205 protein-coding genes, 2 tRNA genes and 3 pseudogenes (2 of these 210 cut by a window edge) are annotated in these 227,193 nt (G+C 64.6%); 112 read left to right on the top strand and 98 right to left on the bottom strand.

Going from position 1 to position 227,193, the window contains the following annotated elements:
- The 5 genes from WHZ77_RS31555 to WHZ77_RS31535 all read left to right on the top strand — a co-directional run.
- Positions 1-388, top strand: partial view of a DUF3108 domain-containing protein gene (locus WHZ77_RS31555; RefSeq protein ID WP_375311495.1) — the end only. It extends 476 nt beyond the left edge of the window; 388 of the gene's 864 nt are visible here — the last part of the coding sequence; its start codon lies off the left edge, out of view; it ends in the stop codon at positions 386-388.
- A 732-nt stretch (positions 389-1,120) separates the two neighbouring features.
- Positions 1,121-4,489, top strand: a complete 3,369-nt coding sequence (locus WHZ77_RS31550; protein WP_375311494.1) for a helicase-related protein — start codon at positions 1,121-1,123, stop codon at positions 4,487-4,489.
- Between the two features lie 49 nt (positions 4,490-4,538).
- Positions 4,539-4,781: a S4 domain-containing protein gene (locus WHZ77_RS31545; protein WP_375311493.1), complete on the top strand. Its 243-nt coding sequence runs from the start codon at positions 4,539-4,541 to the stop codon at positions 4,779-4,781.
- A gap of 132 nt (positions 4,782-4,913) precedes the next feature.
- Entirely contained in the window at positions 4,914-5,252 is a 339-nt protein-coding gene (fdxA, locus tag WHZ77_RS31540; RefSeq protein ID WP_011082989.1) for a ferredoxin FdxA, read from the top strand.
- 348 nt (positions 5,253-5,600) lie between these two features.
- Complete coding sequence (locus WHZ77_RS31535; protein WP_375311492.1) at positions 5,601-6,410, top strand: CarD family transcriptional regulator; 810 nt, start codon at positions 5,601-5,603, stop codon at positions 6,408-6,410.
- A gap of 135 nt (positions 6,411-6,545) precedes the next feature.
- On the opposite strand, the gene WHZ77_RS31530 is transcribed toward WHZ77_RS31535, so the two are convergent.
- From WHZ77_RS31530 to cyoA, 9 genes are all read right to left on the bottom strand, one after another.
- Positions 6,546-6,905 (bottom strand): hypothetical protein, encoded by a 360-nt coding sequence (locus tag WHZ77_RS31530; RefSeq protein WP_375311491.1) that lies wholly within the window; start codon positions 6,903-6,905, stop codon positions 6,546-6,548.
- A gap of 57 nt (positions 6,906-6,962) precedes the next feature.
- Positions 6,963-7,511 (bottom strand): hypothetical protein, encoded by a 549-nt coding sequence (locus WHZ77_RS31525; RefSeq protein WP_375311490.1) that lies wholly within the window; start codon positions 7,509-7,511, stop codon positions 6,963-6,965.
- Between the two features lie 248 nt (positions 7,512-7,759).
- On the bottom strand, positions 7,760-8,293 hold the full coding sequence (locus tag WHZ77_RS31520; protein WP_014439278.1) for a response regulator transcription factor: 534 nt from the start codon (positions 8,291-8,293) through the stop codon (positions 7,760-7,762).
- Positions 8,283-9,680: an ATP-binding protein gene (locus WHZ77_RS31515; protein WP_375311489.1), complete on the bottom strand. Its 1,398-nt coding sequence runs from the start codon at positions 9,678-9,680 to the stop codon at positions 8,283-8,285. The genes WHZ77_RS31520 and WHZ77_RS31515 overlap by 11 nt, the downstream gene beginning before the upstream one ends.
- On the bottom strand, positions 9,652-10,503 hold the full coding sequence (locus tag WHZ77_RS31510; RefSeq protein WP_375311488.1) for an SURF1 family protein: 852 nt from the start codon (positions 10,501-10,503) through the stop codon (positions 9,652-9,654). The genes WHZ77_RS31515 and WHZ77_RS31510 overlap by 29 nt, the downstream gene beginning before the upstream one ends.
- Positions 10,500-10,880 (bottom strand): cytochrome o ubiquinol oxidase subunit IV, encoded by a 381-nt coding sequence (cyoD, locus tag WHZ77_RS31505; RefSeq protein ID WP_375311487.1) that lies wholly within the window; start codon positions 10,878-10,880, stop codon positions 10,500-10,502. The genes WHZ77_RS31510 and cyoD overlap by 4 nt, the downstream gene beginning before the upstream one ends.
- Positions 10,877-11,506: a cytochrome o ubiquinol oxidase subunit III gene (gene cyoC, locus WHZ77_RS31500; RefSeq protein ID WP_375311486.1), complete on the bottom strand. Its 630-nt coding sequence runs from the start codon at positions 11,504-11,506 to the stop codon at positions 10,877-10,879. Before cyoC ends, cyoD begins: the two co-directional genes overlap by 4 nt.
- Positions 11,507-13,504, bottom strand: a complete 1,998-nt coding sequence (gene cyoB / locus WHZ77_RS31495) for a cytochrome o ubiquinol oxidase subunit I (RefSeq protein ID WP_375311485.1) — start codon at positions 13,502-13,504, stop codon at positions 11,507-11,509.
- Between the two features lie 25 nt (positions 13,505-13,529).
- Positions 13,530-14,690, bottom strand: coding sequence for a ubiquinol oxidase subunit II (gene cyoA / locus WHZ77_RS31490; RefSeq protein ID WP_375311484.1), 1,161 nt, complete (start codon positions 14,688-14,690; stop codon positions 13,530-13,532).
- 181 nt (positions 14,691-14,871) lie between these two features.
- Between cyoA and WHZ77_RS31485 the strand changes: the two genes are divergently transcribed.
- The gene (locus tag WHZ77_RS31485) at positions 14,872-16,200 is read left to right on the top strand and encodes an MFS transporter (protein ID WP_375311483.1); all 1,329 of its coding nucleotides are present in this window, start codon (positions 14,872-14,874) and stop codon (positions 16,198-16,200) included.
- A gap of 308 nt (positions 16,201-16,508) precedes the next feature.
- Here the strand turns inward: WHZ77_RS31485 and WHZ77_RS31480 are convergent, their stop codons facing one another.
- From WHZ77_RS31480 to WHZ77_RS31470, 3 genes are all read right to left on the bottom strand, one after another.
- On the bottom strand, positions 16,509-17,564 hold the full coding sequence (locus tag WHZ77_RS31480) for an IS110 family transposase (RefSeq protein ID WP_375309069.1): 1,056 nt from the start codon (positions 17,562-17,564) through the stop codon (positions 16,509-16,511).
- Between the two features lie 170 nt (positions 17,565-17,734).
- Positions 17,735-19,126: a M48 family metalloprotease gene (locus WHZ77_RS31475; protein WP_375314856.1), complete on the bottom strand. Its 1,392-nt coding sequence runs from the start codon at positions 19,124-19,126 to the stop codon at positions 17,735-17,737.
- Between the two features lie 132 nt (positions 19,127-19,258).
- The gene (locus WHZ77_RS31470) at positions 19,259-20,110 is read right to left on the bottom strand and encodes a thermonuclease family protein (RefSeq protein ID WP_375314855.1); all 852 of its coding nucleotides are present in this window, start codon (positions 20,108-20,110) and stop codon (positions 19,259-19,261) included.
- 242 nt (positions 20,111-20,352) lie between these two features.
- Between WHZ77_RS31470 and WHZ77_RS31465 the strand changes: the two genes are divergently transcribed.
- From WHZ77_RS31465 to WHZ77_RS31455, 3 genes are all read left to right on the top strand, one after another.
- Positions 20,353-21,561 (top strand): ABC transporter substrate-binding protein, encoded by a 1,209-nt coding sequence (locus WHZ77_RS31465; protein WP_375311482.1) that lies wholly within the window; start codon positions 20,353-20,355, stop codon positions 21,559-21,561.
- A gap of 192 nt (positions 21,562-21,753) precedes the next feature.
- Positions 21,754-22,545, top strand: a complete 792-nt coding sequence (locus WHZ77_RS31460; protein ID WP_375311481.1) for an enoyl-CoA hydratase — start codon at positions 21,754-21,756, stop codon at positions 22,543-22,545.
- 2 nt (positions 22,546-22,547) lie between these two features.
- A complete protein-coding gene (locus WHZ77_RS31455) occupies positions 22,548-23,297 on the top strand; it encodes a hypothetical protein (RefSeq protein ID WP_375314854.1) in 750 nt (249 codons plus the stop codon).
- A 165-nt stretch (positions 23,298-23,462) separates the two neighbouring features.
- Here WHZ77_RS31455 and WHZ77_RS31450 read toward each other — a convergent pair whose 3' ends face one another.
- The 3 genes from WHZ77_RS31450 to WHZ77_RS31440 are packed head-to-tail and all read right to left on the bottom strand — an operon-like array spanning position 23,463 to position 26,558.
- A complete protein-coding gene (locus WHZ77_RS31450; protein ID WP_375311480.1) occupies positions 23,463-24,275 on the bottom strand; it encodes an enoyl-CoA hydratase/isomerase family protein in 813 nt (270 codons plus the stop codon).
- 39 nt (positions 24,276-24,314) lie between these two features.
- The gene (locus WHZ77_RS31445) at positions 24,315-25,475 is read right to left on the bottom strand and encodes an acyl-CoA dehydrogenase family protein (protein WP_094890895.1); all 1,161 of its coding nucleotides are present in this window, start codon (positions 25,473-25,475) and stop codon (positions 24,315-24,317) included.
- An 18-nt stretch (positions 25,476-25,493) separates the two neighbouring features.
- Positions 25,494-26,558, bottom strand: a complete 1,065-nt coding sequence (locus WHZ77_RS31440; RefSeq protein ID WP_375311479.1) for an acyl-CoA dehydrogenase family protein — start codon at positions 26,556-26,558, stop codon at positions 25,494-25,496.
- Positions 26,559-26,805: 247 nt separating this feature from the next.
- Here WHZ77_RS31440 and WHZ77_RS31435 point away from each other — a divergent pair, with 247 nt between their 5' ends.
- Positions 26,806-27,591 (top strand): SDR family NAD(P)-dependent oxidoreductase, encoded by a 786-nt coding sequence (locus WHZ77_RS31435; protein ID WP_143842294.1) that lies wholly within the window; start codon positions 26,806-26,808, stop codon positions 27,589-27,591.
- Between the two features lie 148 nt (positions 27,592-27,739).
- Here WHZ77_RS31435 and WHZ77_RS31430 read toward each other — a convergent pair whose 3' ends face one another.
- Both WHZ77_RS31430 and WHZ77_RS31425 read right to left on the bottom strand, forming a co-directional pair.
- The gene (locus tag WHZ77_RS31430; protein WP_375311478.1) at positions 27,740-28,012 is read right to left on the bottom strand and encodes a GlsB/YeaQ/YmgE family stress response membrane protein; all 273 of its coding nucleotides are present in this window, start codon (positions 28,010-28,012) and stop codon (positions 27,740-27,742) included.
- A gap of 40 nt (positions 28,013-28,052) precedes the next feature.
- Positions 28,053-28,655, bottom strand: a complete 603-nt coding sequence (locus WHZ77_RS31425) for a YidB family protein (protein WP_375311477.1) — start codon at positions 28,653-28,655, stop codon at positions 28,053-28,055.
- A 159-nt stretch (positions 28,656-28,814) separates the two neighbouring features.
- On the opposite strand from WHZ77_RS31425, the gene WHZ77_RS31420 reads away from it, so the two are divergent.
- Complete coding sequence (locus WHZ77_RS31420; protein WP_375311476.1) at positions 28,815-29,822, top strand: 2-dehydropantoate 2-reductase; 1,008 nt, start codon at positions 28,815-28,817, stop codon at positions 29,820-29,822.
- A gap of 18 nt (positions 29,823-29,840) precedes the next feature.
- A complete protein-coding gene (locus WHZ77_RS31415; protein WP_375311475.1) occupies positions 29,841-30,056 on the top strand; it encodes a hypothetical protein in 216 nt (71 codons plus the stop codon).
- 87 nt (positions 30,057-30,143) lie between these two features.
- On the opposite strand, the gene WHZ77_RS31410 is transcribed toward WHZ77_RS31415, so the two are convergent.
- Positions 30,144-30,764, bottom strand: coding sequence for a hypothetical protein (locus WHZ77_RS31410; protein WP_375311474.1), 621 nt, complete (start codon positions 30,762-30,764; stop codon positions 30,144-30,146).
- A gap of 209 nt (positions 30,765-30,973) precedes the next feature.
- On the opposite strand from WHZ77_RS31410, the gene WHZ77_RS31405 reads away from it, so the two are divergent.
- The 7 genes from WHZ77_RS31405 to WHZ77_RS31375 all read left to right on the top strand — a co-directional run bounded on the left by WHZ77_RS31405 (position 30,974) and on the right by WHZ77_RS31375 (position 37,246).
- Complete coding sequence (locus tag WHZ77_RS31405; RefSeq protein WP_375314853.1) at positions 30,974-32,002, top strand: alpha/beta hydrolase; 1,029 nt, start codon at positions 30,974-30,976, stop codon at positions 32,000-32,002.
- Positions 32,003-32,107: 105 nt separating this feature from the next.
- Positions 32,108-33,625, top strand: a complete 1,518-nt coding sequence (locus WHZ77_RS31400) for an AMP-binding protein (protein WP_375311473.1) — start codon at positions 32,108-32,110, stop codon at positions 33,623-33,625.
- A gap of 27 nt (positions 33,626-33,652) precedes the next feature.
- Positions 33,653-34,291: an RraA family protein gene (locus WHZ77_RS31395; protein WP_375311472.1), complete on the top strand. Its 639-nt coding sequence runs from the start codon at positions 33,653-33,655 to the stop codon at positions 34,289-34,291.
- 27 nt (positions 34,292-34,318) lie between these two features.
- Entirely contained in the window at positions 34,319-34,690 is a 372-nt protein-coding gene (locus WHZ77_RS31390) for a cupin domain-containing protein (RefSeq protein WP_375311471.1), read from the top strand.
- A 51-nt stretch (positions 34,691-34,741) separates the two neighbouring features.
- Complete coding sequence (locus WHZ77_RS31385; protein ID WP_375311470.1) at positions 34,742-35,698, top strand: tripartite tricarboxylate transporter substrate-binding protein; 957 nt, start codon at positions 34,742-34,744, stop codon at positions 35,696-35,698.
- A 102-nt stretch (positions 35,699-35,800) separates the two neighbouring features.
- Positions 35,801-35,877, top strand: a tRNA-Arg gene (locus tag WHZ77_RS31380).
- A 229-nt stretch (positions 35,878-36,106) separates the two neighbouring features.
- Positions 36,107-37,246, top strand: a complete 1,140-nt coding sequence (locus tag WHZ77_RS31375) for an amidohydrolase/deacetylase family metallohydrolase (RefSeq protein ID WP_375311469.1) — start codon at positions 36,107-36,109, stop codon at positions 37,244-37,246.
- A gap of 60 nt (positions 37,247-37,306) precedes the next feature.
- Here the strand turns inward: WHZ77_RS31375 and WHZ77_RS31370 are convergent, their stop codons facing one another.
- The 6 genes from WHZ77_RS31370 to WHZ77_RS31345 form a co-directional block, all read right to left on the bottom strand.
- Complete coding sequence (locus tag WHZ77_RS31370) at positions 37,307-38,212, bottom strand: hypothetical protein (protein ID WP_375311468.1); 906 nt, start codon at positions 38,210-38,212, stop codon at positions 37,307-37,309.
- A 389-nt stretch (positions 38,213-38,601) separates the two neighbouring features.
- A complete protein-coding gene (locus WHZ77_RS31365) occupies positions 38,602-39,747 on the bottom strand; it encodes an acyl-CoA dehydrogenase family protein (protein WP_375311467.1) in 1,146 nt (381 codons plus the stop codon).
- 13 nt (positions 39,748-39,760) lie between these two features.
- Positions 39,761-40,588, bottom strand: a complete 828-nt coding sequence (locus WHZ77_RS31360) for an SDR family NAD(P)-dependent oxidoreductase (RefSeq protein ID WP_375311466.1) — start codon at positions 40,586-40,588, stop codon at positions 39,761-39,763.
- 20 nt (positions 40,589-40,608) lie between these two features.
- Positions 40,609-41,019 (bottom strand): MaoC family dehydratase, encoded by a 411-nt coding sequence (locus tag WHZ77_RS31355; RefSeq protein WP_375311465.1) that lies wholly within the window; start codon positions 41,017-41,019, stop codon positions 40,609-40,611.
- Positions 41,016-41,471, bottom strand: a complete 456-nt coding sequence (locus tag WHZ77_RS31350) for a MaoC family dehydratase N-terminal domain-containing protein (protein ID WP_375311464.1) — start codon at positions 41,469-41,471, stop codon at positions 41,016-41,018. The genes WHZ77_RS31355 and WHZ77_RS31350 overlap by 4 nt, the downstream gene beginning before the upstream one ends.
- Before the next feature lie 5 nt (positions 41,472-41,476).
- Complete coding sequence (locus tag WHZ77_RS31345) at positions 41,477-42,658, bottom strand: lipid-transfer protein (RefSeq protein ID WP_375311463.1); 1,182 nt, start codon at positions 42,656-42,658, stop codon at positions 41,477-41,479.
- 88 nt (positions 42,659-42,746) lie between these two features.
- Between WHZ77_RS31345 and WHZ77_RS31340 the strand changes: the two genes are divergently transcribed.
- The 3 genes from WHZ77_RS31340 (at position 42,747) to WHZ77_RS31330 (ending at position 45,828) form a co-directional block, all read left to right on the top strand.
- Positions 42,747-43,490, top strand: a complete 744-nt coding sequence (locus WHZ77_RS31340; protein WP_375311462.1) for a TetR/AcrR family transcriptional regulator — start codon at positions 42,747-42,749, stop codon at positions 43,488-43,490.
- Positions 43,487-45,043, top strand: coding sequence for a long-chain fatty acid--CoA ligase (locus WHZ77_RS31335; protein ID WP_375311461.1), 1,557 nt, complete (start codon positions 43,487-43,489; stop codon positions 45,041-45,043). Before WHZ77_RS31340 ends, WHZ77_RS31335 begins: the two co-directional genes overlap by 4 nt.
- A 155-nt stretch (positions 45,044-45,198) precedes the next feature.
- On the top strand, positions 45,199-45,828 hold the full coding sequence (locus tag WHZ77_RS31330; RefSeq protein ID WP_375314852.1) for an alpha/beta family hydrolase: 630 nt from the start codon (positions 45,199-45,201) through the stop codon (positions 45,826-45,828).
- A gap of 3 nt (positions 45,829-45,831) precedes the next feature.
- On the opposite strand, the gene WHZ77_RS31325 is transcribed toward WHZ77_RS31330, so the two are convergent.
- Positions 45,832-46,806 carry a ketopantoate reductase family protein gene (locus WHZ77_RS31325; protein WP_375311460.1) on the bottom strand — a complete coding sequence of 325 codons (975 nt, stop codon included), beginning with the start codon at positions 46,804-46,806 and terminating at the stop codon, positions 45,832-45,834.
- A gap of 156 nt (positions 46,807-46,962) precedes the next feature.
- Between WHZ77_RS31325 and WHZ77_RS31320 the strand changes: the two genes are divergently transcribed.
- The 5 genes from WHZ77_RS31320 (at position 46,963) to WHZ77_RS31300 (ending at position 52,044) form a co-directional block, all read left to right on the top strand.
- Positions 46,963-47,766, top strand: a complete 804-nt coding sequence (locus WHZ77_RS31320; protein WP_375311459.1) for an enoyl-CoA hydratase-related protein — start codon at positions 46,963-46,965, stop codon at positions 47,764-47,766.
- Positions 47,767-47,890: 124 nt separating this feature from the next.
- On the top strand, positions 47,891-49,255 hold the full coding sequence (locus tag WHZ77_RS31315; protein ID WP_375311458.1) for an FAD-dependent oxidoreductase: 1,365 nt from the start codon (positions 47,891-47,893) through the stop codon (positions 49,253-49,255).
- Positions 49,256-49,288: 33 nt separating this feature from the next.
- Positions 49,289-50,293 carry an ABC transporter substrate-binding protein gene (locus tag WHZ77_RS31310; RefSeq protein ID WP_375311457.1) on the top strand — a complete coding sequence of 335 codons (1,005 nt, stop codon included), beginning with the start codon at positions 49,289-49,291 and terminating at the stop codon, positions 50,291-50,293.
- 166 nt (positions 50,294-50,459) lie between these two features.
- Positions 50,460-51,233 carry an ABC transporter ATP-binding protein gene (locus WHZ77_RS31305; protein WP_375311456.1) on the top strand — a complete coding sequence of 258 codons (774 nt, stop codon included), beginning with the start codon at positions 50,460-50,462 and terminating at the stop codon, positions 51,231-51,233.
- Positions 51,226-52,044, top strand: a complete 819-nt coding sequence (locus WHZ77_RS31300) for an ABC transporter permease (RefSeq protein WP_375311455.1) — start codon at positions 51,226-51,228, stop codon at positions 52,042-52,044. Before WHZ77_RS31305 ends, WHZ77_RS31300 begins: the two co-directional genes overlap by 8 nt.
- 112 nt (positions 52,045-52,156) lie before the next feature.
- Here WHZ77_RS31300 and gtdA read toward each other — a convergent pair whose 3' ends face one another.
- A complete protein-coding gene (gene gtdA / locus WHZ77_RS31295) occupies positions 52,157-53,197 on the bottom strand; it encodes a gentisate 1,2-dioxygenase (RefSeq protein ID WP_375311454.1) in 1,041 nt (346 codons plus the stop codon).
- A gap of 87 nt (positions 53,198-53,284) precedes the next feature.
- Between gtdA and maiA the strand changes: the two genes are divergently transcribed.
- Positions 53,285-53,917 carry a maleylacetoacetate isomerase gene (gene maiA, locus WHZ77_RS31290; RefSeq protein ID WP_143842245.1) on the top strand — a complete coding sequence of 211 codons (633 nt, stop codon included), beginning with the start codon at positions 53,285-53,287 and terminating at the stop codon, positions 53,915-53,917.
- On the top strand, positions 53,907-54,419 hold the full coding sequence (locus WHZ77_RS31285) for a MarR family winged helix-turn-helix transcriptional regulator (RefSeq protein WP_014439334.1): 513 nt from the start codon (positions 53,907-53,909) through the stop codon (positions 54,417-54,419). The genes maiA and WHZ77_RS31285 overlap by 11 nt, the downstream gene beginning before the upstream one ends.
- 211 nt (positions 54,420-54,630) lie before the next feature.
- Here WHZ77_RS31285 and WHZ77_RS31280 read toward each other — a convergent pair whose 3' ends face one another.
- The 5 genes from WHZ77_RS31280 to WHZ77_RS31260 all read right to left on the bottom strand — a co-directional run bounded on the left by WHZ77_RS31280 (position 54,631) and on the right by WHZ77_RS31260 (position 59,911).
- Positions 54,631-56,244: a benzoate-CoA ligase family protein gene (locus WHZ77_RS31280; protein WP_375311453.1), complete on the bottom strand. Its 1,614-nt coding sequence runs from the start codon at positions 56,242-56,244 to the stop codon at positions 54,631-54,633.
- A complete protein-coding gene (locus tag WHZ77_RS31275; RefSeq protein ID WP_375311452.1) occupies positions 56,241-57,398 on the bottom strand; it encodes an FAD-dependent monooxygenase in 1,158 nt (385 codons plus the stop codon). The genes WHZ77_RS31280 and WHZ77_RS31275 overlap by 4 nt, the downstream gene beginning before the upstream one ends.
- A gap of 191 nt (positions 57,399-57,589) precedes the next feature.
- Positions 57,590-57,805: a hypothetical protein gene (locus tag WHZ77_RS31270; RefSeq protein WP_014439337.1), complete on the bottom strand. Its 216-nt coding sequence runs from the start codon at positions 57,803-57,805 to the stop codon at positions 57,590-57,592.
- Between the two features lie 112 nt (positions 57,806-57,917).
- Entirely contained in the window at positions 57,918-58,757 is an 840-nt protein-coding gene (locus WHZ77_RS31265) for a cysteine rich repeat-containing protein (RefSeq protein WP_375311451.1), read from the bottom strand.
- A 152-nt stretch (positions 58,758-58,909) separates the two neighbouring features.
- Entirely contained in the window at positions 58,910-59,911 is a 1,002-nt protein-coding gene (locus WHZ77_RS31260; RefSeq protein ID WP_375311450.1) for an NADP-dependent oxidoreductase, read from the bottom strand.
- Between the two features lie 210 nt (positions 59,912-60,121).
- Between WHZ77_RS31260 and WHZ77_RS31255 the strand changes: the two genes are divergently transcribed.
- Positions 60,122-61,420, top strand: coding sequence for a dicarboxylate/amino acid:cation symporter (locus tag WHZ77_RS31255; protein WP_375311449.1), 1,299 nt, complete (start codon positions 60,122-60,124; stop codon positions 61,418-61,420).
- A 9-nt stretch (positions 61,421-61,429) separates the two neighbouring features.
- The gene (locus WHZ77_RS31250; RefSeq protein WP_375311448.1) at positions 61,430-62,356 is read left to right on the top strand and encodes an amino acid ABC transporter substrate-binding protein; all 927 of its coding nucleotides are present in this window, start codon (positions 61,430-61,432) and stop codon (positions 62,354-62,356) included.
- A 159-nt stretch (positions 62,357-62,515) separates the two neighbouring features.
- Here the strand turns inward: WHZ77_RS31250 and WHZ77_RS31245 are convergent, their stop codons facing one another.
- Positions 62,516-63,328, bottom strand: coding sequence for a RimK family alpha-L-glutamate ligase (locus WHZ77_RS31245; protein WP_375311447.1), 813 nt, complete (start codon positions 63,326-63,328; stop codon positions 62,516-62,518).
- Between the two features lie 356 nt (positions 63,329-63,684).
- Between WHZ77_RS31245 and WHZ77_RS31240 the strand changes: the two genes are divergently transcribed.
- The 3 genes from WHZ77_RS31240 to WHZ77_RS31230 all read left to right on the top strand — a co-directional run bounded on the left by WHZ77_RS31240 (position 63,685) and on the right by WHZ77_RS31230 (position 66,737).
- Positions 63,685-64,458 carry a ferredoxin--NADP reductase gene (locus tag WHZ77_RS31240; protein WP_375311446.1) on the top strand — a complete coding sequence of 258 codons (774 nt, stop codon included), beginning with the start codon at positions 63,685-63,687 and terminating at the stop codon, positions 64,456-64,458.
- 218 nt (positions 64,459-64,676) lie between these two features.
- On the top strand, positions 64,677-66,389 hold the full coding sequence (locus tag WHZ77_RS31235; RefSeq protein WP_375311445.1) for an FMN-binding glutamate synthase family protein: 1,713 nt from the start codon (positions 64,677-64,679) through the stop codon (positions 66,387-66,389).
- Positions 66,390-66,497: 108 nt separating this feature from the next.
- Entirely contained in the window at positions 66,498-66,737 is a 240-nt protein-coding gene (locus WHZ77_RS31230) for a PilZ domain-containing protein (protein ID WP_375311444.1), read from the top strand.
- Between the two features lie 28 nt (positions 66,738-66,765).
- Here the strand turns inward: WHZ77_RS31230 and WHZ77_RS31225 are convergent, their stop codons facing one another.
- The gene (locus tag WHZ77_RS31225) at positions 66,766-68,061 is read right to left on the bottom strand and encodes a hemolysin family protein (RefSeq protein WP_375311443.1); all 1,296 of its coding nucleotides are present in this window, start codon (positions 68,059-68,061) and stop codon (positions 66,766-66,768) included.
- A gap of 379 nt (positions 68,062-68,440) precedes the next feature.
- Here WHZ77_RS31225 and WHZ77_RS31220 point away from each other — a divergent pair, with 379 nt between their 5' ends.
- Genes WHZ77_RS31220 through WHZ77_RS31210 form a run of 3 tightly spaced genes read left to right on the top strand, consistent with a single transcriptional unit; the run spans position 68,441 to position 71,122 of the window.
- Complete coding sequence (locus tag WHZ77_RS31220) at positions 68,441-69,877, top strand: TadE/TadG family type IV pilus assembly protein (protein WP_375311442.1); 1,437 nt, start codon at positions 68,441-68,443, stop codon at positions 69,875-69,877.
- A 9-nt stretch (positions 69,878-69,886) separates the two neighbouring features.
- Positions 69,887-70,438, top strand: a complete 552-nt coding sequence (locus WHZ77_RS31215; RefSeq protein WP_375311441.1) for a TadE/TadG family type IV pilus assembly protein — start codon at positions 69,887-69,889, stop codon at positions 70,436-70,438.
- Between the two features lie 18 nt (positions 70,439-70,456).
- On the top strand, positions 70,457-71,122 hold the full coding sequence (locus tag WHZ77_RS31210) for a TadE/TadG family type IV pilus assembly protein (protein WP_375311440.1): 666 nt from the start codon (positions 70,457-70,459) through the stop codon (positions 71,120-71,122).
- 82 nt (positions 71,123-71,204) lie between these two features.
- Here WHZ77_RS31210 and WHZ77_RS31205 read toward each other — a convergent pair whose 3' ends face one another.
- From WHZ77_RS31205 to WHZ77_RS31195, 3 genes are all read right to left on the bottom strand, one after another.
- Positions 71,205-73,169 (bottom strand): carbohydrate porin, encoded by a 1,965-nt coding sequence (locus tag WHZ77_RS31205; RefSeq protein ID WP_375311439.1) that lies wholly within the window; start codon positions 73,167-73,169, stop codon positions 71,205-71,207.
- Between the two features lie 396 nt (positions 73,170-73,565).
- Positions 73,566-73,829 carry a hypothetical protein gene (locus WHZ77_RS31200; RefSeq protein WP_375311438.1) on the bottom strand — a complete coding sequence of 88 codons (264 nt, stop codon included), beginning with the start codon at positions 73,827-73,829 and terminating at the stop codon, positions 73,566-73,568.
- A 139-nt stretch (positions 73,830-73,968) separates the two neighbouring features.
- Positions 73,969-74,775, bottom strand: a complete 807-nt coding sequence (locus tag WHZ77_RS31195; protein ID WP_375311437.1) for a creatininase family protein — start codon at positions 74,773-74,775, stop codon at positions 73,969-73,971.
- A gap of 139 nt (positions 74,776-74,914) precedes the next feature.
- On the opposite strand from WHZ77_RS31195, the gene WHZ77_RS31190 reads away from it, so the two are divergent.
- The 5 genes from WHZ77_RS31190 (at position 74,915) to WHZ77_RS31170 (ending at position 79,473) form a co-directional block, all read left to right on the top strand.
- Positions 74,915-75,937, top strand: coding sequence for an ABC transporter substrate-binding protein (locus tag WHZ77_RS31190; protein WP_375311436.1), 1,023 nt, complete (start codon positions 74,915-74,917; stop codon positions 75,935-75,937).
- Between the two features lie 209 nt (positions 75,938-76,146).
- The gene (locus WHZ77_RS31185; protein WP_375311435.1) at positions 76,147-76,977 is read left to right on the top strand and encodes an ABC transporter ATP-binding protein; all 831 of its coding nucleotides are present in this window, start codon (positions 76,147-76,149) and stop codon (positions 76,975-76,977) included.
- Positions 76,974-77,792 (top strand): ABC transporter permease, encoded by an 819-nt coding sequence (locus tag WHZ77_RS31180; protein ID WP_375311434.1) that lies wholly within the window; start codon positions 76,974-76,976, stop codon positions 77,790-77,792. The genes WHZ77_RS31185 and WHZ77_RS31180 overlap by 4 nt, the downstream gene beginning before the upstream one ends.
- Positions 77,792-78,781, top strand: coding sequence for a 2-hydroxyacid dehydrogenase (locus WHZ77_RS31175; RefSeq protein ID WP_375311433.1), 990 nt, complete (start codon positions 77,792-77,794; stop codon positions 78,779-78,781). Before WHZ77_RS31180 ends, WHZ77_RS31175 begins: the two co-directional genes overlap by 1 nt.
- Entirely contained in the window at positions 78,781-79,473 is a 693-nt protein-coding gene (locus tag WHZ77_RS31170; RefSeq protein WP_375311432.1) for an AprI/Inh family metalloprotease inhibitor, read from the top strand. The genes WHZ77_RS31175 and WHZ77_RS31170 overlap by 1 nt, the downstream gene beginning before the upstream one ends.
- Before the next feature lie 180 nt (positions 79,474-79,653).
- Here the strand turns inward: WHZ77_RS31170 and WHZ77_RS31165 are convergent, their stop codons facing one another.
- The 3 genes from WHZ77_RS31165 to WHZ77_RS31155 all read right to left on the bottom strand — a co-directional run bounded on the left by WHZ77_RS31165 (position 79,654) and on the right by WHZ77_RS31155 (position 82,982).
- Positions 79,654-81,033 carry a peptidoglycan-binding protein gene (locus WHZ77_RS31165; protein WP_375311431.1) on the bottom strand — a complete coding sequence of 460 codons (1,380 nt, stop codon included), beginning with the start codon at positions 81,031-81,033 and terminating at the stop codon, positions 79,654-79,656.
- 210 nt (positions 81,034-81,243) lie between these two features.
- Positions 81,244-81,957, bottom strand: a complete 714-nt coding sequence (radC, locus tag WHZ77_RS31160; protein ID WP_375311430.1) for a DNA repair protein RadC — start codon at positions 81,955-81,957, stop codon at positions 81,244-81,246.
- Positions 81,958-81,998: 41 nt separating this feature from the next.
- Positions 81,999-82,982: a DMT family transporter gene (locus WHZ77_RS31155; protein WP_375311429.1), complete on the bottom strand. Its 984-nt coding sequence runs from the start codon at positions 82,980-82,982 to the stop codon at positions 81,999-82,001.
- A gap of 131 nt (positions 82,983-83,113) precedes the next feature.
- On the opposite strand from WHZ77_RS31155, the gene WHZ77_RS31150 reads away from it, so the two are divergent.
- Positions 83,114-83,710, top strand: a complete 597-nt coding sequence (locus tag WHZ77_RS31150; RefSeq protein ID WP_375311428.1) for a bifunctional transcriptional activator/DNA repair enzyme AdaA — start codon at positions 83,114-83,116, stop codon at positions 83,708-83,710.
- A gap of 27 nt (positions 83,711-83,737) precedes the next feature.
- On the opposite strand, the gene map is transcribed toward WHZ77_RS31150, so the two are convergent.
- Positions 83,738-84,556: a type I methionyl aminopeptidase gene (gene map, locus WHZ77_RS31145; RefSeq protein WP_375311427.1), complete on the bottom strand. Its 819-nt coding sequence runs from the start codon at positions 84,554-84,556 to the stop codon at positions 83,738-83,740.
- A 106-nt stretch (positions 84,557-84,662) separates the two neighbouring features.
- Complete coding sequence (locus tag WHZ77_RS31140; RefSeq protein WP_375311426.1) at positions 84,663-85,979, bottom strand: mechanosensitive ion channel family protein; 1,317 nt, start codon at positions 85,977-85,979, stop codon at positions 84,663-84,665.
- A gap of 211 nt (positions 85,980-86,190) precedes the next feature.
- Between WHZ77_RS31140 and WHZ77_RS31135 the strand changes: the two genes are divergently transcribed.
- On the top strand, positions 86,191-87,984 hold the full coding sequence (locus tag WHZ77_RS31135) for a potassium/proton antiporter (protein WP_375311425.1): 1,794 nt from the start codon (positions 86,191-86,193) through the stop codon (positions 87,982-87,984).
- Between the two features lie 52 nt (positions 87,985-88,036).
- Here the strand turns inward: WHZ77_RS31135 and modC are convergent, their stop codons facing one another.
- The 5 genes from modC to mepA form a co-directional block, all read right to left on the bottom strand.
- Positions 88,037-88,699, bottom strand: coding sequence for a molybdenum ABC transporter ATP-binding protein (modC, locus tag WHZ77_RS31130; protein ID WP_375311424.1), 663 nt, complete (start codon positions 88,697-88,699; stop codon positions 88,037-88,039).
- Positions 88,700-88,701: 2 nt separating this feature from the next.
- The gene (gene modB / locus WHZ77_RS31125) at positions 88,702-89,397 is read right to left on the bottom strand and encodes a molybdate ABC transporter permease subunit (protein WP_014439365.1); all 696 of its coding nucleotides are present in this window, start codon (positions 89,395-89,397) and stop codon (positions 88,702-88,704) included.
- Positions 89,398-89,416: 19 nt separating this feature from the next.
- A complete protein-coding gene (modA, locus tag WHZ77_RS31120) occupies positions 89,417-90,199 on the bottom strand; it encodes a molybdate ABC transporter substrate-binding protein (RefSeq protein ID WP_375311423.1) in 783 nt (260 codons plus the stop codon).
- A 229-nt stretch (positions 90,200-90,428) separates the two neighbouring features.
- A complete protein-coding gene (locus WHZ77_RS31115; protein WP_375311422.1) occupies positions 90,429-90,932 on the bottom strand; it encodes a hypothetical protein in 504 nt (167 codons plus the stop codon).
- 313 nt (positions 90,933-91,245) lie between these two features.
- On the bottom strand, positions 91,246-92,190 hold the full coding sequence (gene mepA, locus WHZ77_RS31110) for a penicillin-insensitive murein endopeptidase (protein ID WP_375311421.1): 945 nt from the start codon (positions 92,188-92,190) through the stop codon (positions 91,246-91,248).
- A gap of 522 nt (positions 92,191-92,712) precedes the next feature.
- On the opposite strand from mepA, the gene WHZ77_RS31105 reads away from it, so the two are divergent.
- Entirely contained in the window at positions 92,713-94,881 is a 2,169-nt protein-coding gene (locus WHZ77_RS31105; RefSeq protein WP_375311420.1) for a putative bifunctional diguanylate cyclase/phosphodiesterase, read from the top strand.
- 119 nt (positions 94,882-95,000) lie between these two features.
- Here the strand turns inward: WHZ77_RS31105 and WHZ77_RS31100 are convergent, their stop codons facing one another.
- Complete coding sequence (locus tag WHZ77_RS31100; protein ID WP_375311419.1) at positions 95,001-96,965, bottom strand: methyl-accepting chemotaxis protein; 1,965 nt, start codon at positions 96,963-96,965, stop codon at positions 95,001-95,003.
- 364 nt (positions 96,966-97,329) lie between these two features.
- Between WHZ77_RS31100 and WHZ77_RS31095 the strand changes: the two are divergent.
- The 3 genes and pseudogenes from WHZ77_RS31095 to WHZ77_RS31085 all read left to right on the top strand — a co-directional run bounded on the left by WHZ77_RS31095 (position 97,330) and on the right by WHZ77_RS31085 (position 101,810).
- Positions 97,330-98,428, top strand: a pseudogene (locus WHZ77_RS31095) (efflux RND transporter periplasmic adaptor subunit).
- Positions 98,428-101,502, top strand: coding sequence for an efflux RND transporter permease subunit (locus WHZ77_RS31090; RefSeq protein ID WP_375311418.1), 3,075 nt, complete (start codon positions 98,428-98,430; stop codon positions 101,500-101,502). The pseudogene WHZ77_RS31095 and the gene WHZ77_RS31090 overlap by 1 nt, the downstream one beginning before the upstream one ends.
- Positions 101,499-101,810: a DUF3240 family protein gene (locus WHZ77_RS31085; RefSeq protein WP_014439373.1), complete on the top strand. Its 312-nt coding sequence runs from the start codon at positions 101,499-101,501 to the stop codon at positions 101,808-101,810. Before WHZ77_RS31090 ends, WHZ77_RS31085 begins: the two co-directional genes overlap by 4 nt.
- An 88-nt stretch (positions 101,811-101,898) precedes the next feature.
- Here the strand turns inward: WHZ77_RS31085 and WHZ77_RS31080 are convergent, their stop codons facing one another.
- Complete coding sequence (locus tag WHZ77_RS31080) at positions 101,899-103,476, bottom strand: winged helix-turn-helix domain-containing tetratricopeptide repeat protein (protein ID WP_375311417.1); 1,578 nt, start codon at positions 103,474-103,476, stop codon at positions 101,899-101,901.
- Between the two features lie 140 nt (positions 103,477-103,616).
- Here WHZ77_RS31080 and WHZ77_RS31075 point away from each other — a divergent pair, with 140 nt between their 5' ends.
- From WHZ77_RS31075 to WHZ77_RS31045, 7 genes are all read left to right on the top strand, one after another.
- Positions 103,617-104,366: an SDR family oxidoreductase gene (locus WHZ77_RS31075; RefSeq protein ID WP_375311416.1), complete on the top strand. Its 750-nt coding sequence runs from the start codon at positions 103,617-103,619 to the stop codon at positions 104,364-104,366.
- A 67-nt stretch (positions 104,367-104,433) separates the two neighbouring features.
- On the top strand, positions 104,434-105,387 hold the full coding sequence (locus WHZ77_RS31070; RefSeq protein WP_375311415.1) for a helix-turn-helix domain-containing protein: 954 nt from the start codon (positions 104,434-104,436) through the stop codon (positions 105,385-105,387).
- Positions 105,388-105,645: 258 nt separating this feature from the next.
- Entirely contained in the window at positions 105,646-106,476 is an 831-nt protein-coding gene (locus WHZ77_RS31065) for an alpha/beta fold hydrolase (protein WP_375314851.1), read from the top strand.
- Between the two features lie 39 nt (positions 106,477-106,515).
- On the top strand, positions 106,516-107,721 hold the full coding sequence (locus WHZ77_RS31060) for an NAD(P)/FAD-dependent oxidoreductase (RefSeq protein ID WP_375311414.1): 1,206 nt from the start codon (positions 106,516-106,518) through the stop codon (positions 107,719-107,721).
- Between the two features lie 37 nt (positions 107,722-107,758).
- Positions 107,759-108,715: an MBL fold metallo-hydrolase gene (locus tag WHZ77_RS31055; RefSeq protein ID WP_375311413.1), complete on the top strand. Its 957-nt coding sequence runs from the start codon at positions 107,759-107,761 to the stop codon at positions 108,713-108,715.
- A gap of 298 nt (positions 108,716-109,013) precedes the next feature.
- Positions 109,014-110,231, top strand: coding sequence for a serine hydrolase domain-containing protein (locus tag WHZ77_RS31050; protein ID WP_375311412.1), 1,218 nt, complete (start codon positions 109,014-109,016; stop codon positions 110,229-110,231).
- 208 nt (positions 110,232-110,439) lie between these two features.
- The gene (locus WHZ77_RS31045) at positions 110,440-110,853 is read left to right on the top strand and encodes an SRPBCC family protein (RefSeq protein ID WP_375311411.1); all 414 of its coding nucleotides are present in this window, start codon (positions 110,440-110,442) and stop codon (positions 110,851-110,853) included.
- Between the two features lie 217 nt (positions 110,854-111,070).
- Here the strand turns inward: WHZ77_RS31045 and lepA are convergent, their stop codons facing one another.
- Positions 111,071-112,882, bottom strand: coding sequence for a translation elongation factor 4 (gene lepA, locus WHZ77_RS31040; RefSeq protein ID WP_014439385.1), 1,812 nt, complete (start codon positions 112,880-112,882; stop codon positions 111,071-111,073).
- 113 nt (positions 112,883-112,995) lie between these two features.
- Between lepA and WHZ77_RS31035 the strand changes: the two genes are divergently transcribed.
- The gene (locus WHZ77_RS31035) at positions 112,996-114,621 is read left to right on the top strand and encodes a glycosyltransferase family 39 protein (RefSeq protein WP_375311410.1); all 1,626 of its coding nucleotides are present in this window, start codon (positions 112,996-112,998) and stop codon (positions 114,619-114,621) included.
- A 7-nt stretch (positions 114,622-114,628) separates the two neighbouring features.
- On the opposite strand, the gene WHZ77_RS31030 is transcribed toward WHZ77_RS31035, so the two are convergent.
- The 5 genes and pseudogenes from WHZ77_RS31030 to WHZ77_RS31010 all read right to left on the bottom strand — a co-directional run bounded on the left by WHZ77_RS31030 (position 114,629) and on the right by WHZ77_RS31010 (position 118,614).
- Complete coding sequence (locus WHZ77_RS31030; protein ID WP_375311409.1) at positions 114,629-114,946, bottom strand: HPr family phosphocarrier protein; 318 nt, start codon at positions 114,944-114,946, stop codon at positions 114,629-114,631.
- Positions 114,943-115,344 carry a PTS sugar transporter subunit IIA gene (locus WHZ77_RS31025; RefSeq protein WP_011090868.1) on the bottom strand — a complete coding sequence of 134 codons (402 nt, stop codon included), beginning with the start codon at positions 115,342-115,344 and terminating at the stop codon, positions 114,943-114,945. Before WHZ77_RS31025 ends, WHZ77_RS31030 begins: the two co-directional genes overlap by 4 nt.
- A gap of 190 nt (positions 115,345-115,534) precedes the next feature.
- Positions 115,535-116,002: pseudogene (locus WHZ77_RS31020) on the bottom strand (HPr kinase/phosphorylase).
- Positions 115,999-117,801 (bottom strand): stimulus-sensing domain-containing protein, encoded by a 1,803-nt coding sequence (locus WHZ77_RS31015; protein WP_375311408.1) that lies wholly within the window; start codon positions 117,799-117,801, stop codon positions 115,999-116,001. Before WHZ77_RS31015 ends, WHZ77_RS31020 begins: the two are co-directional and overlap by 4 nt.
- A gap of 111 nt (positions 117,802-117,912) precedes the next feature.
- Positions 117,913-118,614, bottom strand: a complete 702-nt coding sequence (locus WHZ77_RS31010; RefSeq protein ID WP_007597749.1) for a response regulator transcription factor — start codon at positions 118,612-118,614, stop codon at positions 117,913-117,915.
- Positions 118,615-118,854: 240 nt separating this feature from the next.
- Between WHZ77_RS31010 and WHZ77_RS31005 the strand changes: the two genes are divergently transcribed.
- The 3 genes from WHZ77_RS31005 to WHZ77_RS30995 all read left to right on the top strand — a co-directional run bounded on the left by WHZ77_RS31005 (position 118,855) and on the right by WHZ77_RS30995 (position 124,162).
- Positions 118,855-119,604 carry a HugZ family protein gene (locus tag WHZ77_RS31005; RefSeq protein WP_375311407.1) on the top strand — a complete coding sequence of 250 codons (750 nt, stop codon included), beginning with the start codon at positions 118,855-118,857 and terminating at the stop codon, positions 119,602-119,604.
- 64 nt (positions 119,605-119,668) lie between these two features.
- A complete protein-coding gene (locus tag WHZ77_RS31000; protein WP_375311406.1) occupies positions 119,669-122,263 on the top strand; it encodes a tetratricopeptide repeat protein in 2,595 nt (864 codons plus the stop codon).
- 282 nt (positions 122,264-122,545) lie between these two features.
- On the top strand, positions 122,546-124,162 hold the full coding sequence (locus WHZ77_RS30995) for a phosphoenolpyruvate carboxykinase (protein ID WP_375311405.1): 1,617 nt from the start codon (positions 122,546-122,548) through the stop codon (positions 124,160-124,162).
- 235 nt (positions 124,163-124,397) lie between these two features.
- On the opposite strand, the gene WHZ77_RS30990 is transcribed toward WHZ77_RS30995, so the two are convergent.
- The 3 genes from WHZ77_RS30990 to WHZ77_RS30980 form a co-directional block, all read right to left on the bottom strand.
- On the bottom strand, positions 124,398-125,213 hold the full coding sequence (locus WHZ77_RS30990) for an acyl-CoA thioesterase (protein WP_375311404.1): 816 nt from the start codon (positions 125,211-125,213) through the stop codon (positions 124,398-124,400).
- A gap of 4 nt (positions 125,214-125,217) precedes the next feature.
- A complete protein-coding gene (locus WHZ77_RS30985; RefSeq protein WP_375311403.1) occupies positions 125,218-125,559 on the bottom strand; it encodes a hypothetical protein in 342 nt (113 codons plus the stop codon).
- Positions 125,560-125,655: 96 nt separating this feature from the next.
- Positions 125,656-128,172 (bottom strand): glycogen/starch/alpha-glucan phosphorylase, encoded by a 2,517-nt coding sequence (locus tag WHZ77_RS30980; protein ID WP_375311402.1) that lies wholly within the window; start codon positions 128,170-128,172, stop codon positions 125,656-125,658.
- Between the two features lie 223 nt (positions 128,173-128,395).
- On the opposite strand from WHZ77_RS30980, the gene WHZ77_RS30975 reads away from it, so the two are divergent.
- Positions 128,396-128,641 (top strand): hypothetical protein, encoded by a 246-nt coding sequence (locus WHZ77_RS30975; protein ID WP_375311401.1) that lies wholly within the window; start codon positions 128,396-128,398, stop codon positions 128,639-128,641.
- 40 nt (positions 128,642-128,681) lie between these two features.
- Here the strand turns inward: WHZ77_RS30975 and WHZ77_RS30970 are convergent, their stop codons facing one another.
- From WHZ77_RS30970 to WHZ77_RS30960, 3 genes are all read right to left on the bottom strand, one after another.
- Entirely contained in the window at positions 128,682-129,260 is a 579-nt protein-coding gene (locus WHZ77_RS30970; protein ID WP_375311400.1) for a PAN domain-containing protein, read from the bottom strand.
- A 106-nt stretch (positions 129,261-129,366) separates the two neighbouring features.
- Positions 129,367-130,737 (bottom strand): glutamate--cysteine ligase, encoded by a 1,371-nt coding sequence (locus tag WHZ77_RS30965; RefSeq protein ID WP_375311399.1) that lies wholly within the window; start codon positions 130,735-130,737, stop codon positions 129,367-129,369.
- A gap of 101 nt (positions 130,738-130,838) precedes the next feature.
- Complete coding sequence (locus WHZ77_RS30960) at positions 130,839-131,336, bottom strand: MarR family winged helix-turn-helix transcriptional regulator (protein WP_014439399.1); 498 nt, start codon at positions 131,334-131,336, stop codon at positions 130,839-130,841.
- A 125-nt stretch (positions 131,337-131,461) separates the two neighbouring features.
- On the opposite strand from WHZ77_RS30960, the gene gstA reads away from it, so the two are divergent.
- A complete protein-coding gene (gene gstA / locus WHZ77_RS30955) occupies positions 131,462-132,076 on the top strand; it encodes a glutathione transferase GstA (RefSeq protein WP_375311398.1) in 615 nt (204 codons plus the stop codon).
- A 229-nt stretch (positions 132,077-132,305) separates the two neighbouring features.
- Complete coding sequence (locus WHZ77_RS30950) at positions 132,306-132,614, top strand: hypothetical protein (RefSeq protein ID WP_375311397.1); 309 nt, start codon at positions 132,306-132,308, stop codon at positions 132,612-132,614.
- 363 nt (positions 132,615-132,977) lie between these two features.
- Here WHZ77_RS30950 and WHZ77_RS30945 read toward each other — a convergent pair whose 3' ends face one another.
- From WHZ77_RS30945 to WHZ77_RS30930, 4 genes are all read right to left on the bottom strand, one after another.
- On the bottom strand, positions 132,978-135,191 hold the full coding sequence (locus WHZ77_RS30945; protein WP_375311396.1) for an FAD-dependent oxidoreductase: 2,214 nt from the start codon (positions 135,189-135,191) through the stop codon (positions 132,978-132,980).
- Positions 135,192-135,209: 18 nt separating this feature from the next.
- Entirely contained in the window at positions 135,210-136,418 is a 1,209-nt protein-coding gene (locus tag WHZ77_RS30940) for an acetyl-CoA C-acetyltransferase (RefSeq protein WP_375311395.1), read from the bottom strand.
- A 70-nt stretch (positions 136,419-136,488) separates the two neighbouring features.
- On the bottom strand, positions 136,489-138,279 hold the full coding sequence (locus WHZ77_RS30935) for an acyl-CoA dehydrogenase C-terminal domain-containing protein (RefSeq protein ID WP_375311394.1): 1,791 nt from the start codon (positions 138,277-138,279) through the stop codon (positions 136,489-136,491).
- A gap of 37 nt (positions 138,280-138,316) precedes the next feature.
- A complete protein-coding gene (locus WHZ77_RS30930; RefSeq protein ID WP_375311393.1) occupies positions 138,317-138,703 on the bottom strand; it encodes a nuclear transport factor 2 family protein in 387 nt (128 codons plus the stop codon).
- 203 nt (positions 138,704-138,906) lie between these two features.
- Here WHZ77_RS30930 and WHZ77_RS30925 point away from each other — a divergent pair, with 203 nt between their 5' ends.
- The 4 genes from WHZ77_RS30925 to WHZ77_RS30910 all read left to right on the top strand — a co-directional run bounded on the left by WHZ77_RS30925 (position 138,907) and on the right by WHZ77_RS30910 (position 145,310).
- On the top strand, positions 138,907-139,497 hold the full coding sequence (locus WHZ77_RS30925) for a PadR family transcriptional regulator (RefSeq protein WP_375311392.1): 591 nt from the start codon (positions 138,907-138,909) through the stop codon (positions 139,495-139,497).
- Between the two features lie 401 nt (positions 139,498-139,898).
- Complete coding sequence (locus WHZ77_RS30920; protein WP_375311391.1) at positions 139,899-143,393, top strand: hypothetical protein; 3,495 nt, start codon at positions 139,899-139,901, stop codon at positions 143,391-143,393.
- 232 nt (positions 143,394-143,625) lie between these two features.
- The gene (locus WHZ77_RS30915; RefSeq protein ID WP_375311390.1) at positions 143,626-144,543 is read left to right on the top strand and encodes a sulfite exporter TauE/SafE family protein; all 918 of its coding nucleotides are present in this window, start codon (positions 143,626-143,628) and stop codon (positions 144,541-144,543) included.
- Positions 144,540-145,310: a TIGR02186 family protein gene (locus WHZ77_RS30910; protein WP_375311389.1), complete on the top strand. Its 771-nt coding sequence runs from the start codon at positions 144,540-144,542 to the stop codon at positions 145,308-145,310. The genes WHZ77_RS30915 and WHZ77_RS30910 overlap by 4 nt, the downstream gene beginning before the upstream one ends.
- Positions 145,311-145,436: 126 nt before the next feature.
- Here WHZ77_RS30910 and WHZ77_RS30905 read toward each other — a convergent pair whose 3' ends face one another.
- Positions 145,437-146,606 carry an IS481 family transposase gene (locus tag WHZ77_RS30905; RefSeq protein WP_375311388.1) on the bottom strand — a complete coding sequence of 390 codons (1,170 nt, stop codon included), beginning with the start codon at positions 146,604-146,606 and terminating at the stop codon, positions 145,437-145,439.
- 42 nt (positions 146,607-146,648) lie between these two features.
- Between WHZ77_RS30905 and WHZ77_RS30900 the strand changes: the two genes are divergently transcribed.
- Positions 146,649-148,088 carry an IS1182 family transposase gene (locus WHZ77_RS30900; protein WP_375311387.1) on the top strand — a complete coding sequence of 480 codons (1,440 nt, stop codon included), beginning with the start codon at positions 146,649-146,651 and terminating at the stop codon, positions 148,086-148,088.
- Between the two features lie 205 nt (positions 148,089-148,293).
- Here WHZ77_RS30900 and WHZ77_RS30895 read toward each other — a convergent pair whose 3' ends face one another.
- Positions 148,294-149,067 carry an MBL fold metallo-hydrolase gene (locus WHZ77_RS30895; RefSeq protein WP_375311386.1) on the bottom strand — a complete coding sequence of 258 codons (774 nt, stop codon included), beginning with the start codon at positions 149,065-149,067 and terminating at the stop codon, positions 148,294-148,296.
- Between the two features lie 12 nt (positions 149,068-149,079).
- Complete coding sequence (locus WHZ77_RS30890) at positions 149,080-149,988, bottom strand: DMT family transporter (RefSeq protein ID WP_375311385.1); 909 nt, start codon at positions 149,986-149,988, stop codon at positions 149,080-149,082.
- A gap of 98 nt (positions 149,989-150,086) precedes the next feature.
- On the opposite strand from WHZ77_RS30890, the gene WHZ77_RS30885 reads away from it, so the two are divergent.
- Positions 150,087-150,950, top strand: a complete 864-nt coding sequence (locus WHZ77_RS30885; RefSeq protein WP_375311384.1) for a LysR family transcriptional regulator — start codon at positions 150,087-150,089, stop codon at positions 150,948-150,950.
- A 139-nt stretch (positions 150,951-151,089) separates the two neighbouring features.
- On the opposite strand, the gene lepB is transcribed toward WHZ77_RS30885, so the two are convergent.
- The 3 genes from lepB to WHZ77_RS30870 all read right to left on the bottom strand — a co-directional run bounded on the left by lepB (position 151,090) and on the right by WHZ77_RS30870 (position 153,949).
- Positions 151,090-151,866, bottom strand: a complete 777-nt coding sequence (gene lepB, locus WHZ77_RS30880) for a signal peptidase I (RefSeq protein ID WP_375311383.1) — start codon at positions 151,864-151,866, stop codon at positions 151,090-151,092.
- The gene (gene tldD, locus WHZ77_RS30875; protein WP_375311382.1) at positions 151,863-153,290 is read right to left on the bottom strand and encodes a metalloprotease TldD; all 1,428 of its coding nucleotides are present in this window, start codon (positions 153,288-153,290) and stop codon (positions 151,863-151,865) included. The genes lepB and tldD overlap by 4 nt, the downstream gene beginning before the upstream one ends.
- 113 nt (positions 153,291-153,403) lie before the next feature.
- Positions 153,404-153,949 (bottom strand): invasion associated locus B family protein, encoded by a 546-nt coding sequence (locus tag WHZ77_RS30870; RefSeq protein WP_014439417.1) that lies wholly within the window; start codon positions 153,947-153,949, stop codon positions 153,404-153,406.
- A 447-nt stretch (positions 153,950-154,396) separates the two neighbouring features.
- Here WHZ77_RS30870 and coxB point away from each other — a divergent pair, with 447 nt between their 5' ends.
- The 9 genes from coxB to WHZ77_RS30825 all read left to right on the top strand — a co-directional run bounded on the left by coxB (position 154,397) and on the right by WHZ77_RS30825 (position 161,486).
- Entirely contained in the window at positions 154,397-155,236 is an 840-nt protein-coding gene (gene coxB, locus WHZ77_RS30865; RefSeq protein WP_375311381.1) for a cytochrome c oxidase subunit II, read from the top strand.
- An 88-nt stretch (positions 155,237-155,324) separates the two neighbouring features.
- Positions 155,325-156,950 carry a cytochrome c oxidase subunit I gene (ctaD, locus tag WHZ77_RS30860; protein WP_339028829.1) on the top strand — a complete coding sequence of 542 codons (1,626 nt, stop codon included), beginning with the start codon at positions 155,325-155,327 and terminating at the stop codon, positions 156,948-156,950.
- Positions 156,951-157,010: 60 nt separating this feature from the next.
- Complete coding sequence (locus tag WHZ77_RS30855; RefSeq protein ID WP_375311380.1) at positions 157,011-157,955, top strand: heme o synthase; 945 nt, start codon at positions 157,011-157,013, stop codon at positions 157,953-157,955.
- Entirely contained in the window at positions 157,952-158,128 is a 177-nt protein-coding gene (locus WHZ77_RS30850) for a CoxF protein (RefSeq protein ID WP_375311379.1), read from the top strand. Before WHZ77_RS30855 ends, WHZ77_RS30850 begins: the two co-directional genes overlap by 4 nt.
- A gap of 5 nt (positions 158,129-158,133) precedes the next feature.
- Complete coding sequence (locus tag WHZ77_RS30845) at positions 158,134-158,790, top strand: cytochrome c oxidase assembly protein (RefSeq protein WP_375311378.1); 657 nt, start codon at positions 158,134-158,136, stop codon at positions 158,788-158,790.
- A gap of 76 nt (positions 158,791-158,866) precedes the next feature.
- The gene (locus WHZ77_RS30840) at positions 158,867-159,763 is read left to right on the top strand and encodes a cytochrome c oxidase subunit 3 (protein ID WP_375311377.1); all 897 of its coding nucleotides are present in this window, start codon (positions 158,867-158,869) and stop codon (positions 159,761-159,763) included.
- A gap of 90 nt (positions 159,764-159,853) precedes the next feature.
- The gene (locus WHZ77_RS30835; RefSeq protein WP_375311376.1) at positions 159,854-160,255 is read left to right on the top strand and encodes a DUF983 domain-containing protein; all 402 of its coding nucleotides are present in this window, start codon (positions 159,854-159,856) and stop codon (positions 160,253-160,255) included.
- A complete protein-coding gene (locus tag WHZ77_RS30830) occupies positions 160,252-161,004 on the top strand; it encodes an SURF1 family protein (RefSeq protein ID WP_375311375.1) in 753 nt (250 codons plus the stop codon). Before WHZ77_RS30835 ends, WHZ77_RS30830 begins: the two co-directional genes overlap by 4 nt.
- 116 nt (positions 161,005-161,120) lie before the next feature.
- A complete protein-coding gene (locus tag WHZ77_RS30825) occupies positions 161,121-161,486 on the top strand; it encodes a nuclear transport factor 2 family protein (protein WP_375311374.1) in 366 nt (121 codons plus the stop codon).
- 1 nt (position 161,487) lies between these two features.
- Here WHZ77_RS30825 and WHZ77_RS30820 read toward each other — a convergent pair whose 3' ends face one another.
- Positions 161,488-162,822: a histidine kinase gene (locus WHZ77_RS30820; RefSeq protein ID WP_375311373.1), complete on the bottom strand. Its 1,335-nt coding sequence runs from the start codon at positions 162,820-162,822 to the stop codon at positions 161,488-161,490.
- An 86-nt stretch (positions 162,823-162,908) separates the two neighbouring features.
- Between WHZ77_RS30820 and WHZ77_RS30815 the strand changes: the two genes are divergently transcribed.
- From WHZ77_RS30815 to WHZ77_RS30795, 5 genes are all read left to right on the top strand, one after another.
- Positions 162,909-163,553, top strand: a complete 645-nt coding sequence (locus WHZ77_RS30815) for a response regulator transcription factor (protein ID WP_014439428.1) — start codon at positions 162,909-162,911, stop codon at positions 163,551-163,553.
- A gap of 557 nt (positions 163,554-164,110) precedes the next feature.
- Positions 164,111-165,529: a threonine synthase gene (gene thrC, locus WHZ77_RS30810; protein ID WP_375311372.1), complete on the top strand. Its 1,419-nt coding sequence runs from the start codon at positions 164,111-164,113 to the stop codon at positions 165,527-165,529.
- Positions 165,526-166,815: a M16 family metallopeptidase gene (locus WHZ77_RS30805; protein WP_375311371.1), complete on the top strand. Its 1,290-nt coding sequence runs from the start codon at positions 165,526-165,528 to the stop codon at positions 166,813-166,815. Before thrC ends, WHZ77_RS30805 begins: the two co-directional genes overlap by 4 nt.
- A 41-nt stretch (positions 166,816-166,856) precedes the next feature.
- Positions 166,857-167,444: a GNAT family N-acetyltransferase gene (locus tag WHZ77_RS30800; RefSeq protein WP_151646869.1), complete on the top strand. Its 588-nt coding sequence runs from the start codon at positions 166,857-166,859 to the stop codon at positions 167,442-167,444.
- 132 nt (positions 167,445-167,576) lie between these two features.
- Entirely contained in the window at positions 167,577-168,230 is a 654-nt protein-coding gene (locus WHZ77_RS30795) for a hypothetical protein (RefSeq protein ID WP_375311370.1), read from the top strand.
- 184 nt (positions 168,231-168,414) lie between these two features.
- On the opposite strand, the gene WHZ77_RS30790 is transcribed toward WHZ77_RS30795, so the two are convergent.
- The 6 genes from WHZ77_RS30790 to WHZ77_RS30765 form a co-directional block, all read right to left on the bottom strand.
- Positions 168,415-168,900, bottom strand: a complete 486-nt coding sequence (locus WHZ77_RS30790; RefSeq protein WP_375311369.1) for a peroxiredoxin — start codon at positions 168,898-168,900, stop codon at positions 168,415-168,417.
- Between the two features lie 108 nt (positions 168,901-169,008).
- Entirely contained in the window at positions 169,009-169,563 is a 555-nt protein-coding gene (locus WHZ77_RS30785) for a DUF924 family protein (protein ID WP_375311368.1), read from the bottom strand.
- A 5-nt stretch (positions 169,564-169,568) separates the two neighbouring features.
- Positions 169,569-171,254, bottom strand: a complete 1,686-nt coding sequence (locus WHZ77_RS30780; RefSeq protein WP_375311367.1) for a long-chain fatty acid--CoA ligase — start codon at positions 171,252-171,254, stop codon at positions 169,569-169,571.
- Positions 171,255-171,446: 192 nt separating this feature from the next.
- Positions 171,447-172,898, bottom strand: a complete 1,452-nt coding sequence (locus WHZ77_RS30775; protein WP_375311366.1) for a D-alanyl-D-alanine carboxypeptidase family protein — start codon at positions 172,896-172,898, stop codon at positions 171,447-171,449.
- Positions 172,899-173,089: 191 nt separating this feature from the next.
- On the bottom strand, positions 173,090-174,898 hold the full coding sequence (locus WHZ77_RS30770) for a glucan ABC transporter ATP-binding protein/ permease (protein WP_375311365.1): 1,809 nt from the start codon (positions 174,896-174,898) through the stop codon (positions 173,090-173,092).
- Between the two features lie 90 nt (positions 174,899-174,988).
- Positions 174,989-176,038: an ABC transporter substrate-binding protein gene (locus tag WHZ77_RS30765; RefSeq protein WP_375311364.1), complete on the bottom strand. Its 1,050-nt coding sequence runs from the start codon at positions 176,036-176,038 to the stop codon at positions 174,989-174,991.
- 228 nt (positions 176,039-176,266) lie between these two features.
- Here WHZ77_RS30765 and WHZ77_RS30760 point away from each other — a divergent pair, with 228 nt between their 5' ends.
- The 9 genes from WHZ77_RS30760 to WHZ77_RS30720 all read left to right on the top strand — a co-directional run bounded on the left by WHZ77_RS30760 (position 176,267) and on the right by WHZ77_RS30720 (position 185,631).
- On the top strand, positions 176,267-176,635 hold the full coding sequence (locus tag WHZ77_RS30760) for a hypothetical protein (protein ID WP_375311363.1): 369 nt from the start codon (positions 176,267-176,269) through the stop codon (positions 176,633-176,635).
- A 117-nt stretch (positions 176,636-176,752) separates the two neighbouring features.
- Positions 176,753-177,157: a phosphoribosyl-ATP diphosphatase gene (hisE, locus tag WHZ77_RS30755; RefSeq protein ID WP_375311362.1), complete on the top strand. Its 405-nt coding sequence runs from the start codon at positions 176,753-176,755 to the stop codon at positions 177,155-177,157.
- Between the two features lie 45 nt (positions 177,158-177,202).
- Positions 177,203-177,805 (top strand): YqaA family protein, encoded by a 603-nt coding sequence (locus WHZ77_RS30750; protein ID WP_015688913.1) that lies wholly within the window; start codon positions 177,203-177,205, stop codon positions 177,803-177,805.
- A 48-nt stretch (positions 177,806-177,853) separates the two neighbouring features.
- On the top strand, positions 177,854-178,381 hold the full coding sequence (locus WHZ77_RS30745; RefSeq protein ID WP_375311361.1) for a hypothetical protein: 528 nt from the start codon (positions 177,854-177,856) through the stop codon (positions 178,379-178,381).
- A 36-nt stretch (positions 178,382-178,417) separates the two neighbouring features.
- Positions 178,418-179,818 carry an aspartate ammonia-lyase gene (locus tag WHZ77_RS30740; RefSeq protein ID WP_375311360.1) on the top strand — a complete coding sequence of 467 codons (1,401 nt, stop codon included), beginning with the start codon at positions 178,418-178,420 and terminating at the stop codon, positions 179,816-179,818.
- A 279-nt stretch (positions 179,819-180,097) separates the two neighbouring features.
- Positions 180,098-181,066: an NAD(P)H-dependent flavin oxidoreductase gene (locus tag WHZ77_RS30735; protein ID WP_375311359.1), complete on the top strand. Its 969-nt coding sequence runs from the start codon at positions 180,098-180,100 to the stop codon at positions 181,064-181,066.
- 75 nt (positions 181,067-181,141) lie between these two features.
- Positions 181,142-181,915 (top strand): thioesterase family protein, encoded by a 774-nt coding sequence (locus tag WHZ77_RS30730; protein WP_375311358.1) that lies wholly within the window; start codon positions 181,142-181,144, stop codon positions 181,913-181,915.
- Positions 181,916-182,080: 165 nt separating this feature from the next.
- Complete coding sequence (locus WHZ77_RS30725) at positions 182,081-183,580, top strand: ATPase domain-containing protein (RefSeq protein WP_375311357.1); 1,500 nt, start codon at positions 182,081-182,083, stop codon at positions 183,578-183,580.
- Entirely contained in the window at positions 183,577-185,631 is a 2,055-nt protein-coding gene (locus WHZ77_RS30720; protein ID WP_375311356.1) for an ATP-binding protein, read from the top strand. The genes WHZ77_RS30725 and WHZ77_RS30720 overlap by 4 nt, the downstream gene beginning before the upstream one ends.
- Positions 185,632-185,996: 365 nt before the next feature.
- On the opposite strand, the gene WHZ77_RS30715 is transcribed toward WHZ77_RS30720, so the two are convergent.
- A complete protein-coding gene (locus WHZ77_RS30715) occupies positions 185,997-187,559 on the bottom strand; it encodes an AMP-binding protein (RefSeq protein WP_375311355.1) in 1,563 nt (520 codons plus the stop codon).
- A gap of 125 nt (positions 187,560-187,684) precedes the next feature.
- Here WHZ77_RS30715 and WHZ77_RS30710 point away from each other — a divergent pair, with 125 nt between their 5' ends.
- The 4 genes from WHZ77_RS30710 (at position 187,685) to WHZ77_RS30695 (ending at position 190,675) form a co-directional block, all read left to right on the top strand.
- The gene (locus WHZ77_RS30710) at positions 187,685-188,650 is read left to right on the top strand and encodes an NAD(P)H-dependent flavin oxidoreductase (RefSeq protein WP_375311354.1); all 966 of its coding nucleotides are present in this window, start codon (positions 187,685-187,687) and stop codon (positions 188,648-188,650) included.
- Between the two features lie 162 nt (positions 188,651-188,812).
- Entirely contained in the window at positions 188,813-189,061 is a 249-nt protein-coding gene (locus tag WHZ77_RS30705) for a hypothetical protein (protein ID WP_151644773.1), read from the top strand.
- 131 nt (positions 189,062-189,192) lie between these two features.
- Positions 189,193-189,906: a hypothetical protein gene (locus WHZ77_RS30700; RefSeq protein WP_375311353.1), complete on the top strand. Its 714-nt coding sequence runs from the start codon at positions 189,193-189,195 to the stop codon at positions 189,904-189,906.
- An 85-nt stretch (positions 189,907-189,991) separates the two neighbouring features.
- Positions 189,992-190,675, top strand: a complete 684-nt coding sequence (locus WHZ77_RS30695) for a hypothetical protein (protein ID WP_375311352.1) — start codon at positions 189,992-189,994, stop codon at positions 190,673-190,675.
- 3 nt (positions 190,676-190,678) lie between these two features.
- Here WHZ77_RS30695 and WHZ77_RS30690 read toward each other — a convergent pair whose 3' ends face one another.
- Together WHZ77_RS30690 and WHZ77_RS30685 are read right to left on the bottom strand one after the other, a co-directional pair.
- Complete coding sequence (locus WHZ77_RS30690) at positions 190,679-192,259, bottom strand: GMC family oxidoreductase (RefSeq protein WP_375311351.1); 1,581 nt, start codon at positions 192,257-192,259, stop codon at positions 190,679-190,681.
- A 59-nt stretch (positions 192,260-192,318) separates the two neighbouring features.
- Complete coding sequence (locus WHZ77_RS30685; protein ID WP_375311350.1) at positions 192,319-192,543, bottom strand: cysteine rich repeat-containing protein; 225 nt, start codon at positions 192,541-192,543, stop codon at positions 192,319-192,321.
- A gap of 234 nt (positions 192,544-192,777) precedes the next feature.
- Between WHZ77_RS30685 and WHZ77_RS30680 the strand changes: the two genes are divergently transcribed.
- Positions 192,778-193,071: a hypothetical protein gene (locus tag WHZ77_RS30680; RefSeq protein ID WP_015688898.1), complete on the top strand. Its 294-nt coding sequence runs from the start codon at positions 192,778-192,780 to the stop codon at positions 193,069-193,071.
- A 137-nt stretch (positions 193,072-193,208) separates the two neighbouring features.
- On the opposite strand, the gene WHZ77_RS30675 is transcribed toward WHZ77_RS30680, so the two are convergent.
- The 6 genes and pseudogenes from WHZ77_RS30675 to WHZ77_RS30650 form a co-directional block, all read right to left on the bottom strand.
- Positions 193,209-195,125, bottom strand: a complete 1,917-nt coding sequence (locus WHZ77_RS30675; RefSeq protein ID WP_375311349.1) for a sensor histidine kinase — start codon at positions 195,123-195,125, stop codon at positions 193,209-193,211.
- Positions 195,122-195,805 carry a response regulator gene (locus tag WHZ77_RS30670; protein WP_375311348.1) on the bottom strand — a complete coding sequence of 228 codons (684 nt, stop codon included), beginning with the start codon at positions 195,803-195,805 and terminating at the stop codon, positions 195,122-195,124. The genes WHZ77_RS30675 and WHZ77_RS30670 overlap by 4 nt, the downstream gene beginning before the upstream one ends.
- Positions 195,806-195,927: 122 nt before the next feature.
- Complete coding sequence (locus WHZ77_RS30665; RefSeq protein WP_375311347.1) at positions 195,928-198,684, bottom strand: DUF2235 domain-containing protein; 2,757 nt, start codon at positions 198,682-198,684, stop codon at positions 195,928-195,930.
- A 230-nt stretch (positions 198,685-198,914) separates the two neighbouring features.
- Positions 198,915-199,168: pseudogene (locus tag WHZ77_RS30660) on the bottom strand (GCG_CRPN prefix-to-repeats domain-containing protein).
- A gap of 25 nt (positions 199,169-199,193) precedes the next feature.
- The gene (locus WHZ77_RS30655; RefSeq protein WP_375311346.1) at positions 199,194-199,436 is read right to left on the bottom strand and encodes a hypothetical protein; all 243 of its coding nucleotides are present in this window, start codon (positions 199,434-199,436) and stop codon (positions 199,194-199,196) included.
- Between the two features lie 172 nt (positions 199,437-199,608).
- Positions 199,609-200,034 carry a hypothetical protein gene (locus WHZ77_RS30650; RefSeq protein WP_375311345.1) on the bottom strand — a complete coding sequence of 142 codons (426 nt, stop codon included), beginning with the start codon at positions 200,032-200,034 and terminating at the stop codon, positions 199,609-199,611.
- 17 nt (positions 200,035-200,051) lie between these two features.
- Between WHZ77_RS30650 and WHZ77_RS30645 the strand changes: the two genes are divergently transcribed.
- The gene (locus WHZ77_RS30645; protein WP_375311344.1) at positions 200,052-200,690 is read left to right on the top strand and encodes a helix-turn-helix transcriptional regulator; all 639 of its coding nucleotides are present in this window, start codon (positions 200,052-200,054) and stop codon (positions 200,688-200,690) included.
- A gap of 7 nt (positions 200,691-200,697) precedes the next feature.
- Here WHZ77_RS30645 and WHZ77_RS30640 read toward each other — a convergent pair whose 3' ends face one another.
- Positions 200,698-200,928, bottom strand: a complete 231-nt coding sequence (locus WHZ77_RS30640; RefSeq protein WP_375311343.1) for a hypothetical protein — start codon at positions 200,926-200,928, stop codon at positions 200,698-200,700.
- Positions 200,929-201,049: 121 nt separating this feature from the next.
- On the opposite strand from WHZ77_RS30640, the gene WHZ77_RS30635 reads away from it, so the two are divergent.
- The gene (locus WHZ77_RS30635) at positions 201,050-201,511 is read left to right on the top strand and encodes a DUF6314 family protein (RefSeq protein ID WP_375311342.1); all 462 of its coding nucleotides are present in this window, start codon (positions 201,050-201,052) and stop codon (positions 201,509-201,511) included.
- Between the two features lie 634 nt (positions 201,512-202,145).
- Here WHZ77_RS30635 and WHZ77_RS30630 read toward each other — a convergent pair.
- Complete coding sequence (locus WHZ77_RS30630; RefSeq protein ID WP_375311341.1) at positions 202,146-202,448, bottom strand: hypothetical protein; 303 nt, start codon at positions 202,446-202,448, stop codon at positions 202,146-202,148.
- Positions 202,449-203,211: 763 nt separating this feature from the next.
- On the opposite strand from WHZ77_RS30630, the gene WHZ77_RS30625 reads away from it, so the two are divergent.
- A complete protein-coding gene (locus tag WHZ77_RS30625) occupies positions 203,212-204,291 on the top strand; it encodes an acyltransferase family protein (RefSeq protein ID WP_375311340.1) in 1,080 nt (359 codons plus the stop codon).
- A 243-nt stretch (positions 204,292-204,534) separates the two neighbouring features.
- Positions 204,535-205,995 (top strand): hypothetical protein, encoded by a 1,461-nt coding sequence (locus WHZ77_RS30620; protein ID WP_375311339.1) that lies wholly within the window; start codon positions 204,535-204,537, stop codon positions 205,993-205,995.
- Between the two features lie 12 nt (positions 205,996-206,007).
- On the opposite strand, the gene WHZ77_RS30615 is transcribed toward WHZ77_RS30620, so the two are convergent.
- The 3 genes from WHZ77_RS30615 to WHZ77_RS30605 form a co-directional block, all read right to left on the bottom strand.
- Positions 206,008-206,400 carry a GtrA family protein gene (locus WHZ77_RS30615; RefSeq protein ID WP_375311338.1) on the bottom strand — a complete coding sequence of 131 codons (393 nt, stop codon included), beginning with the start codon at positions 206,398-206,400 and terminating at the stop codon, positions 206,008-206,010.
- Positions 206,400-207,863: a UbiA family prenyltransferase gene (locus WHZ77_RS30610; protein ID WP_375311337.1), complete on the bottom strand. Its 1,464-nt coding sequence runs from the start codon at positions 207,861-207,863 to the stop codon at positions 206,400-206,402. The genes WHZ77_RS30615 and WHZ77_RS30610 overlap by 1 nt, the downstream gene beginning before the upstream one ends.
- Before the next feature lie 379 nt (positions 207,864-208,242).
- A tRNA-Leu gene (locus WHZ77_RS30605) sits at positions 208,243-208,327 on the bottom strand.
- 155 nt (positions 208,328-208,482) lie between these two features.
- Here WHZ77_RS30605 and WHZ77_RS30600 point away from each other — a divergent pair.
- Positions 208,483-209,022 carry a disulfide bond formation protein B gene (locus WHZ77_RS30600; protein ID WP_375311336.1) on the top strand — a complete coding sequence of 180 codons (540 nt, stop codon included), beginning with the start codon at positions 208,483-208,485 and terminating at the stop codon, positions 209,020-209,022.
- Here the strand turns inward: WHZ77_RS30600 and WHZ77_RS30595 are convergent, their stop codons facing one another.
- On the bottom strand, positions 209,023-210,108 hold the full coding sequence (locus WHZ77_RS30595; protein ID WP_375311335.1) for an AbrB family transcriptional regulator: 1,086 nt from the start codon (positions 210,106-210,108) through the stop codon (positions 209,023-209,025). It abuts the gene before it with no gap.
- Positions 210,109-210,208: 100 nt separating this feature from the next.
- On the bottom strand, positions 210,209-210,490 hold the full coding sequence (locus WHZ77_RS30590; RefSeq protein WP_375311334.1) for a PsiF family protein: 282 nt from the start codon (positions 210,488-210,490) through the stop codon (positions 210,209-210,211).
- A 200-nt stretch (positions 210,491-210,690) separates the two neighbouring features.
- Between WHZ77_RS30590 and WHZ77_RS30585 the strand changes: the two genes are divergently transcribed.
- Positions 210,691-211,179, top strand: a complete 489-nt coding sequence (locus WHZ77_RS30585) for a hypothetical protein (protein WP_375311333.1) — start codon at positions 210,691-210,693, stop codon at positions 211,177-211,179.
- Positions 211,180-211,239: 60 nt separating this feature from the next.
- Here WHZ77_RS30585 and WHZ77_RS30580 read toward each other — a convergent pair whose 3' ends face one another.
- Positions 211,240-211,788, bottom strand: coding sequence for a TetR/AcrR family transcriptional regulator (locus WHZ77_RS30580; RefSeq protein ID WP_375311332.1), 549 nt, complete (start codon positions 211,786-211,788; stop codon positions 211,240-211,242).
- A 211-nt stretch (positions 211,789-211,999) separates the two neighbouring features.
- On the opposite strand from WHZ77_RS30580, the gene WHZ77_RS30575 reads away from it, so the two are divergent.
- The 3 genes from WHZ77_RS30575 (at position 212,000) to WHZ77_RS30565 (ending at position 213,849) form a co-directional block, all read left to right on the top strand.
- A complete protein-coding gene (locus WHZ77_RS30575; protein WP_375314850.1) occupies positions 212,000-212,383 on the top strand; it encodes a CidA/LrgA family protein in 384 nt (127 codons plus the stop codon).
- Positions 212,380-213,102 carry an LrgB family protein gene (locus tag WHZ77_RS30570; protein WP_375311331.1) on the top strand — a complete coding sequence of 241 codons (723 nt, stop codon included), beginning with the start codon at positions 212,380-212,382 and terminating at the stop codon, positions 213,100-213,102. Before WHZ77_RS30575 ends, WHZ77_RS30570 begins: the two co-directional genes overlap by 4 nt.
- Positions 213,103-213,189: 87 nt before the next feature.
- Positions 213,190-213,849, top strand: a complete 660-nt coding sequence (locus WHZ77_RS30565; protein WP_375311330.1) for a DsbA family protein — start codon at positions 213,190-213,192, stop codon at positions 213,847-213,849.
- 82 nt (positions 213,850-213,931) lie between these two features.
- On the opposite strand, the gene WHZ77_RS30560 is transcribed toward WHZ77_RS30565, so the two are convergent.
- The 3 genes from WHZ77_RS30560 to WHZ77_RS30550 all read right to left on the bottom strand — a co-directional run bounded on the left by WHZ77_RS30560 (position 213,932) and on the right by WHZ77_RS30550 (position 216,285).
- Complete coding sequence (locus tag WHZ77_RS30560) at positions 213,932-214,138, bottom strand: hypothetical protein (protein ID WP_151644728.1); 207 nt, start codon at positions 214,136-214,138, stop codon at positions 213,932-213,934.
- An 81-nt stretch (positions 214,139-214,219) separates the two neighbouring features.
- Positions 214,220-215,290, bottom strand: a complete 1,071-nt coding sequence (locus WHZ77_RS30555; protein ID WP_375311329.1) for a phospholipase — start codon at positions 215,288-215,290, stop codon at positions 214,220-214,222.
- Positions 215,291-215,313: 23 nt separating this feature from the next.
- Positions 215,314-216,285, bottom strand: coding sequence for a S1C family serine protease (locus WHZ77_RS30550; protein WP_375311328.1), 972 nt, complete (start codon positions 216,283-216,285; stop codon positions 215,314-215,316).
- 289 nt (positions 216,286-216,574) lie between these two features.
- Here WHZ77_RS30550 and WHZ77_RS30545 point away from each other — a divergent pair, with 289 nt between their 5' ends.
- The 6 genes from WHZ77_RS30545 (at position 216,575) to WHZ77_RS30520 (ending at position 223,881) form a co-directional block, all read left to right on the top strand.
- Positions 216,575-217,993 (top strand): M20 family metallopeptidase, encoded by a 1,419-nt coding sequence (locus WHZ77_RS30545; protein ID WP_375311327.1) that lies wholly within the window; start codon positions 216,575-216,577, stop codon positions 217,991-217,993.
- A gap of 262 nt (positions 217,994-218,255) precedes the next feature.
- Complete coding sequence (locus WHZ77_RS30540) at positions 218,256-220,049, top strand: peptide ABC transporter substrate-binding protein (protein ID WP_041748586.1); 1,794 nt, start codon at positions 218,256-218,258, stop codon at positions 220,047-220,049.
- A 29-nt stretch (positions 220,050-220,078) separates the two neighbouring features.
- On the top strand, positions 220,079-221,038 hold the full coding sequence (locus tag WHZ77_RS30535) for an ABC transporter permease (protein WP_375311326.1): 960 nt from the start codon (positions 220,079-220,081) through the stop codon (positions 221,036-221,038).
- On the top strand, positions 221,004-221,921 hold the full coding sequence (locus tag WHZ77_RS30530; protein WP_375311325.1) for an ABC transporter permease: 918 nt from the start codon (positions 221,004-221,006) through the stop codon (positions 221,919-221,921). Before WHZ77_RS30535 ends, WHZ77_RS30530 begins: the two co-directional genes overlap by 35 nt.
- The gene (locus tag WHZ77_RS30525; protein WP_375311324.1) at positions 221,921-222,916 is read left to right on the top strand and encodes an ABC transporter ATP-binding protein; all 996 of its coding nucleotides are present in this window, start codon (positions 221,921-221,923) and stop codon (positions 222,914-222,916) included. The genes WHZ77_RS30530 and WHZ77_RS30525 overlap by 1 nt, the downstream gene beginning before the upstream one ends.
- On the top strand, positions 222,913-223,881 hold the full coding sequence (locus WHZ77_RS30520) for an ABC transporter ATP-binding protein (protein WP_375311323.1): 969 nt from the start codon (positions 222,913-222,915) through the stop codon (positions 223,879-223,881). Before WHZ77_RS30525 ends, WHZ77_RS30520 begins: the two co-directional genes overlap by 4 nt.
- Before the next feature lie 6 nt (positions 223,882-223,887).
- On the opposite strand, the gene WHZ77_RS30515 is transcribed toward WHZ77_RS30520, so the two are convergent.
- Positions 223,888-224,856 (bottom strand): helix-turn-helix domain-containing protein, encoded by a 969-nt coding sequence (locus WHZ77_RS30515; RefSeq protein WP_375311322.1) that lies wholly within the window; start codon positions 224,854-224,856, stop codon positions 223,888-223,890.
- A 378-nt stretch (positions 224,857-225,234) separates the two neighbouring features.
- On the opposite strand from WHZ77_RS30515, the gene WHZ77_RS30510 reads away from it, so the two are divergent.
- Positions 225,235-227,193: the 5' portion of an autotransporter domain-containing protein gene (locus tag WHZ77_RS30510; RefSeq protein WP_375311321.1), read on the top strand. It continues 1,290 nt past the right edge of the window; only the first 1,959 of its 3,249 coding nucleotides appear in the window; it begins with the start codon at positions 225,235-225,237; the stop codon falls past the right edge of the window.

Here is a 227,193-nt window from a genome sequence, read left to right as displayed (position 1 = left end):
TTCGCTGGTGCGCGTATCAGGCACTGGCGATGTGCTGTCGCCGGACGCCTGCCACGGCAGCGCCGCGGTGTTCGACGGCCGCATGCGCTACGAGCTGAAGCTCGATTTCAAGCGCATGGAGGCGGTGAAGGCCGAGAAGGGCTATCACGGCCCGGTCGTGGTCTGCTCGCTGTATTTCGTGCCTGTGGCCGGCTACATCCCCGACCGCCCCGTGATCAAATATCTCGCCGCCCAGCGCAACATCGAGGTCGCCTTCGCGCCGATCGCGGGCACCCGCGTCCTGGTCCCGTTCTGGCTGAAAGTCCCGACGCCGCTGGGACCTGCGATGCTGGAAGCGACCAGCTTCATCACGTCAGCCCAGCCGCCGAAGGTCGCCAAGACGCAGTGACGTCCTTACCCTCCCCTGGAGGGGGAGGGTCGATCGCGCGTAGCGCGAGCGGGGTGGGGTGATCTCTCCTTACGAGCGGTGCCCGAGTGGAGAGATCACCCCACCCCGTCGCCCATTTCGCTGCGCTCAACGGGCGCCGACCCTCCCCCTCCAGGGGATGGTAAGAAAGCGACGCCTTTTCAACACCTTCCCTACTGTGCATGGGGTTGTTTTCGCGGAACCGAGTTTGAAGGGTGCGAATCCGGGAATCCATTTGACTCCTCCCTGATTCTGATTCGACTCCGCGCCGTCCCCAACTTAACAGTTTCCGTCATCAAATCGTCGCTTGTGCGGCAGGCCGAAACTCCATCTAGTGCTCACTAAATAGAGCCCCGCGACATGTTGCGTGAACGGAACAGGACTCTCGGGGGAGTCAGCGATTCGGCCGCGATTCGTTCTGGAGTCGTTCCGAAACTTAAGGCCAGCGGGAAAAGCGTCGCAAAGTGAGACAGTTGCGCGGGATTTTTGGAGGCGCCTCCCATTCCCGTCACCCTGAGGTGGCCGCTTCTTCAGCGGCCCTCGAAGGGCGACGGGCCCGGCTGCTGCCGCGAGGATACGATCGGCGAGATCCGGGCCGCGCATCCTTCGAGGCTCGCTTCGCGAGCACCTCAGGATGACGGATCAGGCACCAGCCCACGACGCGCCCCAAACAGCACTGACATTCGCCCCAATCGGCACTACCTAATCAGACAGATGCCCTTTTCCTCCTCCCCCTTCGGCTCCGAGCGCTCCCATTCCGATCGCGTGCCTGGCGCTGGCGTCACCGCGGTGCTCGGGCCGACCAATACCGGCAAGACCCATCTCGCCATCGAGCGGATGCTCGCGCATTCGTCCGGCCTGATCGGGCTGCCGCTGCGGCTGCTCGCGCGCGAGGTCTACAACAAGATCGTCGCGCGGGTCGGGCCCGAGGCCGTCGCGCTCGTGACCGGCGAGGAGAAGATCAAGCCGAGATCGCCGCGCTACTGGGTCTCGACCGTCGAGGCGATGCCGCGCGACCTCGATGTCTCCTTCCTCGCCGTCGACGAGATCCAGATCGCCTCCGACCTCGAACGCGGCCACGTCTTCACCGACCGCATCCTCAACCGCCGCGGCCGCGACGAGACGCTGCTGCTGGGCGCCGCCACCATGCGCCCCATCATCGAGCGGCTGCTGCCCGGCGTCTCCATGATCACCCGCCCGAGGCTGTCGCAGCTGGAATTTGCCGGCGACCGCAAGATCACCCGCCAGCCGCGCCGCACCGCCATCGTCGCCTTCTCCGCCGACGAGGTCTACGCCATCGCCGAGCTGATCAAGCGCCAGCATGGCGGCGCCGCCGTGGTGCTGGGCTCGCTGTCGCCCCGCACGCGCAATGCGCAGGTCGAGATGTTCCAGAATGGCGACGTCGACTATCTCGTCGCCACCGACGCCGTCGGCATGGGCCTCAATCTCGACGTCGACCACGTCGCTTTCGCCTCCGACCGCAAATACGACGGCTACCAGTTCCGCCGCCTGACGCCGTCCGAATTCGCGCAGATCGCCGGCCGCGCCGGCCGAGCCACGCGCAACGGCACCTTCGGCACCACCGGCCGCTGCGGGCCGTTCGAGCCCGAGCTCGTCAACGCGCTGCAGAACCACACCTTCGACAGCGTGAAGATGCTGCAATGGCGCAACTCGAAGCTGGATTTCTCCTCGCTCGGCGCACTCCAGGTGTCGCTGAACCAGTCGCCCGGCCATGAGGCGCTGACGCGCGCCCCGATCGCCGAGGACATGCGCGTGCTCGACCACGCCGCCCGCGACGCCGATGTGCGCGATATCGCACATGGCAAGGACGCGGTGGAACGGCTGTGGGAGGCCTGCCAGGTCCCGGATTACAGGAAACTGTCGCCCGCGGCCCACGCCGAGCTCGTCACCACGCTCTACGGCTTCCTGATGCAGAAGGGCTGCATCCCCGATTCCTGGTTCGCGGCCCAGGTCGACCAGGCCGACCGCGTCGACGGCGACATCGACACGCTGTCGGCCCGGATCGCGCAGATTCGCACCTGGACCTTCGTCGCCAACCGCCCGGACTGGCTGAGAGACCCCGAACGCTGGCAGGGAATCGCCCGCGAGGTCGAAAATAAATTATCGGATGCGCTCCATGAACGCTTGACTGAGCGTTTCGTTGATCGCCGGACCAGTGTATTGATGCGCCGCCTGCGGGAGAACACGAGCTTGAATACGGAAATCGGCAAGACCGGCGAAGTCATCGTCGAAGGCCATGTCATCGGCCGCCTCGATGGCTTCACCTTTGCACCGGATGCGGCGGAAGCCGGCTCCGATGCGAAAGCCTTGCAGGCTGCCGCGCAAGCGGTGCTCGCCGGCGAGATCAACGCGCGGGCCGAAAAACTGGGCGGCGCGCCCGACGAGCAGTTCGTGCTGACGTCGGAAGGCACCATCCGCTGGACCGGCGACGCCGTGGCGCGACTGTCTGCCGCAGAGGACGCGCTGGCGCCGCGCATCCGCATCATCTCCGACGAGCGTCTCAGCGGCCCGCCGCGCGAGAAGGTGCAGGCGCGGCTCGAGCTCTGGCTCAAGACCCATATCGAGAAGCTGCTCGGGCCGATGTTCGAGCTCTCCAGGGCCGAGGACGTCACCGGCATTGCCCGCGGCATCGCCTATCAGCTGGTCGAGGCGCTCGGCGTGCTCGAGCGTCCCAAGATCGCGAGCGAGCTGAAGGATCTCGACCAGTCCTCGCGCGCGACCTTGCGCAAATACGGCGTCCGCTTCGGCGCCTATCACATCTATTTCCCCGGGCTTTTGAAGCCGGCCGCCCGTGCGCTCGCCGCGCTGCTGTGGGCGCTGAAGCAGGACAATGTCGATCTGTCCTCGCTGTCGGGCGCGCAGCATCTGGCCTCTTCGGGCCGCACCTCGTTCCCGGTCGACAAGCAGCTGCCGCGCGATGCCTATCGCGTGCTCGGCTACAAGCAGGCCGGCGAGCGCGCCGTCCGCGTCGATATCCTGGAGCGCCTGGCCGATTTGATCCGCCCGGCTCTGGCCTGGCGCGAGAATTCGCCCGGCGAAAAGCCCGCCGGCACGTTCGACGGCCGCAGCTTCATCGTGACGCAGGCGATGACCTCGCTCACCGGCTCGGCCGGCGAGGATTTCGCCTCGGTGCTGCGCGCGCTCGGCTATCGCATGGAGAAGCGAGCTCCGCTGCCGCCGAAGCCTGTCGCTGCCGTTGCGGAGACGACGGCCGCCGAGGCTGAAGTCGTCGCGACCGAAACTCCGGTCGAAGAGGCGGCAGCGCCCGCGGACACCCCAGTCGAAGCCGCCGCCGAGCCTGTGACCGTCGAAGACGCGCCCGGCATGGAGCAGCACGACGAGCCCGCCCCCGAAGAGCCGGCGCTCGAAGCGTCCCCCGAGGCACCCGTCACGCCCGAAGACGCCCCCGGCATCGCGCCGCCTGCGGAAGAGGCTGCTGAGGCTGCTCCCGCCGAGGCTGCTCCGGCCGAGCCGGAAGCCGCCGCATCGGCCGATGCCGCCGCGCCTGCGGAAGCCGCAGCCACACCTGCCGAGCCTGAACTCATCGAAGTCTGGCGTCCTGCCGGCCGTCACGAGGACCGCAAGCCGCGCCACGAGCGTCATCGTCACCAGCGCCATCACAATCAGCGTCCGCAGGCGGGCGCCGAAGCAGGCGCCGCGCCCGCCGAGGGTGCTGCCGGCGAAGCTGCCGAAGGCGCCAAGCCGGGCGAGCGTCATCGTCATGGCGGCGGTCGCCGGGATTTCCGCAAGCCACGCGAGGGCGGTGCTGAAGGCGCGCCGCGTCAGGAAGGGCGCGAAGACAAGAACCGCCGCTTCGAAGGCAAGGATCGCGACAAGAACAAGGGCAAGTTCGGCGGCGATCGCAACAAGGGCAAGCCCGGTGGCGACCGCGACAACCGCGGCCGCGACCGCGACAAGGGTCGCGATCGTCAGGGTGGTCCCTCGCTGCGCCCCTACGCCTCGAGCGCGAACCCGCGCGAGCGCGATCGTCCGGTCGATCCGAACTCGCCCTTCGCAAAACTCGCTGCGCTGAAGGAGCAGCTCGCGGGGCGCAAGGAGTAGCCCCACGAGCGAGCGGCAGCGCCTCGACAAATGGCTATGGCATGCGCGGGTGGTGAAGGCGCGCACCTCCGCGGCTGAGCTCGTCGAAAAAGGCCGCGTCCGCATCAACGGCGCGCGCGAGACATCGCCGGGGCACCCGATCAAGACCGGCGACGTGCTCACCATCGCGCTGGACCGCACCGTGCGGGTGTTGAAAGTCACTGCCTTCAACGAGCGCCGCGGCGATGCCGCCTCGGCCCGCGCGCTCTACGAGGAGCTCACTGACGGCAATCCGGATTCTCGACGCAATTAATTGCGCCTTGAATTCATTTCTTGGTCCGTCAAACACACAAAGCCGTCATGATCGGCCGTTCCCGACCTTGCAGCGCCGGGCCATCCGCGCTACGCAAGCCGCGACTTCTAAAAGAGCTTTTCGGAGCGTTGGATGACTTACGTCGTCACTGAAAACTGCATCAAGTGCAAGTACACCGACTGCGTCGAGGTCTGCCCGGTCGATTGTTTCTACGAGGGCGACAACATGCTCGTCATCCATCCTGACGAGTGCATCGACTGCGGCGTGTGCGAGCCGGAATGCCCCGCCGACGCCATCAAGCCGGATACGGAACCGGGCCTGGAAAAGTGGCTGTCGGTCAACGCCGACTACGCCAAGAGCTGGCCGAACATCACCCAGAAGAAAGAATCACCCGCCGACGCGAAGGAATTCGACGGGATGGAAGGCAAGTTCGAGAAATATTTCTCCCCGAACCCCGGCTCCGGAGACTAATTCGGGCTCAAACTTAACCCTAATACCTTCGTGAACGCTGAAAACCAGCCCTGAAGACCCCTAAATCATTGATTTTTGCGGGAAATGTGCTATATTGGGCACATTAAGCTGAACCCCCGTCAGCCCAGTTGGCCCCGTTGGGTTCCCGTGAAACCAAATGTCGAACAGGGGCGTGGCAGTTTCCGCGCGCAGGCTGTGTCACAGAAAACGCGTAAAAAGAGTACTTCAGCGAGGGCTTCCCATAAGGAGGCCAAAAAAGTCGCCGCGGCCAGCCGTAGCGCATCCAAGGGTCGGGCCGCTGCCAAGGCGCCGCCGGCTGCAAAGTCCTCGAAGAACAAAAGAAGCGCAATGCCTAACAAGACTGCCAAACCGGCCGCGAAAGCGACCGTTGCAAAGCCTGCTGCCAAGCCCGCTGCCGTCAAGGCTCCCGCTGCCAAGCCCGTTGCTCCGAAGGCCCCTGTTGCTGCCGCCCCTGCCAAGGCCCCCGTTGCTGCTGCCAAGCCGGCCGTGAAGGCCGCTGCACCCGCGCCGAAGGTCGAGGAAAAGAAGGTCGTGACCCAGCGTCAGGGCTTCAAGGCCAACGAATTCGTCGTCTATCCCGCTCACGGCGTTGGCCAGATCCTGGCCATCGAGGAGCAGGAGATCGCCGGCGCGAAGCTTGAGCTGTTCGTCATCAACTTCATCAAGGACAAGATGACGCTGCGCGTGCCGACCGCCAAGGTCGCCAATGTCGGCATGCGCAAACTGTCCGAGCCGGCGCTGGTGAAGAAGGCGCTCGAGACCCTCAAGGGCCGCGCTCGCGTCAAGCGCACCATGTGGTCGCGTCGCGCCCAGGAATACGAAGCGAAGATCAACTCGGGCGACATCGTCGCGATCGCGGAAGTCGTGCGCGACCTCTATCGCTCCGAATCGCAGCCTGAGCAGTCCTACAGCGAACGCCAGCTCTATGAAGCGGCGCTCGATCGTCTGTCCCGCGAGATCGCGGTCGTGCAGCACTCGACCGAGACCGAAGCGGTCAAGGAGATCGAGGCCCAGCTCGCCAAGAGCCCGCGCCGCAACGCCAAGGCGGAAGCCGCCGAGGGCGAAGGCGAGGCGGATGCCGAGGGCGAGACCGACGAGACCGATGGCGACACCACCGTCGCCGACGAGGCCGCGTAAGCTTCTCATCGCGTCGATCGCAACACATCAAGCCCGGCCGCTCGGCCGGGCTTTTTGTTATCGCCTTTTTGTTATCGATGGCTCAGCGCCGGGCTTTGCGCCGTCCGGCCCAGACCAGTCACTCCGGATGCGGGTTCACTCGCAATACCGCTTGCCGTTGAAGTCGAAGCACTTGGCGGCGCTGATCGAGGGGGCGCGGTGGTGTAGGCGATAGGCCGCCGTCCGAACCCGCAGATGACGCGGGCGGACATGAGGTACGGGAGCGGTGCATCGATCCGCCAGATCCTTGTCGACGACGGCTGTCCAGGAGAAGCGTCCGCCGTCCGAGCGACAGATCAGGGCAATCGATTTCTGTATGCACAGGAACGCGCCGTCGCTGTAGCTCCTGCTGGCGTAGACGCAGGTCGGCGTGGCCTGCTCGGCCTGGCCCGGCGTGGCGGCTGAAAGCACCGCGAACGCGGCCAGCGCGATGGTGAGACTGTGCGACGTCTTCATGAATGGGGCTCGCTATGGTCGGAATGGCGGGGCGCGCTCTCGGCACCCGGTTTTAGTCTAGTGCTCGAAGACATTGCCGGCCTGGATCGAGCAGCTCGTATTGCTCACATGTGCCTCCTTGATCTCGAGCCTCGCTCCATTGATCAAGGAGCGGCCGCGTGCGATTGCGGTGCCGTTCTCCCGGCCGAGTACCACATTGGCGGTACAGCCCGAGAAATCCGCGTTGAACTCGATCCGCACGAGACGGACACCGCCGGCGAACTGCGTCGTCACGATCAGAGACCGGCCGCTTAGCCGGGCCTGCTGACTTCCCGCACCGTCCGATCCGACACTGCTGGCCTGGCCTGTTTTCGGCCTGCCCCTACCGCCGCCGTAAACTGTCCGCCGCGCGAACACGCGGCCCTCCGACGACACGTAGGCACTGAGCGTGTGCGAAGAGCTCTTCGGCGCAAACTCGCCCATGCCGCCCAGGCGCTGAAGCCTCTCCTCGGTCCATCCCGCCGTCACTGACTTGCCACGCAGTTGCGGCGCGGCGCCTTGCGCCAGCGCCGGGGACAAGCTTGCAGCGAGCAGAAGCGAACACCATCGCGCGCGCGCCAGTAACATCTCCGCCTCCAAAATTATCTGAAAAACAATATTCGTCTGTGCGCGTTCTTACAGACATGGAGTCACGGCCGCAGAGTGCAATTCACGTCCAGGATGTATCGATCCATCGCTGCTTGCCAGTGGGATCATCGATGATCGCAATTGCGCGGTCAAGATCGGCCGGCCTGGGGCACTGGAGCGAGGCGGCGAAGTCGGGCCGCAATGTCAGTATCGTCCCGGACCTGCGCGAGGCCTAGCCGGACGGCAGTTCACTTCACCGGCCGCTTCTCGAGCTTCCGTGCCAGCGTGCGCCGGTGCATGCCGAGCCGCCGCGCCGCCTCCGAGATGTTGAAATCGGTCTCGATCAGCGTCTGGTGGATGCGCTCCCATTCCAGCGTCTTGATCGAGGTCGGCCGCGCATCGAGCGCGACTTCGACATTGCCTTCGGCCTTGTTGAAGGCGGCCTCGATGTCGTCGGTGTTCGACGGCTTTGCCAGGTAGTGGCAGGCTCCCAGCTTGATCGCCTCGACGGCGGTCGAGATGCTGGCAAAGCCGGTCAGCACCACGATCAGCATCTCCGGATCATGCGTATGCAGCAGCTCGACGCAGGCAAGGCCTGAGGCGCCGCCGAGTTTGAGGTCGACGACGGCGTGGCCGAAGGACCGTTCCTCCAGCACCTTGCGGACCTCCTCGATCGAGGCGGCGAGCACGACATCGTAGCCGCGGCGCTCGAACGAGCGCTTCAGCGTGCGCGCGAAGCCGGCATCGTCCTCGACGACGATGAGCGATCGGTCAGGCGTCAAAGCTGCCTCCGATCGCGAGCGTTGCGAGCGGTAGCGTCAGGCGGACGGTGGCGCCACGCTTGCGATGATTCTCGGCGGTCACGCTACCTCCGAGCTTGCGCACGACGTTCACCACCAGGAACAGGCCCAGCCCGCCGCCGGCGCGGCCCTTGCTCGACTGGTAGGGCTTTCCGAGCTGCGCCAGCATTTCCGGAGCGAAGCCGGGACCGCGATCGCTGATCGACAGCACGAGATTGTCACCCTCGCGCTCGGCCAGAAATTCGACCCAGCCACGCGAGACCTCGTAGGCGTTGTCGAGCACGTTGAAGATCACCTGTTTCAGCGCAACGTCCGAGACGATCGCGACATCCTCGCCGAACGTATTGACGAAGTAGAGCGTGCGCGCCGAGCGCGCGTCGCGCCACTCCTCCACCAGCGCCGTGACGAAAGCCGTCACCGTGGTTGGCGAAGAGCCTTCGCCGCGTGCTTCGCCCGCCGACACCAGGATTCCCGTCACGATCGATTTGCAGCGCTGCAGCGAGGTCTCCATCTCCGAAAGATCCTCGGCGAGCTCCTGATCGGCGGCGAGATCCGGCATGCGGCGCCAGTCGCTGAGGATGACCGAGAGCGAGGCGAGCGGCGTGCCGAGCTCGTGCGCCGCGCCGGAAGCGAGCAGGCCCATGCGCACGATGTGGTCCTGCTCGGCCGCATGCTGGCGCAGCGCCGCCAGATGGGCGTCGCGCTCGCGCAAGTTCCTGTTGATGCGCGTGACAAAGACGACCAGCAGAACCGCATTGAGGGCGAAGCCCAGCAGCATACCGGCCACGGTCAGCGTGTAGGTCTCGCTGAGCGGATTCGGCGGCAGGTCGAGCGGCCGGTGGGCCAGCGTCAGCCACACCAAGCATGCGCAGGTCAGCGCGACCAGCGACCAGGTTGAGCGGGCATCGAGCAGCACCGCGCCCAGCGTGACCTGGAGCAAGAACAGCGAGGTGAAGGGATTGGTGGCGCCTCCGCTGAGGTAGAGCTGCGCGGTCAGCGCGGCGACGTCGAGCATCAGCGCGACCAGCAGCTCGTTGTTGGTGATCGCGGCGCGATGACGTACCCAAACGAGGCTCGAAACGTTGAGCAGAAGCAGCGCGCCGATCACCGCGCCCATCCGCTCGAGAGGCAGGGGGATGCCGAGCCCGAAATGCACGCCGCCGATGGTCACGATCTGGCCGACCACCGCGGTCCAGCGCAGCTGGATCAGCAGCGCCATGTTCTTGCGGTTGGTCTCGTCGTCGGTCGGCGCAGCGCCGATCAACTCGCTGCGCGCGTCCGCCTGCGATTGCAGCGTGACGGCCAGCCCGCCAATTGATTGAGGGGGCGTCTTGCCGTCGTCAGGTCTGCTCGACGATCGTTCCAGCATCTGATCCCGTCCTGCGGGTGGAGGCATCTGCTCCGCCAGCCGGTTCGTGGACGAAGCGCTGGCGACGGAACAGCCCGCCGCCGAATGTGACGAAAAGCCAGCCGGCCAGCATGAAAGCCAGGGCAAACCACGTCAGCGCGTAGATCAGGTGGTTATTGGGAAAGCGGACCACGGTCAATCCGCCGATGGGGCCACCGCCTGATTGTGATCCGGCGTCGGCGTCGACGAAAAAGGGCGCGGCCTCGTGGAGGCCACGGGCGGCCGCAATCGCGGCAACATCCCGCGAGTACCAGCGGTTGTGCTGGGGGACATTGTTCCGGAGGAAGCCGCCTTTCGGCTCGGACATGCGCAACAGGCCGGTGATCTCGACCGGGCCGCCCGGACTGCCGTTCCGGCGTGCCGATGCGTCGCGCCGCTCGGACGGCACGAAGCCGCGGTTGACCAGAACCTGCGTGCCGTCGCCGCGCTGAAGCGGCGTCAGCACCCAATAGCCGGGGCCTTCCTCGGTGACAGCCTGAACCAGCGTCTCGCGGTCGTGCAGGAAGCGGCCGGTGAGGCTGACGTGCCGGTATTCGTCGTTCGCGGCGGTGACCGCGGACCATGCCGCCCGCGAGGGGATCGGCTGGGCGGGGGCGTGAACGCGCTGCTCGACGCGGTCGATCAGCGCCAGCTTCCAGGCGCGGCGCTCGACCTGCCAGACGCCGAGCGCGATCAGAACGGCAAAGGCCGTAAGCGAGAAGACCGCGAGCCACATGGACGGGGAGCGCGCAGTGTCGTCGCGCGCCCCCTCTGTATCGGTCGTCGCGGTCCGGATCTCGCTCACTTCATTCCGGTCATTTGGTGGATCGGCATCATGTTGCTGTTGAGGTGGTTCATCACCCACAGCGAACCGGACAGCGCGATCACCACCATGACGATGGTGAAGATCAGCGCCATCATGGTCCATCCGTTCTCGGATTTGGGGCTCATGTGCAGGAAGTAGATCATGTGCACGACGATCTGCACGACCGCGAAGGCCATGATGACCAGCGCCGTGATCTGCTTGCTCGGAAGCGCGCCGCTCATCACCAGCCAGAACGGGATCGCGGTCAGCACCACCGAGAGCACGAAGCCGAGCATGTAGCCCGAGAACGTGCTGTGGGCGTGGCCGTCGCCGTGGTGATGGTCGTGCGCGCCAGCTGCGTGAGTATCGGTGTTCATCGCAGAACTCCCAGGAGATAGACGAAGGTGAAGACGCCGATCCAGACCACGTCGAGGAAGTGCCAGAACATCGACAGGCACATCAGCCGGCGCCGGTTGGCCTCGATCAGGCCGAACTTCCAGACCTGTACCATCAGCGTCACCAGCCAGATCAGGCCGCAGGACACGTGCAGGCCGTGGGTTCCGACCAGCGTGAAGAAGGCGGACAGGAAGGCGCTGCGCTGGGGCGTCGCGCCTTCATGGATCATGTGGGCGAACTCGGAGAGCTCGATGCCGATGAAGGCGAGGCCGAACAGGCCGGTGATGGCCAGCCACAGCTGCGTCTGGGCGATCTTGTTCTGCTGCATCGTCAGCATGGCAAAACCATACGTGATCGACGACAGCAGCAGCATCGTGGTGTTCACCGCGACCAGTGGCAGCTCGAACAGGTCCTTTGGCGCGGGGCCGGCGGCGTAGTTGCCGCCGAGCACGCCGAAGGTGGCGAACAGGATCGCGAAGATGAGACAGTCGCTCATCAGGTAGATCCAGAAGCCCAGCGAGGTGCTCCAGCCTTCCGGATGCGGGTGCTCGTCAGCGATGTAGAACACCGGCTCGCCGGCTTGCGAGGAAGGGAAAGCGACAGTCATTTACTTGGCTCCGGCGAGCAGTTTGGTGCGCGCGTCCTCGGCCCGGACGACGTCGTCGGCCGGAATGTCGAAGTCGCGGTGATAGTTGAAGGTGTGACCGATCCCGACGGCGAGCATCGCGATGAAGCTCGCAGCCGCCAGCCACCAAATGTACCAGATCAGGCCGAATCCCATCGCGGTGGCGAAGCCGGCGAGGATGATGCCGGTGCCGGTGTTGCTGGGCATGTGGATCGGCTTGAACCCGGTGAGCGGACGCTGGTAGCCGCGCTTCTTCATGTCCCACCACGCGTCATTGTCGTGAACGACGGGGGTGAAGGCGAAGTTGTAGTCCGGCGGAGGCGAGGAGGTCGCCCATTCCAGCGTGCGCGCGTCCCAGGGATCGCCGGTGACGTCCTTGAGCTGCTCGCGCTTGAGGAAACTGACCGCGAACTGCATCAGCATGCACATGATGCCGATGAGGACGAAGACAGCGCCGATTGCGGCGATGACGAACCAGATCTGCAGGCTCGGATCGTCGAACACGCGCAGCCGGCGGGTCACGCCCATCAGGCCGAGCACGTAGAGCGGCATGAAGGCGAGGTAGAAGCCGGTGACCCAGAACCAGAACGACATCTTGCCCCAGAACGGATCGAGCCTGAAGCCGAAGGCCTTCGGGAACCAGTAGGTGATCCCGGCGAATGCGCCGAACACCACGCCGCCGATGATCACGTTGTGGAAGTGCGCGATCAGGAACAGGCTGTTGTGCAGCACGAAGTCGGCCGGCGGCACCGCGAGCAGCACGCCGGTCATGCCGCCGATCACGAAGGTCAGCATGAAGGCGATCGTCCACATCATCGGCAGCTCGTAGCGGATACGGCCGCGATACATCGTGAACAGCCAGTTGAACATCTTCGCGCCCGTCGGGATCGAGATGATCATCGTGGTGATGCCGAAGAACGAGTTGACGCTGGCGCCAGAACCCATCGTGAAGAAATGGTGCAGCCAGACCAGGTACGACAGGATGGTGATGACCACGGTCGCGTAGACCATCGAGGTGTAGCCGAAAAGGCGCTTGCCGGAGAAGGTCGAGGTGACTTCCGAGAAGATGCCGAAGGCGGGGAGAACCAGGATGTACACCTCGGGATGACCCCAGATCCAGATCAGGTTCACGTACATCATCGGGCTGCCGCCGAAATCGTTCGTGAAGAAGTTGGTGCCGACGTAGCGATCGAGCGAGAGCAGCGCGAGCACGACGGTCAGAACGGGGAAGGAGGCGACGATCAGGACGTTGGTGCAGAGCGAGGTCCAGGTGAAGACCGGCATCCGCATCATGGTCATGCCGGGCGCTCGCAGCTTGACGATGGTGCAGATCAGGTTGATGCCGGACAGCGTCGTTCCGACGCCGGCGACCTGCAGCGCCCAGATGTAATAGTCGACGCCGACGTCAGGACTGTAGCCGATGTTCGACAGCGGCGGATAAGCCAGCCAGCCGGTGCGGGCGAACTCGCCGATGAACAGCGAAGCCATCACCAGCACCGCGCCGCCGACCGTCATCCAGAAGCTGAAATTGTTCAGGAACGGGAATGACACGTCGCGCGCGCCGATCTGCAGCGGCACGACGTAGTTCATCAGGCCGGTCACCAGCGGCATCGCCACGAAGAAGATCATGATCACGCCGTGGGCGGTGAAGACCTGGTCGTAGTGATGGGAGGGGAGGAAGCCGTCGGAACCGCCGAACGCGAGCACCTGTTGCGCGCGCATCATGAGCGCGTCGGCGAAGCCGCGCAGCAGCATCACGATGCCGAGGATCATGTACATGATGCCGATGCGCTTGTGGTCGACGCTGGTGAACCATTCGCGCCAGAGATAGCCCCACAGGCGGAAATAGGTGAGGCCACCGAGCAGCGTGATGCCACCGAGCGCAACCACCGCGAAGGTGCCGACGAGGATCGGCTCGTGCAGCGGCAACGAATCGAGGCCGAGACGGCCGAAGATGAGCTTGAGAAGATCAGGAGACATGCGAGCTCTCTTTAGGAGTCTGACTTCAGGAGTCTGACTTGGGACGTTGTCCGAGGAAGAATGACGAGGACTTGAGCGGCGTGAAGATCGGCCGCTTCAGGCCGGCGCCCAGCAGCGGCGCGGTGTCGGTCGGAGCCTTGATCGACGCGGTGGTCTGGCCCTGCGGCGCATCCGGCGTGCAGCTGCCGGCGACGAAGGTCGGCTCGGGTCCGAACGCGGTGCCGCGGCGGGCGTATTTGTCGTAGGCCAGCGGCAGCGTGTTGTTCAGGCCCTCATGGCCGCGTCCGCCCTTGGCGTCGATCGCCATCATCTCGCTCTGGCACATCTTGCCGGTCTCGACGCACATGTTGAGGATCAGGCGGTAGAGATCGGAATCGATGGTGCCGTAGCGGCGCACCGGCTCGTTCTGGCTGGGCTTCTCGAGCTGGAGATATTCGGCGCGGCCGAGCGAGCCGCCGGCGGATTTGGCACTGGCGACCCAGGCGTCAAAACCCTTGTCGTCGAGGCCCTGGAAATTGAAGTGCATGCCGGAGAAGCCGGCACCGCTGTAGTTCGCCGAAAAGCCCTTGTAGGTGCCGGCGTGGTTCACCACGGCGTGGAGCTTGGTCTCCATGCCCGGCATCGCGTAGATCTGGCCGGCAAGCGCGGGGATGTAGAACGAGTTCATCACCGAGGACGCGGTGATGCGGAAGTTGATCGGGCGATCGACGGGCGCGGCGAGGTCGTTGACGGTGGCAATGCCGTAGTCAGGATAGATAAAGAGCCACTTCCAGTCGAGCGCGACGACGTCGACCTCGAGCGGGGCCTTGGACAGGTCCACGGCGCGATCGGCATGGATGCGGCCGAGCGTGCGATAGGGGTCGAGCAGATGCGTGCCCATCCAGGTCAGCGCGCCCAGGCAGATGATGATCAGCAACGGCGCCGACCAGATCACCAGCTCGAGCTTGGTCGAATGATCCCATTCCGGCTCGTAGCGGGCCGAGGTGTTGGACTGGCGGTAGCGCCAGGCGAACATCACCGTCAGCGCCATCACGGGGACGACGATCAAAAGCATCAGGAGAGTGGAGATGATGACGAGGTCGCGCTGCTGGGCAGCGATGTCGCCGGCTGGCGCCAGCACGACGTAGTTGCAGCCACTAAGCGCAACTGCCAGGGGTAGCAGCGCCAGGATCTTGAGACGGGACACGGGCCGAGCCTTTGAGAATGAGTTTTGTTTGCGGGGGCAACGGGTAGCTGCGGCGCAGCAATCCGGACATTGGACAATTTGTCCAATGTTGCAGTGCGGAATGTTGGGTCAGACAAGCCCAGATCGCCTGGCGCCCCGCCGGGCGGTTGGCTTTGGTTTTCAGGACGTTAAGGGCGCACGAATGGCGACGGCACAGACCCCCGCAATGGCAGACCTCCACTCGGGCGAACACGGCCACGACCTGGCCAGTCCCGGCGAGATCGCCATCGGCGTCATCATCGGCCGCACCTCGGAATTCTTCGATTTCTTCGTCTACGCGATCGCCTCGGTGATCGTGTTCCCGCGCCTGGTGTTTCCGTTCACGAGCGAACTGACCGGGACCCTCTATTCCTTCATGATCTTCGCGCTGGCCTTCGTGGCCCGGCCGATCGGGACCGTCATTTTCATGACGGTCGACCGAGAGTACGGCAAGACGGCCAAGCTGGTCTCGGCGCTGTTCCTGCTCGGCACCGCCACCGTGGCGCTCGCGTTCCTGCCCGGTTATCACGAGATCGGCGTTGCGGCGATCTGGCTGCTGGCGCTGGCGCGTATCGCGCAGGGTCTGGCCTGGGGCGGCGCCTGGGACGGCATGGCCTCGCTGCTGGCGCTGAACGCGCCGCCCTCCCAGCGCGGCTGGTACGCGATGGTGCCGCAGCTCGGCGCGCCGCTCGGGCTGATCGTGGCGAGCGCCTTGTTCGCCTATTTCGCCGGCAACCTCTCCGCCGATGATTTCTTCGACTGGGGCTGGCGCTATCCGTTCTTCGTCGCCTTCGCCATCAACGTCGTGGCGCTGTTCGCGCGCCTGCGCATGGTGACGACCGAGGAGTATGCGTCGCTGTTCGAGACCCGCGAATTGCAACCCTCGCGGATCTCCGAGACCGTTGCGCGCGAAGGCCATAACATCATGCTCGGCGCGTTCGCGCCGCTCGCAAGCTTCGCGCTGTTCCACATGGTGACGGTGTTTCCGCTGTCCTGGGTGTTCCTGTTCACCCGCGAAAGCCCGGTGCGCTTCCTGATCATCGAGATCGTCGCCGCCGTGTTCGGTGTCGTGGCGATCGTGCTCTCCGGCGTCATTGCCGACCGTGTCGGCCGCAAGTCGCTGCTGATGGGATCGGCGATCGCGATCGCGATCTACAGCGGCTTCGCTCCGCAGCTGCTCGACGCCGGCGCGTTCGGTGAGACCATCTACATGGTGATCGGCTTCATCCTGCTCGGGCTGTCCTTCGGTCAGTCCTCCGGCGCGATCGCCTCGAATTTCAGGCAGGCCTATCGTTACACGGCCTCGGCGCTGACCTCGGACATGGCCTGGCTGTTCGGAGCAGGCTTCGCCCCGCTCGTTGCGCTGCTGCTCGCCACCAATCTCGGCGTCATTGCTTCGGGTGCCTATCTGCTCTCCGGCGCGTTCTGGACCCTGCTCGCGCTGTGGCTCAGCGGCCAGCGCGAGGCCGGCGATATGGACGCTGGCGCTTAAGCCGCCCGCGGAGGCCTGCACGAACCCCGGATTGCTCTGCGCTCCATCCGGGCTTCTGTAACGGGCCCTGGTTAGTCAATCCCTTTTTGCGCGATCCTGTTGCCGGGCACTTGCTTCTGTACGGGATCGGCGCGAAGGCCGTCGCCTGATGGGGTGCATTTGAGGAGCCGGCCGGCCAATCTACGGAAGCGTGGTTATGACCCACTTCCCGGATGGCGGCCTGACCGGATCCATCGTCCCGGCTAGGGACCTCGCTCAGGGAGAGCCTGATGTCGTGACTCCCCCAGAACCGATTGATGCTTCCTTGTTTAAGTTGCGGCCATGGCGATGACCTTGGCCTTGTTTTTGACCTCGGGGTTGAAGGGTTTGGCATCGGCGAGCATGCGATGCAGGATGACGGCAAGCTTGCGTGCCAGGGCGACCTTGGCCTTGCGCATGCCGGCCCGATTGGCGATCCGCATGGCCCAGCTCTTGAGCGCCGAACAATTCTTCAGCGGCTTGGTCAGCATGACGTGAGCCGCCTGGTAGAGCGCCTCGCGTACGGAGGCGTCGCCGATCTTGCTGATGCGGCCGGTATAGTCGGTTTCTCCTGATTGGTATTTCCTTGGGGTCAGACCAAAGTGTGCGCCAGTGGCCTTCGAGGAACGGAAGCGCTTCGGATCGTCGATCGCCGCAGCATAGGTGAGCGCCACGATCGGACCGACGGAAGGCGTCGTCATCAGGAGCTTGGCGGAGGGCTGCGCTCTGGCGAGCTTCTGGGTGTGCCTGTCCAGGCTCTTGAACTCCTGGAGTAGCACGGCATGGGCCTGGAGGAGCGCCTTGGCGACCAGCTCAAGTCCGGGGTGACCGGCGACGAGTTCCCGGATACGTTCGGCGAAGGTGCGCTCGGTGGTCTTACCGACCTTCAGGCCGAAGCCCCGCAGCACGCCGCGCAGACTGTTCTCGACATCCTGCAGCTTCGACTGCAGCAGCTTGCGGGCCGTCAGAATGGCCCGCGTCTCCTGCGATGCAACGGATTTGCAGTGCACCGGCCGGAACCAGCCCAGCCGCATCAGCTGGGCGATCCCGCGCGCATCGTTGCGGTCTGACTTCACCGGCATTGCCTTGAAGGCATCGCGCACGTGCCGCGTCTCCAAGAGCTCGACCGCAAGTCCTGCATCCCGCATCGCCGCGTACAGCCATTGCGACAACGGACCTGCCTCCAGACCGATCCGCTCGCACGTCAGCCCCAGCGACCCGAACCACCCGATCAGAGCCTCCGGCTCGCTCAAAACCTTCGTCTCGCGCAAAATCTTGCCCGCTCCATCCACCAGGCAAACGCTCGAGCATTCCAAAGACACGTCAATTCCTGCATAGTGGTACACGGTCGTCCCTCATGATGCTTGGAGCGGGCTTGCCCGACTCCGTTAAACACCATCAATTTGAGGGACGACCGCCTTCCATCCAACAGGCCGCTCGCGAGCGCGCTTCCAAATCGCGCCGTAGCGAGCGGGCGGCCGGCCCGTTACCCCATCTACGCTGACAGTCCGCAGCGTCAATCCGCTACGATCTTCACGCGATCGCGCACCTTCACCTGCGCGCTGCGATCGAGCCCGTTGAGGACGCGGAAGCGTTCGGCGGGGTGATCGACACCGGCCATGCGGTGGGAGAGCGATTCGACGGTGTCGCCGGGCTGCACGGTGATGACCTTGATGCGCAGCGGGCGCGCGGCCTGGATTTCGTCGAGGGTCAGGCGGCGGAACGAATTGACGGTCTCGCGCGCGTTGCGCTCGCTCTCGGTCGACTTCTGCCGTGCCGCGAAGATGAAGCGATAGACGTCGCTGCCGAAACGCAGCGCGTAGACCTTGAACTGCCACTGATCGCCCTTGGCAGTGGCAGACGCCGCCGGAAAACCGTTGATGGTGATGTCCTCGATGGATGCCTTCTCGACGCCTTCCATCCAGCCCGAGTTCAGGTAATCGCCGAGCGACTGCTCGGCCGGTACGCGCACGACGTCGAAACGCATCGCCTGCGAGCCGCCGTCGCGCACGCCGATCACCGCCTGCGCGGTGTTGTCGAGCGTGAAATTGTCCGGCGCCTGGAAGGTAAAGCCGAGCTTCGGATGCAGGAACCGCCGGCCGCGGACGAAACCCTCGCTGGGATCTTCGCCATAGACGAGATTGTCGATCGCGGCGAGATAGGTCTCGCGGTCGCGCTCGCCCCCTTCAGGAGCGACATATTGCCGTGCGATGGTCTGTGCGTTCTGCACGCGCTCCGGGGTCGCCGGATGCGACGAGGTGAAATCCTGCGCGCGCGGATCGAGCGAGGTCTTGCCGACCTTCAGCTCGGCATTGCGCTCCATCGCCGACAGGAAGCGGGCGGCGCCATAGGGGTCGAAATGGGCCTTGGCGGAAATGCCGACGCCGATGCCGTCGGCCTCGAACTCCTGATTGCGCGAAAAGCTCGCCATGGTGAGCTTGGTCTTGGCGAGTGCCAGCGCGGTGAGATCGGGGTCGTTGCTCATGTCGGTGACGACGCGGGTGACGATCGCGGCCTGGCGGGCCTGGTCCTCGCGCATCGCGGCGTGCTTTGACAGCACATGCGCCATCTCGTGGCTGAGCACGGAGGACAATTCCGACGTGTCGCTCGCAAGCGCAAGAAGTCCGCGCGTGACATAGAGCTGGCCGTTCGGCAGCGCGAAGGCGTTGACCGCGCCGGAGTTGAGAATGGTGACCTTGTAACCCTGGTCGGGACGGTCGGAAGCCGCAACGAGCCGGTCCACCGTCTTGCTGACGAGCGATTCGAGCCTGGGATCGTCATAGGTGCCGCCATAGCTGGCCAGGATGCGCTCGTGCTCCTTCTCGGTGGCGGGGGTCTGCGCGACGGCCGGCTTCGGCTTCGGCATCGCGACCGTCTGGGTCGGCACCGCGGCCTGGAACCGGCCCATATCGCCGCAACCGGCAAGGGCTGTGCCCAGCACGAGGCAAAGCGCGGCCGGCGCAGCCCGCAGGCGGCGGCAATCACCTCGTCCGTGCCGTTCTAGCACCCCATTCACGTCGCTTAACCCGTGCCTGGCCCGCTAAGGCCTTACCCCTGTCGGATCGTTTGCGCCCAGCAACTCGATCTGTCCCACCCGGAGCACGTCGATACGCGGCCCCGTATTCCCCTCGACCCAGCCCCGAACGCGAATACGTCGATTTTCCAGGGACTTAAGGGAGATCCCGACGCTTTCGAACGCCGGTAGCATGCGCCTTGAAATAGTCACGGCAAAGCCGCGTGTCCAGTTTCCTCCGAAGTTGAGGTAGGTCACTGCCCCAGCTTGCCGGACCGACAGGACTTTGCCTTCGACCACCATAAAGCGCCCGATCCCGGCCAAAATATCGTCCGGACTTTCCGCGTTTTTTATGGCCGACGGGTCAGCCCAGTTGCCCTTTTTTTCGCGCCGCGCCTCGGCCTCCGACGCCATCAGGGCCGCTGCGCAGTCCCTGTCGGTGATTTCGGCGGAGACGATAGCGGCGCCCCGGGCCAGGAGGGCGGCCTGCACCGAGGTATCGTCCTCGCCGACAAAGATCAGCGCGGCTTGGCGGCCATAGCGGTCGGGCGTGTCGTCAGTGCTCCGCAGCGTGACGTCGCGGCCGACGAGCAGCGCTGTTAGCGCCAGCTTCGTCGTTGCGGTTGGTTCGATGCCGGTAAGGCGGACCTCGCGGCCATCATCGAGACGCACGCTACGCGCATCGACGATTGCGGCGACGCGGCCTTCGCCTAGCGTTTCGAATTGGCACGGCGTGGCGAACGCCGTGCGACTCGCGACGAAAAGAAATGCGACGATGAGATGAAGCAGTCGCGTCACGGCGCCCGGAGAGGTTGCGTTGCGCGTCAATCTTAACTCAAGCGTGGCGAGGCGCGAAGAGGTTTCCCCACACTCCGTGATTGCGAGCGCAGCGAGCAATCCAGAATCCGACCGCGGTGACAGTCTGGATTGCCTCGCTGCGCTCGCAATGACGTGGAAACATTTATCCGCACCTTGCCATTCCGCTTTGCGGAAATCGCGCGCCGAACATGCGGCCTCTTCGCACCTGCGCTTGCTGCGCTCTTGCGCATGCGGCATGATTGCGGCAACAGCCATAATCAAGCGCCCAAAGAGTGCGGCGCGATAAGGGAGGTCTCTTTACGATGAAGAATATTTTGTCGGGCATTTTTGCCGCAGCGTTTGCTCTGAGCGCGAGCGCCGCCGCGCAGGCCCAGGACAAGCCGCCGCTCAAGATCGGCGGCATCCTCGACATGTCGAGCCTTTACGCAGATATCACCGGCCCCGGCAGCGAGACTGCAGCCAAGATGGCGGTCGAGGATTTCGGCGGCGAGGTACTCGGACGCAAGATCCAGGTGCTGGCCGCGGACCATCAGAACAAGGCCGATCTCTCCGCCAACATCGCTCGCGACATGCTCGACAATCAGGGCGTCGAGATGATCTACGACGTCGCGGCCTCGGCGACTGCGCTTGCCGCCGGCGAGATCGCGAAAGCGCGCAACAAGATCATCATGTTCAACGGTCCGGGCTCGATCCGTCTCACCAACGAGGCCTGCGGTCCCTACACCATCCACTACGTGTTCGACACCTACGGACAGGCCAACGTGACCGGCCTTGCAGCCGTGAAAGCCGGCCTCGATACCTGGTTCTTCCTCACTGCCGACTATGCCTTCGGCCAGGACCTGGAGAAGGACACCAGCGCCGTCGTCACCAAGACCGGCGGCAAGGTGCTCGGCGCCGTCCGTCATCCGCTCAACACCTCGGATTTCTCGTCGTTCCTGCTTCAGGCGCAGGCCTCCAAGGCCAAGGTGATTGGCCTTGCCAACGCCGGCGGCGACACCGTCAACGCCATCAAGCAGGCGGCCGAGTTCGGCATCACCAAGGGAGGCCAGAAGGTCTCGCCGCTGCTCGCCTTCGTCTCCGATATCGACTCGATCGGGCTGGAGACCGCTCAGGGCCTGCTGCTCGCCGAAGCGTTCTACTGGGACCTCAACGACGACACCCGCGCTTTCTCCAAGCGCTTCATGGGGCGCACCAAGCGGGTGCCGACCTCGGCGCAGGCCGGCGTCTATTCCTCCGTCACGCACTATCTGAACGCCGTGAAGGCGGCCGGCACGACTGACGCGGCCGCGGTCATCAAGGTGATGAAGGAGACGCCGATCAACGACTTCTTCGCCAAGAACGGCAAGATCCGCGAGGACGGCCGCATGATCCACGACATGTACCTGTTCGAGGTCAAGAAGCCGTCGGAATCCAAGGGCCGCTGGGACGATTACAAGCTGCTCGCCACCGTGCCCGGCAGCGAGGCGTTCCAGTCGCTGGAGCAGTCGCGCTGTCCGCTGGTGAAGAAGTGACGCGAAGCGTCGTAGCGACACGCGCGTCCAACAACAGGTTGTCATCCCGGGGCGCGCGTAGCGCGAGCCCGGGATACATCGGGCCGCAATGACTGGCGAGAAATGGATTCTCAGGTGCGCAATTGCGCACCGTAGTTCGCGCTTCGCGCGTCCCGGAATGACCGAGCAAAACAACAACAAGGGAGACCACCCATGAGCAACGACATGGTCCTGCAAAAGCTCGAAGGCGGGCTGCTCACCATCACCATGAACCGTCCCGAGCGGAAGAACGCGCTCAACCCCGAGATGGTCGCAGGATTGGTCGAAGCGGCGCGGCGCGCGGCCGATGATCCCGAGGTGCGCGCGGTGCTGTTCAAGGGCGCGGGCGGCTCGTTCTGCGTCGGCGGCGACGTCAAGTCGATGGCGGCGGGCCGTGCGCCGCTGCCGTTCGAGGTGAAGATGGCGAACCTGCGCCGCGGCATGGAGGTCTCGCGCATCCTGCATCAGATGCCGAAACCCGTGGTGGCGCAGCTTGATGGCGCCGCGGCCGGCGCCGGCCTGTCGATGGCGCTGTCGTGCGACCTGCGCATCGCGTCCGAATCCTGCAAGATCACGACCGCTTTCGCCAAGGTCGGATTCTCCGGCGATTACGGCGGCACCTATTTCCTCACCCAGCTGCTCGGCAGCGCGCGGGCGCGCGAGCTCTATCTGATGTCGCCGGTGCTGACCGCGAAGGAGGCGCATGCGATCGGCATGGTGACCAAGGTTGTGCCCGACGCCGAGATCGACACGGCGGCGCACGAACTCGCGCTGTCGCTGGCGCAAGGGCCATCGATTGCGCTCGGCTTCATCAAGCGCAACATCAACAATGCCGAGCATCTGCCGCTGGAGGATTGCTTCGACGGCGAAGCGATCCACCATACCCGCTGCAGCGACACCGAGGACCACAAGGAGGCCGCCAAGGCCTTCGTCGAAAAGCGCAAGCCGGCCTTCAAGGGGGCATGACGATGGCGCCCTATGTGTGGCTGCGGCAGATCTGTCTGGTCGCGCCGCAGCTCGCGCCCGTGATCTCGGACATCGCCGAAATCATGGGCCTCGCGGTCTGCTACCGCGACGGCAACGTCGCCAAATACGGCCTGGAGAACGCGCTGCTCCCGGTCGACACGATCCTGCTGGAGGTGGTCGCGCCGTTCAAGGACGGTACTACAGCCGGCCGCTTCATCGAGAAGACCGGCGGCCGCGGCGGCTATATGGCGATTTTCTGCTGCAACGATCCGGACGAGCGCGGCCGCAATGCCAACGCGTTTGGCGTGCGGACCGCCAACGTGATCGACCACGCGCCCTATCACGGCGTGCAGCTCCACCCCCGCGACTGCCGCGCCGCCTTCATCGAGTTCAACCACACCGACGGCAGCGACGACATTCTTGGTGCGTATCCGCCGGCGGGTCCCGACTGGCAGAAGTTCATCCGCAAGGATGTGACGCAGGCGCTGACCGCGGTGGAGATGCAGAGCCCGGATCCGCAAGGGCTGGCGGAGCATTGGGGCAAGATCATCGGTGTTGCGCCGGGTGGCGGTGCCGAACTGAAGCTGCCCAATGCGACCTTCCGCTTCGTGAAGGGCGCCAGCGAGATCATGAGTGCGCTGGAGTTTCGGGTGACCGATGCTTCGAGCGTGCTGCATGCCGCGAAGGCCAGGGGGCTCGCGGTGGCGGGGAACGAGTTCCTGCTGGGTGGAGTGACGTTCCGCATAAGCTAGCGGCTTGCCGGCGCTCCCCTCTCCCCTTGCGGGAGAGGGTGGATCGCCGCAAAGCGGCGAGACGGGTGAGGGGTTCTTCCGCGCAGGAAGTTTCGTTCGCGGAGAGAGACCCCTCATCCGGCGCTTCGCGCCACCTTCTCTCACAAGGGGAGAAGGAAGAAGAAGCTACCTGCCCTTGAAGTTCGCCACGCGGCGCTCTTCCGTGGCCTTGACGCCTTCCTTGAAATCTTCCGTCGCGCGCAACCTCGTCTGCTCGGCGAGCTCGTGATTGGTCGCGGCCATCACGCGGTCGGCGAGGTTGGCGCGCATCGTGGCGCGGGTGGAGAGGAGGCCGAGCGGAGAGCATTCGGCGATCTCGGCGGCGAGCTTCATGGCGCCCGCCTTCACCTGGTCCTGCGGCACCAGCTCGTTGGCGAGGCCCCATTTGTAGGCTTCTTCGCCGGTGACGCGGCGGCTGGTGTAGAACATCAGCTCCGCGTTGTTCTTGCCGATCAGCTCCGGCAGCGTCGTGGTCAGGCCGAAGCCGGGATGGAAGCCGAGTTTTGTGAAGTTGGCCGAGAAGCGGGCTTCGGGGCAGGCGACGCGGAAATCGGCCGAGACCGCGAGGCCCAGCCCGCCGCCGATGGCCGCGCCTTGCACGGCCGCGACGATCGGCTTCTTGGCGCGGAAGATGCGCACGGCCTGGATGTAGAGATGGTTGATCGGGCCGAGGTTGTCGGCCGGGTCGCCCTTTTTCTCGGCTTCGCGCGCTTCCTGCGCCTGCCGCGCCGGGTCGCCGAAATTGGCACCGGCGCAGAACGCCTTGCCCTGTGCGGACAGCACCGAGGCGCGGATCTCGATGTCACGGTCGAACTCCTCGAGCGCGTCCGCGATCTGGTTGATCAGCGAGATGTCGAAGAAGTTCAGCGGCGGACGGCGGATCTCGATAGTGCCGACGTGGCCGACTTTTTCGACGCCGATATCTGTATAGGTGCTCATGATGTCCTCGAAGCGTTAGCGCAAACCCAGTCGGCGCGACTAGCGCAGACCGAGTCCGCGCGCGATGATGCCGCGCAGCACCTCGGTGGTGCCGCCCTGGATGGTGAGTTTGGGTGCGGTCTTGATGGCGAAGTCGAGCTGCCGCTCCAGCGTCTCGCGATTGGTCGCAGTCTCCTCGACGAAAGCGGCGAGATCGCGGACGCGATGCGGAAGCTGCTGCTCCCAGACCGTTCCGATGTCCTTGACGATGGAGGCCTCCACCACCGGCTCCTTGCCGGCCTGAAGCATGCCGGCAACCGAGACCGACATGCGCCGCATGGTGTGGAGCTGGGCGACGAGACGGCCGATGCCTTCGGCGCTGCGCGTATCCGGATTGGGGCCGACCGCGCGGACCAGCTCGGTCAGCACGTAATAGGTCTCGAGGAAACGTTCGGGCCCCGAGCGCTCATAGGCGAGCTCCGACGTGGCCTGCTTCCAGGCGCCATCGACCTCACCGAGTACGTGATCCTCGGGCACGAAGAAGTCGGTGAAGACGACCTCGTTGAACTCGTACTGGCCGGTGATCTGGCCGATCGGGTTCACTTGGATACCCGGCTGCTTCATCTTGACCAGGAACTGCGTCAGGCCGTGACGACGGTTTTCCTTGGTCGGCGGCGAGGTCCGGAAGATCGCGATCATGTAGTCGGCGATGTGCGCCGACGAGGTCCAGATCTTGGTGCCATTGATGAGATAGCCGCCGTCGGTCTTGGTCGCGCGCGTCTTGGCGGCGAACAGATCCGAGCCGGAGTTCGGCTCGCTCATGCCGATGGCGAAGCAGATCTCGCCGCGGCAGATGCGCGGCAGGATATCCATCTTGATATGCTCGGGTGCATATTTGATCAGCACCGGCCCGCTCTGACGATCGGCGACGAAGAAGCGTCGCGTCGGCGCGTTGGCCACGCGCATCTCCTCGGTCACCACGTAACGTTCGAGGAAGGAGCGCTCCTGGCCGCCATATTTCTTCGGCCAAGTCATGCCGAGCCAGCCCTTGGCGCCGACCCGGCGGGAGAATTCCGGCGCGTCGGTGTCTTCGCGGTTGGGCTTGTGCGGGTCGAAGGTGCCGGCGGCGATCTCTTCGGCGAGGAACGCGCGGACTTCCTTGCGCAATTGCTCGCACTTCTCGGGCAGGCGGATCGGATCAAAACGGAGGGCAGCGGTCATTGTTGTCTCGTCTCCTGATCAGCGCGACGCCACGAGCGGCCACAATTCGTCGGCACCACGGCTCGCGACCAGCTTGCCGAGCTCGACGGCCCAATGGCTCTCCGAGCCGAAATCGTCGCGCCAGGCCAGCGCCCGCAGCGAGTAACGGTGCAGGATGTGCTCGATGGTGAAGCCGATCGCGCCGTGGACTTGATGCGCGATGGCGCCACCCTTTTCCGCGGCTTCGGCGCAGCGGATTTTTGCGGAGGCGGCTTCGAGATAGACCGCGTCGTCGAATGATTTTGCATTCGCGATCGCGTCGGCCGCGGAGGTCGCAGCCGCGAGCGCTGCGGCGGACTCGCCGGCGAGACGGGCGAGATTGTGCTGCACCGCCTGGAATTTCGAGATCTTCTTCTCGAAGGCGACCCGCTCGTTGGAGTAGCGCACGGAGATGTCGAGCATCGCTTCCAGCGCGCCGGCGATCTGAAGGCTGCGCGCGACGCCGCCCATCAGCATCAGGCTGGTCTGGTCTACGCCATCAGGCGCGGCCTTGATGGTGACGGGCTGGACCTTGTCGAGCGTGACGGTGTCGCTGTGGTCGTAGCCGACATTGAGGCCGGATTCGATCCGGCCCTTGCCGGCGTCGACCAGCGCGATGGAGACGCCGTCCTTGCCGTGTGCCAGCACCGCAAAGTGCCTGGCTGCCTTTGCGAAGGGTATGCCGCGAGCACGGCCGGAGAGCGCGCCATCGGCATCGAGCGTGATGCGGTCTCTCGGAGAGGCCGGCAGCACCGTCATCTCACCTTCCGGCGAGCTGATCTTCGCCTGCGCCAGCAGCCAGCCGGCGAGCATCGTTTCGGCCAGGGGAACTGCGACCGCGAAACGGCCGGCGGCGTTCAGCAGCGCAAAGCCGTCGGCGAGGCTCGCACCGGAGCCGCCGAGATCGTCCGGCACCCATGACAAGGGCAAGCCGGCTTCGCTCAGCGCCTGCCACAGCGGCGCCTGCCACGAATCCTTCTTGTCGTTATTGATCTCTTGCGGATCGGCGAGATCGGCGAAGATTTTCTCCGCGGTCTCGACGACGATATTGTCACTCTCCGCCACAGCGTTCCCCGTGTTTTGCCATTGGCGCGGTCCGCCCAATGGGGTGGCGCGCGGTCTCTTCTTGCGCCCGATGATCGGAAAAAGCCATGGCCCTGACAAGCGTTGATCGCAAGCCCGTCTGCGGCACCGGCATGGGCGCAAGACCCCATCTGGATTAATTCCGTTTAGCGGAGTTTGCTCGATTTGCAGGGCGCGGCAAACTCGCTAAACAGGTCGCCGATATTCAATCAAGGGGAAGGACATCCGGATGGCAAAAGACAGTCTGTGCGCAATCGTGACGGGGTCTGCATCCGGGCTGGGTGCGGCGACCGCGGAAATTCTCGCGCGGAGCGGGGCGCGGCTCGTCATCAACTATTCGTCGAGCCAGAAGGAAGCCGAGGCCACGGCAGAGCTCTGCCGCAAGGCCGGGGCCGCGGAGGTTGTGGTCGCGCAGGGCGATGTCTCGAAGGATGAGGATTGCCGCAAGATCGTCGCGGCCGCCAGCGGCTGGGGCCGGCTCGACATCCTCGTCAACAATGCCGGCACCACCAAGCATGTGGCTCACGCCGATCTCGACGGATTGTCGGCGGAGGATTTTCAGCGCCTTTACGGCGTCAACACCATCGGCCCGTTCCAGATGGTGCGCGCGGCGCGCAGCCTGCTCGAGGCCGGGTCGAAAGCCTCTAGCCGGCCGTCGGCGGTGGTCAACGTGTCCTCGGTCGCCGGCATCAGCGGCGTCGGCTCGTCGATCGCCTATGCCGCGAGCAAGGGCGCGCTCAACACCATGACGTTGTCGCTGTCGCGCGCGCTGGCGCCGCTGATCCGCGTCAACACGGTGTGCCCCGGCTATATCGATACGCCCTGGTTCACCAAGGGCCGCGGCGAGGCCGGCGCCAAGCAGGTGCGCGACAGTGTGGTGGCCAAGGTGCCGCTCAAGGTCGCCTCAACCGCCGACGACATCGCGCAGCTCGTCTGCTTCCTGGCGATGCCGGCGTCCAGCAACATGACCGGTGAGGTCGTGCGGATGGATGCGGGGATGCATTTGATTACGTGAGAGTGCTCGGCAAGCTCTCTCCGCGTCATGGCCGGGCTTGACCCGGCCATCCACGTATCGCCGCGCAGATCGAAAGACGTGGATGCCCGGGTCAAGCCCGGGCATGACGATGTTGAGTAGGCGTGCCGTTTCTCGGCGCTTCGAGTCGCTACCCCTTGATCACGCCGCTTGCCACCAGCCTGTTCCAGATGAACAGCACCACCACGGCGCCGATGGTGGCCATGATGAATCCCGCGCCCTGGTCCGGGCCGTAATGCCCGATCGACTGGCCGATCAAGGTCGCCAGAAATGCCCCGGCGATGCCGAGGATGGTGGTGAGGATGAAGCCGCTCGGGTTGTTCGGTCCCGGCGCGAGCCAGCGCGCGATGAGGCCGGCGATGAAGCCGACGACGATGATCCACAACAGGCCGCCGAAACTCATGACAATGCTTCCCTTCCTGAATTCGTAGATCAGGCCTCTGTTAAAGTCTGCCCGAGATTTCATTCTCGGTCGGCAGCCGGCCGTCCGGCGTCAGGTGATCAACCACCTGCGGCAGATACTGGCTGAGGCCGGAGAGCAGCTCATCGCGCGACAGGCCGCTCTGGGCGGACAGGCTCTCGATCTGGTCGGCGCCGAGCGCCTTGGCGAGATCGCCGGGCGCGATCGCCTTGTTCTCGCCCTTGCCGACCCAGCTATTCGCGGTCTCGCCTTGGCCACCCTGCTGGAGCTGTTTGAGGAGATCGCCGAGCCCGCCGCTGAGTACGCTGCCGGCCGCGCCGCCCGCGAGCAGGCCGCCGAGGCCGCCCTTCAGGAGGTCACCCAGGCCACCGCTTCCGCCAAGTGCGCCGCCGAGGCCACCGCCCGCGCCCGCATTCACCGGCGGGGGGAGGTGTGTCGGCGTCGGGGACGTTTGCGGCGCTGCGCCGGGCTGGCCTGCCGTCAGATGCTTGAAGGCCTTCCAGGCGAGCAGGCCGAGCAGCGCCATGGTCATCGGCGACATGCCGCCGGAGGATTTCTCAGAGCTTGGCGTGCTCGGGCCGCGCGGGCCGTTCTGCATGCCGTTGAGGACGTCGAGCAAACCCATGGCGTTCTCCCTTGGCGATCTGTTGCCGGAAACAAGCCCCGTTTGAAAACATATGAGGCTCTCATGACGGATACAAGGCGATTGCACCGCAACCGTTCCATGGGCAGCAGGCCTCTCCTCTGCTATCGAAGGCGTGTCGTTCAGGGGGGTTAAGGTCTGGTGGTTACGGATCGACCGATCGTGGTGGCCGGCGCGGGCGCCATCGGATGCTTCGTCGGCGGCATGCTGGCGGCCGCCGGTCGCCGCGTCGCGCTGCTGGTGCGGCCGCGGGTGAAGACCGAGATCGAGCGGTTCGGCCTGCGGCTGACGGATTTCGACGGCTCCGAGAAAAAGTTGGGCGCGGGCCAGCTCGCGCTGTCGGAGGATGCTTCGATCCTCCACAGTGCCGGCATCGTGCTGGTCACGGTGAAGAGCGCCGACACCGCCGATGTCGCGGACCAGATCGCGCAGCATGCGCCGCAGGATGCCGTCATCATCTCCCTGCAAAACGGCGTCGGCCATGTCGCGGTTCTGCGCGGGCGCCTGGGCGGGCGGCGCGTGCTCGCCGGCATGGTGCCGTTCAACGTGATCGCGATGGGCGAGGGGCGCTTCCACCGCTCGACCTCAGGCGATATTCATGTTGGCGAGGACGAAGCGAACACGGCCGCGGCGCTCTCGGTGCCCGGCCTCACGATGCGCGCCAGCCGCGATATCGCCGGCGTGCAATGGGGCAAGCTGATCATCAATCTCAACAACGCACTCAGCGCGCTGTCCGACATGCCGCTCGCCGCGCAACTGGCGAACCGGGACTGGCGAAGATTGTTCGCCGACCAGATGGCGGAGGGCCTGGCTGCGCTGAAGGCGGCCGGCATTGCGCCGGTCTCGGCGACTCCGATCCCGGCGAACTGGACGCCGACCTTGCTGAAGCTGCCGGATGTGATCTTCAATGCGATCCTCGGCCGCACGATGAAGATCGATCCGGAGGCGCGCTCGTCGATGTGGCAGGATCTGAAGCTGGGCCGCAAGACCGAGATCGACTACCTCCAGGGCGCGGTCATTGCTCTTGCCGAGCAGAACAAGATCGGCGTGCCGCTGATGCGCCGCATTGTTGCGCTGATCAAGGAGGCCGAGGCGGCGGGTAACGGCCCGCCGCGGCTGACGCCGCAGCAGATTCGGGGCGTGGCTTGAAAGTGATGGAGGGACGCGATGAGGCGTTGTCTAACGATCGGGCTCGCGCTGGCCGCGCTCTGCGGCGCATCGACACTCGCCTTGGCGAGGCCGCCGACCGTCATGAACTCTCCCGGCTATGACAGGCGATTGCAGGAGAGCCGGTCGCAGTTGGGCAGCTCGCCGACGGTCACGGAGCCGGCGAGTACACCGGAGGTCAAACCGAAGCGCGGCAAGAAGAAGCATCCGAACTGAGGCCACACTCTCCGCTGTCGTCCCGGATCAGCGCTCCGCTTCGCTACGCCTGTCCGGGACGACAGCGGAGTTTGCCGCGTTAGCGGCTCACCCCTTCTTCGCCGGCTTGCTCGGCGTCGGGTTGAACAGCTTCTTCAGATCGTTCAAGCCTTCCGATAGCCGCGGCCATTCGCAGGAGAATGAACCCTTGACGCAGGGGGCGCCCTTCGGCCGCGGGTTGACGACCTGTTGCACCTTCGGTCGCTCCACCGGCACGGGCACGCGCTGGACCTCGGTGCGCAGCGCGACCTGCTGAAGTTGCTGCGCCTGTCGTTCCTGCTGCTCGCGCTGCTGACGCATGGCGGCCTGAGCCGCTTCATTGCTGCGGCGCTGATTGGCGAGATAGGCGGTGTAGGATTCGTCGATCTTCTTCTGCTCGTCCGGCGTCGGATTGGGACCTGCGATGTCGAAGGTGCGGTCCTGGAGGAAGTCGTAATAGGAATAGCCGCCGCCGGCCTTGCGCCGGCCGGCGAACCTCGCATTGCAATCGGCTAGGGCGGAGGTCTTCTCGGTCTTGGTCGCGGCCTTTTCGGCGGCGTCGGCGCATTCCTCGAAATCGACCGGTGCGCGTTTCCACCATTGCGCCTGGGCATGCGACGGCGTCAGCAGAAAAAATCCTGCTGTGGCAGCGAGAAGCGCCGCACGACGCGATGCAGACACGACCGACATTCTACGAGAGCATTCCTTGCAAAACTCAACCCGAACTGAGTCGAGCCGGATTTTTGCCCCTTTATCGCCGGCTTGTCACCCTCGGAACCCGGGAATTTCATGGCTGCAATGCTGACATTTTTTGCTTGACGTGGCCCGCGAGTCACAGCCGCGTGGCACGTGTTGCGTTTAAAGTTTTATCGGTTTGAATGCGAAGGGGAATGTCCGTCATGAGAGCGCTGGCCTGGTTCGCCGCAATTGCGTTCGCGATCGTTTCCAGCCATGCTTTCGCAGCCGACGAAGATGCGCCCAACCGCAAGCCGGTGAAGGCCATCGGCGATGCGCGGCTTGCGGTCGGCGGCCGGGGAATGCTGCCGCTCTACCTCTCCCGCGACTGGTCCATGCCGCTGCCGGTGATCTCGCGCGCGATCATCTTGCTGCACGGACGCCTGCGCAATGCCGACGAATATTACATATCGGCCAACAACGCCCAGGCCGCAGCGGGCGACGACGGCAAGAGCGCGCTGATGATCGTGCCGCAATTTCTGACGGAGATCGATATCGAAGCGCACAAGCTGCCGGAGGACATGCTGCGCTGGTCGCTGGAGGGATGGGAGGGCGGTGATGCCGCGCTCGCACCCACCCCGGTGTCGTCCTTCGAGGCGCTCGATGCGATTCTGGCAAAACTCTCCGACCGGCGCCTGTTTCCAAACCTGAAGCAGGTCGTGGTGGCCGGTCATTCCGGCGGCGGTCAGGTCGTGCAGCGCTACGCTATCGCCGGCAAGGGCGAGGCAAAGCTGTCGCGCCAGCACATCGACATCCGCTATGTCGTTGCCAATTCCTCGTCCTATGCGTATTTCGGTACGGACCGGCCCGCGCCCGCGATTGCCGCATCCTGTCCCGGCTACAACAACTGGAAATACGGCATGGGCGACCGGCCGCCCTATCTCGCGGATGCGACACCGGCGGCGCTCGAGCAGCGCTATGTCGAGCGCGAGGTGATCTACCTGCTCGGTACGCTCGACACCAATCCCAAGCACGCTGAACTGGACAAGAGCTGCATGGCGCAGGCGCAGGGCCCCACCCGCTACGTCCGCGGCCACGCTTATACGGACGCGATGGCCAAGCGCGGCCACGGAACGCCCAATCACCGGGTCTGGGACGTCGCCGGCGTCGGCCACGACGGCGACAAGATGCTGACCTCGAAATGCGGTCTTGCGGCGCTGTTCGATATTCCGGGCTGCGGGGCGGAGCGGTGATGCATTGAAGGCAGATAGCTTGAAGGGTTTGCTCCGGCTGTTACACTTCGCACCGTGAGCGCCTCATCCTGAGGCGGCGCCAAGAAGACGAAGTGGAAACGCCTGATGCTGCTGCCCCTGTCCGATGTGCCGCGCTGGTACGCCGAGCGCAAACCGCAAGGCACGATCGCCGTCCAACATGGGCAGGATACGCTGACATGGGATGAGCTTGAGCGCGGCGCCAACCGGCGTGCGCGGACGTTTGCCGCCAAGGGCGTCAAGCCTGGCGATTTCGTCGCGGTCGGCCTGCCGAACGGCAATGCGTTTTTCGAGACGTCTTTTGCGGTGTGGAAGTGCGGGGCGACGCCGACCTCGCTGTCGTGGCGGCTGCCGCGCGGCGAGGCCGCTGCGGTGCTCGAGATCCTGAAGCCGGCGCTGGTGGTCGGCGGCGAGGCCGACTGGAACGCGCCGAACCGTTTGCCCGCGGATTTCGTGCCGGAAGGGTTTTCGGATGAGCTGCTCGACCCGCCAGTGTCGCGCTACTGGAAGGCCATGACCAGCGGCGGCTCGACCGGCCGGCCGAAAGTGATCCTCGATCACCAGCCGGCGGTGATCGACACGGCGGCGGCGCTGCCGCTCAGCATTCCCTTCGGGGCCTCGCTGCTCAATCCGGGGCCGCTCTATCACAATGCACCGTTCATCGTGTCGCATTACGCGTTGTTCGGCGGCGGCAAGCTCACTGGCCTCGTCAAGTTCGACGCCGAGGAGACGCTGCGCCAGATCGCGCGCGAGCGCGTGCAATGGGTCAATTTCGTGCCGACCATGATGCACCGGATCTGGGCGCTGCCGGAGAACGTGCGCAATTCTTACGACGTCTCGAGCCTGCAGACCGTGTTCCACATGGCCGCGCCAATGCCGCCCTGGCTGAAGGAGAACTGGATCGACTGGCTCGGCCCGGAGCGGGTCTGGGAGCTCTATGGCGGCACCGAGCGGCAGGGCTCGTGCATCATATCAGGTACGGAATGGCTGACCCACAAGGGCTCGGTCGGCAAGATCGGCGAGATGGCCAAACTGCGGATCCTCGGCGAGGACGGCAACGACGTCGCGCCGGGCGAGACCGGCGAGATCTATTTCCTCAACAATGACGGCAAGGACGCCACCTACCATTATCTCGGCGCCGAGCCGAAGCGTCGCGCCGACGGCTGGGAATCGCTCGGCGATATCGGCAGGTTCGATGCGGAAGGCTATCTCTATCTCGGCGATCGCCTCGCCGACATGGTGCTGCGCGGCGGCGCCAACATCTATCCGGCCGAGGTTGAGGCCGCGGTCTCCGAAGCACCCGGTGTGCGGTCCTGCGTCGTGGTGGGATTGCCCGATCCGGAATTGGGCCAGCGCGTGCACGCCATCATCGAGCCGGAGCCCAATGCGGATGGCCAGGCCATCGCCGACGGCATGGTGGGCTTTCTGAAGGACAGGCTCAGCCGCTACAAGCACCCCGAAAGTTTCGAGATCGTGGCCGCCCCGCCGCGTGATGATTCCGGAAAAGTCCGACGCACCCTGTTGCGCGACGAACGCGCAGCGTGGATGAAGGAAGGGCGCGCTTTCCGGATCTGGCCGGCAAAGGCACAGGCGCACGCAGAATAAGAAAATTCACGAAAGGACTTTTTTGACATGACGATCACGATCGCTGCGATCAGCGTGCCGAAGCCGCCTGCCGAGATCATCGAGGGCTTTCGAGGTGCGCCGACCTCGGTCATTTCAGACAATCTCGCCCGGCTGCCGGGCGCGGTGGGCCTCAAGCCCTATCATCGCGGCGGCAAGCTGGTGGGGACGGCTTTCACGGTGCGCACCCGTCCTGGCGACAATCTCGCCATCCACCGCGCGCTGGAACTGGTCGGCCCCGGCGACGTCATCGTGGTCGACGGCGGCGGCGACGAGACCCGCGCGCTGGTCGGCGAGATCATGAAGACCATCGCGCAGTGGCGCAAAGCCGAGGGCTATGTGATCGACGGCGCGATCCGCGATGTCGCCTCGTTCGCCGGCGATGATTTTCCCTGCTACGCCCGCGCGGTGATCCATCGCGGCCCCTACAAGAACGGCCCCGGCGAGATCAACGTGCCTGTTTCGATCGGCGGCAGCGTGATTTCGCCCGGCGACATCGTGGTCGGCGACGAGGACGGCGTGGTGTCGTTTCCCGCCGCCGGTGCGGCCGCACTGCTGGAAGCGGTCCGCGCCCAGGTCGCGCGCGAGGAGGAGACCATGAAGGCGATCCGCGAGGGCCGCTACCAGGGCTCCTACGGCAAGTCCTGATCAGAGAAAAACGAAGGGGAGGATGGCGTGAGCCAGAAGGAAGAATTCCACAATATCGACAATCCCGCCGACGGGCTGTTCCGCGAGCTCGCGGCGGGCGTCACCACGCGCATCTTCTCCGGCGAGCAGGCGATGCTGTCGGTGGTGACGCTGGGCCCGCATGCGCAGGGCACGCTGCACCATCATCCCGAGGAGCAATGGGGCGTGCTGCTCGACGGCTCCGCCATCCGCGTCCAGGGTGATGAGGAAATCGCGGTGAAGAAGGGCGATTTCTGGCGCACGCCCGGCAACGTTCCGCACACCATGCGCGCCGGCCCCGACGGCGCCAGGGTGCTGGACATCTTCAGTCCACCACGACCCGAGTACAAAAAGGCGGGGTCGGGTTTCGGAACGACCTGAAGCGCTCAAAAGCAAAAAAGCTAAGCGCAAAACAAATCAAGGGAGGGGACCATGACGATCACACGACGCACGCTGCTGGCCGCGCCGGCCATTCTTGCAATGACGCCGGCGATGGCTCAGGCCGGCAAGATCACATTGGTCGTGCCGTTTCCGCCGGGCGGCTCGACCGATGCGATGGCGCGGCTGCTGCAGAGCAATCTGCAGACGAAACTCAACCGCATCGTCGTGGTCGAGAACAAGTCGGGCGCCGCCGGCGCTCTCGGCGCCGCGCAGGTCGCCAAGAGCCCGGCGGACGGCTCGACGTTCCTGGTTACCTTCGATTCCCACGCGGTAATCCCGGCCATTCTCGACAAGCCGCCGCTCGACGTCGAGCGTGAGCTGATGCCGGTGTTCCTGGTCGGTACCGCGCCTTATGTGATCGCGGCCGGTGCCGGCCGCCCCTACAAGAGCTTTGCCGACGTGGTCGCGGCCTGCAAGGCGACCCCCGGCGCGGTGAAATACGCTTCCGTCGGCATCGGCACGCTCGGCCATCTCGCCATGACCGTGCTCGGCAACAAGGCTGGCGTCGAGATCATGCATGTGCCCTATCGCGGCGGCGGGCCTGCGATGAACGACGTGCTCGGCGGCCATGTCGATCTGATTGCGGGATCGGCGGCGCTGGTCGCAGCCCAGCTCGGCAGCAACATGCTGCGCCCGATCCTGCAGCTCGGCCGCGAGCGGCTGCCGGCCTTGCCGGATACGCCGACCGCGATCGAAGCGGGTTTTCCGGACTTCGAGACGCTGGCCTGGTGGGGCATCTTCGCGCCGACAGGCACGCCGCCCGACATCGTCTCCGCCATGGCGACGGCGTCAAAGGAGATCCTGAGCGAGCCCGCGACCGCCGCCCAGCTCAAGGAGACCCAGCAGATGACGCTGCTGCTCGAGGACGGCCCCGCCTTCAAGAGCTTCTTCGACAAGCAGGTCGCCACTTGGGGCAAGGTGGTCAAGGACAACAATATCAAGGCGTGAGGGACGGGAAGACCTCCGCATTCGGCCGGCGGAGGGCTTCCGATCCCGCCCTCGCTTTGATATGAACACCTCCAGGCAACCCGCCTGACCGGCGGGTTCCGCGGTCCCGTAGCTCAGCCGGATAGAGCGGCGGTTTCCTAAACCGTAGGTCGCATGTTCGAGTCATGCCGGGATCGCCATAACTGTCTCCCCTCCCACCGCTTAAGCCGACATCGGCGCAAGGCGCTTGCGATAGTCGGCAGGTGTCACGCCGATGTGGCGGACGAAGCGCGGCGCTATGGAGCAGCGTCGGCCAAAACATGGTTGCGCTTTTCCGTCCGTCCGGCGCAAAAATTGCTGGAAGCGTGGGCTTCCTTCCTTTTGGCCGACTGACGGTCGGCCATCTCAGCACGACATCCGGAGACCAGAATGCCTTTCGATCTGATCCTGCGCGGCGGCCGTGTGGTCGACCCCTCCCAGAAGCTCGACGCCGTGACCGATGTCGCCTTCGCCGGTGGCAAGGTCGCCGCGATCGGCAGCGGGCTCAAGGCGGATCCGGGCACGGATGTGCGCGACGTCTCGCGGTTCATCGTGACGCCGGGGCTGATCGATCTCCACACCCATGTCTATTGGGGCGGCACCTCGCTCGGCATCGATGCCGAGGAATTCTGCCGCCTCTCCGGCGTCACCACGGCGGTCGATACCGGCAGCGCCGGTCCCGGCAATTTCGCCGGCTTCCGCAAGCACGTGATCGGGCCGAGCCAGGTCCGCATCCTCGCTTATCTTCACGTCTCGCATGCCGGCATCTTTGGCTTTTCGCATCGGATCATGGTCGGCGAGAGCGAGGAGTTGCGGCTGATGAATCCGATCGAGGCGGCCAAGGTCGCCGATGAGAATCGCGATCTCATCGTCGGTATCAAGGTGCGCGTGGGCCTGCACTCGTCGGGCACATCAGGGGCCGTGCCGCTCGACATCGCGCTCGAGGTCGCGAACGAGGTCGGCATGCCCCTGATGGCGCATATCGACCATCCGCCACCGAGCTATGAAGAGGTGCTGGCGCGCCTGCGGCCCGGCGACGTGCTGACCCATGCGTTCCGCCCCTTCCCGAACACGCCGGCGACCGCGCAAGGCACGGTGAAGAAGGCGGTGCTCGACGCGCGCGAGCGCGGCGTGCTGTTCGACATCGGCCACGGCAAGGGCTCATTCGCCTTCAAGACCGCGCGCGCGATGCTCGCGAACGGCTTCTATCCGGACACGATCTCGTCCGACATCCACCAGCTCTGCATCGACGGTCCGGCCTTCGACCAGGTCACGACACTGTCGAAATTCCTGTGCATGGGCATGGAGCTTTCGGATGTGATCGCAACCTCGACGGTGAACGCCGCAATGGCGTTGCGGCGTCCCGAGCTCGGCAGCCTCAAGCCCGGCAGCGTCGGCGACGCCACGCTTGTTACGGTCAGGCAGGGCGAGTTCGACTATGTCGACGTCGTCGGCGAGCACCTGACCGGCGATCGCAAGATCGTCTCGGAGGGCGTCGTCATCGGCGGTCGCTGGTGGCATCCGAATTGATCGGTACTGGCCGGGGCTTTCAGGCGTCACGGTCTGGCAGGCTGCAGCATTGTCTACCTGCTATTGTGCGGCCCTTTTGCGTTGCTCGGCTGCGAGACAGTCGTTCTCCTTTTGAAAGAGCCCGAGCAATCGCGCGCTGAGATCAAGCAAAGGCTGCTGCATAGCCGCGAGGTAGTCGAAGGTCCGCGAATTCCCGCTGCCCCGATACCGTGCCCATGTCTGGATGTCCGCCGTTCGTGAAATGGCGTCGTTCTGAAGCGAGATGATCGAGGACTCGGCATCCTGTTTGTGGAAGTTCAGGGAATCCGTGTCCATGCGCGCGAGCTGTTCTTCGCTCGGTTCGAAACGCGCGGCGAACACCGGTTCGGCGATCTCGCGAGCGTCCGCGACACCGATCGATGCAAGCGTTCGGCGCATGTATTCCCTGCAGAAGTCGTGCCGCACCAGCTCGTCGTGCACGGCCCGATCGAGGCCGGGAGACTTGTCGTTCCTCAGCTCCTTCTCGAGCTCGTAGAAGCTTTGAGCGCTGACGCCGAGGGCGGCCAGTTCGCGCTGGACGGGCTCGCTCTGCAGGATCTTTATCTTCGTGCGCACTTCCCAATGCGCTGTTCGTTCAAAATGCGAACCGTCATCCAGATAATACATTAACGGACTGTCGATCCTGACGGCTCGCAGCGCGAGGTCGGTGACATCCCGCAGAATGTCAGATTTCAACAGATCCCCCGGGGCGATCTCACCCGGCGTCTTGCCGGGCAATAGCGGGCATTTGGCCTCCTCATACGCCTGCGCGACGAGCTCTGAACAGAACAGGTCTCCGCGCCCTTTCTTGCGGAAGGCGGCGATCCGCGCACCGATTGCTCCGGACAGCGAATAGTCACGCGAGAAATATTGGTGCCCACGATTTGCAGCCGATTGTGCACGCGACGGCCCACCCACGACGTCGAGATTGAGCCTGAGGAGCTTCACGTTGCTCCTCGAGCGTACTCCCGTCGGAGCGAGAGCAAATCTGCAGACCCCGGTTCCAACCGCTTCGATCATCAAGCCTGGCTCGACGCACAGAGCCGCGTGGCTGAATGGCGTCCGGCTTCCCGCTCGGATCGCGGCGCTTGTGAACGTCGAAGGATCAAGCAGATTCAGCGGAACTCTGGTGAGCAGGATGTCGCCGGGGCAGACGAGCCTTGGAATGAAGACAAAAGCCCTTTCCGAAGACTTCCCGCCGGACGATGGTTTGCCCGGGGACGGCATCCAGGCCGTACGTCGACTTCCCATGACACCCCGCCTGTCACTTGCTCGCGTCGGACGACGATAGCATGCCGCCGCGGCGGATCGCAGCCATGGCGCACTATTTTGCCGTTCTACAGCGACCTCGCGATCAGCAGCTTCATGATCTCGTTGGTGCCGCCGTAGATCTTCTGGATGCGGGAATCGATGAAGATGCGCGAGATCGGGTATTCCTGCATGTAGCCGTAGCCGCCGAACAGCTGGAGGCATTCGTCGGCGGTCTGGACCTGCTTGTCCGAGCACCAGTATTTCGCCATCGACGCGGTGACGGTGTCGAGATCCCCGGCGATCAGGCGCTCGATGCACCAGTCGACGAAGACGCGCGCGATCATCGCTTCGGTCTTGCGCTCGGCGAGCGTGAAGGCGGTGTTCTGGAAGTCCATCAGTGGCTTGCCGAACGCCTTTCGCTCCTTGGTGTACTCGGTGGTGAGCCTGACCGCGCGCTCCATCGCGGCGACGGCGCCGACCGCGAGCGCGAGGCGCTCCTGCGGCAATTGCTGCATCAACTGGACGAAGCCCTTGCCTTCCTCATTGCCGAGCAGGTTTTCCGGCGGCACCGTGACGTTGTCGAAGAACAGCTCCGACGTGTCGGAGGCGTGCAGGCCGATCTTGTCGAGGTTGCGCCCGCGCTTGTAACCGTCCGCGCCCGCGGTCTCGACGACGATCAGGGAAATACCCTTGGCGCCGACATCGCCGGTGCGGGCGACGACGACGATGAGATCGGCGGCCTGGCCGTTGGTGATGAACGTCTTCTGGCCGTTGATGACGTAGGAATTGCCCTGCTTCTTCGCGGTGGTCTTGACGGCCTGGAGGTCCGATCCGGTGCCGGGTTCGGTCATGGCGATGGCGCCGACCATCTCGCCGGAGGCCATCTTCGGCAGCCAGCGCTTCTTCTGCTCCTCCGAGCCGTAGTTGAGAATGTAGTGCGCGACGATGGCGCTGTGCACGGAGACGCCGGTCGTCAGTTCTGGCACCGTGCTTTCGAGGTCCTCCAGCACCGCCGCGTCATAGGCGAAGGTAGCGCCCAGGCCGCCATATTCCTCCGGTACGCTGGCCAGCAGCGCGCCCATCTCGCCGAGCCCGCGCCAGGCGAAGCGGTCGACCATCTTCTGCTCGCGCCATTTCTCGGCATGCGGCGCCAGATCCTTGGCAAGATATTTCCTGAACTGGTCGCGAAATGTGTCCAGTTCTTCGGTCATCCAGGACGAACGGTATGCCATGAAACCCCCGCTATTAGACAATCAGGCCGCCGCCTGCGACGACCACCTGGCCGCTGATATAGTTGGATTCCGGGCTGCAGAACAGATAGACGGCGTCCGCTGCCTCCTCCGGCGTGCCGCCGCGGCCGAGCGGGATCATGCGCGACATCGCATCCAGCATCTGCGGCTGGACGCCGACCTTGATGTCGCGCCCGGCGACGTCGATGGTTTTCTGCTGTGCCTCGATCGGTTGTGTCAGGCGGGTGTTGATGAGACCGAAGGCGACGCAATTCACGTTGACCTTGTAGCGGCCCCACTCCTTGCACATGGTCCGGGTCAGCCCGATCAGCGAGGCCTTGGCCGAGGAATAGCTCGCCTGTCCGGCGTTGCCGTAGAGGCCTGCGATCGAGGAGATGTTGACGACCTTGCGGAACACCTCGCGGCCCTCTTCGGCTTCCTTTCTGGCGAAGACGCGGATCGGCTCGGCGGCAGCACGCAGGATGCGGAATGGAGCGACGAGATGGACGTCGAGCATGGCCTGGAACTGCTCGTCCGTCATCTTCTGGATTGTGGAGTCCCAGGTGTAGCCGGCATTGTTGACGATGATGTCGAGTCCGCCGAACTTGTCCAGCGCAGCCCCGACGAAGCGGTCGGCGAAGCCCGCTTCCGAGACGCTGCCGTTCACGGCGGTGGCGTCGCCACCGAGCGCCTTGATCTCCGCCACCACGGCGTCGCCGGGCTCGGCATCGAGATCGTTGACGACGACCTTGGCGCCCTCGCGCGCCAGCTTGAGTGCGATCGCGCGCCCGATGCCGCGGCCCGAGCCGGTGACCAGCGCGACCTTTCCTTGCAGTTTTGCCATTTGCATGTGTCCTGTTGCTGTTACAGCGCGACGACGGCGCTGCCTTCGAGCTTGACCTCGCCGCGATCGTCCCTGGTGGTGAGCGCGAGCCTTGCGCGCCGCTCGCCGTCTATGGCGAAGAGTTCGGTCACGGTGCCTTCGCAGGTCAGCTTGGCGCCAAGCTGGGTGATGGCGACGAACCGGGTCGAAAAACTACGGAGCCTCGACGGTGGCACCACATCCGTGAGCGCCTGCCCGAGATAGGCCATCACCAGCATCCCGTGCGCGAACACATCCGGAAATCCGGCTGCCTTGGCAAAGTCGATATCGACGTGGATCGGATTATGGTCGCCCGATGCACCGCAGTAGAGCGCGAGCGCGTGGCGGGTGATCGGTGGAAAGACCTTGTGGACGAGACGGTCGCCGGCCTTGATGTCTCCGGATGCCGTCATGACGCCACCTCGTTGCGGACGACGATGGTGCGCGCGGTATCGGCGACATGCACGCCGTCCTGATTGGTCACCTCGCATCGGATGCCAATCAGCGTCATCGCGCCGCCCTTCTTCTCCATCACGCTGGTCACGCTCGGCCGAAACGTCAGGGTGTCGCCGACTAGAACCGGCGCGTGATAAACGAAGCTCTGCTCGCCATGCAGCACGCGGGCGAGGTCGACGCCGAGCGCGGTGAACATTTCGAAGGGGTCGTCGACGTCCATCATCTCCAGGCAGAACAAATAGGTCGGCGGCACCGGCATGCCGGTGAAACCCGCCGCCCGCGCAGCGTCTACGTTGCGGTAGACCGGGTTCCCTTCATCCAGCGTATTGAGGAAGTAGCGAAGGCGACCCGGCTCCACGCGCGCGGTGACAGGCGTGAAGCAGCGCCCTACGGCTGACTGATCGACCATGGATGTCAGTGCCGCTTGTAGAGCGTAACGACGCAGGCGCCGCCGAGGCCCAGATTGTGCTGGAGCGCGACTTTTGCACCCTCGACCTGCGTCGGACCTGCCGTGCCGCGCAGCTGCCGCGTCAGCTCGTAACACTGCGCAAGTCCGGTGGCGCCGAGCGGATGCCCCTTCGACAGCAATCCGCCGGACGGATTTGTCACGATCCGGCCACCATAGGTGTTGTCGCCGTCATTGATGAACTTGCCGGCCTCGCCCTCGCCGCAGAGGCCGAGCGCCTCGTAGGTGATGAGCTCGTTGTGGGCGAAGCAGTCGTGCAGCTCGACGACATCGAGATCGTCAGGCCCGATGCCGGCGCTCTCATAAACCCGGCTTGCCGCCTCCTTTGCCATGTCGTAGCCGACCAGCTGCATCATGTCGCCGGCCTGGAAGGTCGACGGCGTGTCGGTGGTCATGGCCTGCGCCGCGATGCGTACCTCTTTGCCGATGCCATGCTTGTCCGCAAACCGTTCGGACACCAGCACGGCGGCGGCGCCGCCGCAGGTCGGCGGGCACGCCATCAGGCGCGTCATCACGCCCGGCCAGATCACCTGGTCGTTCATCACGTCGTCCGCTGTGACCTCCTTGCGAAAGAGTGCGAGCGGATTGTTCCGGGCGTGGCGGCTCGCCTTGGCGCGCACCTTGGCGAAGGCGTCCAGTGGGGTGCCGTATTTCTTCATGTGGCTGAGGCCGGCGCCGCCGAAATAGCGCAGCGCCAGCGGAATGCCGGGGGCATCGATCAGCTGGTCCGCAGCCGCGTCAAATTCCTCAAATGCGCTCGGACGATCGGTATAGACGCTGCCGAGTGCGCCGGGCTTCATCTGCTCGAAGCCGACCGCCAGCACGCAATCCAGCGCGCCGCTCGCGATCATCTGCCGCGCCATGAACAGCGCGGTCGAGCCGGTCGAGCAGTTGTTGTTGACGTTGACGATGGGGATGCCGGTCATCCCGACATGGTAGAGCGCCCGCTGCCCGCAGGTCGAATCGCCGTAGACATATCCGACATAGGCCTGCTGAACCGTCTCGTAGCCGAGGCCAGCGTCGGCGAGTGCGAGCCTGGTCGCCTCCGTCCCCATCTCGTGATAGGGCGCGCTGGCGCCCGGCTTGGTGAAGGGGATCATGCCGACCCCTGCGACGATGACGTCAGACATCGCTTCCTCCCAGTAAATTACCCATTGGACTTTTTATTACCCAAGGGTAATATATCGTCCGATGCCCACCAGAGTCAACCGATCGAGCATGGCTTCAGCGCCGTCCATTCCGCCGCCCTCGGCGCCGCCTTCCCCTTGGCTGCCGTTCGAGAGCAGGCGCCGCGCCCGCGACGAGAAGCGCGAGGCGGTGCTGCGCGCCGCCGTACAGCTTTTCCTGGAGCAGGGCTATCATCGCGTGACCCTGAACGAGGTCGCTGATCGGCTGAACATCACCAAGCCCGCGCTGTACAATTACTTTCGGGGCAAGGACGAAATCCTGTTCGAGTGCTGGTCGATGGGCGCCGAGCTCGTCGACAACGTGATCACGGAGATTGCCGCCGGCGGTGGTTCGGGCCTCGCCAAGCTGCGCAAGCTGGTGCACGCCTATGCCGGGCTGATGGCAACCGATTTCGGCGCGAGCCTGGTGCGATTCGACCTCCGCGATCTGGCCGAGCGAAACGCCGGTGTCGCCCGCACCGCCAAGAAGCGGATCGACGCCACGTTCCGGCGATACATCGCCGCGGGCATTGCCGACGGTTCGATCAGGCCTTGCGATCCCAAGCTTGCGGCATTCGCGATCGCGGGCTCGCTCAACTGGATCGGCCACTGGTATCGCCGTGACGGCGGGCTGTCGCCGACCGCGATCGCCGACGAGTTCACGGTTCGGCTGACCGAAGGTCTGGCGACCGAGGGCAGGCCGCAGATGACAAAGAAGACGCCGAGGGTGCCGAAGGGGCGCAACTCAGGACGCAAAACAACAGGGACGAAGCGCACAGGAGGAGGAACGGGATGAACGTCACACATGGGCTACGGCGCGCGTTGCAGATTAACCCGAACGGGCCCGCCACCGTCTATGGCCAGCGGCGCCGCAGCTGGGGGGGGCTTGGCGAACGCGTTGCAAGGCTGGCGGGCGGCCTGCGCACCCGCGGCATCAAAGACGGTGATCGCGTCGCCGTGCTCTCGTTCAACTCGGATCGCTATCTCGAGCTTTATCTGGCGACGGGTTGGGCGGGCGGCGTGATCGTGCCGCTCAACATTCGCTGGAGCGCCCTTGGAAACGAGGATGCGCTGCGCGACTGCCGTGCTTCCGTTCTGCTGGTCGACAAGGCCTTTGCGCAGGTTGGCGCGCAGCTCGCTGGCGCCATTCCGGGGCTGAAGCTAATCTATGCCGACGACGGCGAGGTGCCGGCCGGAATAGAGAGCTATGAGGATCTGGTCGCGGCCAGCGCTCCGGTTGCCGATGCCATGCGCAAGGGCGACGATCTCGCCGGCATCTTCTACACCGGCGGGACCACCGGACGTTCGAAGGGCGTGATGCTCAGTCACCAGAACCTGATGGCCAATGCTCTCAACGCTCTCGGAGAAGGCCTTTTCCCGGCGAGCACGACTTATCTGCATGCGGCACCGATGTTTCATCTCGCCAACGGGGCCGCGATGTATTCGCTGCTGCTCTCCGGCGGCTCAAACGTGATCGTTCAGGGGTTCACTCCCGAGGGCGTGATGGCTGCGATGCAGAACGAGCGCGTCACCGACGTGCTGCTGGTGCCCACAATGATCCAGATGTTGGTCGATCACCCCGCGATTGGAAACTACGACCTGTCGTCGCTCAAGCACATCATCTATGGGGCCTCGCCCATCAGCGAGGCGGTGCTCGACCGTGCCGCGCGCGCATTGCCGCATGTGCGTTTCACCCAAGCTTACGGCATGACCGAATTGTCGCCAATCGCGACGTTGCTGCACGCCGACGAGCATGTCGGGGATGGGCGCAGAAAGGGCCGTCATCGCGGTGCTGGCCGTGCCACGCTCGGCTGCGAGGTGCGGATCGTCGACGAGAACGACCGGCCCGTGCCGGCAGGGTCCGTCGGCGAAATTGTGGTGCGCGGCGATACCGTGATGATGGGCTATTGGGAGCGGCCCGAGGAGACCGCGCGGGCCGTCATTGATGGCTGGATGCACACGGGCGATGGCGGCTACATGGACGAGGACGGGTTCATCTATGTCGTCGATCGCGTGAAGGACATGATCATCTCGGGCGGCGAGAATGTGTACTCGATCGAGGTCGAGAACGCGCTGGCGCAGCACCCGTCGGTGCTGCAATGCGCGGTCATCGGAGTTCCCAATGAGCAATGGGGAGAGCAGGTCCATGCCGTCGTGGTCAAGCGCAGCGGCGTGGAGGTTTCGCCCGGCGAGCTGATCCAGTTCACGAAGACGTTGATTGCCGGCTACAAATGTCCCCGCAGCATCGAGATCACCGAGACGCCGCTGCCGCTGTCGGGCGCCGGCAAGGTGCTGAAGCGCGAGCTGCGCAGGCCGTTTTGGGATGGTCGGGAACGGCGGGTCAGCTAAAGACCTTCGTTCGCGCGGGCCGCACACATCAGGGTCAAGCGCGAGGTCTGCTGTTTTCAGATCGCGGTCGCGCAGGTACCATCGAGGGAATTCATCGGGAACATCTGGTCTTGGTCGAGACGCGCGAACTCAAGCTCGACATCGAACGCATCGGTATGGTTTCGGCGCTCCTGACGCGGCCGGACCATGCGCGCGCCTGCTACGTGCTGGCGCATGGTGCGGGCGCCGATATGAGGCATTCCTTCATGGAGAAGGTCGCCGAGGGCCTTGCGAGCCGCGGCATCGCGACGCTCCGCTTCAATTTTCCCTACATGGAAAAGAAACAGGGCCGTCCCGACCAGCCGGCGGTCGCGCAAGCCGCTATCCGCGCGGCTGTGGAAGCGGCGGCGCGAATGTGCCCGGGCGTGACGCTCGTGGCCGGGGGAAAGTCCTTCGGCGGGCGCATGACCTCGCAGGCGCAGTGCAAGGCGCCATTGTCTGGCGTCAAAGGGCTCGCCTTCCTCGGCTTTCCCCTCCATGCCGCCAAGAAGCCGTCGACCGAGCGCGCCGAGCATCTCGCCGATGTCGAGATCCCCATGCTGTTCCTGCAAGGCACGCGCGACGGACTTGCCGATCTCGGCCTCCTCAAGCCTGTGGTCGCGGCGCTCGGAGCGAAGGCGACGCTGCATGAGGTCGAAGGCGGGGATCATTCCTTCGCGGTGCTCAAGAAGTCGGGGCGTACGAACGAGGATGCGCTCACAGAAGTGCTCGACGCGCTCACCGCCTGGGTCGATCAGCTCGGCTGAGTGTCACGCGGAATAAAGCCCCTTGTCGCGCGCCTTCTGGATCGCCAGCGCGGCGATCAAGTCGAGCGTCGGCGTCGACAGGCCGGCGGCGCGGGCGAAGGCGGCGGGCGCCTTCACCAGCACGTCGATCTCCATGGCGCGGCCGAGCTCGTAATCCTGCAGCAGCGACGGCTTGTGGTTGGGGGCGGGGCCGCTGCGCGTCACGCGCTTGACCTCGGGGATGAAATGCTGGGCGATGTCGTTGGCCTCGTTCAGCATGCGCGGAATGACCTCGGCGAAGGCCGGGTCGTCGCGCACCCCGCGCGCGGTCTGGCCGGTCAGCAGGCACAGCACCGAGAGCGACATGTTGATCAGCAGTTTCGACCAGATCGCCTCGCGGATCTCGGCCACCGGCGGCGATTCCAGTCGCGCGTCGTTGAAGACGCCGCGGAGCCTGGTGATGCGCTCGCAATTGCGGTCGTCGCATTCGCCGATCAGGAGCCGGTTGCGGTCCGGCGTCAGGTTCTGCACCACGCCGGGCGCAACCACCTCGTTGGAGGAGAAGACGACTCCGCCGATGATCCGCTCCTTCGGAATGCAGGCCCGCAGGCGCCCGCCCGGGTCGAGGAAGGACATGTCGGGCGGGGTCGGGTGCCGCGGCGGCAGGCCGATCCCGTACCACCAGGGAATGCCGTTCTGCGCGAACACGATCGCGGTGTCGTCCTGCAGCAGCGGCTTGATGCTGGAAACCAGCCCCGGGAGCGCGGTCGCCTTCAACGTGCTGATTACCACGTCCTGCGGACCGAGCTGGGCTGGATCGCCGGAGGCATTCACCTTGGCGGTGACCTCGGAATCGCCGACGCGCAGCTTGAGGCCGTTGGCGCGGACCGCCTCCAGATGCGCCCCGCGCATCACGCACGAGACGTCATGGCCGGCGCGTGCCAGCCGAACCGCGATGTGGCTGCCGACGGCGCCCGCGCCGAAAATGCAGATGCGCATGGATATGTCCCGTCCCTGATCCCATAGTGCCGCCCGGCGCCAGCATGACACAAGCTGCCATGCGATGGGCGCGGCCGCGCTACGCCACAAAGATATGGATCAGGGCGCGCGGCCTCGGCCATAGTGCGGGCCAAACAAACGACCGGAGGATCGCCGATGACTGCCAGCCCTGTCCTGTGGAGCCTCGATGCGCGCGGCGTCGCGACCGTCACGTTGAACCGGCCGGAGGTCAACAACGCCTATGATGGCGGGCTGATCGTCGGCGTGCTCGCGGCCATGGACGATCTCGGCCGGAAGCCGGGCCTCCGGGTTGTCGTGCTTCGGGGCAACGGCAAGCATTTCCAGGCCGGCGCCGACCTCAAATGGATCAACGGCGTGCGGCCGCAATCGATCGAGGCCAACGAGGCGGCGTCGCGGGCAACCTTCGAGGCGGTGCAGCGGCTCAACACGCTGCCGATCCCGACTGTCGCGCTGGTGCAGGGCGGCTGTTTCGGCGGCGGCACCGGCGTGATCGCGGCCTGCGACGTCGTGATCGCGGCCGACAATGCCCTCTTCTCCATTACCGAGGTACGCTGGGGCCTGACGGCCGCGATCATCATCCCGCAGCTCTGCGATGCCATTGGCGTACGGCAAGTCCGTCGCTATGCGCTCACGGGCGAACGCTTCGGCGCCGAAGACGCGCGCCGCATTGGCCTCGTGCATGACGTCGTGCCGCTCCCCGAACTCGAGGCCGCCGGAGCCAAGGTGGTCGAGCAGCTGCTCGCCAACGGACCCGAGGCGATGGCAGAGACCAAGCGGCTCGCGCTGGAGAGCTCGTTCGGCGGAATGGCGGTGGACGATGCGGCTTACAAGCGGCTCGTGCACCTGCATTCGGTCAAGCGCCAGAGCGCGGAGGCGGCGGAGGGCCTGGCGTCGTTCGCGGAGAAGCGGGCGGCGAACTGGGGTGGCGCAAAGGGCTGAACGTCAGAAGCTGCGGCAGATGTTGTTGATGCTGCGATAGACGGCACCATCGTCCTGCCGTATCTGCTGCTTGTGCTTTTTCGTACCTCATCCTCCCGACGAACAGCCACCAGAGGAACGTCCCATGCGAGCCATGACAATCGAGGAGCCCGCTCGCCAGATTCCGCTCTATGGCGAATATGAAGTCGTCGTGCTCGGCGGCGGTCCGGCCGGCATCATCGCTGCGGCCTCGGCCGCGCGCGCCGGGCGCAAGACGCTGCTGATCGAGCGTTACGGCTTTCTCGGCGGCATGGGCACCGCGGCCGGCGTCACAAATTTTTGCGGCCTGCATGGCAATGTCTATGGTCAGGCGCATCGGCTGGTGCAGGGCATGGCGTCCGATCTGCTGGCGCGGATCGACCGCCTCAACGGCCTCAATGCGCCGCACCTGATCCTCGGCAAGGTCTTCGCGCAGGCCTATGACACCGCGGCCTACAAGATCGCGGCCGACGAACTGCTGGCGAGCCACAAGGTCCACATCCTCTTCCATGCGCTCGGTGCCGGCGTGGCGATGGGCGATAACAGCCGCATCGATGCGCTGCTGCTCGAGACCAAGGCCGGCCGGCAGGCGGTGCGATCGGAGATCTTCATCGATTGCTCCGGCGACGGCGATCTCGCTGTCTGGGCCGGTGCGCCGTTCGAGCTCGGCGATGAACACGGTCATCCGATGTATCCCTCGATGATGCTGCGCCTCAACGGCATCGATCCTGTGAGGGCCGGGGAGGCCTGGCGGACCATCCCGCAATTGATGGAAAAGGCGCTCGCCGCCGGCACCCACACATTCCCGCGCAAGAGCGCGATCGTGCGGCCGCAGAAATCCGGCATCGAATGGCGGGTGAATTTTACCCAGGTGGCGCGCGAGGACGGCCACGCCATCAACGGCATCGAGCCTGACGATCTCACCCGCGGCGAGATCGAGGGCCGCAAGCAGGCGCTGGCCGCGTTCGAATTCCTGCGCACCGTGCCGGGCTTTGAAAAAAGCTACATCGTCGACCTGCCGCCGCAGCTCGGCATTCGCGAGACCCGCCGCATCAAGGGCGGCTACCAGCTCAGCGGCGAGGACGTGCTCGGCTGTGCCTCGTTCGAGGATTCCATTGGCGTCAATGGCTGGCCGATCGAGGCCCATGTTCCCGGCGACGTCGTGTTCACCTTCCCACCGATCCCGGAATCGCGCGGCTATAATGAGCTGCCTTATCGGATGCTGGTGCCCGAAGGCGTCGACAATCTCCTCGTCGCCGGCCGCTGCGCCTCGATGACCCATGAGGGCCAGTCGGCAGCGCGGGTGTCCGGTGCCTGTTTCGTGATGGGCGAGGCGGCCGGTTCCGCCGCCGCGCTCGCGCTCGCCGGAAACCGGATTCCACGCGAAATCCTGGTTGAAAAGTTGCAGGAAACGTTGAAACAACAGGGCGCCTTCATCGGGCGGGATCAGCCCGTGCCCGCAGGGCTCTAACGGGCCGACAAGAGAACCACTGGAGGAAACGGGATGATCGGGATTGCGCGGCTCGCATTGGCGAGCCTGTTGGCGATCATGGCGGTGGGCACGGCCCGGGCCGAGGACGCGCTGAAGGCGAGGGTTGGCGTGCTCCGCCTGTCGTCTTCCGCGCCGGTCTTCATCGCGCAGGACAAGGGCTACTTTCGCGAGGCCGGCCTCGATGTGGAGCTGAAGTTCTTCGATGCGGCCCAGCCGATCGCCGTCGCCGTCACCTCGGGCGACATCGATTTCGGCGTCACTGCTTTCACCGCCGGTCTCTACAATCTCGCCGGCAAGGGCGTGCTGAAGGTGATCGGCGGCATGAGCCGCGAGAAGGCCGGCTATCCCCTGATCGGCTATTTCGCCAGCAACAATGCCTACGCGGCCGGGCTGAAGACGCCGAAGGATCTCGCGGGCAAGCGCATTGCGGTCACGCAAGTCGGCTCCTCCTTTCATTATTCGCTCGGCCTGCTCGCCGACAAGTATGGCTTCAAGCTCGCCGAGGTGAAGGTCATCCCGCTGCAATCGCTGTCGAACGCGGCCGCTGCGCTTAAGGGCGAGACCGTCGACGCGGCGCTGCTCCCCGTCTCGACGGCGCGCAAGCTGATGGACGAAGGCGGCGCGAAATTCCTAGGGTGGGTCGGGGACGAGACGCCCTGGCAATTGGGCGCAGTGTTCGCCGCGCCGAAGACGTTGACCAACAAGGTGCTGGTGACGAAACTGCTCGGTGCGCTCGCAAAAGCCGACCGCGAATATCACGACGTGATCCTCGCCGCGATGAAAGACGGTGTCGCACCGATCAACGAGCAGACAAAGCCGCTGCTGGAGATCATCGCAAAGTACACCAACCTTCCGGTCGAGCAGGTGGTCGGCAATTGCGCCTATATCGATCCGGACGGCAAGCTGGACGTGAAGAACGTCGACAACCAGATCAAATGGCTGCAGGAGCAGGGATTCGCGGACAAGGGTTTTGACGCGAATGCGATCATCGCCAGGGACTTTGTGAAGGCGGATTGATGCTGCGTTCCCCCAACCATCCCCGTCATCCAGAGGTGCAAGCATTGCGATGCGTAAGCATCGCGATGGGAGCCTCGAAGGATGAGCGGCCGAGATGTATCTGGGCCGTGCATCCTTCGAGGCTCGCTTCGCGAGCGCCTCAGGATGACGGATCGAGGGGCGCTTCATGGACCTGATCGCCAACCACATCTCCCATCGCTTCGGCGACCTCGCCGTGCTCGACGACGTTTCCTTCACCGTCGGCGCCGGCGAGGTGGTGGCGATCGTGGGTCCGTCGGGCTGCGGCAAGAGCACGCTGCTGTCGATCCTCGGCGGATTGCTGCAGCCGACCTCCGGCGCGCCCGAGCTGCGCGGGACGCCGCCGGCGGACAGCCTCAATCCGCTGACCTTCGTGTTCCAGGATTTTGCGCTGCTGCCCTGGGCGAGCGTCGAGGAGAACGTCGAATTCCCGCTGCTGCACGCCCAGCTCTCGGCCGCGCAGCGGCGTGCGCAGGTCGAGGACGCCCTGCGTCGCACGGGCCTCACCGATTTCCGCAAGACCTATCCAAAACAGCTTTCCGGCGGCATGCGCCAGCGTGTCGGCATTTCGCGGGCGCTGGCGGTACGGCCCGCGATCCTGCTGATGGACGAACCGCTGTCGGCGCTGGACTCGCAGACCCGCGAGCTGCTGATGGAGGATTTCGTCCGCCTGCTCGCCGATGGCGGCATGGGCGCGGTCTATGTCACGCACAATCTCGAAGAAGCCGCGCGGCTGGCCGACCGCATTGTCGTGCTGTCGCGCCGGCCGGGCCGGATTCGCGAGGTCGTGATGGTGCCGATGACCCGCGCAGAGCGCGGCGAGACGGTGGCGCGTGGAAAGCTGCTCGCGCTGCAGGACCAGATCTGGTCGCTGATCCGCAACGAGGCGATCGACGCTGAACGCGAGGTTCTGCATGCTTGAGCGCGCGGGCGCGCCTGCAAAGGACGACACGACTCGGCGCGTTCGCTTCCGCGGCGCTGGCTTCGTGCCGGCGAGCAGCCGCTTCGGCGGCTGGATCGCGCTCGCGCTCGTGATCGCGCTCTGGCAGGCGGCCGGCAGCGCCGGTCTCGTCAATCCGCTATTCCTGCCGGCGCCCTTGGCCATTGCGCGCGCGATCTACCAGCTCGCGATCTCGGGTGCGCTCTGGCAGCATTTGTCGGCCTCGCTGCTGCGCATCGGCGTCGGCTGGGTGCTCGGCACCGCGGCGGGCATTGCGGTCGGCTTCGCCATCGGCCTGTCGCGGCTCGCGCGCAGCGTCGGCATCACGTTCATCTCGGCGCTGTTTCCGATCCCGAAGATCGCGCTGCTGCCGCTGCTGATCCTCTGGCTCGGCATCGGCGAAGAGCCGAAGATCGCGACCATTGCGCTCGGCGTGTTCTTCTCGACCGCGATCTCGGTCTATAGCGGCGTCGACGCCGTGCCGCGCAACCTCATCCGCATGGCGCAGAGCTTCAACGTTCCATTCGCCACCATCGTGCGCAAGGTGATCTGGCCCGGCGCGCTACCCGCGATCCTCGCCGGCTTCCGCATCACCGCCTCGGTCGCGCTGCTGCTCGTCGTCAGCGCCGAGATGATCGGCGCGCAATACGGCATCGGCGCGTTCGTGCTCCAGGCCGGCAACCTGATGCAGACCGATCAGCTGCTCGCGGGCGTGGTGATCTTGTCGGTGTTCGGGCTGGCGGTGGGGAAGGTGATCGGCTGGCTAGAGGTCAAGCTGCTGCACTGGCGGTAGCTGGAGTCGCCGCTGCTGTAGGGTGGATTAGCGAAGCGCAATCCACCACCTTGGTCATCGCAGCGGAACCTATGGTGGATTACGCCTTTGGCTAATCCACCCTGCAAGACCGCTACGCATTGCCACGATCTTCCCGGAACAAATCCAGCTTCTGCTGCACCGGCCGATCCGAGAAGCTGAACAATACCGCATCGTCCTCGGCCTCGTGCGTCACCCACTGCCAGCTCGGCACCACGAACAAATCGCGCGGGCCCCATTCGAAGACGGCATCGCCAACGCGGCTGCGGCCATGGCCTTCGATCGGGCAGAACACCGTCGCATCGGTCGAACGGTAGCGTGCAGTCTTGAAGCCTTTCGGCAGCAGCTGGATGAAGGTGCCGATAGTCGGCATTGCGAAATCGCCTGTCTCTGGATTGCTGAATTTCAGCTTCAGCCCGTGGCAGGCATCCCATTCCTGGCTCGCGCGAGCCTTCTCCAGCGCCTCACGGGTGTGGGCATAGGGATAGCTGAAGATAGGTGAGGTCTTCGAGCTCCGCTTCACGTCGACCGGCAGCAGATTGTGGCCGTAGCGCGCAAAGCTGTCGCCGGCGGGCTTGGTGATTGTCTGCTGGTCTTCCTTCGAGCCTTCCGCAAAGGAACAGTCGAAGAACTGCACCAGCGGGATGTCGAGGCCGTCGAGCCAGAACATCGGCTGGTCGGTTTCGTTGGAATGATCGTGCCAGGTCATCGATGGCGTGATGATGAAATCGCCGGGCTCCATTGCAGTGCGCTCGCCGTCCACCGCCGTGTGGGCGCCCTTGCCCTCGAGCACGAAGCGCAGCGCCGACTGGCTGTGGCGGTGCGCGGGCGCGACGTCGCCTGGCACCACCATCTGCACGCCGGCATAGAGCGAGGTCGTGATCCTGGATTGTCCGCGTAGGCCGGGGTTCTCCAGCACCAGCACACGCCGCTCGGCTTCCTTCGCCGTGATCAGCTTGCCGGCCTCACGCATGTAGTCACGGATGACGTCGAATTTCCACAGATGCGGTCGGCACGCGCTCTTCGGCTCCGGCGTGATCAGGTCGCTCATGACAGTCCACAGCGCGGTGAGATTCTCGCCGTCGATCTTCTTGTAGAAGGCCTCGCGTTCCGGCGTCTTGGTCACGGCTTCCATGGCGCGGCTCCCGTCTGTTTTGTTGATTGACAGTATACTGACGGTCTAGGTAGCGTCAACGTTACAAGACTAAAAGGGAGGGTATCAATGAAGTTGCATGGCTATTTCCGTTCCAGCGCCGCCTATCGCGTGCGGATTGCACTGAACCTGAAGGGCCTCGGTGCCGAGCACCTGCCGCATCATCTGCGCAAGGGCGAGCAATGCGCGCCAGCTTATCTTGCCATCAATCCGCAAGGCCTTGTGCCGGCGCTGGAGGATGATGCGGGTGTGGTGCTGACCCAATCGGTCGCGATCATCGAATGGCTCGACGAGACCCATCCCAATCCGCCGCTGCTGCCCAAGGATCCGTTGCAGCGCGCCAAGGTGCGCGCCTTCGCGCTGGCCATCGCTTGCGACACTCATCCGGTGCAGAATCTGAAGGTGCTGGCGCGGCTGCGCGAGCTTGGGCTTGCCGAAGAGAAGGTCCAGGAATGGGCGGCGTGGGTCAATCGTGAGGGGCTGTCGGCCTGCGAAACGCTGATCAGGCACGAGCCGGGGCCGTTCTGCTTCGGCGACGCGCCGACGCTCGCCGATCTCTGCCTGGTGCCGCAGCTTGCCAATGCGCGTCGCTTCGGCGTCGATGTCGCGGCCTATCCGCGCCTGCTCAAGGCGGAGGCCGCGGCCAAGGCGCTGCCGGCGTTCGCCAACGCCGCGCCGGAGAAGCAGCCCGATGCCGAGTAAGCCCGCGGCTCCGATCACGATCGACGCGGTCTATGCCGCGCCAGGCTATTTGTTCCGGCGCATGCAGCAGATCGCGGTCGCGATCTTCATGGAGGAGTGCAAGGCATTCGACCTCACGCCGGTGCAATATGCGGCGCTGATCGCGATCCACACCCATCCCGGCATCGACGCCACGCGGCTGTCGGCGGTGATCGCCTTCGACCGCTCCACGCTCGGCAGCGTGATCGAGCGGCTGCAGGCCAAGGATTATATCGAACGCAAGCCGGCTCCGGAGGACAAGCGGATCAAGCTGCTCTATCTGACGAAGCCGGGCGCTGCGATCCTGCGCGAGATCATCCCCGCCGTCGAGCGCGCCCAGGCGCGCATGCTGGAGCCGCTGAAGCCCGCTGAGCGCAAGGCGCTGATGGGGCTGATGGCGCAGCTCGTCGATCTCAACAACGAGGCCTCGCGCGTGCCGCTGCGCGCGGAGGATGCGCTGGAGCATCTGGGGAAAACGGGGTGAGGGGGATTTGAGGCGATGCTCGTGCCTCACACACAGCTGTCGTCCCGGACAAGCGAAGCGCAGATCCGGGACCCGTACGCCGCAGCTGTAGTTTCGTAGGGTGGGCAAAGGCCCTCTTGCGCCGTGCCCACCATCTTTCCTCGAATAGGCCATCGGTGGTGGGCACGCGTCGCTTTGCCCACCCTACGATTGTTGCGCGTGAGGGGCGTCCTCACATCCTCAACAACGCCTGCCGATCGATCTTCCCCGTGCCCGTCTTCGGCAACTCGTCGATGAAAATCACCTCGCGCGGATATTTGTACGGCAGCAGCTTGCCTTTCACATAATCCTGCAGCCGCCGCGTCGCCTCGCTCTGGTCGGTGGCGCGGCTGTTCATCACTACCACCGCCTTCAGCGTCATGCGGCGATCCGGCAGCTCGGCCGCGAACACCGCGCATTCGCGGATGTCGGGGTGGTCGGCGAGGCACAGTTCGACTTCGAGCGGATAGACCCACTGGCCGGAGATCTTGATGAGATCGTCGGCGCGGCCCCGGAAGAAGTGGAAGCCGTCGGCATCGCGGACGAAGCGGTCGCCGGTGTAGATCCAGCCGCCGTCGCGGATGGTCTCGGCGGATTTGTCCGGCCTGTTCCAGTACAGTGGCGTGTTGGAATCGCCGCGCACCCACAGGATGCCCTCTTCGTCGTCGCCGACGTCGCGGCCGTCTTTGTCGCGCAGCGCGACTTCGTAACCGGGCACACGCAGGCCGGCGGCGCCGAGCTTCTTCTGCTCTGGCTGATTTGAAAGATAGATGTGCAGCACCTCGGTCGAGCCGAGGCCTTCGACGATCTCCAGGCCCGTGAGCGTCTTCCAGCCATTGAAGACGTCGGCCGAGAGCACTTCGGCGGCGGAGAGGGCCATTCGCAGTGAGGAAAAGTCGGGCTTGTCGGCGCCCTCAGCCTTGGTCAGGGCCGTGTACAGCGTCGGCAGCCCGAAGAAGACCGTCGGCCTGTACTGCTCGATCGCCGCGAAGATCGAAGCCGGCTTCGGTTGCCCCGGCAGCAGCAGCGTCGCCGCGCCCGCTGAGAACGGGAAGGTGACGGAGTTGCCGAAACCGTAGGCGAAGAAGATCTTCGGCACGGAGAAGCAGATGTCATCCGGCGTCAGCCTCAGCACGTTCTGCGCAAAGGCGGCCTCGCTGTAGGCCATGTCGTGCTGGAGATGCACGATGCCCTTGGGCCGGCCGGTCGAACCCGACGAATACATCCAGAACGCCATCTCGTTGCGATGCGTCGGGGCTTCCGTTAGCTCGGCTGGAAATTGCGAGAGCCAGCTTGCCGCTGCGAACGCCGTAGGCGCGGCGTGATCACCCACCGCCCCGTTGACGACGATCAGCGTGCGCAGTTCCGTGTCCTTGCAAGCTTCCGCGTTGAAGCGCGCACAGAACTCGGCGTCCGCCACCGCAACGGTGGCACCGGAATCGGCAAGATAGAATTGCAGCAGGTCCGGCGGCGTCAGCGTGTTGATCAGCAGCGGCACGAAGCCGGCGCGCACCGCGCCGAAGAAGACAGCGGGATAGGCCGGCGTGTCGTCGAGGAACAGCAGCACGCGGTCGCCGCGCTTCAGGCCGAGCGAGACAAGGCCGTTGCCCCAGCGGCACGCGTCAGCGCAGAGTTCGGCGTAGGTGCGGGTACCCGAAGCACCAATGAGGGCAAGCTTGGCGCCGTATCCCTTGCCGAGGTTGTCGAACAGCACGCGGCTGGCGTTGTAGACTTCAGGAACGGCAAAGCCGATCTCGCGGGCGCCCGCGCAGTCCCCGGGCACCTGGTCGCGAATCTCGTTGCTCATGCCGTCGCCTCACCGTCCGCATCCCTGCCACCGTTCTTGGCGGCCTCGTAGCGCGCCATGAAGGCGGGCGACATATGGCGCAGGCGTGCATCGTCGATGCGTCCGGAACGGGTGATGTAACTATAGGCGAAATCCATCAGGCCGAGTTGCATGTGCTGGGGAAAGTGCTCGTACCAGAAGGCGCTGGTGCGCGCCGCGTTGACGAGCTTCTGCACCACAGGCTTTCGCGCGGCCTGATAGCGATGCAGCGCGGTCGACAGATGCGCGTCCGATTCCAGCGCCTTGACCAGCGCGATGGCGTCCTCGATCGCGAGGCGTGTGCCCGAGCCGATCGAGAAATGCGCCGAATGCAGAGCGTCTCCGATCAGCACCATGTTCTTGAACGACCAGTGCTCGTTCCAGACCCAGGGAAAGTTGCGCCAGACCGATTTGTTGGAGACCAGGCAATGGCCGCCGAGCGTGTCGGCAAACACCTCCTCGCAGACGCCCTTCGACTGCTCGGCGTCCTTGTAGGCAAAGCCGTAGGCCTGCCACGTCGCGTGGTCGCATTCGACCAGGAAGGTGCTCATGGTCGGCGAGTAGCGGTAGTGATGGGCGTTGAAGGCGCCGCGATCGGTCTTCACGAAGGTCTGCGACAGCGTGTCGAAGTGCTTCGAGGTGCCGTACCAGACGAACTTGTTGGAGGAGTAGGACAGCGAGGTGCCGAAATCGCCCTCATAGGCGCGGCGCATCAACGAGTTCAGCCCGTCGGCGGCGACGATCAGATCGTGCCCGCCGAGCTGGTCGATCGTTTGGATCTGCGTGTCGAAGCGCGGCGTGACGCCGACATCGAGGGCGCGCTGCTGCAGGAACTGCAAGAGCTCGAGCCGGCCGATCGAGGAGAAGCCGACGCCGTCGATGGCGACGTGGTCGCCATGCAGGTTCAGCGTGATGTTCTCCCAGCTCTCCATGTGCGGCGCGATCGCATCGACCGTCTCGGGGTCGTCGGCGCGCAGGAATTCCAGGGCCTGGTCGGAGAACACCACGCCAAAGCCCCAGGTCGCGTCGGCCGGGTTCTGTTCGAACAGGTCGACTTGATCCTCGGGGTGACGCTTCTTCCAGAGATAGGCGAAATAGAGCCCACCGGGCCCCCCGCCAATCACGGCGATCCGCAACGTCTGCCTCCCTAATTGACAGTATACTTACTATCTAAGGGTAGACTAATGGGCTCCGGCGTCCCGCGCCAGCGGAATTATGGGCAAGGCAAGGCGCGCCGAAGCTCACCTCCGGACGCGCGTCAGGCGCGCACCCGAAGCAGTGACGTTGCGAAGCATAGTCAAACCGCGACGGCTTGGCTATCGGCGCATCACACGCAGCGCTTCACGTAGACGCCGTTCACCAGCACCCTGGTGCAGCGGACCGCCGGAACCGGCTTGCGGACCACGACGGCCGCGTTCGGTCCGGCGCAGCCAGCGCGATAGACGCCGCGCGCGCACACCACCGCGTTGGCATCGGTGGCTTCGAACGTCATGGTCGCCCCGAAGGCAAGGAGCGCGGAAGCGATGAGCAGCAATGCACGCATGTTCTTCTCCCGGTCTTGTCGTGATTGAAATCGGATATCGGCAAAAGGTTTATCGCAGCCGGCGCGCGAAAATTCATTCACGCGCGCCGCTATGTGTGTTGATGCGCGCCGCCTATCGCACTGCGAACGGCGCCAGCACGTCCTTGCAGGCGGGCGACAGCGAGGCGGCGTTGCTGGCAACGCATTGCACGATGCGGCCGCCGCCCGGCGCCACGCCGGCGCACAGTGTACGGATGTCGGCACTGCACGCCGAGCGGACGATGAACAGCTCTTCGCGCGGCCGCAGCGGCCGCAGAACGATCACGGTTGGCGCGGTCGCCGGTGCTGCTGCTGCGGGAGCTGCGCCCGCGGGCGCTGTCGTCGCTGCTGCACCGCCGCCACCGGCTGCGGCGGTCACGGCCTTCTCGCAGGCCGGCGAAACCTTCGCCTTGTTCTTCTCCAGGCATTCGAGCGCGGGCGCGCCGCCCGGCGGCACGCTGGCGCACACCTTGGGATAATCGGCGCGGCATGCGCTCTTCACCGCGGCGGCCTGCGCGCTTGTCGGCTGCTTGGCTGCAGCCGCCTTCGGCGCCGGTGCGGCGGCCGGCTTCGCGGCGGGGGTGGCTTCAACCTTCGGCGCGGCAGGCGCCGGCTCCGCCTTGGGGGCAGCTTCGGTCTTCGGTGCAGCGGGAGCGGCCTCTGTCTTTGGAGCGGCTGCAGGCTCGACCGCGCGAACCGCGGTCTGGCATCCCGATGACAGGCTGGACATGTTCTTCTGCAGACATTGATACGCCTCCACGCCGCCAGGCGTGACGCTCGAGCAGTGTGCCATGAAGTCCGAGCGGCATGCGGACCGCATCGCGCTCTTCTGCGCATCGGTCGGCGCTTGCGCGAATGCGCTTGTTGCAGTTGCGAAGAACGCCGCCGCCAACAATGCGCCGCGCGTCGAAACATATTTCAACGTGTTGAACATCCGAGTGAATCCTGCCCTGCCGGGTAAGCCCGGCGCTTTATCAATATGATGCAATCGCAATCGTCGCGAGCAATGCCTCGCGACGTTATCTTTGGCCGCTTTGGCCTCTACCGCAAGTAGATATTACCTCTGCAGTTGAGACACTGACATCGTCAGAGCCTGATCATGCGCTTGCCGCGGTTCTCGCCCGCAAGCAATCCGATCAGCGCCTTCGGCGTGTTCTCCAAGCCATCGATGATGTCTTCCTGCACCTTCAGCTTGCCGGATTTCACCCAGGTCTGGAGATCGGCGAGCGCGCGCTGGCTTTCCTTCATGTAGTCCATCACGATGAAACCTTGCATGATCAGCCGCTTCACCACGATCAGGCCGGGCACGCCGCGCGGGCCGTGCGGGGAGGGCGCGCCGTCATACTGCGAGATCGCGCCGCAGCAGGCGATGCGGCCGTAATTGTTCATCTGCGGCAGGCAGGCTTCGAGGATGTCGCCGCCGACATTGTCGAAATAGACGTCGATGCCCTTAGGCGCTGCTGCGCGCAGCGCCTTGAACACGGCGCCGTCCTTGTAGTCGACCGCGGCATCGAAGCCGAGTTCGGAGGTCAGCCAGTTGCATTTGTCGGCGCCGCCGGCGATGCCGACCACGCGGCACCCCTTGATCCTGGCGATCTGTCCGACGATCGAGCCGACCGAGCCCGCGGCCGCGGAGACCACGACCGTCTCACCCTGTTTTGGCTTGCCGATCTCGAGCAGGCCGAAATAGGCGGTGAGGCCGGCGATGCCGAACACGCTGAGCAGATGCGTCATCGGTTCGAGCTTCGGCATGCTGGTAAGATGCTTCGCCGGCACCGCCGCATATTCCTGCCAGCCGGTGTCGCCGAACACGATGTCGCCGGCGGCGAGCTCCGGTGCCTTCGAGCTGATGACCTCGGCGATGGCGCCGCCGGCCATTACGCTGTTGGCTTCGACCGCGGACCGATAAGTCGCGCCATGCATCCAGGCACGGTTGGCCGCATCGAGCGAGATGTAACGCACCCGCAGCAGGGCCTCGCCGTCCTTCGGCTCCGGCATCGTGCCGTCGACCATCTTGAAATGTTCAGGGCCGAGCTTGCCGCTGGGCTTTTCCACCAGAAGAATCTGGCGATTGATGCTGCCGCTCATGGCGTCTCCTCTTCGCTTGTTTGACGATTATTGATGCAGCCGCCGCAAACAAAACGTGCAAGCCGCATTCGTTGTGCGCTGCATGAAGGCTAGATCGGCGCCTCCAGTTTCACAATGGGAACATCGGGACAAAGCGACTGCACGCCAAGCGTGTTGCGCAGCTGTCATATCTGCGACACTATGAAGCGCCGGCGTATGTGGGGGTCATCGATGTCGAACAGGTTTACGCAATACATTCTGGCGGCGATGGTGCTCGGCATCATCATGGGCTCGGCGATCTACAACTTCCTGCCCGATACGCGCGCCGACTGGGCCTCCTCCATCAACCTGATCGCCATGATGTTCTTGCGCCTGATCAAGATGATCATCGCGCCCCTGGTGTTCGCGACCCTGGTCGGCGGCATCGCCCATATGGGCTCGGGCTCCAAGCTCGGCCGCATCTTCGCCAAGACCATGGGCTGGTTCGTCAGCGCCTCCTTCGTCTCGCTGATGCTGGGCCTCGTGATGGTCAATCTGCTTCAGCCCGGCGCGAACTTCCCCGGCACGCTGCCTGACAAGGCGCAATCGACCGGCCTGCCGGTCTCGGCCTTCTCGATCGAGAAATTCCTGACCCATTTGATTCCGACCTCGATCGCGGACGCGATGGCGCAGAACGAGATCCTCCAGATCGTGATCTTCGCCGTGTTCTTCTCGGTGGCGATGGGCGCGATGCCCGAGCGCTCCAAGCCGATCCTGGCGCTGATCGACGATATCGGCCACATCATGCTCAAGGTGACGAGCTATGTGATGCTGTTCGCGCCGCTCGCGGTCTGGGCCGCCATCACCGCGACCGTCGCCAAGAACGGCCTGCTGGTGCTCTGGAAGCTCATCGTGTTCATGGGCGGCTTCTATCTCTCGCTCGCGCTGCTGTGGGGCATTCTTGTCATCGTCGGCTTCGTCGTCATCGGCCCACGCTACGCCCATCTGCTGAAGCTGATCCGCGAGCCGCTGATGATCGCGTTCTCGACCGCGAGCTCGGAGGCGGCCTATCCGAAGACGCTGGAGGGACTCAACCGCTTCGGCGCTTCGTCGCGGATCTCGAGCTTCGTGCTGCCGCTCGGCTATTCCTTCAACCTCGACGGCACGATGATGTACTGCACCTTCGCGAGCATCTTCATTGCGCAGACCTATCACATCGAGATGTCGCTCGGCACCCAGCTCGCGATGCTGGCGACCTTGATGATCACCTCGAAGGGCGTCGCGGGCGTGCCGCGCGCCTCTCTCGTCGTGATCGCCTCGACGTTGGCGCAGTTCAACATTCCCGAGGCGGGCCTGCTCATGATCATGGGCATCGACACCTTCCTCGACATGGGCCGAAGCGCTACCAACGTCATCGGCAACACGCTGGCGACCTCCGTGGTCGCGAAGTGGGAAGGCGAACTCGGGCCCGAGCATGCGATGGGACCAGGCGATGCCGTGCCGGAAGACATGATCCCCGGCGAGGTGCCCGCCATGGCCGGCCATGGTTAGGGGCACGTCATGGGCCAGACACTGGCAAGGTCAGTGATCGGTGGCTGCCTGTGGCTCGCGGCATCGTTGCTCGCGACCGCGGCTTCCGCCCAGACCGGCGGCGAAGGGCTCAGCCCGACGCTGTCGGCCATCAAGAAAGCGCATCTCGTGCGGCTCGGCTATCGCGAGAGCTCGCCGCCGTTCTCGTTCCTCGACCAGTCGGGCCGCCCGATCGGCTACAGCCTCGAACTCTGCGAGGCCATCGTCGAGGAGATCGGCGTCGAGGTCGACGACCCCAATCTGAAGATCGACTACGTCAAGGTCACCTCGGACGACCGCATCGACGCGGTGCTCCAGAACAAGATCGACCTGGAGTGCGGCTCGACCACGGCCAATGCCGAGCGCGGCAAGCGCGTCGCGTTCTCGCCGCTGATGTTCGTCGCCGGCACCAAGCTGATGGTGCCGAAGGCGTCGAGCGTCGAGTCGCTGTCCGACCTGAAGGGCAAGACCATCGTGGTGACGAAGGGCACCACCAACGAGCAGGCGATCCAGGCGGCCGACAGGAAATCCTCGCTCGGCCTCAACATCGTGGCCTCACCCGATCACGAACAGTCGTACCAGATGCTCGTAGACGGCAAGGCCGATGCGTTCGCGACCGACGATATCCTGCTCTCCGGCCTGATCGCGCGCCACAAGGCGCAGGACAAGTTCCGCGTCACCGGCGATTATCTGTCCTACGACCCCTACGGCATCATGTTCCGTAAGGGCGAGCCGCAACTCTCGGCCGTGGTCGAGCGCAGCTTCCGCAAGCTCGGCTCCAACCGCGACCTCGTGCCCCTCTATAACAAATGGTTCACCGCGCGACTTCCGACCGGCGAACGCCTGAACGTGCCGATCTCGCTGCAATTGGAGGAAGCGTTCAAGGCGATGGACGATTCTGCTGGCGCAAATAATTAGCTCTCGATCCCGTCATCCTGAGGTGCTCCCGGCGCGATGCAAAGCATCGCGCCGGGAGCCTCGAAGGATGAACGGCCGGGCTGCAGCTACAGCCGGGCTGTCGCCCTTCGAGGGCCGCTGAAGAAGCGGCCACCTCAGGGTGACGGTCATAGATCAGCGCTAGCGGGGATCCCCAAACACCCGATCCAGCGCCGCGCCATACGTCGCCTGCACCAGCTCCGGATGCAGCTTTGCCAGCGCCTCCGTCATCACGCCGGAATTGATTTCTAACACCTGCCACGCGCCATCGACGCGCACCAGGTCGATCGACGCAAAGGTGATGCCGATGGCGCCCGCGGCGTCGATCGCGAGTGTCACGCAGGCAGTGCGAACCTCGCCGTCCTCCACCAGCACCGGCTGTGCGCCGGCATCGAGATTGTGCCGCCAATCCGAGCCGCGCTGCTTGCTGTAGACGACGAGTGGCACGCCATCGAGCAGGATCACGCGTACCTCTTGCTCGATCGCGACATAGGGCGAGATCACGAGCCCCGCACTCATCGAAAAGACCTCGCCAGCCGCGTGGTCGAGTTCGGCCTCCGTCGTCGCCATCAAGACGGATCGTCCCGACGTTCCCTCGTTCGGTTTCACCACCACGCCTTGCGGATTGTCGTGCAGCAGCACGAGCATGGCATCTCGCCAGCCGGCGCCAACAATAGTCTCGCCCAGCTTCGGGTTGAGGAAGAGTTGATGGTGAATGCAGGGCACGCCTTCCAGCATCAGCACCTCGGCGGTGGCAGATTTGTCGTTGGCGAGGCGATGCGCGATGGCACTGTTGAGGCCGATGTCATAGCCGAAGGCGAAATGGCGCGCTGCCCCCCGGCGCATCGCGATCAGCCAGCCACCGGCGCGGACATCGACGGCGATGCCGTGGTTCGCACAATAGTGCCTGATCGCCTGGACGAAGATCCGCTCGCCGCTCATTTGCCTGATCATTCCTGGCGCCAAAGGCCGCAAAAATGCGGGAAACGGCGCCATGTCTGGGTGAAAACCAGAGCTATTCTTAATGAAATTCTCGCGAGCGCCACGGAAATTAAGTGCTGCGCTCGAGCCATTCAGGGGAAAGAAATTACCCTTGATGCGGGCCTGACAGCAGATCCGTTAATGATCCTGCCAATTCCGCCGCAAATGCCGGTTTGATCGGCATCAATTGCACCCGAAACGAGGTTGATTATTGGTCTCAATGGCGTAGATCACGCCTGAGAAATCCTCCGCCATGGCAAGTGGTGCCCGCCTCGCTTCAATGCAACGCTGTTGTTCTAAAACCGCAAATATTCGGAATATCGAAAATCATGAGCGCGTTTTACCGAGAGAAGGTTCTTTCCGTCCAGCACTGGACCGACACGTTGTTCAGCTTCCGCGCCACGCGCGACACCGGCTTCCGCTTCCAGAACGGCCAGTTCGCGATGATCGGCCTCGAGATCGACGGCCGTCCGCTGCTGCGCGCCTACAGCATGGCGAGCGCCAACCACGAGGAAGAGCTCGAGTTCTTCTCGATCAAGGTTCAGGACGGCCCGCTCACCTCGCGCCTCCAGAAGATCAAGGAAGGTGACACCATCCTGGTCGGCCGCAAGGCGACCGGCACGCTGATCACCGACAATCTCATTCCCGGCAAGCGGCTGATGCTGCTCTCGACCGGCACGGGCCTCGCGCCGTTCGCCAGCCTGATCAAGGACCCCGATGTCTACGATCAGTTCGAGAGCATCGTTCTGGTGCATGGCTGCCGTCAGGTCTCCGAGCTCGCCTATGGCGAGAAGCTCGTCGCGACCTTGCGCGAGGACGAGCTGTTCGGGGAGCTGCTGGCGGACAAGCTCATCTATTATCCGACCGTGACCCGCGAGCCGTTCCGCAATCGCGGCCGAATCACCGACCTCATCAACTCCGAGCAGATCTTCAACGACATCGGCCAGGGCCCGCTCGACATCGCCACCGACCGCGTGATGATGTGCGGCAGCCCGGCGATGCTCGAAGAGCTCAAGGTGATGTTCGAAGGCCGCGATTTCATCGAGGGCTCCGGCAACAAGCCCGGCCACTTCGTGATCGAGAAGGCGTTCGTCGAGCGCTGATCGGCGTTCGCCAAGCTCGCAGGGTCCCGGGTCTGCATTTTCTGGCCCGGGAATCGCTGAAGTCCGCTCCCATAGCCCCATCGCCTCTGCTGCACTGCAAAATCCGCCCATCCGGCTGATTGATTTGCCTCGGCCGAATTCGCTAGCCTGAAACAAGGGCCGCGTCATATCCGTATGATTGGCGCAGGCGTATCGTACCGCCTCATGCTGGCGAGAGGATGGGAATCGTGGCCGAAGACAACAAACCGCAGGAAGCTCCCGACCCCTTATCTCCCAAGCGCCTGTCGCTCGCGGAAGAGGGGATCATGGAAACCCTGCTTCTGCCATTCTCGCCACGTTTCATCGTGCTGACGATCTGTGCGGTCGTCACCGCGCTCCTGATCGGCATCGGCGTCGCCGACCGCAAGATCTTCGACATTCTGCTGGTCCCGATCCTGATCTTTGCCGCGCTCACCTTGCTCGGTGTGCGCGATCTCCTGCAAAAGAGCCACGCGGTGCTGCGCAACTATCCGATCTCGGCGCATATCCGCTTTCTGCTCGAAGAGATCCGGCCCGAGATGCGGCAGTATTTCTTCGAGAGCGAGAAGGACGGCATGCCGTTCTCGCGCGACACCCGCGCGGTGGTCTATCAGCGCGCCAAGATGGAGCTCGACAAGCGCCCCTTCGGTACCCAGGAGGATGTCTACCGCGAGGGTTACGAGTGGATGAATCACTCGGTGTCGCCGAAGAGCCATGCCGAAGAAAAATTCCGCATCACCATCGGTGGGCCCGACTGCCAGAAGCCCTATTCGGCCTCGGTGTTCAACATCTCCGCCATGAGTTTCGGCGCGCTGAGCCCGAACGCCGTGCGTGCGCTGAATGCCGGCGCGAAAAAGGGCGGCTTTGCGCACGACACCGGCGAGGGCGGCTTCAGTCCGTATCACGCCGAGATGGGCGGCGACATCATCTGGGAGATCGGCTCGGGCTATTTCGGTTGCCGGCATCACGACGGCACTTTCGATCCGGAGGCATTCGCGCGCGTTGCCGCCCAGGACCAGATCAAGATGGTCGAGCTCAAGATCAGCCAGGGCGCCAAGCCCGGCCATGGCGGCGTGCTGCCGGCCGCGAAAGTCTCGGAGGAGATTTCGAAGATCCGCGGCGTCGCGATGGGCGAGGACTGCATCTCGCCGGCTTCGCACCGCGCCTTCTCGACGCCCGTTGGCATGATGCAGTTCGTTGCCGAGATGCGAAAGCTCTCCGGCGGCAAGCCGGCCGGCTTCAAGCTGTGCATCGGCCATCCCTGGGAATTCCTGGCGATCTGCAAGGCTATGCTGCAGACCGGCATCTATCCGGACTTCATCGTTGTCGACGGCAATGAGGGTGGCACCGGCGCCGCACCGCTGGAGTTCATGGACCATCTGGGCATGCCGATGCGCGAGGGCGTCAGCTTCGTGCACAACGCGCTGATCGGCATCAACGCACGCGACCGCATCAAGATCGGCGCGTCCGGCAAGATCGCCACGGCCTTCGACATGGCGCGCGCGATGGCGATCGGCGCCGACTATTGCAATTCGGCGCGCGGTTTCATGTTCTCGCTCGGCTGCATCCAGTCGCTGAGCTGCCACACCGACCGCTGCCCGACCGGGGTCGCGACGCAGGACCCGACCCGCGCACGCGCGCTCTACGTGCCGCTCAAGATCGACCGCGTGCACAATTATCACCACGCCACGCTGCATTCGCTGACCGAGCTGATCGCCGCGGCCGGCCTCGAACATCCGCAGCAGCTGCGCCCGATTCACTTCAGCCAGCGGACCTCGACGACCGACGTGAAATCCTTCGCGCAGCTCTATCCGGCATTGCGGCCCGGAGAATTGCTGGAAGGCACCGAGGATCCCCGGTTCCGTGACGCCTGGCGGATTGCGCAGGCGGAGACGTTCCAGCCGGCGCTCTGAGGCGCCGTTCCACCGCATGATACCGTCGCATTTTGCGGCGGCGACAATTCATCGGGGATCGGAGTCGTGTTTTAACGTCTATGTCAGCTTCGGGTGTAAATTGGCCCGATGGACGAGCGACGCGATAGAGCCAGGCATCGTGTGCTGAAGGCCGGAACCATCGAGTTCGGCGGCGGCGCGATCGACTGCACCGTCCGCAATTTTTCCGGCACCGGCGCCGCTCTCGACGTCAGCAGCCCCGTCGGCATCCCCGAACACTTCACCCTCATCATCCAGGCGGACGGAACGCATCTCGCCTGCACTGTGGTCTGGCGCAAGGAAAGGCGCATCGGCGTGAAGTTCGGGTGAGGCTCTGCGTTCGACGCGAAGCTGGGGCTCACCCCGTCTCGACTTCACCCGTCCGGCTTGCCAGAATCTTGTCGATCCGCCGCCCGTCGAGATCGATCACCTCGATGTGCCAGCCGCCGAAGTCGAAGGCATCGCCGATGTCAGGCAGCGCGTTGAACTGTTGCAGCACGAGGCCGGCCACCGTGTTGTAGCGGTGCGGCGGCAGCTCGATGCCGAGCAACTCGCCGAACTCGTCGACCGGCATCCAGCCGGAGACCAGCAGCGAGTCGTCGCCGCGCCTGACATAGGCCGGCTCCGGCGGTCCTTGCTCCGAATGGAAGGCGCCGACGATCGATTCGAGGATGTCCGCGGCCGTCACCATGCCTTCGAAGGCACCGTATTCGTCGTAGACGAACCCGATGTGAACCGGCGCAGATCTCAGGATCGCCAGCACGTCGCGAGCGTCGGCCGACGCTGGAATGCCGGGCGCCTCGCGCACCAGCGCGCGCAGATCCGGCGCGCGTTCGTTCATATAGGCGATCAGCAGGTCCTTGGCCTGCAGTACGCCGATCGGCTTGTCGCGGTCGCCGTCGGAGACGGGAAAGCGCGAATGCGGGCTCTTTGCGATGATCTCCTGAATGGCTTCCGGCGCATCATTCAGGTCGATCTCGTGGACCTCCGTGCGCGGCGTCATGACGGCGCCGACCGGCCGGTCGCCGAGCCGCATCACGCCCGCGATCATCTCCTTCTCGCCGGGCTCGAGCACGCCTGCATTCTCCGCCTCGGTGACGAGATGATGGATCTCATCCTCCGACACCTTCTCCTCGGCCTTGCCGCCGCGGCCGAGCAGCCTGAGGATCAGCTTGCCGGAGAGATCGAGCAGGAAGACGAGCGGCAGCGATACCTTCGCAAGCACGTGCATCGCCGGCGCAACCTTCACCGCGACGCTCTCGGGATCGCGTAGCGCCACCTGTTTCGGCACCAGCTCGCCGACGATCAGCGTGGCGTAGGTGATGAGCGTGACCACGATGCCGACGCCGACGATGTCGGCAACGCCGGCGGAGAGACCGGCCTCGACCAGCCATAGCGTCAGCCGCTGGCCGAGCGTCGCGCCGGAGAACGCGCCCGAAAGCACGCCGACCAGGGTGATGCCGATCTGTACCGTCGAGAGGAACTTTCCGGGATCGGCCGCTAGCTTCAGCGCCCGCTCGGCGCCGCGCACGCCCTTGGCGGCAAGCAGCGACAGCCGGGCCGGGCGGGACGAGACCACGGCCAGCTCCGACATGGATAACAGGCCGTTGATGACGATCAGGACGACGACGATGATGAGTTCGACGGACAACATTGTGTGCAGGAAAGAGGATGTCAGGCCCGGCGGACGCCGGACCGAGTCCCTTATATAGGAACTCCAGGCGCGATTTGCCCGGCTCCGACCAAAATTGTCGCAGCTTGGGCTCTCGTTCGAATTTTCGGGATTTGATCCCCTGAGGGTCAATCTCGGCGAACCTGTTTAAGCGGCGTTAATGATGCTTTCTCAATGTGACACATCTCGATCCGTCGCAGTCCGTGTTTATGGAACGCGCGTAAGCGTTGATTAAGGCGCGATAGCCATATTTGCCCCCGTAAAGAGCGAGCGATCGGCTGCGAAACCTGTGGTCTCCTCCGGTCGCAAGGCACCAGTAAATGGTCTCGGCCGCAGCGACGGCAATCAGGGTGAAGGTCAAATGCTCCGCGGCTTAGTGCTTCGTTTCCTGCAAAACCGGAAGGCCAACGTCGCCATCATCTTCGCGCTGATGCTGGTCCCTATCATATTTCTGCTGGGGATGGCGCTCGACTACACGCTGGCCTTGCGCCAGCGAGAGCAATTGAACGCGGCCGCCGATGCGGCAGCCATCGCGGCCGTCAGGCCGGCGATGCTGACGCAGAGTGACAACACGATCGTCAAGGCGACGGCTGCGGCCGTGTTCGCCACGAAGGCCAATCTTCCGGGGCTGTCGGCGACTCCGACCCCGACCGTCAATGTCGTCGATTCCGGGCTCGCGCGAACGATCACGGTTTCCTATACCGCTCAGTCGGTGAATAACTTCCCGAACGTTCTTGGCAAGCAGACGTGGCAGATCTCGGGCTCCGCGACCGCGAAGGCCTCGAGCGCGCCCAACATGAATTTCTACCTGCTCCTGGACGACTCGCCGTCTATGGGGATTGGCGCGACCGCGAATGACATCAGCAAACTCATCACGTACACCGCTTCCAAATACCAGTCGGCGACGTCTTCGCAGAACTGCGGCTTCGCCTGTCATGAAACCAACATCGCTCACGACGGCGGCACCAAGGACAATCTCGCGATCGCACGAGCTAACAACATCAACCTGCGAATCGATCTCGTGACGACTGCCGTCAATCAGCTGCTGAATTCGTGGTCGAATTGCCCGCAAGCGGGCGTTACCGGCGGCGTGATGCAGTGCATGGCGACGTTGAACAATACGACCTACAAGGCGGCGCTCTACACGTTCGACGTAGGTTTGAACACCTTGGCGACGCTGACCACTCCGAGCACCGCCGGAACCAAGGTCTCAAACATCGCGTTGATGCCGGTCTATTACCAGAACTGCGTCTATTCGGGCTGCTCTTCGTCCAGTGCGACCAATCCCACCACCGACTATGGCACCGATATCGCTGGCGCGCTTTCAAGCGTCAACGGCCTCATGCCTGCTCCCGGGCTGGGCAGCAACGCGGCGGGAGACACGCCGCAGGAAGTCATCTTCCTCGTCACTGACGGCGTCGAGGACAAGATCGTCACCAGCGCTGCAGGATGTCCCAACGCGAGTCTCGCGTCCTACAAGCGATGCCAGCAGCCGCTCGACACGGCGGCATGCACGACCATCAAGAATCGGGGCATCAAGATCGCGATCCTCTACACCGAGTACGTGCAGCTCATCGCCAATTCCGCCACCGGTATCCAGAAAACGGATCAATGGTACATGAGCTGGATCGACAAGTACGACCAGCCTGATCCCGCGAGCGGCACGATCGCGAAAAACCTCCAGGCGTGCGCCTCGCCCGGCTTCTACAACCACGTTCAATCCAGCGACAAAATTCCCGATGCGCTGACGGATCTCTTCATCAAGGTCGCGTCAAGCACAGCCAACCTGGTGCAGTAGGAAGCCGCCATGAACGGATCGCACGTCGCAACAAAGAGGAGACGCCGCAAGTTTTGCGCCGATTTCGCTCGCGATGGCGACGGGGCCACGGCGGTCGAGTTCGCGCTCGTGGCTGCCCCGTTCCTGGCCCTCCTCATCGCGCTTCTTCAAACGTTCGTCGTCTTCTTTGCCCAGCAGTTACTCGAATCCGTGGTCCGTCAATCGAGCCGCCTGGTGATGACCGGGCAGGTGAAGGAGCAGGCGATGACGCAGGATGCCTTCAAGCAGAAGGTCTGCGATCAGGTCGTGATATTCTTCACCTGTAGCGGCCTGATGGTCGATCTGCAGGTTGCCAATTCGTGGTCTACGGCGGACACGTCGATGCCTCCCTTGAGCTTCGACGCCACGGGGGCAGTCAAGAACACCTGGAAATTCGAGCCCGGCGATATCGGCGATATCGTCGTTCTCCGGGTGACATATGTTTGGCCGGTCGTTCTTGGGCCGCTTGGTTTCAATCTCTCGAATCTTTCGAGCGGCAACCGGCAGATCATGGCATCCGCCGCGTTTCAGAATGAGCCGTAACCCCGGAAGGAGTCAGCTATGATCGCCGGCCTGTCGTTGCGCGCACGGCGCCTGTGGACCGACGTTAGAGGCGTTGCAGCGACGGAGTTCGCCATCGTGGTCCCGTTCATGCTGGTGCTCTATGTCGGCGGCGTCGAGCTCGGCAACGGGTTGGCCATGAACGTCAAAGTCAGCGCAACTGCGCACGCCGTCGGTGATATGGTCTCGCAGAATACGTCGATCAGTACGGCCCGCATGCAAGCCATTCTTGGCTCTGCGAAGGCAATCATGGCGCCCTATCCCGTGACCGATTCTAGCGGGTCCTCGCTCATTACAATCACAGTATCCGAGGTTTCCACCGACAGCAGTGGAAATGCAACCGTCCAATGGAGCCAGTCGACCTCCTCGACAGGAGGGAGGCCGAAAAATCAGCAGTTGGCGCTGTCCTCGTTCACCGCACCTGATCCAAAGAATCCAAGCAATGCGAACATCTCGCTCATTCTGAGCGAGGTGTCCTATAATTACGCGCCGAACCTGGGCTACAGCATTACCGGCACCGTCAAACTGAGCGACAGCTATTACCTGTTTCCGCGCTGTTCGACGAACAGCCCTGCAGCGTCCAGCTTTCCGTATTACGACGTGAAGTACTCTTCGACGTCGACGACGTGCACCTGCGTCCAGCATCTGCAGCAGAAGACCTGCTAGCTTTCTAACGCGCGTGCGGCCCGCACTTGAACTGGATTCGGCATTACAACCGATCTTTTGATCGTCCGATCGCGGGCTGCGATCAGAATTCGCCGTGCAGCCGCCCCGAGAACACCGAGACCGGTCCGCGGTCGGCGTTGTAGGCGGGATTGACGATGAGCTGGTAGTCGGCGGTGAAGGTCAGCGCCTTGTTCAGCGCGTAGGCGTAATAGGTCTCCAGCACGCGTTCGCGCCGGTAGTTGAGCTGGCCGTCGCCGATCAACGGCCCGAGTCCGCCGGCGGCGATGAAGTCGCGATGGTCCTGCGAGAGGCCGTTGATGGCGCCGGCGATGGCGACGATGTCGTCGGGCCGGCCCCATTTCGCGCCCTTGACCGAGACGCCGCCGGACAGGCTGCGGTCGATGTCGGTGAACGCCATGATCTCGTTGCGGCCGTCGTTCCAGCTCCAGCGGCAGAACACGCCGATGTCGTCGGTGACGGCCTGTTCGAGGTTAAACGCGTAGCCGTATTTGAGGCGGCCGCGGCGGGTCTGGGTGATGTCCACGCCAAACGCGGGATTATCCAACGTCTCGCGATAACTGCCCGCAAAGGCGCTGTTGACGAAGCCGAGCGTGCGCAGCTTGCCGGGCAGGCCGAACAGCGAATAGCGCGTCTCGAGCTCCATCACATATTCGCCGCGGCGCCCGACATTCATGTCGAAATTGCTCGAGTTGGATGTGGCATCCATCAGGAAGTAGCCGGCGCGCAGCGCCCATTGCTTCTGATTCAATTCGGCCGTCGCGCCATAGCCGAGGCCGAGCTTGTCGGCCGCATAATCGAAGGCGCCTGAGGCCCAGATCGACCAGTTCATGAAATCCTTGCGCGGGTCGTGCGCGTAGGAATTGCCGTCGAACACGTCGACGACGGAGAATTTTCCGACCTGCAAGGTCAGGCGCGAGACATCGACCTTGCTGGCGAGCTGAAGCTGTCCGCTGGCAAGCTCCTCCTGCTCGCCGCCGAAGCCAAACGTCTGGCGCACGAACAGCCGCGAGGCGTTGAAGTGCGGATAGGGGAAACCGGATTTCTGCGCTTCGCCGTTGGGAAAGCCCGCGGCGCCCGTCGTGTTGTTGAAGCCAAACCCCTGCAGCAGCTCGGGATTGAAATAGACCTCGCCGCCATCCCATAGCCGCGCATTCAGATAGAGCGAGTTGCTCCAGGTCTGCTGGAAATCCGGCGACGGGAGCAGGCTGTTCGGTCCGGTATAGGGCGCGCGGAATGCCGGATAGCCCTGCCCCAGTACGGTGGACTGGCCGTGGATCTCCCAGCGGCTGGATTCGGTGTCCGTGACATCCGACTTCGGATTGGTGGTCGGCACGCCCGGCCAGTCGATCTTGCGATTGAGGCCGATGCGCAGGCTATGGAAATCCATCGACGACGAATATTGCGCGCCCGATGGGAAGCTGACGTCGGCGTTCTCGAACTTGCTGTAGAGATATTCGAGACGCGCGCTCCAGTGCGGCGCGAAGGCGTACTCGACACCGCCGCCGGCAGTCCAGCCGAACCGCGTGTTCAACACTTTCTCTTCATTGCCGCCTGTCGGCGTCGCGAGGAAGCGCTCGCCGGCAAACGCCGCGCCGCCGGTGGCGTAGACCAGCCAGTTGCCTGCGGCGTAGCCGAGGCGCGCGCGCAGGCTCGCGACATAGTCCCAGCGCTCCTCCACGCTCGACAGCGCGGTCGCCGCCGATGACACGACGTGGTTGGAGGGCAAATAGTTCGGAAACGAGATGTCGCCTTCGACGCCGAGCAGCAGCCCCGAATTGAGGCGCCAGTTGTAGCCGGCCTGCACGCCGCCGGTCGCTCCGGTGAAGACATGGTTGTCGGTTGCGAGTGTGGGATCGGTCAGCGTCGCGGAGGATGTGCCGCGGGTGAAACCGGTGTGCGCGCCGATATAGAGGCCGGTCCAGTCATAGACCGGCTTTAGCGCGGGCGCCTTCAGCGGCAGATCGGCCGCGCGGCCGGCGGCGGGAAAAGCCAGCACGCCCGAGGCGATTGCCGCGGCCGTTCGCAAATACCGATGTCGAAGCCCTCTCAACGTCAAAACGCACGCCCCCAAAACGCAAATATGTCCACGCCGCGCTATCCCTGCCGATTCGCCGCGGCCCTGTCATCAAGTCTTGGGTCCTCACGCGATCGGACGAGATGATCCTGATTTGGCGTAATTTTTTCCCAAGTCCCTAGGCTCATTACGGACTTTATTGCGATTAATTCGCAATAGCAACTGGTGCGGATTGCCGCAGTGGATGGTTGGCATCGCTGTGTGACGGGACTGCAACAGATTCCCGGTGTCCAAATGAATGACCCCGCCCGGGGGGACAGCCGGGCGGGGTCGGGGGCGCGACACGGGGTGGATGAGGCGCCCGTGTCGGACGCGGGATCCACGTGAGATCGGCCTCAGGTACCTGGATCAGTAGCAGGTACGAACGCGGCCAACGTACTGACCGAAGGCATTGTACTGGGCGGCCCAGCCGCAGCGGTGGTAGCCGTAGTAATAGGGGTCGTTGCTGGCGGCGATCGCGGAGCCGACCACTGCGGCGGTGGCGATGCCGGCGCCGACACCCCAGACCCAGCCGGGCGGCTTGGCTTGAGCCTGCGAGGTGGTGGACACCATGGTGCCGGTGACGGCGAGGGCGGCGAGAGCGATGGCGGCAATCCTGGTCCTGATCGACATTTGAAACTCCATCCGGGTTGGGGCGGTCCGTTGTGGCCCGCGTGCCCAGTTGGACGGAGGCTCCTCGCGTCCGGTTCGAAGGCATGTTTCGTGGCCGCCGCGCGGAGCTCTTTCCCGAATAGATTCAGGAGGATGCGACCTATCCCAGGGGACCTTTTGCAAGCCTGTTCACGTCGAAGTTATCGACCTCGGCCAGCAACTCGCAGAAGGCCGTCGCGCCCTGATCGATGAGCTGCTCGCCCTTCGCGGCCACGGCCAGCGTCGCATTGCCGACCGCACCGCTGGCGTTGAGATCCTGCGTCTGCCAGGCGAACGGCGCCGGCCGCTGCGTCGACAGCCAGCGATATTGCTTCTCCAGCGCGATGCTGCTTGCGGGAAAATCCGCAACGGCATCGCTGCGCACCTGGTCAGGATAGCGCGCCAGCATGATCGAGGTCTCGACCGCGCCGCCGTGAATGCCATGGCGGACTTCATCGGCCGGGAACAATGTGTCCGCGCCTGATAGCCGCGACCACGAGGTGGTGACCACGAACAGCTTCTGATGCGCGCGCAGATCCTGCGCGATCAGCATCATTGCCGCGCTGTTGCCGCCATGGCTGGTGATGATGACGAGCTTCTTCACCCCGCGCCGCGCGATGTCCTCGCCGATCCCGGTCCATCGCTTCAGCGCGACGTCAGTCGGCAGCGTCTGCGTGCCCGGATAGTCGATATGCTCGGTGGAAATCCCGATCGGTTCAACGGGCAGGAACGTCGCCGGAACGCTCGCAGGCAAAAGCTCGCGCACGCGCGCCAGATAGGCGTCCGCGATCAGCACGTCGGTGGTAACCGGCAGATGCGGGCCGTGCTGCTCGGTCGCCGCCAGCGGCAGCACCGCGATCCAGCGTGACACCTCGGTGGGCGCAGCATCGGCCCAGCCAATCTCGGTCCAGTCGCGGGAAGGCGTCATCAAGGTTTCTTTGCCCGAATTTGTCGCGTAATTTGGGGTTATCAGGGGACGCGGGCCAGGCCGGCTCGCGTCCCCTGATATCTTGCGGTTTTATCGCGTTGGTTTGGTGTCGGCTAGAAGCGATCGACGGAGTGCCATTATGAGCCCCTCTCATCTGCGGCGAGCGTTAACGGCGGGCTTGATGGCCGCTTTGGTCTCGACGGTCCCGGCGCGTGCCGAGACGCTGGACAAGGTCACCTTCGGCACCAACTGGGTCGCCGAGGCCGAACATGGCGGCTTCTTCCAGGCGGTCGCCGACGGCACCTACAAGAAATACGGGCTCGACGTCACCATCATCCCCGGCGGTCCCAACGAAAACAACCGGATGCTGCTGGTCGCCGGCAAGATCGATTTCTTCATGGCCGCGAACACGCTGATGTCGTTCGATGCGGTCGCCAACAACGTTCCCGTCGTGACGATCGCCGCGATCTTCCAGAAAGACCCGCAGGTGATGCTGACGCAGCCGGACGCCAAGGTCGCCAAGATCGAGGACCTCAAGCCGCTGACGCTGTTCGTCTCCAAGGAGGGCATGACCAGCTACTTCCAGTGGCTGAAATCGGAATACGGTTTCAGCGAGAAGAACGTGCGGCCCTACAATTTCAACCCGCAGCCCTTCATCGCCAATCCCAAGAGCGCGATGCAGGGCTACGTCACCTCCGAGCCTTTCGCGGTCGAGAAGGCCGCCGGCTTCAAGCCCAACGTGCTGCTGCTCGCCGATTCCGGCTTCAACACCTATTCGACCCTGGTCGAGGCCCGCCGCGACACGGTCGAGAAGAAGCCGGACTTGGTACAGCGCTTCGTCGATGCCTCCATGATCGGCTGGTACAATTACATCTATGGCGACAATTCCGCCGGCAATGCCATGATCAAGAAGCTCAATCCGGAGATGACCGACGAGCTGCTCGCCTATTCCGTCGCGAAGATGAAGGAGTACGGCATCGTCGATTCCGGCGACAGCGTCAAAGACGGCATCGGCGCGATGAGCGACGATCGCTACACCTCTTTCTTCAACAAGATGGTGAAGGCCGGCGTCGTGAAGCCCGATCTCGACTTCCGCAAGTCCTACACGCTGCGCTTCGTCAACAAGGGCGTCGGCGTCGAGCTGCGCCCGAGCAAGCCGTAACGCATGCTGAGACTGGATCAAGGTGTGGCGGCGGTGCTTACCTCTCTCGAAGGGAGAGGTCGGATCGCATCGCCAGATGCAATCCGGGTGAGGGACTACGCTCCCTCGTGGGACCTGAGCCCCCTCACCCGCGCCTGCGGCGCGACCTCTCCCCGTCGGGGAGAGGTGTGGGGCGCGGCTCGGTCCCTCCACATCACAATCAGCGACCAATGGTAGAGAGCAAAACTTCGTCCGGGGTCGAGGCCAGCCTGACGGCCCTCGCCGTCAGCCTGCGCGGGGTGACGAAGGCCTATGACAATGGCGTCATGGCGCTCGGTCCGCTCGATCTCGCTGTCCGCAAGGGCGAGTTCATCTCGCTGCTCGGGCCCTCCGGCTGCGGCAAGTCGACGGCGCTGCGCCTGATTGCCGGGCTCGGCGCGCCGTCGTCCGGCATCGTGCGTGTGTTGCGCCACAAGGGTGAGGCGCAGCCAGGTCATGTTCAGCAAGCTCATGGCATCGGCTTCGTGTTCCAGGAGCCGACCCTGATGCCCTGGACCAGCGTGCGCGAAAACGTCAGGCTGCCCTTGAGGCTCGCGCGCGTGCCGAAGGCCAATGCTCTCGCGCGCGCCGATGCGGCGTTGGAGAGCGTCGGGCTCGCCGATTTCGCCGAAGCATTCCCGCGCGAGCTCTCCGGCGGAATGAAGATGCGGGTGTCGCTGGCGCGCGCGCTCGTCACCGACCCTGATATCCTCCTGATGGATGAGCCGTTCGCCGCGCTCGACGAGATCACGCGCTTTCGCCTCAACAACGATTTGCTCGCGCTGTGGCGCAGCCTTGGCAAGACCGTTATCTTCGTCACCCATTCGGTGTTCGAATCCGTCTATCTGTCGCAGCGCGTGGTGGTCATGACGGCGCGGCCCGGCCGCATCCAGGCCGACATCCGCATCGAGACGGTCGAGCCGCGCGGAGAGGAGTTTCGCACCTCGACTGCCTATTCCGACTATTGCCGCCGCGTTTCGGCCGCGCTGGCGCCGTCCTATTCGGGGCAGTCGACGCTATGAACGCGCAAGCCGCCGTCACCGCAAGATCCTCGGGCATGCAGCGCGCCGCGCGCTTCGTGCTTCCCGTCGTCGTGTTCGCGGCAGGGCTCCTTGCCTGGGAACTCGTGGTCCGCATCAGGGAGATTCCGCCCTACGTGCTGCCGGCGCCCTCCGTCATTGTCCTGACGCTGATCAAGGACTGGGCGGTGTTGTCACAATCGCTCGCCGCCACGCTGCTGACGACGCTCGAAGGTTTTGCCGCCGCCAGCATCGGCGGGATCGCGCTGGCGCTGTTGTTCAACCAGTCGAAATGGGTGGAATATTCGCTGTTCCCCTATGCCGTGGTGCTCCAGGTGACGCCGGTGATCGCGATCGCGCCGCTGCTTCTGATCTATCTGGAGCAGCAGACCGCGGTGGTCGTCTGCGCCTTCATCGTCGCCTTTTTCCCGGTGCTGTCGAATACCACGCTCGGGCTGAACTCCGTCGATCGCAACCTGGCCGGGCTGTTCCAGCTCTATGGCGCCTCGCCACAGCAGACCCTGCGGCTCCTGAAGCTGCCGGCGGCGCTGCCCTATATCCTCGGCGGCTTGCGCATCGCCGGCGGCTTGTCGCTGATCGGCGCGGTCGTGGCCGAAATCGCGGCCGGCACCGCCGGCGCGGGCTCCGGGCTCGCCTACAGGATCGCCGAATCCGGCTATCGGTTGAACATACCCCGCATGTTCGCGGCGCTGTTGTTGTTGTCGCTCGCCGGGATTGTCATCTATGGGGTGCTGGCGCTAGTTTCCCACCTCGTTTTACGGCGCTGGCATGAAAGCGCGCTTGGAAAGGACAACTGATGGCTGCCGGTTCGATTTCGTCCGAAAAGATCGACCTTTTGATTTATGGACCGGTGCGGCCGATCCTCGAGAGTGGTTTTTCCGATCATTTCGTCGTCCACAAGGCCGAGACGCGCGGTGATCTCGAGCGGCTGACGCCGGCGATCCGCGACAGGATCCGCGGCATGGCCGTGACCTATCACACGGTGCGCGCCGACAAGGATTCGCTGTCCCAGCTGCCGAAATTGGAGATGGTGGCGAGCTTCGGCGTCGGCTACGACCACATCGACGCCAAATACGCGGCCGAGCACAACATCATCGTCACCAACACGCCCGACGTGCTGACCGAAGAGGTCGCGGACGTCGCGATGGGCCTGTTGATCTCCACCTTGCGCGAATTCATCAAGGCCGACCGCTATGTGCGCTCGGGCCTCTGGCAGACGCAAAACTATCCGCTCAGCGTCGGCTCGCTGCGTGACCGCAAGGTCGGCATCGTCGGCATGGGCCGGATCGGCCAGGCCATCGCGCGCCGGCTCGATGCCTCGCTGGTGCCGGTGGTCTACCATTCGCGCAATCCGTCCAAGGACGTCTCCTACAAGCACTACCCCGATCTGATCGAGATGGCGAAGGCGGTGGATACGCTGATGGTGATCGTGCCCGGCGGCGCCAGCACCAACAAGATGATCAATGCCGAGGTGCTCAAGGCGCTCGGCCCGCGCGGCGTGCTGGTCAACGTCGCACGCGGCTCGGTGATCGACGAGCCGGCTTTGGTCCAGGCGCTCAAGTCGGGCTCCATCCTGGCTGCAGGCCTCGATGTGTTCGCGGCCGAGCCGAACGTGCCGGACGAGCTCAAGACCATGCAGAACGTCGTGCTGCTGCCGCATATCGGCTCGGCATCGGTGGTGACGCGCAACGCGATGGACCAGCTCGTGGTCGACAACCTCAAGGCCTGGTTCGCCGGCAAGGCGCCGTTGACGCCGGTTGCGGAAACGCCGGTGAAGAGCCGCTGATGCGCGTTCTTCGGGTCGTAGCATCGGTCATCGCGGCATGTGTCGCCGCGATCGGCATGGCGCATGCGCAGGATACGTCGACCCTGAAGAAGGACATGCCCGGACAGTGGGAGCTCTCCACCACCGAGCGAAGCAAGACCTGCGTCGTCACCCTCAAGGCCGACGCCGCGGGGCAGGGCTACAAGCTCGAGCTGGAGCCGGCCTGCAAGACCGCGCTACCTTTCACCAAAGACATCGTGGCCTGGAGCGTCAGGGGTCTCGACATCGTTCGTTTGCAGGATGCGACCGGTGAGGCCGTGATCGACTTCACCGAGGTCGAGGCCGGCATCTTCGAAGGCCTGCGGCAGGGCGAGGGCGTCTACATCCTGCAGGACCTCGCCGCCGCCCGCTCGATGGCCAAGTCGATGGACCAGATGATCGGCGACTGGTCGATCGTGCGCGGCAACGGCCAGCCGGTCTGTGGATTGACGCTGACCAACACGGAAGCCGGCCCTGACAATTTCCAGGTCTTCCTCAAGCCGAAATGCGATGCGGCCATCGCGCAGTTCAACCCGACGCAATGGCGGCTCGAGCGCGGCCAGATCATCCTGATGTCGAAGGCCGGCGAGGCCTGGCAGTTCGAGGCCGACGACAATGCGCAATGGCGGCGCGTCCCCGACACCGCCGATCCCCTGATCATGCTGCGTCAGTAGGCGCCGCCGCGGCGACAAGGGCGCTGCGACCTCTCCCGCAAGCAAGCGGGAGAGGTCGCGCCGAAGGCGCGGGTGAGGGCTCTCTCCTCTTGGGGTTCTCGATTGCGGAGACACCCTCTCCCCACCCCCGCAAGCGGGGGAGGGAGCACCTGTTCAAGCGGTCGAAGCTAACCCATCACACTACGTTGTCGGCTTCGGCGGCGGCGCGGTGCCTTGCGCCCACTTCTCCAGCTTGCCGAGCACGCCCCAGGCGGTCAGCGCCAGCGAGATCGGCATCGCGAACTGGCCGAGGCCCGGCACGGCCGACACCACCGTTCCGAGTAATCCGGCAATGCCGCCCGCATTGGGGCTCGCCGTGACCGAGGAGAGCAGCGCGGTGAGCACCGAGCCGCCGATGCCGAGTGCGGTCTTTTTGCCGTCGAGCAGCTTGCCGATGGTCTCGCCCAGCGCGCCGTTGACCTGGCCGAGCACGGGCTTGCTATCCTTGTTGAGCAAGGTGCTGAGCAGGTCGACGACCTGCTTCAGCTGATCGACGGGAGCAGGGTTGGTCGGCGTCACTGGTCCAGGCATCGGCGCGGTCTTGTTGATGAGGGCGAACAGGCGTTCGAACAGGTTGATCGGATCGTTGGTCGTCGTCGGCGTGGTCGCTGGCGGCGTGCTCGCCTGCGGCGTGCCGCCCCGCAGCAATTGCGCGAGATCCTCCAGCCGCTTCAGCGCCTGGGATAGGTCTCCGCCCTGCACCGAACCTCCCGCCTGTGTCGCGCGCGTGATGGCGGCGACCGTGGCTGCATCGAGGAGGCCGGTGTCCTTCAGGCCGTTCTGCTGTTGAAACTGCGAGACCGCGGCCTTCGTCTTCGGTCCGCTGATGCCGTCCTCGACGAGCGGCGGATTGGCGCCGAGCTTGTTGAGCGCCTGCTGCATGAGCGCGATCGTCGATGCCGCATCGTCCTCGGGCTCGGCGCGGTTCGCAAATTGCGGGCCGTTATCGAGGGTGATCGAGGAGTCGAGCGTCATCATCGCGTGCAGGATCACCGCCGTGCCGAGCTGAGAGTCGACATGGTTCGCGTCGAACACGTGGTCGCGGACGAATTTTCCGGCCCGTGCCTCGGGTGGGCCGTACAGGGTCGAGCCGCCGTAGAGATAAGGCGAATTGCACCCCTTCGCGTGATAGCCGAAGCCGTTGAACGCCTCCAGCCGGTACAGGATCCGCCCGATGCTCCAGTCCTGCGCGCCGACGAAATTCTCGATCCGGAACGCGTCCACGGCGCCGTCCACGAAGGTGGCGAACGGGCCGCGCCCTTTCGGAACGATCGTCGTCACGCGATGAAGCGACTCGCCGTTGCCGAGATAGGTGTCGAAGTCGAAATTGGACTCGCGGTAGTGACAGAGGGCGGCAAAATACCAGGGCACGCCGGTCAGCCGTTCGATCTGCTGATAGGTCGCCTTGCCGTTAATCGCCTTGCGAGCCACCGCATTGGCGTCGGCGAGGCGTGCAGGCCGGATCTCGAGACTGGCCCAATTCCGCTCATATTCGTTTTTCAAGCTCTCGAATGAAACCATCTCCCGCTCCCGCAAAAATTGATGAAAATATTCTTCATGCAAGTCAGGTGTGAGCCATGCGTCTTGGTCGCGGCATGGCTCCAGCGTGATCCGGCAAATCTGGCAGGCCGCGGGCCGGATGCATGTGAAATGGCTTACACGCTCGGGGAGAAAACAGCGCCGGTGGGGAGGGCTGCTTTTGAAATCGGCCGAGGCGCTTGTCCGCGTTCTCTAGATCAACCGCATCCCGCGCAGGCTCGCATGCCCGCTCTTGCCGACGATGATGTGGTCGTGCACGGCGATCCCCAGCGGCTTGGCGATGTCGATGATCGCCTTCGTCATCTGGATGTCGGCCTGCGAGGGCGAGGGATCGCCCGAGGGGTGGTTGTGCACCAGGATCAGCGCGGTGGCCGATAGCTCGAGCGCGCGCTTGATGACCTCGCGCGGATAGACCGGGGTGTGGTCGACGGTGCCGGTCTGCTGCACCTCGTCGGCGATCAGCTGGTTGCGCTTGTCGAGGAAGAGCAGGCGGAATTGCTCCTTGTCGGCAAACGCCATGCTGGAGCGGCAATAGTCGATCACCTCGTTCCAGGACGACAGCGCGTTGCGGCTGTTGACCTCGCCCTTGGTCACGCGACTCGCCGCGGCCGCGATCAGCTTGAGCTGGTTGACCGCGGCCTCGCCGACGCCCTCGACCTCGCGCAGGCGCGCGACGGGCGCGTGCACGACCTCGGCGAACGAACCAAAAGTCTTGATCAGCGTCTTCGCCAGCGGCTTGGTATCGCGCCGCGGCAGCGCGGGAAACAGCGCCATCTCCAGCAGCTCGTAATCGCTGAGCGCATCCGCTCCGGCGCTGTAAAATCGCTCGCGCAGCCGCTCGCGATGGCCGTGATAATGCGGCGTGTCTTCAGGCTTGCTCTGGTCCTGGTCTGGCTTGGCGGGCATCGAGCGCCAAGCATTGCCGCGGATTGCCGTTTTTGCAACCTTCAATTGTTCCAGCCGGCATGTGACGATGGCGACGGTCTGACTGGCGGTCTCTGGGCGCTTCGGATTGGCAGGGGCATCGTGATGGCGACGACGCCGGCTAGGATCAACGCCATCCCGGCAATGCTCGACCAGCTGAAGCGCTCGTCCAGCCAGGCGGTTCCCAGCGCCACCGCAAATCCTGCACGCAGGTAGCTCCCGCTGGTTGTGCCAAGTGGCCCGAGCGTTCTGATCAGGCGGAAGTAGATCACCATTGCGAGCGCCGTGCAGACGACCGCGAGAGCGACGACCGCCGCAACCGCCTGTGGGGGCGGCGGTGTCAGCGTCCACGGCTGTTCGAGGATGGCGGCCGCGGGCAGCATCAGCATGCCGGCGCAGCTCATAGCTCCGGCCGCCGTCACGACCGCGGGGAGCTCGGAGAACCGCTGTCCCCATATCGGCGCGAGCGCGTAGCACAGGCTGGCGCCGAGGACGGCGACCTGCGCCAGCGGCGGCGCCGCCGTGCCGATTCCGGACGGCGCATCGATGCCGATCGTCACGGCCACGCCGAAGAGGCCGAGAGCGACGCCGACGATCCTCCGGCCGCTGATCGTCTGCCGTCCGTGCCCGGTCATTAACGCGATCGCAAGCACGAACATCGGCGGCGTCGCATTGAGGACGCCGGCAAGACCGCTTGCGATGTGCATCTCGCCCCAGCTGATCAGCGTAAACGGCAGCGCGCTCTGCAGCAGCCCTTGCACGCAGAAAGCCACCCACACCGATCCTTGGCGGGGAAGCGCATGTCCCTGCGCGAGAGCGATCAGGATCAGGAGAACGGCCGCGATCGTCACCCGCGCGGCCACCATCGTGATGGGTGGGATCGTCGGGACCGCGACCTTGATGAGCGTGAACGAGCTGCCCCAGATCAACGACAGGAGCAGCAGAAGCCCGATATCGAGCGCGAGCGTGGTTTGCCCTGACGTCGTTGGTCGTGCCTGCGTGCCCATGCGATTTGCTCCTGAAAAGATCGGCACCATGATCTGGAGCGGTCGGACGGGCTGGCTGAATTCGGACCTCATCGTCCGATCGAGTCCGATTTCGGCTACTCGTCGCGCTGTGCCGCCATTATTCTTGCGACATGACGATAGGTTCGGCGCATCGGCAAACCCTGCCACCGCATCTCGATCGGGAGACCTGCGATCGGGCGCGGCTGGCACGGGCTCGCGCGTTCGATGGCCTGTTCTTCTCGGGCGTCCGGTCGACGCGCATCTATTGCAGGCCGGTCTGCCCGGTCCGCCCCGCGCGCTCCGAGAATGTCACCTTCTATGCGACCGCTGCCGCCGCCGAACGGGCCGGCTTTCGCCCATGCCTCCGCTGCCGGCCGGAATCGGCGCCGGGGTCTCCAGCCTGGCTCGGCACAGCCACCACCGTCGCGCGCGGGATGCGCCTGATCGATGACGGCTTTCTCGATCGTGCGTCGATGACGGAGCTTGCCGAGGCGCTCGGCGTCGGGCCGCGCCATCTGCTGCGTCTGTTCCTACGTCATGCCGGTGCGAGCCCGAGCGAGATCGCAGCAACGCGGCGCGTGCAGGAAGCCAAGCGCTTGATCGACCAGACTAGGATGACGTTGGCGGAGATTGCGTTTGCGGCCGGCTTCGGCAGCGTTCGCCGCTTCAACGATGCCTTTGCAGCGACCTACAAGAGGGCGCCGTCATCGTTCCGCCGCCGGAGGTAGAGGTCCGCGAGGGAGGCCGCGGCGCAATCACCCGATCTGCTTCTCGCCGTGCCGTTCCGACAGCGTGAAGATCTCGACGCCCGTCGCCGTGACGCCGACCGAGTGCTCGAACTGCGCGGACAGCGAACGGTCGCGGGTGACGGCGGTCCAGCCGTCCGAGAGGATCTTCACATGCGGCTTGCCGAGATTGATCATCGGTTCGATGGTGAAGAACATGCCGGGCTTGAGCTGGACGCCCTCGCCGGGCCGGCCGATATGGATGATGTTCGGCTCGTCGTGGAACATGCGCCCGAGGCCATGGCCGCAGAAATCGCGCACCACGCTCATGCCTTGCGGTTCGACGAAGCTCTGGATGGCGTGGCCGATGTCGCCGGTGGTGGCGCCGGGCTTCACCGCGGCGATGCCGCGCATCATGGCTTCATACGTCACCTCGATGAGGCGCTCGGCCCTGCGGGCGATCGGGCCGACCGAATACATCCGGCTGGAATCGCCATACCAGCCGTCGACGATGAAGGTGACGTCGATGTTGACGATGTCGCCTTCCTTCAGCGGCCGGTCGCCGGGCATGCCGTGGCAGACCACGTGGTTGAGCGAGGTGCAGGTCGAGTAGCGATAGCCGCGATACATCAGAGTCGCCGGATAGGCGCCGTGGCTGAAGGCGAAGTCGCGGACGAACTGGTCGATGCGTTCGGTCGGCACGCCGGGCCCGACGATGTCGGTGAGCTCGTCGAGGCACTTGGCCACCAGCGCACCGGCCTTGCGCATGCCGGCAAAGGCGCCCGGCCCATGCAGCTTGATCTGTCCGGTCTTGCGCAGGGAGGTATCGGAGGCTTCGACGTAGCTCATGCGGGGCTGGTCTCGATGTCGCGGAAAGGCTTGATTTCACGTCCCAATCTAATGGCTGTGGGCCTGCATGCAAGCCGAGCTTACTGGCTCTGCGCCCGAAAACGGCCTAATTCGGGACTTCTACGGTGGTTTCCACCGGCAGGGCGCCCCCGCGGATGCGGATTTCACGGACCGGATAGGGAACCCGGATGCCCTCGCGCTTGAAGGCGTCCCACAGCGCCAGCATGACGTCGCTCTTGACGTTGTCCATGCCGTCGGGGTCGGCGATCCAGAAGGTCAGCGAGAACTTCATTCCGGCCTCCGCGAATTCGGTCAAAATGCTGTTCGGCGGCTTGCCCTTCTGGGCGCGGGGATGGGCCGCTGCGGTCTCGGCGGCGAGCTTGCACACCAGCCTTGGATCGGCGTCGTAATTGGTGCCGAAGGCGATCTTCACCAGCGTGTTATTGTCGGTATAGGTCCAGTTGACGACCTTCTGCGTCACCAGATCCTCGTTCGGCACCAGGAATTCGCGGCCGTCGCCGGCGGCAACGGAAATATAGCGCGTCTTCATCGCGCTGATGCGTCCGGTGTTGTCGCCGATGGTGACGAGGTCGCCCGGCTTCACCGATTTGTCGGCGAGCAGGATAATGCCGGAGATGAAGTTGGCGACGATCTTCTGCAGGCCGATACCGATGCCGACGCCGACCGCGCCGGAGAACACCGCGAGCGCCGAGAGGTCGATGCCGACCGTGCCGAGCGCAATGACAATTGCGACGGCCAGAAGTCCGATGCGGATGATCTTGACCAGCAGCACCTGCACCGACGGCGTCAGATCGCTGGTCGCGTTGATCCGGCTTTCGGCGAAATTGCTGGCGATGTTGGTGAGCCAGAGCGCGATCAGCAGGAGCGCGCCCGCCTTGATCACCAGCAGCGGCGTCAGCCTGAGGCCACCGAGCACGATTGCGACGGAGTCGAGCAGGTCGACCGTCGAATCGAGCTGGCCGAGGATGGACAGCGCCGCGACGAACCAGGCGGTGATCGACACCAGCCTGACGATGAAGGCGTTGCGCAGCACCGAGGTCACCAGCCGGATCGCGAGCCAGGCGAAGCCCAGCTTGGCCGCGACCATCAGGAGATAGGAGCGGCTCGGCCAGGTCGCATGGTACATCACCACGCGGGAGACGATCACGAGCAGGGTGAACACCGCCGTCGAGGCGCTGGCGACCATGACCCGGGCAAAGTGCCGGAGCGGCAGCGGCAAGCGCATCGCCAGCGAGGTCATGTCGACGCGGCTGCGAATGGTCGCTTCCGCGGCATAGGCGATGCCGGCCGCGGCCAGCATCAGGCCGAATTGCAGGTAGAACCACGGTGAGGAGATTTCCGCCCCGACGCTGCGTGCGGTGGTTTGCACGAACTCCATGAAGTCTTTGAGGTCCATGTCCATTGGTCTCGTCGGGAGGCGGGGCGGAAGGATTTGATTCGATGGCGCCGCAGAATCCCACAAAGGCAGCGGCGCGGCCATCGATACACCGCCAAGTGAAGCGCGTTAAGGCCGCAAAATACGGGCAGATGGCCGCGAGCGGGAGAAAATGGGTTGGCGCGCCGGGGCTGCGACGATAAGGATGCAAATCCAGCAATTCGTACCCGGAAGGTGAATGGCCTCCCTCGACTCTGTCAGCCTCGCCATATTGCTCGGTGCCGTCCTCGTGATGGCCGGTATCCTGTCGAGCCTGCTTGCGCTGCGCTTCGGCGCGCCCTTGCTACTCGTCTTTCTTGCGGTCGGCATGCTCGCCGGTGATTCCGGCCCCGGGCAGCTCCAGTTCGACGACGTTCGCACCACCTATCTGGTCGGCTCCGTCGCGCTCGCCTTGATCCTGTTCGACGGCGGCCTGAAGACGCGCTTTGCCAGCATCCGCACCGTGCTCGCGCCGTCCGTGGTGCTCGCGACCGTCGGCGTGCTGCTGACCGCGCTGATCACGGCGCCGTTCGCCAAATACGCGCTCGACCTCAACTGGACGGAGTCGCTGCTGGTCGGCGCCGTGGTGGCCTCGACCGACGCGGCCGCGGTGTTCCTGCTGGTGCACACCCAGGGCCTGCGCCTGCGCCCGCGCGTCGGGGCGACGCTGGAGGCCGAGTCCGGCACCAACGATCCCTTCGCGATCTTCCTCACTTTGATGCTGGTCGAATACATCTCGCTGGGATCGAGCTCGGCCGGCCATGTGGCGATGGAGTTCATCCAGGAGGCGGTGCTGGGCGCTGCCGTCGGCTTCCTCGGCGGACGCCTCGTCGTCATCGCCCTCAACAAGGTCGCGCTGCCGCAGGGCCTGCACGCGCCGTTCGTGACCACCGCGGCGCTCGTCATCTTCGGCGGCTCGCAGATCATGCACGCCTCGGGCTTCCTTGCGGTCTATCTCGCCGGCATCATCATCGGCAATCGGCCGACGCGCGCGCATAATTCAGTGGTGGCTTTCCTGGACGCCGCGACCTGGCTCGCTCAGATCGTGATGTTCGTGCTGCTCGGCCTGCTGGTCTCGCCGAGCCGGCTGGGTTCAAGCGTGCTTCCGGCGGTCGGGGTCGCGTTCGTGCTGATGCTGGTCGCGCGGCCGATCGCGGTGTTCGTGTGCCTGGCGCCGTTCCGCTTCAACTGGCGCGAGAAAATCTTCATCGCCTGGACCGGTCTGCGCGGTGCCGTCGCGATCTTCCTGGCCTCGATCCCGATGCTGGTCGGCCTGTCGAAAGCCTATCTCTATTTCGACGTCGCCTTCGTCGTCGTCATCATCTCACTGCTGTTGCAAGGCTGGACCCTGGCGCCGGCCGCGCGCAAGCTGCATGTCGCGCTGCCGCGCGCCGAGCGCGGCCCGCGCCGTGTCGAGCTGGATCTGCCGGGCCAGCTCGAGCAGCAGCTGGTCGGCTATCCGGTTCGCGCAAAGAGCCTGTATTTCCGCCGCGGCCTGATCCCGTCCTGGTCCAAGCCGACGCTGGTGATTCGCAACGAGAACATCCTGACGCCCGTGGAAGCCGATCCGATCGCGCCGGGCGATTACATCTATCTGCTGGCGCCGCCGGAGAAGGCCGAGTCGCTCGACCGCTTCTTCGTCGACATGCAGCCGAGCTCGGCGCCTGATCCGCATCTGCTCGGCGACTTCATGGTTTCCGCCGAGCACACGCTGGCCGAGCTCGCCGAGATCTACGGCGTGAAGGTAGGCGATGATGAAAGCAAGCTGACCCTGGCCGACTATTTCGACGTCCATCTCGACCGCGCGCCGAAAGAGGGCGCCGAGCTCGCGCTGGGCGAGATCGTCCTGGTGGCACGCAGTATCTCCGGCGGCCGCGTCAGCGTCGTCGGCCTGCGTCTGCCGGAGGACGAGGAAACGCCCGCGCCGCTGACGCGCAGGCAGGAGCTGCGGCGCAAGCTGGCGGAGTTGTGGATCTCGGTGGCGGGGGTCTGATTGTTGTGTCGTTCTGAAGCCGGGACGCCGCGGAGGATAGTCTACAGCCCCCTCACGTCAGCACCTTCACCCCGCCGAACGACGTCACGCGGCCTTGCTTCAGCATCACGATCTGCGTCGCGAGCTGGCGCAGCTCGGCGACGTCGTGGCTGACATAGACCATCGGGATGTTGGCCTCGTCGCGCAGCCGCACCAGATAAGGCAGGATCTCGAGCTTGCGGGCCTCGTCGAGCGCGCCGAGCGGCTCGTCGAGCAGCAGCAGTCGCGGCTTTGACAATAGCGCGCGGCCGAGCGCGACGCGCTGGCGCTCGCCGCCCGAGAGTTTTCCGGGGCGGCGATCGAGCAGGGCGCCGATGTCGAGCAGGTCGATGATGCGCCTGTGCTGGGCCGGATCGGGCGCGAGGCCGTTCATCCGCCGTCCATAGTCGAGGTTCTGCGCCACGTTCAGATGCGGAAACAGCCGGGCATCCTGGAACACATAGCCGATGCGGCGTCGATAAGTGGGCACATGGATGCCGGCCGCTGTATCGTCCACGGTCTCGCCGTCGATCACGATGCTGCCACGATCGGGCCGCAGCAGCCCGGCGATCATGTTGACCAGCGAACTCTTGCCCGCGCCCGATGCGCCGAACAGGCCGATGACGCGGCCTTCGCTGGTGAAGGATGCGGAGAGCGAGAATTCGCCAAGCTGTTTTTCGACATCGACTCGCAGCATGATCAGTTCCCGTGCAGGCGCTGCGTAGCGCGGCGGGCGAACCATTCGGCGGCGATCAATGCGCCCAGCGCCAGGACGATCGAGACGATCACAAGCCGGCCCGCTGCCGTGTCACCGTCCGGCGTCTGGATCAGCGAATAGATCGCGGATGAAATCGTCTGGGTTTCGCCGGGAATGTTCGAGACGAATGTGATGGTCGCGCCGAACTCGCCGATCGCCTTGGCAAAGCCGAGCACCATGCCGGCGAGCACGCCCGGCAGCGCCAGCGGCAGCGTCACCGTGAAGAACACCTTCCACGGTGCTGCGCCCAGCGTCTCGGCTGCCTGCTCGAGCCGGCGGTCGATCGCCTCGATCGAGAGCCGCATCGGGCGCACCAGCAGTGGAAACGACATCACGCCGCAGGCGAGCGCTGCACCGGTCCAGCGGAAGGAGAAGACGATGCCGAGATAGTCCGCGAGGAAGCCGCCGACGAGGCCCTTGCGGCCGAAGGTGAGGAGCAGGAGATAGCCGGTGACGACAGGCGGCAGCACCAGCGGCAGATGCACCACGGCGTCGAGAAATGATTTGCCCCAGAAGTCGCGGCGGGCAAGCAGCCATGCCAGCGCAATGCCGAACGGCGTTGCCACCAGCGTTGCGATCACGGCGACCCTGAGCGAGAGCAGGATCGCCGTCCATTCGGCGGGAGAGATGTCGAGCACGAAAATCAGGTCGCAAAAATCAGGTGGTCGGGCTGACCAGGAACTTGAAGCCGTACTTTTCCAGGATGGTCTTGGCGGCGGTCGAGCGCAGGAAGGCGAGATAGTCGTTGGTCCAGGGTTTTGCGGTCGTGGTCGCGGCGACCGGATAGATGATCGCGGGATGCGAGTCGGCCGGGAAGGTGCCGACGATCTTCACGCCGGGCTCGACCTTGGCGTCGGTGGAATAGACGATGCCGAGGTTGGCTTCGCCGCGCGCCACCAGCGTCAGCGCGGCGCGCACGCTCTCGGCCATCGCGAACTTCGGCTCGGCAGCGGTCCAGGCGCCGAGCTTCTCCAGCGCTGCCTTGGCGTATTTGCCTGCTGGCACCGACTTGACGTCGCCGGTCGCGATCCTGCCGTCACCGGCGAGTTTTGCGAGATCGAAGCCCTGCGCGATGGTGACGTTGTCGAGCTTGGAATCCTTCGGGGCGATCAGCACGATGCTGTTGCCGAGCAGGTTGACCCGGGACGGCTCGTTGATGGTCTTCTTGGCTGTCGCGTAGTCCATCCAGTCGGTATCGGCCGAGACGAACACGTCGGCCGGTGCGCCCTGCTCGATCTGCTTGGCGAGCACGGAGCTTGCGGCATAGCTGACGCTGAACTTGACGCCGGTCCTGGCGGTGTAGGCCGCGTCGATCTCGTCCAGCGCGTTCTTCATCGAGGCTGCCGCAAACACGGTGATGGTCTTGTCCTGCGCGGCGGCAGGCGAGACGGCCGCGAGCAGAACGACGAAGGCGGAGAAGAGTACGGAAAGGCGGGACATCGGGAGCGCTCCATGCGGGCTCGCGCGCGCCAATAAGGCACGCAAGACGGCGTTGGTTGAGTAAGGTTCGCGATCGGCGGACGCGCTGTTCCGGGAAGCCCGATGGACTTACGGTCCCTCAGGATGTCGCTGGGCGTGACCATAACAGGCTGGCGGAACAGGTCAAAGCTGACCTTTTGAGGTCAAAGCTGACCTTTGAGGTCAAGCCGAGCTTTGGCCCGCTCCGTGCCTATTCGCCCGGCAGGATCGCGATCGAGACGAGATTGTCCCTGGCGCCGCTGATCTGGAGCACGAAGGGCTGCGTCGACAGCTGGTATTTCATGGTCTTGCGGATGCCGTCGCAGTCGGTGGCGCCGCTGAAGGCCACCGGCTTGAGGACATGGCCGTCCTGCACCACGTCGACCCAGGCCCCGCCGGACAGGCTGATCGTATAGAGCCCGGCCTTCGCGGTCTTGACGCTGGTGAAACCGGCAAAGGTGCCGTCCTTCGGCGCCCGCTCTGGCGGTGTCGGCAGTTTTGCCTCCGTGGTCGCGACCAGCCCCAACGTGATCGCCGACGACGGCATTGCGGCCTGTTCGCTCCCCGACGCGAGCCTGGCACGATCCGGCGCAGTGAGCGCGGCGCGCTCGCGCGCGATCGGCCATTTGAACTTGTCGCAGCCGCTGGGCTCTTCGGCGGCGAGAGCGGAGGTGACGCCGAGCGAGAGCGCGGCGAGGATGGCGAGGGCGCGCATGTCAAATCCCATCGTTGGCCGCGTTGTGAACGCGGGGCTTGGTCAGGTGTGAAGAGTGGGATGCGCGTCCCGGGATGCCACGGGCTTACGGCACGGCGGCGAGGCCAATCCTAGCGCATTTCGCGGGATAGGAGCCAGTAATGAATCTGTCATCCCGGGGCGCGCGCAGCGCGAGCCCGGGATCCATAGCCACAACAAGGAGTTTGGCGAAGACCCGTGGTTATCAGCGCGCCCCACATTTCTCTCCGGGAGTATGGGTCCCCGGCTCGCTTCGCGTCCCGGGACGACACCGATCGGGAGGAGACAGCGTACGCTACGGCTTCGCGTCGCTCGCGTGCAGCACGACCTTGCAGGCGGCCGGCATCTGCGCCAGCGTCATCGGCGGTTTCGGCTTGGGCGGTTCCGGCGGCGGCTTCGGGTGCAGCACACCGTCGCTGAACCAATAGGCGAGATCGGCCGGCTTGCAGCCCTCGTCCTCGGATTGCGACGGCTGGCCCTCGCACTCGCCTGATCCTGCCGGGCAGCGCATGCGAATGTGGAAATGATAGTCGTGGCCCCACCACGGCCGGATCTTCGACAGCCAGGCGCGGTCGCCCTTGGCCTCGCGGCACAGCGCCTTCTTGATCGCGGCATTGACGAAGATGCGCTGTACCGCCGGCTCCTGCGCGGCGTCGCGAAGCACCAGCACATGGCGGGGCGTGAACACCTTCGGATCGACGTCGAGCCGGTCCTGCCGCACCATCATCACCGCCGACATCTCTTCGCGCTCCTCGCGCGAGAGCCGGCGATCCGGCATCGGCGTCAGCCAGATGTCGGCGTCGAGCCCGATCTGGTGGCTGGCATGGCCTGACAGCGCCGGCCCGCCGCGCGGCTGGGCGATGTCGCCGACCAGGATGCCGGGCCAGCCGGAATCCTTGCTCGCTTTGGCCGCGAGTCGCTTGATCAGCGCGATCATGTCGGGGTGGCCGAAATTGCGGTTACGCGACAGCCGCATCACCTGCCAATGGTCGCCGTTGAGCGGCATCGGCATGGCGCCGCCGATGCAGCCCCTGGTGTAGGAGCCGATGACATGGGCCGGCCCCTTCGACGGCAACAGCTTGCGCGCAAACAGCTCCTTGGCGCCGAGCGTGGGATCATCGGGATTGGCGAGCGGCGGCAGGGGCTTTGGCGTGACGCTGCCCTTGTCCTGAGCCGGCGCGTCGCCGGCGGCCAGGAACGTCATGACGAACAGGAGAGGTGCGAGGCGGCGGGGACTCATGCTGATCTCCTTATAGCCGAACGCCGCGTCAGGGTTAACAATCAGGCTTGCAGCCAACGGCAGCTCACGCTGTCTTTACAGCCGCGGCCTCCGCGCGCAGCCACGCGCACCACGAGCATTCGAAAGTTCTGGATTTCGCGCCGTCCGGCCGCTTTTTTAACAGCGCGATAACCGTATCCTGCGTTGACCAATATTCGTGCGCGGAGCGGGATTCGCTTGATACGTGCATGCAATCGGACGCGCCTCCGGAATTGATTCATGGAGAGCGCGCGTTTTTGCACCACCTCTCGCTCCGATTGCGACGAGGGAACAGGACCGCCGTGCCCGCCGACGCCGCTCGCGCCTCTCAAACAGGCAAAACGGGCCGCCCGCAGCAGTCGCGGAGCCGACGGTTTCGTGGCGGCCCCACCGAAGATTACTTTTTTTTCAGACACTTGCCTCAAAGCTTGCGGCCGCTGGACGCGGCTAGGACGAGTGAAGTTGGGTTTGGGGTCTCGAAAAACAAAAAAGCGAAAGCAGAGCGTGCTCGCGAGGGCTGGCCGACAGCCGCGCAAGCCGCGATTTGCGCGCGCGCCTCATCGGCCCGTTGAAGGTGACGCGCTGGTGCAGAGCCGCGCGGAAGCCGAAGCGGCCATCGCCGAGGCCCGCAAATCGCATGAACGGCTGCGCCAGGCCGTCGACTTGCTGCCGCAGGGCATCGTGATCCTCGATCCCGAAGGCCGCTACGTCCTCTGGAACAGGCAATACGCCGAGATCTACAGCAAGACCGCCGATCTCTTCAAGGAAGGCGCCCGGCTGGAGGATACGCTGCGCGTCGGGGTTGCCCGCGGCGACTATCCGGAAGCCGCCGGCCACGAGGAAGAGTGGATCGCGCAGCGGCTGAAGAAGCTCTACGAGCCCGGCAAGCGGCATGAGCAGACGCTGTCGGATGGCCGCGTCATCCTTATCGAGGAGCGCCGCACCGATGACGGCGGCGTGGTCGGCCTGCGCGTCGACATCACCGAGTTGAAGCAGCGCGAGGCCTCGTTCCGGTTGCTGTTCGACGGCAATCCCGTGCCCATGATCGTCTGCGCGCTGGACGACGAGCGCATCCTGGGCGTCAACGACGCCGCGGTCGCCCATTACGGCTATAGCCGCACCGAGTTCGAGCGGCTGAAGATCCGCTCCCTCCAGGCCTTCGACAGCGAGCCGCCCTGGACCATCGATCGGTCCAGCGACGAGCAGGCGGCGCGCACCTGGAAGCACGTCAAGGCCGACGGCGCGCTGATCGATCTTGCGATCTACTCGCGCGAGCTGACCTACGCCGAGCGGCCCGCAGTGCTGCTCGCGCTGATGGACATCACCGAGCGCAAGCGCGCCGAGGCGCGGCTCGCCTTCATGGCCCAGCATGACGGGCTCACCGGACTGCCCAACCGCAATCTGCTGCGCCAGCAGGTCGACGAGATGCTGCAGCATATGCGGCGCAGCTCCGACAAGGTCGCGCTGCTGATGCTGGGACTGGACAATTTCAGGGCGGTCAACGACACGCTGGGACATGCGGTCGGCGACAAGCTCCTGCGCGGCGTCGCCAAGCGGCTGCGCTCGACCTTGCGCGAGGACGACGCGCTGGCGCGGCTCAACTCGGACGAGTTCGCCATCGTTCAAAGCGGCCTCACGCGGCCCGAAGACGCGGTGATCCTCGCCAAACGCCTGCTGGAAGCCGTCGCCGATCCCTATCTGCTCGACGGCCATTCGGTGGTGATCGGCGCCTCCATCGGCATCGCGATGGCGCCCGGCGACGGCGATGATTCCGAAAAGCTGCTCAAGAGCGCCGACATGGCGCTGTCGCGCGCCAAGGCCGATGCGCGCGGCACCTTCGCCTTCTTCGAGGCCGCGCTCGATGCAAAGGCGCAGAGCCGCCGCAAGATCGAGGTCGAGCTGCGCGACGCCATCCAGAACGACGTGCTGCGGCCGTATTACCAGCCGCTGATCGATCTTACGAGCGGACGCATCACCGGCTTCGAGGCGCTGGTGCGCTGGCCGCATGCCGAGCGCGGCATGGTCTCGCCGGCCGAATTCATTCCGGTGGCCGAGGAAACCGGCCTGATCAATCCGCTCGGCGGGCTGATGCTGCGCCGCGCCTGCCTCGACGCCGCGACCTGGCCGGACGACGTCCGCGTCGCCGTCAATCTCTCGCCGCTGCAGTTCCGCAGCGGCAATCTGCTCTCGGTGGTGACCGACGCGCTGAAGCATTCCGGCCTGCCGCCGCGGCGGCTGGAGCTCGAGATCACCGAGACGCTGCTGCTGGAGAAGAGCGCCCAGGTGCTGGCGACGCTGCATGCGCTGCGCGCGCTCGGCGTGCGCATCTCGATGGATGATTTCGGCACCGGCTATTCCAGCCTCAGCTATCTCAGAAGCTTCCCGTTCGACAAGATCAAGATCGACCAGTCCTTCGTCCGCGATCTCGGCGCCAACCGCGAGGCCCAGGCGATCATCCGCTCGATCGTCAGCCTCGGCAAAGGCCTCGGCGTCACCATCACCGCCGAAGGCGTCGAGACCGAGGCCGAGCTGAGCTGCCTGCGAGCCGAAGGCTGCGACGAGGGCCAGGGCTTTCTGTTCAGCAAGGCCCGCCCCAACGCCGAGATCATCAGCCTGCTGAAGGCGCAGCGCGGCATCGACGGCGACGAAGAAGACGCTGCGATGGTGGCGTGAGCGCGCGAGAGTGAGCTCAATAGCCGGCCGCAAAAGCGGTGCGCAGCCCCCCTCTCCCGCTTGCGGGGAGAGGTTAGGCGAGCCCGCGGCTCGACTATCCTAACCCAGGGCCCAACACCCTACGCCGCCCGAAGCCCCGCCAGGAACGTGTCCACGCTCTTCTTCAGCGCCGATGCATGCTGCCCGAGCTCGCCCGAGGCCGCCATCACATTGCCGGCCAGCGCGCGCGATTGATCCGCGGCCTGGCTTGCGCCGGCGACATTGGCGGAGACGTCGGTGGTGCCCGCGGAGGCCTGCTGCACGCTGCGGGCGATCTCCCGCGTCGCCGAGCCCTGCTCTTCGACGGCGGCGGCAATCGTCGTGGTGATGCCGCTGATCTCGCGGATGGTGCCGCTGATGCTTGAGATGGCGGTGACGCAATTGCCGGTCGCCGCCTGGATCGCCGAGACTTGGCTTGCGATCTCGTCGGTCGCCTTCGCGGTCTGGCTGGCCAGCTCCTTCACCTCGGAGGCGACGACGGCAAAGCCGCGGCCGGCCTCGCCTGCGCGCGCCGCCTCGATCGTGGCGTTGAGGGCCAGCAGATTGGTCTGGCTCGCGATCTCGCTGATCAGCCGCAGCACGTCGCCGATGCGCTCGGCGGCGCCGGCAAGGCTGGTGACCATCTCGGTCGTCTCGGCCGCCTTGACCACCGCGCCGCTCGCGACCTGGCTGGAATGGGTGACCTGACGGCCGATCTCGCTCACTGACGAGGCCAGTTCCTCGGTCGCCGCGGCAACCGCATTCACGCTGGTCGAGGCTTCCTCGGACGCCGTCGCCGCGGCGGAAGCGCGCTGCGAGGTGCCATTGACGCTGGTCGTGATCTCGCCGGCGACGCTCTGCATACCCTCGGTGGCCTTGGCGACCGCCGCGACCACGCCCTTGACGTCGGCCTCGAAGCGGTCGGCCATCTGGCGCTGCAGCGCCTGCTTCTCGACCTCCGCCTTGGCCTTGTCGGCCTCCTGCGCCTCGCGCATCGCGACGGATTCGAGCATGTTGCGGCGGAACATCTCGACCGCCTTGGCCATGGTGCCGAGCTCGTCCGGGCGCTCGCTGCCGGGAATGGTGACGCTGGTGTCGCCGCTGGACAGCCGGTTCATGACGGCGGTGATCGCGGTGAGCGGGCGCGACAGCCCGCGTCCGAGCAGCAGCGCCAGCACGATCGCTGCGGCCAGGATCGCGATCGTGCCGAGGATCAAATTGCGCTCGGCGGTGGCGAACGCGGCCTCGTATTCCGTCGTGTCCTTGATGATCTCGAGCACGCCGACCGGCGCCCCCGCATAGTTCTTGATCGGGCCGGCATAGACCTCCACCGGATGGCCGTCGAGTTCGGCTTCGTGCCGGACCGATGTGCCGTCGACCGCGCCCTTCAACTGGTCGAGCGGGGTGACCACAGTGTTGCCGAAGGTCGAGGACAGCTTGTTCAGGGTCTTGCCGTCGAGCGAGTAGACGGCAAGGTCGATGCCGAAGCGCTTCTTGGCGCGCTCGACGAATTCCTTGCCGAAGGCGGCGCCGACGTCCACGTTCGCAACGCTTTTGCCGTCGCGCATGATCGGCGTCATGCCGAAGATGCCGAGCGCCTCGCGGCCCGGTTCGACGCCCACGATTGACCGGCCTGTCCTGATCGCCTCGACGACGGTCTCCCGGCGTGTGGAGACGTCGTCGCCGAAGGTCTTCGGGGCATGGACGCGGTAAAACGCGATTGCGGGCGGAAGCTGGAAGGTGATCAGCGGAATGCCCTGCGCCTTCAGCGACTTGTTGGCGTCGCCGAGCAGCGCGGCGAGGCCGTCACGGTCGCCCTTGGCGATGGCGTCGCCGACCGGCGGCAGTGCGGCAATCACGGACGAGACGGCGAGCGCCGCGCGCCCCTCATAGTCGATCGCCGCGATCACGCTTTCATACTGCAGCTTGAGCTGCTGATCGAGTGCCATCCGCGTCAGCGCCCGCTGCTGGGTGATCGAGAAGCCGGAAAGGATGGCGCAGGCCACCGCTACCGTGAGCGCGATGGCGAGAATCAGGCGAGCGGCAATCGACTTGAGCTTGATCATCAGAATTCCCAGGCATTTCCAGAATCTTGCTTTTGTCGAACGGTGTCAGAAATTGCTTAACAACAAGGCGGCAGGCCTCGGTGTTTCAACGGGGACGTCCCATCCTTTTGCATGACTCAATGCAGTGGGTGCATGGAGAGCGCGGTCATTCGCCGCAAAGCGGGGACGGTGCGCCGGAGCTTCGCCTGCCGGCGACTATCGGTTTTCGGCAAGGATCGCCTTGCCGACGTCCTCCTATCGACCCGGATTGACGCAGGTCAACACCCCCGGGTCGATCCGGACTATCTAAAGCCTGTAAATCACATTCGAAGTTACACTGATGCTCTCGCTTCATCGGGTGAAGTGCTCACGGCGCCGATGGCGGATGCTGGGCCCAATTCTGCTCGCGCTCGCGCTTGCCGGTTTGCCTCGCGTTGCGATCGCCGATGACGAGGTGAAGCTCACCGCGACGCAGGCTCAGAATCTCGGGGTCCGCGTGACCCATCCGATCTCGAGCCGGACCGATCAGACACTGCCCTATCCGGCGCAGATCGTGATTCCGACCCCGCAATTATGGGTGGTGAGCGCGCCGGTCGCCGGCATGGTGACCAATCTGGCGGTCGCGCGCGGCGATCGGGTCATCGCCGGACAGCCGCTGGTAACCCTGCAGAGCCCGAGCTTCGTCTCGCTGCAGCGCGACTATCTGCAAGCCGTTGTGCAGGAGGTTCTCGCCAACAACCAGTTGAGGCGGAATGCCGATCTGTTCGAGGGCAAGGCGGTGCCGCAGCGCGTTCTGGAGGCCAGCCAGACCGAGGCTCGCCAGGCCGGCATCGTGCTCGCCGAGCGGCGGCAAATGATCTATCTGAGCGGCATGTCGGACGAGGCGGTCTCCCGCCTGATCAACGACGCCGCGATCAGCGCCACGCTGACCGTCCAGGCGCCGCAGGCTGCTTCCGTCGTCGACATCCCGGTCTCTCCGGGGCAGCGGCTGGAGCAGGCCGCGCCACTGGTGAAGCTGGCGCGGCTTTCACCGGTATGGGCCGAGATTGCAATTCCCGCGTCGAGCATCCGGGCCGTTCAAGCCGGCGCGAAGGTCGAGATCGAGGGCTATGATGCGCCGGGCCGTGTCATCCTGGTGTCCGAGACGACCGACGCGGCAAGTCAGACCATCCTCGTTCGCGCGGAGATGCCGAACGAGGGCGGTGGGCTGCGCCCCGGCCAGACCGCAACGGCGCGCATCAGCTTTCTCTCCGCGCGGCGAAAGCGCCTGGGAGATTCCCTATAGCGGCCTCGTTCGCCGCGGCGAGCAGACCTCGGTTTTTGTGGCCATCGCCGGCGGCTTCCGTCTCGTTCCCGTCACGTTGCTCGCCGAGGACCAGGATCACGTCGTGGTCGCAGGTGCGGTCAGCGACAAGGACGAGATCGCGATCGCCGGCATCTCGGCGCTGCGGGGCATTCTGTCTCGTCTCGGAGCTGGCCAGTAATGCTGCAGCGTCTGGTCGCATTTGCGCTGTCGCAGCGGCTCTTCGTTGCACTCGGCGTGCTCCTGCTGGTCGGAGCCGCCGCGGTATTTCTTCCGGGCCTTCCGATCGACGCCTTTCCGGACGTGTCTCCGGTTCAGGTGAAGATCATCATGAAGGCACCGGGCCTGACCCCGGAAGAGGTCGAGCAGCGCATTACCGTTCCGATCGAGCTCGAGCTGCTCGGGCTTCCCGACAAGAAGATTCTCCGCTCCACCACCAAATACGCGCTGGCCGACATCACCGTCGATTTCGAGGACGGCACCGACATCTACTGGGCCCGCAACCAGGTCTCCGAGCGCCTGTCCAACATCGCGCGCGATTTTCCGGAAGGCGTCAGCGGCGGACTGGCGCCGATCACCAGCCCGCTCGGCGAGATGTTCATGTTCACCATCGACAGCGCCGAATTGTCGCTGGCCGAGCGGCGAACCCTGCTCGATTGGGTGATCCGCCCCGCGCTGCGCACCGTCCCCGGCGTTGCCGACGTCAATTCGCTCGGCGGCCATGTGCGGGCGTTCGAGATCGTTCCTCTGGCCGACGCGCTCGCCGCCCGCGGGATTTCCTCCGAGCTGTTCCGGCGGGCCATCGAGGCCAACAGCCGCAACGATGGGGCCGGGCGCGTGAACCAGGGCGAGGACAGCTCGCTGGTGCGCATCGAGGGCAGCATTCGCACCATCGACGACATCCGGGCCATCGTCATCGACACCCGCGAGGGGGTTCCGATCCGGGTCAGCGACGTGGCGCGGGTCAGGGTCGGCGCGCTGACGCGCTACGGTGCCGTCTCCTCCGACGGCCATGGCGAAACGGTGGAAGGCCTCGTGCTCGGCCTGCGCGGCGCCAATGCCGGCCAGCTCGTGCGTGACGTCCGGGCGCGCCTCGAGGAACTGCAGCCGTCGCTGCCGAAGGGCGTCTCCATCAACGTGTTCTACGACCGCAGCCGGCTGGTCGGGCGTGCCGTCGGAACGGTGGTGCGGGCTCTCGGCGAAGCCACCGTGCTCGTCGTGGTGCTCCTGCTGCTGTTTCTCGGCAATTGGCGCGCCTCGCTGGTGATCGCGCTCAGCCTGCCGCTGGCCATCGTCATTGCCCTCCTCGCCATGCGCGCGGTCGGCATGTCCGCCAATCTGATGAGCCTCGGCGGCCTCGCGATCGCGATCGGCATGCTGATCGACGCGCTGGTCGTCGTGGTCGAGAACATCGTCGGCAATCTCGGCAAGCACGAGCCTGGAAAGGGCCCGCCGCTGATCCATATTATATTTCGGTCGGTGTGCGAGGTGCTGCAGCCGGTCGCCTCCGGCGTCCTGATCATCATCATCGTGTTCGTGCCCTTGCTGACGCTGCAGGGGCTCGAGGGCAAGCTTTTCATTCCGGTCGCGCTCGCCATCATCTTCGCGCTGGCCGGCTCGCTGCTGCTTGCTCTCACCGTCGTTCCGGTCGCAACCTCCTTTCTGCTCAAATCCGCAAGCCATGGCGATCCGCTGCTGATCCGCCTCGCGCAGCGTGTCTATGCGCCGGCGCTGGACTGGGCCCTGAAGAACGAACGCAAGGTCGTCGTCGTCGCGCTGCTGGGGCTCGTCGCCGCCGGCTACGCCTACACGCAGCTAGGCAAGACCTTCATGCCGACCATGGACGAGGGCGATGTCATCGTCAGCGTGGAGACGCTGCCGTCCGTCAATCTCGATGAATCCATGGCCATCAATGCCAGGCTGCAGGCGGCCCTCATGAAGGTGCCTGACGTGGCCGGGATCGTCGCCCGGACCGGCTCGGACGAGCTCGGCCTCGATCCCATGGGACCCAACCAGACCGATACATTTCTGGTGCTCAAGCCCGCGGACGAGAGGAAAACCCGGGACCGGACGGAACTCCTGCAGGTCCTGCGCGACGTGCTGGCGGATTTTCCGGGCCTGTCGCTCAGTTTCACCCAGCCGATCGACATGCGCGTGCAGGAGATGATCAGCGGCGTGCGCGGCGACGTCGCGGTCAAGATCTTCGGGACCGACATCGGCCAGCTCAACGACATCGCGACGAAACTCTCCGCGATCCTGTCGAGTGTCGACGGTGCGGAAGACGTCTACACGACCATCAACGAGGGCGCCCAATACTACACGGTCGCCGTGAACCGGATGGAAGCCGGCCGACTCGGCCTGACCGTGGATGCCATCTCCAACGCGCTTCGCACCCAGATCGAGGGGCGAATCATCGGGACCGCGCTGGAGGACGGCCGCCGCACGCCGATCCTGGTCCGGGGCAGCGAGACGACGCGGGAGGCGCCGACGCTGCTCGCGAGCCTGCCGCTGACGCTGTCGTCCGGCCAGCACGTCGCGTTGTCGCAGGTCGCCCGCATCCAGCGTGTCGATGGCCCCGTGAAGATCGACCGCGAGAACGGCAACCGCATGAGCGTCGTCCGCGCCAACGTCCGCGGCCGCGACATGGTCGGGTTCGTGCAGGCGGCCCAGCAGAAGGTCACGGCCGAGCTCCCGCTGCCAAAGGGCTATCGGCTCACATGGGGCGGACAGTTCGAGAACCAGCAGCGCGCGGCCGCGCGGCTGTCGATCGTGGTGCCTGTCGCGATCGGTCTCATCTTCGTGCTGCTGTTCACCACTTTCGGCTCCGTGCGCCATGCCTTGCTGGTGCTCGTGAACATCCCCTTTGCCCTGATCGGCGGCGTCTTTGCGCTGGTGTCGACCGGTGAATATCTGTCGGTGCCGGCGTCCGTCGGCTTCATCGCGCTGCTCGGCATCGCGGTCCTGAACGGCGTCGTGCTGGTCTCGTATTTCAATCAGTTGCGCGCGCATGGTCTGGCCGAGGAGCGCATCGTGATCGACGGCGCCATGCGGCGGCTGCGTCCGGTGCTGATGACCGCGAGCATCACCGCGCTGGGATTGATCCCGCTGCTGTTTGCGACGGGGCCGGGATCGGAGATCCAGCGCCCCCTCGCCATCGTGGTGATCGGGGGCCTGTTGTCCTCGACGCTGCTGACCCTGATCCTGCTGCCGATCCTGTATCGCCGGTTCGGCGGCGCTGCCAAGGCGGCCAGATGACCAGCGAAGCGGTCTGCCTCACCCTGATTGCCGCGCGCCAGCTTCGCGACGAGCTGTTCGACTATCTCAGCGAGCAGGCTGATCTGGTGCCGGGTTTTACGGCCTCTGACGCCGCGGGACATGGAGCCAACGTGCGACTGCAGAGCCCGGAGGAACGCGTCAAGGGGCATGCCGACCAGGTGCTGGTCCGTATTGTCCTGCCAAACGCTGCTGCCGAGCGCCTGCTGGAGCGGCTCAAGGTCTCGTTTGCCGGGACCAACCTCGTCTATTGGGTGATGCCGGTCGCGGACTTCGGCATCATCGAGTGATGGGCTGGCGGTGCTGCGCGCGCGGGTGCGGTCGGTACGGCCGGGATGTCCTCACTCTAGACTAGAAGGGAGCGCACCGACGTGCCTCTCACTCGGGCAAGCCCGCCAGCCGCAAGCCGTTCGCGAGGCTGGCGCGATGCTCCGGATGCCGGATCGGTATCCAGCCATCGAGCTTGGAGATGCGAAACCCAGGATCGAGCTTGCGCAGATGATCCGCAGCATCCCGAGCCTGCTCCGCTTGTCCGGCGAGCCCATGACAGGCGGCGATGATCAGCGCGACGAACACGAAGCTTGGCAGCTGCCGGAGAGATTGTTCGCCCCAGGACAAGGCCAGGTCGAAACGTCCGGCAAACAGATGCGACATCGCCATGCCGGCCTGCATCCGGAACATCTCGGGATCCAGCGGGCTGAACCGCATGGCGCGGGTCAGGAACTCGATTGCAGCTTCGGGATCGCCGCGCTCGGCCCGCAGGAAGCCTCCCAGGAACCAGGCCGCCGCCAGGTTCGGGTTGAGCAACAGCGCCTTGTCGAGCAGTGCGACGGCGCCGTCCACGTCGCCGGCGAGATGGGCGAGCGTGTGTCCGGCCCGTGTCAGCGCGACGGCGTCGTCCTTGCCCAACTCCATCGCCAGACGGGCCAACCGGATACCCTCGGCGGACTCCCGCGGCTGATCGGTCATCCATCCGTTGATCTTGCGCCAGCAATGACACCAGGCCGCCATGGCATGGGCCGAGGCGAACTCGGGATCGAGTACGATGGCCTTGTGAAACAGCGGCAACGCGTCGTCGATCGCTTCTCGCGTGCCACGGTGCAAATGTGGCATGGCGCGCAGATAGTGATCGTAGGCGCTGAGATTGCCAGTCGGTTTCCGCCGGGCGCGCTCGATCTCGGCGCGCTCGAGCTGGGAGGCGATCGCGCCGACGATGCTGATTGCGATCTGGTCCTGCAGCTCGAAGATGTCATCGAGCGTTCCTTCAAATCTTTCAGCCCATAGGTGGATGCCTGTTGCGGCGTCCACGAGCTGTCCCGTGATGCGCACCCGGCCTGCGGCGTGACGCACGCTGCCTTCGACGACATAGCGCACGCCGAGCTCGCGGCCGACCTGCTTCTCGTCCACGGTCCGGCCCTTGTAGGTGAAGCTCGAATTACGGGCGATCACGAACAGCCAGCGGATGCGCGACAGCGCGGTAATGATGTCTTCCACGACGCCGTCGGCAAAATAATCCTGCCCGGCGTCGCCGCTGAGGTTTCGAAACGGAAGCACCGCAATCGACGGAGAATCCGGCAGCGACAGGACCAGCCCGGGCGGTCCGATCGCGACGTTCGGCTGTACAGCCGCCGCGGGAGCGAGCGGCTCGTCCTCCCGGACTTCACCGACGAAGCGCATGCCTTTGCGCGAAACTGTCCGGATCAGGCGCTGCTCCTTGCCGGTATCACCGATCGCCTTGCGGACCGCGTTGACGTGGCTCGTCAGCGTCGATTCGGAGACGATCCGGCCGTCCCAGACGGCCGCCAGCAAATCGTCACGCGTCACCACCTGCTCCCGCTTGCGAACCAGATGGAGCAGCAGATCGAACACCTTTGGCCCGATCGGGACCTGCTCTGCGCCCCGGGTCAGCTCGCGCCGTTCGGTGTCCAGGCAATAATTTTCAAACCAGAAACGCAAATCCACGCTCCGCTTGGACGGAAAGCCAGGGAAATTTGAAGGTCAATTCAAGCCGGGCGCAAGGCCTTCCCGTCCGCATGCGCGCATCCTCGCTCCAGCAACAAGGCCATCGCTGACCAGAAAAATCGAGGAAAATCATCATGAAGATCGTCGTCATCGGCGGGACCGGCCTGATCGGAGCGAAACTCGCGGTCGTGCTCCGTGAAAAGGGCCACGCTGTCCTTCAGGCCTCACCCCGCTCGGGCGTCAACGCCATCACGGGTGAGGGGCTTGATCGGGCGCTTTCGGGCGCAGACATCGTCGTGGATGTCGCGAACTCACCGTCCTTCGAGGACCGCGCCGTTCTGGCGTTCTTCGAGACGTCGACCCGCAATCTCCTCGCGGCCGAGGCCGTCGCCAAAGTGCGGCATCACGTCGCGTTGTCCGTCGTCGGGACCGATCGCCTTCCGGAATGCGGCTACTTCCGCGCCAAGCTCGCACAAGAGAATCTGATCCGCAGCTCGAGGATTCCCTTCAGCATCCTGCGCGCCACCCAGTTCTTCGAATTCATCGGCGGCATCGTCGATTCCTCCTCCGACGGGCAGACCGCCCGGCTGTCGCCCGCGCTGTTTCAGCCGGTGGCCTCGGACGATGTCGCTACCGCGCTGGCCGATGTGACGCTTGCCGATCCCATCAACGGCATGATTGAGCTCGCCGGTCCCGAGCGATTGAGTCTCGACGAATTCGGCCGGAGATACCTGGCCGCGATCAAGGACCCGCGCAAGGTCGTTGCCGACATTCATGCCCGCTATTTCGGAGCGGAGCTTGACGACCGATCGCTCACGCCAGGCGACCGTCCACGGGTTGGTGCCGTCCGCTTCGAAGATTGGCTCGCCACCCTTCGCAAGTGACCCGCCGGTCTGCCTTCGGCCCTCATCGTGACCGCCATGCTACCACCTCTCATGCGAACCCACGTCCATGACAAAGCCTGTCTCTTACGATCTTTCGCAGAAGGGGCCGACGGCCCCGTCCGAAGCGCGCCAGGCCACTCCGGCCCAGGCCGATCGGCCTCTCGCCGATGCAGAAATGGCCCGCGTGCTCGGAACCGAGCCGTTCCGCATGGCCCTGGACCCATCCGGCGGCGGGATCGCGCACTGGAGACACGAGCCACTGCACGACGTCGTCGAACCCATGACCCACCATGTGATCATGGCCTACAACGGCGCGGTGCAGCGCATGCAGCGGCGTTCGGGCCGATTTGCTTCGACGGGAACGTTTCGTCCCGGGGTCGTGATCATCATTCCCGAAGGAGCGAGCTCCAGATGGGATATTCCAAAACCCGTTGACGTCGTTCAGCTCTACCTTCCGCACCGAACGCTCGTGCGCGTGGCCGACGAAGCCGACACCCCCGGGCCGATCGATCTGCTGGAGCGAACGGCGCATCCCGATCCCATCACGTCCCGGTTACTCCTCAGCGCCGCGGACGTCCTGGAAGGCAATGAGACCCTGGATTCGCTTTTCAGGCAGCAACTGACGGACCTTCTTGCGACGCGCCTGCTGGCCGCGCATGCGGGCGCGCCGACTATGGTCCAGCCGGTTGTGGGCGGGCTGGCACCGAAGGTGCTGATGCGCGCCATCGAGCGCCTCCGCTCGGAGCGCGATGCGGATGTCTCGCTTGCGGCGCTCGCCGCGGACGCTGGCCTCTCGCGCTTCCACTTCTGCAGGGCCTTCAAGGAGAGCACCGGGCTCTCGCCCCATGCTTGGCTGCGCCAGCGCCGGCTCGAGCAGGCGATGCAGATGCTGCGCGAGACGGACGCGTCGGTCGTCACGGTCGCCGCCGCGCTTGGCTACGCCTCTCAGACCGCGTTCGCCGCTGCATTCAAGCGGCTGACCGGCGATACCCCGACCGGTTGGCGCCGGCGCGCGCGTTAGCAGCAATTGCTCTGCAATCGCCGCAAGCGCGCTGGGGCAGCGGCACATCCGGTTCGCTAGATGAGCAGCATGCCCACGCCAATCACACGGAGAAGAAGAATGGCCTGGAACGTCCCGCTCAATCAGCTTGCGAACACCTCGCGCCGGAAGGTCCTCGCGACCTCGGTCATGTCTGCGATTTCACTTTCCGTCCGCTCGTCGACGGCGACCGGCGAGGAATCCAGCCGCTCGAAATCCGTCGCTCAATGGATCGATCCGATGACGTCGGTGATCACGGAGGATGGCGTACGGATCTTCTACAAGGACTGGGGACCGAAGTCCGCCCAGCCGATCGTCTTTCATCATGGCTGGCCGCTTTGCTCCGACGACTGGGACACCCAGATGCTGCATTTCGTCGGCAAAGGCTATCGCGTGATCGCACACGATCGCAGGGGGCATGGACGCTCGAGCCAGGTCGGCGATGGTCACGACATGGATCATTACGCGGCCGATGCCGCGGCGGTCGTCGACCACCTCGATCTCCGTAACGCCATCCATGTCGGACATTCCACCGGCGGCGGCGAAGCCGTCCGCTACGTCGCGCGGCACGGCCGCGATCGTGTGGCCAGGCTCGTGCTGATCAGCGCAGTGCCGCCGCTGATGCTGAAGACGGAAGCCAATCCCGGCGGCTTGCCGATCGAGGTCCTCGACGATCTGCGCCGGAAGCTCGCCACCAACAGGACGCAATTCTATTTGGATTTCGCGAGCGGTCCCTTCTTTGGCTACAACCGCCCCGGTGCCAAGGCATCGCAGGCGGTGATCTGGAATTGGTGGCGCCAGGGCATGATGGGCGGCGCCAAGGCGCATTACGACGGGATCAAGGCATTCTCGGAGACCGATTTCACTGAGGATTTGAAGAGCATCGCGGTGCCGACCCTCGTCCTGCATGGCGGCGACGATCAGATCGTGCCGGTTGCCGACTCCGCGCCGCTGTCGGCGAAGCTCCTGAAGAACAGCACGCTCAAGATCCACGCGGGACTGCCGCACGGCATCTGCACGACCCATGCCGGCGTCGTTAACGCCGAGCTGTCGGCGTTCATCGCGGCCTGATCCTGCGCATCGATCCATTCACACCACAGGAGACATCACATGCGATTGGTCATCATTGGCGCCGGCTTCGCCGGCATGTACGCCGCATTGTCCGCCGCGCGCCTGCGCGACATCAAGGGCGCCTCGCCCGACAAGCTCGAGATCGCGCTGGTCGCACCACAGCCGACACTCGTGGTTCGCCCGCGGCTTTACGAGCCGAAGCCCGAGACGTTGACGGCGCCACTGCTGGACGTGCTCAAGGCGGTCGATGTGGTCTACGTGCAGGGCAGTGCCGAGACGGTCGATGTCAAAGCGCGTGAAGTGGGTATTGTGACATCAGGGGGGAAGCGAACGAGGCTCTCCTATGACCGCTTGGTCGTGGCCACGGGGAGCCGGCTGTTCCGCCCGAACATTCCCGGCCTTGCCGAGCATGGCTTCAGCGTCGATACGCTCGACGATGCGATCGCGCTCGACCGGCATCTGCAACACCTGGTGAGCTGGCCGGTATCGGACATGCGCGACACCGTCGTCGTTGCCGGCGGCGGATTCACCGGGATCGAGGCGGCGACCGAAATGCCGGCGCGGCTCCGCGAGAGCCTCGGCCGCGATGCCAGACCGCGGGTTATCATCGTCGAGCGCAACGCGGCGATCGCTCCCGATATGGGCGAAGCTGCGCGTCCCATCATCGTGGACGCGCTGAAGCATGTCGGCGTGGAGACCCGGCTCGGCGTCGGTGTCGCTTCGCTCGACAAATCCGGCGTCACGCTGTCGGACGGCGAGCGCATCGCAACGGCGACCGTGATCTGGGCCGCGGGCATTCGCGCGGCGCCGTTGACCGCGCAGATTCGCGCCGAGCGCGACAATTTCGGCCGGTTGCTGGTCGACCGCGATCTGCGCGTGGCGGGTGTGGCCGGTGTCTTCGCCACCGGCGACGCGGCGCGCGCAGCTTGCGACGATGCCGGAAACTACGCGCTGATGTCGTGCCAGCACGCCACGCGGATGGGCGCCTTTGCCGGCAACAACGCCGCTGCCGAGCTGCTCGGCGCTCCGACAAGGCCGTATCGCCAGAAGGCCTATGTCACCTGCCTCGATCTCGGCGAAGCCGGCGCTCTCTTCACGCGCGGCTGGGAGCGGAAGGTCGAGATGGTCGGCGACAAGGCAAAGAAGACGAAGAAGGAGATCAATACGGTCTGGATCTATCCACCGCTCGCCGAACGCGCCGCCGCGCTCGCGTCGGCCGATCCGGAGCGCGTCACCGATCTCTGATCACATCATCAGCACCAAGCGCCAGGAGTTCTCAACGATGAATCGAGCCATCCGAAACACCCAACAGGAGACGACCATGAATCTACACGACACCCCGCACCTCGCCGGACCGCAGCCCGAAGAGCTAGTCCCGTCGCGCTACGCCTTGAAAGTCGGCGACATCGACGTGCTTGTGGTCAGCGACGGCGTGCTGCCGCTCCCGACCCAGATGCTGGGACACAACGCCGCCCCATCCGTCCGCGCCGCCTGGTTGAAGGACATGTTCCTGCCGCAGGACGCGTTCGACTGGGCTCTGAACGCGGTCGTTGTCCGCAGCGGCGACAGGACCATCCTGATCGACGCGGGACTGGGGTCTGATCCGGACTTGCACTTGCCGCGGGCCGGGCAGTTGATCAAGCGACTGGAGGCGGCCGGAATCGATCTCGCGTCCGTGACCGACGTGGTGCTGACCCACATGCACATGGACCACGTCGGCGGCTTGCTCGTCGACGGGGTGAAGGACCGGCTGCGACCGGACCTGCAGATTCACGTTGCGGCCGCCGAGCTCAAGTTCTGGGAAGCGCCGGATTTCTCCCGCACCGCCATGCCGCCCGGATTTCCGGACGCGCTGCGGGCGGCTGCCACGCGGTTCACGAAGGAGTACCATAACCAGCTGCGGCAGTTCGATGAGGAGCACGAGATTGCGCCAGGCGTCGTCGTCCGTCGCACCGGCGGTCACACCCCCGGTCACAGTGTTGTCCGCCTGACGTCCGGCGGTGACGCGCTGACCTTCGCCGGCGACGCCGTCTTTACGGTCGGCTTCGACCACCCTGACTGGTTCAACGGCTTCGAACACGACCCGGAGGAGGCCTCCCGCGTTCGCGGCCGGCTCTTGCGGGATCTGGCGAAGACCGGCGAGCTGCTGGTCGCCACGCATATGCCGTTCCCGTCGGTCGGGCACGTGGCGCGCGACGGCGACACCTTTCGCTTCGTACCGGTGTTCTGGGACTACTGATCGCGTGTCAGGCTCGAGCTGAGCAGGGCCGGGGGCGCGAACGCATGAACGTCATGGGTTCGCACCTCCGGTTCGGTGATCGCCCTTTCGATGCGATGAAACGGATGGTACTGCGCGAGAGCTCGCCCCATCCCATGAGCTGACACCATCGACCCGTAGTGATAGCGTGCCTCTCATCACGCGCACGTCAGAACGTGTGAGGAGGGCAGGTACAATGAATTGGGCAGCGCCCTGCAGGCCGCGCGGTTGTCGCGGGCATTTCTTGTCTTTCATTTTCGTCTGCGCTGTCTGGACACCCTTGGCCTGCGCACAGGACGTCCGAAGCTCTCCCGATGAACCCGGGCCGGTCTTTTCGGATAGCGGCCCCGATGCTGATGTCTACGGTGCGGCCGAGGGCTATCCGGTCGGCACGCGGGGGACCGCCACCCAGCTTGACAAGCTCGTCGGGGTCTACAGCCATTTCGGCGAGATCTTCCCCTCGCGCCCGATCGGCCGCGCGACGGCGCCCTGGCAATTCAAGCGCGCGCCGGAGCCGTCGATCACCTACAGTTTCGGCACGGAACGGCTGAGCATCGCGGACTACCTCAAGCGTAACCCGGTGACGGGCCTCCTGATCGCCAGGGACGACACCATCCTGTACGAGCACTATCAATATTCGCGGACCGACCACGATCGCTTTCTGTCGCAGTCCATGGCCAAGACGCTGGTGGCCATGCTGGTCGGGATCGCGGTCTCGGAGGGACGGATCAAGTCGATCGACGACCTCGTCTCGACCTACGTCCCTGGCCTTGCAGGGACGGAATATGGAAACACATCCATCCGGGCCTTGTTGAACATGTCTTCAGGCGTCGACTTCTCGGAAGTCTATGATGGGCACGACGACATCGCCCGGCTTGGACGCGCCCTGTTCGTTGAAGAGACGAAAGACCCTGCCGCCGTCGTCGCGCAATTCAATACCCGAACCGCGCCGCCGGGGACCAGATGGCACTATGCAAGCGTGGAAACCGAGATCCTGGGCCTGGTCCTGCGCTCCGCTACCGGCACGCCCGTTGCGGACTATCTCCACGACCGGATCTGGGATGCCATCGGCACTGAAGCGGATGCGTCATGGGCGATCGACGGGAGCGGGCAGGAGATCGCCTTCTGCTGCTTCAACGCAACCTTGCGTGACTATGCGCGTCTGGCCCGGCTGCTCGCAAACGACGGCGTCTGGGAAGGCCGTCAGTTGATCCCCCGGCAGTGGCTGCTGGATGCCACGACCGTCAGGCCAGGCGATGGTCATCTCGCTCCGCGCGTGGCCACCCCCTATTTCGGCTACGGCTATCAGGTGTGGCTCCTCCCCGGCGAGCAGCGCAGATTTGCCCTGCTCGGCATCCGCGGTCAGGTCATCCTGGTCGATCCGGCCTCGAAGCTCGTCATGGTGCATACCGCCGTTCGCCAGAAGCCGTCCGAGCCGGGAGCCCTCAGGGAGCCGCTTGCGCTGTGGTCCGCCGTTCTCCAGCAGCTCGGGCATTGACCGCGGCGGCCGAGTTGTTCGCGGCAGTCGGCGGATGGTCAGGAGCTGCTCCACCGGCAATTTTTTGAGATATCGACGACGCGACCATGTCGGTACAGACAGGTCTCGACCGTCCTTGGATGGACACCCCCGGAGGTGCCGTGGATGAATCCCGCGCATCTGAAGTGATGTCGTCACCTCGACTGTCAAAGACGAACTGGAGCAATGCATGAGGATCACCGTCGAAACCAGCGTAGCAGCCCCGATCGATCGGGTCTGGGATGCCTATACGACGCCTGCCGACATCGTGAAGTGGAATGCCGCGTCCGACGATTGGCATACGACCAAGGCGACCGTTGACCTGCGGGAAGGCGGCGCCTTCTCGTCCCGGATGGAAGCCAAGGACGGCAGCATGGGTTTCGACTTCGCCGGCACCTACACGAAGATCGTCGAACACAGGCGGATCGAATACGCGTTCGGCGATCGAAAGGCGGAGGTCGAGTTCGTGCCGGGCCCGAATGGCATCGTCGTCCGTGTCGTCTTCGACGGCGAGACGACGCATTCGGTCGAGCAGCAGCAAGCCGGCTGGCAGGCGATCCTCGACAACTTCGCGCGCTACGTCGAGGCGAAGCCAACGTCGTGATCGATCAAACGGTCGAAGGGAATGACGGGTGGTTGCATCACACACCCTGCGATGATGCCGCCATACCCCTGTTTTGCCCGACGGGTCAACTGGATTTCGTAAAATCGAAAATGTGCAATGCCGCCAAGGAGGCGGCTACTGTGCATGGGGTTGTTTTCGCGTTTCTTGTTTGCCGGCCCCGGCGACCGGGCCGATTGGTCTGGTCCCGGCCGTCGCCTCAGCTATCGACCTTCAGCGCGGCAATGAAGGCTTCCTGCGGGATGTCGACCTTGCCGAACTGCCGCATCTTCTTCTTGCCTTCCTTCTGCTTCTCCAGAAGTTTGCGCTTACGCGTGATGTCGCCGCCGTAGCATTTTGCGGTGACGTCCTTGCGCAGCGCGCGGACGGTTTCGCGCGCGATCACCTTGCCGCCGATCGCCGCCTGGATCGGGATCTGGAACATGTGCGGCGGGATCAGCTCCTTCATCTTCTCGACCATGGCGCGGCCGCGGCCTTCGGCGCGGGTGCGATGGACCAGCATCGAGAGCGCGTCGACCGGCTCGGCGTTGACGAGGATTTGCATCTTGACGAGGTCGGCCGGCTTGTAGTCGGTCAGATGATAGTCGAACGAGGCGTAGCCCTTGGAGACCGACTTCAGCCGGTCGTAGAAGTCGAACACGACCTCGTTGAGCGGCAGGTCGTATTTCACCATCGCGCGAGAGCCGACATAGGTCAGCTCCTTCTGCACGCCGCGGCGGTCCTGGCACAGCTTCAACACGCTGCCGAGATATTCGTCGGGCGTCAGGATCGTCGCTTCGATCCAGGGCTCCTGGATCTCCGCGATCTTGACCACGTCGGGCATGTCGACGGGATTGTGAATCGAGATTTCCTGACCGTCGGTCAGCTTCATCTTGTAGATCACGCTCGGCGCGGTCGCGATCAGGTTGAGGTCGAATTCGCGCGACAGGCGTTCCTGGATGATCTCCAGATGCAACAGCCCGAGGAAGCCGCAGCGGAAGCCGAAGCCGAGTGCGGCCGACGTCTCCATCTCGTAGGAGAAGCTGGCGTCGTTGAGGCGCAGCTTGCCCATCGCCGCGCGCAAGGTCTCGAAATCGTCGGCGTCGGCCGGGAACAGACCGCAGAACACCACGGGGATGGCCGGCTTGAAGCCCGGCAGCATTTCCGTCACCGGCTTCTTGTCGTCGGTGATGGTGTCGCCGACGCGGGTGTCGGCGACTTCCTTGATGGCCGCCGTGATGAAGCCGATCTCGCCCGGGCCGAGCTCGTCGACCTGCGTCATCTTCGGCGTGAAGAAACCGACGCGCTCGATGTCATAGGCCGCGCCGGTGCCCATCATGCGGACCCGGCTGCCCTTCTTCATGACGCCGTCGACGACGCGGATCAGCACGACGACGCCGAGATAGACATCGTACCAGCTGTCGACCAGCAGCGCCTTCAGCGTCGCGTCGCGATCGCCTTTCGGCGGCGGCAGGCGGGTGACGATGGCTTCGAGCACGTCGGGAACGCCGAGGCCGGTCTTGGCCGAGATCATCACCGCGTCGGAGGCGTCGATGCCGATGACGTCCTCGATCTGCTGCTTGACCTTCTCCGGCTCTGCGGCGGGAAGATCGACCTTGTTCAGGACCGGCACGATCTCATGACCTGCATCAAGCGCGTGGTAGACGTTGGCGAGCGTCTGCGCCTCGACGCCCTGGCTGGCGTCGACCACCAGCAGGGAACCCTCGCAGGCCGCCAGCGACCGCGAGACTTCGTAGGCGAAGTCGACATGGCCGGGCGTGTCCATCAGGTTGAAGATGTAGTCCTTGCCGTCCTTGGCCTTGTACGCAAGGCGCACCGTCTGCGCCTTGATGGTGATACCGCGCTCGCGCTCGATGTCCATGGAATCGAGCACCTGCTCCTTGCCCGCCATCTCGCGGTCGGAGAGGCCGCCCGTCATCTGGATCAGGCGGTCGGCCAGCGTCGATTTGCCATGGTCGATATGGGCGACGATGGAGAAATTGCGGATGTTCGAAATGGGGACGGTCGTCATGGGCGCGGGATACCACTCACATCCCCGTGCGGCAACCATATTGCTGTATTTTCAGGGCCTTTCTTCACGCCAAGCTGATTCCACGGCGGCCCAAAACGCGCTACGCAACGACCATGTCCACGACCTCGATCCCCTCCGCCCGACCGCGCGTCAAAGCCCGGGTGAGCCTTGGCCGCTTTCGGGCCTGGCTGGTTGCCAATGCGACCCGGCCGGAGGCGCGCCTCTGGCTGGTGGTCCAGCTCGCCATCCTGCATGCGGTGATCTGGACCTTCATCCTGATCAATCTCAAAGCGGCGCAAGACGTTCACATGGACGTCGCGGAAGCCTATGGCTGGGGCCAGAAATTCCTGCTCGGCTACGGCAAGCACCCGCCGCTGTCGGGCTGGGTCGCCGGCCTCTGGTTCACCGTGTTCCCGGCGACGGACTGGGCGACCTATGCGCTGGCGATGGCGACCGTCGGCGTCGGCATGGTGATCTGCTGGCTGCTGAGCTTGCGCGTCGTGGACGCGCGGCGCGCCTTCCTGGTCGTGGTGATGATCGCGCTCTACCCGATCTTCAACTTCAAGGGTTTCAAATACAACCCGGACCTGCTCCAGCTCGTCACGCTGCCGCTTCTGGTGCTCGCCTATCTCAACGCCTTCGAGAAGCGGAGCTGGCAGTCCGGCATCTGGTTCGGGCTCGCCGGCGCGCTGGCGCTGATGACCAAATACTGGGTACTGACCATGATCGGCGCCATTGGCCTTGCCGCGCTGATCCATCCCGATCGTATGAAATTCCTCCTGTCGCCGGCCCCGTGGGTGGCGATCGCGACGATGGCGGTGGCGATGATCCCGCACATCGTCTGGCTGGCGGACGCGCATTTCGTGCCGCTCACCTATGCCGGCGACACCTACAGCCTCGAGGACAGCCGCCTCGTGCATCAGCTCGTGGCCGGCTACATCCTGCATAATTTCGCGCTGCTGGCCTTGCCGGTAGCGCTCGCCGCGCTGGCCATGGCGCTGGTGCCGCATTGGTTCACGCTGCTGTTGCGCGCGCCCTCGCGTATCGTCACGCGGGCCTGGGCGCGCGGCGCCAATGCGGGCGTCAATCTCTCGCAGGCGATGAATGTCTGGATCATCCAGATCATTGTCGCGGTCGGCCCGCCGCTCGGCGCGCTGGTCTTCAGCATCTACATGAAGACCGATTGGGGCATCTCGCTGTTCTTCCTGGTGCCGCTCGCGCTGGTCGCGATCCCTGCGCTGCGGGTGCAGGGCGCAGTGCTGTTCAACATCGTCGCAATCTGGCTCGTGCTCAGCGTCGCGACGCTCATGGCCTCGCCCTGGATCGCCGCGCGCGAGATGGCCGCCAATGCCGGCAACACCGCGACCTACGGCGCGCGCTCGGATCTCGCACGCGAGCTGACGCAGGCCTGGCACGCGCGCTTCGCCTCACGCTGGGCGATCGTCGCAGGCACCATGGAGTCGATCCAGCCGATGGTGTTCTACAGCCCCGATCATCCCGCCGCTTTCGTGCCGATCGAAGCCTGGGATTCCGGATTGATCTCGCGCGACGACATCAGGAAATACGGCTTCATCGGCGTGTTCGATCCGACCGACGGTCGCCTGCCGGCATTCGAGAAATGGGTGTCGGAGACCGCGCCGAACGCCGAGCGCATCGTGATGACCACGCGCCGCTTCACTCACGGCAAGGCCGGTCCGTCGATGAGCTGGAACATCTACATCGCGCCGCCGGCGAAGTGACGAGGGACTAAATCCCTTCCTCGTTGAACTTGCTTTCAACGAGTTCGGTGATTGCCGCGAGCGCGGCATCCGCTTCGGCACCGGCCGCGGCCACCGTGATCGTCGTGCCCGGGCCGGCCGCGAGCATCATCAGGCCCATGATCGAGGTGCCGCCGACGGTCTCGCCGCCGCGTGTCACCCACACCTGCGCGTTGAAGCGCTCGACGGCCTGGACGAATTTCGCGGAGGCGCGGGCGTGCAGGCCGCGCTTGTTGATGATCAGGAGGTCCTTGGAGATCGCGCCCGCGGGCACGCCCGACCCGGCTTGCGGCGCGTCGTCGCTCATTTGCCGGCGAGCACGCGGCTGGCGATGGTGACGTATTTGCGACCCGCTTCCTGGGCCATCGCGATCGCGTCGGGCAGCGCGCGCTCTTCGCGCACCTTGGCGAGCTTCACCAGCATGGGAAGGTTGATGCCCGCGAGGACTTCGACCTTCGGCCGGCTCATGCAGGATATCGCCAGGTTGGATGGCGTGCCGCCGAACATGTCGGTGAGGATCGCAACGCCATCGCCGGAATCGACGCGGTTAACCGCCTCGATGATGTCGCTTCGACAGAGATCGGAATCATCTTCGGCGCCGATCGTGATCGCTTCGATTTGTTTTTGTGGGCCCATGACATGCTCAAGCGCTGCCTTGAACTCGTCGGCAAGGCGCCCGTGGGTCACAAGTACTAGACCAATCATCGGAAAACTCCTCGCGGGCGCTTTTGGTGCACCGCACGAACGCGCCACTTTGACCATCCAGAGCCCCCGCGCAAGGGGGGATGTTGCGTATCTCCCTGAATCTAGACGGATGGATAAGGGGAGCTGGGTCGGTCTATTCGGTCGCGATAGTGGGGTTCATATGGTTACAATTTCCCTTCAAACAATCGCCTCAAGGGTTAGTCGAAGGTTAACTCTTGGTAGTGGTCAAGGCCGCAACAACCAAAGGGAGGGGCGAATAGCCGCGCCCGACCGGGATTCGGGGTATTTCGACACCGAAAATGCGTGTTTTGAGCGATTCTGCCGCGGGCAGGCGTTCCGCCTCCGCAGCGTCCAGATCGACCACGAGGCCGACGGTCGCATGCTCCACGAAGTCGCAGTGGCGGATCCCCAGTCCCCGGACCTCGATCAGGCCGGCCAGTCTCGGCGCGGGACGGACCTCAATTTCATGGCCGACTGTCGCCAGATGGACACGGTCGTCCCCGACCAGAACGGCGCTTTCGACCACGCCGGCGCGCCCTGCCATGATCAAATCAAAGGCAAGCCGCGACTTGCCTGAGCCAGACGGCCCGCGGATCAGCACGGCCAGAGTCCCCACCTTGACCGCGGAGGCGTGAACACTGGGGCCGCCGTCGCTCATAGCGCCGGCAGCCTCACCACGAAGCGCGCGCCGGCAACCGTCGGCGCGCCGTCCGCGTCCAGCGGGCCCGCACGGTTCTCGGCCCAGATGCGTCCGCCATGGGCATCGACGATCTGCTTCGAGATCGACAGGCCGAGGCCGGAGTTCTGGCCAAAGCCTTGATGCGGACGATCGGTGTAGAAGCGCTCGAAGATGCGCTCCAGTGCGTCGTCGCGGATGCCGGGGCCGTCGTCGTCGACCACGATCTCGATCTCGGAGCGGACGCGGCGGCAGGTGAGGCGTACCTTGCTGCCTGCTTCCGAGAAGGATTGCGCGTTGGAGAGCAGGTTGGAGACCACCTGCCCGAGCCGCGAATCATGGCCGGTCACGGCGAAGGCGTCGGTTGGGCTGCGGCCCTCGAAGCGGGTCTCGACCGCGACGTCATGGCCGAGCTTGGTCTCGTTGGCGACGGACACGAGCGTCGTCAGCAGGCGGCGCAGATCGACCGGGACCGCATCCTGGCGCTGCAATTCGGCGTCGAGGCGGCTGGCGTCGGAGATGTCCGAAATCAGCCGGTCCAGCCGCTTGACGTCGTGCTCGATCACCTCGAGCAGGCGGGCGCGGCTGTTCTCGTTGCGCGCCAGCGGCAGCGTCTCGACCGCGGAGCGCAGCGAGGTGAGCGGATTCTTCAGTTCGTGCGCGACATCGGCGGCGAACATTTCGATGGCTTCGATCCGGCTGTAGAGCGCGCTGGTCATGTCGCGCAGCGCGCCGGAGAGATGGCCGATCTCGTCGCGGCGGCGGGTGAAGTCGGGAATCTCGATGCGGGCCTTGATGCGGCGGCGAACGCTCTCGGCGCTGTCGGCAAGCCGGCGCACCGGTCCTGCGATCGTGCTGGCGAGCAGCAGCGACAGCATGATCATGACCGCGGCGGCAACACCGCCGACCTTCAGGATTGCGAGGCGCTCGGCGGTGACCATCTGGTCGATGTCGTCGCCCTGGGTGGACAGCATCAACGCGCCGTGGATGGCGCGCGAGCGCAGCACGGGGACCGCGACCGAGACGATCACCTCGCCGCGCGCATTGACCCGCACCATCGAGCGCTTCTGGCCCTGGAGTGCGTCACTCACTTCCGCATAGCCGTTGCCGTTCTCGGGCCCGAGCTCGCGATAGAGCGGCAGGTCGCCGCGGTTCAGCCAGGTGCGTACCGCGACCATGCCGCGCTCGACGAAGCCGGGCTTGTCGGCCGGCGGCGGCAGGTTGAGGCGCAGCACGTTTTCGAGATTGCGGCTGTCGAGCAGCAGGCTGCCGTTCGGATCGTAGATGCGGGCTCGCGTCTTGGTCGGCGAGATCAGCGTGCGCAGCACCGGCGCCACGCGTTCCGGATTGATCGGAAAGTCCAGCGGCGAATACTCGTCCGGTCCGCCATAGGTCTCGCCCGGCTTGAGGTCGAGCAGCCGGTCGGGATCGATGGTGATGGTGTTGGTCTGGACGGTCGCGGACGCCGCGATCGCGCCGGCGATGATTTCGGCCTGCACCAGCAGGCTCTGCGCGCGCGCGTCGATCAGGCCGGCGCGGAACTGGGATAGGTAGAGGATGCTCGCGACCAGCGCGACAAGCCCGGCGAGGTTGAGCGAGACGATGCGGCGGGTCAGGCTCGAGAAGGACAGCGCGAAGAAGAACTGCCCGGCGCGCTTCAGCCAGTTCAGCGGCTGCCAGCCCTGTGCGGCCGGCCTGTCCTCGGCGACGTGCTCCAGACCGCCGTCGGATGCGACATCCCCGGCGCTCTGGTTCTCGTCAGGCTGCGTTCGGTCAAGCAATGCTTACGCCCGCGTTAGGACTTCTCGTGTGAAGGGTCCCCGCATCCTAGAGCCATCCCGGTCCCGATGGAATCAGAACCGGCGATGGTCTTTGTTGAAGGCGCGTGAGGCTCAGGCTTCCTTGAAGCGGTAGCCGACGCCGTACAGCGTCTCGATCATCTCGAACTCGTTGTCGACCACCTTGAACTTCTTGCGCAGCCGCTTGATGTGGCTGTCGATGGTGCGGTCGTCGACATAGACCTGGTCGTCGTAGGCGGCGTCCATCAGCGCGTTGCGGCTTTTGACCACGCCGGGCCGGGTCGCCAGCGCCTGGAGGATCAGGAATTCGGTGACGGTCAGCGTCACCGGCTCGTTCTTCCAGGTGCAGGTATGGCGTTCCGGATCCATGCGCAGCAGGCCGCGGTCGAGCGCCTTGGCGTCGTTCTCCTTCGGCGTGACCGTCGGGTCCTTCGGCGCCGAGCGGCGCAGCACGGCCTTGACGCGCTCGACCAGCAGACGCTGCGAGAACGGTTTGCGGATGAAGTCGTCGGCGCCCATCTTGAGGCCGAACAGCTCGTCGATCTCTTCGTCCTTGGAGGTCAGGAAGATCACCGGCAGGTCGGACTTCTGCCGCAGACGACGCAGCGTCTCCATGCCGTCCATGCGCGGCATCTTGATGTCGAGGATGGCGAGATCGGGTTGGGTGGTACGGAAACCGTCAAGCGCGGAGGCGCCGTCCGTGTAGGTCATGATGCGGTAGCCTTCGGCCTCCAGCGCGATCGAGACGGATGTGAGAATGTTGCGGTCGTCGTCGACCAAAGCGATTGTGGGCATGAGCCTCTGCTTTCTGCTTTCCGTTTGGGTCGTGGCTTAAACGGCGAGCAATCCACTGATGCGCCGCATACATGGGTGCCGAATTTGGCGTTCGAACCTTGTCACCGAGCAATGCAAGCTGGGCTGAAGTGTGACCAAGTTCCACGAAACACGGCAGATTCGCCGCATGTCGACCCATAACCAGACCCTCGTTTACCCGAAAAAAGGCCCTCCTTGCAACCACCCGTGCCGAGAAAGCCAATGCAACCGACCCCCGATTTCGACCCCGGAAAGCTCGCCAGATCGCTGCTCAGGCGGTCGCGCCAAGGTGCGCTGGCAACGCTGATGGCAGGCTCCGGCGATCCCTATTGTTCCCTGGTCAATCTGGCAAGCCACCCGGACGGCTCCCCGATCCTGCTGATCTCGGGACTGGCGGTCCACACCAGGAACATCCTCGCGGATAGCCGGGTCTCGTTGATGCTGGACGAGCGTGTGGCCGGCGATCCCTTGGGAGGCGCCCGGATCATGCTGTCTGGCCTGGCCGAACAGGCCGCAGCCGACCGGGAGCTGCTCCAGCGGCGGTATCTCAATGCCCATCCTTCGGCTGAAGCCTTTGTATCGTTTAAGGATTTCTCCTTTTTCCGGATCCGGCCGACGGGAACCCATCTGGTCGCCGGCTTTGGCCGGATCGTCGACCTCAGGCCGGAGCAGTTCATAACTGACCTCGCCGGCGCTGAGGACCTGCTGGCGGCGGAGGAGGGGGCCGTCGAGCACATGAACGCCGACCACCGCGACGCCATGGGCCTCTACGCCACCAAACTCCTCGGTGCGGCCGAGGGCGACTGGCGCTGCACCGGCTGCGACCCCGAGGGCCTCGATATGCAGGATGGCCAGACCGCGCTGCGGCTCGATTTCCCGGAGCGCGTGACCAACGGCACGGCGCTACGAAAAATGCTGGTCCGCCTCGCTGGCGAAGCGCGCACAAAGCTGGACTCAAGCGCAACAAATTGAACGCCGTTGCCTATCGCTGCGACCCAAGACCGTAATGGTCTTGAGGTGCGCAGCGAGAGGATTGATGACACGCCGTCGTCTGACGCTGGTTGCGGGTGTGGCGCTCGCGATCATGGTATCGCTGGCCACCCCCGGCCTCGCCCAGAAGGGTGATCTCTCCGCGCGAAGCGCGCGGATCAGCGCGCTGAGAAGCGCCGGCAGATATTCGGAAGCGCTGCCGCTGGCGCAGGCCATGGTGGCGTCTCTCGAGAAAACCACCAACAATCGCGACCTCGCAGGCGCTCTCAACAACCTCGCGCAAATCCATGCCGATCAGGGCCACGACGACCAGGCCGAGCCGATCTACAAGCGTGCCATCGCGCTGATGGAAAAGGGGACGGGTCTCGACAGCGTCGAGATCGCACCGGTCCTGAACAACCTTGCCGCACTCTATCAGCGGCAGAGCCGGCTTTCCGAGGCTGAGCCGCTGTTCAGGCGCGCGCTCGCTGTCCGCGAGAAGGCGCTGTCGCGCGAGCATCCCGATGTCGGCCAGTCGCTCAACAATCTCGGCACGCTCTATGTGAAGCAGCAGCACTACGCGGACGCGGAGCCCTTGTTTCAACGGGCGCTGGCGATCTACCAGAAGGTCGGTGGCCCCGAGCATCCGGCCGTCGCGACCCTCCTGAACAATCTCGGTCAACTCTATCGCGATCTCAACGGCGACGCGGAGGCCGAAGTACCGGTCAGGCGCTCGCTCGCGATCCGCGAAAAGGTGCTGGGGATGGATCATCCCGACGTCGCGCGATCCCTCAACAATCTTGCCGGCCTCTACGAGCACCAGCGGCGCTATGCCGACGCCGAGCCGCTCTATCGCCGTGCGCTTGCTATTCGCGAGCGGGCGCTCGGGCCCGATCACCCTGATGTCGCGACCTCGACCAGCAACCTTGCTTATTTCCTCTACGTGTCTGGTCGAAATGAGGACGCGCTGCCTCTCGCAGAAAAAACCCTTCGCAGCGACCGCGCGCAGCTGCGCGTCGTGCTGCCGGTCCTGTTCGCTGCGCGGCAGCAACATCTGCTACCTGACGACAAGGCGCTGGACGAGGCGCTCGCCGCGATCCAGCGCGGTACGCAATCGTCTGCCGCATCCGCCGTGAACAAGCTCGCCGTGCGACTCGCTGCCGGCAGCGACCGGCTTGCCGAGCTGGTGCGCCGGGATCAGGACCTCGCGGCCGAGTCCGAGGCGCTCGACAAGGCGATCATCGTCGCAGTGTCGAAGCAGTCGGCCCAGCGCGACGTCGCGGCCGAGGCGCGCAGCCGTGTGCGGATCGCGACGATTGCGAACGAGCGTGCAGGCTTGCAGAAGACGTTCGTCCTCGAGTTCCCGGACTACGCCTCGCTTTCCAATCCGCTGCCGCTGGCCGTGAAGGACATCCAGCCGCTGCTGTCGGCCGATGAGGCGATGGTACTCTTTTCCGTGGTCGACAAGCAGAGCCATGTCATCGCGATCACGCGCGAGGGTGTCGAGTGGAAGGAGATTCCACTCGGCGCGGACGCGCTGGCGCATAAGGTCACGGCGTTCCGCCGCGGACTCGATGTCGGCAAGGCGCGCGATGCGTCCGGCAAATCCGGATTGTTCGATCTTGCACTCGCCAACGAACTCTATGTCGCGCTGCTCGGTCCGGTCGAGGCTCTGACACAAGGCAAGCGTAACCTGCTGGTGGTGCCGTCGGCCGCGCTGACCGCCTTGCCGTTTCACCTGCTCGTCATGGAGAAGCCGCAGGCTGCGATCCCGGATACGCTCGATGGTTATCGCAGCGCCGCCTGGCTGCTGCGGCGTCAGGCCGTGTCGGTGCTGCCGTCGGTGACCAGCCTGAAATCGCTGCGTGCCTTTGCGCGGAGAGACCAGGGCGTGAAGCCGATGACCGGCTTCGGCGATCCCGTGTTCAATCCTGCGCTGGAAGGGCCGGCCGATCGTCGCGCAGCGAATGGAAAGGTTGCCGCGCGCAGCATCGTGACATCAGCCTATACCGACTTTTGGCGCGGTGCCGGCGTCGATCGCGCGCGGCTGGCGCAGGCGCTGCCGCAATTGCCGGATACAGCGGATGAGTTGAATGCGGTGGCCAAGGATGTCGGCGCGGCCGCAGCCGACATCCATCTCGGCCGCGATGCCAGCGAGACGACGCTGAAGCGTGCAGCGCTTGCTCAATACAGCATCATCTACTTTGCCACCCACGGCCTCGTCGCTGGCGACATCAAGGGATTGGGCGAGCCTTCGCTTGCTCTCTCCATTCCTGAACAACCCACGGAGCTGGATGACGGCCTGCTCACGGCGAGTGAAGTCGCCCAGCTCAAGCTCAATGCGGATTGGGTTGTGCTGTCGGCCTGCAACACCATTGCCGGCGACAGGCCGGGCGCTGAAGCCCTGTCGGGACTGGCGCGCTCGTTCTTCTACGCCGGCGCCCGCGCGCTGCTGGTCTCGCACTGGGCCGTGGATTCGGAAGCTGCCACACGCTTGACCACCTCGACTTTCGAGTTGCTCAAAAACGAACCAGAAATCGGCCGTGCCGAAGCCCTGCGCCGCGCGATGTTGGCGTATGTTGATGACACCTCGTCGCCGCGCAACGCTTACCCCGCGATGTGGGGACCGTTCGCACTGATCGGTGAAGGCGAGGTACGGTAGCCCGGTCCAGGATTGTGCGTCGCAGCAACCTCAGGAAGCGCCGAAACACGTATTTGGTTGCGCGATCATTCGTGATTTCTTGATGCGGATGCTCGGGGATGACATGCGCGACGTTTGGCGCGGTCCTTGAATAAACCAAATCCTAAGGGATCGGCTTGGCAACGTCAGCGTTCACCGATATTAGGTCGTCCAACCGAGGCTGGACGGCCTGTAATTCACGGTGACCGCGATGGCGCCAAAGTCAGGTCACGTTATGTGTCGCGGGTTCTAGGAGGATTTTTCGTGCAAGAGACGGGCGTGCGCAACGGTGCCTTTGGCGCCGACAAATTCGGCTTAAAGAATCTCAAGCAGGTTCACTGGAACCTCGGCGCGCCGCAACTCTATCAGTACTCGCTCGCCGCGGGCGAGGCGGTGCTGTCCGCTGACGGCGCGCTCTGCGCCGACACCGGCGAGTTCACCGGCCGCAGCCCCAAGGACAAGTTCACGGTGCGTGACGACACCACCGACAAGAAGATGTGGTGGGCCGGCAACCAGTCGATCACCGCCGAGCAGTTCGAGACGCTGTACCAGGATTTCCTCAAGCACGCTGAAGGCAAGAGGCTGTTCGCGCAGGACCTCTATGGCGGTGCCGATCCGGCCTACCGGATCAAGACCCGTGTCTTCACCGAACTCGCCTGGCACTCGCTGTTCATCCGCACGCTGCTGATCCGCCCCGAGGCGATCGAGCTGTCGACCTTCACGCCTGAGCTCACCATCATCGACATGCCGAGCTTCCGCGCCGATCCGAAGCGCCATGGCTGCAAGTCGGAAAACGTCGTCGCGATCGACTTCGCCCGCAAGATCGTGCTGATCGGCGGCTCCTATTATGCCGGCGAGATGAAGAAGTCGGTCTTCACCACGCTGAACTATTACCTGCCGGAGCGCGGCGTGATGCCGATGCACTGCTCGGCCAATGTCGGCAGCAAGGGCGATGCAGCGATCTTCTTCGGGCTATCAGGCACCGGCAAGACCACGCTGTCGGCCGATCCCAACCGTACGCTGATCGGCGACGACGAGCATGGCTGGGGTCCGAACGGCGTGTTCAACTTCGAGGGCGGCTGCTACGCCAAGTGCATCAAGCTCTCGCAGGAAGCCGAGCCGCAGATCTATGCGGCGTCGACGCGCTTCGGCGCGGTGCTCGAGAACTGCGTGCTCGACGAGGACACCCGCGTGGTGGATTTCGACGACGGCTCCAAGACCGAGAACACGCGTTCGGCCTATCCGCTCGAGTTCATTCCGAACGCCTCGCGTACCGGTCGCGCGCCGCAGCCGAAGAACGTTGTGATGCTGGCCGCCGACGCCTTCGGCGTGCTGCCGCCGATCGCAAAGCTGTCGCCGGCGCAGGCGATGTATCACTTCCTCTCCGGCTACACTGCCAAGGTTGCTGGCACCGAGCGCGGTCTTGGCAACGAGCCGCAGCCGGAATTCTCCACCTGCTTCGGCTCGCCCTTCCTGCCGCTCGATCCATCCGTCTACGGCAACATGCTGCGCGACCTCATTGCCCAGCACAATGTCGATTGCTGGCTGGTCAACACCGGCTGGACCGGCGGCAAATTCGGCACGGGCTCCCGCATGCCGATCAAGGTGACGCGCGCGCTGCTGACCGCCGCGCTGGACGGCTCGCTTCGCAACGTCGAATTCCGTACCGATAAATATTTCGGCTTTGCCGTCCCGACCGCGCTGCCGGGCGTGCCCAGCGAGATCCTCAACCCGGTCAACACCTGGAAGGACAAGGATGAGTTCGACAAGACCGCCCGCGCGCTGGTCGGAATGTTCCAGAAGAACTTCGCCAAGTTCGAAGCCCATGTGGATGCCGAAGTGCGTGCGGCCGCGCCGGACGTGAAGCTCGCGGCGGAGTAATCTCTCGCCTTTGGTTGAATGCAAACGGGCGGCCGAGAGGCCGCCCTTTTTGTTTGTGTGCGCAGGCGCGAACCACACAGGCGATGTCGTCCCCGCGTACGCGGGGACTCATAACCTCAGGGAGAAGTCGTAGCGCGAGCTGGCAACTCAAAGCCTTCGCCAAACACCATCCTGTGGTGATGGGTCCCGGATCTGCGCTCCGCTCCGCTGCGCTTGTCCGGGACGACGAGTGTGGCTACGCCTTGAAATACGCGATCTGCGTCGTCGTCGCGAGCAGCCGACCGTTCGGCGACCACAGCTCGGCGTTCTGGTCGGCGTAGCTCTTGTGCATGATCTTCGAGTCGGCGGTCGCGAGCACGCGGGTGATGTCCTCGGCGGCGAGCTCGTCGCTGTCGGTGTGGAAATACGTCGTCAGCGACACCGTGCCGAACGGCACCAGTTCGCGCCGGGCGTGAAAGATGCGGCCGAAGAAGGCATCCGACATCGACATCAGCGACAGCATGTCGAGCTTGCGCGGAGTGCGGTCGCTGATCCAGATCTTAGAATAGGTGCTGGCAAGTTCGGGCTGCGGCGGGCCGATCCGCATCTCGCCCTCGACGAAGCGGAATTCATACTGGTTGGCCCACGACGCCGAGATCTTTGGGAACGGCAGCGTCTGCTCGAACGGCTTTGCTTCAGGATATTGCGCCACCCTGTGCTCCCACGACGGTCGGCGCTCGGCGAACACCGCGGTGGCGAGCGTCGCGACCTCGCCGCCGCCCTGCGACAGTTCGACGCTCCAGTGCTGGCTGGAGCGGTTGGCCTTCACCAGCCGGATGTCGAGATCGAACGGGCCCTTGGCGATCGGTGCGCAGTAATTGACGGTGAGGGCGAGTGGTTCGCCGGCGCGTTGCGGATGCTCGATCAGCGCGCGCAGGATCGTTGCGGCCGTGATGCCGCCGAACGGGCCGACAAAGGCCCAGTAATCGTCGCTGGTGTGCCCCTGCCAGCTGCTGTCACCAACGGTGATGCGGGTGGCGTCGTCGAAGGGGTGCGGGAGCTTGGCGTGCATGGGGCTAGACCTTCACTACGCTTCCATCCCAAAGACGAAACTCCATCGTCTCATCCCCAAGGCCGTATTTTTTCGTATCCGAGACATCCTCAGCCGGATCGTCGGTAACCCAGACATCCGCCAAAGAGCCTCCTATGCGCTTCATCGCAATGATGCTCTTGCCGCTGGTTAAGTCGGCGACGAAGTTATCGATCGCGGCCTCCTCGTCCTTCCCGGAAAGACTGGCAAGGATGCTGCCGTGCGTGTGCCAAGGGAAGCCGTCAAATCCCAGCGTCCAGTCCCCGTCGGGACATATGACCAGCAATCGAAGCTGCCCATCCGGGCTCGTATACTCGCCGACGGGCACGATCTTCTCCGGCCAAAAAAGCTCAAGCCGTAATATGATGCCTATCCTGCCAAATCAATAACCTCGCAGGTAACGTCGCTTCCACGCGGCGGAAAATCAGCCCGCGACGTCGCGCAGATTAGGCAGCAGCGGCGTGACCGGATTCACCGGCACGGTCCAGATCTCCTCGGCGTATTCACGAATGGTGCGGTCGGAGGAGAACCACGCCATGCGCGCGACGTTGAGGATGGAGGCGCGCGTCCAGGCCGGAGCCACCTGCCAGCGCGCATCGACGCTGCGCTGCGCTTCGTAATAGGAGTCGAAGTCGGCGCTGACCATGTAGTGATCGAGATAGCGCAGCGCATGCGCGATGGATTCGAAGCGGCCGGGATCACCGGGGGAGAATTCGCCGGCGCCGATCGCATTGATGGCGCGCTGCAGCTTCGGCGATTTGCGGATCACGTCGGAGGCATCCAGCCCCTGCTTGCGACGGATCATCACGTCGCCGGCCTCCATGCCGAAGATCGCGATGTTCTCGGCGCCGACATGATCGCGGATCTCGATGTTGGCGCCGTCGAGCGTGCCGATGGTGAGGGCGCCGTTCAGTGACAGCTTCATGTTGCCGGTGCCGGAGGCTTCCATGCCGGCGGTCGAGATCTGCTCGGACAGGTCGGCTGCGGGAATGATCACTTCCGCGAGGCTGACATTGTAGTCGGGCAGGAAGACGACCTTGAGCTTGCCGCCGATCGCGGGGTCGTTGTTGACGACCTCCGCGACATCGTTGATCAGCTTGATGATCAGCTTGGCGTAGCGATAGCTCGCCGCCGCCTTGCCGGCGAAGATTTTGACCCGCGGCACCCAATTTCCGTCGGGATCGTCCTTGATCGACTGGTACAGCGCAACCGTCTCGATGATGTTGAGGAGCTGGCGCTTGTATTCGTGGATGCGCTTGATCTGCACGTCGAAAAGCGCGCTCGGGTCGACCTTGATGCCGAGCCGTTCGCCGATCAGGCGCGCGAGGGCCATCTTGTTGTGAAGCTTGACGCTGCGGAACTTCTTCTGGAATTCGACGTCGCTGGCGCGCGCCTCGATCAGGCTGAGTTGGGTCGGATCGTCGAGCACGGCATCGCCGCAGGTCTCGCGCAATAGGTCCGTCAGCTTCGGGTTTGCCAGCATCAGCCAGCGGCGGAAGGTGATGCCGTTGGTCTTGTTGGTGATGCGGCCGGGATAGAGATGGTTGAGATCGTGGAACACGGTCTCGCGCATCAGGTCGGAATGCATCGCCGAGACGCCGTTGATGCGGTGCGAGCCGACGAAGGCGAGCTGACCCATGCGCACGCGGCGGCCGCTCTTCTCGTCAATCAGCGAAACCGAGGCGCGGAAATCGATGTCGCCGGGCGCGCGCGCTTCGGCGAGCGCGAGATGCTGTACGTTTATGCGGTAGATGATCTCCAGATGCCGCGGCAGCAGCCGCTCGAACAGCTCGACCGGCCAGGTTTCGAGCGCCTCGGGAAGCAGCGTGTGGTTGGTGTAGGAGAGGGTGGCGACCGTGATTTTCCAGGCCTCGTCCCAGCGGAAATTGTGGAGGTCGACGAGGATGCGCATCAACTCGGTGACGGCAAGGCTCGGATGGGTGTCGTTGAGCTGCACCGCGACCTTGGACGACAGGCTGCGGAGCTGGCCGTCGGACGACAGATGCCGCTTGATGAGGTCCTGCAGCGAAGCCGAGACGAAGAAATATTCCTGGCGCAGGCGCAACTCGCGGCCGGCGGGGCTCTCGTCGTTCGGATAGAGGAATTTGCAGATCGCTTCGGCGCGCGACTGCTCGGCACTGGCGCTGACATAGTCGCCCTTGTTGAAGGCATCGAGCTTCAACGGATCGGGCGAGCGCGCCGACCACAGGCGGAGCGCATTGACGTGCTGACCGCGCCAGCCGACGATCGGCGTGTCATAGGCGATCGCCTGCACCGTCTCGCCCGGGTGCCAGATCGCGCGGTCGCGGCCCTTGTCGTCGACATGCTCGATGCCGCCGCCGAAATTGATGTCGTAGATGACCTCCGGCCGCTGCAATTCCCAGGGATTGCCGAAGCCGAGCCATTCATCCGGATATTCCTGCTGCCAGCCCTGATTGATGATCTGGCGGAACAGGCCGTAATCGTAGCGAATGCCGTAGCCGATCGCGGGGATCGACAGCGTGGCCATGCTTTCCATGAAGCAGGCGGCGAGCCGCCCCAAGCCGCCATTGCCGAGCGCGGCATCCGGTTCGCATTTGCGGAGCTCAGGCAGCGAGACGCCGAGATCGCCGAGCGCGACCTCGAAGATCTTGAGCAGCCCCATGTTGTTCAGCGCGTCGGTGAACAGACGGCCGATCAGGAATTCGAGCGAGAGATAGTAGACGCGCTTGCGCCCGGCGTCGTAGCTGTGTTTCTCGGCCGTGAGCCAGCGGTGCACGATGCGGTCGCGCAGCGCGAGCGCCGCGGCCTGGTACCAGTCGTGCTTGGTCGCCATGCCCGCGTCCTTGCCGATGGCAAGGCGCAGTTTCGCCAGGATCGTGCCCTTGATCTCAGCCAGCGCGAGTTCGTCGATGGGCTGGCTGGGAGCTGGGAAATTTGGCTGGAACGATTGATCTTGCAAGGCCGTCACTTCCTGGTCGCGAGAACACCACTAACCCTACGCGTCTTGTAATCCTAAGCGTATTGCCCCCGCACCGGAACCATCGCTGGTGCGGCCGTGCACTGCGCTGGCGTAAAATTATGCAAGTAACGGGCCGATTTGGGAACCCGGAAGCGTACGGAGAGATGCGGATTTGGTGCTAGGTTGAGGGCCGATTCAGCCATCAGTATGGAGGAAGCGCCCCATGAGGCTGCTGATGAAACTGCTGATCGAGATCGCCGCCGCAGCCATTCTCGTCGTCTGCATCACCGTCTCCAGCGCGGCCTTTGCCGCCGGCAGGATGGGCCGCAGCGCCGACGGGCTGAGCTGCGGCTTTACTGTCCCGCAAAATGCATCTCCGGCCGCGCGCTGTGCCGCGATCAAGCGCCAATGCGGCGGCAAGTTCTACGCGAATGCATGCGGGGACAGGCTGGTCTCGGCGGCGAATTGAACAGCAGGAAGCGATTGGCCGCTCCGCAAGGAGCAAGCCGCTATCTGACCACGCCTGACGTGAATCCCGCCTTGCGGCGCGGCGGCTTGATTTCCTTTTTCAGGAAGCAGCGCGCTTCACGTCCGGTGTAGCCGGGACGGGCATAGGTGAAGGCGCGGCATTTGTTGTCGGCGGTGCAGGCGGCCTTGCAGGCCTCCTCGCCTTCGCCGTCCCTGAGTTCGAAATTGCGCAGGTCACCGCCCGGACGGTCGATCGACGTTTCCACGCCCTCGACCCGCGGCTCGATTACGCCGGCGCCGCGGACACCGGAGATGCAGCAACTGCCCGGGACGCGCGGCGGCACCGTGTTCTTGAGCCAGCACACGGCCGAGCCGCCTTCAACGTCGGGATAGCTGAAACTCCAGGCGCGACAGCGGCGATCGCGCTCACACTGCAGTGCGCAATCCTCGGGGTCACCCGAGGTGACCGGCGTGTTGGAATAGTCGCCGCCGGGCCGGTCGAACGCCGTCTGGGCGCGTGCGGGGTCGCTCGAAAACACGAGCGAGAGCAGCGTTGCGCAGGCCATGACGCTTGCCAAGACCCTTGCCATGACAGCCCCAGGCAGGCGGCCCTTTCCCATCGGAACAGCTTTCGAGTTATTGACGGCGCTCAGCTTTTTCAGCCGGCCATTTGATCGCCGCAAACCTGTATGGGCGATGAACGGCTGAACTTCCGAGCGCCGGAATCTAGAAAGCGTATTCCGCGTAGGCCGGTTCCACCGAGCCGTTCCAGGGCCCGTTGAACTTCTCCAGCATCTCCTCGGCCGGAGTCCGGCCGGAATCGATGATGCGGTCGAGCGGCTCCAGATGCCGGGTTTCATCGCGGCCGAGCTGGTCGATCCGGCCGCGACGGCGCAGGCCGGCATGGGCCAGGACGAGGCATTCCTTGGCGATCTCGAACAGATAGCGGTCCTTGATCCGCGCCTTGAAGCCGAAGCGCGGCACGTCGTCGCGCAAGGCCTGGCGCTCGGGCGCGGTCCAGTGCTTCACCAGGTCCCAGGCGGCATCGAGCGACACGTCGTCGTAGAGCAGCCCGGCCCAGAACGCCGACAGCGCCGGCAACCGGCCCCACGGGCCGCCATCGGAGCCGCGCATTTCCAGATAGCGCTTGAGGCGCACCTCGGGGAAGATCGTCGAAAGATGGTTGGCCCAGTCCGACAGCGTCGGACGCTCGCCGGGCAGATTGTTGTTGCGGCCGTCGAAGAAGGCGCGGAACGAGGAACCCGACACGTCGATGTAGTCGTCTTCGCGCTTGACGAAATACATGGGCACGTCGAGCGCGTAATCGACGTAGCGCTCGAAGCCCATGCCGTCCTCGAACGCCCACGGCATCATGCCGGCGCGCGCATTGTCGGTGTCGCGCCAGATCTCGGAGCGGAAGGAGAGGAAGCCGTTCGGCTTGCCTTCGGTGAAGGGCGAATTGGCGAACAAGGCGGTTGCGACCGGCTGCAGCGCGAGCGAGACCCGCAGCTTCTTGACCATGTCGGCTTCGGAGGAGAAGTCGAGATTGGTCTGCACCGTGCAGGTCCGGTACATCATGTCGAGGCCGTACTGACCGACCTTCGGCATGTAGTTTGTCATGATCTTGTAGCGGCCCTTGGGCATCACCGGGATGTCGGCGCGCGACCAGGACGGTGTCATCCCAAGGCCGAGGAAGCCGATGCCGAGCGGCGTCGCGATCTCGCGCACCTGCGCCAGATGCGCCATCAGCTCGCTCTGGGTCTGGTGCACGTTCTCGACCGGCGCGCCGGAGAGCTCGAACTGTCCGCCGGGCTCGAGCGAGATCGCGCCGCCGCCGGTGACGTCGTAGAGGCCGATGATGTTGCCCTTCTCCATGATCGGCTCCCAGCCGAGCAGGAGCTTCATGCCCTCGAGCAGCGCGCCAATGCCGCGCGCACCTTCGTAAGGCACCGGCCGGTGGCCTTCGAGCGTGAACGGCGTCTTCTCGTGCTCGGTGCCCATGCGGAATTCGGACGGGTCCTTGCAGCCGGCCTCGAACCACGCGACGAGCTCGTCACGCGATTGCAGTGGCGTCATATCGATCTGGTCTCGCGCCATATCAAACTCTAATCAAAAGGGCGCTTCGATCGAAGGCGCGCGGGTGACAGGGATGGTCCGCGAACCCATGGGGTGCGCGGACGTGCTGGTTGGCCGCGCGATCATCGCGGCGGCGAGGTTTCGTTGACGCTGGCGACGGGCGGCAGTTTCATCTCGCCGCACGAGCAGCCCAGGCGGTCGAGCAGACCGCTGAGCTTGACGGCATCCGCATCGGACAGTTTCGAGCCGACATATTTCTCGATCGCGGCGGAGTAGGCGCCCCACATCCGCTTCTGCAGCTCGCGGCCCGCTTCCGTGATCTCAACGAACTGGCCGCGCTTGTCGATCTTGCATTCGCGCCGGGAGGCGAGGCCCTCGTCGACCAGGCGGTCGATCAGGCGCGAGGTGGAATATTGCGGGATCAGCATCTGCCGCTCGAGTTCCACCGGCCGCAATTCGCCCGAGGGCGCCCGCGATAGTTCCAGCAGCGCGTCGTACCAGGCCAGCGGCGGGAAGCCCGCCTTCTTCAGGTCCTGCTCGACGCAATCGAGCACGCGGCTCTGCACCCGCATCAGGCGGATCCAGGCGGAAGTTGCCTCGGTCGATGGCTTGCGTTTCATGGTCCCGCTCAAACTCGTCGCCCGTCTCTTACCCCACTCGATGCACCTGCATCAATCTTGCTATTTCATGCAGCTGCATGTAGGCGTAGTTTCGCCTGAGCCAAGACAAAAGAGGAGGAAATTCCATGAGACTCTATTACTCGCCCGGTGCCTGCTCCCTGTCTCCTCACATCGCGCTCCTGGAAGCCGGCCTGCCCTACGAGCTGGTCAAGGTCGATATCCGGGCCAAGAAGCTCGAAAATGGGGATGATTATCTGAAGCTGAACCCCAAAGGTCAGGTCCCCGCGCTGGGCCTCGACAGCGGTGAGATCGTGACCGAAGGTCCGGTCATTGTCCAGATGATCGCCGACAAGGCCGCGGCCAAGGCGCTGGCGCCCGCCCACGGCAGCGCCGAGCGCTACAAGCTGCTCGAATGGCTGAACTTCCTCACCTCGGAGGTGCACAAGAGCTTCGGTCCGATGTTCGCACCGGCGCTGAACGACGAGGCCAAGGCCTTCTTCAAGGACCGCGTCATGGGCAAGCTGAAATACATCGACGGCCAGCTCGCCGGCCGGGACTACCTCATGGGCAAGCAGTTCACGGTCGCCGACGGCTATCTCTTCACGATGCTGACCTGGGCCGACCGGATGAAGTTCGACCTTTCGGCGATGCCGAACCTCGCCGCCTACAAGGCCCGCGTCGCCGCGCGCCCGCAGGTGCAGGAAGCGCTGAAGAAGGAAGGGCTGGCGCAGGCCGCCTGAGCTGCGAGAGCGATCGATCTTCGAAAGGGCCGGGTCGACGATCCGGCCCTTCTGCATTCCAGGTTCGCGGAATCCAAGGTCGAGAACGAGCGCCAGCAACTTTTAGATGTATTGTCGAGGTTAATAATAATTCAGCCTTGTTTGAGGGGTGTGCTTCGCTCTCCTTGTGAGAGCGGTCCAGTTAGCGCAACGATAGGATGTGGCGGGGCCGCCAAGCTGGATTACGACCGTGACGACGGCACTTGTTCTTCTTTTCGCCAGCGCAACCGTTGGATTGGTAACCGGGCTGTTCTTGCGGGTCTGGTCTTTGTTGTTGATCTCGCCGGCGATCGCAGTCCTCGCTGCAATCGTGCTTCAGACCTCCGACTTCGGATTTTGGACGGGTGTTCCGATCATCATCGGCAGTCTGGTGGCTTGCCAACTCGCCTACATGATGGGCGCGTTTCACCTGCAAAACGGGGAACATTCAGCCCAGGACCTTAGCGACGGCGCTCCAGGCCACGATGGCCAACATCGCGTCGGCGACGAGAACGAGTAGCGCCAAGCCGGGCCAGGACGGGATTTTCCGGCGCAGGCGCATGACTTTGCGTCGTAGCCGCAGCCGACCCAACAGCACCACAGGGGCGTATCTCGCCGTGACACCGGCTGCGCCGTGTTGAAACACCATGGGAGTCATTGCGGGACACCTTTGGAGCCAATCATCGTTCTGTGGATTGGCTAGCAAGCGCGGTGCCAGTGCGGAGCCCGCGTGGCCGCGTCAGGGAGTTGGGGTGGTCGTAGTGTGGCACGGAAACACATCAAGAATTCTGCAGTTTGCAAAGCGAAAGGCCGGATCAACGATCCGGCCTTTCGTGATTGTGGAACCTGATTTCGCTCGTCGCGTCGGGGCCAGAAAGTCAGATCAGGCCGCTGCCTTCTTCGGCGCGAAGCGGCCGTAGAAGGTTTCGCCCTTAGTGGCCATCTCCTCGAGCAGTTTCGGCGGGGTGAAACGCGAGCCGTACTTTGCTTCCAGCTTGTGGCAGAGCTCGACGAACTTCTTCGTGCCCATGAAGTCGATGTAGGACAGCGTGCCGCCGGTGAACGGCGCGAAGCCGAAGCCGAGGATCGAGCCGACATCCGCCTCACGCGGATCGGTGATGACGTGGTCTTCCACGGTACGCGCGGCTTCTACCGACTGCACCACCAGGAAGCGCTGCTTCAATTCCTCGACGTCGAGCGTATCGGGATCGAGCTGCTTCGGCTGCAAGGCCGAGAGGCCCGGCCACAGGCTCTTCTGGCCCTTGCCCTTTTCGGGGTAGTCGTAGAAGCCCTTGCTGTTCTTGCGGCCCAGACGGCCCTGTTTCTCGACCAGCTCCACCATCAGCTTCTTCTGATCGGGGTTGATGGCGTTGGGGCCGAGATCGGCTTCCGTCGCCTTCATGATCTTGAGGCCGAGGTCGAGCGCGACTTCATCCGAGAGCGAGAGCGGGCCGACCGGCATGCCGGCCATCTTGGCGCAGTTCTCGATCATCGCCGGCGGCACGCCTTCGAGGAACATCTCGTTGCCCTCGGCGACGTAGCGGCCGACGCAGCGATTGGCGAAGAAGCCGCGGCTGTCGTTCACCACGATCGGCGTCTTGCCGATCTGCCGGACGTAATCGAGCGCGGTCGCGAGCGCGATATCGCCGGTGTTCTTGCCCTTGATGATCTCGACCAGCATCATCTTCTCGACCGGCGAGAAGAAGTGGATGCCGACGAACTTGCCTTGGTCCTTGAACCCTTCGGCCAGCGAGGTGATTGGCAGCGTCGAGGTGTTCGATGCGAAGATCACGTCCGGCTTCATATGCTCCTGCGCCTTGGCGAAGGTCTCCGCCTTGACCTTGCGGTCCTCGAACACGGCCTCGATGACGAGGTCGACGTCCTTCAGCGCGGCATAGTCGGCGGTCGCCGTGATGCGCGCGAGCAGGGCCTCTGCATCCGCGGGCTTGGCGCGGCCCTTCTTGATCTGCTCCTCGATCACCTTCTGCGCATGTGCCTTGCCCTTGTCGGCGCTTTCCTGGTCGCGGTCGATCAGCACGACGTCGAGGCCGGCGCGGGCCGAGACATAGCCGACGCTCGCGCCCATGAAGCCGGCGCCGATCACGGCGATCTTCTTCACCTTGGTTGCGGGCACGTCCTTCGGACGGCGTGCGCCCTTGTTGAGCTCCTGCATCGACAGGAACAGGCTGCGGATCATCGCGGCCGCTTCCTTCGAGCGCAGCACCGAGGTGAAGTAGCGCGACTCGACACGCAGGGCGGCGTCGATCGGCAACTGCAGGCCTTCATAGACGCAGCTCATGATGGCGCGCGCGGCCGGGTAGTTGTCGTAGGTCTCGCGGCGATAGATCGCATTGCCGGCCGGGAACATCATCATGCCGGCCTTGGAGAACACTGGCCCGCCCGGGAGCTTGAAGCCCTTCTCGTCCCAGGGCGCGACGGCCTTGCCGCCGCCCTTGATCCAGTCCTTGGCGGCTTTGACGAGGTCGGCGGCGGGAACGACGGCGTGAATGAGGTTCAGCGCCTTCGCCTTCTCGACCGTAACCGGGTCGCCCTTGAGCAGGATCGTCATGGCGTCCTGCGGCGGTACCAGGCGCGGCACGCGCTGCGTGCCGCCGGCGCCGGGGAACAGGCCGACCTTGACCTCGGGCAGGCCGAGGCGGGTCTTGGGATTCTCCGCCGCCACGCGATAGTGGCAGCACAGCGTGATTTCGAAGCCGCCGCCGAGCGCGAGGCCGTTGATCGCGGCCGCCCACGGCTTGCCGGATGTCTCGATCGAACGCAGCACCAGCGAGAAGCGCCGGCTCTGGTCGAACAGCATCTGGTTCGCGGCGGTCTCGCCTTGCTCCTTGAAGACCTTGGCGTAGGCCTGGTTCATGCCTTCCAGCATCGACAGATCGGCGCCGGCGCAGAATGCCTCCTTGGCGGAGGTGATGACGACGCCCTTCACCGCAGCATCAGCCGTGGTTTCCTTGACGATCGCGTCGAGCTCGTTGGTCGAGGTCTCGTCGAGCACGTTCATCGAACGGCCCGGGATGTCCCAGGTGACGAGCGCGATGCCGTCGGAATCGGTCTCAACCTTGAAGTTCTTGTAAGCCATGTTGGTCGATCCCTATCCTTAGACGCGTTCGATGATGGTCGCGGTGCCCATGCCGCCGCCGATGCATAGCGTCACAAGGGCAGTGGACTTGTTGGTGCGCTCGAGCTCGTCGAGCACGGTGCCCAGGATCATCGCGCCGGTGGCGCCGAGCGGATGGCCCAGCGCGATTGCGCCGCCATTGACGTTGATCTTGGCGTTGTCGATGTCGAAGGCCTGGATGTAGCGCAGCACGACGGAGGCGAAGGCCTCGTTGAGCTCGAACAGGTCGATGTCCGACTTCTTCATGCCGGAGCGTGCGAACAGCTTCTCGGTGACATCGACCGGGCCGGTCAGCATCATCGCCGGCTCGGAGCCGATGTTGGCGAAGGCGCGGATCCTGGCGCGCGGCTTCAGGCCGTACTTGCCGGCCGCTTCCTTGCTGCCGAGCAGCACGGCGCCGGCGCCGTCGACGATGCCCGAGGAGTTGCCGGCGTGGTGCACGTAGTTGACGCGCTCGATCTCCGGATGCGACTGAACGGCGACGCCGTCGAAGCCGCCCATCTGCGCCATCATCGTGAACGCCGGCTGCAGCTGCGCCAGCGACTGCATCGTCGTCGAGGGACGCATGTGCTCGTCCTTGGCGAGGATGGTGAGGCCGTTGATGTCCTTGACCGGCACCACGGACTTGTTGAAGCGGCCCTCGTCCCAGGCCTTGGCTGCGCGCTGCTGGCTCTGCACCGCGTAGGCGTCGACGTCGTCGCGTGAGAAGCCGTACTTGGTGGCGATCAGATCGGCCGAGACGCCCTGCGGCATGAAGTAGGCCGGTACCGCGATCGAGGGGTCTACCGGCCAGGCGCCGCCGGAGGCGCCGATGCCGACGCGGCTCATCGATTCCGCGCCGCCGCCGATGACCAGCTCATGCTGGCCGCTCATTACCTGGGCTGCAGCAAAGTTCACGGCGTCGAGGCCGGAAGCGCAGAAGCGGCTGATCTGCACGCCGGGAACGGCTTCACCGAGACCGGCCTTGAGCGCGGCAAAGCGCGCGATGTCGGAGCCGGCTTCGCCGACCGGATCGACCACGCCGAGTATGACGTCGTCGATGGAATCTTCCGGCAGGTTGTTGCGGTCCTTCAGTGCCTTCAGCGGCACGGTGGCGAGTGCGAGTGCGGTCACTTCGTGCAGCGCGCCGTCGGCCTTGCCGCGGCCGCGGGGGGTGCGGACGTGATCGTAGATATAGGCATCTGCCATGGGAGCCTCCTGATTGCAGCGATTGGTTCCGACCGCGGTGCGGTCGAGATTGTTGGGGAAGCGAATATTCTCAGAAAGCTTCCGCCGGCAATTCCATGATGGTGGCGGAGCCGGCCTGGATGCGCGCGAGATTGGCGGCGGTCTCGGGCAGCATCCGTTCCATGAAGAAGCGGCCGGTGACGAGCTTGGTCGAGAGATAGGGCGTGGCCCCGCTCTCGGCAATCTTGGCCTGGGTCACCTTCGCCATCTTCGCCCACATGTAGCCGAGGGCGACGAAGCCGAAGAGGTGCAGGTAGTCGGTTGCGGCGGCGCCGGCATTGTCCGGCTTCATCATCGCGTTCTGCATCAGCCAGGTGGTGGCCTGCTGGAGGTGGCCGAGCGAAGCCGAGAGCGGGGCGATGAAGGGCTTCAGCGCCTCGTCGCCGCCGTTCTCCTTGGCGAAGGCCATGACCTCGCCGAAGAACGCCATGATGGCACGGCCACCGTCGCGCGGCAGCTTGCGGCCGACGAGGTCGAGCGCCTGGATACCGTTGGCGCCTTCATAGATCATGGCGATACGGGCATCGCGCACGAACTGCTCCATGCCCTGCTCGGCGATGTAGCCATGGCCGCCATACATCTGCTGCGCCTGCACCGCGTTGGCGAAGCCGTACTCGGTGAGGAAGCCCTTCAGCACCGGCGTCATCAGCCCCATGTGGTCGTCGGCGGCCTGGCGGTCCTTGGCATCCTCGGAGCGATGGGCGACGTCGCTCTTCAGCGCGGTCCACATCACGAAGGCGCGGGCGGCCTCGTTGAAGGCGCGGATCGAGAGCAGCGTGCGGCGTACGTCGGGATGCACGATGATCGGGTCGGCCGCCTTGTCCGGCGCCTTGGCGCCGGTGAGCGAGCGGCCCTGGATGCGCTCGCGGGCATAGGCGACAGCATTCTGATAGGCGACCTCGGACTGCGCGAGGCCCTGAACCGCGACGCCGAGGCGGGCCTCGTTCATCATCACGAACATGCCCTGCATGCCCTTGTTCTCTTCGCCGATCAGCCAGCCGGTGGCGTTGTCGTAATTCATCACGCAGGTGGAATTGCCGTGGATGCCCATCTTGTGCTCGATCGAGCCGCAGACTACGCCGTTGCGCGCGCCGACCGAGCCGTCGGCATTGACCAGGAATTTCGGCACCACGAACAGCGACACGCCCTTGATGCCGGCCGGCGCGCCCTCGATGCGGGCGAGCACGAGGTGAATGATGTTGGGAGCGAGGTCGTGCTCGCCGGCCGAGATGAAGATCTTGGTGCCCGTGATCCTGAAGCTGCCGTCGGCCTGGCGCACCGCCTTGGTGCGGAGCATGCCGAGATCGGTGCCGCATTGCGGCTCGGTCAGGTTCATGGTGCCGGTCCATTCACCCGCCACCATCTTCGGCACGTAGGTCTTTTTCTGCTCCGGCGAACCGTGGACGATCAGCGCCGCGGTCGCGCCCATGGTGAGGCCGCCATACATCGAGAACGCCATGTTGGCCGAGCACTGGAATTCGTTGACCGCCTGGCTCAGCGTCACCGGCAGGCCCTGGCCGCCGAACTCGGTCGGAGCCGACAGACCGAGCCAGCCGCCCTCGGCGACCTGCTTGAACGCGTCCTTGAAGCCCTTCGGCGTGGCGACGCTGCCGTCATCGGCGCGCTTGCAGCCTTCGAGATCGCCCACACGATTCAGCGGCTGCAGCACCTCTTCGGCGAGCTTGGCGGCTTCGCCGAGAATGGCTTCGCGCACGTCGCTCGACGCGTCGGAGAAGCCGGCCAGATTGTCGTAGCGGTCGATCTGGAAGACGTCGTTGAGCAGGAAGTTCACGTCTTCGACGGGGGCTTTGTAGATCGGCATGGTGGTCTCCCGGCATTGGCTCTGAAGTGATGTTGTCTTAGGATTGGGTGGCGGCCAACTGCTCCGCCATCAGGCGGTGCAGCATGTTGATCGCCTTGAGCGGACGCACCATCACCTTGAAATTCGTGATGCGTCCCTCGGAATCGAAGGTGATGATGTCGACGCCGTTGAGCTCGATGCCGTCAATCATGGTCTTGAACTCGAGCACGGCGCCATTGGCGCTTGTCCACTCGCCGACATAGGTGAAGCCGGGACCGCCGAGCACTTTTTCGGCGCTGGCGAGGTATTTGAAGGTGATGTCGCGGCCGCGCTGCGGCGAGTGCACCACGGGGCTTTCGAACACGGCGTCAGGATGCAGCAAGTCCCAGAGCGCTTTCGCATCATGGGACTTCATGAAGGCGTACCAGGAATCGAGGCCGGTCATTGTCAGGATGCCTCCCTAGATCAAAGGCCTTGGCAAAAAGCTCGAAAACAACCCCATGCACAGTAGCGAGGAGTTTGATTTCGCTATGTTTTCGGGTCGAGTATTGAGCCCCGACCTTTGGCATCTCATATGCACATTGACGCATATGCATCAATGCGCATAAAGTCAAGTCAATTGGTCGGAACCTCAAGGGAGCTGGTGTCATGGCGCTGGGCGACGCAATTCTCGCATGCCTGACGGAACGTCCGATGACAGGCTACGAGCTGGCCAAGACGTTCGACTCCTCGATCGGCTTCTTCTGGAAGGCCGACCATCAGCAAATTTACCGCGAACTCTCCAAGCTGCGCGACCGCGGCTACATCCAGGGTCGCGAGGTCGTGCAATCAGGCAAACCCAATAAACTCATCTATACGCTCACTCCCGAGGGTCGAACAGCGCTGCGGCACTGGGCCGCGCGGCCGAGCACGCCGCCCTCGATCAAGGACGACCTGCTGGTGCGGCTGCATGCGCTCGACAGCATCGACATCGAGCCCATGCGCGCCGATCTGATGGCCCGGCTGGAGCACCACCGCGACCGGCACGCGAACTACGAGCGGATCCTGAAGAAGCGTTTTCCGGAAGAGACGGCCTCGGGTGTGCTCGACCTCGGCAATCTGCTGCTGCTTCAGCTCGGCGCCCGGCACGAGCAGATGGTGGCCGATTTCTGCGAGGAGGCGCTCGAGGCGCTGTCGGCGATGAGCGCCAAGGGCACGGTGGTGCCACTGGAAGACGGCAAGCGCGAGGGGAAGGGCTGAGGGGCGTAGGCGGTGAACCCTAACGCCGCCCGAACTGCCGCCACCCACTCCGCTGTCGTCGCCCGCCTTGTGCGCGATTGCGCAATGAGGCGGGCGATCCAGTACGCCGCGGCGGCTCGCTTCCAGCCGCGCTGTCTCGGAGTACTGGATGCCCAGCCTTCGCGAGGCATGACACCGGCTATTTGACGACCGGACGAGCGCCACAACGAAACGCCCCCGGGCCCCGCCGCCCAACTTTAAGACACCGTCAACGGGTTCCTTAACCCGTTATTTACCGTAACAGACAAAAGTCGGTTCTCGAGGCAGACGACCCGCGCCAAATCCGATTGTCTTTGCAACCGGCACGCGTGGGGAGACTGGAGGCGCCGGGTGGGGCGTCGGAGTCGGAACCGGACAGAGTCATGAATTCGCGCGTATCGTGGAGTGTTGACGGTATCGACCCATCCGTCCGGGAGCGGGCCGAAGCTGCCGCGCGCCGTGCCGGCATGTCACTCAACGATTGGCTGAACTCCACGCTCGGCGAGACTGCCCCGCCAAACTTTCGGGGACCTTACGATCAGCGCCAGGATCAACGTCAGGATCAACGTCCCGATCCGCGTTCAGCGCAAATGCCGAGCCAGGAGAGCCGCGAAGTCGCCGACATCCACCAGCGGCTCGACGCGATCACCCAGCAGATCGAACGGATCTCGAAGCCCGCGCCGCGCCAAGACGTTTCACGACAAGACGTTTCACGACAAGATGCTTCACGACAGGACGTTGCGCGGCCAGACGTCTCGCGCGAGCAGGGCGTCGCGCGCCAGCTCAATGACGCCATCTCGCGGCTCGACGCGCGGCTGTCGCAAATCTCAAAGCCGCCGCAGCCTCAGGCAGCGCGGCCGGCACCTGTCGAAACGCGCCAGCGCCAGGCCGACGCGGTCGAGCGCGCGGCCGCGCAGGTCTATCGCAACTCACCGCCACTGAGCCCCGCGTCGTTCGACGTTGCCGTTGCCGAGATCACGGCGCGGCAGAGCGAGCTCGACGGCTTTACGCCCAGGCAGATGCCGCCGCGCGCCGCGCCGTCGATTGCGCCGGTGGCAGCGCCATTCGCTCCCCATATGGCGCCACCCACGCCGGTCTACGCTCCGCCGCCACCGCAGCCGGGGCCTGATTTCTCGTCGCTCGAGCGCCATTTGCTCAAGATCACGAGCCAGATCGAATCGCTCCAGCGTCCTGACAATACCGAACGGGCGATCAACGCCTTCCGCAGCGAGCTTGCCGAGATCCGCGCCGCCATCACCGAGGCGATGCCGCGCCGCGCGATCGAGTCGATCGAGAACGAGATCCGCTCGGTGCATCGTCGCATCGACGAGACCCGCTCGTCCGGCACCGACGGCCAGGTGCTATCAGGCATCGAGCACGCGCTGTCCGACATCAAGCAGGTGCTGCGCACGCTGACGCCGGCCGAGCAGCTCACCGGCTATGACGAGGCGATCCGCAATCTCGGCGCCAAGCTCGATCTGATCCTGCGCGCCAATGACGATCCGTCGACGGTGCGGCAGCTCGAAGACGCGATCTCGGCGCTGCGTGCCATCGTCTCCAACGTCGCCTCCAACGAGGCGCTGGCGCGGCTTTCGGACGACGTGCAGCTGCTGTCGTCCAAGGTCGACCAGGTGACCCGCGCCTCCGGCCCCGGCGACAGCTTCGCGGTGCTCGAGCAGCGCATCGCGGCGCTCACCGCCGCGCTGGAGACCCGCGAGCGGCCTCAGCCGTCGGAGAGCAGCGAACATCTGGAAGCTGCGATCCGGGCGCTGTCGGACCGCTTCGATCGCATGCAGGTCGGCAACGATTCCGCTTCGACCTTCGCGCATCTCGAACAGCGGGTCTCGTATCTGCTGGAGCGGATCGAGGCCGCTTCCGATGGGCGCAACGGCAATCTCAGCCGCGTCGAGGATGGGCTGCACGACATCCTGCGACACCTGGAACGGCAGCAGGCGACCTACTCTGCGCTGGCCGAGAGCCGCAATTCCGCGCCGTCGTCCGATTCCGGCGTGGTGGATATCGTCAAGCGCGAGCTTTCCGACATCCGCTTCAGCCAAGCCGAGACCAACCGCAGCACCCAGGACTCGCTCGAGGCCGTCCATAACGCGCTCGGCCATGTCGTCGATCGCCTGTCCATGATCGAGGGCGATCTGCGCGCGGTGCGCACCGCGCCACCGGCGCCGCAGGCCATGGCGATGCCCGTGGCCGCGCCGATGGAGCCCGCGCCGATGGCGCGCGAAATGCGGCCGCAGCAACAGCCGCAGCCGAAATACGATCCCAAGCCCGAATTGCCGAACCCGGCCGCTGCGCAACAGCCACCGCAGTCGGCCTTCGTCGCCGCGCCGCGCGAATTCCATGCTGCTGCCATACCGGCCGCGCCGCCGCCTGTGCCGATGGCGCCGCAGGCCACGCCACCTTTGCCGCCGCGCGCGATTAGCGAGATCCTGGAGCCCCACACGGCGCCGGCCCGCTCGGCGCTTGCGCCGGAATTGCCGCCGGATCATCCACTCGAGCCGGGCACGCGGCCGGGCGGCCGCGTCGCCACGCCGTCGGAGCGCATTGCCGCGTCCGAAAGCGCGATCAGCGAGATCCCCGCCGCTCCGAAGGAGCCGGTGTCATCGTCGAGCTTCATCGCCGCCGCGCGCCGCGCGGCCCAGGCCGCAGCCGCGCAGCCCGAACAGCCGGCCCGCGGTGCCAAGGTCAAAGCGACCAGTGCTGGCCGCGCCAAGGACAAGGGCCAGGAAGGCGGCTCGACCATCACCTCGAAGATCCGCTCGTTGCTGGTCGGCGCGAGCGTGGTCGTGATCGTGCTCGGCACGTTCAAGATGGCGATGAACCTGCTCGACGGCGGCACTGCGCCGCCGGCGCCGCAGGCGATGGAGGACTCCTCCAGCGCACCCGCGCCGCAGACGCCGCCGCCGGTCGAAAGCAAGCCGGGCGCGCCCGAGCAGGTCACGCCGTCGATGACCTCGCCGACGCCGATCGGAAAGCAGTCGCTGAACAATTCCGCGCCGGCCCCCGTCGCCGGTTCGGGCAACTCGGCCTCGGTTGAAATCCCGCCCGCTCCCGCTGCGGCGCCGCCGCCCGCGGCGAGCAGCGATGTCACCGGCGCGCTGACGGGCACGAGCCGCGCGCGGATCGGTCTGGTTCAGGTGCCGCCCAGCGAAAAACTGCCTGACGGCATCGGCGGTCCCGTGCTGCGCACCGCCGCGATGAAGGGTGATGCGGCCGCGGCCTTCGAGATCGGCATGCGCTTCGCCGAAGGCAAGGGCGTTGCGGCGAACTACGACGAAGCCGCCAAATGGTACGACCGCGCGGCACAGGCCGGCGTGGTACCCGCGACCTTCCGCCTCGGCACGCTCTACGAAAAGGGCCTGGGCGTGAAGAAGGACGCCGACATCGCCCGCCGCTACTACACGCAGGCGGCAGAGCGCGGCAATGCCAAGGCGATGCACAATCTCGCGGTGCTCGACGCCGACGGCGGCGGACGCGGCGCCAATTACAAGAGCGCGGCGCAGTGGTTCCGGAAAGCCGCCGATCGCGGCGTCGCCGACAGCCAGTTCAACCTCGGCATCCTCTATGCCCGCGGCATCGGGGTCGAACAGAACCTCGCCGAGTCCTACAAATGGTTCAGCCTGGCAGCCGCCCAGGGCGATGGGGATGCATCCGGCAAGCGCGACGACGTCGCCAAGCGCCTCGACCCGCAATCGCTCGCCGCCGCCAAGCTCGCGATCCAGACGTTCAGCGCCGAGCCGCAGCCGGACGATGCCGTCAACGTCACGGCGCCCGCCGGCGGCTGGGACAGCGCGCCGCAGGCAAACGCCAAGCCCGCGCCGAAGCCGGTGGCGAGCAAGCGCTCGGCCTCGGCGGCGCATTGAAGCTCGATGAGATCGGGTTCGGTGCCCGCCTCTCCCTTAGGGAGAGGTGAACCGAGGCCCTGCCCTGGCCTCGCTTTGATGCAACCAGGCCACGCGCGCACCCATTCACCACGCTCAAAATTCCCGGTCCCGCCCGCCTCTGAATTCCGCTATTGAAGAGCGCGGCAATCGTTCGACCGTCCGGCGAGTAGTCCGCACAATCGATCCGTCTCGCCGGAGCGTGGTCCCTTCGATGCAGCTCTATCTCCCGATCGCCGATCTTCCGGTCAACATCTTCCTGGTGCTGGCAATGGGCGCGGCGGTCGGCTTCGTGTCCGGCATGTTCGGGATCGGCGGCGGCTTCCTGATGACGCCGCTCCTGATCTTCATCGGCATCACGCCGGCGGTCGCGGTCGCCTCGGTCGCGAGCCACATCGCGGCCTCGTCCTTCTCCGGCGCGCTGTCCTATTGGCGGCGGCGTGCGATCGACCCGGCGCTGGCCGGCGTGTTGTTGTGCGGCGGCGTGACCGGCACGGCGCTGGGGGTGTGGACGTTCACGCAGCTCCGCGCGCTCGGCCAGCTCGATCTGATGATCGCGCTGTCCTACGTGGTGCTGCTCACCACGGTCGGCAGCCTGATGTTCTCCGAGGGCCTGCGCGCCCTGATGCGGACCCGGCGCGGGGCGGTGCCGCCACGGCGCACCCACAACTGGATCCACGGCCTGCCGCTGAAGATGCGGTTCAAGCGCTCCAAGATCTACCTCTCCGTGATTCCCGTGGTGATCGTCGGCATCGTGATCGGCTTCATCGGCGCGATCATGGGCATCGGCGGCGGCTTCATCCTGGTGCCGGTCATGATCTACCTGCTGCGGGTGCCGACCTCGACGGTGATCGGGACCTCGATGGTCCTCACTTTGGTCACCATGCTGTTCGCGACCATGCTGCACGCGGTGACCAATCATCTGGTCGACGCGGTGCTGGCGCTGATCCTCATGGTCGGCGGCGTCACCGGCGCGCAGTTCGGCGCACGCGCGGGCCAGAAGATCCGCGGCGAGCAATTGCGGCTGCTGCTCGGCCTGCTGATCCTCTCGGTCGGCGTCCGCTTCGCGATCGAGCTGGTGATCCAACCTGCGGATCTCTTCACCATTCGTGAGCTCGGAGCGAGCGGATGATGCGCGCGCTCCTCGCAATCCTGCTCGTCACGTTGACCGTCGCGGCCGCGCGCGCCGAGCGGCTGATCGTGTCGGTCTCCAACCATCGCGTCACGGTGACGCCGGACTATTCCGGCGAGGAGCTGGTGCTGTTCGGCTCGATCGAGAAGGATGCTTCCACACCGGCCGACCGTACGACATACGATCTCGTGGTCACCGTGATGGGCCCGCGCGCGGATATGGTGACGCGGCGCAAGGAGCGCGCCTTCGGCATCTGGATCAACACCGATTACCGGCAGTTCCTGCAGGTGCCGAGCTATCTGGCGCTGTTCGCCAACCGCCCCTTCGATGTCATCACCTCGCCCGAGATCGCGCGGCGGCAGCAGATCGGGCTCAACAACGTGCTGCTGACCCAGCGCGTCAGCGGCGACTTTGCCGACGTGGTGCCGCAAGACGCCTTCCGCTCGGCCTTCGTCCGCCTGCGCACCCAGCGCGGCCTCTATCGCGAGGATGCGGGCGCGGTGACGTTCCTGACGCCGACGCTGTTCCGCACCGGCATCCCGCTGCCCGCGGAAGTGCCGATCGGAACCTATCAGGTCGAGATCAAGCTGTTCGCCAATGGCGCGTTCATCGGCAAGACAGAAACCGCGTTCGAGATCGTCAAGGTCGGTTTCGAGCAGTTCGTTGCGACGAGCGCGCGGCAGAACGGTCTGATCTACGGCCTCGTCACCGCGGCGATGGCGCTGATGACGGGCTGGATGGCGTCGATTGTGTTTCGGAAGGATTGAGAGGCGGCGCTCCTTCCTCTCGTCGTCGCCCGGCTTGACCGGGCGACCCAGTATTCCAGAGGCCAGCGTTAGGTAGCTCGCACTTACAACTATCGCCGCCGCGTACTGGATGCCCCGGTCTAGTGTTTAGTCCGGAGACATGGCTGACACCTGTTCGGACACATCACTGACAGGTTGGCGGTTAGTCAAGTCGATTGATGCGACCTGCCAGCTGGCGAAGAAGATGCCGTAATGGCCGTCACGATCCAGCGGCCTGATGGCAAGCCGTTCGCGTGCGAAGGCCTGAGGAACCTTCCAGAAGCGTCCCTTGAAGGAGATGTAGGGTCTTGTCGATGAGACCCTGCGCACGATCTCGCCGCTGTCGTACTCGACGTTCGGGACACGGGCCGGCATGGCACGGGCACTCGGTCGGAAGCGATCGGCGGGAACGTGCATATCGAGGCCTTGGTGGGGGCGCTCCAGATTGTAGACCGGCCGCCAGGCATCAAGGGCGCGTTGGACTTCCGGGAGAGTGCGGAAGCGACGCATCGCAAAGACTTCAGCCTTCAGCGTGCGATGGAAGCGTTCGTTCTTGCCGCGGGCCTGTGGGTGACATGGCCGGGCATGCACCACCCTGACGCCCAGCTTGAGCAGCCACACCTTCAATCCGGTCCAGCGGACGCCGGACGTATCGCCCCAGGGGGAGCCGTTGTCGGTGTAGAAGGCCTCCGGCAGGCCATAGCAACGGAACGTCGCCGTCAGGTGATCCTGCACGGTAAGACGCCGTTCGTCGGCGCACGCCTTCAGGCACAGGACATAGCGCGAGTGATCGTCGACGATGGTCAGCGGATGGCACCGCGTGCCGTCAGCGAGCGGCATGTGGCCCTTGAAGTCCATCTGCCACAGCAGGTTGGGTGCTTCCTTCTCGAAGCGGTGTCCCGGATTGGGCGGCGCATTCTCGCTCGGTTTGACCCGGCCGTTCCGGCACAGGATCCGGTGCACCGTTGACGGCACAGGTACCGTCTGGCCGTTCCGCTTCAGGCAGTGGGCGATCTTGCGCGCGCCCCAGGCCGGATGCTTGTCACGCACCGCGAGCACCTGCGTCTCGACCGCAGGCTCGCTGCGCCTGGGCATCGCATGCGGCCGCCGCGAGCTGTCGGCCAGCTCCCGATCGCCAGCCAGCCAGCGCCGCAGCCATTTGTAGCCGACGTCAGGACTAATATCGAACCGCCGGCACAGCTCGCGCCGATTGGCGCCTTCCTGCAAGGCCAGCCGCACGAACTCATGGCGCTGATCCTGGCTGTGTGAAAACGCCATTGCGCTGCTATGATTCTCTCGATGATTCTCGGGAGAGAATTGATGAGGCGCTTCATTGAAGAGGCGGATCGTGGGCAGTCGACGCTGCTGCCCGAATGCCTCGATGATTTCATTGACGAAGGCAACCCGGTTCGCGTGATCGACGTGTTTGTCGATGCGCTCGATTTGGCGGAAATGGGCTTCGATGGGGTGGCCCCGGCGGCGACCGGACGGCCGTCGTACCATCCTTCGGTGCTCCTGAAGCTTTACATCTACGGTTATCTAAACCGGGTTCAGTCGAGCCGGCGGTTGGAGCGAGAGGCCGGCCGCAATGTCGAGGTGATGTGGTTGCTGGGCCGGCTCGTGCCTGATCACAAGACGATCGCGGACTTCCGCAAGGACAACAGCCTGGGGCTACGCAAGGTATGTGCGCGCTTCGTTGAGCTTTGTCGTGAGATGGGCCTTCTCGCGACGGCGAGTGTTGCCATCGATGGCAGCAAGTTCAAGGCCGTTAACAACCGGGACAGGAACTTCACGCGGGCAAAGGTGGAGCGGCGGCGTGCCCAACTGGAGGAGAGCGTCGCCCGCTATCTGAGCCAGCTTGACACCACCGACCGGCAGGAGCCGACCGAAGCGCTGGCCGCGAAGGTGACAAGGCTCAAGGAGAAGCTGGCGAAGGTGAAAGAGCAAATGGGCAAGCTTGCCGTCTACGAGAAGCAGATGCTGGCTTCGCCCGACCAGCAGATATCTCTGACAGATCCCGACAGCCGCTCGATGGCAACCAGCGGCCGCGGCTCGGGCGTCGTCGGCTACAACGTGCAGGTCGCTGTGGATACCGATCATCACCTGATCATTACCCATGAGGTGACGAACAGCGGCTCGGATCGGGCGCAACTCGCCAATATGGCCAGGCAGGCAAAGACTGTACTGCAGACCGAGACCCTCGAGGCCGTTGCCGACCGCGGCTACTTCAGCAGCCCGGAGATCCTTGCCTGCCACGAGGCCGGCATCACGGTAACCCTGCCCAAGCCGATGACTTCGGGCGCCAAGTCGGACGGACGCTTCGGCAAGCAGGACTTTGTCTATTTGCCGGAGGACGACGCCTATCGTTGTCCGGCCGGGGAGCGGTTGCCGTATCGCTATACAAACGAAGAAGCCGACAAGATGCTGCGGCGCTACTGGACCAACGCCTGCAAGAATTGTTCGATCAAAACCCAGTGCACGCCCGGGTCCGAGCGACGGATCACGCGATGGGAACACGAGCATCTGCTCGACGCCGTGCAGCAGCGGCTCGATGCGAACCCGCTCGCCATGCGACTACGTCGCGAGACCGTCGAGCATCCGTTCGGCACCATGAAGGCGCGCATGGGTGCGACCCACTTCCTGACCAAAACCCTCCCAAAAGTAGCCGCCGAAATGGCCCTCTCGGTTCTGGCCTACAATCTGACCCGGGTTATGAACATCGTTGGGACCAAGCCGTTGATGGCCGCGATCGTGGCCTGACGCCGAACCGGTCCGGCTTTCTCCCCGGCTTTCCCGGGATGGAGTTTTTACACGGCCAAGATCCATTACTGACACCTCACTCCAGGGCATGGACGGCCTCCCGAATCGGACCAATCCAGCCAATGTTGATGTGTCAGCTATGTCTCCGAACACCCGTCAGTGATCTGTCCGGGCTAAACATCTAGCCGGGGCATGACAGCGGAGACTACGGCGCCTCCACCACGGTCGGAACGCCCGGCTCCAGCAGGCGCAGCCGCGTGCCGAAACCGAGCACGTCGAAGGCCTTGCGCAGATCCTCGCTGTTCTGGCGGAAATGCGCCCAGCCTTCGGTATGCAGGGGCACGATCATGGCATTCGGGAAGGCGCGCGCGGTCTCGATGGTGTCGTTGGTGTCCATGGTGAGGTGGAACGGCCCGCGCGTTTGCGCGGCGCCCGCGAACGGCATCACGACGCCGCATTTGAAGCGGCGTGCGACTTCGGCGACACCGTCGAACCAGGTGGTGTCGCCGCTGATATAGACGTCGCTCGTGTCTTTCCGGCTCGATGACACCACGAAGCCGATGACGTCGCCCGACAGGGGCTCGATGCCGGCCGGGCCATGACGCGCGGGCGTGGCGGTGATGGTCAGCGTGTTGCCGTCGCGGTCCTTCAGATGTGCGGTCGCCCAGGGTGCAAGGCCCTCGACATGGCCGCCGAGACGTTTGGCGCCCGCTTCGGTCGTCAACGCGCGCTTCGCCTTGAGGAGATATTCGCGCCCGGAATCGTCGAGATTGTCGGAGTGCTGGTCGTGGCTGAGCAGCACGGCATCGATCGGACCAATGGCATCGGCTTTCATCGCGGGGCCGATGGTCTTCTCCAGCTTCACATGCGGCAGCTGGTAGGCGCCGGGCGCATCGAAGGTCGGGTCGGTGAGCAGGCAGAAGCCGTCGATCTCGATTAGCGCGGTGGGGCCGCCGATCAGGGTGATGGAAATGGGCATGGTGAACCTTCCTTACGATGCAGACTTTGCCGGCCGCGTCACCAGATAGATGCCGAGCGCGACCGGGATGATGCCGAGCAGGTCGCGGGCCTCGACATGCTCGCCGAGCACGATGTAGGCGAACAGCATGCCGAGCGGCGGCATCAGGAAATGATAGGCGCTGGCAGCGGTCGCGCCACACACTTTCAGGAGATGAAACCAGAGCCAGTAGGCGAGGATCGAGCCGCCGAGCACCAGGAAGGCGAAGGCGCCGATCAGGCTCGGTGTGACGTCGATCGCGCCAACATCGGCAAAGGTGAGCGCGATTGGCGTCAGCACGATGCCGGCGGTGAGATTCTGCACGCCGTTGCCGATCCAGAGGCTTCCCTTCGGCGCCAGTAGCTTGAACAGGATGGTGCCGGCGACGATGGAGGCGAGCGAAGCCAGCGTGAAGAGGATGCCGTGCATGGAATCGGTGCCGACTGCGAGGCGATGCCAGACGATCGCGGTCACGCCGATGACGCCGAGCAAAAGGCCGCTGGCCTTGCGCCAGGTCATGCCTTCGCCGAGCAGCAGCGCGGCGAGCGCCGCGGTGAAGACCGGATTGGCCGAGACGATCAGGCCGCCGAGGCCGGCGGATATCGATTGCAGGCCGGTATAGCCGAGCCCGAGATAGAGCGCGTTGTTGGCGATGCCGAGCACGGCGAAGACCGCCGCATCCCGCCATGACAGCGACCAGTCACCGCGGATCAGCGTGGCACCGATGATGAGGATGCCGGCGAGCGAGAAGCGCGCGGCGAGCAGGATCAACGGCGGGCAATGGGTGACGCCGATCTTGCCGGCGACGAAGGCATAGCTCCAGAGCAGGCAGAACAGGCCGATATAGAAGGGCAGGGCGTCGAAGCGGCTGCGCGGGACGGACATCGAGGGGGCGAGCGACATGCGGGAATTCTCCTGTGCCCTCGATCTAGGGAGGCGGCTTGTCATTTGGAAATTAAATGATTAACTTCCAAGCAGTGGATTTTCGAATGGAGGCGGCGATGCTCGATCTGGAGCTCCTGCGCAGCTTCGTCTCGGTGGTCGAGGCCGGCGGCTTCACCCGTGCCGGGGAGCGCGTCCATCGCACGCAGTCGACCGTCAGCCAGCAGATCAAGCGGCTGGAGGAGGACGTCGGCCAGGTGCTCTTGCACCGCGACGGCAAGGACGTGCGTCCGACCGAAGCCGGCGAGCGGCTGCTCTCCTACGCGCGGCGGCTGCTCACGCTTGCCGAGGAAGCGCGCGATGTGTTGCGCGCGCCCGACAGCGAAGGCGCGATCCGGCTCGGCATCCCCGAGGATTTTGCGGCTTACCGGCTGACAAACCTGCTGGGCGCGTTCTCGCGCTCGCATCCCGGCCTGCGGCTCGATGTGCGCGCCGACCAGAGCAAGCACCTTGCGCGCGATCTCGATCGCGGCGAACTCGACCTCGCGCTGTTCAAGCGCGAGGCCGGCGCCAAGGGCGCCATCGCAGTGTGGCCGGAGCGGGTGCATTGGGTCACCAGCAAGAGCCACCCAGTCGACGTCAACGCCTCATCGGTGCCGCTGATCGGCTTTCCACTCGGCTGCCTCTATCGCGCCGGCGCGATCCATGCGCTGGAAAGCGCGGGCCGGGCCTGGCACATGTCCTACTCGTCATCGAGCCTTGCCGGCATCCAGGCCGCGGTGGCCGCCGGCATGGGCCTCAGCATCTTGTCGGAGATGTCGATCCAGTCCGACCACCGCGTGCTGACCGCCAAGGACGGCTTTGCGCCGATCAACCGCACCGAGGTGGCGCTGATGGCCGCACCCGACGCCAGCCCCGCAACGCTGCGGCTGGCGGATCGGCTGGCGGAATTTTGCGATAACGTGCAGGCGAAGGCGGCGTGAGTTGATGGAATTCGCAGGGTGCGGCAAAGGCGCGTAGCGCCGTGCCCACCATCCTTCCGCGACTCCGTTCGAAAAGGGTGGGCACGCTTCGCTTTGCCCACCCTACGAATCCGCGAGATCGGGGCCTTGTGGTGCGCCGTCAATGCACGGCGGTGAAGAACCGTGCGAGCCGGAAGCCGGACAGCCACGTGTAAACCGGCTGGCTGCGCATGCCGAGATCCCAGGAGCCGACCACGGCATCCGCGCGTCCGACCAGATTGTCGATCGGCAGGAGGCCGACGCCGCCGGAGCGCAACGGCACGCGGCTGTCGGCGGAATTGTCGCGGTTATCGCCGAGCACGAAGAGATGGCCCGGCGGCACCGTCACTTCCTGCGTGTTGTCGAGCGGGCCGTTGTCGCGCATCTTGAAGATCAGGTGCGAGACGCCGTTCGGCAGGGTCTCGACATAGCGATACGCCGGCTCGCTGCCACCATTGTCGTCTTCGGCAGCGCCGACGCCATCCGGCTTCAGCTCGGCGGGGCGGTCGTTGATGAAGAGCTGGCCCTGCCGCATCTGGATGCGGTCGCCCGGCAATCCCACGACGCGCTTGACCCAGGCCTGCGAGCGATCGCCGGGCCAGCGGAACACGACGACGTCACCTTGCTTCGGCGTTTCCGCGAAGACGCGGCCGCTCTCGGGCAAATTGATCTGGATCGGCAGCGACGAGGTGCCGTAGCCGTAGGGAAATTTCGACGCAAGCAGCGCATCGCCGATCAGCAGCGTCGGCTCCATCGAGCCCGACGGCACGTAGAACGGCTCGGCGAGCGCGCCCTTGGCGATGAACACGGCGGCGACGATGCCGGCAAGCTGCATGAGCTGTCCAGCCCAGCCGGTGCTCTTCCGCTTGGAGGTGACCGTTACTTTCTCAACGCTCATGCGCCCGTTCCACCCACCGTAATGCGTTCCATCAGCAGCGACGGCTGGCCGACGCCGACCGGCACGCCCTGGCCGTTCTTGCCGCAGGTGCCGATGCCGGTGTCGAGCGCGAGGTCGTTGCCGATCATGCGGATGCGATGCAAATCGGTTGGCCCGTTGCCGATCAGCATGGCGCCCTTGAGCGGCGCGCCGATCTTGCCGTTCTCGATCTTGTAGGCCTCGGTGCACTGGAACACGTATTTGCCCGAGGTGATGTCGACCTGGCCGCCGCCGAAATTCGCGGCGAACACGCCGTTCTTCACCGACGCAAGAATCTCGGCCGGATCGCGGTCGCCGGCGAGCATGTAGGTGTTGGTCATGCGCGGCATAGGCACATGGGCATAGCCCTGGCGGCGGCCGTTGCCGGTCGGCTTCATATTCATCAGGCGCGCGTTCTGGCGGTCCTGCATGTAGCCGACCAGAATGCCGTCCTCGATCAGCACGGTACGGTTGGTCGGCGTGCCCTCGTCGTCGATCGACAGCGAGCCGCGGCGCGAGGCGATGGTGCCGTCGTCAACGACCGTGACACCCTTGGCCGCGACCTGCTGGCCCATCAGGCCTGCAAAGGCAGACGTCTTCTTGCGGTTGAAATCGCCCTCGAGGCCGTGGCCGACGGCTTCATGCAGCATCACGCCGGGCCAGCCGGCGCCGAGCACGACGTCCATTTCGCCGGCGGGAGCGGGAATCGATTCCAGATTGACCAGGGCCTCGCGCAGCGCGCCATCGGCGGCATCGCGCCAGTTCTTGCTCTCGATGAATTCGGCATAACCGGCGCGGCCGCCATAGCCCTTGCTGCCGCTCTCCTGGCGGTCGCCCTGGCCGGCGACGACGGAGACATTCACCCGAACCAGCGGGCGGATGTCGCGATAGCTCTCGCCGTCGGGCCGCAGGATCTCGACCACCTGCCAGGTCGCGCCGAGGCTCACGCTGACCTGCCGCACCCGCGGGTCCTTGTCGCGCAGATAGGCGTCGATCTCGGCGAGCAGCTTGACCTTGGTCTCGAAGCCCGGGGCATCGAGCGGATTGTCGTCACTATAAAGCCGCACGTTGGTATGCGCCGGCGGGGCGGCAAAGCTGCCGGAATAGCCGCCGCGGACGGCCGCGACCGCATCGGCGGCGCGAATCAGCGCCGGCAGCGAGACGTCGGAGGAATGCGCATAGCCGACCGCATCGTCCTTGACGGCGCGCAGGCCAAAACCCTGCGAGGTGTCATAAGTCGCCTGCTTCAGCCGGCCGTTGTCGAACATCAGCGCTTCGGTCTGGCTGTATTCCAGGAACAATTCGCCGTCGTCGGCACCGGCAAGCCCGCGCGCGAGCTCGCTGCGAACCTGGTCGCGGTCGAGATTGGCGCGGTCGAGCAGGGAGGTCGTGGCAGGGTTGGTCATGCGTCCGTCCATTATCTGGAGATGTGGGGCAAGATAATGGTTTCGGGCTGAATCCGCGAGGGCGCGAGGGCTCACATTACGGAAACAATAGGATCGCGGCCGGTCTCACGGCCCTACGGCAGCTTGTCATACCCCTCGCCCAGCCCATTCAGGCTGAGCGGGAAGCCAATTCCCTCTTCCGGCGTCTCGAAGATGATGAAGGTGGCGGTCTTGGCGGTGCGGAGCTGGCCGAGCAGCTTGTCGTCCATGACGACCTCGGCGACGCAGCCATTGGGCAGGCAGCGGACGAAGCCGGCGCGGCCGACGTCCTGGTTGTCGAGCTTCAGGCCGAGGCCGGAGGGCAGGAGGACGCCGAGCGGGGCGACCACGCGCATCAGGCGGCTCTTCTGGTCGGCGGTCTTGAGCACGATCACGGTCAGGCCGGCATTGGAGCGGTCTTCGGCCACCACGCTCTGGATCAGGGCGCATTGCTCGGCCTGGGCGCCCGGAGGGGTGTCGCAGCGAATCTGCCAGTCGCCATGGACGGAGCGCACCGCGCCCTGCGCATGGGCGAGGCCCGGAAGCGCCATGACGACGACCGCCGCCAGCAGGGCGGCCAGCTTCGCGAGGCCGCCAGCCTGCCTCTTAGCCCGCCTTGCCATGCCTCTCGAAAACCCCATCGGGTCGGTCCCTCTGCTCGCCTGGGTCGCTCGCGCCTGGCGGACTGATACGGGAATGACGGCGTCTTGAAGGCGATTCACAAGCAAATTCCGCGCCGCCTCGCATCGCCATCGCCCGCACGAATCAGGTTCCTGCGCGGCTGTTCGCCAGTGCCTACCGCGGGCAATTCCGCTGTCAAGCGGCAGCATCCCGGGAAACGGTATTTTTGTCTGATGTTACTAGGAAATATCTTGCGGGTGATGGCTGACAGACGATGCTCAAGACTGCATTGCGATAGATCAAGAATTATGGTTTGAGAAGCTTGATTTCGGCGTTCTAGCGATCTGGCCCAATTCCTCTTAGAGGTATTCTTGCGTGGCGGTTTGTCAGAGGGGCGGATCGAATAAGCGTTTCCCGGAAATAGGGGAGCGCACTTGGGGTGATTTCGTAAGGGGAGCGCGAACGGCATGAGGATGTCGATAGGCCGGGTAGGCCGGCATTTGCTGGGATTGGCCGTAGCGGGTCTGACATTGGCCACGGGCGGGGCGGCGTTCGCCGAACTCGGGCAGCCGGCGCCGTGGGAGTGGACGCTTCAGCAGTCTGGCTCTCCGGTGATGGACAATATCGTCTGGTTCCACAATTTCCTGTTCGTGCTGATCACCGTGATTACGCTGTTCGTTCTGGCGTTGCTGGTGATCGTGGTCCTGAAGTTCAACGCGAAGGCCAATCCGGTGCCGTCGCGGACCACGCACAACACGCTGATCGAGGTGGCCTGGACGCTCGTCCCGGTGCTGATCCTGGTCGGTATCTCAGTGCCGTCGTTCCGCCTCTTGTTCCTCGAGCTCGATGTGCCGAAGGCGGATTTGACCATCAAGGCGACCGGCAAACAGTGGTACTGGTCCTATGCCTATCCGGATAACGGCAAGTTCGAGTTCGACTCGCTGATGGCCCAGGACAAGCAGCCCCGCCTGCTCGGCGTCGATAATGAGATGGTGGTGCCGGTCAACAAGGTGATTCGGGTCCAGGTCACCGGCGCGGACGTCATCCACGCCTTCGCGCTGCCGGCTTTTGGCGTCAAGATCGACGCCATTCCGGGGCGGCTGAACGAGACCTGGTTCAAGGCCACCAAGGTCGGCATGTTCTACGGCCAGTGCTCGGAGCTCTGCGGCAAGGACCACGCCTTCATGCCGATCGCGATCCGTGTCGTGGAGGACAAGGATTTCGCCTCCTGGGTCGAGACGGCGAAGAAGAAATATGCCAGCGGCGGCACCAGCACCTACGCCTCCGCGTCCGGCCCGACGCAGTAAGCGCCGGGTGACGGATCGAGGGGACTGAAAGCGATATAAAGGGCGGGACCGTCTAAGGTCCGCATGGGACGCAAGGCAGGATTTGAAAATGGCAACGAGCGCAGCGGCACACGGCGATCACGCGCAAGACCACGGACATGACGAGCATGCCCATCCGACCGGATGGCGCCGCTATGTCTATTCGACCAACCACAAGGACATCGGCACGATGTACCTGATCTTCGCGGTCATCGCCGGCGTCATCGGCGCCGCGATGTCGATCGCGATCCGTGCCGAGCTGATGTATCCGGGCGTGCAGATCTTCCACGAGACGCACACCTACAATGTGTTCGTGACCTCTCACGGCCTGATCATGATCTTCTTCATGGTGATGCCCGCGATGATCGGCGGCTTCGGCAACTGGTTCGTGCCGCTGATGATCGGCGCGCCGGACATGGCGTTCCCGCGCATGAACAACATCTCGTTCTGGCTGCTGCCGGCCTCCTTCGCCCTGCTGCTGATGTCGACCTTCGTCGAGGGCGAGCCGGGTGCCAACGGCGTCGGCGCCGGCTGGACCATGTACGCGCCGCTGTCGACCTCGGGTCATCCGGGGCCGGCCGTCGATTTCGCGATCCTGTCGATCCATCTGGCGGGTGCCTCATCGATCCTCGGCGCCATCAACTTCATCACCACCATCTTCAACATGCGCGCGCCGGGCATGACCCTGCACAAGATGCCGCTGTTCGTGTGGTCGATCCTGGTGACGGTGTTCCTGCTGCTGTTGTCGCTGCCGGTGCTTGCCGGCGCGATCACGATGCTGCTCACCGACCGCAACTTCGGCACCACCTTCTTCAACCCCGAAGGCGGCGGCGACCCCGTGCTGTTCCAGCATCTGTTCTGGTTCTTCGGTCACCCCGAGGTCTACATCCTGATCCTGCCCGCCTTCGGCATGGTCAGCCAGATCGTCTCGACCTTCTCGCGCAAGCCCGTGTTCGGCTATCTCGGCATGGCCTACGCCATGGTCGCGATCGGCGGCATCGGCTTCGTGGTGTGGGCGCATCACATGTACACGGTCGGCATGTCCTCGGCGACGCAGGCCTATTTCGTCGCGGCGACGATGGTCATCGCGGTTCCGACCGGCGTGAAGATCTTCTCGTGGATCGCCACGATGTGGGGCGGCTCGATCGAATTCCGCGCCCCGATGATCTGGGCGGTGGGCTTCATCTTCCTGTTCACGATCGGTGGCGTCACCGGCGTCGTTCTGGCGAATGCCGGCGTCGACCGCGTGCTGCAGGAAACCTACTACGTCGTCGCCCACTTCCACTATGTGCTGTCGCTCGGTGCGGTGTTCGGAATCTTCGCCGGCTGGTACTACTGGTTCCCGAAGATGACGGGCTACATGTACAATGAAGGGCTCGCCAAGCTGCACTTCTGGGTCACCTTCATCGGCGTCAACCTGGTGTTCTTCCCGCAGCATTTCCTCGGCCTGTCGGGCATGCCGCGCCGCTACGTCGACTATCCCGACGCCTTCGCCGGCTGGAACCTGGTGTCGTCGGTCGGCTCCTACATCTCGGGCTTCGGCGTCCTGATCTTCCTCTATTGCGTGATCGACGCCTTCGCGAAAAAGGTGCCGGCTGGCAACAATCCGTGGGGCGCGGGCGCGACCACGCTGGAGTGGACGCTGCCTTCGCCGCCGCCCTTCCACCAGTTCGAAGTGCTGCCCCGCGTCCAGTAATCGATCTCCCGCGGCGCCCGTGACGGGCGCCGCGGCTCTATCAAGAAGCGAGTCAAATTAGTGTCCGTCCTCGACCAGAATGCCATCGACATCAATCCCCGCATCTCCGAGGCGGAGGTCGGCGACTATCTCGCGCTGCTGAAGCCACGGGTGATGTCGCTGGTGATCTTCACCGCGCTGGTCGGGCTGGCGATGGCGCCCGGGCATTTCCACTGGGTGCTGGCGATCACCTCGCTGCTCTGCATTGCCGTCGGCGCCGGCGCCTCCGGCGCGCTCAACATGGCGCTGGAAGGCGACATCGACGCCAAGATGTCGCGCACGGCGAACCGGCCGATCCCGCGCGGCCGCATCACCCGTCCCGAGGCGATGGCGTTCGGGCTGACGCTTTCCTTCTTCTCGGTGATGACGCTCGGCATCCTCGTCAACTGGATCGCGGGCGCGCTGCTCGCCTTCACCATCTTCTTCTACGTCGTGATCTACACGATGGGCCTGAAGCGCTGGACCGCGCAGAACATCGTGATCGGCGGCGCCGCTGGCGCCCTGCCGCCGGTGGTGGCCTGGGCCGCGGTGACAGGCACGGTCGACGTCGAGCCGCTGCTGCTGTTCGCCATCATCTTCTTCTGGACCCCGCCGCACTTCTGGGCGCTCGCGCTGTTCCGCTCCGACGACTACGCCCGCGCGGGCATTCCGATGCTGCCCAACGTCGCCGGCCCCGATGCGACGCGCCTTCAGATCCTGCTCTACACCATCGTGCTGATCGCGGTGGCCGCCGCGCCCTGGGCGCTCGGCTATTTCGACGCCATCTACGGTGTGGTCTCGCTGATCCTGGGCGCCGGCATGCTGGTGCTCGCGATCAACGTCTATGTCCGCCGCGAGCGCAGCCAGTCGCTGCGCGCGACGCGAAAGCTGTTCGCCTTCTCGATCCTGTATCTGTTCGCGCTGTTCGCGACCCTGCTGGCCGAAGTCGTGTTCCGGGCGCTTGCGCCGATGGTAGGGGGCGCATGATCGCAGGGATGGCCGACAAACCCGAGCCAGATGGAATCGTCCTCACCGAGGCGCAGAAGAAGAGCCGTCGTCAGCGCTCCATCGCCATCGCTTGGGCGCTCGGCGTGCTCGTGGTGCTGTTCTTCGCCGTCACCATGGTCAAGGGGCCGGCGGTTCTAATCCGGCCGATGTAGGGAATATGGATCAAGAGCCCACCATATCGCGGGATCAGAGCCGGGCGGTCACCAAAGGCCGCTCCAAGGGTATCGGCAAGGGTATCGGCCGCGACGTGCTGGTCGCCTCGCTCTGCGGCGGCGTGGTCGCGCTGATGGTCGGCGCCTCCTACGCGGCGGTGCCGTTCTACAACTGGTTCTGCCGCGCCACCGGCTTCAACGGCACGACCCAGGTCGCGACCTCTGCGCCGGCCACCGGGCCGATCGCGCGGAAGATCGCGGTGCGCTTCGACTCCAACGTCGCGCCCGGCCTGCCCTGGAAGTTCGTGCCGGAGCAGAGCGAGATCGAGGTCAATATCGGTCAGGTCGTGACCGTCTTCTACACCGTGACCAATCAGGCCGCGCGGACCACGGCCGGCCAGGCCGCCTACAATGTCGCGCCGCTGACGGTCGGCTCCTACTTCCAGAAGATCAACTGCTTCTGCTTCACCGAGCAGACTATGGCGCCCGGCGAGAAGCGCGAGATGCCGGTCGTGTTCTATGTCGACCCGTCGATCGCCGAGGATCACGAGAACGACGGGCTGAACACGATCACGCTGTCCTACACGTTCTATCCGGTGAAGGATCCGGTGGTGAAGCCGCTGGCGGCCAGTGAAGACGACAAGCGCAAGGGAAATCTCTGATCGCGGGATTGACGCTCCGGGGTTGGAACAAGGGGATAAGTGCCAGACAGGCACGGGATTGAGGAGAGAGACGGCAATGGCCACAGTGCAAGGCAAGCATCACGACTATCACCTGGTCGATCCCTCTCCCTGGCCGGCCGTAGGCTCGCTCTCGGCCTTCATCATGGCGGTCGGTGCGATCTCCTGGATGCATCACATGTTCTCGGCTGCTCCGATCGTGTTCGGCGTCGGCACGGTGGGCGTGCTCTACACCATGGCGAGCTGGTGGGGCGATGTGATCAAGGAAGCCCAGTACAAGGGTGACCACACCCGCGTCGTGCAGCTCCATCACCGCTACGGCATGATCTTGTTCATCGCCTCCGAGGTGATGTTCTTCGTCGCCTGGTTCTGGGCCTATTTCAACGCGGCGCTGTTCCCGGCCGACGCTGTCCACGCCACGCGCGATGCCGTGTTCGGCTGCGGCCTCGGCACCGCTGCCGGCGCCTGCGCGGTGCCCGGCACATGGCCGCCGCACGGCATCGAGACCTTCGATCCCTGGCACCTGCCGCTCCTGAACACGCTGATCCTGCTCACCTCAGGCACCACGGTGACCTGGGCGCACCACGCGCTGCTCGAGAACGATCGCCAGGGCCTCAAATACGGCCTGATCCTCACGGTCGTGCTGGGCGCGCTCTTCACCTGCGTGCAGGCCTATGAGTATAGCCACGCGGCGTTCTCCTTCGCCGGCAACGTCTATGGCGCGACCTTCTTCATGGCGACCGGCTTCCACGGTTTCCACGTGCTGGTCGGCACCATCTTCCTGCTGGTCTGCCTGTTCCGCGCTTATGCAGGCCACTTCACGTCGAAGCAGCATCTCGGTTTCGAGTTCGCCGCCTGGTACTGGCACTTCGTCGACGTGGTCTGGCTGTTCCTGTTCCTCTGCATCTATGTGTGGGGACACGGTGCCGAGACCATGGCTCACGGCGCGCACTGAGCGGTCCCGGATCCATCAGAAGGGGCGGCCGCAGGGCCGCCCTTTCGCTTTTGGAAAGTTTCGGCGAAAACTGTGATAGAGTGCGTCATCATGAACGACACCGCCGGCAAGTCCGAGCCCGAGACGACCGTCCTGCAAAGCGCCATGCGGGGACTGGCCTGCAAATGCCCGCGCTGCGGCCAGGGTAAGCTCTATGCCGGCTTCCTGACGCTCGCGCCTGCTTGCGACCGTTGCGGCCTCGACTATGCCTTCATCGACACCGGCGATGGGCCTGCGATCTTCATCATCATGCTGGCCGGAGCGATCGTGGTCGGCTGCGCGCTCGTCGTCGAAGTCAAGTATCAGCCGCCGTACTGGCTGCATGCGGTGCTGTGGCTGCCGTTGATCCTCGCCACCACGCTGCTGCCGCTGCGTGCCATGAAGTCGCTGTTGATCTCCCTGCAATTCCACCACAAGGCGGCGCCGGGCCGGCTGGTCGACCGCGCGAAATGAACGAGACTGCGCGCAAGCCTCGCGTGGCCGGCTTCGCGCTGTTCACGCTGTTCCTGACCGCGTCTTTCGTCGCGCTCGGCGTCTGGCAGTTGCAGCGGCGGACCGCCAAGCACGAGCTGGTCGCCGCGCTCACCGAGCGGCTTGCCGAGGCGCCGATCCCGCTGCCGCCGCCGGCGCAATGGGCCGCGCTCAATCCCGCGCACGACGAATTCCGCCGCGTCAGCTTCACCGCGACCTACGCGGCTTCGCCCGATGCGATGGTCTATTCGTCCGGCTCGGCCGTGCGCAGGGACGCCTCAGGGCCCGGCACCTGGGCCTTCCTGCCGGCGCGGCTCCCGACCGGCGAGATGGTCGTGATCGATGCGGGCTTCGTCGAGAACACGATGCAGGATCGCAGCGTCGAGGATCGCGCGGTGAAGAAGCTCGTGACCGGGCAGACCGTCGCGCTCACCGGCTATCTGCGCTTTCCCGAACCGCCGGGCTGGATGACGCCGGCGGAGAACCGCGACAAGCGGCTCTGGTTCGTGCGCGATCATCTCGCCATTGCCGGTGCGCTCGGCTGGGGCGCTGTTGCGCCGTTCTACATCGATCTGGAGCGGCCCGCTCCCGAGAACAACATCCCGCGTCCGGGCCCGCTCGACGTGCATCTGAAGGACGACCATCTGCAATACGCCATCACATGGTTCGCACTCGCAGGCGCGGTGCTGATTGCATTCGGCGTCTGGGTGCGGGGACGCCGCCTGGCCTGAACTTTCCGTAGGTTCCCGGAGGGAACCCGGTATCGCCCGGGGTTTATTATTCAGCGCACATTCACGAGTGTGATCCTAAGCCGCATGCGAATTTTCGCGGCAGACAGGACTTTGGCGTGAGCGATTTCGATCAGATGGGTGTTATCGTCGACTGGGTGGACGCCTGCCGGAAGGGCGACCTCGCCATGCTGCTCGACCTGTATGCGGACGACGCTCAAGTCGAATGCAGCTGTAACGGTACGCGACGTTATCGTGGACGACGCGAGCTCGAAACCTATTGGGGCCCGCGGCTCAGCGCCTATTCCTCGGCGGGTTTCGGCCTGGAAGAGATCAATCCCGGGCCATTTGGCATCGATCTCGAATATTCCGTCGCCGGCTCGCTGCGCATCCACGCCTCGTTTCGCTTCAGCCCCGAAGGCAAGATCCACAGCACGCTGTGCGAACCGGCACTGCAGGAGCCGCACGCCGGTTGCGCGTGCTAGTTCAGGTCGGCGCATCGCGCCTCGTCTCGACCGGCAGACGACATCGCACATAGGTTCGCTCGTCCGCGCGAAGCAGTGACAGCGATCCGCTGAGCGCGCGCACGCGCTCGTGCATCCCGGTCAGACCCCGGCCGAAGACGTTGTCGGCGGGAAAGCCGCCGCCGTCATCAGCGATCTCGATGGTGAGCGCGCTGCCGGCAATGGTCGCCTGCACATGGGCATGGCTTGCTCCGGCGTGGCGCAACACATTGGTCAACGCCTCCTGGATCAACCGATAGACGGTCTGCGCCAGCGGTCCGGCGATGTCGTCGAGATCAGGGGCGAGCGTGGCCGTCAGGGCGATTTGAGGCGCCTGCCTGCGAAAGTTCTGGAGCAGCGTCTGCACGCTGCGCTCCAGTCCCAATTCCTCGATGTAGAGCGGCCGCAGCCGGTCGAGAATGCGCCGGTTAGTCTGCTGGAGCGCCTCGACCGAGCGCATCACCTCCCGGGTCGCATTGCCGAGATTTCCCGCCGGCGGCGCGGTTTCGATCAGCGCGGTCGTGCCGGCGCGAATGCTGAACAGCAATGGCCCGAGCTCGTCGTGCAGCTCGCGGGCGAGGTCGCGCCGCTCGTCGTCCTGGAGCGACACCAGGCGGTGCAGCAGGTCGCGATTGTCCTGGCTCAATTGTGCGAGCGTTGCCGCCAGTGCGTTGGCTTCCTCGCAGCTCTGCCGGATCTCTGGCGGCCCGGCTATCGGGATCGGCGTCGCATAATCGCCGCGCCGGATGCGGGTGAGGCCTGCGCCGAGATTTTGCAGGGGGCGCAGCGCCGATCCCGCGAAGAGATAGGCGATCGTTCCGGTCAACATCATCAGTACGGCGATGAGGCTCGTCAGCGCCAGAAAGCCGATCCATTTCTCGAACAGGTCGGCCGACAGATCGGGCAGGAAGACGAGATCGCCGACGCGCTTGCCGTCGATGATGACCGGAGACGCTGCGTCCATGTCCGGGATGGCGATCAGGTCCACGAACCATTGCGGCACGCCATGCTGCCCACGCAGGCTCTCCTTCGGAGGAGGCGCTGAACCCGTTTCCGTTGAACGGAATTGAATATCCGGGGATGTGCCCAAGGAATGGACAAAAGCCTCGAGCGTCTTCTGCGGGGCGCTCGAGGCGCTCAGGGTATTGTTGAGCGCCCCGGCGACCGTCCTGGTCAAGCGTCGTCCCGGTTCATGCTCGTCGGCCAGCTGACCGGCCGCGAAGATCTGGAGCAGCACGCCGCCCATGGCCAGCGCGGCGAGGAAGCTCAGGCCGAGCGGAAGAAACAGTTGCGTCCGGAAGGAGAGTCGTTGCCACATTAGGTCAATTCTAACGCGCATTGGCGGGATTTTCTCTTTCCATTTGTTCCCGCCGGTCTATGAGTCGAAAAACAAGAGAGCGCGCGATGCAAGATACTGCCAAGCCGGCGACCAAGGTTCTGATCGTCGACGACCATCCTGTGGTGCTGTCCGGTTGTCGCACCCTTTTCGCGTCGGACCACTCGATCCGGATCGACGAGGCGATCGATGCCAAATCCGGGCACCGCGCCTATATCAGCAAGCGGCCCGACGTCACCGTCATCGACATCAGCCTGCCCGACGTCTCCGGCTTCGAGCTCATGCGGCGGATCCGCAAGGACGATCCCGAGGCCAAGATCATCATGTTCAGCATGAACGATGATCCGGCTTTCGTGGTGCGGGCGGTCGAGCTGGGGGCGCAGGGCTACGTCTCCAAGGGCGACGATCCCCGGATTCTGCTCAAGGCGGTGCGCAAGGTGATTGCGGGCGACAACTTCATCTCGCCGCAGCTCGCGGAGGCCGTGACCTTCTCCGGCGCCGCGATCAAGGCCAATCCGGCCTCGCAGATGACGCCGCGGGAGCTTGAAATTCTCCGCCTGCTCGGACGCGGCGACAAGATCGTCGAGGTCGCCGAGGCGCTCGGCATCTCCTACAAGACGGTCGCCAACACTACATCCCTGCTCAAGCAGAAGCTCGGCGCCAAGAACCATTCCGACCTGATCCGGATCGCGGTGGAAATCGGGATGAACTGAGGTCGCGGTACCGCCCGGTCGCCGAACCGGCTGTCCAGGATGCATCCGGTTCGGCGGGGCGGATCGGTACCGGCGCCAGCCGGGCAATGCATGGACACCGCCGACACCATCCTCGGGCACAATGGACGGAGGTGATATTCGTTCCGGAACCAGTCCTCGATTCGGGAAAAAGCAGCAATAGCGGGGCTGGCGAACCGCCGCTACGCGCAGTGGTGGACGATAGTACGTCGGGAAAAGTAGGAACATTTTCTTGCGCCCGTCGTTTTCGCCCTTGACGATGTCGTGACAGGCGATGAAAGCTGGCGCGAACTGTTTTCGCGGGGCCGTGACCCGCACAAGACAAACTGGTCTGCACAAATCAATGACAGACCTTCCAAGAGAGGGGCTGCGGCATCACCGCAGCCCTTTTTCGTTGGAGGCAGGTGCAGACGGGAAGCGGTTTCCCGATGCCGCAAAACACTTTATGGTGGCCCAAAGCCTCTGGCTGTTAACAAGTAATTTCGTAAAATCAAAGGCTTACGGATGAGCTCAGGCTTGGCCGGCCTTTGGAGGGCAGTTTGACTCGTTATATCTCGACCCGGGGCGAGGCCCCCGAACTCGGCTTCTGCGACGTGATGCTGACCGGGCTTGCCCGCGACGGCGGCCTTTATGTGCCGGCCACCTGGCCGCAGCTCTCGGCCGACACCATCGCCGGCTTCTTCGGCCGCCCCTATTGGGAGGTCGCGGTCGATGTGATCCGCCCCTTCGCGGGCGGCGAGATTTCGGACGCCGAGCTCGGCCGCATGGCCAACGAGGCCTATGCCACCTTCCGTCATCCGGCGGTGGTGCCGCTTCGCCAGATGTCGCCGCACCAGTTCGTGCTGGAGCTGTTTCACGGTCCGACGCTCGCCTTCAAAGACGTGGCGATGCAGCTGATCTCGCGGCTGATGGACCACGTGCTCGCCAAGCGCGGCCAGCGCACCACCATCGTGGTCGCGACCTCCGGTGACACCGGCGGCGCCGCTGTCGAGGCGTTTGCGGGCCTCGAGAATGTCGATCTCGTCGTGCTGTTTCCGCACGGCCGCATCTCCGAGGTGCAGCGCCGGATGATGACCTCGGCGGGTGCGGCCAACGTCCATGCGCTCGCCATCGAAGGCAATTTCGACGACTGCCAGGCGCTCGTGAAGGCGATGTTCAACAACCATCGCTTCCGCGATGCGACCTCGCTGTCCGGCGTCAATTCCATCAACTGGGCACGCATCGTCGCGCAGGTCGTCTACTACTTCACCTCGGCCGTTGCCGTCGGTGCGCCGGCGCGCGCGGTGGATTTCGTCGTGCCGACCGGCAATTTCGGCGACATCTTTGCAGGCTATGTCGCCAAGCGCATGGGTCTTCCGATCCGCACCCTGCGCATCGCCGCCAACGTCAACGACATCCTGGCGCGTACGCTCAAGACCGGGATCTACGAGGTGCGCGAGGTGCACGCGACCGCGTCGCCGTCGATGGACATCCAGATCTCCTCGAATTTCGAGCGGCTGATGTTCGAAGCCGGCCGGCGAGACGCCGCCGGCGTGCGCCGCTTGATGGAGTCGCTGAAGCAGTCCGGGCGGTTCGTGCTGCCCGACGCGACGCTGGCCGCGATCCGCGAGGAGTTCGACGCAGGTCGCGCCGACGAGACCGAGACCGCGGCTGCGATCCGCGCCGCCTGGCGCGAGGCGGGTGAACTGGTCGATCCCCACACCGCGGTCGCGCTCGCGGTCGCCGACCGCGACACCACCGACACGACGGTCCCCAGCATCGTGCTCTCGACGGCCCATCCGGCCAAATTCCCCGATGCGGTCGAGGCGGCCTGCGGCCAGCGGCCGCAACTGCCGGCCTGGCTCGACGGTCTCATGACCAAATCCGAACACATGAAGGTGATGAAGAACGAGCAGGGCGAGGTCGAGCGGTTCGTGCTGTCGGTCAGCCGCGCCGCGAAACAGGGAGTTGCCGGATGAGCGTCGAGATCTCCAAGCTTGCGTCCGGCCTGACCGTCGTCACCGACAAAATGCCCCATCTCGAGACCGCCGCGCTCGGCGTCTGGGCCGGGGTCGGCGGACGCGACGAGAAGCCGAACGAGCACGGCATCTCGCATCTGCTCGAGCACATGGCGTTCAAGGGCACGACCAAGCGCACCTCGCGCGAGATCGTCGAGGAGATCGAGGCGGTCGGCGGCGACCTCAATGCCGGCACCTCGACCGAGACCACGTCCTATTATGCGCGGGTGCTGAAGGCCGACGTGCCGCTTGCACTCGACGTGCTCGCCGACATCCTGGCCAATCCGGCCTTCGAGCCGGACGAGCTGGAGCGCGAGAAGAACGTCATCGTGCAGGAGATCGGTGCCGCGCAGGACACGCCCGACGACGTCGTGTTCGAGCACCTCAACGAGCTCTGCTATCCCGACCAGCCGATGGGCCGCTCGCTGCTCGGCACCGCCAAGACCTTGCGCGCCTTCAACCGCGACATGCTGCGCGGCTACCTCTCGACGCATTACCGCGGGCCCGACATGGTGGTGGCCGCGGCCGGCGCCGTCGATCACAAGCAGGTGGTCGCCGAGGTCGAGAAGCGCTTTGCGAGCTTTGAAGGCTCGCCGGGTCCCAAGCCGCAATCCGCGATGTTCGGCAACGGCGGCGCCAAGGTGGTGCATCGCGAGCTCGAGCAGGCGCATCTGACGCTGGCGCTGGAAGGCGTTCCGCAGAGCGATCTGTCGCTGTTCTCGCTCCAGGTCTTCACCAACATCCTCGGCGGCGGGATGTCGTCGCGGCTGTTCCAGGAGGTCCGCGAGAAGCGCGGCCTCTGCTACTCGATCTACAGTTTCCACGCGCCCTATAGCGACACCGGCTTCTTCGGCCTCTACACCGGCACCGATCCCGCCGACGCGCCGGAGATGATGGAGGTCGTGGTCGACATCATGAACGATTCGGTGGAGACGCTGACCGAGGCCGAGATCGCGCGGGCCAAGGCGCAGATGAAGGCGGGCCTCCTGATGGCGCTGGAAAGCTGCTCGTCCCGCGCCGAACAGCTCGCCCGCCATGTGCTGGCCTACGGCCGGCCGCAGACGGTGGAGGAGCTGGTGGGCCGGATCGACGCCGTCAGCATCGAATCGACCCGGGACGCCGCGCGTGCACTGCTTTCGCGGAGCCGCCCTGCGGTTGTCGCATTAGGCAGCGGCAGGGGTCTGGACACGGCGGTGTCTTTTGCGGAAGGATTGACCCGGGCACGTGCCAAGGCGCGGCTGCATTAGGAGCCGCGCGCACGGGCTGATCTGCCCCGGGAAGCATCACCATGGCCCTGTTTCGCCTGCCATCCAGTGGACCCGCCGCCCTCGCGCCGCGCGGTAACGGACTTTTGCTGCGCGCCCCGCAGATGTCGGACTTCCTGCAATGGGCGCATCTGCGCGAGTCCAGCCGCGATTATTTGACGCCCTGGGAGCCGATCTGGCCGTCGGACGACCTCACCCGGTCCGGCTTCCGCCGCCGTCTGCGCCGCTATTCCGAGGACATTGCCGCGGACCGCTCCTATCCCTTCCTGATCTTCCGCGAGCTCGACGGCGCCATGGTCGGCGGCATCACGCTGGCCAATGTCCGGCGCGGCATCGTCCAGGCCGGCACCATCGGCTACTGGGTCGGCAAGCCCAATGCCCATCGCGGCTACATGACGGCGGCGCTCCGGGTGCTGCTGCCGACGCTGTTCGGCGAGCTCAATCTGCACCGGGTCGAGGCCGCCTGCATCCCCACCAATGCGCCGTCGATCCGGGTGCTGGAGAAGTGCGGTTTCACCCGCGAGGGGCTGGCGCGCCGCTATCTGTGCATCAACGGGGTCTGGCAGGACCATCTGCTGTTCGGCCTGCTGCACGAGGATTTCCGCGGCTGAGCCCGCTATCCATCGGGCCAAAGTCTCCGGGGGCTGCCTTATTTTACTTGCCTTGGGTTCGCCGATTTTGGCGATATAAACCGCTGGCCGGCCGGCGATCGGCCGGAAGATTGTCATGGAGTACAGGCGTTGATGGTGAAGCAGCTTCGATCATTGCGGCATGTGCTGCGGCAGGGCCCGGTGATCGTATTGGCGCTCTCGGTGTCGCTTGCGGCCGTCTCGCCGGCCTCGGCGCAGTCGCTGACCGACCGCTTCAAGGGCCTGTTTGGCGGCAAGTCGGACGAGCCGGCCCAGCCCAAGCCGGCACCTGCGCCCGGCCAGCCGGCCGATGACGACGTCGATTGCCCGCCGGTCACGGTGCGCGCCGGAGCCTCCACCTATGCAGTCGGAGCCACCGGCAAGCCGGCCGTCGGCAATGAGGTCCGCTTCCAGGCCACCATCACCAAGATGGCGCGCGAATGCTTCCGCAGTGGCGGCGACATCACGGCCCGGATCGGTATCCAGGGACGCGTCATCGCCGGTCCCGCCGGTGCGCCAGCTACGGTCGATGTGCCCCTGCGCATCGCCGTGGTGCAGGGCGGCGTCGGCGAGAAGGTGATCGCCTCGAAGGCCTATCGGACCACGGTCGAGATGGCGGAAGGCGGCAGCGTGCCCTTCACCTTCGTCGCCGAGGATCTGGCCTATCCGGTGCCTTCGGCCGCGGTCGCGGATTCCTATATCTTCTATGTCGGCTTTGACCCGCAGGCGCTCGCGCCCGAGCCGAAGGCGCGGCCGAAGAAGAAGTAGGGGGCTCACCCGGCTGTCGCTGCAATTTCAACTGTCATCGCCGCCTTGTGCGCATTTGCGCACTGGGGCGGGCGATGAAGTATTCCAGAGGCAGATGTGATTCAGCCGAGAAGTCTCGGCGTACTGGATGCCCCGCCTTCGCGGGGCATGACAGTGTCGCTGGTGGACGAGCTGGGCCTAAAGCTTACAGCTGCCCCAGCAGTGTATCGCCGCCGGACACTTCGACCTTGCCGGGCATCGCCTCGAGATTCAGCTTCTTCACCACGCCGTCCTCGACCAGCATCGAGTAGCGCTTGGAGCGGATGCCGAGGCCGTTGGCGGAGGCATCCAGCTCCATGCCGATCGCCTTGGTGAAATCGGCATTGCCGTCCGCGAGGAAGACGGCCTCGTCGCGCTGGTCGGTGTCGCGCTTCCAGGCGTTCATCACGAAGGCGTCGTTGACGGAGACGATGGCGATGCTGTCGACGCCCTTGTCCTTGATGGCGTAGGCGTTGAGAAAGATGCTCGGCAGGTGCATCTTGTGACAGGTGCCGGTGTAGGCGCCGGGCACCGCGAACAGCGCCACCTTCTTGCCCTTGAAGATATCGTCGGTGGTCTTCACCTGCGGACCTTCCGCCGTCATCACGCGGAACTTCGCCTCGGGCAGCTTCTCGCCAATCTGGATCGCCATCGTCAGTCTCCCTGGAATTCGGTCCCGCTTTGTAGACCGTGCTGCGGGCCTGTACAATATTGCCGGCGGAAGACGCCGCGAGGGCCGGGGCCGCTCACCGTGATGTCATCAGCCCGCAAAACCGCCATTGTCGAGGAAAGCCTGCTCGTCCTCTGTGGTCTCGCGTCCAAGCAGGCGGTTGCGGTGAGGGAATCGGCCGAACCGGCGGATGATCTCGGCATGCTCCCGGGCGAACTTCAGGTTTTCAGCATTGTCGGTGTTCTGAAACAACGCGACGCAGTGCAGCTGGTCGGGCAGCTGCTCGGAATGCATGAAGGGCATATAGAGGAATTCGAGCAGGACAGGGGCGATCCTGCGATCTGTGCCTCGCCCGATAGCTCGGCGGGCGACATCCCGCGCCAGCGCGTCGCTGGCAAAGGCCTGCGGTGTGCCGCGAAACATGTTGCGGGGAAACTGGTCGAGCACGATGACGAGCGCGAGCGCGCCGTCGTCATTGTCTTCCCATGATGCCAGCTCGCCGGCGGCCGCCGTCTGCCACAGCGCGAGAAAGCGGTGCCGGATCTGCGCGTCGAACGCGTCGTCGCGCTTGTACCAGCGCTCGCTGCCGGCCTCGCGCCAGAAGGCGAGAATGCCGTCCGGCGTGATGTGACCGGCGTCAGTCATGAACCTTACGCCGCCTCGGCCTTCTTCTCGTCGCGGAGCTGCCGCCGCAGAATCTTGCCGACATTGGTCTTGGGCAGTTCGGTGCGGAATTCGATCTGCTTGGGCACCTTGTAGCCGGTGAGCTGCTCGCGGCAGAACCTGGTCACGTCCTCGGCCGCGAGATTCGAATCCTTCTTCACCACGAAAGCCTTCACCGCTTCGCCGGACCCACTATCAGGAACGCCGATCACGGCGCATTCGAGCACGCCCGGGTGGCTCGCGATCACTTCCTCGATCTCGTTCGGATAGACGTTGAAGCCGGAGACCAGGATCATGTCCTTCTTGCGATCGACGATTTTGGTGTAGCCGGTCTCGTCCATGATGCCGATGTCGCCGGTGCGGAAATAGCCGTCCGCCGTCATCACCTTCGCGGTCTCTTCCGGCCGGTTCCAGTAGCCCGACATCACCTGCGGACCCTTGGCGCAGATTTCGCCGGGCTGGCCGAGCGGCACTTCGTTGCCGTCGTCGTCACGGATCGAGATCCAGGTCGAGGGCACGGGGATGCCGATGGTGCCGTTGAACTCGGAATTGGTCGCGGTATTGCAGGTCAGCGTCGGCGCAGTCTCCGACAGGCCGTAGCCTTCCGCGATCGAGCAGCCCGTAATCGCCTTCCACTGCTCGGCGACGGGGCGCTGCACGGCCATGCCGCCGCCGTTGGAGATCTTCAGCTTGGAGAAATCGAGTTTCTTGAAGTCGGGATGATGCATCAGGCCGTTATAGAGCGTGTTGACGGCCGGGAAGCTGTTGACCTGGTACTTCGCCAGCTCCTTGACGAAGCCGGGGATGTCGCGCGGATTGGGGATCAGCAGATTGCAGCCGCCGGCGCGTACCGCGAGCAGGTAGCAGGCCGTCAGCGCGAAGATGTGATAGAGGGGCAGCGCGCAGACGATCATGAGCTGGTCGACATGCGGGGGTGCGGCGAGCGCCGGCTGGAGCCAGGCGTCGTTCTGCAAGACGTTGGCGACGATGTTGCGATGGAGCAGGGTGGCGCCCTTGGAGACGCCAGTGGTGCCGCCGGTATATTGCAGGAAGGCGACGTCGCCGGGCGACAGCTTCGGCTTGTTGAAGGCAAGAGAGCGGCCGGCCGACACCGCGTCGTTGTAGGAGACCGCCCCCGGCAGCGACCATGCCGGCACCATCTTCTTGACGCGGCGAACGACGAGATTGACGATCACGCCCTTGAAGCCGAGCAAGTCGCCCATGCTGCCGACGATGACATGCTTGACCGCAGTCTTCGCAATCACCTGCTCGACGGTGTGGGCGAAATTCTCCAGCACGATGATGGCTTCGGCGCCGGAATCCTTGAGCTGATGCTCGAGCTCGCGCGGGGTGTAGAGCGGGTTGACGTTGACCACCGCATATCCGGCGCGCAGCACGGCCGCGGTCGCAACCGGGTACTGCAGCACGTTCGGCATCATGATCGCGACGCGGGCGCCGCGCTGCAGGCCGCGTCCCTGCAAATAGGCGGCAAGCGCCAGCGACATCTGGTCGAGGTCGCGATAGCTGATCGACTTGTCCATGCAGATGAACGCCTTGCGGTCGGCGAACTTGGCAAAGCTCTCCTCCAAGAGGTCGACCAGCGATGCGTATTGCGCCGGATCGATATCAGCGGGCACGCCGGGCGGATATTGCTTGAGCCAGATGCGCTCCATGGAAACTCCCCTCTCCTACACCAGAGCCCGTTGTGTCTCGGGCTTGCCCCATTGCCGGCAGTATCGAGCCTGCCGGAACGGGTGGCAAGTCGTGGAGGCTTAAGACAAAGGCCGGGGAGTGGCTACTGGAATCATCGCAAACCGCGCTGCCGCAAGTGCGAAGCGCAGGCTGCGGTTTAATTCCGAGGGGCGTTAACTGCTGTTGGCTGGCTTGGCGGCAGGCTTGGTCGCGGCCTTCGGCTTGGCGGGTTTGGCTGGCTGATCAGCGCTTGCCGCAGGTTTTGCTGCTGCATCCGGCTTGGCCGCGGCATGCTTGGCGCCAGCCGGCTTGGCCGCCTGCTTAGCGCCGGCCTTCGGCTCAGGCTTCACCGCCGCCGGCTTCGCGGCCGCGATCTTGGGCGCCGCGTCTTTCGGCTTGTCTGCGGCATCAGGCTTCTTGGCAACGCGCGACTTCTTGCCACGCGGCTTCGTAACCGTTTGTTGGTCGGCGTCAGCCGCAACCGCCGCGATCAGGGCGGTGCCGGTGCGGGTCGGGCCGGTATAGACCAGCACGGGCTCGGCCGCCGCTGGAGCCGAAGCCATCAGCTCGGAGGCCTTCATCAGGGGCGGCTGCAGCCCGGCCGTGAAGAACGTCACCTGGGCTTCGCCACCGGTGGCGGAGGCCGACCCGGAGGTGCCGCCATTGGCCGCGATCAGGGCGTCGTCGTCGTCGCTCGCCGGCCGCTTGCGATGGCCGCCGCACATGTCGTCGCGCAGGTTCGGCGGCGAGGCGTCGACCGGTACCAGCTTGTCGACGGTGCCGAGCGAGGGGCGGAGCCAGGTGAGATTGTCCTGCCCGAAGCCGCGCTCGAGCAATTGCGCCGCCTTCACCGCGCGCGCGGTGCCGGAGCTGGCGCCGAGCACGACGGCGATCAGCCGGCGGCCGTTGCGCGTGGCCGATGCGACGAGATTGTAGCCCGAGGCGCAGATGAAGCCGGTCTTGAAACCGTCCGCGCCGGGGTAGCGGCCGATCAGCTTATTGAAATTGCCGGTGACGCGCTTGCCGAAACGGATCGCCGGGATGTGCACGAAGTATTCGTATTCCGGCAGGTCGCGCAGGAACGAGCGCGCGAGAATGCCGAGGTCGCGCGCCGAGGTGATCTGACCGTCAGCGGGCAGTCCGTTCGGATTGACGTAGCTCGTCTGCGTCATGCCGAGCTTCTGCGCGGTGTCGTTCATCATCGCGGAGAAGCCGTCGATCGAGCCGCCGACGCCTTCGGCGAGCACCACGGCCATGTCGTTCGCCGACTTGACCATCATCATCTTCAGCGCGTTGTCGACGGTGAGCTGTGTTCCCGGACGGAATCCCATCTTCGAGGGCGACTGCGAGGCGGCCGTCGGCGACACCGTGAGCAGCGTGTCGAGCGTGAGCCTGCCGTCCTTCACCGCCTTCAATGTCACATAGGCGGTCATGATCTTGGTGACGGAGGCCGGATACCACGGGATCGTCGCGTTATCCGCCTGCAACACCTTGCCGCTGTCGGCTTCGATCAGGAGCAGCGCTTCGGCGTTCGCCGCGCGTGGCGCAAGCAGTGCCGCACATGCGAGGGTCGCAGCAAACAGATTGAACAGGGACTTGCGAAGCAGCGGGCGAAGGGCGTGCACTATCCGATTTCCGGTCCTTGGAGACCCGCCTGTTCCCGGACGGCTCTCGTGATCTGATGTTCGGTTCTGAAATCCGGCGCCGCCGCTTGCGGCGTCGCAAACCTATACTGGCTCGTGCGTCGAGAACAGGGGGTTCGGCCGGGTATTCAGCGATGAAATAGGCCGAATTTCGACGGTGCCATGAGGACTTGCTAAGGGGATTTGGCTGCTGTCGCGGCAGCCTCGGCGGCCGTCACGCTGGCCCGTGCATTCGCTTGTGATTGTTCCTGCACCATGAACTGGGCTTTCGCCAGTTCGGCGAAATGGCCGGCTTTGGCGACGAGTTCATCGAAAGTTCCGCTCTCGATCACGCGTCCGTTCTCGAACACCAGGATCCGCGTGGCATTGCGGATGGTGGAGAGGCGGTGGGCGATCACGAAAGTGGTACGGCCCTTCATCACTTCGTCGAGAGCGGCGTTCACCTTGGCCTCGGTCACGGCATCGAGCGCGCTGGTGGCCTCGTCCAAGATCAGGATCGGCGGGTCCTTCAGCAGCGCGCGGGCGATCGACAACCGCTGCCGCTCGCCGCCGGAGAGCATGCGGCCGCGCTCGCCGGCGTTGGTCTGGAAGCCGCCGCTGCGCTCGATGAATTCGAGTGCCTGTGCGCGCTCCGCGGCCTTGCGCATCTCGGCCTCGGTCGCATCCGGCTTGCCGACGCGCAGGTTCTCCTCGATCGAGCGGTTGAACAAGAGCGCTTCCTGGAACACGACGCCGATGTTCCGGCGCAGCGAAGTCAGCGTAACGCCGCGCACGTCCATGCCGTCGATCTTGATGAAGCCGGATTGTGGATCGAAGGCGCGATGCAACAGTGCGATCGCGGTGGATTTGCCGGCACCGGTCGGGCCGACCAGCGCGATGGTCTGGCCAGGCAATGCAGTGAAGGAGAGGTCTTCGATCGCCGGCCGCTTGCCGTCATAGGAAAAGGTCACGTCGTTGAACTCGACGAGGCCGGAGAACCGGCCCGCGTCGATCGCGTCGGAGCGGTCGTGGACCGCGGGTACGGCGTCGAGCACATTGAAAAACTCGCGCAGGCGCGGGGCTTCCATGAATACGTTGTTGATGAAGCTCACGACCTGCTCGAGCTTCTGGATCAGCATCGTCGCGAAGCTCACGAACATCACGATCTCACCGACCGAGGTGAGGCCCTGGTCGTGGAGGGCGATGCCGAGCGAGAAGATCGCGAGCACCGTGATGGTGGTGGAGGCGCGCGTGATCACGGTAACGAGCGCCCACCAGGACAGCACCGGCATCTGCGCGGCCAGCAACTCGTCGGCGACGGAACGCAGCCCCTTCACCTCGGATTCGACGCGAACGAAGCTCTGCACCAGCGCGACGTTGCCGAGCGCGTCAGAAGCGCGGGCGGAGAGCTCGCTATAGTGCTCCTCGACCTGCATCTGCATGCCGAAGGTCTTGCGCACGACGAAGGTCGTCAGCGCCGTGAAGACGACGCAGAGCACGAACAGCAGGACCGCGAGCCGCCAGTTCAGGTAAAGCGACAGCGGCAGCAGCACCACGACTGACAGGATCGCGGCAAAATGCTCACGGAAGAAGCCGAGCCACAGCCGCCACAACGCGTCGGTGCCGTTGAGCATCACCTTCATCAGCCGGCCGGAATGGGTGCCGGAGTGGAAGGTCAGCGGCAGTTGCAGGATGTGCTCGAAATAGTCGGTCAACACCGCCTGGCGCTGACGGTGGGACAGCCGGTCGGCCTGCAGGGCCACAAGTGCGCTGCAGGCGATGGTGAACAGCCCGAACGCGACCCAGGCGATCAGGAATGGCCAGGCCGAACTCGACCCGGCGACCGTCTTGCCCGAGAGCACGTCGACGATTCGGCCGAACAGTACAGGCTCGGCGAACTGCGAGGCGGCCAGCAGCAGATTGGCAAACGCCAGCAGCCAGCCCAGCCGTGCCTCCTTGCCGAGGAGCTCGAGAACGCGGGTGTAAAGGCTGAAAATGGACATGCGTGGACGAACTCGGGCGGATCGAACGAGGTGAGCCGATATTCTAATCAGGGATCGGGCACCAGATACAGCGGAAGCTGTCAGTTTTGCTCAATTGATAAGCCGCCCGGCGACCGGCGGCAGGAACCGGTCGTCGAAGATATCACCCGCCGCCGGCTTCTTGCGGAATTTGAAGTCCTGCGCGATCTGGTCGATCGAGCGCTCCAGGCGCGCCGGGTCGATGCCGCCGAGGCCATTGCGCCTGACCTCGTCGGTCAGGACGTTGTCGACGAGCACGGTGCGCAGGCGTTCAAGCTCCCGATCGCGGTCCCCGTCATCGATGCGGCTTGCGGCCTCGTTTGCCGCGCGCGCCGGCTCTTTGATGCTCGCATTGATGCCGGCGATCAAGGCGCGAACAAAACCCTTCACCGCCTCGGGTCTGGTCGCGGCGAAGGCGGGATTGGCCACCACGGCAAAGCCGTAGGCCTCGCAGCCATAATCGGCAAAGTGCAGCACGACGAGATCGGCACCGGGTACGCCGCGATCGCGCAGGTTCACCGCCGAGAGATAGCTGAAGCCGGCGACGGCATCGACCTGCCCCGCGGACAGGATCGGCTCGCGCACCGCCGCGCTCATCTTGTGGAATTTCACGTTCTGGGTGTTGATGCCGTTCTGCTGCGCCAGCGCCGGCCACAACCGCATTGACAGATCGCCGTCGACAACGCCGACAGTCTTGGCGTCGAGGTCGGGCAGGAGATGGATGCCGCGACTCCTGCGGGCGACGATGGCGTAGGGCGCGCGGTTGAACAGCACGAACACTGCCTTGAGCGGTGCGGCATCGTCCTTGCCGCGAAAGCGAATGAGTTCGTTGATGTCGACGAGCGCGAGCTCGCTGTCGCCCTTGGCGACGCGCGCGAGTGTTTCCGGCGATCCGGCCGCGATGTTGAAGGTCACGTTGAGACGCTCAGTGCCGAAGCCGCCGTCCTTTGCGGCAAGGAAGAACGGCGCCATGCTCGCATCGATCGGACGATCGAAAGTGAAGTGGATCGCAGTGGAGGGGGCGGCGGTCTCGGCGGCCATGACGTCGCGCGTCGTCGGTGCGGCAAGCGAGATTGCAAGGACCAGCAGGCCGCGAAGGACGATCGTCTTGAATCCTGACATGAGCTACGCCGGTCCCGCATTGTTGTGGTTTTGTGACGCTCGCAGCGCCGGCCGGCGATGAGCCTGCGCGCGCCAACATGAACGGCGGATGAGCGGCGGTTGCGTCACGATCACGCAACCCCGTTCAGCTTGTGTTGGGGTTGCGGAACCCAACATGGGCTGCGGGTGTTTGAAAGACATAAGCCTGTCGTCAGGCACCATTCGAGGTCCCAAGGAGGGTCCCAGGACATGTTTAACAGATTTTCGGGATTTGCCGGCCGCAAGGCCGTTATCGCAACTGCCGCATTGCTGGCGCTGAGCGCGGTCGCACCGACTGCCTCTTACGCAGGCGGCCGCCATTGGCATGGCGGCGGTGGTGCGGCCTTTGCCGGCGCGGCGATTGCCGGTGCCATTGGTACCGGACTTGCGATCGCCGCGACCCGCGACGCCTATGCCTATGATGCCCCGGCCTATTATGGCGGCGGTCCCGTCTACTATGATGAAGCTCCGGCCTATTACGGCGGCGGCTCCTATTATGGCCCGCGTCCGTTCCACCGTTGCGGCGGCCCCTATCAGTCTGCGCAGGGCGGCCAGGGCTCGATTGGGTCTTGCTACTAAGTCCGGCTGGCTGGTCCTAACCATAGCGGGCCGTCGCGCTTGCCGCGGCGGTCTGTTTTTTGCTTTATTGCCGCGCGTTAACGCGCTCGCCATTGGTTTAGAGTAGTTTTGAGTACCATGAGTGATTCGCTTGAGCGGCTATATCTGGCTGTGCTCGCGGCCAGAGATCTTGATCCGGCAACCTCGCGTACGGCCCGGCTGTTTCAGCGCGGCCCATCCAAAATGGCGAAGAAGCTGGCAGAGGAGGCGATCGAAGTCGTCATCGATGCCGTCAATGGCGACAGCGATGCCGTGATTCGGGAAAGCGCCGATCTGCTCTACAATCTCACTGTGCTTTGGGCCTCGGCCGGTGTGCGCCCTGAAGACGTCTGGCGCGAAATGGCGCGGCGGGAAGACATGCTCGGGATCGCCGAGAAGCTGCCGAAGTCGCCGATGAAGCTGCCCAAAGTTGCGTCACCGGGCGTAGCCGCCAGGCGGCCAATTGTCGCGCTCGAAGGCCGCGTGGCGCGCAAACGCCACTAGGCGCCACCAGAGCGTCACAAAACTCGCGATGGACAAATCCGCCCCATGGTGCTTCATCGCGGCGCCATGCTGAAACGTATCTACGACTGGTGCATCGACGCCGCTCACAAGCCTTACGCGCTCTGGATCATGGGCGCCGTGGCTTTCGCTGAAAGCTCCTTCTTCCCGGTCCCGCCGGACGTGATGCTGATTCCGATGTCGTTGGCGCGCCCGCAGCGCGCCTGGCTCTATGCTGCAATCTGCACCGCGACGTCCGTCGTGGGCGGCCTGCTCGGCTATGCCATCGGCGCGCTGCTGTTCGACTCGGTGGGCCACTGGCTGATCCAGGTCTATGGCCTCGGCGACAAGGTCGACGCTTTCCGCGCCTCCTACGCGGAGTGGGGCGCGGTGATCATCCTGCTCAAGGGGCTGACGCCGATCCCCTACAAGCTCGTCACCATCACTTCGGGTTTCGCCGGCTACAATATCGGACTGTTCATCCTGTGCTCGATCGTTGCGCGCGGTGGACGTTTCTTCATCGTGGCGATCCTGCTCAATCGCTATGGCGACTGGATCCGGGTCAGGATCGAGAAGCATCTCGGATTGTGGGTCGCGCTCGGCGCCGCCGTGCTGGTGCTGGGCTTTGTCATTGCAATCAAGTTGATCTAGCGCTGCGGCGGCTTTGCCGCGGCGCCCGCTTCGGCTACGGTTGCCGTCATGATGGTTCGATCCGGCAGTCCGGTCCTGCGACTGGGGACGCTGATATTCGCGGTGCTTTCGCTCCTGCTCGGTGCTGGCGGGACGGCATGGCCGCAATCCGCGCCGCCGTCGCTCGGCGTGCAGGAGCAGGCCCCGCAGGCGCCGCCGCCCTCGACGCCCGCCCCACCGGTTCGCGAGGAAAATCCCGGGCTGATCAACGAAATGGGCAAGCTGTTCGACAAGCTGCCCTCGATCCTGCCGCCGATCAAAAGCCCGAGCGAGACCATGAACGACCTGTCGCGCCTGGCGAAGCCATCTACCATGGTGTCGGGGCGCATGGCCTGTCCGGCGTCGTCAAACGGCGCGCCCGATTGCAAGCAGGCCGCCGACCAGCTTTGCCAGAGCAAGGGCTACAAGGAAGGCAAGAGCCTGAACGCCGACTCCGCAGAGAAATGCTCGGCCAAGGTTCTCATTCCGGGCAGGCAACGCAAGCCGGACGACTGCCGCACCGACACTTTCGTGACAAGCGCGCTGTGCCAGAACTGAAGCGATGACGCCGCGCACCAGCAACAAGGAGCGCCCATGAGCCGCACGGAGCAGGACTTCCTCGGACAGCGTGAGATCGCCGACGACATCTACTACGGCGTCCAGACCATCCGCGGGAAGGAGAACTTCCACATCACCGGCATTCCGATGAACCAGGAGCCTTACTTCGTGAAGGCGCTCGGTTACGTCAAGAAGGCCGCGGCGATGGCCAACCGCGACCTCGGCGCGGTCGACGCCAAGGTCGCGGACGCGATCATCCTCGGCTGCGACCGCGTCATTGCCGGCGACATGATGGATCAGTTCGTCACCGACTTCATCCAGGGCGGCGCCGGCACCTCCACCAACATGAACGCCAACGAGGTGATCGCCAATCTCGCGCTGGAATCGCTCGGCTTCAAGAAGGGTGACTACCAGCACGTCAGTCCCAACGATCATGTGAACTACGGCCAGTCCACCAACGACACCTATCCGACCGCCTTTCGGCTCGCGCTGATCCTGCGGCTCGAAAGCTACATGACGGCGTTGCGGCAGCTCCAGGAGGCGTTCTTCGCCAAGGGCCGCGAGTTCGATCGCGTGCTGAAGATGGGCCGTACGCATCTCCAGGACGCCGTGCCGATGTCGCTCGGCGCGGAATTCCGGGGATGGGGCACCACCATGGGCGAGGAGGTCGATCGCATCTCCGAGGCACGGACGCTGCTGCGCGAGATCAATCTCGGCGCCACCGCGATCGGCACCTCCGTCACAGCGGCGCACGGCTATCCCAAGCTCGCCGTCAGTCATCTCAGTGCGCTGACCGGCGTCGATTTCATTCTCGCCGGTGACCTGGTCGAGGCGACCTCGGACACCGGCGCCTATGTGCAACTCTCCGGCGTGCTCAAGCGCACCGCGAGCAAGCTGACGAAGATATGCAACGACATCCGCCTGCTCGCCTCCGGCCCGCGCGCCGGCTTCAACGAGATCAACCTGCCGCAATTGCAGCCGGGCTCGTCGATCATGCCGGGCAAGGTCAATCCCGTGATCCCCGAGGTCGTCAACCAGACCAGCTTCCTCGTCATCGGGCTCGACACCACGGTGACGCTGGCAGCCAGCGCCGGCCAGCTGCAGCTCAACGTGATGGAGCCGGTGATCTCGTTCGCGCTGTTCTTCTCGATCCGCACCATGGAGCGTGCCGTCAACAGCCTGCGCGAGAACTGTGTGGTCGGCATCACCGCCAATGAGGAGCACACCCGCAACATGGTGCTGAACTCGCTCGGCATCGTCACCGTGCTGAAGCCTCTGCTCGGCTACAAGCAATGCGCCGAGATCGCGCGCGAGGGCTACAAGAGCGGCAAGTCGCTGCACCAGATCGTGGTGGTCGAGCGCAAGCTGCTGACGCAGGAGAAGTGGGACGAGATGTTCTCGTTCGAGCGGCTGATCAATCCGGATCTGATTGGGTAGGCGCGGTCTCTCCCGTCATTCCGGGGCGCGCGTAGCGCGAGCTATGATGCGCAATTGCGCATCCGAGAATCCATTTCGCCATTTGCGCTGTAGCCCGATGGATTCCGGGCACGACGCTGCGCGTCGCCCCGGAATGACGGAAGGGGAATTCCGTGCGTTGGAATTGTCGGAACGGTGGCTGCGGACCGGCGTCAAAACGCAATACTTGACAGTGGAAAGATTGCCTTGTTGGTATGGCTCCCAACTTCAGTTTGACCGCCAATAGAGGATCGTTCCGCAATGTCCATGCCTGCCCTGTTCAAGGGGCGCCTGTCGATCCCGGTGATCGGCTCGCCGCTCTTCATCATCTCGGTGCCTGATCTGGTGATCGCGCAGTGCAAGGCGGGTGTGGTCGGCTCGTTCCCGTCGCTGAACGCGCGGCCGCCGGAGCTGCTCGACGAGTGGCTGGCACGGATCACCGAGGAGCTTGCGGCCTATGACCGTGCCCATCCCGACAAGCCTTCGGCGCCGTTCGCGGTCAACCAGATCGTGCACAAGTCGAACAATCGGCTCGATCACGACATGCAGCTCTGCGCCAAGTACAAGGTGCCGATGGTCATCTCCTCGCTCGGCGCACGCGAAGAGCTGAACCAGGCGGTGCACGGCTGGGGCGGCATCGTCCTCCACGACGTGATCAACCAGAAATTCGCGCACAAGGCGATCGAGAAGGGCGCCGACGGCCTGATCCTGGTCGCGGCCGGCGCCGGCGGCCATGCCGGCACCATCTCGCCGCTGGCTTTCGTTGCCGAAACACGAAAGTGGTTCGACGGTCCGATCGCGCTGTCCGGCGCCATCGGCAACGGCAGGGCGATCCGCGCCGCGCGCATTCTCGGCGCCGACTTCGCCTATATCGGCTCGGCCTTCATTGCCACCAAGGAAGCCAACGCGGTCGAGAAGTACAAGGAGATGATCGCAGGCTCGACGGCCGACGACATCGTCTACTCCAACCTCTTCACCGGCGTGCATGGCAATTACCTGAAGCCCTCGATCCTTGCCGCCGGCATGGACCCCGAGAACCTTCCGACCTCGGATCCCTCCAAGATGAACTTCGGCACCGACGCCTCCGGCGAGCGTGCCAAGCCGAAGGCGTGGAAGGAGATATGGGGCTCGGGCCAGGGCATCGGCAGCGTGGACAAGGTCTTGCCCGCCGCAGAGCTTATCGCGCGCTTCAAGAAGGAATACGACGAGGCGATTGACCCGCCGTTGTAGTCTTGGTGGCCCGGACGCGCCGCAGCTTGCGACGCTGCTGCGTCCGGGAATGCCAGCCGAGAGATCGAGCAGAACATGACCCCCATCTACCGTGTCGACGGAAACAACGTCGTCACCAGCCCTGACGCCGCGGGACCCTGGGACCATCGTATGCAGCACGGCTCGGCGCCGGCCTCGCTGGTGACGTGGGCGGCCGAGCGCATTCCGACACCGGTGCCGATGAACATTGCGCGCGTCACCATCGACCTGATGCGCCCGGTCCCGGTGGCGCCGCTGACCATCGTAACAGGTGTTTTGCGCGAGGGCCGCAAGATCCAGCTCTGTGAAATCAAGCTGCTCGCCGACGGCGTGCAGGTGGTCGGTGCCACCGTACTGAAGATCAAGCGCCAGGCCTTGAGTCTGCCCGACGACGTCGCGGAGTTGCCGGTGACGCTGCCCTCGCCGGAGGACTCGCTCGTCGAGGACGGTCATGCCGCCACCAGTCCGTTCGTGCGATCGGTTTCGATGCGCGCCGCGCGCGGTCGCTTCGGCAAGGCCGGTGCCGGTGCGATCTGGTTTCGCGTCGATCACCCGCTGATCGAGGGCGAGGCGCTCTCGCAGGCGATGCGCGCCGTAGTCGCCGCCGACTTTTCCAACGGCACGGCTTCGACGCTCGACTTCCGAGCCTGGACCTTCATCAACGCCGACCTGACCGTGAACTTTGCGCGTCAGCCGGTCGGCGAGTGGATCCTGCTCGACGGCGAATCCTGGATCGGCCCCGACGGCGCGGGCCTCGCGATGTCGCGGCTGGCGGATCGGCAGGGCTACTTTGGCCGCGCGGTGCAGAGCCTCGTCATCGAGAAGCGATAGCGCCATTCCTGTCGGCAGCCGTCTTCGCCGGCGCGGTGCTGGATCGGTTCCCATTGTCGGGCCACCATTCGGAAATGGCCGTCTGTCCGCCCTGCATGGATCGTGACGGCCCCGGCCCGGAACCGATTGTTCCCTTCCCGGTTTTATTTTCCCTAGAGGGAAAATATGGCTTCGATTAGGGAATTTTCAGGAAGGGCCCAGACTGGTGTTTGGGGCCTGGACAACATCCTGTCCGGCGGATTGTCGCGCGGGCACGTGTTCCTTGTGGAAGGCGCGCCCGGTACGGGCAAGACGACGGTGGCGCTGCAATTCCTGCAGGAAGGCACCAAGGCCGGCGAGCGATGCCTGTACATCACCTTGTCTGAGACCGAGCGCGAGTTGCGCGATGGTGCGGCTTCGCACGGCTGGACCCTGGACGAGGGGATCACCGTTTTCGAACTTCTGCCCCCTGAGAGCCTGCTCGATTCTGAACAGCAGCAGAGCCTTCTCTACTCCTCCGATCTCGAGCTCGGCGAGACGACCAAGCAGATCTTCGAGGCAGTCGATCGGATCAAGCCGCACCGCGTCGTGCTCGACAGTCTATCCGAAATCCGGCTTCTTGCCCAAAGTTCGCTGCGGTATCGCCGCCAGATCCTTGCCATCAAGCACTTTTTCTCGAGGTTCAACACCACGGTGATGCTGCTCGACGATCTCACGGCTGATGTCGCCGACAAGACCGTCCACAGCGTCGCGCATGCGGTTCTGCGCCTCGAAGAGCTCGCTCCGGACTATGGCGCGGAGCGTCGCCGCGTGCGCGTCATCAAGTATCGCGGCACGAAGTTTCGCGGCGGTTACCACGATGCAACCATCACCACCGGCGGCCTGAACGTGTTTCCGAGGCTCGTTGCTTCCGAGCACCGCGCCGATTTGCGGCGCACCACGTTTTCCAGCGGCATCGCAGGCTTCGACCGATTGCTGGGCGGCGGCGTGGAATCGGGATCGAGCACGCTCGTTCTCGGACCATCCGGTACGGGCAAATCGTTGATCGCGATCGTGTTCGCCGTCGCGGCGGTGGCGCGGGGAGAGAAAGCGGCGCTGTTCGTGTTCGACGAGGAGCTCGGTCTGCTGTTCTCGCGGATGAAGGGCATCGGGATCGATCTCGACGCGCTGCGACGGAACGGCAGTCTTGCGATCGAACAGGTCGACGCAGCCGAACTCTCGCCGGGGGAATTCGCTCATATGGTCCGCAAGCGAGTGGACGAGGAGGGCATCAAGGCCGTCGTGATCGACAGTCTCAATGGCTATCAAGCCGCCATGCCCCAGGAAAATTCGCTCATCCTCCACATGCACGAACTCCTGCAGTACCTCAATCGCCGCGGTGCCGCGACATTCATGACTGTGGCCCAGCACGGCCTCGTCGGTGACATGAAGGCGCCGGTCGACGTCACCTATCTCGCCGATACGGTCATCCTGCTGCGCTATTTCGAAGCGCTGGGCAGCGTGCGGCGTGCGATATCCGTGATCAAGAAGCGGATGGGCCAGCACGAATCGACCATTCGCGAGTTCCGCATCAGCAGCCGCGGTCTGGCCATCGGTGAGCCGCTGGAGGAATTCCAGGGCGTGTTGCGCGGCGTGCCTGTCTACATGGGCGATACGAGGCCTCTGCTGCGGGAGCCCGGTGCGTGAGGCCGGGCGACACGTCCGAACGTGCCGTTGTCCTTGCTCCGACGGGCCGCGACGCAAATGTCGCCGCGAGCCTGATCCGTGAAGCGGGGTTCGTCGCCGACATCTGCACCGACCTCGATGCGCTCGTGCGCGAGATGGCGGCCGGCGCGGGGCTCGCCATCATCGCCAACGAAGCCGTGAAGACCGCCGACTTGCGCAGTCTGGTCAGGTGGCTGAACGAACAGCCCTCATGGTCGGACTTTCCGATCGTGCTGCTGACACGCCAGGGCGGCGGGCCGGAGCGGAATCCCGACGCCATGCGGCTCGGTCTGGCGCTGGGAAACGTCACCTTCATCGAGCGTCCATTTCATCCGACCACGCTGGTGAGCGTGGTGGGATCCGCCCTCAGAGGGCGCCGCCGGCAGTACCAGTCGCGCGCGATCCTGGAGACCCTCACCGAGAGCGAAGGCCTGCTGCAAACGGCATTGAGCGCTGGTCAGCTCGGCGCTCTGGAGCTGCAACTCCCGTCGTTGATGCTCGAAGCCTCGAACACCTGCAAGCTCTTCTTCGGGCGACGATCCGAACAGGAGTTCTCCTACCAGGATTTGGTCGATTCCGTGCACCCGGACGATCGCGCCAGACGGCAGGCCGTGTTCGACCGCGCCGTCGCCAGCGGTAGCGATTACAGCATCGAATATCGAAACATCTGGCCTGACGGCTCCCAGCACTGGGTCGATATCAGGGCCCGGCCTGTGTTTCGGCCCGACGGCAGCGTGCAATCGCTGGTCGGGGTGTGCTCCGACATCACCGCGCGCAAGGTCGCCGAGATCGAGCGTGAAAACCTGCTGGCCCAGCTTGCTGCGGAGCGGACCGCGCTCGCCGAACTCACGGCCACGCTCGAGCAGCGCGTCGAGCAACGGACCGCGGATCTGATGAACGAGGTTGCCGCGCGCGAAAAAGCCCAGGATCAATTGCGGCAGGCCCAGAAAATGGAGACAATCGGTCAGTTGACCGGCGGCGTTGCGCACGACTTCAACAATCTGTTGATGGCCGTCATGGGCAATCTCGATCTGTTGCGCAAGCGCATACCGGACGACCCGCGCCTGCGCCGGCTGATCGACGGCGCGTTGCAGGGGGCGGAACGAGGCGCCTCGTTGACGCAACGCCTGCTGGCGTTCGCCCGTCAGCAGGATCTGCGGGCGGAGGCGGTCGATCTCGGCACGTTGATCAGGGGGATGAGCGACCTGCTCGAGCGCTCGCTCGGTCCCCGGGTCGAGCTGCGTCTGGACGTTCCCGATCGCCTGCCACCGGCACGAGCCGACTCCAACCAGCTTGAACTCGCGATCTTGAACCTCGCCATCAATGCGCGTGATGCGATGCCCGATGGAGGCTCGATCGAAATCCGCATCCGCGACGAACAGGTGGATGAAGAGGCGCGGCTGCCGCCGGGTCACTATCTGGCGCTATCCGTGATCGACAATGGCGCAGGCATGTCGCCGGAGACGTTGAAGCGGGCCGTGGAGCCGTTCTTTTCCTCCAAGCCCCTTGGCAAAGGAACCGGACTTGGCCTCTCGATGGTGCATGGTCTTGCCGTGCAGCTGGGCGGTGCCCTTCAGCTGTCCAGCAAGGTCGGAGTTGGCACCACGGCGACCCTCATTCTTCCGGTCGCCACCCAGCTTCCGAAAGCGGAGGTGCCGATCCCGGTGCAGCGACAGGCCGGTCGATCCGCCGTCATCCTGTTCGTCGACGACGATCCGCTGATCGCGATGTCGACCACGGAAATGCTCGAGGATCTCGGTCATCGCGTCATCGGCGTCAGCTCGGCGCGTCACGCCCTCGATGTCATCCGAAGCGACCAGCCGATCGATCTCATGGTGACCGATCACGTCATGCCCGGCATGACGGGGCTCGAACTGGCGGCCGCCTCGCGTCAGTTGCGACCGTCACTGCCGATTCTGCTGGCCACTGGATATGCCGAGCTGCCAGAGGGGTCTCAACTCGATCTGCCGCGACTGGCCAAGCCCTATCACCAGGATCAGCTTCGCGATCGCCTCGATCAGATGCTTGGCTGAAAGGTCGGCGCGGAAAGCATCGGCGACCCCACTTGAACGGCAGGCTTCCGCCGCCGCGGAAGTGATGCTTGGTCGCGAGCCTCGTCTTGCCTCGAGGTCTCTTGTTCGACGCAGGCATCCTGCCTGTTCAGATGCCGTAGAAGATCTTGATCTCCCACAACACGACAATGATCGCCGTGATCAACGTGACCGCGGCCACTGCACTTTCCAGGGAAGCGACTCTCATCTCACTCTCCGCTTCCCAGCCCCGATAACGCTCTAGTTGATTCCTCGATTCGCCGGCAATTGTGCGAGCAGTGCCCGCGCGCACTTCTGTGGCGCGTTGTGGCGCCGAGGCCACAACGGCACCCGTAAAATCCCGGGAGCTACCCCACCATCCGGTCCCGCCCGCTCCAGAAACCCGCGCGCAGCACTTTCTTGTCGACCTTGCCGACGCCGGTCATCGGGAGTTGCTTGACGAACTGGATCTGCTTGGGCGCATGCGCCGAGCCTTTTCGGGTCTTCACCAGGTTGATCAGCTCGTCCGCATCGGGCCTTGTGCCCTCGCGCGGCACGACGATGGCGGTGACGGCCTCGCCCCATTTCTCGTCGGGGATGCCGACCACCGCGACCATCGCAACATCCGCGTGTTGCGACAGCACGTCCTCGATCTCGCGCGGGAAGATGTTGAAGCCGCCGGTGACGATCATGTCCTTCTTGCGGTCGAGGATGAACATGTAGCCGCGCTCGTCCCGGCGCGCGATGTCGCCGGTGTGGACCCAGCCATTCTTCAATGTCTCGGCAGTGATGTCAGGACGCTTCCAGTATTCCGCCATCACGTGCGGGGCACGCACGCAGATTTCGCCGGCTTCGCCCGTCTTCACCTCCTCGTCGTTGTCGTCGAGGATCCTGACCTCGCAGGCCGCGATCGGGAAGCCGCAGGACAGGAACAGCTCCGGCGTCCTGGGATCGTGATCCGCCTTGCGCAGCACCGAGACCGGATAGCATTCGGTCTGGCCGTAGAGCTGTGAGAACACCGGCCCGATCCGTTCGATGCCCTCGACCAGCCGGCTCGGCGACATCGCGGAGGCGCCGTAGAGCACCAGTTCGAGCGAGGAGAGATCAGTCTTGCTCAATGCGGGGTGATCGAGCAGCACATAGATCATGGTCGGCACGAACAGCGTGAAGTTGATGCGCTCGCGCGCGATCGTCGCCAGCACGGCTTCGGGATCGAACCCCTTCAGCATATGCACGGTGCCGCCGCGCATCAGCGTCGGCAGCACCTTCGTGCCGGCAACGTGGCTGATCGGCGCGACCGTGAGATAGCGTGCCGCGTCCGGGATTTCGAAGTCGGCGAGGATCGCGGCGGCGGCTCCGGCATTTTCGCGGTGATAACGCAGCGCGCCCTTGGATTTGCCGGTCGTCCCGCCGGTGTAGTTCAGTGTGGAGAGATCGTCGGCACCGGCGAGGCACAGCGCGCTGGCATGGCCTTCGATCTCGATCGCCTGCAACAGGTCGATGCCATAGTCGGCCGGTCCCATGGTGAAGACCGCCTTGAGCCGGCCCGCCTGCGTGGCGAGCGCGCCCCCGCGATCACGGAAGGCGGCCGCATCGACCACCAGCACTTCGGCCTCGGAATCCTCCAGCTGGAACAGCTGGTCTGCCTGCGATCCCAGCGGATGCAGCCAGGTGATGCAAAGCCGTGACAATTGCGCCGCGACGCCGGCGCACCAGGTGTCGGCGCGGTTCGCCGTGAGGAAGGCGACGCGCGCGCCGGGCTGCAATCCGAGCCGCATGAAGACGCCCTGGATGCGTCCGATCAGGTCGATGGTGCCCTGATAGCTCAGCGACCCGCCGGGCCAGGCAAAGGCGGTGCGGCCGGGATAGCGCGACAGTGCCCGTAGCGTCTGCGCGCAACTCGGGGACGATGCGTGGAGCGGATCGGACATATGTTTCCTCGTTGCTTTGTCATCGGCTTGTGTCGTGCCAATGTTTGCGCGCAACGCTAGCACAGCGACGGCGGGATGGAACGGCAAAGCCCGCGCAGGGAGGCAAGGGTGACAGGGAGGTTCGCGTGACGCCGGATCGACTGCAACGTTTCCGCGATCGTCTTGGTCTGCCGTTGATCGCGGCGCCGATGTTTCTGGTGTCGGGCGTCGAGCTCATGGTCGCTGCCTGCCGCAAGGGCGTGATCGGCAGCTTCCCCACCGTGAATTGCCGCAACACGGAACAACTCGAGTCGTGGCTCAGCGAGATCGAAATGCGGCTGCGTCAGCACGAGGATCAATCGGGCCGCAAGCCAGCGCCGCTCTGTCCGAACCTGATCGTGCACCGCTCCAATGTGCGGCTGGAACAGGATCTCGCCGTGCTGCTGCGGCACAGACCGGAGATCGTCATCACCTCGGTCGGCTCGCCGGCGCCGGTCTTGAAGCCGTTGCACGACGCCGGCGCGCTGGTGCTGGCGGACGTCGCATCGATCCGCCACGCCGAGCGCGCGGCGGCGGCAGGTGCCGACGGGCTGGTACTGCTCACCGCGGGCGCCGGCGGGCAGACCGGGTGGCTCAATCCGTTTGCCTTCGTCCGCGCGGTGCGTGCGTTCTACGACGGAATCATCGTGCTTGCGGGCGGCATCAGCGACGGCCGCGCGCTGCACGCCGCCGAAGTGCTCGGCTGCGATCTCGCTTACATGGGCACGAAGTTCATCGCCACGCGCGAGAGCATGGCGGACGAGCGTTACAAGCGGATGCTGGTCGACAGCAGTGCCGACGACATCCTGCTCACCACCGCATTCACGGGCCTGCAGACCAGCATGCTAAAGCCGTCGGTCGTGGCTGCCGGCCTGGATCCCGATGATCTGCCGGCACGTGGCGCGATCGACATCGGCAAGGACATTGACGTCGCCGCGCGCGAGAACCGGCCAAAACGCTGGCGCGATATCTGGAGCGGCGGACATTCGGCATCGGGCGTGACCGACGTGCTCGCGGTCGATGATCTCGTTGCGCGAACGCTGGCCGAATATCGCGAGGTGGGCGGGCGCTAGGGGACGCTCTCGTTCTCCCCGTAAAAATGCGGAGGAGTCTGCCGTCGTCGCGATCACAGTTAATCGAGCGCTCCTCCAACCGGCCTCACTTAACGGCAGATTAACCAACGCGAGCCAAGAATCCTCCTCACGGCCGTCAATCGGGACGGAGGGGGACAGGCGATGGACTTCGATTTTCTCAACTCCAAGACGGCGGCGTCGCTTGATGAAATTCGCGTTCGCGTGGCCCATGCGCTGGCCCGCCATCCGCTGTGCCGCAACGTGCGCTTCGACATCCTCAGCGTTCCCCGCACCCGCCGGGGTGGCAACTGGACGGTGACGCTGCAATCGGTCGAGCCGCGCGCGGTTTGGGAAGCCTCGGAGATCGTCGCCGACATCCAGGACGCCTACGATCTGGCGCTAGCTGCCTGATTTTACTGGATTTTTCGGGGTGTGTCGCCGTAGTCCGCGCGATTGCCGCGGCGATGGCACGGTTAAGCCTTAATTATCGCCCAGTTTCCGGGCGTGATCACGTGGACTTGAAGCCGGACGCGGAGGGACGTTTGTCCAAAGCCATCACCATCGTCGTGCTGACCTGTTTCCTCGTCCTTGGTGCCGCCACCACCGCCATTCTCGGCCGTGACAGCGTGCCCAGCGTCAGCGCGGAGATGATCTCACAGGGCTCGCCCAAGTCGCCACTCGCGACCAACCGCGCCGCCAAGGCCGACCGTCTGGTTCCGACGCTGGCACTGGCCTCGGCCGCGATCGAGCCCGTGGTGCAGGTATCGGCCGACAAGCTTTCGCAGACGCCGGTGCTGACCGAGCCGCTGCGCCAGGCCTTTGCCGCCGCCACGCCGGCCGATTTCCCGATGCCCAAGGCCAGTGTGAATGAGGCGCCTGCTGCTGCGGAGGCTCCTGTTGTCGAAGCGCCCGCCAAGCCGAAGGTCGCCGCCAAGCCGCAGCCGCAGAAAAACTATTCGCTGCTGTCCGACGTCCAGATATCGGGCATCAGGGATCGCCTGAGACTGTCGTCGTCGCAGGAGTATTACTGGCCCTCGGTCGAGACCGCGCTGCGCAATGTCGTCCGCAAGATCTCGGCGAACAAGCTCTCCAATCCGAACGCGCCAGGCGTGCCGATCGATCCGAACTGCGACGAGGTCCAGCAGTTGAAGTCGGCGGCGATGCCGCTGCTGTTCCAGCTGCGTGACGACCAGAAGGAAGAAGTGCGCAAGCTCGCCCGCATCATCGGGCTGGAAAAGGTCGCCCAGCAAATCTGACGCACGGTCCCTCGGGGAACCCTGCTGCCGTCGGGAACATCCGGCAATCCTCAGGCGTTGCTCGCTCCAAACAGGGAGTGAGCCAATGCGCGCCTCGACAGCTTATTTTGTCGGTGCTGGAACGATTGTCGCCGCCATCGCCATTGGTCTCGGCGGCGGTATCGTCGCCGGCAACATCATGAATCCGACCGCGCCCAAGCAGGGCCCCGACACCGGCAAGATGGCGCAGCGCGCTGAAGTCGCCGCCAGGCCGGCGATGACGAACGCTCCGTCCGAGCGCGTGCAATATATCACCGGCTCGCAAACGTTCGGCGCGATGATCGCTACACCCGCGCAGGCGTTGGACGAAGCCAGGCCTGAGGCAAAGTCCGATACGCAGACCACTCAGGCGAATGCCGAGCCACCGGCGCCGCAGCCCCCGCAGGCGGCCGCAGTCGAGCCGCCGATGCCGGCATCGGCAGCACCGCCGCAAAACACAAAGCCCACCGTGCAGCAGGCAGCGACAGAGCCGCCCTCTTCACCCGAAAATGCCTATGCCAAGGCCAGGGATTCCGACGTGAAGCGCACCGCGTCTGACCGGCGCCGGATCGATCGCCGTGAACGCTGGGCCGAGCGCTCTCGATATGATTCGCGCGAGCAGCGCAGTACGCGCGATCCTATCGATTGGGACGATGTCGCGCGCAACGTCCGCGCAGATTCCGACGCTCGCGATGTCCCCGGCCGCTCGCGCGGCCCTCGGATCATGCTGTTCGGTTCCGACGACGACTAGTGCCTAGCCCAGGATCGCGGCGGCTGCGCATTCGGCAATCAGGATGGTCGGCGTCTGGATATTCCCCGAGATCATGATCGGGATCACCGAGGCGTCGGCGACATGCAGGCCATCGATGCCGCGCACCTGTAGCCGCTTGGGATCGACGACGGCCAGATCGTCGGTGCCCATCCGGCAGGTCGAGGCGGCGTGGTAAAGCGTGGTGCAATGGCCGCGAATATAATCGGCGATCTCGGTGTCGCTCACGGCCTCTGCGCTCGGCGTGATCTCGCCTTCGATCATCTCCTTGAGCGGAGACTGCGCGGCGATGCGGCGGTTGATGCGCACGCCCTCGATCATGGTCGCGATGTCGTTGCCGGTCGTGTCCGAGCTGAAATAGCAGGGGTCGATCGCGGGATGTTCGATCGGATCGGCCGAGCGCAGCTTGATCCGGCCGCGGCTTTTCGGCCGCTGCAACGTCGCATGCAGGGTGATGCCCGGCCTGGACGATAAAAAGCGGACATAGTCGCGGTGCGGGCTGATCGCGCCGTAGAGCTGGAGGTCGGGCTCGACGTCGGGGCGGCTTCGTACATGCGCGCCGGCCGCGACCCAGGGCGAGCTGCGCGGACCGATGCGGCTGGTTTCCCATTCGGCAAGGCTCGCGGCCAGACTCTGCTCCGTCCAGGCGCCGATGCCTATCTTCTCCTTCGTATAGGAGGTGATGGGAATGTTGATGTGATCCTGGAGATCTCTGCCGACGCCGGCCAGCTCGTGCACGACATTCACGCCGGCTTCGTTCAATTCGTCAGCGGGGCCGACACCCGACAGCAGGAGCTGCTGTGCCGAGCCGATGGCACCGGAGGCGAGCACCACCTCGCTAGCGGCGAAGGCGCTCTTCGGTCGCCCGTTTTCGAGATATTCAACACCGACCGCGCGGGAACGTTCGATGATGATGCGAGTGACGTGCACGCCCGTCTTCAGCGTGAGATTGGTGCGCGCCAGTGCCGGACGCAAATAGGCCTTGCCGGTGCCGAACCGCTCGCCGTTCTTGATGACGAACTGGAAGAAGCCGGCGCCTTCTTGCGTAACACCGTTGAAATCGGGGTTGTGCGGCAGCCCCGCGGCCTGCGCGGCCTCCAGCCATTTCGGCTCGTGAGGGTCGACATGGGGAACGTCGGCAACGTACAGCGGGCCGCTTGTGCCGTGGAAGGGATCGTCGGTGAAGCGCGCGTTGTTCTCGAAAGCGATGAGCTTTGGCAGCACGTCACGCCAGGCCCAGCCGCCGCAGCCCGCCTGCGCCCAGCCGTCATAGTCGGAGGGCAGGCCGCGGATATAGATCATCGCATTCATCGCGCCGGGACCGCCGATCATCTTGCCGCGCGGCCAGAAGATCCGGCGCCCGCGGCAGCCCGTTTGCGGCTCGGTGTAATAGCTCCAGTCCACCGCCGTGTTGAACATCGTCGGCCAATCCGACGGAATGTCGGAGGCGACCGGCGCTGCCCGGCCCGCCTCCAGCACCAGCACCTTGCGATGCGGATCGGCCGATAGCCGGTTGGCCAATACGCAGCCGGCCGAGCCGGCGCCCACGATGATGGTGTCGTACATTGAAAGGCACTCCGAAGACATTCATGTCGCGGAGTGCCTGCAAGATTTGTGCAGCTAGCTCAGCCCCCGCGCGACTCCACCACCTTGCGGCAGCCGTCGGAAAGTTTCGTCTTGTTCTCGCGCAAGCAGGCATTCATCTGCGGTGGCTTGCCGACATGCTCGGCGCAGAATTTGCTGGCGTCGCTGCGGCAGGCCATCTGCTCCTGCAGAGTCGGACCGGATTGCGCTACGGCGGGCAGTGCAGCGGCGGCGAGCAGCAGCGCGGCAAGAACCGAAGTCTTCATGAAGCACCTCTTTGGGATGTCTGTGGTCTCGTTTGAGATCAAGCGGGCCGGACCATCTCGCGGAGGGCTGCGGCCGGTCCATGCCATGTTCATGGCATCGGCGCGCCCTCCCGGCCGCCGCACCCCCATCTTCATGGCATGTATCCGCGCGCCGTCTTTTGCCATTCAGGCTGCACGTCGGCTGCGAGACCCGGTAATTGCATCGGGACGCCGAACGGGAAGCAGGAGAGCAAGATGTCGAAGAAAGTGGGAGCGCTGAGCGCCGGGCTGACGGTCATGATGCTGGCCGGCGCGGCGGTTGTGTCGCTGGGCACAAGTCCGGCGCAGGCGGTGGTCTATTGCAAGACAGTCGGCGTGCCCAAGGGCTGCGTGGTGCGGCCGACCGCAGCGGTGGTGGTTGCAGCACCGGTGGCGCCGGTTGCCGCGGCAGCGGTCGCAACGCCCGGTGTCGGTGCGCCCGGCGTCGGCGTACGGGCCGGTACGCCTATGAATCGCGGCGGTCCCGTCAATCGCGTCGGCAGGCGCTGACGGTCTCGTTCGATTGAGTTGATTGCATTGCTTCGGGCAAAGGGATGACTTGCGGACGAACCCCCCGTCCTCCGCAGACAAAAAATCCGGCCCGTTCCCTCTCTCCGTGCGTCCCACACGTTCGGAGAGGGGGCTTTTCAGCCGGTGGCCGCGTCGCTGTCGGGGAAGATTTGCGGCAATTGCAGCCGTACTCGCGTCCCCGAGGCATCCGATCTCAGATCGAGCACTGCCCCGCAGCGCGCGGCGCGACTTCTCATATTGCGCAGGCCCCGGGTCGTCTGGCTCGCGCTTGCGGCTTCCCCGTTGCAGGCCAGCGCAAAGCCCTTGCCGTCGTCCGCGACGCTGATCACGCCGTACGGCCCCTGGCCATCGTCGAGCGTCTCGATGCCAAGGGTGATATTGCGCGCCTGCGCGTGCTTGACGGCGTTGGTCACGGCCTCGTCGAGAATGCGCACGATCTGGATGACGTGCCATGGCCGCAGCTCCGGATGCAGCGGCAGGCCCTGCGGCGTCGCCACGCGCCAGTCGAGTGCGATGTCGTGCGGCCGCAATTGCATCGCCGCGCGCTCGCGCCAGGAGCCGAGCGCGAGCATCAGGTCGCCGCCGATATCGTCCATGGAGTCGATGACGAGGCGCAGATCCTTCAGCGCGGCGCGCGCCGCGTCCGTGATGGTGGCGCCCTCCTGGCCGCGCTCGGAGAGTGCGACGATGCTGACGAGCTGGCCGCCAAGGCCGTCATGCAGATCGCGCATCAACCGCGTGCGCTCGTTGGCGAGCGCGGCGGCACGGGCGCGCGCCTCCTCGCGCACGAAGCTCGCCTTCAGCCGCTCCTCGGTCTCGCGCACGCGCGTCACGAGCTGGCCGGCAAAGCTGTCGACCTGGTTCAGCGCGCGGGCGAAACGCCACGTCAGGCCGGCGCCGATCGCGACCAGCATCGCCGAATAGGACAGGCGGGAGACGAATGTGCGTTCGTTGGTCACGATCTCGAACACCGACAGCATGTCGTGGATCCAGCAGGTCAGCACGATGGTCACCGCGCAGCCGAGCGTGAAGCTTGCGGCGTCCTGCCTCCGCACCACCTCTGTCGCCGTGATGCTGGCCATCAGCAGCAGACAGATGCCCACCATGGGAATACCGAGAACCAGGAAGAGAATGCGCGGCAGCGGCGGGCCCCCCAGCAGTCCGACCACGAACACCACGATGCCCGGCAGGAACAGCAGCGCGCCATAGCGCGGCCAGCGCCAATCGAAGAACAGCAGGGCGAATACGACGATCAGCGCGCTTTCGGTCGGCGCCGATGCCAGCAGCACTGCGGCGAGCCGCGACGTGGTGGCCGGCGGCACCGGCGGCGGCACGAACGCCTGCACCACGCCGAGCACCATCGCGGCCGCCAGCACCCCGTAAACCGGCTCGCGCCGCCGCATCAGCCACATGATTGCGAGAATGACGGCGAGGATCGACTGCCAGGCCGAGAACACCACCGGGAGCGTGACGAACAGCAGCGTGCGCGTCTCGAACGCCGGGCGCAGGGCGGCGTCCGGCCCGACATAGACGGTGTCGAGGAAGCCCTTCAACGGGCCCCATACGAAAAGCCGCACCGTGATCTCGTTGCTGCCGTCATGCAGCAGCGAGGCAGGAATGGCCGCGATCTGCGGCGTGTTGCGATCCGGCCGGTTGGCGTTGGTATCGCGGCGGGAGTCGAGCACGACGACGCCGTTGACGGCGACCTCCACCGCATTGCTGAAGCGCGGCAGGAACACCGACCATCCCGGCACCGCATCGCCGTGGTGAAAGGCGAAGGTGCCGGCGTAGAGCGGAGGATCGGCAAGCGAGTAGCGCGACGACGTGAAATGCGGCAGCGACACGGGACGCGTCGCGCCGTCCTCCCGCAGCGAAAATCCGTTCAAGGCAAAGTCTTCGGGGTCGCTGGGCTGGAGCAGCCGCAGCCCGAGGATCGTGGCGATCAGGATCAGTGCCTGGAGCAGCAGATAGGGCGTCAGGCGCGGCAGAAGCCGCCGGCGCCGCCCGCTCGCCTTCGCCGCGATCTCGCTCACAGCTTGATCAAGCCCTGCTGCACGGCCTCGAACACCGCTTCGCTGCGGGTGTGCACTTCGAGCTTGCGATAGATGTTCTTGATGTGGCCGGGCACAGTCTGCCTGGACAGGCCGAGATGGCTCGCGATCTCGGCATAGCTGAAGCCTTTTGCGATGCCCCAGAGGATGTCGATTTCGCGGGGCGTGAGCCTTGCGGTGTTGAGCGCGGGGCCGGGCGGCGGATCGGCCGGGTTCTGCGCCGCGCCTTGCGTTCTGCGCACGATGAAACGGGCGATCGAGGCCGAGATCGGCGAATGGCCGGCGACCAGATCGCGCACGGTTGTGGCGATGTCGGTCGGGAAGGCATCCTTGAGGAGATAGCCGGTGGCGCCGACCGTGATCGCCGAGATCACGCTTTCCTCGTCGCCGAGCGCGGAGATCACCATGATCTCGGTGTCGGGAAAGCGCCGCCTTGTCTCGCGGATCAGCTCGATGCCGTGGCCGTCGGGCAACCGCAGGTCGGTCAGCAGCACGCGCGGCGCGCCGCCGTTCAGGGCCTGGCGCGCCTCGCTGAGCGTGCCTGCGCTGCGCACCTCGTAGCCGGCCTTGACCAGTGCATCCTGGAGCCGCCAGCAGGTCGGCGCGTCGTCCTCGACGAGGAGGATGGTGATGGCCTCACCCGTCTCGCCCTGTTCGCTCATGTCCATCGTCCCGCACCGCGTGTCCCCCGCGGCGCAGGACCAAGTTTAGCCGCAGCGCGAGCGCCACGACACCCATAATCATGGGGGCCGATGACCCGGTCCAGCGCCCCCGGACGCGGTGCCTATTGCTTCGCGGCGGCCGGTTTGTCCGTCGGCATGGGCGGGCTCGGCAGTCGCTGCACGACGATGCGCGCGGTGCCGGCATTGTTCTTGTAGAACTGTTCGTACGGCCCCTGGATCAAGTCGAGCTTCGCTGGCCGCAACCATGCCGGGAGCAAGGTCGGGTAGATCTGGACGGCGTCGTTGACATAGAAGAACAGATCGCCGGCGTCGGGCGCGACGAATTCGGCGACCAGCCGTCTCGACAGCTTCTGGTTCTCCCAGATCGCGCGCGCCGTGCTGTCGTTCGGCGCCGGCTCGAAATCTCCGAGCTTGCTCAGCGCCAGCTTGAGCGGATGGTCGCTGGGAAGCGCCTCGAATTCCCTGGTCTCGTCGAGCCGGGTCGGATACCTGCCCACGCCCACGGTCTTGTCCGCATCCTCCTCGGGCGGAATGGTCGGATGCATCCGGCGCGGCAATTCCTCGGCCGGCATGACGTCGACGGCCTCCAGCGGAATGTCACTCATTCCCTTGGCGCCGACCCGGACCACGGGCTGGAACCAGGCGGCGCCGAACTGACGGAGCGTCGGCAGCGCGAGGTAATGCTGTGTGAAGTAGGTCTTGAAGCCGTTCGTCCCGCTCATGATGGTGCGGTCGAACCAGGGATCTTCGACCTGGACCCAGACGCGGTACTTGCGCCCGTTCTCGACCGCAAGGCCGCTCCACCAGCAGAATTCGTTTGTCGCGAACAGGCCGCGCGCATCGATCGGCTCGTCCGGCACGGGTGTCCCGACCTCCGCCTTTGGCGGGACCGAATCCTTGGCCATGGGGGCAGTGCAGATGTTGCCGGTCGCGGTCCGGGCCGTGAAGACGCTGGTCGATCCAATCAGCAGCGCGGAATAGAAAATGATGAAGAGGAAGACGAACGGCAGCACGAGCTTGGCGAAGAACCAGCGGGCCGGCCCCGCATTCAGCCGCATCCATCGGGCGAAGCGGAGCAGCACGCCGGGGGTGTCGACATGCTGTTGGCTTGCCATGCGGTGTGGTCTGCTCCAGGCCAGCCGCGCGCGTTCCTGGATGATGTCGCGCAGCACCGTGTTCCTGCGCCAGATCAGGTAGGTGGCAGCCAGGACGATGGAGGTGGCGAACGGGTAATACAGCGTGATGTCGAGCCACGGCGCCGCGAAGGATGGCAGGACATTCCTGACCAGATTGGCCAGCGGACCCAGGACCCCGCCGACGAGCCAGTCGATGGTGGTGATGACGCGCAAAAACAGGGTGCCTTGCAGCCCGTTGTCCTTCGACGCCCCGATCAGCCAGCGCGCGATCCACGGCCAGACGGCGATCAAGCCGGCCGCGAACAGCAGCGAGAAATAGGCGACGCGCCGCCACCACACGGTGTCGCGTGTCAGCCTGGCCATCTCCGCGCTGGGCGTGTTCATGCGGGTGAAGTCGTCCGCCTCCTTCTCGCGCCGCGGGCCCTGGGCCTTCGCCAGATAGGCCTGCTTCATCGCTTCGCGCGTGGCGTCCTCGGTGAGGTTCAGCTTGCGGCCGTCCGGCATCAGCACCAGCGCATCGGCCGGAAGCATGATCGGTGCATAATCGTCGCAGCCGAACAGCATGCGTTCGATGACGGCGAAGTGCACGACGGGCAGGCCGCCATTCACCTTGCCGCCGAGAACCGGGCGCGGCCCGTAGCGGTAGAACACGGCGGCGCCGCTGCGTGAATCGTGCCTCGGTCCTATCGCCGATTGATATTCCTTGAAGTGCTCGATCGTGCCGTCCTGGAAGCGAAGCCTGCCCTCGAGCTGGTCAGTCATCCAGACCAGCGGCACGAAGGACAGCGTGGATTCCGGATAGCCGCCGCCGATGTCGGAGTGGACGCCGGCGAACCACACCTCCTCGACCGTCTGGTCGGCCGCCAGATGGCTCTGGTCGATCCGCAACGGATGGAAGGTGGTGCGCTCGTCATCCAGCGCGAGCGCGTGACGGATGTGCTTCACCTTTTTCGAGGGCCGGTGATTGCGGAACGAGATCGGCCAGATCGCCCAGTCGACGGCGACGCGAAGCTCCTCGATGGGGACACCGTAGGCTTCGACCGTGTCGAACAGCCCGAGGAATTCGATGTCGATCTCCTCGCGACCGCGCATCGCCGCGCGGACATCGGCGTAGGAGCGGTGCCGGAGGATCAAATGATAGAAATAGAGCAGGACATCGCGGATGAGGCGCGCGATCCAGATCGTCGGCAAGCTCTTCTTCAACGGCACTGTGCCGCGGCGGTACTCCCGCCACGCGGCCATGGCGTTGCGCTCCATCTCCTCGTGCGAGACTGGCGTGTTGTCGATCACGGCGGGCACGAGGCCCTGGCTGGCGATCATGGATGCCAGCGTGCGTGCCGTGAAGGCGCCGCGGCTGAAGCCGAAGATGTAGATCTCGTCGCGGGGACGCCAGTTCCAGCACAGGAAGCGGTAGAGCTTGCGGACGTTGGAGGGAACGCCGATGCCGGTGGCGCCGTCGAGGGCTGCGAGCGGGGCCCAGCCGGCGGTGCCGACGCCCTTGATGTAATGCGCGATCTGGTCGGGCTGGGTATGATCGAGCGCCTCGTAGAGGCGCCAGACGCTGGATTCCTGGGTCGTGAACGCGTTGCCGGTGCCGTCGGCGAACAGCACCAGCTTGCGCGGCGCCCGTGCATCGGGTGCATTCGCCGCGGTCCCTGGATCATCATGCGTATGAACCGGCTTTGCAGGACCGCCACGCAGCGCCTCGTCCTCGTGCGTCATGGACTCCTCCGGAAATTCAGGTGGATGCTTTAGGGCCCGCCCGAGCCGCATCCTTGAAATTCATCCGTGATTTCATCGTGAATCGATGGACGTATTTCACGGCCGTCTCGCCCCGGCCGTCTATGAACTCCGCCACAATCGGCAAAAGAAAAGCCCGGGCAAGCCGGGCTTCGAGTCCTGATTTGCTGCAAGGCGGTCGCGGCCGCGCAGCGTCCGTCCGGGGCCGGCTGTTACCTGCCGTTGCCGCGGCAGGCGCCGCCGGGGCCGATATGGTAGCCGCGCGGGCAAGCGTGCGCGGCCGGGTTGGCATAGTTCCTGAGGCAGCCGCCATAGAGGCCGCGGTGCCAGCGCCGCGGCCGCAACCGCCTGCAACGGCGATGACATCGCCATTCGCGGTCGCACCGGGCGCAGCGAGCGGCATGGCTTCGGCAACGCCGGTGATCGCGCCGAGCGCGAGCGCCACGGCAAACACGGCTCGTATCATGTCTGTGCTCATGACTGCGCTCGCTTCAATGGCCGGCTGCAAACGCGATGCCGGCGCGGACCTCGCCGATCGCCTGGTCGATCAGCCCGATCGCCTTCTCGCGATGGCCGCCCTTGTTCGGCTCGGCCTTGCCGAGCTCGGCGCGCGCCGATTGCAGGATCGCAATGGCTTCGTCCATGTGCGGCTGCGCGCCCAGCGCGTAACCGATGCAGAAGCTGGTCGCGATGGCGCCGCCAAGCATGAGGCTGCGGGGGTGAGAGGTTCGCATGTCGATGTCTCCTCCAGCGAGCGTCAGGCAGGGGCCGCCCGTTTGCCCGGATGCGGTGCCTTATATGGCGGGTTGCCGCATCCGCCGCCTGAATAGGACCCGCTCATGCGGAGCGTCTTGGACTGTCCGGCGCCAGAGGCCTTGCGGCTTGGACTGACCGGCGCAGCTTGATTCACCTCAGCGTGCTGATAGCTTTGCGGTACGCCAATCTTCGGCGGGCGATCATTTCGGTTCGGCGATCGCCAAGTACTCTTTGAAAAAAATCAGAAAAGCCATTCTCGAAAAGTCGTTCTCGATGTCCGTCATCAGGAAGTCGCTCACGACCGAGATGCTGCCGCAGGATATGTCCGACCGGCAGCGCTTCATCCGCTTCGCGGAGCTGTTCGAGCATTTCTCCAACACCGGCGAGCTCGATCCGGCGTCCGACGTGCCGTTTCGCGCCACGATGAACTCGATCCACATCGGCACCACCATGCTCGGCCGCTGCGACGGCAGCTTCATCACGGTGCGGCGCGAGAAGCGCCAGGTGATCGAGACCGGCGACGACCGCTTTTGCCTTGCGCGCAACACTGGAGATCGACCATCGCAGGTGATCCACCGCGTCCGCGATTCACCATGCGGCCGGGATCGATGGTGCTGCTCAAGCTCGACGAGCCGTTCTTCGCCGCCGACGGCGCGAGCCACAAGCGCTTCACCAACGTGCATCTGCCGGTCGATACGTTGCGCGCGATGGTCGCCGATGTCGACGGTCTCGTCGGCTGCGAGCTCGAGCCCGGTGGCGCGCTGTCGCTCGCGATGGACTACAGCGATCTCCTCCTGCGTCATCCCACGGCCGCCGACGAGGCCGGCATGGCGATTGCCGGCCATCTGCTCGATCTTGCCGCGATCGGTCTCGGGGCCCGCCGCGATATCGCCGCGTCCGCGCGGCGCGGAGGGCTGCGCGCCGTGCGGCTCAAGGCCGTGCTGTCGATCCTCGAGGCGCGCTTTCACGAACCGGATTTCTCCGCGCAAAAGCTCGCCGCCACAGCCGGCCTCTCCGAGCGCTACGTCAACGAATTGCTGTTTGAGGCGGGCGCCAGCTTCACCACCCGCCTCACCGAATTGCGCCTGCGCAAGGCCGCCGACCTCCTTGCGCATGGCAAGGGCCGCATCAGCGACATCGCCTTCGCCTGCGGCTTCAATGATCTGTCTTATTTCAACCGCTGCTTTCGCCGGAGGTTCGGGTTGACGCCGACCGCGGCTCGCGGGAAATGAGCAACCGCTATGTCTCCACCCGCGGCGGCGGATAGCGCTCGGCCAGCATCGACAGCGACAGATGCCGCTCGTCCTCCGGCAGCGCCAGGAAGCCCAGCACCAGCGGCCGCTTCCAGTCACCGACGCCGAAATCCATCGCCATCCATTTCTGCGACTCCGGGCCTTCGAGGCCCCGGACCCACACGAAATAGCGGGGGAGGTCGTCGGGGTCCGCTTCCGTCGTGCGTCTCCGGGCCATCCAAGCTGCTCGCTGCCTCACCATCCGTTGCGGTAGGATATAGGTATCGGCCTGCCGAAGTCGAACTCCCGGCTGCAGGTCCGGGGATGCTGAACCGGTTGGTAATGTGCGGGTCTGAATAATGAACGAAGCCACGATCGACGGCTGGGGTGAGGCATCGGACGTCACGAACAAGCTGATCGGCTCGTGGTCCCTCGACCGGGTCATCGAAAGCCAGGCAACGATGCAGGGTATCGCGACCTTCACGCCACTGGACAGGGGGCGGTTGGCCTATCGCGAGCAGGGACATCTGAGGCTCGCGAACGGCAACATCGTGCAGGCCGAACGCGAATACGTCTTCAGCAGTAGCGACGGAGGATTCAAGGTCTTCTTCAGGGAGGATCCGCCGCGGCTGTTTCACGAGATTTGTCTGTCCGCATCGTCCGGAGGAGCGCTGAGCGGACGTGCGCGTCATCTCTGCAAGCGCGACGACTATCGGTCGGCTTACATGTTCCTGCCGGATGGAACGTTCGTCGTCCGTCATGTCGTGTCGGGTCCAGGCAAGAACTACACGATGGACACGACCTACGCGCGACGGTCGTAGCCGGGCCGAAAAGACCGTGAACGGCTGATCAAGGCTCTGATCTAAAATTTCGACTGACCGAAATTCGGAAATGACGTATATGCTGCGCCATCCCGGCCCAAGGATAAGGGGCGTTTCGCGATCGTCACGATACGCGGGCCGGGTGGCGGTGGACGTGGAGTGCAGCGGCGCGCAAGCAATCGCAGGGCGGGCTTGGCCCGCGAGCGGTTGAGCGGCGCGCGCACGACCGGTGCGGTCCGCGTACGGCAAAAGCGTGTCGTCCTGGCGCCCGGGGTCTGTGCGCCAAGTCCTGCGGTGATGTGGCGGCCCGACCGGGTCCGCGCGTCAGTCATCCGCAGGGCGACGGGGGCAATAGTGCATCGCTCCCCGGGGAGAACACGCCATAAGCCGTCAAACCACTGCGCAGGGAAAGGCCGGGATGTCCAGGCTGCCCTGTATGCCGCTGTGCAGCCTCCTGTAGCGCAACCTTCGCACAGTGGACCGCGGGTGCCAGCCGGCGCCCGGCCTTCCCTGCGCCCTTTCCAAGGAAGGGGCGTCACGAGAAGCATATAGCTCGGGCGCGTTGCGCGGCGAGGCTATGTCCGCGTGTCTTCCGGCTGTTTGAAAATCGAGTTCAGCCCATTCCTCTTGCTGCTCAGCGCCAGAGCTCACTCGCCGCGACGCGGTTGATGTCGGCGAGCCGGCGGTGGGCGTCGGCGTGGAGATCCAGGCTCTCAAGCAGCGTCAGTAGCCGGTGATAGGCGCCGTCGGCGACCTCGACCGGCAGCGGGGCCTCGTCAAAGGCCTCGACATAGCTGCCGACGAGTCCGCTGAGCAGGCGGCACAGGCCGCGCTGGGCGGAATCGTCCCGGCCGAGCGTCTCGAGCTTCTGCTGGAATGTCCGGAAGGTGCGCAGGCCGTGGTGCTGCTCAGAAAGCCACGCGTGCAGGTCGTTCATATGAGCCTCTTCGAGTGATGGAAGAAGCTACCGGTTTATACAGGCGGGATGTGACGATTGGAAGGGAGGGGAAATTGAGCTTTGCTGAAACAGTCCGTCTTCGCCAGGAGGCTTCGCCGGACACGCCTGGCCGGGCAACAATATGTGAAACATATTAATCGCTTAGCGGAATGTGGGACTTTCGAGATTTCCATTGTTTCACATAGCCCTTTTGAACCATTGTCTCACCGTATCCGCGAGTTCGACGAATACCTCCGGCCATAGGCTTCCTCGACTCTTGATCGCAACGCGGCGAACTAGCGCGGGTTGGCCAAGATTGAAGCGGACGAATGGGAGATAGGCGGATGATCGACCGGGAGTACCGAGAAAAGTTTTTATCTCAGGAAGAAGGGGCCGCGAGAAGCTTCTTCTGAACGTGTTCGGCGGACAACCCCGCCATCAGCGCTTGCTGAGCGGATCGAAATTGAACGGCATCGCTAACAATAAAACCCGAGATTGCCGCTCTGCTCACAGATGTTCTGCACGTCAATTCTGTCGACGAATGCCCTCCTCACCGACCGCAACCGCCGACGTAGGTTAGCGCATGAAAACTTCAGGACCGCAGTCAGAATGGCGTAGTAGTAGGCGAATTGTCCGACCATCGTGCCCAGTTTGGGATTATAATCAGGTTCGAAAATTCAACAGATAAGCAAGTTAATTGCCACTCAAGCTTGCGGCGTCTCATACAGGTTGTTAACTTCCTCGGTTATTGAGGATTTTATCATTGTCAATTTCTGTTCGGATTCACCATATTCAGGCGTTGAGAGGAATAGCCGCCTCGGCGGTTGTTCTGGATCACGCTCTTGGTCCACTAGTTAGAAACGGGATACTGCCCTCGTACTTCGATGACGTCAGATACAACATCGGTAATCTCGGTGTTATCGTGTTCTTCATCGTGAGCGGCTTTATTATGATCAGGACGAACCGAGACCGCTTTGGGACCCTCGGAAACGCCAAGGAATTCTTTCTGAGACGCTTGACGCGTATCCTGCCGATTTATTGGATTGGGACTTTTTGCGCCTTTATCTTTGTGGCGCTCGTTGCGAAGGAGTGGCGGTTTATCGATCTCGGACTATCCCTCGCTTTCGTCCCGTATTTTGACGCGACGCACGGTGTCATGAAGCCAATATTGAGCGTCGGATGGACGCTAAACTATGAGATGTTCTTCTATGCCGTCTTCGCGGTCGCAATGTTGCTGCCGTTGAGGGCAGGCGTTTCCTTCATCACCGCGGTGTTCGTGATCTTGGTTGGGTCGCACTTGCTTTTTGTCGGACCTGGAAATCCGGCACGTACAGCGGTGCTGTTCTTCACGGAACATATCGTTTTGCTCTTCATCATCGGCATCTTCATCGGTTTGTTTGCGAGGAATCCGCGGATTCCTTATCCGTTTATTGTGGCATGTTTCATGTTTGGGTTGATGTGTGTCGCATACACTTGCGTCAGAAGCCTCGATGATATCTCCTTCCCCACTGATTTGCTGATGTGGGTTCCAGCCGCATGCGTGGTGATACTTTGCAGCGGTGAGGGCGGCGAGGGCGGCGTTTTCGCCAAATTGGCGGAAAAGTTTGGCGACGCATCGTACAGCACGTATATTTTTAATGTATTCGTCGTTGCGGCGTTGGCTAAAGTGATGCCCGTATCGTCGCGCGCAACCGGTCTGGTATTCGTGCTCGTTGCGCTCGTGGCTTCCAATCTCCTCGGGCTTTCAATCAGCCGCTGGATTGAGAACCCGATGCTCAAGAACATACGCAGGATTCTCGACCGAAACATTGGAGGCTTACGAGCCAAAAAGGTTACGACCTAGTGTCTGCCCTTCGGGTCGATAGTGACTCAACCCCAACCGTATTCAACGATTTCGAATGTCGCCGCCACTGACGTGACGTTCACGAGGTGGTCCAGTCTTCACCAATGCCAAATTAAATCCTGTGCCGTCCTTGTAAAGTCGGATAAATTTAGCACTTGAACTGGAGAAGACTTCAAGATTCAAGGCCGTACGGCGCCTACTACGAGCCGGTGCCAACATTTCGTCGACACCAGGCTGCGCCTGTTGTTTCAGGTTTTCGTACTTTTCTGTTTTGCGGCGTTCACAGTCCAGCTGGCGATGAACTCCGACCGGCACCGGCTTACGAACCCCAAGTTGTTAAGCGAGGACAGTTTGAGAAATCTATCGACCAACCCTCGCCTCTGGCTTCCTCTCATTGTCATTCTTTTTTTTGCCATCCATACTGGCCTATTTTTGTTTGATGTAACGGACCCAGCCGCCGTAATTCGCGGAGATCGCGCAAGTGACCGCCTTGCAAAACTCAACGAACTCTTCGCAGCCAGTCAGCACTCACTCGAAGGTATAATTTTCAATTCGGGTGTGCCCGGCGACTTCCTGCAGCACGCGATTCTATATTCGATCGGCGGACCCTATTTGCTAATCGGTTTTCAAATCGCACTTCAGTTCATCATTCTTGTTACTACCTTCCTCGCCGCCGTCCGATTGACCGGAAGCGCAACTGTAGCGGTGGCGACAGGCTTCTTCGTTCTGGTAATGCCTGGTGCTCTTTTGAACCCGCACCTTCTAGTGACCGAGACATGGTTCACTCTGCTTCTCACAATTGGAACATTTGCGATATGCCAGGCTGTGAAGGACGCTTCTAAACGAGATTTCCTAGTCCTTATTTACATAGGCTTTGCTAGTTTCGGTTTGGCATCTTCAATTCGGCCCCAAGGTCTGTTAGTTCCGCTGGCATTAGCTGCCTATCTTTCGATTGCTCCATTCTCAGACCGGAAAACCATATTAGGTGCCACTGTTCTAGCTTACGCCATATTCCCAATTTCCTGGATGACCTTGAGATTGTTGTTCGTTGGTGACTTTGGCTTGGGTGCATCCAATGCGGATCTCTCGACAAATTTGGCATTACGCGCTGATCGTATATTGGGGCTGCCGCTGGACACGACTGGCCGAATGGGACCTTCAGCGTTTCTGGCCCTGGCAGCCGGTCATCCCTTAGCCACCTTCAACTCGGTGTACACCGACGCATTCAATTTAATCCTGAATCCAGGCGCCAACCATCTCTTTGGTTATTACCTTGGCCTCGGCGAAACCCCAGATGGCTTTTCCTGGCTGAGAATTAGGGACGAGGCGGGCGTCTTCGGCGTAATCGCGGAGTTGTTGAGACGGAATCTCGCGCTCGTAGCGCTATTTGTTACCTGGACTGCGATTCATGCCGTGGTTATTTTGGGCGTTTGTAAGACTGTTCTATCTAACTTAAGGGCCAACTACAGGACACCGTCTTGGGTTTGGGTCGCCTTGATAGTTGTAGCCACAACCGCGGCGTCTGGTTTTGTTGCAGGCCTAGTGAGATGGAATCTCCGCGCGGGTGTAGAACCCCTTTTGGCCCTTTTGGCAGCCTACGGTTGGTTCAGCAATGAGACGGCATTCGGAAGTGCAAGGAAAATTGAGCCGAGAAAGTCGGACACACTTCTGTCTGATGGCGCGGAAAACGTCCCCAACCCGTAAGCTCCATGGTCGCTACCGTCCGTTGAATACGAGAGCCCGGTCGAGAAAGTATTTTGCGGTGTAGCCGAGCGTCAATCCAACGACAGCCCCGGCATATTTCGCGCCAGAGGACTGCCAAACCTCCCAGAAGATGATCTCGGTTACCCAAAACACTATCGTGGTTGCGACACTAAAAGCTCCGTAGAGAACGATTTTTCTGATTTCCTCGGTATAGCCGGCCGACTCGTCTTCAAATATCCAGTATTTATCCAGCACATATTTGATAACAAAGCTTATGCCGGTCCCTGCCGCCATTGATGTAGCGAGAGGCATGATCGGCGAAATATGAAAAACACACTCCTGGAACAAAAGGTTCGCCAGCGTAGACGCGATTGCGAACACAATGTACCGGAAGGCAAGACCCATTAGATTGCGGCCAGTATGAGCAACGCAGTAATGGCTCCGGCTATGATGCTATTCTTGTCCCTCAGTGCAAAAGCAATCGGATCGTCTTCCATATGTCGCCTGTGTGCCATCATGAGCGCACGGCTGAACCAGTACAGCAATATAGGACAGATTAACCATAGTAGCTGGGGACGCCGGTATAATGAGTGTACTGTGTCGGACGATATATAGAGAGCAAATACCGTCACAGCGTTGAATCCCGCCGCGGCCGCAAGCCCCGCGACAATTTCTAAATCCTTAAGCTTATAATTGCGATTTTCTGGTTCAGGCAATCCCGAGTCGACGCGCACGGCGAGTTCGACGTATCGCTTGATCAACGCTAATGCCATAAAGAAGAACATCGAAAAGGCTAAGAGCCATTCGGAAAATACGACCTCGGCCGCGATCGCACCTGCCACGAGCCGAACGACGTAAAGCATAGCCAATACGATGACGTCGATAAGCATCTTCCGTTTCAAAACGAAAGAGTACGCTACCGTCAGCGCAAAATAGCCAAGCATCACAGCCAGAAATTTTAGTGAAACCATCGTTGCTATCAGCACGGATGTCGTGAATAGCGCCGGCATCGCAGCAAAGCCATCAAGTACAGATATCGCACCACTCGCAAGCGGCCGCTTCCGCTTTGTAGGATGCCGTCGGTCGGCCTGCAGATCAGCGAGATCGTTTAAGATGTAAACACTCGATGCGCAGAGCGAAAAGGCGATGGCGGCAAGGAAAACATCTGCTGTAGATTGCAGAGAAAATTGATGGGCTAGAAAGAAGGGAACGAAGATCAAGGCATTCTTGGCATACTGGTGCACGCGAAACAGCTTCAACCACGTACGCCAACCTGGCCGTTCGTGCGGCAAATATTCGACTTCTGTTATTGTCGTATGTTGTGCAAGGGCGCGCTTCACCGGACTCGAAGCTCTGATGGCGATCGCTCTTCCGGCCTTGGCCCAAATAGGCAAATCGGCAAGATCATTTCCGATATAGTCAAACCCTCCTTCCTTAAACTCCGTTACGAGGCGTTCCGCCTTCGCGGCGCCGGCCAAGTTTACCTTCTCATCCGAAGCGAACCATCCTGAAAACATTCCCAAGTGATCAGCAATCGCCGCAACCAGACGTTTGTTGCTTGCGGACGCAAGGTAGACCGGCCGTCCTTCGAGCGTTGCCTGACGTACTCGGGCCAACACAATTTCGTCGTAGGGAAGAGCCGAAGGATCAAGTTCTGCCGATTCCGCTAAGCGGTGCTTAAGAGCAGCTTTGCCTCGCATCAAAGTTCTGCAGATAGCAAACAATGACAGCGGATCCCGCGCGAGTTCAAAAAAAGCAGTTTCAATAAGAAGATCCGACCGCACGAGTGTACCGTCTAGATCGACGACCAGAGGTCTACCAGGAACGCCCGTCACGTCGTCAGATGAAGGCATCGAAATACGGGACATCTCTCAATCCTAATTATTCGAAGATTTAAGGTCTATTTATCTTCCGCGGGATTGGGCTTGGAAGTTACACGGTTCTCAGCTGGCTTGATAACTCCCTCGGAGCCTAGTTAACGCGGCCGCTAAATTAGTCCGTGGCGCCGTCGACATGAGCTCCCACTTACTCCCAGGGAGCGCTGTATCAATCGCATTTAACGGTCGCGGCCAAATATGCCGTTGTTAATATTAAAACTCACTGGGAGCTTCATTGGAGACCAATTAAATACTTGCATCTGATCCAGCCACGCGACGTCAAAGCGTGACCAAAAGCGTGTCCCACCGAAGCGTCGGGTGGGATTAAATCAATAACTATGTAAGAGAAATCAGACGCTTAATTCTTGGTTGGTGCCCCTGGCCGGAATCGAACCAGCACTCCTTGCGGAACTCGATTTTGAGTCGAGCGCGTCTACCAGTTCCGCCACAGGGGCCCCCGGTCGGCCCCCAAAGCGGGCGTCGCGAAGCCGGCGGACTATAGCCATGGACAAAGCGGGGTCAACCCGCGCCAAAGTGATCCCGGCCGTTCTCGACAGCCGCATGGGCCGGGGTTAGAGGCTAGGGAAGCGACCCACCGGAAGAGGCTGCCGTGACGACCCAGAGTGCCGCAATACCTGCGTTCAAACCGGCGGCCACGAGCCCCGCGCTGACCGCCGCGCTTCTCGTCACGCTGATCGCCGCAGCGACCATCGCGGGCGCCTGGTTCTTCCAGCTCGTGCTGGGGATCGTGCCCTGTCCGCTTTGCCTCGAGCAGCGCTACGCCTATTACCTCGCGATCCCGCTTGGCGCGCTCGTGGCGCTTGCGGCGCGGGGCGGCGCGCCGCGGCCGCTGCTGCTCGCAGGGCTCGCGATTCTCGCGCTGGCGACGCTCGCCAATGCCGGCCTCGGCACCTATCACTCCGGCGTCGAGTGGGGCCTCTGGAAAGGCCCGACCGATTGCTCCGGCCCCGTCGTCAATCTCGGCAGCGCCGCCGACCTGCTGTCGAAGCTCGACACCGTGAAGGTGGTGCGCTGCGACGAGGTGCAGTGGCGCTTCCTCGGCCTCTCGCTCGCCGGCTACAACGTTCTGATCTCGCTGCTGATGGCAGCGATCTCCGTCTGGGGATTCGCGGCGACGGCGAAGCGCTAGCTAATCGTCCACATCGTCCTGCGTGCGCCCGAACAGGTGCACGATGCCCGGCGTCGCGATCGTCACGAACACGAAGCGCGACAGATGATGGGCGCCGACGAAGATCGGGTCGATATGCAGGGTCAGCGCCAGCGCCAGCATCGCGTCCATCGCGCCCGGCGCGAAAGCGACGACGACGTCGGAGAATTTCACCTGCGTGGTGACCGCGACGATGCCGACGAAGACGGCGGAGACGGCGATCGCCACCGCAAACGAGCCCAGCGCCGCGTTGATGTGGCCGGCGAGCGTCTTGATCCGCATCCGCGCGAACCGGCTGCCGATCAGCGCGCCGATGCCGATCAGCGCCACGCCGCGCATCCAGTTCGGCAGGCCGCCCTCGACCCAGTCCGCGCCATGCAGCACGCTGGAGGCGATCATCGCGCCGAACATCCAGCTCGCCGGAAACCTGATCAGCCGCAGCAGGAGTGCCGCTGCCACCGAGGCCGCGACGAGCGCCAGGAGGTCGAGCGGCGAGGCGGTCGCCGTCGTCAGCGACGGTGCCGCGGAGGGTGCGACGCCCGCGAACGCCAGCACCATCGGCAGCGCCGCGGTGAGGATGATGACGCGCATGGTCTGCACCACCGCGATGCCAGGCAGGTCGGCGCCGCGCTCGACCGCCAGGATCGTGATCTGCGACAACGCGCCGGGGCTGCCGGCGAGGAAGGCAGAGGTGCGGTCCCAGCCGTGGATGCGCTGCAGGTAATAGCTCGAGCCGAAGGTCGAGCAGAAGGTGGCGAGCGCGAGCAGGCCGATGGTGAGGGGGTATGCGCTAACCTGTTGGATCAGGTGACGCGAGACGACCGACCCTAACGAAATGCCGAGCAGCACCAGCACGGTCTGGGTCAGGATCGGCGGCAGCGCGAGCTTGCGTCCGGCGATCGCGGCAATCCCGACCGCGATCATCGAGCCCGAGATCAGTCCGCCGGGGAGGCCGGCGACGAGAAAGGCGAGGCCGCCGGCGGTACCGATCACGAGCGTTTCCACCGTGCTCAAAATCTCGGCACGGCTCGGCCATTCGAAAGTCAGGGAGGCGGCAATTTGCTTCACGCCACCTTATCGCAAATCAGCGGGAGGCGCACAATTGCAGGCTTGTCATGCCGCAATGCGTGCGCCTCTCGCAGATGTTCGCGAGCGGCCTGTGACGGATTTACTTCTTGTCGGCGGCGGGGGCGGCGGGCGCGGTGGTGCCGGCCTTCGCGTCCCTCTTGCAATCGCGGCGGAATTTCTTGCGCTCCTTGCCCTTCAGTCCCTTTGCGTCGGCCTGCTTGGAGCACTCGAGCGACTCGGCCGTGCGTTCCTTCGTTACCTTCTTGTCGGCGGTGGTTGCCGCGTCGGTCTTGGCGGCCGGCGCTGCGGTCTGTGCGTAGGCGGCGCCTGTGGCGAGCAGGGAGGCCAGGGCGACGGCGGCGAGGCGAGACGTGAAGGTCATGATGTTGCACTCTGTCTTGCGAGAATTGCGAAGGGCTTGGACCGTCGGCCTGGGTTGCTGAACGCGACATGAATAACCTGAACGCCGCGATCACTATATTTTGGCGGCAGCAGCCATCACTTCCTTGTCGCGGGCCTGCCGCACGCTAGGATAGCAATCTTTCACTTCCCGTCGGGAAAGACCAAGGAGGAGACCCAGGGATGACCATCCAATCAAAATTGCTGTGTGCAGTTGCGTTGTCGGGCTTTGCCGCGCTGGTGGCGAGCGCGCCGGCGGAGGCGCTGACCTCGCAGGAGTGCAGCGCGAAATATCAGGCCGCCAAGAAGGACGGCTCGCTCGGCACCACGAAGTGGAATGACTTCCGCAAGGCCCAGTGCGGCGCGGACGCGACGCCTGCTGCTGCGCCGACCGCGGCTGCGCCCGCCGCTCCTGCCGAGCCGAAGCAGGCGAAGAAGGAGGCGGCTCCCGCTGCTGCCCCGGCACCGACCCTGCCGGCCGGTCCCGCGATCTATCCGAACGCGGTCGATCCGAAATACGCCAAGGAGACCGCCGGCAAGGCGCGTCTCCACACCTGCGTCGACCAGTACAACGCCAACAAGACCACCAACGGCAATGGCGGCATGAAGTGGATCGAGAAGGGCGGCGGCTATTACAGCGAGTGCAACAAGAAGCTGAAGGGCGCCGCCTGAGCGTTGACCTGATGCGATGGCCGGAGCAGGGCTCCGGCCATCTTGCCTAAGTCTGGTCGTCTAATCCAGCAGCTTCTCGGCCGATTTCGCCACGAGCTGCGATCGCTTGCGCGGACCGCGCTCGACGAACAGCAGGCTCTGGCCGAAGATGAAGCAGTAGAACAGGAAGGCCTGCGCCTCGGCCTCCTCGGCCGCACGGCCGGTCGCGCGATAGAGCTCGGCGACGTGCTTGAGCCGCGCCGCATCCACGCTCGCCACCGCCGCGGCGGCGTTCTCGTCCGAGCGGGCCCATTGCCGGATCGCGAGCTCGACCGCCATGCCCTCCGGATTGAGCCGCTCGGAATAGAGCTGGATCACCGCCTTCAGCCGCTCGCGGGGCTCTTGTCCGTCGAGGCTCGTCTGATGTGCGATCGCCGCGACGCGCCCGTCGCGCCAGCGTTCCAGCATGGCGCCGAGCAGCGCGGCGCGATCGGCGAAGCGCCGGTAGAAGCCGCCCTTGGTGACGCCGAGGTTTTTGGCGAGCACCTCGACCCGCACGCCCTCGACCCCCGAGCGGGCGAGTTCGCCAAACCCTGCCTCGACCCAGACGTCGCCCTTGCCGTCGCTCATAAGAAAACCTCACCGGCTCTTGATACGGTGCCGTATTGCTAGCGCGGCGAAGGCCTGATACGCAAATCAAAGGTCGGAAGACTGCAGGCAGCCCTTGCGATAGTTCAGAAGGCGACCTGTCGCGGCACGGTCTATCCGTGGCAGTGCCTGCACGACATGCGGTGCACGCCGATTGACAAGCATGACCGACACATCTCTTGATGCGCCGGTCATGCTTGCCAGCCTCGGCCTCATCCTGCTCTGCCAGTTGATCGGCGAAGCCGTCGCGCGCGGTCTCAGTCTGCCGTTGCCGGGGCCCGTGCTCGGCCTCCTGCTGCTCCTGATCCTGCTGCTCGTCCGAGACCGCTTCAAGTGGCTCGCACTCGGGCCGTTGGACAACAACGGCGTCGAGACGGCAAGCAAAGGCTTGCTGGCGCATCTGTCGCTGCTGTTCGTGCCGGCCGGCGTCGGTGTGGTGCAGAAGCTGGACCTGCTCGCTGCCCACGGCATCGCCATCGTCCTGGTGCTCGCGCTCTCGGTGGTCGTCACGCTGCTCGCGACCGTGCTGACCTTTCGTCTCGTCAGCCGCCTGTTGAAGCAACAGGATGCGCGATGAGCGACAATCCATTCTCGCTCTGGGTCTATCTCTCGCAGTCGCCGCTGCTGTGGTTGACCGTGACGCTGCTGGTCTATGCAAGCACGGACGCGGTGTCGCTGCGGACGCGTCGCCATCCGCTGGCCAACCCCGTGCTGCATGCGATGTGGATCATCGGCGCGTTCCTGCTCCTGACCGGCACCTCCTACACCACCTATTTCGCCGGGGCGCAGTTCGTGCACTTCCTGCTGGGGCCCGCCACCGTCGCGCTCGCCGTTCCGCTCTACGAGAACCGCAAGCGCGTAATGGTCTCGATCGTGCCGATGCTGGTGGCGCTGATCGCGGGATCGGTCACGGCCGTGGTGTCTGTCGTGCTGCTGGCCGAGCTCGCCGGCCTGCCGCGCGAGGTGGTGCTGTCGCTGGCACCGAAATCGGTCACGGCCGGCGTTGCCATGGGCATCGCCGAATCCCTGCATGCGGATCCCTCGCTGGCAGCCGTCGCGGTCATCCTCACCGGCATCACGGGTGCGATCATCGTCACGCCTCTGATGAACCGCACCGGCGTTACCGATTACCGCGCCCGTGGTTTTGCCGCTGGCCTTGCCGCGCACGGAATCGGTACCGCGCGTGCGTTCCAGGTCGACGAGATCGCCGGCGTTTTCTCCGGCATCGCCATGAGCCTGAACGCCTTGGTGACCTCGCTTCTGGTGCCGCTGGCGGTCACGCTGCTGGTGCGATGACATGACCTCCGCGACACTCTATATAGACCGTAACAATTCCCGGTCCTGAGCCGTAATTCCGGCGATGGGACTGAAATGGGACGAGATATGGCTGGATTCAGGAATAAGGGCCTTGTGCCGACACGCCGTAGGGCGTTGACGCTGATCGGGGCGGGCGCTCTCGCGGTGGGCAGTATCAGCCTGGCACGTGCGGCCGCCGACGATGACGAAGTGTTGACCGAAGCAAAAGTGCTGCGCGATCCCGGCGTTCCCGTCGCCGGTAATCCCGACGGCAACATCAGCATTATCGAATGGTCCGACTACAACTGCCCCTATTGCCGCAAGCTCGAGCCGGAGCTGCGCCAGGTCGTCCAGGACGACGGCAAGGTCAGGCTGGTGATGAAGGATTGGCCGATCCTCGGGCCGGTCTCGGTCACGGCGGCGCGGATCGCGCTCGCGGCCAAATTCCAGGACAAGTACCATCAGGCCCACGACGCGATGATGGGCGTCAGCTCGCGTCTGACCGAGCCACGCATCAACGAGCTGCTTGCGGCGGCCGGCGTCGACATGGACCGCCTCAAGCGTGACCTGACCGATCACGCCAAGGACATCGATGCCGTCCTCAAGCGCAACAACGAGCAGGCCGAAGCCTTCGGCTTCCGTGGCACGCCGGCGTTCATCGTCGGGAAGTACCGCGTGCCGGGCGTGCTCAGCATGAAGGAATTCGAGCAGGTCATCGCCGACGCCCGCAAGGCCAAGATGAACTGAGGCGTACCGCGCCGTTCGCAGTCAAGACAAAAGCGCCGCCGCGGATCCGCGACGGCGCCCTGTTCAGACTTGGTCGATCGAATTACTTCGACGAGATGCGCACCCAGTCCCTGTGCGCGCGATCGCGCAGCAGATCCCAATCGGCCTTCGCGACATCCCAGTTCACGATGGTGCGATTGGCGGTTGCGACCTCACCGTTAGCAACGGACGACGTCTGCATGGAGTCATAGACATAAACGCCGCAGCCGAGCAGCAGCGCGCCCAAAATCATTCCCAGAAACATCCGCATGGCTAACCTCCAATGACCGGCGATAACGTCGGCCCCTAACGATGGTTCCGCGGCAGTGCGGCGCAGGTAAGGACGGCTCGTTCATCCTCCGTTCAGCCATGCCACCAGCTCCGCATTGATCTCGCGCGGATATGTATGGCTGAGATCGTCGATCTCGCGATAGACGATTTCGGCGCCGGCGGCCGAGAGCGCGGCCTGGGTCTGCCGCGCGGTCTGCACCGGAAACATCCAGTCGAGCTTGCCGTGGGTGATGAAGACGGGCAGGCCCTGCAACCGCGTGGCGTCGGCCATCTCCGCCATCAGCGGATGGAACGTTGCCGAGACCGGTGCGAGATGGCTGAAGGGCGAGGCACTGTCGAGCCCGCTGACATAGCTGAAGGTGCCGCCGTCGCTCATGCCGGTCAGCAGCATGCGTGAGGCGTCGATGGTCCAGCGGCTGCGGACGGCTTCGAGAATACGCATCAGATTGGGCGTGTCGGTATCATCGCCCATCAGCGCCCAGGTCGGTCCGGTCGAGGTGGGTGCCACCAGGATCACGCCGAGACTGCGCGCATCGCGCAGCCAGCTCCAGAGAAAACCGCGGCCGTTGCCGCTGCCGCCATGCAGGGCCATCACCAGGGGCATGGCGCGTTCCGGCGAATAATATTCGGGGACATAGACCGAGAAGCCGCCGCGGCTGCCGGGGTCGTTGTGGTCGTGGAAGATACCGGTGTGCTCACCTGCCTCTGCCTCCAGCCGCGACAGCAGCCCGGCATTCTCGCGATTGTCGGCGTTGAGGAAGAAGCTGCTCACCGGCGGAAACTGCACCGCTAGCGGATAGAGTGCCTCCTGCGCGCGAGGCACGTGGCGCAGCGCGCGGAAGACCGCGACGAGATCGCCATTGCCGCGCTCGACCTCGCGGATGCCGGCATAGGTGGCGAGGGTCTCGTCGCAGGCGCGATCGAGCCGCTCGCGCAAGCCTGAGAACTGCTCCGGCCAGTGTCCGATGGCAGCCCGTGCCGCTTGCAGCGCCTCGTCCGGCGTACCGATCGCGTTCATCACGGAGGCGAAGGCCGGGGGATGCAAATGCCGCTGGAAGAAGCCGAGCGCTTCCAGCGCATTGAGGAGCGGCGGCAGCACGGCCACGATGTCGTCGATCACGGCCTCGCTCATTGCAGCTTCCTCACTAACGGGGATCAGTGCAGCTTCGGCGCCTTCAGCAGCTTGAAGCGGTCGGCCGACGTCACCGTGACGTCGAAGGTGACGCCTTCATGGTGTACGGTGAGCGGCACGTCGACGCCGGCGGCGCCGAGCCCCCACATCTTCTTGTAGAAACCGGTCTGGCTCGTGACCTTCTCGCCGTCCACGGCGAGGATGACGTCGCCGGTCTTGAGTTCGGCGCGTGCCGCGGGGCCGTTGGCGGAGATGCCGATCACCACGACTCGGTTGTCGATCTCGGTCGAATAAAGCCCGAGCCAGGGCCGGCCCGGCTTGTTGACGCGGCCGAATTTGCGCAAATCGTCGAGAACCGGCTTCAACAAATCGATCGGCACGATCATGTTGACGTGCTCGGCCTTGCCGTCGCGTTCGCGCTCGAGCTGAAGCGAGCCGATGCCGATCAACTCGCCGCGCGCGTTGAGTAGCGCCGTGCCGCCCCAGTTCGGGTGTGCCGGATGCGTGAAGATGGCCTCGTCCAGCAGATACTCCCAGTAGCCGGCGAATTCCTGCTTGGCCACGATCTGGCTTGCGACCGAGCGCGTGCGGCCGCCAGCGCCGCCGACCACGACGCGGTCGCCGAGCCGGGTCTCCGCCGACGTGCCGAGCGGCAAGGGCTCGACGTCGAGCTGACCGAGCGCCTGCACGAGGCCAAAGCCCGTGACGGAATCGAAGCCGAGCGCATGTCCCTCGACGACGCGCCCGTCGGCGAGGTGCAGCCACACCGATTCCGCCTCGGTGATGAGATAGCCGATGGTGAGTACCAGCCCGTCGTCGATCACGACGCCGTTGCCGGCGCGTTCGGTGCCCAGCGTCTCGGCGGTGAAAGCGTCCGGCGGGATGATGGCATGCAGGCCGACGACGGATGCGAGCGCGCGGTCGAGATCGAAACCATAGTCGCTCGCACGCGGCTGATTGGCCGGCGGCACTCTCCATTCGGTCAGGGCGGGCATGGAGTTCTCCTGGCTGGGTGCATCGGCTCCGACGTGGCTGGCGGAACGACGCGCGAAGCACGCATAATTTAGGCTGGAGCAGGCCGTCTTGAAAGCCTCGTTCCCCAACTATTCCGGAGAAGGCCGCGTGAAATCTTCGCAAGGTACAGAAGCGGTTGCACAGGACGCAGGCCGGCTGCTCATTCCGGCCCCAGCCGCATGGCTGCTGTCCCGCGAAATGCTAGGCGGAGTGCAATGAAACTGCTACCGATTGTCGCTTCGTTTGACCAAGAGATCACGGACCGAAGCAATGGATAACCGCAGCGACATCTGGCGTGGCGTCGACACGATCAAGGCGCGTTTCATCGACCTCAGCGACAAGGTCTGGGGCATGCCGGAGGTGTGCTACACCGAGGCGCGTTCCGCCGCCGAGCATCTCGCCGAGCTGCGGCACCAGGGTTTCCGCATCACCGAGAACGTTGCCGGCATTCCGACCGCGCTGATCGGAGAATGGGGCGAGGGCGGGCCGGTCATCGCCTTCATGGGCGAGTATGACGCGCTGCCGGGCCTCAGCCAGGAGGCCGGTGTCGCCGAGCATCGACCGACCGAGGCGGGTGGCCACGGCCATGGCTGCGGCCACAATCTGCTTGGTTCCGCGGCGCTGCTGGCCGCGACTGCGGTGAAGGACTGGCTCGCCGAGAACAAGGTGCCGGGCCGCGTGCGCTATTACGGCTGCCCGGCGGAAGAAGGCGGCGCGGCCAAAGCCTTCATGGTGCGCTCCGGTGCGTTCGAGGACGCCGACATCGCCATCACCTGGCATCCGCACAGCTTCTGGGAAGTGGCCGTGACGCCGTCGCTTGCGAATACGCGGGCCGACTTCATCTTCACCGGCCGCACCTCCCATGCGGCGGCCTCACCGCATCTCGGCCGTTCCGCGCTTGATGCGGTGGAATTGATGAATGTCGGCGTGAATTATATGCGCGAGCACATGCCGAGCGACGCGCGCGTGCATTACGCGCTGCTCGATACCGGCGGCATTGCCCCGAACGTGGTGCAGGCTCATGCACGCGTCCGCTACTCGATCCGCGCCCGCGATCTGCCCGGCATGAACGAGCTGGTCGGTCGCGTCAGCAAGATCGCAGAGGGGGCGGCGCTGATGACCGAGACCAAGGTCGAGATGAAGGTCATTTCCGCGGTCTCCAACATCCTGCCGAACACGCCGCTGGAGCAGGCGCTGCACCGGGTCATGGAAGAGCTCGGACCGCCGCATTTCGACGACGCGGACAAGAGCTTTGCCACGGAGATCCGCGGGACCCTGAGCGACAAGGACATCGCGTCGGTCTACTACGCCATCGGCATGGAGCCGACCGATCGGCCGCTGGCCGACTTCCTGGTGCCGCTCGATGCCAAGCGCAATCCGCTGGTCGGCTCGACCGACGTCGGCGACGTGAGCTGGGTGGTGCCGACCGTGCAGGTTCACGCACCGACGGTTGCAATCGGCACGCCCTTCCACACTTGGCAGGTTGTGGCGCAGGGCAAGAGCGGACACGCCCACAAGGCCATGGTGCAGGCCGCCAAGGCGATGGCCGGTATCGGCATCAAGGCGTTGACGGATCCGGAGCTGATCAAGGCCGCGAAGGCCGACCTGACGAAGCGGACCGCGAAGACGCCTTATGTCTGTCCGCTGCCCGACCACGTCGAGCCGCCGCTGACCATGTCCGTGGCGTAGAATTCGCCTCGATACTTCGTCTGATGCGACGAACAAATTTTCCGCAGTGCAACGAGGATTCCGGCGCGTTTTGACGCCGGATTGCCGAACGCTTGGGCTGTGGAACACGGTTTTGCCCAACGGACAGCCAGAAGACCGTTTGCATACACACGGTCCCAGTTGACGTGCACCCTATTCAGTGTGCCATCTACCGCCAGCCAAAACCCGGCGGCCGCCCCGCGGTCGCCTGCATCCAAAAACGGAAACCAGACGGGGGACAACCATGCTGGATAAAGAGCTGCGTTCGATGATCGGTGACGTGAAGGATGGGCGTATGAATCGCCGCGCCTTCATCCAGCGCCTGGCCGCCGTTGGCCTCGCCGCGCCCGCAGCCTACCAGCTGCTTGCCTTGGGCGGAGTGGCGATGGCCGAGGGCCCGTCTGCCTACAAGCCGACCAAGCGTGGCGGCGGCGGTGCATTGAAGCTGCTGTGGTGGCAGGGCCCGACCTTGCTCAATCCGCATTTCGCCACCGGCACCAAGGACCAGGACGGCTCGCGCCTGTTCTATGAGCCGCTCGCCTGCTGGGATCCCGACGGCAACATGAAGCTGGTGCTGGCGGCTGAAATCCCCTCGGTTCAGAACGGTCTGCTTGCCGCCGACGGCACGTCGGTGACGTGGAAGCTGAAGCCCGGCGTGAAATGGCACGACGGCAAGCCATTCTCGGCCGACGACGTCGTCTTCACCTGGGAATATACCAAGGATCCGGCGACCGCGACCGTCACCAGCGGTACCTATCGCGACCTCAAGGTCGAGAAGATCGACGACCTCACCGTCAAGATCACCTTCCCGAAGCCGACTCCATTCTGGGCCGATGCGTTCGTCGGCGCCGGCGCCGGCCAGATCCTGCCGAAGCATCAATTCGCCGACTATATCGGCTCGAAATCCCGCGACGCCCCGGCCAATCTCGCGCCGGTGGGCACCGGTCCCTACAAGTTCGTCGAGTTCAAGCCCGGCGATCTCATCCGCGGCGTGATCAACCCCGACTATCACATGGCGAACCGTCCCTATTTCGATTCGATCGAGATGAAGGGCGGCGGAGACGCGGTCTCGGCGGCGCGCGCGGTGATCCAGACCGGCGAATATGATTTCGGATGGAACATCCAGGTCGAGGACGACGTGCTGCTGCGCCTGGAGAAGGGCGGCAAGGGCAAGACCATCTACGCCGTGGGCGGCGACACCGAGTTCATCGCGCTAAACTTCTCCGACCCGAACACCGAGGTTGATGGCGAACGCTCCTCGATGAAGACCAAGCATCCGCTGTTCTCCGATCCGGCAGTGCGCAAGGCGCTGTCGATGTTGGTCGATCGCGACTCCATCAAGAAGGCGATCTACGGCCGCGCCGGCCGCACCACCGCCAACTTCCTCAACGGTCCCGAGAAGTTCGTCTCCAAGAACACCACCTGGGAGTTCAACATCGAGAAAGCCTCGAAGCTGCTCGACGACGCAGGCTGGAAGCCCGGCGCCGACGGCATCCGCGAAAAGGACGGCAAGAAGCTGAAGCTGCTGTACCAGACCTCGATCAACGGTCCGCGTCAGAAGACCCAGGCGATCGTCAAGCAGGCCTGTCAGAAGGCGGGCATCGACGTCGAGCTAAAGTCGGTCGTGGCCTCCGTGTTCTTCTCCTCGGACGTCGCCAACCCCGACACCTATCCGAAGTTCTATGCCGACCTCGAAATGTTCCAGATTCCGCTGAGCCAGCCGGATCCGTCGCAGCACATGCGCCGCTATCATTCGCGCTACATCGCCAGCAAGGAGAACAAATGGCAGGGCACGAACTTCACGCGCTGGACCAATAAGGACTATGACGCCGCGATCGACGCTGCCGATGCCGAAATGGATCCGGTCAAGCGCGCGGCCCTCTACATCAAGTGCAACGACCTGATGTGGCAGGACACCGTCTTCATCCCGGCGATGCATCGTCTGAAGGTGGAGGCCTCCGCGAACACGTTGCGTCCGGTGATCTCGGGCTGGGCCAACGAAACCGACAACCTGTTCGACTGGTATCGCGAGGAATGATCCCCCAGCTCTAGACGGGATCCTCCCTCATGAGTCAGTACGTCCTGCGTCGCCTGATGATCGCGATTCCGAGCTTGCTCGGAATCTCGGTCGTGCTGTTCGTCGTGCTGGCGCTCGCGCCAGGCGATCCCTTCGCGGAATTGGCGACCAACCCGAACGTCCCGCCCGAAGTTCAGGCGGCACTCCGGGCCAAGTTCGGCCTCGACGATCCGATCTATCTCCGTTACCTGCACTGGCTCAACGCCATGCTGCACGGCGACTGGGGCTTCTCCTTCGTCAGCCGGATGGACGTCGATACGCTGATCCTCCAGCGCTTGCCGGCGACGCTCTACGTGATCGGCTCGGCGCAGATTCTGGCGCTTCTGATCGCGATTCCAGTCGGCGTCTATGCGGCGACAAAGCCCTATTCGCTGTTCGACCAGGTTGCGAACACGCTCGCCTTCGTCGGCTTCTCGCTGCCGACCTTCTTCACCGGCATCCTGTTCATCCTGATCTTCTCGGTCACGCTCGACTGGCTGCCCTTCGTCTATACGACCGACATCAAGGGCACCGGCATCCATTGGGTGCTCGAGATGATCCGGCAGGCAATCATGCCGGTGGCGGTGCTGGGCCTGTTCCAGGCCGCGTCGATGACGCGCTTCGTGCGCTCGGCGATGCTCGACGTGATCCGGCTCGACTATGTCACCACGGCGCGCGCCAAGGGGCTCGGCCAGGCCAAGGTCATCGTCAAGCATGTCATGCGCAACGCCATGATTCCGGTGGTGACGCTGATCGCGCTGCAGATGCCTGCGGTATTCGGGGGCGCCATCGTCACCGAGCAGATCTTCCGCATCCCCGGCATCGGCTCGCTGCTGATCTCCTCTATCCTGTCCAACGACACGCCGGTGGTGATGGCCGTTACTTTCGTCTTCGCGTGCCTGGTGGTCCTTTTCAATCTCATCGCGGACGTTCTGTATGGCTGGCTTGACCCTCGCATCTCCCTCCGGTGAGCGGCGTACCTACTCGCCCTGGCGAGAGACGTGGCGGCGTTACAGCCGCCACAAGCTCGCGGTCGTCAGTGCTTTCCTGCTTCTTATCCTCATCCTGGCCGTCGTGGTCGGGCCCTTCATCTGGCGCGTCAAGATCGACGACATCGATATCGTGGCGGGCATGCAGGGGCCGTCGCTCGCACATCCTTTCGGCACCGACGATCTCGGCCAGGACATTCTGGCACGCATGATCTATGGCGGGCGGATCTCGCTCGCGGTCGGACTCGCCGCGATGCTGGTCTCCGTCATCATCGGCACGCTGGTCGGCTCGCTCGCCGGGATGTCGCGCGGCGCGCTCGGCCACGGCCTGATGTGGCTCACCGACCTCTTCCTGTCGCTGCCGCAACTGCCGCTGCTGCTGTTGCTGATCTATCTCTTCCGCGACGGGCTGAAGCAGGCGTTTGGCCCTGAAGGCGGCATATTCATCCTGATCGTGCTCGTCATCGGCGGTTTGCGCTGGATGCCGGTCGCCCGCCTCGTGCGTGCGCAGTTCCTGTCGATCCGCGAGAAGGAGTTCGTCGAGGCCGCGCGTGCGCTCGGGGCCAGCCCCGTGCGGCAAGTGGTGAAGCACATCCTGCCCAACGCGCTCGGTCCGGTGATCATCGCCGGGACCATCGACGTCGCTGCGGCCATCATCGCCGAATCCACGTTGTCGTTCCTCGGCCTCGGGTTCCCACCGGATACGCCGACCTGGGGGCGGCTGTTGTACGACGCCAAGGACTTTCTCGACATCGGCCCGCACTGGGCGCTGTTTCCGGGCGGCGCGATCTTCATCGCGGTGGTCGCGATCAACTTCATCGGCGACGGCCTGCGTGACGCGCTCGATGCGCGACGGGTGATCTGATGGCGCCGCTGCTCGAAATCAAAGGGCTGAAAACCCATTTCTCGACCGACGACGGCATCCTGCAGGCCGTCGACGGCGTCGACATCTCCATCAACCGCGGCGAGACGCTCTGCGTCGTCGGCGAGTCCGGTTGCGGCAAGACCGTCACCGCGATGTCGATCCTGAAGCTGATCGCGATGCCGCCGGGCCGCATCGCCGCCGGCCAGATCATCTTCGAGGGCCGCGATCTCGTGCCGCTGACGAGCAACCAGCTCGACGAGATCAGGGCCAAGGAGATCGGCTTCATTTTCCAGGAACCGATGACCTCGCTCAATCCGGTGCTCACCATCGGCGAACAGATCGCCGAGAGCCTGCGCCGCCATGAGAACGTCACCAGAAAGCAGGCGCTCGAGCGTACCATCGAGATGCTCAAGCTGGTGCAGATCCCCAACGCCGAAGGTCGGGTTCACAACTATCCGCACCAGTTCTCCGGCGGCATGCGCCAGCGCGTGATGATCGCGATGGCGCTCGCCTGCAAGCCGAAGCTGATCATCGCCGACGAGCCCACCACGGCGCTCGACGTCACCATCCAGGCGCAGATCCTCGACCTCCTGCAGGACATGAAGGAACGCTTCGGCATGGCGGTGATGCTGATCACCCATGCCATGGGCGTCGTCGCCGAGACCGCGCAACGCGTCGTCGTGATGTATGCCGGCAAGGTGGTGGAGGAGGCGGATGTCGACGACCTCTTCGGCCATCCCGGCCATCCCTATACGCAGGGCCTGATCCGCTCGATCCCGCGCATCGATCTCGACAGCGAGCACAAGACGCGCCTGGAGGCGATCGGCGGCTCGGTGCCGATCCTGATCAATCCGCCGGTCGGCTGCCGCTTCGCCCCGCGCTGCAAGTTTGCCATGAACGTCTGCACCGAGAGGGAGCCGTTGCTGCGCGAGATCGCGCCCGGTCACCGCATGGCCTGCCACCTCGGCGATACGCAGTTGGGAGGCACGGCATGACCGAGCCCTTGCTCCGCGTCAGCGGCCTGAAGAAATATTTTCCCTTGCTTGGCGGCCTGTTGTCGCGCCAGGTCGGCAGTGTCTATGCGGTCGACGGGGTCTCGTTCTCGGTCAACCGCGGCGAGACGCTCGGCCTCGTCGGCGAGTCCGGCTGCGGCAAGTCGACGACGGGACGTTGCGTGCTGCGCCTGATCGAACCGACCGACGGCGAGGTCACCTTCGACGGTCAGGACGTGCGCCAGCTCAGCGGCAACGATCTGCGCGCGATGCGGCGGAACATGCAGCTCGTGTTCCAGGATCCGTTCGCCTCGCTCAATCCGCGCATGACGGTCGGCGCGATCCTCGGCGAGGCACTCATCATTCACAATCTCGGCGCCAACGCCAAGGAGCGCGAGGAGCGCGTCGCGAGCCTGCTGGTCAAGGTCGGGCTCAAGGCGGAGCACATGCGCCGTTATCCGCACGAATTCTCCGGCGGCCAGCGTCAGCGCATCGTGATCGCGCGCGCGCTTGCGGTGGAGCCGAAGCTGATCGTCTGCGACGAGCCGGTCTCCGCGCTCGACGTGTCGATCCAGGCGCAGGTCATCAACCTGCTGGAAGATCTCCAGGCCGAGCTGAACCTCACCTATCTCTTCGTCGCGCACGACCTCTCGGTGGTCGAGCACATCTCCGACCGGGTCGCGGTGATGTATCTCGGCCGCATCGTCGAGCTGGCGAAGGCGAGCGATCTCTATCGCAATCCGCAGCATCCCTATACGCGGGCGCTATTGTCGGCGGTGCCGGTGCCGGATCCCAAGCTCAAGCGCGAACGGATCCGTCTCAAGGGCGACGTGCCGAGCCCGATGAAGCCGCCATCAGGCTGCCACTTCCACACCCGCTGCCCGATTGCCCAGCCGCGCTGCTCGGAGAGCGCGCCGGAGCTAAGAGAGGGCGCGGGCGGGCATTTCGTGGCGTGTCATCTCGCCTGATGTCCGTTATCGCGGTTGCGACGTGCGGCGGCGGGCCAGCTGATGCAGCACGGTGTCGACGGCCGGGACCGCGCCGGTTTCGCGGAGCCAATTGTCGGCCAGCTCGCGGAGCTCGCCCGGTGTCAGCCCGAACTTGCGGCGGAATGCGCGGATGAAGGTCGAGTCGCTGCTGAAGCGCATGCCGATGGCGAGGTCGATCAGCCGCATGTCGCGTGCTGACGGAGCAATCAGCTCGCGGAAAGCAAGATTGAGCCGCTGCTCGCGCACGTAATGCGCAAGCCCGCCATCGGCCTCGAACAGCCGGTAGAGGGTCGCGCGCGAGATCCGGAAGTGACGGCACAGCTCGTCTGCAGTGAGCGCGTCGGTCTGAAGATTGTCCGCGATGCGGCGCTTGATCATCGCAAGATAAAGATGCCGCTCAGCTCGCTCGACGCCCGCCAAGATGTCGGCCGTCCCGCCGGCGGCTGCGGCCACGAGGTCGGCGATCGCCTCGACCGTCGCCTCGACGTTGCCGGTCTCGGGACTCGGTGGCAGGCCAAGCGCAGCAAAATGGCTGGCGATCAGGCGGGCATGCGGGTGGTCCGACGGCAGCAAGGTTGCCGTGGCCGAGTCTGGATGCGCGAGCCGCGGCGCCAGCATGGCGCGTTGCAGGATGATCGCGATCAGGCGAGTGCGGCCGCCGGCAGCGCGCAGCACTGTCCGGTTCGGTTGGGCCATGTCGAGCAGGCAGATGTCGCCGGGCCGCGCAGTCACGTCGCGACGACCGGAGCTGAACCGCATCTCGCCGGCGACGCAGAGGGTGATGTGATAGTGATCGAGGCCGCCGCGGGCGATGTGCGCGGGGGTTCGGTCGTATTCCAGGTCGGTGACGGCGGTCTCGACCAGTAAAGCGTTGCCGGCCATCATAGTGGTCGTGGTGGTGTGGAAATCGCCTGCCGCGGTGTGAGGGATGACATCGCAGATGTCGGCCGTCATGACTTGTAACTGCGCAAGCGCACGCGCCCCGCGTTCGGGGTCGTCCGCCACCATGCTTTCGCTCAACGCCGTCCCGTCCACATCACCCCACGATGCAGCCGCACCGCTTCAACCCGACGTTTCAGAACCGGCGGTGCACTAGCATCTTCCCGGGATGTAATCGTTTGGAAATCGGTGCGCAAGCGAGTTCGCGCGACGGGATGCAGCGGACTTCGCGCGAACGCAGCGCCGATGTGCCGTGCGCGCATCAGTGTTCGCCGAAATCAGGGGCTGAGACAGCGGGCACATCGCGCAGCTGGCCGGTCTGCTAACGAGCATCTCGAAATCCTGGCCTTACCGCGCGAACGCTTGCGGCAAGGTTCGCGTCCGAGGCACTTCATGACAATCAGATTGCGTCCGCCGCTCGTCCCCTTGATTGGACGGACGAAGTCCCGGCTTGCCGCCCGGCGGCGGGAGGTCCTCGCCGGCATCGCCGTCACGGCAATGACGCTCGGCCTGCCCGGCGCGGCGCGCGCTGCAACGCTGGTGGTGACCTCCACGGCCGACAGCGGCGCCGGCAGCCTGCGGGGGGCCATCGCCAGCGCCACGAGCGGCGACACCATCCTGTTTCAGGTCAGCGGTACCATCACGCTCCTGAGTGAGCTGCCGGTCATCACCAAGAACATCACCATCGACGGCAACGGCAACAACCCGACCATCAGTGGCGCCGGTACCTACCGGCCGTTCTTCATCGGCGATGCCGGCACCACCGGCGCGACCTACTCGGTAACACTGAAGAGCCTGACCATCGCCAACGCGGTGGCGCAGGGCGGAGCCGGTTTGGGCTCCGGTGCCGGCGCCGGACTCGGCGGCGCGGTCTTCGTTTCCAGCAACGGCGCATTGACCTTGTCGAACGTCGCCGTCTCGAACACGCAGGCCAAGGGCGGCAGCGTCGTGGACAATGCCGGAAATATGGGCGGCGGTGGCGGCATGGCCGGCACGTCCTATCCTGCCACTCCTGCCGGGGGCGGGGGACTGTTCGTCGGCTCGGACGCTCCGATCCTGAGCGGCGGTGGACCCAATGGCGGTGCATCTCAAAATGTCGCCAGTGGTCCGGCAACCGGGGGAGCCGGGGGGTTTGCAAGCGGTGGAGGGGGAGCCACCTCGGATGGAGGACCCGTCGCGGGTGGCGCGGGTGGATTTGGTGGAGGCGGTGGCAGCGCCAATGCGGGCGGAGTCACCACCGGCGGCTCAGGCGGCTATGGCGGCGGCGGCGGCACGGCATATGGCTCGTCCACCTCGACCGGCGGTGATGGTGGTTTCGGCGGTGGGGGTGGTGGCGCGAAGACCACGGCCGGAAGCGGAGGATTCGGGGCCGGCAACGGCGCCAGGGGAACGCTCAACTACAACTCCGGTGGTGGTGGTCTCGGCGCCGGCGGCGCGATCTTCGTGCAGAGCGGCGGAACGGTGACGGTTCAGGGCGATCTGTCCCAGACGAATGGCAGCGTCTCGGGCGGCACCGGCTACAATGGTGGGACCAATGGCTCCGCCTTCGGATCCGGCATCTTCTTCCAGGGCACCAGCGGCACGAGCACCGTGCTCGGCTTCCGCTCTGGCAACCAGTCCATCGCCAACGGCATCGCCGACTACACCGGCTCCGGCGGAAGCAATCCCGGCGGCGGCACCAACGCCGCCGACCAGGGCGGCAGTGTCGCGATCACCAAAAGCACTGGCGGCACGCTGACGCTCTCCGGCGCCAATACCTATAGCGGCGGCACAATCGTTTCCGGCGGAACCTTGCTTCTCTCCGGCGCGGGCACGCTCGGCGCTGCGACCGGAACGACGACGGTGTCCGGCGGCACGCTCGATCTCGGAGGTACGACGCAGGTCCAGGCAACAGTGAACCTCGCCGGCGGCGCGATCCGGAACGGTAGCCTCGACGCGCCGATCACGTCGAGCGGCGGTGTCGTCAACGGCATCGGCGGCACCGCGAGCCTGACGACGACGGGCGGGACCACGGTCGTGATTGGGAGCAATACCTATAGCGGCGGTACGACTGTCAACGGCGGCGTGTTGATGGGCGATGGCTCGCTCGGCGCAACGTCCGTCAATGCCAGCGGCACGTTTGCACCGGGTAACGGCACGCCCGGCAGCGCGATGGCTGTGAACGGCAGCCTCGCCTTTCAGTCGGGCGCGATCTATCTCGTCCAGCTCGATCCGTCGACGGCGTCCTATGCGAGTGTCACCGGCGCAGCGCAGCTCGGCGGCGCGACGGTGATGGCGAATTTCGCCGCCGGTAGTTACGTTGCGAAGCGGTACATGATTCTGACCGCGAGCGGCGGCGTCAGCGGCACCTTC

It is taken from the genome of Bradyrhizobium sp. A5 (assembly GCF_042076515.1).
Lineage (GTDB): Bacteria > Pseudomonadota > Alphaproteobacteria > Rhizobiales > Xanthobacteraceae > Bradyrhizobium > Bradyrhizobium cosmicum.
Note: the sequence above shows the minus strand (reverse complement) of the source record. Positions and strands in the feature narration are given on the sequence as shown.

What these genes read in the sequence shown, in the direction of transcription:
- WHZ77_RS31550 (WP_375311494.1), top strand. Translation starts at nt 1,121, where the DNA reads ATGCCCTTTTCCTCCTCCCCCTTCGGCTCCGAGCGCTCCCATTCCGAT.
- fdxA (WP_011082989.1), top strand. Translation starts at nt 4,914, where the DNA reads ATGACTTACGTCGTCACTGAAAACTGCATCAAGTGCAAGTACACCGAC.
- WHZ77_RS31535 (WP_375311492.1), top strand. Translation starts at nt 5,601, where the DNA reads ATGCCTAACAAGACTGCCAAACCGGCCGCGAAAGCGACCGTTGCAAAG.
- WHZ77_RS31530 (WP_375311491.1), bottom strand. Translation starts at nt 6,905, where the DNA reads ATGAAGACGTCGCACAGTCTCACCATCGCGCTGGCCGCGTTCGCGGTG.
- WHZ77_RS31525 (WP_375311490.1), bottom strand. Translation starts at nt 7,511, where the DNA reads ATGTTACTGGCGCGCGCGCGATGGTGTTCGCTTCTGCTCGCTGCAAGC.
- WHZ77_RS31515 (WP_375311489.1), bottom strand. Translation starts at nt 9,680, where the DNA reads ATGCTGGAACGATCGTCGAGCAGACCTGACGACGGCAAGACGCCCCCT.
- cyoD (WP_375311487.1), bottom strand. Translation starts at nt 10,880, where the DNA reads ATGAACACCGATACTCACGCAGCTGGCGCGCACGACCATCACCACGGC.
- cyoC (WP_375311486.1), bottom strand. Translation starts at nt 11,506, where the DNA reads ATGACTGTCGCTTTCCCTTCCTCGCAAGCCGGCGAGCCGGTGTTCTAC.
- cyoB (WP_375311485.1), bottom strand. Translation starts at nt 13,504, where the DNA reads ATGTCTCCTGATCTTCTCAAGCTCATCTTCGGCCGTCTCGGCCTCGAT.
- WHZ77_RS31485 (WP_375311483.1), top strand. Translation starts at nt 14,872, where the DNA reads ATGGCGACGGCACAGACCCCCGCAATGGCAGACCTCCACTCGGGCGAA.
- WHZ77_RS31475 (WP_375314856.1), bottom strand. Translation starts at nt 19,126, where the DNA reads ATGGGCCGGTTCCAGGCCGCGGTGCCGACCCAGACGGTCGCGATGCCG.
- WHZ77_RS31465 (WP_375311482.1), top strand. Translation starts at nt 20,353, where the DNA reads ATGAAGAATATTTTGTCGGGCATTTTTGCCGCAGCGTTTGCTCTGAGC.
- WHZ77_RS31460 (WP_375311481.1), top strand. Translation starts at nt 21,754, where the DNA reads ATGAGCAACGACATGGTCCTGCAAAAGCTCGAAGGCGGGCTGCTCACC.
- WHZ77_RS31455 (WP_375314854.1), top strand. Translation starts at nt 22,548, where the DNA reads ATGGCGCCCTATGTGTGGCTGCGGCAGATCTGTCTGGTCGCGCCGCAG.
- WHZ77_RS31450 (WP_375311480.1), bottom strand. Translation starts at nt 24,275, where the DNA reads ATGAGCACCTATACAGATATCGGCGTCGAAAAAGTCGGCCACGTCGGC.
- WHZ77_RS31445 (WP_094890895.1), bottom strand. Translation starts at nt 25,475, where the DNA reads ATGACCGCTGCCCTCCGTTTTGATCCGATCCGCCTGCCCGAGAAGTGC.
- WHZ77_RS31435 (WP_143842294.1), top strand. Translation starts at nt 26,806, where the DNA reads ATGGCAAAAGACAGTCTGTGCGCAATCGTGACGGGGTCTGCATCCGGG.
- WHZ77_RS31430 (WP_375311478.1), bottom strand. Translation starts at nt 28,012, where the DNA reads ATGAGTTTCGGCGGCCTGTTGTGGATCATCGTCGTCGGCTTCATCGCC.
- WHZ77_RS31425 (WP_375311477.1), bottom strand. Translation starts at nt 28,655, where the DNA reads ATGGGTTTGCTCGACGTCCTCAACGGCATGCAGAACGGCCCGCGCGGC.
- WHZ77_RS31415 (WP_375311475.1), top strand. Translation starts at nt 29,841, where the DNA reads ATGAGGCGTTGTCTAACGATCGGGCTCGCGCTGGCCGCGCTCTGCGGC.
- WHZ77_RS31410 (WP_375311474.1), bottom strand. Translation starts at nt 30,764, where the DNA reads ATGTCGGTCGTGTCTGCATCGCGTCGTGCGGCGCTTCTCGCTGCCACA.
- WHZ77_RS31405 (WP_375314853.1), top strand. Translation starts at nt 30,974, where the DNA reads ATGAGAGCGCTGGCCTGGTTCGCCGCAATTGCGTTCGCGATCGTTTCC.
- WHZ77_RS31400 (WP_375311473.1), top strand. Translation starts at nt 32,108, where the DNA reads ATGCTGCTGCCCCTGTCCGATGTGCCGCGCTGGTACGCCGAGCGCAAA.
- WHZ77_RS31395 (WP_375311472.1), top strand. Translation starts at nt 33,653, where the DNA reads ATGACGATCACGATCGCTGCGATCAGCGTGCCGAAGCCGCCTGCCGAG.
- WHZ77_RS31385 (WP_375311470.1), top strand. Translation starts at nt 34,742, where the DNA reads ATGACGATCACACGACGCACGCTGCTGGCCGCGCCGGCCATTCTTGCA.
- WHZ77_RS31375 (WP_375311469.1), top strand. Translation starts at nt 36,107, where the DNA reads ATGCCTTTCGATCTGATCCTGCGCGGCGGCCGTGTGGTCGACCCCTCC.
- WHZ77_RS31365 (WP_375311467.1), bottom strand. Translation starts at nt 39,747, where the DNA reads ATGGCATACCGTTCGTCCTGGATGACCGAAGAACTGGACACATTTCGC.
- WHZ77_RS31360 (WP_375311466.1), bottom strand. Translation starts at nt 40,588, where the DNA reads ATGGCAAAACTGCAAGGAAAGGTCGCGCTGGTCACCGGCTCGGGCCGC.
- WHZ77_RS31355 (WP_375311465.1), bottom strand. Translation starts at nt 41,019, where the DNA reads ATGACGGCATCCGGAGACATCAAGGCCGGCGACCGTCTCGTCCACAAG.
- WHZ77_RS31350 (WP_375311464.1), bottom strand. Translation starts at nt 41,471, where the DNA reads ATGGTCGATCAGTCAGCCGTAGGGCGCTGCTTCACGCCTGTCACCGCG.
- WHZ77_RS31345 (WP_375311463.1), bottom strand. Translation starts at nt 42,658, where the DNA reads ATGTCTGACGTCATCGTCGCAGGGGTCGGCATGATCCCCTTCACCAAG.
- WHZ77_RS31340 (WP_375311462.1), top strand. Translation starts at nt 42,747, where the DNA reads ATGGCTTCAGCGCCGTCCATTCCGCCGCCCTCGGCGCCGCCTTCCCCT.
- WHZ77_RS31335 (WP_375311461.1), top strand. Translation starts at nt 43,487, where the DNA reads ATGAACGTCACACATGGGCTACGGCGCGCGTTGCAGATTAACCCGAAC.
- WHZ77_RS31330 (WP_375314852.1), top strand. Translation starts at nt 45,199, where the DNA reads ATGGTTTCGGCGCTCCTGACGCGGCCGGACCATGCGCGCGCCTGCTAC.
- WHZ77_RS31325 (WP_375311460.1), bottom strand. Translation starts at nt 46,806, where the DNA reads ATGCGCATCTGCATTTTCGGCGCGGGCGCCGTCGGCAGCCACATCGCG.
- WHZ77_RS31320 (WP_375311459.1), top strand. Translation starts at nt 46,963, where the DNA reads ATGACTGCCAGCCCTGTCCTGTGGAGCCTCGATGCGCGCGGCGTCGCG.
- WHZ77_RS31315 (WP_375311458.1), top strand. Translation starts at nt 47,891, where the DNA reads ATGCGAGCCATGACAATCGAGGAGCCCGCTCGCCAGATTCCGCTCTAT.
- WHZ77_RS31310 (WP_375311457.1), top strand. Translation starts at nt 49,289, where the DNA reads ATGATCGGGATTGCGCGGCTCGCATTGGCGAGCCTGTTGGCGATCATG.
- WHZ77_RS31305 (WP_375311456.1), top strand. Translation starts at nt 50,460, where the DNA reads ATGGACCTGATCGCCAACCACATCTCCCATCGCTTCGGCGACCTCGCC.
- WHZ77_RS31300 (WP_375311455.1), top strand. Translation starts at nt 51,226, where the DNA reads ATGCTTGAGCGCGCGGGCGCGCCTGCAAAGGACGACACGACTCGGCGC.
- gtdA (WP_375311454.1), bottom strand. Translation starts at nt 53,197, where the DNA reads ATGGAAGCCGTGACCAAGACGCCGGAACGCGAGGCCTTCTACAAGAAG.
- maiA (WP_143842245.1), top strand. Translation starts at nt 53,285, where the DNA reads ATGAAGTTGCATGGCTATTTCCGTTCCAGCGCCGCCTATCGCGTGCGG.
- WHZ77_RS31285 (WP_014439334.1), top strand. Translation starts at nt 53,907, where the DNA reads ATGCCGAGTAAGCCCGCGGCTCCGATCACGATCGACGCGGTCTATGCC.
- WHZ77_RS31280 (WP_375311453.1), bottom strand. Translation starts at nt 56,244, where the DNA reads ATGAGCAACGAGATTCGCGACCAGGTGCCCGGGGACTGCGCGGGCGCC.
- WHZ77_RS31270 (WP_014439337.1), bottom strand. Translation starts at nt 57,805, where the DNA reads ATGCGTGCATTGCTGCTCATCGCTTCCGCGCTCCTTGCCTTCGGGGCG.
- WHZ77_RS31265 (WP_375311451.1), bottom strand. Translation starts at nt 58,757, where the DNA reads ATGTTCAACACGTTGAAATATGTTTCGACGCGCGGCGCATTGTTGGCG.
- WHZ77_RS31260 (WP_375311450.1), bottom strand. Translation starts at nt 59,911, where the DNA reads ATGAGCGGCAGCATCAATCGCCAGATTCTTCTGGTGGAAAAGCCCAGC.
- WHZ77_RS31255 (WP_375311449.1), top strand. Translation starts at nt 60,122, where the DNA reads ATGTCGAACAGGTTTACGCAATACATTCTGGCGGCGATGGTGCTCGGC.
- WHZ77_RS31250 (WP_375311448.1), top strand. Translation starts at nt 61,430, where the DNA reads ATGGGCCAGACACTGGCAAGGTCAGTGATCGGTGGCTGCCTGTGGCTC.
- WHZ77_RS31245 (WP_375311447.1), bottom strand. Translation starts at nt 63,328, where the DNA reads ATGATCAGGCAAATGAGCGGCGAGCGGATCTTCGTCCAGGCGATCAGG.
- WHZ77_RS31240 (WP_375311446.1), top strand. Translation starts at nt 63,685, where the DNA reads ATGAGCGCGTTTTACCGAGAGAAGGTTCTTTCCGTCCAGCACTGGACC.
- WHZ77_RS31235 (WP_375311445.1), top strand. Translation starts at nt 64,677, where the DNA reads ATGGGAATCGTGGCCGAAGACAACAAACCGCAGGAAGCTCCCGACCCC.
- WHZ77_RS31230 (WP_375311444.1), top strand. Translation starts at nt 66,498, where the DNA reads ATGGACGAGCGACGCGATAGAGCCAGGCATCGTGTGCTGAAGGCCGGA.
- WHZ77_RS31225 (WP_375311443.1), bottom strand. Translation starts at nt 68,061, where the DNA reads ATGTTGTCCGTCGAACTCATCATCGTCGTCGTCCTGATCGTCATCAAC.
- WHZ77_RS31220 (WP_375311442.1), top strand. Translation starts at nt 68,441, where the DNA reads ATGCTCCGCGGCTTAGTGCTTCGTTTCCTGCAAAACCGGAAGGCCAAC.
- WHZ77_RS31215 (WP_375311441.1), top strand. Translation starts at nt 69,887, where the DNA reads ATGAACGGATCGCACGTCGCAACAAAGAGGAGACGCCGCAAGTTTTGC.
- WHZ77_RS31210 (WP_375311440.1), top strand. Translation starts at nt 70,457, where the DNA reads ATGATCGCCGGCCTGTCGTTGCGCGCACGGCGCCTGTGGACCGACGTT.
- WHZ77_RS31200 (WP_375311438.1), bottom strand. Translation starts at nt 73,829, where the DNA reads ATGTCGATCAGGACCAGGATTGCCGCCATCGCTCTCGCCGCCCTCGCC.
- WHZ77_RS31195 (WP_375311437.1), bottom strand. Translation starts at nt 74,775, where the DNA reads ATGACGCCTTCCCGCGACTGGACCGAGATTGGCTGGGCCGATGCTGCG.
- WHZ77_RS31190 (WP_375311436.1), top strand. Translation starts at nt 74,915, where the DNA reads ATGAGCCCCTCTCATCTGCGGCGAGCGTTAACGGCGGGCTTGATGGCC.
- WHZ77_RS31185 (WP_375311435.1), top strand. Translation starts at nt 76,147, where the DNA reads ATGGTAGAGAGCAAAACTTCGTCCGGGGTCGAGGCCAGCCTGACGGCC.
- WHZ77_RS31180 (WP_375311434.1), top strand. Translation starts at nt 76,974, where the DNA reads ATGAACGCGCAAGCCGCCGTCACCGCAAGATCCTCGGGCATGCAGCGC.
- WHZ77_RS31175 (WP_375311433.1), top strand. Translation starts at nt 77,792, where the DNA reads ATGGCTGCCGGTTCGATTTCGTCCGAAAAGATCGACCTTTTGATTTAT.
- WHZ77_RS31170 (WP_375311432.1), top strand. Translation starts at nt 78,781, where the DNA reads ATGCGCGTTCTTCGGGTCGTAGCATCGGTCATCGCGGCATGTGTCGCC.
- WHZ77_RS31165 (WP_375311431.1), bottom strand. Translation starts at nt 81,033, where the DNA reads ATGGTTTCATTCGAGAGCTTGAAAAACGAATATGAGCGGAATTGGGCC.
- radC (WP_375311430.1), bottom strand. Translation starts at nt 81,957, where the DNA reads ATGCCCGCCAAGCCAGACCAGGACCAGAGCAAGCCTGAAGACACGCCG.
- WHZ77_RS31155 (WP_375311429.1), bottom strand. Translation starts at nt 82,982, where the DNA reads ATGGGCACGCAGGCACGACCAACGACGTCAGGGCAAACCACGCTCGCG.
- WHZ77_RS31150 (WP_375311428.1), top strand. Translation starts at nt 83,114, where the DNA reads ATGACGATAGGTTCGGCGCATCGGCAAACCCTGCCACCGCATCTCGAT.
- map (WP_375311427.1), bottom strand. Translation starts at nt 84,556, where the DNA reads ATGAGCTACGTCGAAGCCTCCGATACCTCCCTGCGCAAGACCGGACAG.
- WHZ77_RS31140 (WP_375311426.1), bottom strand. Translation starts at nt 85,979, where the DNA reads ATGGACATGGACCTCAAAGACTTCATGGAGTTCGTGCAAACCACCGCA.
- WHZ77_RS31135 (WP_375311425.1), top strand. Translation starts at nt 86,191, where the DNA reads ATGGCCTCCCTCGACTCTGTCAGCCTCGCCATATTGCTCGGTGCCGTC.
- modC (WP_375311424.1), bottom strand. Translation starts at nt 88,699, where the DNA reads ATGCTGCGAGTCGATGTCGAAAAACAGCTTGGCGAATTCTCGCTCTCC.
- modA (WP_375311423.1), bottom strand. Translation starts at nt 90,199, where the DNA reads ATGTCCCGCCTTTCCGTACTCTTCTCCGCCTTCGTCGTTCTGCTCGCG.
- WHZ77_RS31115 (WP_375311422.1), bottom strand. Translation starts at nt 90,932, where the DNA reads ATGCGCGCCCTCGCCATCCTCGCCGCGCTCTCGCTCGGCGTCACCTCC.
- mepA (WP_375311421.1), bottom strand. Translation starts at nt 92,190, where the DNA reads ATGAGTCCCCGCCGCCTCGCACCTCTCCTGTTCGTCATGACGTTCCTG.
- WHZ77_RS31100 (WP_375311419.1), bottom strand. Translation starts at nt 96,965, where the DNA reads ATGATCAAGCTCAAGTCGATTGCCGCTCGCCTGATTCTCGCCATCGCG.
- WHZ77_RS31090 (WP_375311418.1), top strand. Translation starts at nt 98,428, where the DNA reads ATGCTGCAGCGTCTGGTCGCATTTGCGCTGTCGCAGCGGCTCTTCGTT.
- WHZ77_RS31085 (WP_014439373.1), top strand. Translation starts at nt 101,499, where the DNA reads ATGACCAGCGAAGCGGTCTGCCTCACCCTGATTGCCGCGCGCCAGCTT.
- WHZ77_RS31075 (WP_375311416.1), top strand. Translation starts at nt 103,617, where the DNA reads ATGAAGATCGTCGTCATCGGCGGGACCGGCCTGATCGGAGCGAAACTC.
- WHZ77_RS31070 (WP_375311415.1), top strand. Translation starts at nt 104,434, where the DNA reads ATGACAAAGCCTGTCTCTTACGATCTTTCGCAGAAGGGGCCGACGGCC.
- WHZ77_RS31065 (WP_375314851.1), top strand. Translation starts at nt 105,646, where the DNA reads ATGACGTCGGTGATCACGGAGGATGGCGTACGGATCTTCTACAAGGAC.
- WHZ77_RS31060 (WP_375311414.1), top strand. Translation starts at nt 106,516, where the DNA reads ATGCGATTGGTCATCATTGGCGCCGGCTTCGCCGGCATGTACGCCGCA.
- WHZ77_RS31055 (WP_375311413.1), top strand. Translation starts at nt 107,759, where the DNA reads ATGAATCGAGCCATCCGAAACACCCAACAGGAGACGACCATGAATCTA.
- WHZ77_RS31045 (WP_375311411.1), top strand. Translation starts at nt 110,440, where the DNA reads ATGAGGATCACCGTCGAAACCAGCGTAGCAGCCCCGATCGATCGGGTC.
- lepA (WP_014439385.1), bottom strand. Translation starts at nt 112,882, where the DNA reads ATGACGACCGTCCCCATTTCGAACATCCGCAATTTCTCCATCGTCGCC.
- WHZ77_RS31035 (WP_375311410.1), top strand. Translation starts at nt 112,996, where the DNA reads ATGTCCACGACCTCGATCCCCTCCGCCCGACCGCGCGTCAAAGCCCGG.
- WHZ77_RS31030 (WP_375311409.1), bottom strand. Translation starts at nt 114,946, where the DNA reads ATGAGCGACGACGCGCCGCAAGCCGGGTCGGGCGTGCCCGCGGGCGCG.
- WHZ77_RS31025 (WP_011090868.1), bottom strand. Translation starts at nt 115,344, where the DNA reads ATGATTGGTCTAGTACTTGTGACCCACGGGCGCCTTGCCGACGAGTTC.
- WHZ77_RS31010 (WP_007597749.1), bottom strand. Translation starts at nt 118,614, where the DNA reads ATGCCCACAATCGCTTTGGTCGACGACGACCGCAACATTCTCACATCC.
- WHZ77_RS31005 (WP_375311407.1), top strand. Translation starts at nt 118,855, where the DNA reads ATGCAACCGACCCCCGATTTCGACCCCGGAAAGCTCGCCAGATCGCTG.
- WHZ77_RS31000 (WP_375311406.1), top strand. Translation starts at nt 119,669, where the DNA reads ATGACACGCCGTCGTCTGACGCTGGTTGCGGGTGTGGCGCTCGCGATC.
- WHZ77_RS30990 (WP_375311404.1), bottom strand. Translation starts at nt 125,213, where the DNA reads ATGCACGCCAAGCTCCCGCACCCCTTCGACGACGCCACCCGCATCACC.
- WHZ77_RS30975 (WP_375311401.1), top strand. Translation starts at nt 128,396, where the DNA reads ATGAGGCTGCTGATGAAACTGCTGATCGAGATCGCCGCCGCAGCCATT.
- WHZ77_RS30970 (WP_375311400.1), bottom strand. Translation starts at nt 129,260, where the DNA reads ATGGGAAAGGGCCGCCTGCCTGGGGCTGTCATGGCAAGGGTCTTGGCA.
- WHZ77_RS30965 (WP_375311399.1), bottom strand. Translation starts at nt 130,737, where the DNA reads ATGGCGCGAGACCAGATCGATATGACGCCACTGCAATCGCGTGACGAG.
- WHZ77_RS30960 (WP_014439399.1), bottom strand. Translation starts at nt 131,336, where the DNA reads ATGAAACGCAAGCCATCGACCGAGGCAACTTCCGCCTGGATCCGCCTG.
- gstA (WP_375311398.1), top strand. Translation starts at nt 131,462, where the DNA reads ATGAGACTCTATTACTCGCCCGGTGCCTGCTCCCTGTCTCCTCACATC.
- WHZ77_RS30945 (WP_375311396.1), bottom strand. Translation starts at nt 135,191, where the DNA reads ATGGCTTACAAGAACTTCAAGGTTGAGACCGATTCCGACGGCATCGCG.
- WHZ77_RS30940 (WP_375311395.1), bottom strand. Translation starts at nt 136,418, where the DNA reads ATGGCAGATGCCTATATCTACGATCACGTCCGCACCCCCCGCGGCCGC.
- WHZ77_RS30935 (WP_375311394.1), bottom strand. Translation starts at nt 138,279, where the DNA reads ATGCCGATCTACAAAGCCCCCGTCGAAGACGTGAACTTCCTGCTCAAC.
- WHZ77_RS30930 (WP_375311393.1), bottom strand. Translation starts at nt 138,703, where the DNA reads ATGACCGGCCTCGATTCCTGGTACGCCTTCATGAAGTCCCATGATGCG.
- WHZ77_RS30925 (WP_375311392.1), top strand. Translation starts at nt 138,907, where the DNA reads ATGGCGCTGGGCGACGCAATTCTCGCATGCCTGACGGAACGTCCGATG.
- WHZ77_RS30920 (WP_375311391.1), top strand. Translation starts at nt 139,899, where the DNA reads ATGAATTCGCGCGTATCGTGGAGTGTTGACGGTATCGACCCATCCGTC.
- WHZ77_RS30915 (WP_375311390.1), top strand. Translation starts at nt 143,626, where the DNA reads ATGCAGCTCTATCTCCCGATCGCCGATCTTCCGGTCAACATCTTCCTG.
- WHZ77_RS30910 (WP_375311389.1), top strand. Translation starts at nt 144,540, where the DNA reads ATGATGCGCGCGCTCCTCGCAATCCTGCTCGTCACGTTGACCGTCGCG.
- WHZ77_RS30905 (WP_375311388.1), bottom strand. Translation starts at nt 146,606, where the DNA reads ATGGCGTTTTCACACAGCCAGGATCAGCGCCATGAGTTCGTGCGGCTG.
- WHZ77_RS30900 (WP_375311387.1), top strand. Translation starts at nt 146,649, where the DNA reads ATGAGGCGCTTCATTGAAGAGGCGGATCGTGGGCAGTCGACGCTGCTG.
- WHZ77_RS30895 (WP_375311386.1), bottom strand. Translation starts at nt 149,067, where the DNA reads ATGCCCATTTCCATCACCCTGATCGGCGGCCCCACCGCGCTAATCGAG.
- WHZ77_RS30890 (WP_375311385.1), bottom strand. Translation starts at nt 149,988, where the DNA reads ATGTCGCTCGCCCCCTCGATGTCCGTCCCGCGCAGCCGCTTCGACGCC.
- WHZ77_RS30885 (WP_375311384.1), top strand. Translation starts at nt 150,087, where the DNA reads ATGCTCGATCTGGAGCTCCTGCGCAGCTTCGTCTCGGTGGTCGAGGCC.
- lepB (WP_375311383.1), bottom strand. Translation starts at nt 151,866, where the DNA reads ATGAGCGTTGAGAAAGTAACGGTCACCTCCAAGCGGAAGAGCACCGGC.
- tldD (WP_375311382.1), bottom strand. Translation starts at nt 153,290, where the DNA reads ATGACCAACCCTGCCACGACCTCCCTGCTCGACCGCGCCAATCTCGAC.
- WHZ77_RS30870 (WP_014439417.1), bottom strand. Translation starts at nt 153,949, where the DNA reads ATGGGGTTTTCGAGAGGCATGGCAAGGCGGGCTAAGAGGCAGGCTGGC.
- coxB (WP_375311381.1), top strand. Translation starts at nt 154,397, where the DNA reads ATGAGGATGTCGATAGGCCGGGTAGGCCGGCATTTGCTGGGATTGGCC.
- ctaD (WP_339028829.1), top strand. Translation starts at nt 155,325, where the DNA reads ATGGCAACGAGCGCAGCGGCACACGGCGATCACGCGCAAGACCACGGA.
- WHZ77_RS30850 (WP_375311379.1), top strand. Translation starts at nt 157,952, where the DNA reads ATGATCGCAGGGATGGCCGACAAACCCGAGCCAGATGGAATCGTCCTC.
- WHZ77_RS30845 (WP_375311378.1), top strand. Translation starts at nt 158,134, where the DNA reads ATGGATCAAGAGCCCACCATATCGCGGGATCAGAGCCGGGCGGTCACC.
- WHZ77_RS30840 (WP_375311377.1), top strand. Translation starts at nt 158,867, where the DNA reads ATGGCCACAGTGCAAGGCAAGCATCACGACTATCACCTGGTCGATCCC.
- WHZ77_RS30835 (WP_375311376.1), top strand. Translation starts at nt 159,854, where the DNA reads ATGAACGACACCGCCGGCAAGTCCGAGCCCGAGACGACCGTCCTGCAA.
- WHZ77_RS30830 (WP_375311375.1), top strand. Translation starts at nt 160,252, where the DNA reads ATGAACGAGACTGCGCGCAAGCCTCGCGTGGCCGGCTTCGCGCTGTTC.
- WHZ77_RS30820 (WP_375311373.1), bottom strand. Translation starts at nt 162,822, where the DNA reads ATGTGGCAACGACTCTCCTTCCGGACGCAACTGTTTCTTCCGCTCGGC.
- WHZ77_RS30815 (WP_014439428.1), top strand. Translation starts at nt 162,909, where the DNA reads ATGCAAGATACTGCCAAGCCGGCGACCAAGGTTCTGATCGTCGACGAC.
- WHZ77_RS30805 (WP_375311371.1), top strand. Translation starts at nt 165,526, where the DNA reads ATGAGCGTCGAGATCTCCAAGCTTGCGTCCGGCCTGACCGTCGTCACC.
- WHZ77_RS30800 (WP_151646869.1), top strand. Translation starts at nt 166,857, where the DNA reads ATGGCCCTGTTTCGCCTGCCATCCAGTGGACCCGCCGCCCTCGCGCCG.
- WHZ77_RS30795 (WP_375311370.1), top strand. Translation starts at nt 167,577, where the DNA reads ATGGTGAAGCAGCTTCGATCATTGCGGCATGTGCTGCGGCAGGGCCCG.
- WHZ77_RS30790 (WP_375311369.1), bottom strand. Translation starts at nt 168,900, where the DNA reads ATGGCGATCCAGATTGGCGAGAAGCTGCCCGAGGCGAAGTTCCGCGTG.
- WHZ77_RS30785 (WP_375311368.1), bottom strand. Translation starts at nt 169,563, where the DNA reads ATGACTGACGCCGGTCACATCACGCCGGACGGCATTCTCGCCTTCTGG.
- WHZ77_RS30780 (WP_375311367.1), bottom strand. Translation starts at nt 171,254, where the DNA reads ATGGAGCGCATCTGGCTCAAGCAATATCCGCCCGGCGTGCCCGCTGAT.
- WHZ77_RS30770 (WP_375311365.1), bottom strand. Translation starts at nt 174,898, where the DNA reads ATGTCCATTTTCAGCCTTTACACCCGCGTTCTCGAGCTCCTCGGCAAG.
- WHZ77_RS30765 (WP_375311364.1), bottom strand. Translation starts at nt 176,038, where the DNA reads ATGTCAGGATTCAAGACGATCGTCCTTCGCGGCCTGCTGGTCCTTGCA.
- WHZ77_RS30760 (WP_375311363.1), top strand. Translation starts at nt 176,267, where the DNA reads ATGTTTAACAGATTTTCGGGATTTGCCGGCCGCAAGGCCGTTATCGCA.
- hisE (WP_375311362.1), top strand. Translation starts at nt 176,753, where the DNA reads ATGAGTGATTCGCTTGAGCGGCTATATCTGGCTGTGCTCGCGGCCAGA.
- WHZ77_RS30750 (WP_015688913.1), top strand. Translation starts at nt 177,203, where the DNA reads ATGGTGCTTCATCGCGGCGCCATGCTGAAACGTATCTACGACTGGTGC.
- WHZ77_RS30745 (WP_375311361.1), top strand. Translation starts at nt 177,854, where the DNA reads ATGATGGTTCGATCCGGCAGTCCGGTCCTGCGACTGGGGACGCTGATA.
- WHZ77_RS30740 (WP_375311360.1), top strand. Translation starts at nt 178,418, where the DNA reads ATGAGCCGCACGGAGCAGGACTTCCTCGGACAGCGTGAGATCGCCGAC.
- WHZ77_RS30735 (WP_375311359.1), top strand. Translation starts at nt 180,098, where the DNA reads ATGTCCATGCCTGCCCTGTTCAAGGGGCGCCTGTCGATCCCGGTGATC.
- WHZ77_RS30730 (WP_375311358.1), top strand. Translation starts at nt 181,142, where the DNA reads ATGACCCCCATCTACCGTGTCGACGGAAACAACGTCGTCACCAGCCCT.
- WHZ77_RS30725 (WP_375311357.1), top strand. Translation starts at nt 182,081, where the DNA reads ATGGCTTCGATTAGGGAATTTTCAGGAAGGGCCCAGACTGGTGTTTGG.
- WHZ77_RS30715 (WP_375311355.1), bottom strand. Translation starts at nt 187,559, where the DNA reads ATGTCCGATCCGCTCCACGCATCGTCCCCGAGTTGCGCGCAGACGCTA.
- WHZ77_RS30705 (WP_151644773.1), top strand. Translation starts at nt 188,813, where the DNA reads ATGGACTTCGATTTTCTCAACTCCAAGACGGCGGCGTCGCTTGATGAA.
- WHZ77_RS30695 (WP_375311352.1), top strand. Translation starts at nt 189,992, where the DNA reads ATGCGCGCCTCGACAGCTTATTTTGTCGGTGCTGGAACGATTGTCGCC.
- WHZ77_RS30690 (WP_375311351.1), bottom strand. Translation starts at nt 192,259, where the DNA reads ATGTACGACACCATCATCGTGGGCGCCGGCTCGGCCGGCTGCGTATTG.
- WHZ77_RS30685 (WP_375311350.1), bottom strand. Translation starts at nt 192,543, where the DNA reads ATGAAGACTTCGGTTCTTGCCGCGCTGCTGCTCGCCGCCGCTGCACTG.
- WHZ77_RS30680 (WP_015688898.1), top strand. Translation starts at nt 192,778, where the DNA reads ATGTCGAAGAAAGTGGGAGCGCTGAGCGCCGGGCTGACGGTCATGATG.
- WHZ77_RS30670 (WP_375311348.1), bottom strand. Translation starts at nt 195,805, where the DNA reads ATGAGCGAACAGGGCGAGACGGGTGAGGCCATCACCATCCTCCTCGTC.
- WHZ77_RS30665 (WP_375311347.1), bottom strand. Translation starts at nt 198,684, where the DNA reads ATGACGCACGAGGACGAGGCGCTGCGTGGCGGTCCTGCAAAGCCGGTT.
- WHZ77_RS30655 (WP_375311346.1), bottom strand. Translation starts at nt 199,436, where the DNA reads ATGCGAACCTCTCACCCCCGCAGCCTCATGCTTGGCGGCGCCATCGCG.
- WHZ77_RS30645 (WP_375311344.1), top strand. Translation starts at nt 200,052, where the DNA reads ATGCGGCCGGGATCGATGGTGCTGCTCAAGCTCGACGAGCCGTTCTTC.
- WHZ77_RS30640 (WP_375311343.1), bottom strand. Translation starts at nt 200,928, where the DNA reads ATGGCCCGGAGACGCACGACGGAAGCGGACCCCGACGACCTCCCCCGC.
- WHZ77_RS30635 (WP_375311342.1), top strand. Translation starts at nt 201,050, where the DNA reads ATGAACGAAGCCACGATCGACGGCTGGGGTGAGGCATCGGACGTCACG.
- WHZ77_RS30630 (WP_375311341.1), bottom strand. Translation starts at nt 202,448, where the DNA reads ATGAACGACCTGCACGCGTGGCTTTCTGAGCAGCACCACGGCCTGCGC.
- WHZ77_RS30615 (WP_375311338.1), bottom strand. Translation starts at nt 206,400, where the DNA reads ATGGGTCTTGCCTTCCGGTACATTGTGTTCGCAATCGCGTCTACGCTG.
- WHZ77_RS30610 (WP_375311337.1), bottom strand. Translation starts at nt 207,863, where the DNA reads ATGTCCCGTATTTCGATGCCTTCATCTGACGACGTGACGGGCGTTCCT.
- WHZ77_RS30590 (WP_375311334.1), bottom strand. Translation starts at nt 210,490, where the DNA reads ATGACCTTCACGTCTCGCCTCGCCGCCGTCGCCCTGGCCTCCCTGCTC.
- WHZ77_RS30585 (WP_375311333.1), top strand. Translation starts at nt 210,691, where the DNA reads ATGACCATCCAATCAAAATTGCTGTGTGCAGTTGCGTTGTCGGGCTTT.
- WHZ77_RS30580 (WP_375311332.1), bottom strand. Translation starts at nt 211,788, where the DNA reads ATGAGCGACGGCAAGGGCGACGTCTGGGTCGAGGCAGGGTTTGGCGAA.
- WHZ77_RS30575 (WP_375314850.1), top strand. Translation starts at nt 212,000, where the DNA reads ATGCTTGCCAGCCTCGGCCTCATCCTGCTCTGCCAGTTGATCGGCGAA.
- WHZ77_RS30570 (WP_375311331.1), top strand. Translation starts at nt 212,380, where the DNA reads ATGAGCGACAATCCATTCTCGCTCTGGGTCTATCTCTCGCAGTCGCCG.
- WHZ77_RS30565 (WP_375311330.1), top strand. Translation starts at nt 213,190, where the DNA reads ATGGCTGGATTCAGGAATAAGGGCCTTGTGCCGACACGCCGTAGGGCG.
- WHZ77_RS30560 (WP_151644728.1), bottom strand. Translation starts at nt 214,138, where the DNA reads ATGCGGATGTTTCTGGGAATGATTTTGGGCGCGCTGCTGCTCGGCTGC.
- WHZ77_RS30555 (WP_375311329.1), bottom strand. Translation starts at nt 215,290, where the DNA reads ATGAGCGAGGCCGTGATCGACGACATCGTGGCCGTGCTGCCGCCGCTC.
- WHZ77_RS30550 (WP_375311328.1), bottom strand. Translation starts at nt 216,285, where the DNA reads ATGCCCGCCCTGACCGAATGGAGAGTGCCGCCGGCCAATCAGCCGCGT.
- WHZ77_RS30545 (WP_375311327.1), top strand. Translation starts at nt 216,575, where the DNA reads ATGGATAACCGCAGCGACATCTGGCGTGGCGTCGACACGATCAAGGCG.
- WHZ77_RS30540 (WP_041748586.1), top strand. Translation starts at nt 218,256, where the DNA reads ATGCTGGATAAAGAGCTGCGTTCGATGATCGGTGACGTGAAGGATGGG.
- WHZ77_RS30535 (WP_375311326.1), top strand. Translation starts at nt 220,079, where the DNA reads ATGAGTCAGTACGTCCTGCGTCGCCTGATGATCGCGATTCCGAGCTTG.
- WHZ77_RS30530 (WP_375311325.1), top strand. Translation starts at nt 221,004, where the DNA reads ATGGCTGGCTTGACCCTCGCATCTCCCTCCGGTGAGCGGCGTACCTAC.
- WHZ77_RS30525 (WP_375311324.1), top strand. Translation starts at nt 221,921, where the DNA reads ATGGCGCCGCTGCTCGAAATCAAAGGGCTGAAAACCCATTTCTCGACC.
- WHZ77_RS30520 (WP_375311323.1), top strand. Translation starts at nt 222,913, where the DNA reads ATGACCGAGCCCTTGCTCCGCGTCAGCGGCCTGAAGAAATATTTTCCC.
- WHZ77_RS30515 (WP_375311322.1), bottom strand. Translation starts at nt 224,856, where the DNA reads ATGACGGCCGACATCTGCGATGTCATCCCTCACACCGCGGCAGGCGAT.